Origin of the sequence: Streptomyces sp. NPDC048185 (assembly GCF_043202495.1) — a bacterium.
Lineage (GTDB): Bacteria > Actinomycetota > Actinomycetes > Streptomycetales > Streptomycetaceae > Streptomyces.
Window position 1 is genome coordinate 391738 of the sequence record NZ_JBIDAN010000005.1, and the last position, 168647, is coordinate 560384.

General features: G+C 70.9%; 149 protein-coding genes and 8 pseudogenes. 93 read left to right on the forward strand and 64 right to left on the reverse strand.

Annotation, left to right across the window (positions count from 1 at the left end; genetic code table 11):
* Window positions 1-102: 102 nt before the first annotated feature.
* On the reverse strand, window positions 103-291 hold the full coding sequence (locus ACGF3H_RS17875) for a DUF6381 family protein (protein ID WP_362493436.1): 189 nt from the start codon (window positions 289-291) through the stop codon (window positions 103-105).
* Between the two features lie 177 nt (window positions 292-468).
* A complete protein-coding gene (locus ACGF3H_RS17880) occupies window positions 469-1035 on the reverse strand; it encodes an alpha/beta hydrolase (protein WP_362493433.1) in 567 nt (188 codons plus the stop codon).
* 44 nt (window positions 1036-1079) lie between these two features.
* On the opposite strand from ACGF3H_RS17880, the gene ACGF3H_RS17885 reads away from it, so the two are divergent.
* The 3 genes from ACGF3H_RS17885 (at window position 1080) to ACGF3H_RS17895 (ending at window position 3533) form a co-directional block, all read left to right on the forward strand.
* Window positions 1080-1538 (forward strand): MerR family transcriptional regulator, encoded by a 459-nt coding sequence (locus ACGF3H_RS17885; RefSeq protein ID WP_362493430.1) that lies wholly within the window; start codon window positions 1080-1082, stop codon window positions 1536-1538.
* A gap of 447 nt (window positions 1539-1985) precedes the next feature.
* The gene (locus ACGF3H_RS17890) at window positions 1986-2783 is read left to right on the forward strand and encodes an alpha/beta hydrolase (protein ID WP_362493428.1); all 798 of its coding nucleotides are present in this window, start codon (window positions 1986-1988) and stop codon (window positions 2781-2783) included.
* A 195-nt stretch (window positions 2784-2978) separates the two neighbouring features.
* The gene (locus ACGF3H_RS17895) at window positions 2979-3533 is read left to right on the forward strand and encodes a YceI family protein (protein ID WP_362493425.1); all 555 of its coding nucleotides are present in this window, start codon (window positions 2979-2981) and stop codon (window positions 3531-3533) included.
* 82 nt (window positions 3534-3615) lie between these two features.
* Here ACGF3H_RS17895 and ACGF3H_RS17900 read toward each other — a convergent pair whose 3' ends face one another.
* On the reverse strand, window positions 3616-4089 hold the full coding sequence (locus ACGF3H_RS17900; protein ID WP_362493675.1) for a DUF6194 family protein: 474 nt from the start codon (window positions 4087-4089) through the stop codon (window positions 3616-3618).
* Between the two features lie 59 nt (window positions 4090-4148).
* Between ACGF3H_RS17900 and ACGF3H_RS17905 the strand changes: the two genes are divergently transcribed.
* Both ACGF3H_RS17905 and ACGF3H_RS17910 read left to right on the forward strand, forming a co-directional pair.
* On the forward strand, window positions 4149-4886 hold the full coding sequence (locus ACGF3H_RS17905; protein ID WP_362493672.1) for a MerR family transcriptional regulator: 738 nt from the start codon (window positions 4149-4151) through the stop codon (window positions 4884-4886).
* 128 nt (window positions 4887-5014) lie between these two features.
* Window positions 5015-5278, forward strand: a complete 264-nt coding sequence (locus ACGF3H_RS17910) for a DUF4190 domain-containing protein (protein WP_362493422.1) — start codon at window positions 5015-5017, stop codon at window positions 5276-5278.
* 221 nt (window positions 5279-5499) lie between these two features.
* On the opposite strand, the gene ACGF3H_RS17915 is transcribed toward ACGF3H_RS17910, so the two are convergent.
* A complete protein-coding gene (locus ACGF3H_RS17915) occupies window positions 5500-5943 on the reverse strand; it encodes a MarR family transcriptional regulator (protein ID WP_362493420.1) in 444 nt (147 codons plus the stop codon).
* Window positions 5940-6434 carry a MarR family transcriptional regulator gene (locus ACGF3H_RS17920; RefSeq protein WP_362493418.1) on the reverse strand — a complete coding sequence of 165 codons (495 nt, stop codon included), beginning with the start codon at window positions 6432-6434 and terminating at the stop codon, window positions 5940-5942. Before ACGF3H_RS17920 ends, ACGF3H_RS17915 begins: the two co-directional genes overlap by 4 nt.
* 133 nt (window positions 6435-6567) lie before the next feature.
* Here ACGF3H_RS17920 and ACGF3H_RS17925 point away from each other — a divergent pair.
* Window positions 6568-6991, forward strand: a pseudogene (locus ACGF3H_RS17925) (DUF6003 family protein).
* 146 nt (window positions 6992-7137) lie between these two features.
* The gene (locus tag ACGF3H_RS17930; RefSeq protein ID WP_362493416.1) at window positions 7138-9747 is read left to right on the forward strand and encodes a SpoIIE family protein phosphatase; all 2610 of its coding nucleotides are present in this window, start codon (window positions 7138-7140) and stop codon (window positions 9745-9747) included.
* Between the two features lie 58 nt (window positions 9748-9805).
* Here the strand turns inward: ACGF3H_RS17930 and ACGF3H_RS17935 are convergent, their stop codons facing one another.
* The 3 genes from ACGF3H_RS17935 to ACGF3H_RS17945 are packed head-to-tail and all read right to left on the reverse strand — an operon-like array spanning window position 9806 to window position 12938.
* Window positions 9806-10189: an STAS domain-containing protein gene (locus ACGF3H_RS17935; protein WP_362493413.1), complete on the reverse strand. Its 384-nt coding sequence runs from the start codon at window positions 10187-10189 to the stop codon at window positions 9806-9808.
* Complete coding sequence (locus ACGF3H_RS17940) at window positions 10186-11322, reverse strand: cobalamin-dependent protein (protein ID WP_362493410.1); 1137 nt, start codon at window positions 11320-11322, stop codon at window positions 10186-10188. Before ACGF3H_RS17940 ends, ACGF3H_RS17935 begins: the two co-directional genes overlap by 4 nt.
* On the reverse strand, window positions 11319-12938 hold the full coding sequence (locus tag ACGF3H_RS17945; protein WP_362493408.1) for a PP2C family protein-serine/threonine phosphatase: 1620 nt from the start codon (window positions 12936-12938) through the stop codon (window positions 11319-11321). Before ACGF3H_RS17945 ends, ACGF3H_RS17940 begins: the two co-directional genes overlap by 4 nt.
* Before the next feature lie 215 nt (window positions 12939-13153).
* Here ACGF3H_RS17945 and ACGF3H_RS17950 point away from each other — a divergent pair, with 215 nt between their 5' ends.
* The 8 genes from ACGF3H_RS17950 (at window position 13154) to ykgO (ending at window position 17368) form a co-directional block, all read left to right on the forward strand.
* The gene (locus ACGF3H_RS17950) at window positions 13154-13690 is read left to right on the forward strand and encodes a hypothetical protein (protein WP_362493405.1); all 537 of its coding nucleotides are present in this window, start codon (window positions 13154-13156) and stop codon (window positions 13688-13690) included.
* A 202-nt stretch (window positions 13691-13892) separates the two neighbouring features.
* Window positions 13893-14363, forward strand: coding sequence for a gas vesicle protein (locus ACGF3H_RS17955; RefSeq protein WP_362493403.1), 471 nt, complete (start codon window positions 13893-13895; stop codon window positions 14361-14363).
* The gene (locus ACGF3H_RS17960; protein WP_362493401.1) at window positions 14353-15285 is read left to right on the forward strand and encodes a gas vesicle protein GvpJ; all 933 of its coding nucleotides are present in this window, start codon (window positions 14353-14355) and stop codon (window positions 15283-15285) included. The genes ACGF3H_RS17955 and ACGF3H_RS17960 overlap by 11 nt, the downstream gene beginning before the upstream one ends.
* Before the next feature lie 49 nt (window positions 15286-15334).
* On the forward strand, window positions 15335-15649 hold the full coding sequence (locus ACGF3H_RS17965) for a gas vesicle protein K (RefSeq protein ID WP_362493398.1): 315 nt from the start codon (window positions 15335-15337) through the stop codon (window positions 15647-15649).
* Window positions 15646-16443 (forward strand): GvpL/GvpF family gas vesicle protein, encoded by a 798-nt coding sequence (locus tag ACGF3H_RS17970; protein WP_362493395.1) that lies wholly within the window; start codon window positions 15646-15648, stop codon window positions 16441-16443. Before ACGF3H_RS17965 ends, ACGF3H_RS17970 begins: the two co-directional genes overlap by 4 nt.
* A gap of 272 nt (window positions 16444-16715) precedes the next feature.
* Entirely contained in the window at window positions 16716-16880 is a 165-nt protein-coding gene (gene rpmG / locus ACGF3H_RS17975) for a 50S ribosomal protein L33 (RefSeq protein ID WP_362493392.1), read from the forward strand.
* A gap of 74 nt (window positions 16881-16954) precedes the next feature.
* The gene (locus ACGF3H_RS17980; RefSeq protein ID WP_362493389.1) at window positions 16955-17215 is read left to right on the forward strand and encodes a type B 50S ribosomal protein L31; all 261 of its coding nucleotides are present in this window, start codon (window positions 16955-16957) and stop codon (window positions 17213-17215) included.
* A 30-nt stretch (window positions 17216-17245) separates the two neighbouring features.
* On the forward strand, window positions 17246-17368 hold the full coding sequence (gene ykgO, locus ACGF3H_RS17985) for a type B 50S ribosomal protein L36 (RefSeq protein ID WP_362493386.1): 123 nt from the start codon (window positions 17246-17248) through the stop codon (window positions 17366-17368).
* 59 nt (window positions 17369-17427) lie between these two features.
* On the opposite strand, the gene ACGF3H_RS17990 is transcribed toward ykgO, so the two are convergent.
* Entirely contained in the window at window positions 17428-18318 is an 891-nt protein-coding gene (locus ACGF3H_RS17990) for a LysR family transcriptional regulator (protein ID WP_362493383.1), read from the reverse strand.
* Between the two features lie 85 nt (window positions 18319-18403).
* Between ACGF3H_RS17990 and ACGF3H_RS17995 the strand changes: the two genes are divergently transcribed.
* Window positions 18404-19279 carry a PhzF family phenazine biosynthesis isomerase gene (locus ACGF3H_RS17995; protein WP_362493381.1) on the forward strand — a complete coding sequence of 292 codons (876 nt, stop codon included), beginning with the start codon at window positions 18404-18406 and terminating at the stop codon, window positions 19277-19279.
* A gap of 15 nt (window positions 19280-19294) precedes the next feature.
* Here ACGF3H_RS17995 and ACGF3H_RS18000 read toward each other — a convergent pair whose 3' ends face one another.
* Window positions 19295-20104, reverse strand: coding sequence for a universal stress protein (locus ACGF3H_RS18000; protein WP_362493378.1), 810 nt, complete (start codon window positions 20102-20104; stop codon window positions 19295-19297).
* 308 nt (window positions 20105-20412) lie between these two features.
* Here ACGF3H_RS18000 and ACGF3H_RS18005 point away from each other — a divergent pair, with 308 nt between their 5' ends.
* The 5 genes from ACGF3H_RS18005 (at window position 20413) to ACGF3H_RS18025 (ending at window position 26153) form a co-directional block, all read left to right on the forward strand.
* Window positions 20413-22137: a SpoIIE family protein phosphatase gene (locus ACGF3H_RS18005; protein ID WP_362493375.1), complete on the forward strand. Its 1725-nt coding sequence runs from the start codon at window positions 20413-20415 to the stop codon at window positions 22135-22137.
* 89 nt (window positions 22138-22226) lie between these two features.
* On the forward strand, window positions 22227-22406 hold the full coding sequence (locus tag ACGF3H_RS18010) for a hypothetical protein (RefSeq protein ID WP_362493372.1): 180 nt from the start codon (window positions 22227-22229) through the stop codon (window positions 22404-22406).
* A 320-nt stretch (window positions 22407-22726) separates the two neighbouring features.
* On the forward strand, window positions 22727-24568 hold the full coding sequence (asnB, locus tag ACGF3H_RS18015; protein WP_362493370.1) for an asparagine synthase (glutamine-hydrolyzing): 1842 nt from the start codon (window positions 22727-22729) through the stop codon (window positions 24566-24568).
* Between the two features lie 159 nt (window positions 24569-24727).
* Window positions 24728-25234 (forward strand): helix-turn-helix domain-containing protein, encoded by a 507-nt coding sequence (locus tag ACGF3H_RS18020; protein ID WP_362493368.1) that lies wholly within the window; start codon window positions 24728-24730, stop codon window positions 25232-25234.
* A 25-nt stretch (window positions 25235-25259) separates the two neighbouring features.
* Window positions 25260-26153 (forward strand): M23 family metallopeptidase, encoded by an 894-nt coding sequence (locus ACGF3H_RS18025; RefSeq protein ID WP_362493366.1) that lies wholly within the window; start codon window positions 25260-25262, stop codon window positions 26151-26153.
* A 3-nt stretch (window positions 26154-26156) separates the two neighbouring features.
* Here the strand turns inward: ACGF3H_RS18025 and ACGF3H_RS18030 are convergent, their stop codons facing one another.
* Window positions 26157-28274: a SpoIIE family protein phosphatase gene (locus ACGF3H_RS18030; RefSeq protein ID WP_362493364.1), complete on the reverse strand. Its 2118-nt coding sequence runs from the start codon at window positions 28272-28274 to the stop codon at window positions 26157-26159.
* Window positions 28275-28389: 115 nt separating this feature from the next.
* Here ACGF3H_RS18030 and ACGF3H_RS18035 point away from each other — a divergent pair, with 115 nt between their 5' ends.
* Complete coding sequence (locus ACGF3H_RS18035; RefSeq protein WP_362493363.1) at window positions 28390-28632, forward strand: hypothetical protein; 243 nt, start codon at window positions 28390-28392, stop codon at window positions 28630-28632.
* Window positions 28632-29009 carry a fic family toxin-antitoxin system, toxin component gene (locus ACGF3H_RS18040; RefSeq protein ID WP_362493361.1) on the forward strand — a complete coding sequence of 126 codons (378 nt, stop codon included), beginning with the start codon at window positions 28632-28634 and terminating at the stop codon, window positions 29007-29009. Before ACGF3H_RS18035 ends, ACGF3H_RS18040 begins: the two co-directional genes overlap by 1 nt.
* A 76-nt stretch (window positions 29010-29085) precedes the next feature.
* On the opposite strand, the gene ACGF3H_RS18045 is transcribed toward ACGF3H_RS18040, so the two are convergent.
* Window positions 29086-30507, reverse strand: a complete 1422-nt coding sequence (locus ACGF3H_RS18045) for an MFS transporter (RefSeq protein ID WP_393816503.1) — start codon at window positions 30505-30507, stop codon at window positions 29086-29088.
* A gap of 640 nt (window positions 30508-31147) precedes the next feature.
* Between ACGF3H_RS18045 and ACGF3H_RS18050 the strand changes: the two genes are divergently transcribed.
* The 8 genes from ACGF3H_RS18050 to ACGF3H_RS18085 all read left to right on the forward strand — a co-directional run bounded on the left by ACGF3H_RS18050 (window position 31148) and on the right by ACGF3H_RS18085 (window position 46187).
* Window positions 31148-34549, forward strand: coding sequence for a CARDB domain-containing protein (locus ACGF3H_RS18050; RefSeq protein ID WP_362493358.1), 3402 nt, complete (start codon window positions 31148-31150; stop codon window positions 34547-34549).
* A gap of 163 nt (window positions 34550-34712) precedes the next feature.
* Complete coding sequence (locus ACGF3H_RS18055; RefSeq protein WP_362500597.1) at window positions 34713-38996, forward strand: discoidin domain-containing protein; 4284 nt, start codon at window positions 34713-34715, stop codon at window positions 38994-38996.
* Window positions 38997-39068: 72 nt separating this feature from the next.
* A complete protein-coding gene (locus ACGF3H_RS18060) occupies window positions 39069-40115 on the forward strand; it encodes a LacI family DNA-binding transcriptional regulator (RefSeq protein ID WP_362500598.1) in 1047 nt (348 codons plus the stop codon).
* 175 nt (window positions 40116-40290) lie between these two features.
* Window positions 40291-41706, forward strand: a complete 1416-nt coding sequence (locus ACGF3H_RS18065) for an extracellular solute-binding protein (RefSeq protein ID WP_362500599.1) — start codon at window positions 40291-40293, stop codon at window positions 41704-41706.
* A gap of 130 nt (window positions 41707-41836) precedes the next feature.
* The gene (locus ACGF3H_RS18070; protein ID WP_362495208.1) at window positions 41837-42799 is read left to right on the forward strand and encodes a sugar ABC transporter permease; all 963 of its coding nucleotides are present in this window, start codon (window positions 41837-41839) and stop codon (window positions 42797-42799) included.
* A gap of 16 nt (window positions 42800-42815) precedes the next feature.
* Window positions 42816-43691, forward strand: coding sequence for a carbohydrate ABC transporter permease (locus ACGF3H_RS18075; RefSeq protein WP_362495205.1), 876 nt, complete (start codon window positions 42816-42818; stop codon window positions 43689-43691).
* A 111-nt stretch (window positions 43692-43802) separates the two neighbouring features.
* The gene (locus ACGF3H_RS18080) at window positions 43803-45407 is read left to right on the forward strand and encodes a glycoside hydrolase family 13 protein (RefSeq protein ID WP_362495203.1); all 1605 of its coding nucleotides are present in this window, start codon (window positions 43803-43805) and stop codon (window positions 45405-45407) included.
* A 234-nt stretch (window positions 45408-45641) separates the two neighbouring features.
* Window positions 45642-46187, forward strand: a complete 546-nt coding sequence (locus ACGF3H_RS18085) for an EF-hand domain-containing protein (protein WP_362495201.1) — start codon at window positions 45642-45644, stop codon at window positions 46185-46187.
* A 73-nt stretch (window positions 46188-46260) separates the two neighbouring features.
* On the opposite strand, the gene ACGF3H_RS18090 is transcribed toward ACGF3H_RS18085, so the two are convergent.
* Together ACGF3H_RS18090 and ACGF3H_RS18095 are read right to left on the reverse strand one after the other, a co-directional pair.
* On the reverse strand, window positions 46261-47664 hold the full coding sequence (locus ACGF3H_RS18090; protein WP_362495199.1) for an FAD-binding oxidoreductase: 1404 nt from the start codon (window positions 47662-47664) through the stop codon (window positions 46261-46263).
* A gap of 165 nt (window positions 47665-47829) precedes the next feature.
* On the reverse strand, window positions 47830-49029 hold the full coding sequence (locus tag ACGF3H_RS18095; RefSeq protein WP_362495197.1) for a glycoside hydrolase family 64 protein: 1200 nt from the start codon (window positions 49027-49029) through the stop codon (window positions 47830-47832).
* Between the two features lie 258 nt (window positions 49030-49287).
* Between ACGF3H_RS18095 and ACGF3H_RS18100 the strand changes: the two genes are divergently transcribed.
* Entirely contained in the window at window positions 49288-50073 is a 786-nt protein-coding gene (locus tag ACGF3H_RS18100; protein WP_362495194.1) for an SOS response-associated peptidase, read from the forward strand.
* A 49-nt stretch (window positions 50074-50122) separates the two neighbouring features.
* On the opposite strand, the gene ACGF3H_RS18105 is transcribed toward ACGF3H_RS18100, so the two are convergent.
* Both ACGF3H_RS18105 and ACGF3H_RS18110 read right to left on the reverse strand, forming a co-directional pair.
* Window positions 50123-51154, reverse strand: a complete 1032-nt coding sequence (locus tag ACGF3H_RS18105; protein ID WP_362495192.1) for an LLM class flavin-dependent oxidoreductase — start codon at window positions 51152-51154, stop codon at window positions 50123-50125.
* 196 nt (window positions 51155-51350) lie between these two features.
* On the reverse strand, window positions 51351-51902 hold the full coding sequence (locus tag ACGF3H_RS18110) for a TetR family transcriptional regulator (protein WP_362495189.1): 552 nt from the start codon (window positions 51900-51902) through the stop codon (window positions 51351-51353).
* 108 nt (window positions 51903-52010) lie between these two features.
* On the opposite strand from ACGF3H_RS18110, the gene ACGF3H_RS18115 reads away from it, so the two are divergent.
* The 3 genes from ACGF3H_RS18115 (at window position 52011) to ACGF3H_RS18125 (ending at window position 53709) form a co-directional block, all read left to right on the forward strand.
* Window positions 52011-52661, forward strand: coding sequence for an NAD(P)H-dependent oxidoreductase (locus ACGF3H_RS18115; RefSeq protein WP_362495186.1), 651 nt, complete (start codon window positions 52011-52013; stop codon window positions 52659-52661).
* Window positions 52658-52978 carry a multidrug efflux SMR transporter gene (locus ACGF3H_RS18120; RefSeq protein WP_362495184.1) on the forward strand — a complete coding sequence of 107 codons (321 nt, stop codon included), beginning with the start codon at window positions 52658-52660 and terminating at the stop codon, window positions 52976-52978. The genes ACGF3H_RS18115 and ACGF3H_RS18120 overlap by 4 nt, the downstream gene beginning before the upstream one ends.
* A 245-nt stretch (window positions 52979-53223) precedes the next feature.
* On the forward strand, window positions 53224-53709 hold the full coding sequence (locus tag ACGF3H_RS18125; protein WP_362495181.1) for a hypothetical protein: 486 nt from the start codon (window positions 53224-53226) through the stop codon (window positions 53707-53709).
* Between the two features lie 13 nt (window positions 53710-53722).
* Here ACGF3H_RS18125 and ACGF3H_RS18130 read toward each other — a convergent pair whose 3' ends face one another.
* The 3 genes and pseudogenes from ACGF3H_RS18130 to ACGF3H_RS18140 form a co-directional block, all read right to left on the reverse strand.
* Window positions 53723-54316, reverse strand: a complete 594-nt coding sequence (locus ACGF3H_RS18130) for a sarcosine oxidase subunit gamma family protein (RefSeq protein WP_362495178.1) — start codon at window positions 54314-54316, stop codon at window positions 53723-53725.
* Window positions 54306-57487 (reverse strand): annotated as a pseudogene (locus ACGF3H_RS18135) (sarcosine oxidase subunit delta family protein). Before ACGF3H_RS18135 ends, ACGF3H_RS18130 begins: the two are co-directional and overlap by 11 nt.
* A gap of 25 nt (window positions 57488-57512) precedes the next feature.
* Window positions 57513-58760, reverse strand: coding sequence for a sarcosine oxidase subunit beta family protein (locus tag ACGF3H_RS18140; protein ID WP_362495226.1), 1248 nt, complete (start codon window positions 58758-58760; stop codon window positions 57513-57515).
* A 169-nt stretch (window positions 58761-58929) separates the two neighbouring features.
* Here ACGF3H_RS18140 and ACGF3H_RS18145 point away from each other — a divergent pair, with 169 nt between their 5' ends.
* Window positions 58930-59583, forward strand: a complete 654-nt coding sequence (locus tag ACGF3H_RS18145) for a GntR family transcriptional regulator (RefSeq protein ID WP_362495171.1) — start codon at window positions 58930-58932, stop codon at window positions 59581-59583.
* A 60-nt stretch (window positions 59584-59643) separates the two neighbouring features.
* Here the strand turns inward: ACGF3H_RS18145 and ACGF3H_RS18150 are convergent, their stop codons facing one another.
* Together ACGF3H_RS18150 and ACGF3H_RS18155 are read right to left on the reverse strand one after the other, a co-directional pair.
* Window positions 59644-60000 carry a VOC family protein gene (locus ACGF3H_RS18150; protein WP_362495168.1) on the reverse strand — a complete coding sequence of 119 codons (357 nt, stop codon included), beginning with the start codon at window positions 59998-60000 and terminating at the stop codon, window positions 59644-59646.
* An 84-nt stretch (window positions 60001-60084) separates the two neighbouring features.
* Entirely contained in the window at window positions 60085-60651 is a 567-nt protein-coding gene (locus tag ACGF3H_RS18155; protein WP_362495165.1) for a hypothetical protein, read from the reverse strand.
* Window positions 60652-60999: 348 nt separating this feature from the next.
* Between ACGF3H_RS18155 and ACGF3H_RS18160 the strand changes: the two genes are divergently transcribed.
* Window positions 61000-62799, forward strand: a complete 1800-nt coding sequence (locus ACGF3H_RS18160) for a cholesterol oxidase substrate-binding domain-containing protein (protein ID WP_362495162.1) — start codon at window positions 61000-61002, stop codon at window positions 62797-62799.
* Between the two features lie 302 nt (window positions 62800-63101).
* On the opposite strand, the gene ACGF3H_RS18165 is transcribed toward ACGF3H_RS18160, so the two are convergent.
* Window positions 63102-63944: an alpha/beta hydrolase gene (locus ACGF3H_RS18165; RefSeq protein ID WP_362495159.1), complete on the reverse strand. Its 843-nt coding sequence runs from the start codon at window positions 63942-63944 to the stop codon at window positions 63102-63104.
* A 466-nt stretch (window positions 63945-64410) separates the two neighbouring features.
* Here ACGF3H_RS18165 and ACGF3H_RS18170 point away from each other — a divergent pair, with 466 nt between their 5' ends.
* Window positions 64411-65682: an alpha-L-fucosidase gene (locus ACGF3H_RS18170; RefSeq protein ID WP_362495156.1), complete on the forward strand. Its 1272-nt coding sequence runs from the start codon at window positions 64411-64413 to the stop codon at window positions 65680-65682.
* Window positions 65683-65814: 132 nt separating this feature from the next.
* Here ACGF3H_RS18170 and ACGF3H_RS18175 read toward each other — a convergent pair whose 3' ends face one another.
* Window positions 65815-66909 (reverse strand): hypothetical protein, encoded by a 1095-nt coding sequence (locus ACGF3H_RS18175; protein WP_362495155.1) that lies wholly within the window; start codon window positions 66907-66909, stop codon window positions 65815-65817.
* Window positions 66910-67158: 249 nt separating this feature from the next.
* Between ACGF3H_RS18175 and ACGF3H_RS18180 the strand changes: the two genes are divergently transcribed.
* Window positions 67159-67818: an MSMEG_1061 family FMN-dependent PPOX-type flavoprotein gene (locus ACGF3H_RS18180; protein WP_362495152.1), complete on the forward strand. Its 660-nt coding sequence runs from the start codon at window positions 67159-67161 to the stop codon at window positions 67816-67818.
* A 210-nt stretch (window positions 67819-68028) separates the two neighbouring features.
* Here the strand turns inward: ACGF3H_RS18180 and ACGF3H_RS18185 are convergent, their stop codons facing one another.
* Window positions 68029-69066 carry an NlpC/P60 family protein gene (locus ACGF3H_RS18185; protein WP_362495150.1) on the reverse strand — a complete coding sequence of 346 codons (1038 nt, stop codon included), beginning with the start codon at window positions 69064-69066 and terminating at the stop codon, window positions 68029-68031.
* Window positions 69067-69332: 266 nt separating this feature from the next.
* Here ACGF3H_RS18185 and ACGF3H_RS18190 point away from each other — a divergent pair, with 266 nt between their 5' ends.
* Window positions 69333-70229: an aminoglycoside phosphotransferase family protein gene (locus tag ACGF3H_RS18190; RefSeq protein ID WP_362495147.1), complete on the forward strand. Its 897-nt coding sequence runs from the start codon at window positions 69333-69335 to the stop codon at window positions 70227-70229.
* 189 nt (window positions 70230-70418) lie between these two features.
* Here the strand turns inward: ACGF3H_RS18190 and ACGF3H_RS18195 are convergent, their stop codons facing one another.
* The 7 genes from ACGF3H_RS18195 to ACGF3H_RS18225 all read right to left on the reverse strand — a co-directional run bounded on the left by ACGF3H_RS18195 (window position 70419) and on the right by ACGF3H_RS18225 (window position 78952).
* The gene (locus ACGF3H_RS18195) at window positions 70419-71330 is read right to left on the reverse strand and encodes a hypothetical protein (protein WP_362495145.1); all 912 of its coding nucleotides are present in this window, start codon (window positions 71328-71330) and stop codon (window positions 70419-70421) included.
* Window positions 71327-72340: an SPFH domain-containing protein gene (locus ACGF3H_RS18200; RefSeq protein WP_362495142.1), complete on the reverse strand. Its 1014-nt coding sequence runs from the start codon at window positions 72338-72340 to the stop codon at window positions 71327-71329. Before ACGF3H_RS18200 ends, ACGF3H_RS18195 begins: the two co-directional genes overlap by 4 nt.
* 428 nt (window positions 72341-72768) lie before the next feature.
* Window positions 72769-73812 carry a LacI family DNA-binding transcriptional regulator gene (locus ACGF3H_RS18205; RefSeq protein ID WP_362495140.1) on the reverse strand — a complete coding sequence of 348 codons (1044 nt, stop codon included), beginning with the start codon at window positions 73810-73812 and terminating at the stop codon, window positions 72769-72771.
* 127 nt (window positions 73813-73939) lie between these two features.
* Window positions 73940-75619 (reverse strand): glycoside hydrolase family 43 protein, encoded by a 1680-nt coding sequence (locus tag ACGF3H_RS18210; protein WP_362495139.1) that lies wholly within the window; start codon window positions 75617-75619, stop codon window positions 73940-73942.
* A 49-nt stretch (window positions 75620-75668) separates the two neighbouring features.
* On the reverse strand, window positions 75669-76595 hold the full coding sequence (locus ACGF3H_RS18215) for a carbohydrate ABC transporter permease (RefSeq protein WP_362495136.1): 927 nt from the start codon (window positions 76593-76595) through the stop codon (window positions 75669-75671).
* A 30-nt stretch (window positions 76596-76625) separates the two neighbouring features.
* Complete coding sequence (locus ACGF3H_RS18220) at window positions 76626-77573, reverse strand: sugar ABC transporter permease (protein ID WP_362495134.1); 948 nt, start codon at window positions 77571-77573, stop codon at window positions 76626-76628.
* 95 nt (window positions 77574-77668) lie between these two features.
* The gene (locus ACGF3H_RS18225) at window positions 77669-78952 is read right to left on the reverse strand and encodes an ABC transporter substrate-binding protein (RefSeq protein ID WP_362495132.1); all 1284 of its coding nucleotides are present in this window, start codon (window positions 78950-78952) and stop codon (window positions 77669-77671) included.
* Between the two features lie 374 nt (window positions 78953-79326).
* On the opposite strand from ACGF3H_RS18225, the gene ACGF3H_RS18230 reads away from it, so the two are divergent.
* Together ACGF3H_RS18230 and ACGF3H_RS18235 are read left to right on the forward strand one after the other, a co-directional pair.
* The gene (locus ACGF3H_RS18230) at window positions 79327-80916 is read left to right on the forward strand and encodes an endo-1,3-beta-xylanase (protein ID WP_362495129.1); all 1590 of its coding nucleotides are present in this window, start codon (window positions 79327-79329) and stop codon (window positions 80914-80916) included.
* A 55-nt stretch (window positions 80917-80971) separates the two neighbouring features.
* Complete coding sequence (locus ACGF3H_RS18235) at window positions 80972-82246, forward strand: hypothetical protein (protein WP_362495126.1); 1275 nt, start codon at window positions 80972-80974, stop codon at window positions 82244-82246.
* Between the two features lie 92 nt (window positions 82247-82338).
* Here ACGF3H_RS18235 and ACGF3H_RS18240 read toward each other — a convergent pair whose 3' ends face one another.
* Window positions 82339-85620 carry a LamG-like jellyroll fold domain-containing protein gene (locus ACGF3H_RS18240; RefSeq protein WP_393816504.1) on the reverse strand — a complete coding sequence of 1094 codons (3282 nt, stop codon included), beginning with the start codon at window positions 85618-85620 and terminating at the stop codon, window positions 82339-82341.
* Window positions 85621-86154: 534 nt separating this feature from the next.
* Here ACGF3H_RS18240 and ACGF3H_RS18245 point away from each other — a divergent pair.
* The 6 genes and pseudogenes from ACGF3H_RS18245 to ACGF3H_RS18270 form a co-directional block, all read left to right on the forward strand.
* The gene (locus ACGF3H_RS18245; protein WP_362495121.1) at window positions 86155-88986 is read left to right on the forward strand and encodes an AbfB domain-containing protein; all 2832 of its coding nucleotides are present in this window, start codon (window positions 86155-86157) and stop codon (window positions 88984-88986) included.
* Between the two features lie 153 nt (window positions 88987-89139).
* Window positions 89140-89868 (forward strand): GntR family transcriptional regulator, encoded by a 729-nt coding sequence (locus ACGF3H_RS18250; protein WP_362495118.1) that lies wholly within the window; start codon window positions 89140-89142, stop codon window positions 89866-89868.
* Window positions 89865-90698 (forward strand): sterol desaturase family protein, encoded by an 834-nt coding sequence (locus tag ACGF3H_RS18255; protein ID WP_362495115.1) that lies wholly within the window; start codon window positions 89865-89867, stop codon window positions 90696-90698. The genes ACGF3H_RS18250 and ACGF3H_RS18255 overlap by 4 nt, the downstream gene beginning before the upstream one ends.
* A 1-nt stretch (window position 90699) precedes the next feature.
* Window positions 90700-91029 (forward strand): hypothetical protein, encoded by a 330-nt coding sequence (locus ACGF3H_RS18260; RefSeq protein ID WP_362495112.1) that lies wholly within the window; start codon window positions 90700-90702, stop codon window positions 91027-91029.
* 195 nt (window positions 91030-91224) lie between these two features.
* Window positions 91225-92256 carry a LacI family DNA-binding transcriptional regulator gene (locus ACGF3H_RS18265; protein WP_362495110.1) on the forward strand — a complete coding sequence of 344 codons (1032 nt, stop codon included), beginning with the start codon at window positions 91225-91227 and terminating at the stop codon, window positions 92254-92256.
* 27 nt (window positions 92257-92283) lie between these two features.
* Window positions 92284-92556 (forward strand): annotated as a pseudogene (locus ACGF3H_RS18270) (hypothetical protein); the annotation flags it as partial.
* Between the two features lie 46 nt (window positions 92557-92602).
* Here the strand turns inward: ACGF3H_RS18270 and ACGF3H_RS18275 are convergent.
* Both ACGF3H_RS18275 and ACGF3H_RS18280 read right to left on the reverse strand, forming a co-directional pair.
* Window positions 92603-93472: a hypothetical protein gene (locus tag ACGF3H_RS18275; RefSeq protein ID WP_362495107.1), complete on the reverse strand. Its 870-nt coding sequence runs from the start codon at window positions 93470-93472 to the stop codon at window positions 92603-92605.
* A gap of 252 nt (window positions 93473-93724) precedes the next feature.
* On the reverse strand, window positions 93725-94696 hold the full coding sequence (locus ACGF3H_RS18280; protein ID WP_362495105.1) for an SDR family NAD(P)-dependent oxidoreductase: 972 nt from the start codon (window positions 94694-94696) through the stop codon (window positions 93725-93727).
* A 55-nt stretch (window positions 94697-94751) separates the two neighbouring features.
* On the opposite strand from ACGF3H_RS18280, the gene ACGF3H_RS18285 reads away from it, so the two are divergent.
* A complete protein-coding gene (locus ACGF3H_RS18285) occupies window positions 94752-95174 on the forward strand; it encodes a MerR family transcriptional regulator (RefSeq protein ID WP_362495102.1) in 423 nt (140 codons plus the stop codon).
* Between the two features lie 222 nt (window positions 95175-95396).
* Here ACGF3H_RS18285 and ACGF3H_RS18290 read toward each other — a convergent pair whose 3' ends face one another.
* Complete coding sequence (locus tag ACGF3H_RS18290; RefSeq protein WP_362495099.1) at window positions 95397-95990, reverse strand: TetR family transcriptional regulator; 594 nt, start codon at window positions 95988-95990, stop codon at window positions 95397-95399.
* Window positions 95991-96106: 116 nt separating this feature from the next.
* On the opposite strand from ACGF3H_RS18290, the gene ACGF3H_RS18295 reads away from it, so the two are divergent.
* Window positions 96107-97018, forward strand: a complete 912-nt coding sequence (locus tag ACGF3H_RS18295; RefSeq protein ID WP_362495097.1) for an SDR family oxidoreductase — start codon at window positions 96107-96109, stop codon at window positions 97016-97018.
* A gap of 131 nt (window positions 97019-97149) precedes the next feature.
* The gene (locus ACGF3H_RS18300) at window positions 97150-97713 is read left to right on the forward strand and encodes a DinB family protein (protein ID WP_362495094.1); all 564 of its coding nucleotides are present in this window, start codon (window positions 97150-97152) and stop codon (window positions 97711-97713) included.
* A 22-nt stretch (window positions 97714-97735) separates the two neighbouring features.
* On the opposite strand, the gene ACGF3H_RS18305 is transcribed toward ACGF3H_RS18300, so the two are convergent.
* The 6 genes and pseudogenes from ACGF3H_RS18305 to ACGF3H_RS18330 form a co-directional block, all read right to left on the reverse strand.
* Window positions 97736-98122 carry a VOC family protein gene (locus ACGF3H_RS18305; RefSeq protein ID WP_362495091.1) on the reverse strand — a complete coding sequence of 129 codons (387 nt, stop codon included), beginning with the start codon at window positions 98120-98122 and terminating at the stop codon, window positions 97736-97738.
* A 90-nt stretch (window positions 98123-98212) separates the two neighbouring features.
* Window positions 98213-101377: an amidohydrolase family protein gene (locus ACGF3H_RS18310; protein WP_362495088.1), complete on the reverse strand. Its 3165-nt coding sequence runs from the start codon at window positions 101375-101377 to the stop codon at window positions 98213-98215.
* A gap of 275 nt (window positions 101378-101652) precedes the next feature.
* On the reverse strand, window positions 101653-101913 hold the full coding sequence (locus tag ACGF3H_RS18315; protein WP_362495086.1) for a hypothetical protein: 261 nt from the start codon (window positions 101911-101913) through the stop codon (window positions 101653-101655).
* A 25-nt stretch (window positions 101914-101938) separates the two neighbouring features.
* On the reverse strand, window positions 101939-103147 hold the full coding sequence (locus tag ACGF3H_RS18320; RefSeq protein WP_362495084.1) for a DUF2235 domain-containing protein: 1209 nt from the start codon (window positions 103145-103147) through the stop codon (window positions 101939-101941).
* A 187-nt stretch (window positions 103148-103334) separates the two neighbouring features.
* Window positions 103335-103937: pseudogene (locus ACGF3H_RS18325) on the reverse strand (N-acetylmuramoyl-L-alanine amidase); the annotation flags it as partial.
* A 218-nt stretch (window positions 103938-104155) separates the two neighbouring features.
* Window positions 104156-104833, reverse strand: coding sequence for a BTAD domain-containing putative transcriptional regulator (locus tag ACGF3H_RS18330; RefSeq protein WP_362495082.1), 678 nt, complete (start codon window positions 104831-104833; stop codon window positions 104156-104158).
* A gap of 731 nt (window positions 104834-105564) precedes the next feature.
* Between ACGF3H_RS18330 and ACGF3H_RS18335 the strand changes: the two genes are divergently transcribed.
* On the forward strand, window positions 105565-105993 hold the full coding sequence (locus tag ACGF3H_RS18335) for a hypothetical protein (RefSeq protein WP_362495080.1): 429 nt from the start codon (window positions 105565-105567) through the stop codon (window positions 105991-105993).
* Between the two features lie 289 nt (window positions 105994-106282).
* On the opposite strand, the gene ACGF3H_RS18340 is transcribed toward ACGF3H_RS18335, so the two are convergent.
* Together ACGF3H_RS18340 and ACGF3H_RS18345 are read right to left on the reverse strand one after the other, a co-directional pair.
* Window positions 106283-107599 (reverse strand): phytase, encoded by a 1317-nt coding sequence (locus ACGF3H_RS18340; RefSeq protein ID WP_362495077.1) that lies wholly within the window; start codon window positions 107597-107599, stop codon window positions 106283-106285.
* A 279-nt stretch (window positions 107600-107878) separates the two neighbouring features.
* Window positions 107879-108778: a helix-turn-helix transcriptional regulator gene (locus ACGF3H_RS18345; protein WP_362495074.1), complete on the reverse strand. Its 900-nt coding sequence runs from the start codon at window positions 108776-108778 to the stop codon at window positions 107879-107881.
* 96 nt (window positions 108779-108874) lie between these two features.
* On the opposite strand from ACGF3H_RS18345, the gene ACGF3H_RS18350 reads away from it, so the two are divergent.
* The 3 genes from ACGF3H_RS18350 to ACGF3H_RS18360 are packed head-to-tail and all read left to right on the forward strand — an operon-like array spanning window position 108875 to window position 111227.
* Window positions 108875-109465 carry a non-oxidative hydroxyarylic acid decarboxylases subunit B gene (locus tag ACGF3H_RS18350; RefSeq protein ID WP_362495072.1) on the forward strand — a complete coding sequence of 197 codons (591 nt, stop codon included), beginning with the start codon at window positions 108875-108877 and terminating at the stop codon, window positions 109463-109465.
* Between the two features lie 44 nt (window positions 109466-109509).
* Window positions 109510-110940, forward strand: coding sequence for a non-oxidative hydroxyarylic acid decarboxylases subunit C (locus tag ACGF3H_RS18355; protein WP_362495069.1), 1431 nt, complete (start codon window positions 109510-109512; stop codon window positions 110938-110940).
* A gap of 50 nt (window positions 110941-110990) precedes the next feature.
* A complete protein-coding gene (locus tag ACGF3H_RS18360; protein ID WP_362495067.1) occupies window positions 110991-111227 on the forward strand; it encodes a non-oxidative hydroxyarylic acid decarboxylases subunit D in 237 nt (78 codons plus the stop codon).
* A gap of 115 nt (window positions 111228-111342) precedes the next feature.
* Here ACGF3H_RS18360 and ACGF3H_RS18365 read toward each other — a convergent pair whose 3' ends face one another.
* Complete coding sequence (locus ACGF3H_RS18365) at window positions 111343-112515, reverse strand: urea transporter (protein ID WP_362495224.1); 1173 nt, start codon at window positions 112513-112515, stop codon at window positions 111343-111345.
* Between the two features lie 194 nt (window positions 112516-112709).
* The gene (locus tag ACGF3H_RS18370; RefSeq protein WP_362495065.1) at window positions 112710-113303 is read right to left on the reverse strand and encodes a dihydrofolate reductase family protein; all 594 of its coding nucleotides are present in this window, start codon (window positions 113301-113303) and stop codon (window positions 112710-112712) included.
* A gap of 69 nt (window positions 113304-113372) precedes the next feature.
* On the opposite strand from ACGF3H_RS18370, the gene ACGF3H_RS18375 reads away from it, so the two are divergent.
* Both ACGF3H_RS18375 and ACGF3H_RS18380 read left to right on the forward strand, forming a co-directional pair.
* On the forward strand, window positions 113373-113966 hold the full coding sequence (locus tag ACGF3H_RS18375) for a TetR family transcriptional regulator (protein ID WP_362495062.1): 594 nt from the start codon (window positions 113373-113375) through the stop codon (window positions 113964-113966).
* Window positions 113967-114243: 277 nt separating this feature from the next.
* The gene (locus tag ACGF3H_RS18380) at window positions 114244-114552 is read left to right on the forward strand and encodes a lysine transporter LysE (protein WP_362495060.1); all 309 of its coding nucleotides are present in this window, start codon (window positions 114244-114246) and stop codon (window positions 114550-114552) included.
* A 91-nt stretch (window positions 114553-114643) separates the two neighbouring features.
* On the opposite strand, the gene ACGF3H_RS18385 is transcribed toward ACGF3H_RS18380, so the two are convergent.
* A complete protein-coding gene (locus ACGF3H_RS18385) occupies window positions 114644-115240 on the reverse strand; it encodes a TetR family transcriptional regulator (protein ID WP_362495057.1) in 597 nt (198 codons plus the stop codon).
* Between the two features lie 63 nt (window positions 115241-115303).
* On the opposite strand from ACGF3H_RS18385, the gene ACGF3H_RS18390 reads away from it, so the two are divergent.
* Window positions 115304-116182 (forward strand): NAD(P)H-binding protein, encoded by an 879-nt coding sequence (locus ACGF3H_RS18390; protein WP_362495055.1) that lies wholly within the window; start codon window positions 115304-115306, stop codon window positions 116180-116182.
* A gap of 90 nt (window positions 116183-116272) precedes the next feature.
* Here ACGF3H_RS18390 and ACGF3H_RS18395 read toward each other — a convergent pair whose 3' ends face one another.
* Window positions 116273-117247: a WYL domain-containing protein gene (locus tag ACGF3H_RS18395; protein WP_362495052.1), complete on the reverse strand. Its 975-nt coding sequence runs from the start codon at window positions 117245-117247 to the stop codon at window positions 116273-116275.
* A gap of 135 nt (window positions 117248-117382) precedes the next feature.
* Here ACGF3H_RS18395 and ACGF3H_RS18400 point away from each other — a divergent pair, with 135 nt between their 5' ends.
* Window positions 117383-117778 (forward strand): RidA family protein, encoded by a 396-nt coding sequence (locus tag ACGF3H_RS18400; protein WP_362495049.1) that lies wholly within the window; start codon window positions 117383-117385, stop codon window positions 117776-117778.
* A gap of 116 nt (window positions 117779-117894) precedes the next feature.
* On the opposite strand, the gene ACGF3H_RS18405 is transcribed toward ACGF3H_RS18400, so the two are convergent.
* Window positions 117895-119136, reverse strand: coding sequence for a DUF6236 family protein (locus tag ACGF3H_RS18405; RefSeq protein WP_362495046.1), 1242 nt, complete (start codon window positions 119134-119136; stop codon window positions 117895-117897).
* 348 nt (window positions 119137-119484) lie between these two features.
* Here ACGF3H_RS18405 and ACGF3H_RS18410 point away from each other — a divergent pair, with 348 nt between their 5' ends.
* The gene (locus ACGF3H_RS18410; protein WP_362495044.1) at window positions 119485-119895 is read left to right on the forward strand and encodes a hypothetical protein; all 411 of its coding nucleotides are present in this window, start codon (window positions 119485-119487) and stop codon (window positions 119893-119895) included.
* A 141-nt stretch (window positions 119896-120036) separates the two neighbouring features.
* Here ACGF3H_RS18410 and ACGF3H_RS18415 read toward each other — a convergent pair whose 3' ends face one another.
* Window positions 120037-120312 (reverse strand): hypothetical protein, encoded by a 276-nt coding sequence (locus ACGF3H_RS18415; RefSeq protein WP_362495041.1) that lies wholly within the window; start codon window positions 120310-120312, stop codon window positions 120037-120039.
* A gap of 92 nt (window positions 120313-120404) precedes the next feature.
* Here ACGF3H_RS18415 and ACGF3H_RS18420 point away from each other — a divergent pair, with 92 nt between their 5' ends.
* The 4 genes from ACGF3H_RS18420 (at window position 120405) to ACGF3H_RS18435 (ending at window position 122487) form a co-directional block, all read left to right on the forward strand.
* A complete protein-coding gene (locus tag ACGF3H_RS18420) occupies window positions 120405-120701 on the forward strand; it encodes a hypothetical protein (protein WP_362495038.1) in 297 nt (98 codons plus the stop codon).
* Between the two features lie 495 nt (window positions 120702-121196).
* Complete coding sequence (locus ACGF3H_RS18425; protein ID WP_362495035.1) at window positions 121197-121463, forward strand: DUF6199 family natural product biosynthesis protein; 267 nt, start codon at window positions 121197-121199, stop codon at window positions 121461-121463.
* Window positions 121464-121536: 73 nt separating this feature from the next.
* Complete coding sequence (locus ACGF3H_RS18430; protein ID WP_362495032.1) at window positions 121537-121941, forward strand: hypothetical protein; 405 nt, start codon at window positions 121537-121539, stop codon at window positions 121939-121941.
* A gap of 90 nt (window positions 121942-122031) precedes the next feature.
* Window positions 122032-122487: a VOC family protein gene (locus ACGF3H_RS18435; RefSeq protein ID WP_362495030.1), complete on the forward strand. Its 456-nt coding sequence runs from the start codon at window positions 122032-122034 to the stop codon at window positions 122485-122487.
* A 286-nt stretch (window positions 122488-122773) separates the two neighbouring features.
* Here ACGF3H_RS18435 and ACGF3H_RS18440 read toward each other — a convergent pair whose 3' ends face one another.
* Window positions 122774-123421, reverse strand: a complete 648-nt coding sequence (locus ACGF3H_RS18440; protein WP_362495221.1) for a TetR/AcrR family transcriptional regulator — start codon at window positions 123419-123421, stop codon at window positions 122774-122776.
* A gap of 213 nt (window positions 123422-123634) precedes the next feature.
* On the opposite strand from ACGF3H_RS18440, the gene ACGF3H_RS18445 reads away from it, so the two are divergent.
* Window positions 123635-125098, forward strand: coding sequence for an MFS transporter (locus ACGF3H_RS18445; protein ID WP_362495028.1), 1464 nt, complete (start codon window positions 123635-123637; stop codon window positions 125096-125098).
* Window positions 125099-125364: 266 nt separating this feature from the next.
* On the opposite strand, the gene ACGF3H_RS18450 is transcribed toward ACGF3H_RS18445, so the two are convergent.
* Window positions 125365-125775: a Rid family hydrolase gene (locus ACGF3H_RS18450; protein WP_362495026.1), complete on the reverse strand. Its 411-nt coding sequence runs from the start codon at window positions 125773-125775 to the stop codon at window positions 125365-125367.
* 78 nt (window positions 125776-125853) lie between these two features.
* Here ACGF3H_RS18450 and ACGF3H_RS18455 point away from each other — a divergent pair, with 78 nt between their 5' ends.
* Complete coding sequence (locus ACGF3H_RS18455; RefSeq protein WP_362495023.1) at window positions 125854-126228, forward strand: helix-turn-helix domain-containing protein; 375 nt, start codon at window positions 125854-125856, stop codon at window positions 126226-126228.
* Window positions 126229-126267: 39 nt separating this feature from the next.
* Here the strand turns inward: ACGF3H_RS18455 and ACGF3H_RS18460 are convergent, their stop codons facing one another.
* The gene (locus ACGF3H_RS18460; RefSeq protein ID WP_362495020.1) at window positions 126268-126633 is read right to left on the reverse strand and encodes a DoxX family protein; all 366 of its coding nucleotides are present in this window, start codon (window positions 126631-126633) and stop codon (window positions 126268-126270) included.
* A 60-nt stretch (window positions 126634-126693) separates the two neighbouring features.
* Here ACGF3H_RS18460 and ACGF3H_RS18465 point away from each other — a divergent pair, with 60 nt between their 5' ends.
* The gene (locus ACGF3H_RS18465) at window positions 126694-127584 is read left to right on the forward strand and encodes a LysR family transcriptional regulator (protein ID WP_362495017.1); all 891 of its coding nucleotides are present in this window, start codon (window positions 126694-126696) and stop codon (window positions 127582-127584) included.
* Between the two features lie 121 nt (window positions 127585-127705).
* Here the strand turns inward: ACGF3H_RS18465 and ACGF3H_RS18470 are convergent, their stop codons facing one another.
* The gene (locus tag ACGF3H_RS18470; protein ID WP_362495015.1) at window positions 127706-128605 is read right to left on the reverse strand and encodes a helix-turn-helix transcriptional regulator; all 900 of its coding nucleotides are present in this window, start codon (window positions 128603-128605) and stop codon (window positions 127706-127708) included.
* Window positions 128606-128852: 247 nt separating this feature from the next.
* Between ACGF3H_RS18470 and ACGF3H_RS18475 the strand changes: the two genes are divergently transcribed.
* The 5 genes and pseudogenes from ACGF3H_RS18475 to ACGF3H_RS18495 all read left to right on the forward strand — a co-directional run.
* Entirely contained in the window at window positions 128853-129869 is a 1017-nt protein-coding gene (locus ACGF3H_RS18475; protein WP_362495014.1) for a zinc-dependent alcohol dehydrogenase family protein, read from the forward strand.
* A 110-nt stretch (window positions 129870-129979) separates the two neighbouring features.
* Entirely contained in the window at window positions 129980-130390 is a 411-nt protein-coding gene (locus tag ACGF3H_RS18480) for a cupin domain-containing protein (protein WP_362495010.1), read from the forward strand.
* 456 nt (window positions 130391-130846) lie between these two features.
* Window positions 130847-132106 carry a multidrug effflux MFS transporter gene (locus ACGF3H_RS18485; protein ID WP_362495007.1) on the forward strand — a complete coding sequence of 420 codons (1260 nt, stop codon included), beginning with the start codon at window positions 130847-130849 and terminating at the stop codon, window positions 132104-132106.
* 61 nt (window positions 132107-132167) lie between these two features.
* Complete coding sequence (locus ACGF3H_RS18490) at window positions 132168-133157, forward strand: aldo/keto reductase (RefSeq protein WP_362495005.1); 990 nt, start codon at window positions 132168-132170, stop codon at window positions 133155-133157.
* A gap of 31 nt (window positions 133158-133188) precedes the next feature.
* Window positions 133189-133689 (forward strand): annotated as a pseudogene (locus ACGF3H_RS18495) (IS5 family transposase); the annotation flags it as partial.
* 6 nt (window positions 133690-133695) lie between these two features.
* On the opposite strand, the gene ACGF3H_RS18500 reads toward ACGF3H_RS18495, so the two are convergent.
* Entirely contained in the window at window positions 133696-134388 is a 693-nt protein-coding gene (locus tag ACGF3H_RS18500) for a maleylpyruvate isomerase family mycothiol-dependent enzyme (protein ID WP_362495003.1), read from the reverse strand.
* Between the two features lie 322 nt (window positions 134389-134710).
* Here ACGF3H_RS18500 and ACGF3H_RS18505 point away from each other — a divergent pair, with 322 nt between their 5' ends.
* Both ACGF3H_RS18505 and ACGF3H_RS18510 read left to right on the forward strand, forming a co-directional pair.
* Complete coding sequence (locus ACGF3H_RS18505; RefSeq protein WP_362495217.1) at window positions 134711-135835, forward strand: MFS transporter; 1125 nt, start codon at window positions 134711-134713, stop codon at window positions 135833-135835.
* 112 nt (window positions 135836-135947) lie between these two features.
* The gene (locus ACGF3H_RS18510) at window positions 135948-136649 is read left to right on the forward strand and encodes a TetR/AcrR family transcriptional regulator (protein ID WP_362495001.1); all 702 of its coding nucleotides are present in this window, start codon (window positions 135948-135950) and stop codon (window positions 136647-136649) included.
* Window positions 136650-136781: 132 nt separating this feature from the next.
* Here the strand turns inward: ACGF3H_RS18510 and ACGF3H_RS18515 are convergent, their stop codons facing one another.
* Together ACGF3H_RS18515 and ACGF3H_RS18520 are read right to left on the reverse strand one after the other, a co-directional pair.
* A complete protein-coding gene (locus ACGF3H_RS18515) occupies window positions 136782-138164 on the reverse strand; it encodes an FAD-dependent oxidoreductase (protein WP_362494999.1) in 1383 nt (460 codons plus the stop codon).
* A 348-nt stretch (window positions 138165-138512) separates the two neighbouring features.
* Window positions 138513-139760, reverse strand: coding sequence for an MFS transporter (locus tag ACGF3H_RS18520; RefSeq protein ID WP_393816505.1), 1248 nt, complete (start codon window positions 139758-139760; stop codon window positions 138513-138515).
* Window positions 139761-139884: 124 nt separating this feature from the next.
* On the opposite strand from ACGF3H_RS18520, the gene ACGF3H_RS18525 reads away from it, so the two are divergent.
* Entirely contained in the window at window positions 139885-140442 is a 558-nt protein-coding gene (locus tag ACGF3H_RS18525) for a TetR family transcriptional regulator (RefSeq protein ID WP_362494993.1), read from the forward strand.
* A 102-nt stretch (window positions 140443-140544) separates the two neighbouring features.
* On the opposite strand, the gene ACGF3H_RS18530 is transcribed toward ACGF3H_RS18525, so the two are convergent.
* A complete protein-coding gene (locus tag ACGF3H_RS18530) occupies window positions 140545-141219 on the reverse strand; it encodes a TetR family transcriptional regulator (protein ID WP_362494990.1) in 675 nt (224 codons plus the stop codon).
* 298 nt (window positions 141220-141517) lie between these two features.
* On the opposite strand from ACGF3H_RS18530, the gene ACGF3H_RS18535 reads away from it, so the two are divergent.
* The 3 genes from ACGF3H_RS18535 to ACGF3H_RS18545 all read left to right on the forward strand — a co-directional run bounded on the left by ACGF3H_RS18535 (window position 141518) and on the right by ACGF3H_RS18545 (window position 143061).
* A complete protein-coding gene (locus tag ACGF3H_RS18535; RefSeq protein ID WP_362494987.1) occupies window positions 141518-142444 on the forward strand; it encodes an oxidoreductase in 927 nt (308 codons plus the stop codon).
* A gap of 44 nt (window positions 142445-142488) precedes the next feature.
* Complete coding sequence (locus ACGF3H_RS18540; protein WP_362494984.1) at window positions 142489-142665, forward strand: hypothetical protein; 177 nt, start codon at window positions 142489-142491, stop codon at window positions 142663-142665.
* 210 nt (window positions 142666-142875) lie between these two features.
* A complete protein-coding gene (locus ACGF3H_RS18545) occupies window positions 142876-143061 on the forward strand; it encodes a hypothetical protein (RefSeq protein ID WP_362494982.1) in 186 nt (61 codons plus the stop codon).
* 437 nt (window positions 143062-143498) lie between these two features.
* Here ACGF3H_RS18545 and ACGF3H_RS18550 read toward each other — a convergent pair whose 3' ends face one another.
* Window positions 143499-145955, reverse strand: a complete 2457-nt coding sequence (locus ACGF3H_RS18550; RefSeq protein WP_362494979.1) for an ABC transporter permease — start codon at window positions 145953-145955, stop codon at window positions 143499-143501.
* Window positions 145949-146686, reverse strand: a complete 738-nt coding sequence (locus ACGF3H_RS18555) for an ABC transporter ATP-binding protein (RefSeq protein ID WP_362494977.1) — start codon at window positions 146684-146686, stop codon at window positions 145949-145951. The genes ACGF3H_RS18550 and ACGF3H_RS18555 overlap by 7 nt, the downstream gene beginning before the upstream one ends.
* A 199-nt stretch (window positions 146687-146885) precedes the next feature.
* On the opposite strand from ACGF3H_RS18555, the gene ACGF3H_RS18560 reads away from it, so the two are divergent.
* From ACGF3H_RS18560 to ACGF3H_RS18570, 3 genes are all read left to right on the forward strand, one after another.
* The gene (locus tag ACGF3H_RS18560) at window positions 146886-148157 is read left to right on the forward strand and encodes a sensor domain-containing protein (protein WP_362495214.1); all 1272 of its coding nucleotides are present in this window, start codon (window positions 146886-146888) and stop codon (window positions 148155-148157) included.
* The gene (locus ACGF3H_RS18565) at window positions 148157-148789 is read left to right on the forward strand and encodes a response regulator transcription factor (protein WP_362494974.1); all 633 of its coding nucleotides are present in this window, start codon (window positions 148157-148159) and stop codon (window positions 148787-148789) included. Before ACGF3H_RS18560 ends, ACGF3H_RS18565 begins: the two co-directional genes overlap by 1 nt.
* A 488-nt stretch (window positions 148790-149277) precedes the next feature.
* Window positions 149278-149805: a DinB family protein gene (locus tag ACGF3H_RS18570; RefSeq protein ID WP_362494971.1), complete on the forward strand. Its 528-nt coding sequence runs from the start codon at window positions 149278-149280 to the stop codon at window positions 149803-149805.
* A 181-nt stretch (window positions 149806-149986) separates the two neighbouring features.
* Here the strand turns inward: ACGF3H_RS18570 and ACGF3H_RS18575 are convergent, their stop codons facing one another.
* Together ACGF3H_RS18575 and ACGF3H_RS18580 are read right to left on the reverse strand one after the other, a co-directional pair.
* The gene (locus ACGF3H_RS18575; RefSeq protein WP_362494968.1) at window positions 149987-151174 is read right to left on the reverse strand and encodes a cellulose-binding domain-containing protein; all 1188 of its coding nucleotides are present in this window, start codon (window positions 151172-151174) and stop codon (window positions 149987-149989) included.
* A 114-nt stretch (window positions 151175-151288) separates the two neighbouring features.
* A complete protein-coding gene (locus ACGF3H_RS18580) occupies window positions 151289-152677 on the reverse strand; it encodes a cellulase family glycosylhydrolase (RefSeq protein WP_362494965.1) in 1389 nt (462 codons plus the stop codon).
* A 481-nt stretch (window positions 152678-153158) separates the two neighbouring features.
* Here ACGF3H_RS18580 and ACGF3H_RS18585 point away from each other — a divergent pair, with 481 nt between their 5' ends.
* The gene (locus ACGF3H_RS18585; protein WP_362494962.1) at window positions 153159-155318 is read left to right on the forward strand and encodes a cellulose binding domain-containing protein; all 2160 of its coding nucleotides are present in this window, start codon (window positions 153159-153161) and stop codon (window positions 155316-155318) included.
* A gap of 247 nt (window positions 155319-155565) precedes the next feature.
* Here the strand turns inward: ACGF3H_RS18585 and ACGF3H_RS18590 are convergent, their stop codons facing one another.
* On the reverse strand, window positions 155566-156126 hold the full coding sequence (locus tag ACGF3H_RS18590) for a nitroreductase family protein (RefSeq protein ID WP_362494959.1): 561 nt from the start codon (window positions 156124-156126) through the stop codon (window positions 155566-155568).
* A 153-nt stretch (window positions 156127-156279) separates the two neighbouring features.
* A complete protein-coding gene (locus ACGF3H_RS18595; protein ID WP_362494956.1) occupies window positions 156280-156879 on the reverse strand; it encodes a helix-turn-helix domain-containing protein in 600 nt (199 codons plus the stop codon).
* 60 nt (window positions 156880-156939) lie between these two features.
* Between ACGF3H_RS18595 and ACGF3H_RS18600 the strand changes: the two genes are divergently transcribed.
* The 11 genes and pseudogenes from ACGF3H_RS18600 (at window position 156940) to ACGF3H_RS18650 (ending at window position 167654) form a co-directional block, all read left to right on the forward strand.
* Window positions 156940-157770, forward strand: a complete 831-nt coding sequence (locus ACGF3H_RS18600) for a class I SAM-dependent methyltransferase (protein WP_362494952.1) — start codon at window positions 156940-156942, stop codon at window positions 157768-157770.
* A gap of 21 nt (window positions 157771-157791) precedes the next feature.
* Window positions 157792-158107: pseudogene (locus ACGF3H_RS18605) on the forward strand (lipid II flippase MurJ); the annotation flags it as partial.
* An 81-nt stretch (window positions 158108-158188) separates the two neighbouring features.
* On the forward strand, window positions 158189-158527 hold the full coding sequence (locus tag ACGF3H_RS18610; protein ID WP_362494946.1) for a hypothetical protein: 339 nt from the start codon (window positions 158189-158191) through the stop codon (window positions 158525-158527).
* A 7-nt stretch (window positions 158528-158534) separates the two neighbouring features.
* A pseudogene (locus ACGF3H_RS18615) lies at window positions 158535-158801 on the forward strand (transposase family protein); the annotation flags it as partial.
* A 238-nt stretch (window positions 158802-159039) separates the two neighbouring features.
* A complete protein-coding gene (locus tag ACGF3H_RS18620; RefSeq protein ID WP_362494943.1) occupies window positions 159040-159648 on the forward strand; it encodes a hypothetical protein in 609 nt (202 codons plus the stop codon).
* 300 nt (window positions 159649-159948) lie between these two features.
* Window positions 159949-161154, forward strand: a pseudogene (gene fabV / locus ACGF3H_RS18625) (enoyl-[acyl-carrier-protein] reductase FabV).
* A 340-nt stretch (window positions 161155-161494) separates the two neighbouring features.
* The gene (locus tag ACGF3H_RS18630) at window positions 161495-161731 is read left to right on the forward strand and encodes a hypothetical protein (protein ID WP_362494934.1); all 237 of its coding nucleotides are present in this window, start codon (window positions 161495-161497) and stop codon (window positions 161729-161731) included.
* Between the two features lie 2037 nt (window positions 161732-163768).
* A complete protein-coding gene (locus ACGF3H_RS18635) occupies window positions 163769-164338 on the forward strand; it encodes a hypothetical protein (RefSeq protein WP_362494931.1) in 570 nt (189 codons plus the stop codon).
* A 401-nt stretch (window positions 164339-164739) separates the two neighbouring features.
* Window positions 164740-165822, forward strand: a complete 1083-nt coding sequence (locus ACGF3H_RS18640; RefSeq protein ID WP_362494928.1) for a protein phosphatase 2C domain-containing protein — start codon at window positions 164740-164742, stop codon at window positions 165820-165822.
* A gap of 338 nt (window positions 165823-166160) precedes the next feature.
* Window positions 166161-166511 (forward strand): hypothetical protein, encoded by a 351-nt coding sequence (locus ACGF3H_RS18645; protein ID WP_362494925.1) that lies wholly within the window; start codon window positions 166161-166163, stop codon window positions 166509-166511.
* 534 nt (window positions 166512-167045) lie between these two features.
* Window positions 167046-167654: a DJ-1/PfpI family protein gene (locus ACGF3H_RS18650; protein WP_393816506.1), complete on the forward strand. Its 609-nt coding sequence runs from the start codon at window positions 167046-167048 to the stop codon at window positions 167652-167654.
* A 308-nt stretch (window positions 167655-167962) separates the two neighbouring features.
* Here ACGF3H_RS18650 and ACGF3H_RS18655 read toward each other — a convergent pair.
* On the reverse strand, window positions 167963-168647 hold a 685-nt coding region (locus ACGF3H_RS18655; protein ID WP_362494920.1), incomplete at its 5' end, for an alkaline phosphatase family protein.

Below are 168647 nucleotides of genomic sequence, written 5' to 3' on the forward strand. Positions count from 1 at the left end.
CGCCGCCCCATGGGCGGCGTGCTGCTCCCAGTCTCGCAGCACTCCCTCCTGGGCGCGCGGCACACGGGCCCGCGACGGCGCACGGCTGCCGCCGGGTCCGCTCTACTCCGAGGGATAGATGTCCCCGCTGCGCATACCGCTCTCCTGCTCGGTCCGCGACCGCAGCGAGCGCGACCTCTCCCGGAGACGGGCACGCTCCTGCGGATCGTCGGTCCGCTCCGCGGCGTCGGCCAGGTCCTCGGCCTCCTTCCGCATCCGCTGCAGCCGCTCGTGCGTCTCGTCCGGGCTCATGGTCGATCACCTCGTGGAAGGGGAACCGCAGGGCGGACGGTCAGGCTCCGCACGTCCATGACCGGGGCGCGCACGGCCGCCCGCCGGCCGACCGCGCCCAGCGCCGGGTTGCGCGGCTGCTGACCACACCTCCAGGGTGCGCCGGTGACGACGAACGCGCAGCCCGGGTGCGCGCCGTCACGACGAGATGGCGTCCCGGACCTCAGGCAGCGAGGTGACACCGTCGGAAGCGAGGAAGTGACCGCTGCCGGGCACCGTGCGCGCACGGACTCCGAGCAGGCCGGCGAGGCGGTCGGTGTGACCGGTCGGTACCAGCGGGTCCGCGTCCGACCGGATGACCGTGAGCCGGTCGACGCGGTCGCCGATTCCCGTCACGTCACAGCCGTGTCCTATGTAGGCGTCCAGCTCCGGCAGCGCGGGCAGTCGGTCGACGAAGCCGGAGACCAGCACGAGGGCGCCGAGCCGCCACGTGCCCGGCAGGGAGCGCAGATGGCGCAGCACGGTCAGGCAGCCCAGGCTGTGCGCGACGACGATCGAGCGTTCGTCGGGCGTGCCCAGTTCGGTGCGTACGGCGTCCGTCCACTTCGCGGGGTCCGGGTCCTGCGGGTCCGGAAGGGCCGGGACGGTGGTCGGGACGCCGTCCGCACGGAGCCGGCCGGCCAGCCAGCCGAACCAGTGGTCCTCGGGGGTCGCGCCGTAGCCGTGGATGATCGTGGCACGCCGCCGGGTTGTTCCAGGTGTCATGCCGCAGGACGGTACGGCATCACGTCAGCGTGAAGGTCAAGCCGATGGGGAGGGGACCGACGGTGCTGATCAGCGAACTTGCCGAGCGGACCGGCGTGAGCGCGCGAGCGCTGCGTCACTACGAGGACCGAGGACTGCTGGTCCCGGCCCGCAACAGCAGCGGGTACCGGGACTACTCCGCATCGGATGTCGTCCGTGTGGCGCAGATCAGGAGGATGCTCTCCGCCGGTCTGGGAACCTCGGTCATCCGGCGGTACCTCGACTGTGTCCGCACCGGCGAGCACGGCATGTCGCTGGACATGTGCCCGGGCCTGCGGGCGGAGCTGGACTCCCTGGCCGGCCGCCTCGCCGCCGAGCAGGCCGAACTGCGGGAGAAGCAGCGGCGGTTGAGCGAGCTAGCGGCGACCGGTGACCCGGCTCGGCGAGCTGGGGCGGACGCGTCCCGTCCCCGTACCGGCGCTCCCGGCCCGGATCAGGCAGGAGTGCGCGGATCGGGTGAGTAGCCGGGCCGGAGCCGTCGTCGTCCGTCGTGGCGGCGATCCGTGGGAGCAGCCCGGTGCTTTGCTTCTCGGGCCGGTCGCACGCCGTGACCGTGCTCGGCCAGGAGGGGCCCCGTGGCGGCGCAGCGCGAACCGGACGAAGCGTACGGGTTCAGCGTCTTCTCCTGCATGACCACGTCCCTCGCGGGTGGCGGAGCCGGCCTCGGGACACGCGGTGTGCCCGAGGCTTGGCGCGCTGCGTGCGCTCGACGGCGGCGACGACCTGATGCATGGCGGTGATGTCCGCGGTCCCGGTGGTCATGCGGATCACTCTGATACCTCGAGCCGACTTGAGGTCAAGGCCGCGGCGCACGGGTCCGCCGGACTGGTCGTCCCCGGCGGACGCGAGCTGTACGAGCGTTTTATACAACCGTCTTGTACGACCGTATGAATCTGCTCTAGGGTGAAGTCATGAACACCGACAGCGCCGAGCGCTCCACCCTCACCCTCGCCGGCCGCCCCCTGTCCTACGTGGACTTCGGCGGACCGGGCCGCCCGCTGATCGCCCTTCACGGGCACATGTCGGAAGGCATGTCGTACGCCGACCTCGCCAGCCGCCTCGCGCCGCACTGGCGGGTCATCGCACCCGACCAGCGCGGCCACGGCGCCTCCGGCCGGGCGGCCGACTACAGCCGCCAGGGCTACCTCGCCGACGTGGAAGCCCTCATGGACCACCTGGGCCTGGCCCGTGCGGCCCTCCTCGGCCACTCGCTCGGCGCGATCAACGCCTACCAGTTCGCCGCCCGCCACCCCGAGCGCGTCAGCGCGCTGGTCAACGCCGAGGGCTGCGCCGAGCTCGGCATGGACGGCACCAACCCACTGGCGTTCGTGCTCGGCCTCCCCCACGGCACGGCCCCGAGCCGGGAGGAGTTCGTGACGCAACTGGGCCCGTTCGCGCAGTACTTCACCTCCGCCGTCCGTGAGCGGCCCGACGGCACCTGGGGTCTGCACTTCCACCCCAGGGACATGTACGACTCCGAGGAACAGGTGCACGGCGACCACTGGGCCGACTGGACCGGCTCCTCCTGTCCGGCGCTGCTGATACGCGGCACCAAGGGTGGAGTGCTGTCGGCCGAGCAGGCCGAGCGGATGATCGCCGGGCGGCCCGGCGCACGTCTGGTCGAGCTGGAGACGGACCACTTCGTGTACGCCGACGACCCGGCGGGCTTCGCGGACGCGGTGCGCGGCTTCCTGGCGGACATCCCGTAGCCGGCGCCGTCGCGCGGCGCGGTGCGGCCGCGGTGGCCGGTGAGTGCCTCCGGGCCGGCCCGAGCGCCCGGCGGGGGCGTCGCAGGACCGCGGCGCGCGCCCCGCGTGTCCGGTCAGCCGTGCGGCGGCCAAGCCCTAGCGTGGAGCGGCAACGATCCGGACCGACCGCCGGGATCCAAGCCCCCTGGAGGAGCCTTGACCACCACCGACCTCGCCGACCTCACCGGGGACTACGTCCTCGACCCCGCCCACAGCCGGATCGGCTTCGTGGCCCGCCACGCCATGGTGACCAAGGTCCGCGGCGCGTTCCACCAGTTCGAGGGCACCGTCCACCTCGACGGCGCCGAGCCGGCACGCTCCACGGCCCAGGTCGTGATCAAGACCGAGAGCATCGACACCGGCGTGGAACAGCGCGACCAGCACCTGCGGACCAACGACTTCCTCGACGCCCCCGGTTACCCCGAGATCACCTTCCGGACCACCTCGGTCGAACCGCGTTCCGACACCGACTACCGCGTCACCGGCGACCTCACCATCAAGGACACCACCCGGGCGGTCACCATCGACGTCGAGTACACGGGCAGCGCCGTCGACCCCTTCGGCAACCACCGGGTCGGGCTGGAAGGAGCGGTGACCATCTCCCGCAAAGACTTCGGTGTCACCTGGAACGCCCCCTTGGAAGGCGGTGGCGTGCTGGTCGGGGACAAGATCGTCCTCGAGCTGGACGTCTCCGCGATCAAGCAGCAGTAGCGGCGGCGCCCGGCCGGCGTGGTCCTCATCGCGGCCCACGCCGGCCGGACGACGTCTCCCCGCGTCGACCGCACCGGCAGGGTCAGTCTGCCGTGGCCGTCCGTTCGCGTCGCCGCGCGAACCGGGCACGAGCGGCGTCGTGCGCGTCGCGCAGAAGCCCCAGAACGGTGTCCGTCGTCCGCGCACCAGGTGTGACGACCGAGACCCAGCCGAGCTCGCCGTACACCGGGTGCGGCATCACCGTGTCGACGGCCGCGTGGTCGCGAGGGCGGCTCAAGGCGCGTGGCTCCTCACCGGTGAGTTCCTGGAACGTCGCACGGCCGACCTGGATGTTCACCCGCCAGCGGTCCGGGGCGTCCAGGCCGGACGCGGTGTCGCCGGGCTGGTCCTTGGTGACGATCGTCCCGTACGGCTGGACGTTCCGAGGCACCCGGCCGTCGGCGGAGTAGTAGAAGAAGGCGTCTCCCCAGGCGCTCTCGGGAAAGTCGCCTCCCCGTTCCGGGGCGAGCACGAGCGCACCGTCGAAGTCTCGCACGGTCGCGATGATCTGTTCCATACTCATGGTTCAAGCATGACCTTCAAGTGCTTCTGTGGGGTCGACCGGTGCGCGAGGCCATGAACGGTGCGGAGCGAGTACCGCTGCGGACGGCCGATGTCGCCAGGGAGTCGGGATACTCGGTCCAACAGGTCCGCGACCTGGAGCGGCTGGGAGTCATTCCGCCGGCCGCGCGATCGGCCAACGGCTACCGTTCCTACACCCCCGTTCACGTACGGGCTCTCCGCGCCTACCGGGGCCTTGCCCGCGCTGTCGGGCCGGTGGCGGCCCGGCAGATGCTCGCGGAGCTGCGAACGCAGCCGCTCACGACGGCAGCCGCGGCGATCAGCGACGCGCATGTCCGTCTCGCGCGGGAACGCGACGAGGCGCTGCGCGCTCAGGAGGCGTTGCGGGCGATCCGAACCGAGGCGAAGAGCGGTGACTTCGCGCACGAGGGTGACGCCATGACGATCACGGAGCTCGCCGGCGCACTGGGCGTACGTCCTTCGGCCCTGCGGTTCTGGGAGCAGGAGGGGCTGGTCGTTCCCGACCGTGTGACCTCGCTGCGGGCGCGTCGCTACGGTCTTTCCGCGATCGGCGCGGCCCGCATCGTCGCGGCCCTGCGCGGCAGTGGGTACGGCATCCCCGCGGTGCGCGACATCATGGGGTCCCTGCACCGGCTCGACGGAGTGGAAGACACCGAGCGCATCCTGCGGCGACGTCTCGAACAGATCGCTGCCAGGACCGTGGCGCTGCTCCGCGCGGGCGCTGATCTGGCGGCCGTCGTCACGTCGACCGAGGATGGGCCGACCGGGTAGTGGCCGGCAACTTGCCTGCGCCACACAGCACTTGGCCACTCGGCACAGGCATGTATCGGCCGGGGCGGGCAACCAGGAAGGAACCGGAAGAACAAAAGAAGCCAACTGCGAAAGTTTGGGAGATAACGATGTCGTCCTACAGCGCGCACAAGACGAGCCGGACGAGCGGACTGGCGATCGCGGGTCTGGTCTGCGGCATCGTCGGTCTGTTCGTCCTGCCGATCATTCTCGGCCCGCTGGCCATCGTCTTCGGTGCCGTGGCGCTGCGCCAGACCGGCTCCACGATGGCGAAGTGGGGTATCGGCCTCGGAGTGGTCGACATCGTCCTCATGATCGTGATGTTCGCCGTCGCGGCCAACAACGGCGGCAGCTTCACCTGGAACTTCGGCTGACCGACACCCGATCGCACGCCCGGCCCAGGCTCCGGCCGGGAATGCTGGGGCGGTCGCGGGCGTTGAAGACGGTGCGGTTGTGAAGGGGACTGTGACCCCGGGCCTCATCTCATGCCTGCGGGGACGATCGCTCGGCCGAAGCCCCGCAGTGACCTACGCCGCGGAGGCGACCGCCCTTCACGACCGCCCCCTCCTCGGACGCCATTGACCGGCTCGGACCGTCATGGGGCCAGTGCGGCGAGTTCCGCGTCGGCGCGCTCGGTGACCAGCGCGAGGACACGACCGGCTGCCGCCAGGTCCTCGGCGGGTATCCCGCCCCAGATGCGGGCGGAGACGGGGGCGGTCTCCGCGGCGACGCCGGCGATCAGCTCGCGCCCCGCGTCCGTGGGGCGGAGCCGCTCACCGTCCGCGACGAGGAGTCGCGCGGCCAGCAGTTCGTCGAGGGTGGCGCGGACGGAGGCCGGATCGGCCTTGAGGGAAGCGCCGACCTCGGTGACGAGATCGTCCGGTGTCCGCGGGGCGTCGGCCGTGACGGCGGCGCGCAGGGCTGTCTGCTGCTGGAACGTGACGCCGCGCCGGGCCAGGAAGTGCTCCAGGACGCCACGGGCGGCGTAGTGGGCCAGCCCGAGGGCGCGGGCGTCGGCGACGGGTGCGGTGGCGGTCATGGTGTGGTCCCCTCAAAGCTGTTGTCGTCCGGTGCGGAAGGTGCGAGAGGTACGTCGAGCAGGGTCCTCAGCTCGTCGGTGAACGCGCGCGTCCGCGAGGACGCGAGGCCACCGAGCGGCTCCAGCAACTGCTGCAGGAGTTCGTGGACCACCGCTATGGCCTGCCCGGTGACGTCCCGGCCGCGCTCGGTGAGAGCGAGCTGTACGGCGCGCGGGTCGCGGGGATCCCGGGTGCGCTCGATCAGGCCGGCCGACTCCAGGGCGCGCGCCAGCTTGGAGACGTACAGCGCCTCCATGCCGGTGTGGTCGGCGAGGCGGCGTTGGCTGGGCCGCTCACCGGTGCGCTGCATGGCGTGCAGCGACGCGACCAGTGAGTACTGCGCGTGCGTGAGGCCGAGTGGAGCCACGGCGCGGTCGACCGCGACGCGCCACTTGTTGGCGAGTCGCCACACCAGAAAGCCGGGCGTGTGACCGGCGGAACCCTTGCTCATGTCTTTAGAGTACATGGCTACTATGTCCATGGCTACTGTCTTCGGGCCGCCGTGGATGTCACCCCGGTGAGGTCGCCCGAGACGGGTATAGGGAAGGCCTGATCCGATCGGCCTCCCCTGAAGGAAACGGAAGATGACCGACGACGCCTACCTCGTTCTGCTGGACGGCCCGGCCCTGACGCTCGGAACGCCCCCCCGCGGCTCTCGGGGACCTGGCCTGCATGCAGACCCCTGCCGTGCGCGCCTGGCTCGACGCCCAGGGCGTCACCGCCTCGTCCCCCGCCCTGCGCCTGCTGCCGCCGGAGGAGACGGACTCCATTCCCGAGGGCGCCGAGCGACTGCCCGTCCCCCTCGGCGAGGAGGAGCTGAGCCGCCTGCGCCACCGTGCCGCGCCGGAGAACGTCGCACGGCTGGAGGAGGAGCTGCTGGCCTACCGTTCCTGCGCGGACGGACGGGAAGCTCTGCTCGTCCGCGCGCTGGCCGCCGGAGTGCCGGCGCACCGCGTCGCGGAACTGACCGGCGAGGACCTGACCGCCGTCAAGACGATCGCCCGCTGACGCCGGCGCGACGCGGTGCCCGCACCTTCTGCCGGGGGCGACAACAGGACAAGAGGTGCTAAAACTGGTGAATGCGTGAGGGGACGAGCGGCGCATCACCGAGACCACGGAAACCGGGGCTGCACAGCGTTGCGGCGCAGGTCTTCGTGCTGCAGTTGCTCATCGTGCTGCTCCTGGCCGCGCTGAGCGACATCACACTGGTGTACGAGACGCGGAGCCAGGCGGTGCGCGGGGCGCGACACGAAGCGCTTGCCGTGGCGGCCGGCTTCGCGAGCTCACCCGGCGTCGCGGCGGCCCTGCAGCGCCCGGACCCGACAGCGGCCCTGCAGCCGATGGCCGAACGGGCACGGCGCACAGCGGGCGTGGACTTCGTCGCAGTGCTCGACCGGGACGGTGTCCGCTACACCGACGCCCGACCCGATCTCATCGGCAAGCGAGCGAGCGGCGACTTCAGCCGGGCACTCGCCGGCGAGTCCTACACCGAATTGTTCCGGGGAGCGCCGACCGACGCCGTGCGCGCGGCCGTGCCGGTCACCGACGCCGACCGGCGAGTCGTGGGCATCGTGACGGCCGGCCTGGAGATCAGCACGGTGAGCAGCACCTTCTACCGGCAGCTTCCGCTGCTGGCGGCCGGTGCCGCAGGGTCACTGGCGCTGGCCACGGGCGCGGCGTGGCTGGTGAGCCGGCGGTTGCGCCGTCAGACGCACGGGCTCGGGCCGACCGAGGTGACGCGCATGTACGAGCACCATGACGCGGTGCTGCACGCTGCGCGCGAAGGCGTCCTGGTGATCGGGGAGAACGGCCGGTTGTCGCTGGCCAATGACGAGGCCCGACGCCTGTTGCGACTCCCCGCGGACGCGGAGCGGCGGCCGCTGCGCAACCTCGGCCTGCCCGGCTCGATGGTGCGTCTCCTGGCGTCCGAGCAGGATGTCGACGACGCCGTTCAGCTCGTCGGTGGCCGTCTGCTCGCGGTCAGTGTGCGACGGACGGGCCGCGGCCGGGGCGGCCCGGGCGGCGGGGTCGCGACGCTGCGCGACACCACCGAGCTCCGCGCTCTCGCCGGGCGAGTGGACGTCGCGCGCGGGCGCCTGGAGCTGCTGTACCGGGCGAGCGCGGAGATCGGCAGCACCCTGGACGTGGTGCGCACCGCCGAAGAGCTGGCGGATCTCGTCGTCCCCCAGTTCGCCGACGTGGTCACCGTGGACCTCTTCGATCCGGTGCTCCGCGGCGACGAACCCGTACCGGGGGTCGCGTCGTCGGTGCGGCGCGCGGCGGTACGCGGCGCGGTCGAAGCCTGGCCCTGGCACGAGGCGGGCAGCAGTCTGGGGTACGGGCCGCTCACCCAGCAAGGGCAGGCGGTCCAGGGCGAGGGCGCCGTTCTGGTGACCGATCTGGCCCAGGCGCGGGACTGGCGGGTACCGGATCCGGAGGGCGCGCGGGACGTGCTCCGGCTGGGCTTCCACTCGCTCATCACGGTGCCGCTGCGGGCCCGGGGAGTGGTGCTGGGCTTCGTCATGTTCTGGCGCGGTCGCCACCCTCCGTTCCAGCCGGACGACGTATCGCCCGCGGAGGAACTGACGGCCCGCGCGGCCGTGTGCATCGACAACGCACGCCGCTACACGCGGGAGCACGCCACGGCGGTGTCGCTGCAGCGCAGCCTGCTGCCGCGTGACCTGCCCGCACAGGACGCCGTGGAGGTGGCCCACCGCTATCTGCCGGCCCGGTCAGGGGTCGGCGGCGACTGGTTCGACGTCATCCCCCTGTCGGGGGCCCGGGTCGCTCTGGTCGTGGGGGACGTGGTCGGACACGGTCTGCAGGCGGCCGCCACCATGGGCAGACTGAGGACCGCGGTCCTCAACTTCTCGGCGCTGGATCTCCCCCCGGAAGACCTCCTCTTCAACCTGGACCAGCTCGTGAGGCGTCTGGATGCCGCGGACCAGACGGGAGGCGATGAGTACACCGTCACCGGCGCGACCCTGGTGTACGCGGTCTACGACCCCACCAGCGGCCGGTGTGCCGTCGCCTGCGCCGGGCACCCGCCCCCCGCGCTCGTCAGGCCCGACGGCTCGGTCGGATTCGTCGACGTGCCGGCCAACCTGCCGCTCGGCCTGGGAAGCGCTCCGTTCCAGACCGCGGAGACCGGCATTCCGGAGGGAAGCCGCCTGGTTCTCTACACCGACGGGCTCGTGGCGAGCCGCAGCGGGAACATCGACACCGGACTGGCACGGCTGCGGTCGGTCCTCGCCGGCACAGGGCCGGGCTGCGAGAGCACGTGCAGCACGGTCATCGACGCCATGGTGCCGGACGGGTCGCGCGACGACGTCGCCCTGCTGGTGGCGGGCACCCGTCGGTTCCCGGCCGAGGACATGGCGCAGTGGGACGTCCCCGCCGACTTCGAGGCCGTCGGTGCCGTCCGCGCCGCATGCATGCGCCAACTGGAGGGCTGGGGACTCGACGACGCGGGTTTCACCACGGAACTCATCCTCAGTGAGCTGATCACGAACGCCGTCCGCTACGGCACGCCGCCCGTCACCGTGCGACTGCTCCGGCACCACGTGCTGATCTGCGAGGTGTGCGACGCGAGCAGCACCGCGCCGCGCGTGGTCCAGGCGGCCGACTTCGACGAGGGCGGCCGCGGCCTGTTCCTCGTCGCCCAGCTCGCCGACCGCTGGGGCGTGCGCTACACCGGACACGGCAAGGTCATCTGGACCGAACAGTCGCTCGCCCCGGCCCAGGACCTGCCGCCGGAGACCTGACCGGCCCTGGTCCGCCGGCCGTCGTGGCGGCGTCGTCGCTTCCGCGGGAGGGCAACCGCTACGACTCGGACGTCGCTTCCCCGGACGGCTCCGTCGCCGACGTGTCCGGGCGCGGAGTCGTCAGGTGCTCGTACGTCCCGGTGATGTCGAGCAGGCGCTTCAGCGTCGGGCCGATGCCGTCCAGGTGGAAGCCGATGCCGTCCCGGCACGCGAGGCGGTGTATCTGCAGCAGGACGGACAGTCCCGTGGAGTCGACCGCCCCCAGTTCCCGGCAGTCCAGCCGCAGTTCGCGCGCGTCCTGCTGATCGCGCAGGGCCAGCCGGGCGGTGTGGAGCACCGAGTCACCGTTGTCGTAGTCGAGGTCGCCGGTCAGGGCGAGGCACACGGTGTGCGGGTGGGTGGTCGGCACGAGCACGACGGGGGTGTCGGGAGAGACGGTCACGGTGTTCTTCCAGCGTCCGAGGGCCGGTGGCGGGCGGTGAGAGCGGTGCGTCCGGCGTCGAGGAGACGGCGGCTGCGGGGGAAGTCGCGCAGTTGGTCCTCCAGCAGGTTCAGGCCCGGCAGGAGGGAGTGCGCCGGGACGCCGCGAGCCGTGAGGACGTCGCCGGTCCAGGTGAGGAAGTCCGTGAAGAGGTCCGGGTCGTCCACGTACAGGGCGGCGGCGAGGAAGTCGACGATGTGGGCGATGTCCTCGGCGGTGCGTTCGCGCTGGTCCTCGTCGTACTCGGCCATGGCGGGGAGACGTTCCTCCAGGCGCTGGAAGGTCTCGCGCACCAGGCTGCGGGAGGACCGGGTGACCATGGTGTACTCCTGGTCGGCCAGGTGCGGCAGGTCGTCGAGCGCCTGATGGGGCGGCCGGGGACGCGGCAGCGAACCGGCGGACAGCCGGTCGGCGGCCGCACGGGCGTCGGGCGCCCAGGCGTCGGCGCCCAGCCGGTGGGCGTAGCGCCCGTCGGCCCCGAAGGCGAGGCCGCCGACCATGACCGGCGTGCCGATGGCCTGGATGGCGGTGATCGCGGCGTGGGCCAGGGGCAGGCGCGTGGACAGCGCGGCGGACAGACAGACGGCGTCCGCACCGGTGCGGTGGATCTGGCTGATGAGATGGGTGGTGGGGACCTGGGCGCCGAGATAGCCGACCCGCCACCCTCGCAGCCGCAGTGTCTCGGCGAGCAGGCGCGCGGGCAGGGCGTGCCACTCCTTGTCCACGCAGGCGACCGTCACCTTCCCGCGGAAGGTGCGAGGGCGGCGGACGGGAAGCGCGGCGATGGCACGGTCGCTGATCGCGGTGGCGGCGTGTTCGTCGGCGACGCTCATACGGTTCGCGGCCCATTCGACGCCCACCGTGTGCTGGACGGCGCCGATCACCTCGAGCAGTACCGTCTCCGCTTCCAGCCCGGCGTCCAGGGCGCCGGTGACGACGTCGAGCGCCGCGTACTCGTCGGCCGCCCGGGCGGCCGTCCAGAGCTTCTCCGCCCATGCCCGGGCGCGCTCGTCGCCGAGGGCGGGGGCGAACCGGGTGCCGATGCCGTGGCGGCCGTGCTCGCTGCCGATGCCGGGAGCGGGAATGTCCGTCATGCCGTGTACCTGCCCGGAGTCGTCCCGTCCACAGCACTGAGATGGGCGCCCCTGGGCGCGGTGATGGCCAGCACCGCGATGTCGTCGTGGCGTCCGTCCCCGATCCACTCGTCGACGAGCATCTGCACGCGCTCGACGACGGCCTGGGCGGGCATCCCGGCGCACCCGCGCAGTGCGCGCCGCAGCCGCGTCTCCCCGAACATGGTGTCGCCCATCGGCCCGCCCTTGGCCTCGGTGACGCCGTCGGTGTAGAGCAGGCAGGTCTCGCCCGGAGCGAGCCGCAACTCGGCGGTGCGGGTGGTGATCCGCGGCAGGACACCGATCAGGGTGCCGCCGGTGTCGGCCTCCTCGACGGTGCCGTCCTGGCGCACGATCAGCGGCGGGGCATGGCCGGCGGAGGTCAGACGCAGTGCCACGTCGCGGTCCTCGCGGCGGGCGGACGCCAGGACGAGGGTCACGAAGCGCGTGGAATGGCTGCTGCGCAGCGCGTTGTTGAGCAGTCGCAGCATCTGGCCGTGGTCACCGGCCATGGGCAGCAGCGCCTGCAGGGTGTTGCGGATCTTGCCGGTGAGGACCGCGGCCTCCAGGCCCTTTCCGGCCACGTCACCCAGTACGGACAGGGAGTCCGGGCAGTCGTCGTTCGCCGGGTGGACGTCGTAGAAGTCACCGCCGATCCGGTCGGCGTCGACGCTGGCCCGGTAACCTCCGGCGAACTCCACGCCGTCCACCTGCCCCAGACCCGGCGGCAGCAGGTCCCGCATGAGCGTGTCGGTGATCCTGTTCTGCTCGGCGTACAGCCGCGCGGCGGACATCGCCGCACCGGCCCGGGCGGCGAACAGGCCGGCGAACGCCTCCTCGGCCTTGCTGAACGCGGCCTGCGGCGCGCGGCGCAGCAGGATCAGGGCACCGGCCGGTACGCCGTGGCCTGGCAGGGGAGTGATGGCCAGCGAGCCGACCGCGCCGAAACCGTCGGGGACCAGCCAGTCGGGAGCCGTGGCGGGATCGATCCAGCGTGAGGGCACCGGCGGGAAGCCCCGCAGTGCCTCCACCAGACCCGGTACGCCCTGCACGGCGGTGGAGACGGTGCTGTGGGCCAGGCGCCCGTGCTGGTCGCAGACGACCATCGGCAGCTTCTTCGCGGAGGTCGGCGAGATGACCAGGGCTGCGTCGGCCAGGTGCTCGGCGGCCAGACGAGCGGTGACCTCCATACACCGCTCCAGGTTCAGCGACGCCAGCAGGGCACTGGAGGCCTCGGACAGGAAGCGGGTGCGTTCGCGTTCCGCCGCCAGCTCCCTCACGGCCGTCCGGTGGGCGGTCTCCTCCACCAGCCACCACGCCGTGCCCCCGTCGGGGAGAACGGAAGGATGGGCCGAGAAGAACGCCTCTCCCACCGTGCCGCCGACCGGGCCGGTGCCCGGGGAGCGGGGCGCGGCGGCGAGCCAGTCCGGCGCCGACAGGGCCTCACCGACCCGGGCCTCGGGCAGCAGGGCCCCGGCGGCGCCGTTGAGCTCCGACACGTGGCCGGCCGCGTCCATGACGACCACCGGGAACGGAGCGGCGGCGGCGCTCACCACACGGGTGGCGCCGGGATGGACGCCTTCCGGGAAAGCAGACATGTGAGGGACACCTCCGGAGAGAACCCTCAAACTTCCTCAAGGGCGACACGGTTGTTGTTCGCCCACCGTGTCCCATGCCGGGCCACGTTCGCAACCCTCGGCCTTCGGCCGCCGTACCGCGGTGAGCGGTTCGGCCCCGCGTGGCGTCGTGGCCGCCGACGGCGTGGGGGTGAGCATGGGGTGACCCATCTCTCCTCCAGCACCGAGGCGATGCGATGCCCGACCACGCCCACCACGTCCCGCCCGAGGGCACCGCACCGCGGGGAAGTCTGCGGCCCGAGCTGGCGGAACGCTGGCTCTTCCGGGGGATCTACGGCCTGGTGCTGGCCAGTGCCATGGTGGCCGCGCTGGATGTGCCGGGGGAGGAGGCCGACCCCGGTGAGGACGCGCTGTGGGTGCTGCTCACCGCGCTGGCGTCGGCAGCCGCCCACGGGTACGCGCACGTCATCGCCCGGCGTGCGTCCGACCAGGGAGCGCCCGGCGTCGGCAGACTGCGGGCGGCGGCCGCGGAATGGCCGTTGGTCGCCGCGGTGGTGCCCACCCTGTTGCTCCTGGCCGGCGCGGTCGCCGAGTGGTGGTCGGAGGGCACGGCGGTCGACGCGGCTCTGCTGTTCAACACCGTCGCCCTGTTCGCCGTGGGCGTCTCGGCAGCCCGCACCGCGGGGCTCGGCTGGCTCTCCTCCTGCCGGGCGGGAGTCGTGGACATGTTGATCGGGCTCCTGGTGATCGCCGCGGACACACTGATCGAGTGACGCGGCCGGGCCCCCCTCCTGCGCGGGATGCCCTTCCCCGCCGCCCGAGAGCTCACTCACGCGCCACCGTGCGGTGTATGAATGGCGGAAGACCGGCAAGGCGGCTGGAATGAGCAGCTTTACCGGAAGGACCACTGCGAGCGACGGCGGGCTCCCCGCAGCCGCCCCTGGCCGCGAGCCGTCGGCTCGAACGGTGCCGGCGGTGAGCGCGGCCCCCATGCAGCCCCGGCGGGACGGCGAGGGAAGCCTCGCGCACGTGGTGGAAACCCTGTTGGACAAGGGCCTGGTGCTCAACGCCGACATCATGGTCTCGGTCGCCGGGGTCGAGCTGCTGGGCATCCGGTTGCGGGCCGCCCTCGCCTCCTTCGAGACGGCCGCCCGCTACGGGCTGGAGTTCCCCTCCGGCACGGACACCGAGACCGCCGCGTGGCGCGACACCCGGGAGGAGAAGGAGACCTGCCCGGCGTGCGGCAAGCGCGTGCCCGTCGAGCAGTTGCTGAACGAATGGTGCCCCTGGTGCGGGTGGCGCAGTGCCCAGGCCCAGGTGCGGGGAGAGTCCGGACAGGCCGCCCTGACGGGTCACCATGACGCCGACGCGCAGGGCGACGGCGGACGCGACGAGGACCGCGATCGGGACCCGGCCGAGCGAGAGGCCGAGCGGCGTGCAGACTGACCGGTCCCCGATGCGGCCCACCCGCGAACCGAGGGTGACCCTGGACGACCTGGTGGAGGTCCTGCTCAACAAGGGCGCGGTCCTGCACCTGGATCTCATCGTCGCCGTCGCGGACATCCCGCTGATCGGCGTCTCGGTGCGGGCGGCCGTCGCCGGGATGGAGACGATGCTGGAGTACGGCATGATGCGCCACTGGGACGAGGCCACCCGGGCATGGGCCGAGCGCTCCGTCGCCCGCCGCGCCCTCGACCTGCGGGCGGGCGAGAGCGTCGTCCGCCGCATGAGCGGGGGCCACTTGCTGACCGAGGGCGTGTACCACGGCTGGCGGCCCGGCACCGTGTACCTCACCGACCAGCGCCTCGTCGTCCTGCGCGAGGAGCCCCGGGAGGTGCTCTGGCAGACCGGCCTCGGCGCCGTGCGCGACGTGCGGCTGAAGCCGGAGCGGACGGTCGGCGGCGAGGAACGCCTGCGCCTGGAGGTGTCGCTGGCCGACGGGCGCCGGGAACTGCTCTCCGCCAGGGAGCCGGAGACACTGCACGAGCTGCTCACCCGCTCCCGTGTCGGGCGTCTCGCGCCCGCCCTCCCGTCCCGGGCCGCCGGCGAGGAGGAGCCGCCCGTCGCCGAGGGCCACCTGTGGTACGAGGAGCCGCGCAGGTCCGGCCCGTTGTGGCGCGGCGGACGGGCGCGGCTCACGGCCGGCCGGCTCACCTGGAAGTCACCCGTGGACGCCCGCCCCGCACTGGTGCTGCCCACCGCGGACCTGGCCGGGGTGCGGCGGGCGCCCGGGTACGGCCCCGGCGGCGAGGGGAGCGTTCTCGTGCTGCGCACCGCCGCGGGTGACGAGATCCGGCTCGCGGCGGACGACCCGGACCGCTGGGTCCGCCGGCTCGCGTCCGCCTGCCCCGCGGCGGCCACCGCGTGAGCGGGACGGGAACGGATCGAGCAGTGCAACGGAACGAGGAGATGACGACATGCCGTTGACCGTCGACGAGAAGAGCCTCAAGCACGGGGTGCTGTCCCTCGTCGTGACGCTGGTCGAGGTGATCCAGGAGGCTCTGGACCGCCAGGCCATGCGCCGCATCGACGGAGGCGACCTCGCCCCGGAGGAGGCCGAACGCCTCGCCGACGCCCTGCTGGAACTGGACGAGGCGATGGAGCAGATCAAGGAGGACCACGGCATCGTCACCTCGGTCGCCGACCTGCACCGGGGGCTGGACGACGTGGTCGACGACGTGGTCGACAAGCTGATCAACCCGCAGCGCTGGGCGGAGGAGGCCGGGCGATGACCGAGGACACCGCTCTGTACGTGTACGCCCTGCTTCCGGACCAGCAGGGCGTCGCCGACGGCGTCACCGGGCTCGGCGGGCGTCCCTTGCGCCTGGCGGGAGTTCCGGGCACCGGCGTCGCCGCGCTGGTGCACGACGCCACGCCGGCCCCCTTCCAGGGTGAGGACGACCAGGTGCGCCGATGGGTGGCGGAACAGAACGAGGCGGTCACCACCGTCTGGGAACGCGCGGGCAGCCTGCTGCCGATGACCTTCAACGTCCTGGTCGCCGACGACGCGGCGTCCGGCCGGAGCGCCGAGGAGCGGCTGGGGGACTGGATCAGGCAACAGGAGGACGACGTCAACGGCCAGTTGAGGGCGCTCTCCGGGCGGTGCGAACTCCGCGTGGAGATCACCCTGGACCGCGCGGCCGCCACCGCCGCGAGCACCGGGGAGACGGAGGACGCCCCCCGGTCGCCCGGCATGCGGCGGCTGCTCGCCAAGCAGCGCGAACAGCGCGAGAAGGACGAGGCCGGCCGGCTCGCGGACACGCTGCACGCCGGCATCCGGCGGCGCCTGCTGGCGGTCGCCGAGGACCTCCGCGACCGCGGGCCGGCCCACCGCGTGCCCGGCGAGACCGACGTCCTGTCCGCGGCCCTGCTCGTCCGGCACGAGGACATCGACGCCGTGGGTGCCGTCCTGAGCGAGGCGCAGGCCGGGCAGCCCGCCCTGCGCATCCGTTTCCTGGGCCCCTGGCCGCCGTACTCGTTCACCGAGACACGGCCCCACGAGCCGGCGGAGCACGCGGCGCGCTGACCTCCGTGCGGGCCGCGATCCTTCCGCGCGTCCGGGAATGCCCGGGCGCACGGCCGTGTTGTGGCGACCGTGAGCGTGGAGGGGACAGTGTCCCCGGGCCTCACCTCTCGCCTGCGGGGACGATCGTCCGGCTGAAGCCCCGCAGAGCCGCTCGCCGCGCAGGCGACCGCCCCTCCACGTCACCCTTCGTCGGGAATGCGGTACCCGTCGCGGGCGTTGCACCGTACGTATGACATGTCCGAGTCAAGCGACTCGGGCGAAAGGAGCACCCCATGGCACGCAGCACCACGCGTCCGGTCGTCAGGCTCACCTCCACGGCCGGCACCGGCGTCACCTACGTGACCCGCAAGAGCCGTCTGAACGACCCCGACCGGCTGGTCCTGCGCAAGTACGACCCGGTCGTCGGCGGGCACGTCCTCTTCCGCGAGGCGCGCTGACCCGCGCGGACCGCCGCTCCTCGCTCCACCGCGCCGCCGCTCCCGAGGCGGCGGCCTCCAGGAAGGACAGCACCATGAGGCACGGAACACACCCTGTCTCCCGTCCGGTCGTCTTCCGCGACCGCGCGGCGGGCTTCCGGATCCTCACCCGCTCCACGCTCGACGCCCGTGAGACGGTCGAGTGGGAGGACGGCGTGACGTACCCGGTCGTCGACGTCGAGATCTCGTCGGCGAGCCACCCGTTCTTCACCGGCACCTCGCGCGTCGTCGACACCGCAGGCCGTGTGGAGCGTTTCGAGCGGCGCTACGGCACCGCCGCCCCCGCCCGCCGCTGACGGCACCCGATCCTCCGGAGGGACACCGCGATGAAGGTACGCAAGTCGCTGCGCTCGATGAAGTCCAAGCCCGGCGCCCAGGTGGTGCGCCGGCACGGAGTGACCTACGTGATCAACAAGAAGGACCCGCGTTTCAAGGCCCGTCAGGGCTGACGGGACATCACGGCGGACCCGAGGGCCCGGCACCGCACGCCCGCGGTGCCGGGCCCTCGTCAGGCGGTGCGGAAGTGCTGCCGCAGCCGGGAGGCGACGGCGACGGCGGCGGCGGTGGGGCCGCGGCGCCGGTGGCGGGCGAGGAGGACGGAGACGTCGGGGAGGGCGGGGCCCGGCACGGAGGCGAGCGTGCCGTCGCGGAGCGAAGGGGCCGCGTTCGCCAGGGGCAGGACGGTCAGACCCAGTCCGGCCGCCACGCACGAACGGGCGGCCTCGATGCTGCCGAACCGGGTCAGTCGGGGCCGTGCTCCGCTGACGGCCCGGAGACGGCCGGCGAGCCGGTCGCTGTAGGAGCAGCCCTGCTCGTGCAGGAAGAAGTCCGCCTCGGCGAGCTCCTGCCAGGTCACCGGGGTCGCGCGGCAGGCGAGGGGATGGTGGGGTGCGGCCAGCAGTACCAGAGGCTGGCCGGTGAGACGCTCGGCGACGACGTCCGGGTGGTCGACCTCGTCCTCCAGCAGGAGCGCGCAGTCGAGCGCTCCCGCCCGCAGCCCCTCCACCGCGCCCGCCGTGCCACAGGCCTGCAGGTGCACCGCGACCCGCGGGTGCGAGTGACGCAGTGAGGTGATCACCTGGGGGAGGTGGGCCGAACACAGGGTCTCGCCCGCGCCCACCGTCACGGTGCCCGTGACCGGACCCTCGCCGTCGGCCGCGCTGAGCAGGCGGGACTCGGCGTCCAGGACGTCCTCGGCCAACGGGACCAGGCGGCGCCCCGCCTCCGTGAGCAGCGCGCCACGGGGCATGCGGTCGAAGAGCCGTGCGCCGAGCGTCTTCTCGAGCGACTTGATCTGCACGGTGACCGTGGACTGGGAGAGCCGCAGCTCGGTGGCGGCGCCGGTGAAACTGCCCGTCCGGGCGAGCGTGGCGAAGGTGTGCAGCAGCCGGGTGTCCATCACCGCACCCTACGCCGCGCCATCGGGTTTTTCGATGGAATCGATCAGAAACCATCGTTGGACTTCATGGACGCCGAGCGGAATCATGAAGGCCATGACCACTTCTTCGCCTGTCGTCGACGTGCTGCGCTACGCGGCCTTCACCTCCCGCCCCGACGGTGGCAACCCGGCCGGTGTCGTCCTCGACGCCGCGCTGCTCGGCCCGGACCGCATGGGCGCCATCGCCGCCGAGGTGGGCTACTCGGAGACGGCGTTCGTCACCTCCCGCGACGACGAGCGGCGCCGGTTCACGCTCCGTTACTTCAGCCCGCTCGCCGAGGTCGCCTTCTGCGGCCACGCCACGGTGGCGACCGCGGTGGCGCTCGCCGAACGCCTGGGCGCCGGCGACCTGGCGTTCGACACCCCTGCCGGAGAGATCCTGGTGACCACCGAGACGGATGCCGAGGGCGCGGTGCGGGCGACGCTCACCAGCGTGCCCACCCGGTCGCGGCCGGCGCGGACCGACGAGCTGGAGCCGGCCCTCTCGGCCCTCGGCTGGGACAGTGCCGACCTCGACCCCGAGCTGCCGCCGCACGTCGCCTTCGGCGGCAACGACCACCTGGTGCTCGCCGTCGGCTCCCGGGCCCGGCTGGCCGGCCTCGACTACGACTTCGACGCGCTCGCCGACCTCATGCGGAAGCACGGCTGGACGACGGTGCACCTGGTCTGGCGCGAGGACGAGCAGCGGTACCACGCCCGGGACCCGTTCCCGGTGGGCGGCGTGGTGGAGGACCCGGCCACCGGAGCGGCCGCGGCCGCGTTCGGCGGTTACCTGCGGACCCTCGGCGCACTGCCCGCGTCCGGTGTGATCACCGTCCGGCAGGGCGAGGACATGGGCCGTCCCAGCGAACTCACCGTGCGTGCGGACCCGCACGGCACGCGCAGTCACGTCACCGGTCACGCCGTACCGATCACCGGATGAGCGTCCGGCGGCTGCTCATGCCGTCCTGCGCACCGTGACGACCGGGCAGTGGGCGTGCGTCATCACGGTCTGACTCACCGAGCCCAGGAGCAGTCCGGCGACGCCTCCGCGGCCGCGGGCGCCGACGACCAGCAGTTGAGCCGCCCTGCTCGCGTCCAGGAGGACGTCACGCGCCGTGCCGCGCACCAGGTCGCCCCGGACGGTGACGTCCGGGCGGCCGGCTGCCCGGACGTCGACCACCTGGGCCAGCCTGCGCGCCGCGGCCTCGGAATCCGGGCCGGCCGCCCCGCCCGGCCGCCATGCGTGCACCGCCACGAGTTCGGCCCGGCGCTGCGCGGCTTCGGTGAACGCGACGTCCACGGCCCGGTCGCTGTCCGCGGAGCCGTCGACGCCCAGTACGACCGGCCCCATGTCGGCGGACGGGCGGTGCTCCGCGGCGACGGTCATCACCGGACAGTGGCTGAGGGCGGCCAGGGCGACCGGAGCGGATCCCAGCAGCAGGCCCACGGCACGCGCCGTGCCGCGGGAGCCGACGACGATCAGATCCGCGGCCCGTGACTCGGCTTCCAGCACGTACGTCACGTCACCCTCCACCACGGCCTGGGTCACCGCCACCCCGGGTGCCACGTCACAGGCGCGGGCCGCCGCTTCCCGGACCAGCGTTCCGGAGGCCGGGTCCGGCACGACGTACCTCGGCTTGACCGGGATTTCGGCATGCACCACACGCAGCTTCGCACCTCGCCGGACTGCCGCCGCGGCGGCCGCTTCCACGGCGGCGAGACTCGTCGCCGAGCCGTCCACCCCGACCACGACCAGCTTGCTCATGAGTGGCTGCTCCACTTCAGGCTCCGCATCCCCAGCCTCGCCCCATCGGTGGGCGGCTGCAATTCTTGAAGGGCCGGCGCACCGACGGATACCGTCGTCACGTTCTTCGGCCCAGGGGCCGGTGGCCCGGCCGCGCGCCGGCCCGGCCCGGGAATCTCCGCCGGGAACCGCCGGCGGGAGCGCGGCCGACGGACGGTGGAGAGTATTCCGTCACCATGGGGCATAGAGAAAGCGGAACAGCACGTACCGCGGGAAGGCCGCGCAGCAGGAGCGGGACCGATGCGGCGCGGTCACGAGGAGGCCCGGACATGGCAGGCGGGGAAGGCACGGGGACCGGCCACGAAGAGAGCCGGGAAGCTCCTCGTCCACAGCTTCTCGAGGCCCTGGAGATCATCGGGACCGGAGCGTACGTCGTCGACGAGCAGGGCCGTGTCGCGGCCGTCAACACCCGCGCCGAGGAGCTGCTCGGCCGCCGGGCAGCGGACATGGCCGGCCAGGACGCTCACGACCTGCTGCACCGGGGGCCTCACGGGGAGCAGCTGCCGGCCACGCGCTGTGCCATGCGGCTGGCCTTCCACGCCGGACGCCCCGCACAGGGCGAACTCGACTACTTCGCCCGCGCCGACGGCTCCGTCCTGCCCGTCTCCTGGCTCATCGCCCCCTGTGCCGTGGACGGCCACGACACCCACACGCTCGTCGTCTTCCATTCGCGTGAGCAGGCGCAGCCCGCCGGGACGCACCCGGTGCTGTCCGCCGAGCCCATGAGCGAACTCGAACGCCTGGCCCTCCTGGCCGAGACCACCACCCAGGTGACCTCCACCCTGAACGTCGACGAGACGCTGCGCCGACTGGTGGCGCTGGTCCTGCCCCGGCTCGCGGACTGGGCCGTCATCGACCTGATCACCGAGCACGAGGAGGTGTGGCGAACCTCCGTGGTCCACGTCGACGGGGACAGCCTGGTGCACCGTGAGGACCTGGAAGGCCCGATGCCGCCCGTGCCCGAGGAATCACCGATGCCCCTGTCCCGCGCCCTGCGCGGCGTCGCCTCCGCGCTGGCCGGACCCGAGACCTATCAGCGCGCCCCGGACTCCGGCATCGCCGTCGAACAGCGTCGGCTGTTCGACGCCACCGGCATCCGCTCGGCCGCCATCGTGCCCCTCCGGGGGACTCGAGAGGTCCTGGGAGCCCTCACCCTGGGCCGGGCCGACAAGCCGGGGGAGTTCTCCACCTTCGACCTGCCGCTGATCGAGGACATCGCACGCCGCGCCAGCCTGGCGCTCGACAACGCCCGCCTCTACCAGCGCCAGCGTGCGGTGGCCGAGACCATGCAGAACCACCTGCTGCCCCAGATGCCGCGCGTGCCCGGACTGCAGATGGCCGTCCGCTACCTGCCCGCCCCCGACGCCTCCCAGGTCGGCGGGGACTGGTACGACGCCTTCTCCCTGTCCGACGGCGCGACGGCGCTGGCCGTCGGGGACGTCGTCGGCCACGATCTGGAGGCCGCCGCCGGGATGGCCCAGCTGCGCAACATGCTGCGCGCCTACGCCTGGTCGCAGCAGCAGCCCGCCAGCCGCATCGTGGAGCGCCTCGACGAGGCGATCATGCCCATCACCGACGTCTCGATGGCCACGCTCGTCTTCGCCCGCGTCATCAGGACGGAGGAGGGGGCCTGGAGGCTGTCCTGGACCAACGCGGGGCACCCTCCGCCGCTGCTCGTCACCCGCGACGGGCTGGCCGACTACCTCACCGACGGGCACAGCCTCCTGCTCGGCACCGGCCTCAACGCGTCCCGCCCCGACGCGACGGTGCTGCTGCCACCGGGCTGCACCCTCCTGCTGTACACCGACGGGCTCATCGAGGCACCGGGCCGGACTCTCGACGAGGGCATGGACCGGCTGCGCCAGCACGCCGCGTCGCTCGCCCACAGGCCCCTGCCCTCCTTCGCCGACCAACTGCTGCGCCGCGTCCGACCGCCGGGCCTGGACGACGTCGCCCTCCTGGCGCTGCGCACACCGAGGCGGGCGGACGTCTGATCCCTCGGTCACACACGGTCCCCGCCGGGCATCCGCGACGCCCTTCCGGGAACCCGCTCCGCGTCCTGCCCCGACGTGCGGAAGAGAACATGACGAACACATCGGAGAACCGAAGCCACCACCGCTTCTGCAAGGCCTGCGGCACCCCCGCCGGAGACGGGAACCTGTGCGAGCACTGCGGTGCCGTCCTGGAACTCCCGGACGACGCGGGGCTGACGGAGGACCAGGGCGCGGCCGTCCGCCGGGATTTCGAGGGTCGCGACGAGTAGGGGGGCGCTCCGGTGGCGGGGCCCCTGTCCCCGCCACCGGACGTGTCGCGCACGTTGAAGAAGACTTTGCCCGTGGCCGGTTCCGCGCGGCGAAGGCCGTGCCTGACCGCGACAGAAGGTATCGCGTTCGCAAAGGATGGCCGAAATTGAGAGGCGAGGTGCCTCCTCCTCGTCGTGCTCACGTTGACCCCGCTCGCTCTCATGACGCACGCTCGGAATGTAGATGGCAACTACAACTGGTTCGCCGGGCGGTGCGCTCGCAGTAGCAAAACAACTGGTCGCAGCGGGGCGTCGGGAGAGCCGGAAGCAGGAGGTAGCGTATGTGCGGCATCACCGGCTGGGTCTCCTTCGACCGTGATCTCGGCACCGAGACGGCGGCGTTGGACGCGATGACCGAGACGATGGCCTGCCGCGGACCGGACGACCGTGGCGTCTGGGCGCGGGGGCCCGTCGCGCTCGGCCACCGCAGGCTCGCCATCATCGACCTTCCCGGCGGACGGCAGCCGATGACCGTCGACACTCCGCACGGCACGGTCGCGCTCGTCTACTCGGGCGAGACCTACAACTTCACCGAACTCCGCCGTGAACTCGCGGACCGTGGACACCGTTTCACCACCGATTCCGACACCGAGGTGGTCCTGCGCGGTTACCTCGAGTGGGGTGACGCTCTCCCCGAGCGTCTCAACGGCATGTACGCCTTCGCCCTCTGGGACGGTCGTGCCGACAAGCTCGTCATGGTCCGCGACCGCATGGGCATCAAGCCGTTCTACTGCTACCCGACCACGGACGGCGTGCTGTTCGGCTCCGAGCCCAAGGCGATCCTCGCCAACCCGCTGGCCCGCCGCCGGGTCGGCCTCGACGGGCTCCGCGAGCTGTTCACCATGATCAAGACGCCTGGTCACGCCGTATGGGACGGCATGCGGGAGGTCGAGCCCGGGACCGTCGTCACGGTCGACCGCTCGGGAGTGCACCACCGCCGCTACTGGGACCTGGAGACCCGGCCGCACACCGACGACCGGGACGCCACGATCGCGCACGTCCGCTCGCTGCTCGACGACATCGTGCGCCGGCAGCTCGTCGCCGACGTGCCCCGCTGCACCCTGCTCTCCGGCGGACTGGACTCCTCCGCGATGACCGCCCTCGCCGCCCGGCAGCTGGGCGAACACGGCGAGAAGGTGCGCAGCTTCGCCGTCGACTTCGTGGGCCAGGCGGAGAACTTCATCGCCGACGAACTCCGGGGCACCCCCGACACTCCTTTCGTGCACGACGTCGCCGGGGCCGCAGGCACCGACCACCAGGACATCGTGCTCGACGCCCAGTCCCTCGCCGACCCCGAGATCCGTGCCAAGGTCATCCGGGCCCGGGACCTGCCGGCCGGCCTCGGTGACATGGACGCTTCCCTCTACCTGCTCTTCCGGGCCATCCGCGAACACTCCACCGTGGCTCTGTCCGGCGAGTCCGCCGACGAGGTCTTCGGCGGCTACCTGCAGTTCTTCGACGAGGAGGCACGCGGCGCCGACTCCTTCCCCTGGCTGGTGTCGTTGGGACGCCACATGGGGGAGGACACGGACGTGCTGCGCCCGGAACTGACGCAGCACCTGAACCTGTCCGCGTACGTGGCCGACGGCTACCGGGACGCCGTGGCCGGCATCCGGCGGCTGGACGGCGAGAGCGACTTCGAGTACCGGATGCGGCGGATCTGCCACCTGCACCTGACCCGCTTCGTGCGCATCCTGCTGGACCGCAAGGACCGCGCCAGCATGGCCGTGGGCCTGGAGGTCCGCGTTCCCTTCTGCGACCACCGGCTCGTCGAGTACGTCTACAACACCCCCTGGGCGCTGAAGTCCTTCGACGGCCGGGAGAAGAGCCTGCTGCGCGAGGCGACCGCGGACGTGCTGCCGCGGTCCGTGTACGACCGGGTCAAGAGCCCCTACCCGTCCACGCAGGACCCCAAGTACGCCGCGGCCCTCCAGGACCAGGCCAAGGACCTGCTCACCCGCACCGGCCACCCGGTCTTCGACCTCGTCGACCCCGACCGCCTGCGGCGGGCCGCCGAACGGGAGGCGCCGATGAGCGGCCAGGCGGACCGGCGCGGCCTGGAGCGGGCCCTCGACCTCGCTCTCTGGCTGGACCTCTACAAGCCGGAGATCGACCTGAGCTGACCGGCGCCGCTCCCTCGCGGCCGCCCGGCCCGTCGTCGCGACGTCCCGTGCCGCACCCGCCCCGTCCGCGCCCTCCGCGAGGACGGGGCTTCGCTTGTCGGGGCTCGCCGGCGCGTTCCGGGCTTGCACGAGATTACATAATTACGTAATCTCGTCGGCATGGATCTCGAAGAGCGCGTCGCCGAGCTCGAACGACGCGTGACGGAGCTGGAGAGCACGGGGCCTGCCGCGCCCCCCGTCGGAGAGGGCGACTTCTGGGCCCTCGACGCGCTGAAAGCACGGCACCCGGTGACACACGAGGCGGACGGCGCGGTGCTGTTCACCGGGGCGGTGCGGGTGCCGACGGGGCACCGCTACGAGTGGCAGTACGGCCTGCTCACGGAGACGCTGTTCGGGAACGAGTGGACGGACGCCGCCGAGTCGTTCGCCGCGCTCGGCAACCCCGTACGGCTGCGGCTGCTGCGGGAGATCCTGGGCGGCCTGCGCACCGCGGCCGAGCTGGCCGCGCTCGAGGACGTCGGTACGACCGGCCAGATCTACCACCACCTGCGCCAGTTGACCGGCGCGGGCTGGCTGCACACCCCGGAGCGCGGCCGGTACGACGTTCCCGCGGGGCGGGTGGTCCCGCTCCTCGTGGTGCTCACGGCCGCGCGTCCCGTCACCTGACCATCGCCTGCACAAGGGGGAGAACATGTCTGTGGATCGACACAAGATCGCTGCGAGGGTCCAGCGCGGGCTGTGGGCGATCTTCTTCGCCCAGATCGTCGTCAGACCGTTCATGGATCTGCCGTACGGCTACTGGGTGAGCTGGCTGCCCGCGCTCGGCGCGATCGCCGTCGGAGCGGTGGTCTCCCGCTCCGCCGGGCGGAGGATCGAGACGCGCCCTCCGGCGCCGGTCGAGGTCGCGCCCCCGGTCACCGGACGCTGGTCCGCCCTCAACAGCCCCGCCGACAAGGTGCCCAGCCACGGCACGCACCACCTCGCACAGACCTACGCCATCGACATCGTGGCCGAGCCGGAGGAGGGGGCCCGTCCCGCCCCCGTCTGGTTCTGGCCCGTCGCCCACCGCAACCGGGCCTACCCCGCCTTCGGGGCGTCGCTGCACGCGGTGGCCGATGGCACCGTCGTCCACGCCGAGGACGGACAGCGCGACCACCTCAGCCGCAGCTCGCTCATCGGAGTTCTGTACTTCTGGCTGATCGAGGGTGCCTGCCGGACGCTCGGCGGGTCCCGCCGCATCGTGGGCAACCACGTGGTCCTCGACCTCGGCGACGGGACGTACGCCCTGTACGCGCACGTCCAGCGCGGCTCGCTCGAGGTCCGGGCGGGCGACAGGGTGGTCACCGGTCAGGTGCTCGGCCGCTGCGGGAACTCCGGCAACTCCACCCAGCCGCACGTGCACTTCCAGCTGATGGACGGGCCGGACGTGGACACGGCGCACGGTGTGCCGTTCAGCTGGCGCGGGGTCGGAGTGCCCTCCGGCGGCCAGGCGTTCGAAGTCGGCGAAGTTACGGCGGTGCCGCACCGTTCCGCGGTGCCCGGCCCCGGCCCGCGACCGTCACCGGAGCCGTCCCGTCGCCCGTGAGGCTCACGGACTGTGCAGCAGGAGCAGGGCGATGTCGTCGGTGTAGGTGTGCCGGGGAATGGCGTACTGCACCAGGTCGTCGGCCAGTTCACCGACCGGCCGGTCGCCGGCCCCGGTGAGATGGTGGGCGAGGGCGGCGATCGACTCCGTGATGTCGCGGTCGGGCGTCTCCACGAGGCCGTCGGTGTACAGGGCGAGAACCGACCCGGCCGGCAGCGGCGCGGTCGTGACCGGGTACTCGGCCGCCGCACCGATGCCGAGCAGGGGACCGGGCTCCACGTCGAGTTCGGCGGTCGACGCCGCCGGCGCCGCGGTGCGCAGGAGCGGAGGGAGGTGTCCCGCGCTGGCGAGGTGCAGGCGCCGCCCGGCGAGGTCGATGTGGACGTACAGGCAGGACACGAAGAGATCGGTCTCGAGGTCCGCCAGCACGCGATCGGTGCGGGACAGCACCTCGCCGGGGCGAGCGCCGGCGGTGGCGTGGACGGCGGTGCGGACCTGCCCCATCAGGGCGGCGGCGTTGATGTTGTGCCCCTGCACGTCCCCGATGACCGCGGCGGCCGTGGTGTCGCTGAGCCGGATCAGGTCGTAGAAGTCGCCGCCGACGTCCATGCCGTGGGCACTCGGCAGATAGCGGGCGGCGACCGCGAGACCGGGGATGCGTGGCAGCGTCGTCGGCAGGAGGGCCTGCTGCAGGCCGTGGGCCAGATCGTGTTTGGCGTCGTAGAGCAGGGCGCGGTCCATGGCCTGGGCGATCAGCCCGCCCAGGGAGACGAGCACCGCGCGGTCGCCGGCGCTGAAGGAGCGCGGGTGGTCGTACGACAGGACGCAGCAGCCCACCCGGCGGTCGGACACCACCAGCGGGAGGAAGGCCCAGGCCTGCTTGTCGCTGAGTACGGAGGCCTTCGGGTACTCGCGGGCCATCTCCTCGGGGTCGGTGAAGAAGACCGGGGAACCGTTGCGCAGGACATGACCGGCGGGGGTGAGGTCGGTGTCGAGCGGCAGTCCGTCGAGGCGGGCGACGACGCGAGGGTCGTAGCCCCGGTGCCCCGTGATCCTGAGGCGTCCGGAGTCGGCCGTGGACAGGACCATGCCCTGGGCACCGAAGGCCGGCAGGATCTGGTCGGCCACCACATTGATCACATCGGCGGCGGTGACGGTCTGGCTCAGCGCGGCCGACAGGTGGATCAGCTGGTGGATCCGCCCCGTCCCGGCGTCCTTCGGCGTCGCGAGACGGGCGGTGACCCGGGGCGGCGGAGCGTCGGCCGGATGCTGGTCGTGGTTGGGGGAGAGGAGGACGCTGATGCCGCTCTCGTCGGGGTAGAGCCGGAAGTCGAGCCACCGGTCGGGGGGCCTGAGCGCGGTGAAGGCGACCGGCTCACGGCTGAAGACCGCCGCGCGGTAGTGCTCCTCGTGGACCGGCGCGTCGAGCCAGGGCACCGCCTGCCACGGCGTGTTGCCCAGCAGCCGGTCGGTGCTGCGGCCGAGCAGGCGGGCGGCGGCGTCGTTGAGGTAGGTGATGCGTCCTTCCAGGTCGAGGCCCAGGACGCCGAGGGGCAGGCGCTGGACGATGTCCACGGCGGCGAGGCCGGCCTGGTCCGGAGGCAGGTCGGGCCGGCGCAGGGGCACGGCACGCGGCCGGTCGGGGATGGTCCACGAGCCGGGCACCTGGTCCAGGACCTGGGTGAGGCGCCGGGCGCTGAACTGGATGTGTCCGCGTTCGCGCAGGGTCAGGGAGGGCGGGTGGCTCTTCGACCACACCAGCGACAGGACCCCGTAGCGGCGGACGCCGTGCAGGGGAGCGAAAGCCACGGCGAACTGGTAGGGCAGGCCGGCCGCGGCGTTCGGGTACAGCCGGGCCATGTCCTCCTGGCGGCCCACCCAGACCAGGCGGTCCTCGCGCAACGCCTCCGGCAGGGGCCCCGCGGCAGAGACCGCCACCCGCGCCCACGGCGCCACGGTCGTCACCGGCATGCCGCAGACCGCGGTGAGAACGAGCACCGGTTCCCGCGACGCCAGCAAGTACACGCCACCGGCCAGCGCCCCCGTCCGACGCACGGTGGCACTGAGCGCCTCGTCCAGGGACGCGACGTCACCGCCACCGACGGGGCCATGCGTACTCATATGTCGACACTATTCCGTCAATCGCCGACAAGCGAAGGCGCGCGTCGGCTCCCCGGCCCGGCCAGGCGCCGCACGGCGCTCCGCGAACCTGGTAACAACTGTTACCCTGCTGGGTATGGCCAAGACACAACTGGGAGCCCGCGTGGACGAGGACATCGCCGACCTCGCGAAGAAGCGCGCCGCCGACCTGGGACTGAGCGTCGGCGACTACCTCGCCCGCCTGGTGCAGGACGACGCGAGCGGCCTGCGTGCGCGCTCGGTGGACGCCGCCGCCCGCTTCCTGTCCGAGCACCAGGCGGTCTTCGACGAGGCCGAAGACGCCATGGGGAAGACCGCCCGGGGAGCGCACGCGGCCTGATGGACCTGAACATCGACGTCCCGTGGATCCTCCAGGTCGCCGAAGCCGCCGGAGCGGACGATCCGGCCCCCGACGACTACGGCGTCCCGCTCGCGGCGGTCGCCCGCCACCGTGCCGAGCTGTTCGAGCAGCCCGTCTACGACGGCCCCTACGCCAAGGCCGCCGCCCTGGTGCACACGCTGGGCCGCTGCCGCTGGCTGGAGCGGTCCAACCTGGCGGTCGCCGCCGCCACCGGTGTCATGTACCTCGAGGCCGCCGGGATCACCGTCAAGCCGGCCCGGGAGGACGCCCTCGCCCTCAGGGATCTGCTCCTGGACCCCGCCTGCACCGCCGGGAAGATCGCCGCCGCGCTGCGCGGCTGGCCCACCGCCACCTGACCCGCGTGCGCTGTTCCCGCGCGACTGCGCGGACCCGGGGCCCGGAGCCGGACGGTGCGCGCCCCCTCGACCTGCCTTAATCCGCTTGTCGTGACCCGACCGGCACGCACCACCACGCGAGGATCGCGGCGGTCAGGTAGGCGCCCGCTCCGATGGCCATGGCGGTGCGCAGCCCGGTGCCGTAGTCGGTGGCTGTGGCGAGCAGGCTGCCGCCGAGCGCCACGCCGGCGGCGCTGCCGATCTGGCGGGTGGTGTTGAACAGCGCGGAGGCGGCCCCTGAGTAGGCAGGGGGAGCGGCGCTCATCACAGTGGTGGTCGACCCGGTGAGGGCGAAGGACGTACCGAACCCGGCGGCGGCCAGCGGTGGCACAAGGAGCACGTAGGCGGGGTCCGTCCCGGCCGCGGCCCAGCCGGCCAGTCCCAGCGCCGCCAGGAGCATGCCGGAGACCACCAGCGGACGGTCTCCGGTGCGGCGGGTCAGTCGCCCGGACAGGGCGGAGGCGAAGATGGTCATCGCCACGGCCGGCAGCAGCGCCAGGCCGGTGACGAGGGCACTGAATCCGCGCTGGTGCTGGAAGCTCAGGCTGGCGGTGAACACCATGCCGTAGAAGCCGAAGTTGAACAGCAGGCCGATGACGGCGCCGCCGCTCATCGCACGAGAGCGCAGCAGGCCCAGCGGAACGACGGGGAAGCGGGCCAGCCGCTCGCGCACCGCGAACGCCACGGCGGCCAGCAGGGCCAAGCCCAGCCCGGACAGGACGGCGGGGTCGGACCACCCTCGCCGCCCGGCCTCGTTGAGCGCTCCGATCAGCAGCGCCACCGCGGCCACGACCGCGCACTGCGCGGGCCGGTCCAGGGCCCGGTCGGCACGCCGCGGCGAGGGTGCGACATGCCGCAACGTCAGCACCAGGCAGGCCGCGCCCACCGGCAGGTTGACGAGGAACACCCAGCGCCAGCCCACCGTGGACACGAGCAGCCCGCCCAGCAGTGGCCCGGCGGAGGCCGCGGTGCCCGCCATCGACCCCCAAAGGCCGAAAGCCCACGAGCGCGCGGCCCGCGCGGGATAGGCCTGCTGGAGCAGGGCCAGGGAGCCGGGCACGATCAGCGCCGCCCTCAGCCCTTCCACCAGCCGCGCCGCAACAAGGAAAGGGGTGTCGGGCGCGAGCGCGCACGCCGCCGAGGACAGGGTGAACACGGCCACGCCCGAGCAGAAGACCCGCCGGTTCCCCAGCCGGTCGCCCAGCGCACCGCCGGTCAGCAGGAACCCGGCGAAGACCAGGGTGTACCCATCGGTGATCCACTGGATCCCGGTGAGCGAGGCCGACAGTTCCCGGCCGATCACCGGCACGGCGACGTTGATGACCGTCACGTCCAGGATCACCATGAAGTACCCGGCGCACACCGCCAGCAGCGGTGCCCAGGACCGGCCCCCGGACTCGGGAGGGGGTACCGGCTCATGGTCGCCGGCCGACTCGCCCGCCGACTCGGCGAAAGCCACCACCCCGACTCCGTCCCGTCCGCGAAGGCCTCATACCCGCACAGACATTAGCGGCAAAAGGGATCAGATGGGCTGAACCGGGTGTCTCGCCTCGCCTCCGGGCCTGGAGGCGTGCCCGGAGGCCCGTCCGCACGGTGCCTCGCCGACATGCGTCACGCTGCGTCCGGTCTCGCCGGCCGGCCCGTGCCATTCGCGTACGCCAAGGCGCGACTGCCGGCCGGACGCGGCACGGGGGTTCCGTGACGGGGTCGGCGCGACCCCCCTCCACGGAATCTTCATCACCGGTCGGCGCGCACGGACCGCGCGCCACCGTCGACGTCAGGCGCCGCACGGATGCGAGCGGCACCGCGGAGCCGAAGTGCCGTCTCGTCCCGAGCCGTTGACAAAGTCGATACACGGTAGAAACCTGTCACCTCAGCGCTGCAAAAGATTGACGAAATCACTCAACTTTTGGATTTGCGTGGGCCTGGCTTCACCTCGGCGTCTTCTGGGCCCGCTGACCACTCCACCGCCCACCAGGCGCACCGTTCCCTCACGCCCCGCCGCTCGCCGCCGCACGGCACTGCCGCGCCCGGCGGGCGGCGGGCAGCGCACGGGGACCGGTGCCCGGGCACTCAGGGAAAGGGAACGAGAGAGCCTCATGAGAGGAAGACATCTGGGCCGGCGGGTCTCCGTCGGCCTTGTGACGGCGGGTCTGCTCACCGCGGGCGCGCTCCCCCTGACGGCCCACGCGGCCGCCGCGGAGGGACCGAACCTGGCACTGGGCCGACCGGTGACGACGGGCGGGTCCCACGGCGGATACCCGGCGAGCAACGTCACCGACGGCAGCCAGGCCTCGTACTGGGAGGGCCCCGCGGGCTCGTTTCCCCAGTGGGTGCAGATCGACCTCGGGACCCGGGCCGAGATCGACGACGTGGTGCTGAAACTCCCCGCCTCCTGGGAGTCCCGCACCGAGACCGTCAGCGTCCAGGGCAGCACCGACGGGCAGGACTTCGCCACCCTCTCCGCGGGCGCCGCGAGGACCTTCTCCCCGAACAGCGCGGGCACCGTGACCGTCGGCGTCGAAGGGGAGGCGCGCTACGTCCGGGTCCAGGTCACCGGCAACACGGGCTGGAACGCGGCCCAGCTGTCCGAGGTGGAGGTCCACGGCGACACCGGGGGCGAAGACCCCGGGACCCCGCCGGCCGGCACCAACCTCGCCCTGCGCAAACCGATGGAGGCCTCGTCGACGACCCAGAACTACGTCGCCGCCAACGCCAACGATGGCAGCACCTCCACGTACTGGGAGGCGAGCGGCCAGACGTCGACACTGACCACCCGCCTCGGTGCGGACGCCGACCTGAGCGGCGTCGTCGTCAAGCTCAACCCCGACCCGGTCTGGGGCCCCCGCACGCAGAGCATCCAGGTGCTGGGCCGCCCGGCCGGTGCCTCCGGCTTCACCACCCTGAAGAACCGCGCCGACTACACCTTCGGCCCGGCGCAGAACAAGAACACGGTGACCATCCCCGTCTCCGGCCGGTACGCGGACGTGCGCCTGGAGTTCTCCGGCAACACCGGCGCCGGCGGGGGACAGGTCGCGGAGTTCGAGGTCATCGGTGCGGCCGCACCGGCACCCGACCTGACCGTCACCGCACTCACCTGGTCACCCGCCTCGCCGTCCGAGTCGGACGCGGTCACCGTCGAGGCCACGGTCCGCAACGGCGGCAGCGCACCGTCGCCCGCCACCACGGTGGACGTCAGCCTCGAAGGCACCGTCGCCGGCAGCGCCGCCGTCGGCGCTCTCTCCCCAGGAGCGTCGGTGAAGGTGCCGGTGCAGGTCGGCAAGCGGCCCACGGGCAGCTACACCGTCTCCGCCGTCGTCGACCCCTCCGACGCCGTCGCCGAGCTCGACAACAGCAACAACAGCCGCAACGCCGGCTCGAACCTGGTCGTCGGCCGGGCTCCCGGACCGGACCTCGAGGTCACCGGCATCACCACCAACCCGTCCAGCCCGGCCGTCGGGGCCAAGGTGGGCTTCACCGTCGCCGTGCACAACCGGGGCACGAGCACCGTGCCCGCCGGATCGGTCACCCGACTCACCGTCGCCGGCACCACCCTGAACGGCACCACCGGCGCCATCGCGGCCGGCGACACCGCGAGCGTGGCCATCAGCGGCGACTGGACCGCGACCAGCGGCGGGGCGACACTCACCGCCACCGCGGACGCCACCTCCGTCGTCCAGGAGACCAACGAGGACAACAACACCTTCGCCCGCTCCCTCGTCGTCGGACGCGGCGCCGCCGTGCCCTACGTCGAGCACGAGGCGGAGGACGGCCGTTACGACGGCACGCTCCTGAAGACTGACGCCAAGCGGACCTTCGGGCACACCAACTTCGCCACCGAGTCCTCCGGTCGCCAGTCGGTCCGGCTCGACTCGGCCGGGCAGTACGTGGAGTTCACCTCCACCGCGCCGTCCAACTCGGTCGTCGTGCGCAACTCGATCCCGGACGCGGCCGGCGGCGGCGGGCAGGAGGCGACGATCAGCCTCTACGCGGACGGGAAGTTCGTCCGCAAGATCGGCCTGTCGTCCAAGCACAGCTGGCTCTACGGCACGACCGATGACCCGGAGGGCCTGACCAACCGGCCCGGCGGTGACGCTCGGCGCCTGTTCGACGAGTCCCATGCACTGCTCACCGAGACCTACCCGGCGGGCACCCGGTTCCGCCTCCAGCGCGACGCCGGCGACAACGCCGCCTTCTACGTCATCGACCTCGTCGACCTGGAGCAGGTCGCCCCCGCGGCCGCCAAGCCCGCGGAGTGCGTCTCCATCACCGAGTACGGGGCCGTGCCCAACGACGGCCTCGACGACGCGGACGCCATCCAGCGCGCCGTCACGGCGGACCAGAAGGGCGAGATCCCCTGCGTCTGGATCCCGGCCGGCCAGTGGCGCCAGGAGAAGAAGATCCTCACCGACGACCCGCAGAACCGCGGGCAGTACAACCAGGTCGGCATCCGGGACGTCACCGTACGCGGCGCCGGCATGTGGCACTCCCAGCTGTACTCGCTGATCCAGCCGCAGGACGCGGGCGGCATCAACCACCCGCACGAGGGCAACTTCGGCTTCGACATCGACGACAACACCAAGATCTCCGACATCGCCATCTTCGGCTCCGGCACCATCCGCGGCGGCGACGGCGGAGCCGAGGGCGGCGTCGCGCTCAACGGGCGCTTCGGCAAGAACACCAAGATCTCCAACGTGTGGATCGAGCACTCCAACGTCGGCGCCTGGGTCGGCCGCGACTACTCCAACATCCCCGAGCTGTGGGGCCCCGCCGACGGCCTGGAGTTCACCGGCGTGCGCATCCGCAACACCTACGCCGACGGCGTCAACTTCTCCAACGGCACCCGCAACTCCACCGTCTACAACTCCTCCTTCCGCAACACCGGCGACGATGCGCTCGCCGTGTGGGCCAACAAGTACGTGAAGGACACCTCCGTCGACGTCGGCCACGACAACCACTTCCGCAACAACACCGTCCAGCTGCCCTGGCGGGCCAACGGCGTCGCGATCTACGGCGGTCACGGCAACTCCGTCGAGAACAACCTGATCTCCGACACCATGAACTACCCGGGGATCATGCTCGCCACCGACCACGACCCGCTGCCCTTCTCCGGCCAGACCCTGCTCGCCAACAACGGCCTGTACCGCACGGGCGGGGCGTTCTGGGGCGAGGCCCAGGAGTTCGGCGCCATCACCCTGTTCGCCCAGGGCCAGGACATCCCGGGCGTCACCATCCGCGACACCGACATCCACGACTCCACCTACGACGGCATCCAGTTCAAGACCGGCGGCGGCGCGATGCCCGACGTCCAGATCAGGAACGTCACCATCGACAAGTCCACCAACGGGTCCGGAATCCTCGCGATGGGCGGGGCGCGCGGCAGCGCCACCCTGAGCAACGTGACGATCACCGGCTCGGCCCAGGGCGACGTGGTGAAGGAACCCGGCTCGCAGTTCACGTTCAACGGCTCGGCAGGCGGATCGGCCGCCTCGCGCGGCTGACCACGGCACCACCGCGGTGGGGGGGGGGGGGGGGGGCGCCGGGCCCCCCCCCCCCCCCCCCCCCCCCCCCCCCCCCCCCCCCCCCCCCCCCCCCCGGCCCCCGCCGCCCCCCCGCCCCCCCCCTGTGCCCCGCCGCCCGCGGCGGGGCCGAGATCGGGGACGCATGACAACCCGCAGACGACCATCACGGAGCCTGTGCGCCGTGGTGACCACCAGCCTCCTGCTCCTGGGCGGCCCCCTGGTGACCGCCGCCTCGGCGGCCGGCGGCCCCAACGTCGCCGCCGGCGACCCCACCGCCGCGAGCAGCTCGCACGGCGAGTACGGAGCCGCGAACATCACCGACGGCAACCAGGGCACCTACTGGCAGAGCGCCGGCAGCGACCTGCCCCAATGGGTGCAGACGGACCTCGGCACCACCACCCGTGTCGACGAGGTCGTCCTCAAGCTGCCCGCCTCCTGGGAACGCCGGAGCCAGACCCTGGCGGTCCAGGGCAGCGCCGACGGCACCAGCTTCACCACCCTGAAGGCGTCCGCCGCCTACTCCTTCGAACCCGGCTCGGGCAACACCGTCACGGTGAACTTCCCCGCCGCCCAGACCCGGTTCGTGCGAGTGGCCATCACCGCCAACACCGGCTGGCAGGCGGCCCAGCTGTCCGAACTGGAGGTGCACGCGGCGGGCGAGTCCTCCGTCAACCTGGCCCGCGGCCGCACCTTCACCGCCAGCAGCCAGACCGAGGTCTACAGCCCCGCCAACGCCGGCGACGGCAGCAAGGCCACCTACTGGGAGAGCCGCAACAACGACCTCCCGCAGTGGCTCCAGACCGACCTCGGCTCCGCCGTACGCGTCGACCGCGTCGTCCTGCGCCTCCCCGACGGCTGGGGCACACGCACCCAGACGCTCAAGATCCAGGGCAGCGGCAACGGATCGGACTTCAGCGACCTGACCGCGAGCCGGACGTACACGTTCGCGCCCTCGGACGGCAATTCGACGACCATCTCCTTCGACGCCACCACCACCCGCTACGTCCGCGTCCTGGTCACCGCCAACAGCGTCCAGCCCGGTGCACAGGTGTCCGAGCTGGAGGTCTACGGACCCGCCATCGGCGACACCCAGGCGCCCTCCGCCCCGGCCCACCTGGCACTCACCGAACCCGGCACCGGCCAGATCCGCCTGACCTGGGACGCGGCCACGGACGACACCGGCGTCACCGCCTACGACGTCTACGCCGACGGCGACCTGCTGACCTCGGTCGGCGGCGACGTCACCACCTACACCGACACCCGGCCCGCGGGCACCCGCGTCAGCTACTTCGTGCGGGCCAGGGACGCGGCCGGCAACCAGTCCCCGAACAGCAACACCGTGACCCGCGCGGCCGGCGACGGCGACACCGAGGCCCCCACCGCCCCGGCGAACCTGTCCCTCACCGAGCCCGAGGCGGGCCGGATCCGCCTCACGTGGGGCGCCTCCGCCGACAACAAGGCCGTGACCGGCTACGACATCTACGCGAACGACATCAAACGCGCCTCCGTCGCCGGTGACGTGACCACCTGGACGGACACCCAGCCGGCCTCCGCGACCGTCACCTACACCGTGCGGGCCGAGGACGCGGCGGGCAACCAGTCACCGCCCAGCAACCAGGTGACCCGCAACGGCAGCGGAGCCGGCTCCGACCTCGCGGTGGGCAAGCCCATCGAGGCGTCCTCCGTGATCCACACGTACGTCGCGGCCAACGCCAACGACAACAACACGAAGACGTACTGGGAGGGCGGTGCGGGCAGCTACCCGAACACCCTCACCGTCAAGCTCGGCGCCAACGCGGACGTCGACCGGCTGGTGCTGCGCCTCGATCCCGACTGGGGCAGCCGCACCCAGACCATCGAGGTCCAGGGACGGGAACAGAGCGCGGACGGCTTCACCTCGCTGGTCGCCGCCAAGGAGTACGCGTTCACCCCGGCCGGTCGGAACACCGTCACCGTCCCCGTGGGCAAGCGCACCGCCGACGTGCGGCTGCGCTTCACCGCCAACAGCGGGGCGACGGCCGGGCAGGTAGCCGAGTTCCAGGTCATCGGCGTCGCCGCGCCCAACCCCGACCTGGAGGTGACGAAGCTGACCACGTCACCGGCGGCGCCCGTCGAGTCGGACGACATCACCGTCTCCGCGACCGTCCGCAACAGCGGAGCGGCCGACGCGCCGGCCAGCAAGGTCGCCGTGCGGCTCGGCGGCTCCACCGTGGCCACCGCCCAGGTCGGAGCGCTGGGAGCGGGGGAGCAGACCACGGTCACCGCGCCGCTCGGCAACCGCGAGGCCGGTACCTACCCGCTGAGCGCGGTGGCCGACGACGGTGACACGGTGATCGAGCAGAACGAGACCAACAACACCTACACCAGCCCGGACGCCCTGGTCGTCAGGCCGGTCGCCAGCTCCGACCTGGTGGCCGCGTCCGTGAGCACGTCCCCGTCGTCCCCGGCCGCCGGTGATGACGTCACCTTCCGCGTCGCCCTCAAGAACCAGGGCACGGTGGCCTCCGCGGGCGGCGACCACCGGATCACCCTCACCCTGACCGACAGCAGGGGCGCGACCGTCAAGACCCTGACGGGCATCCACACCGGCGTCATCGCCCCCGGCGCCACCACCGGCGCCGTCACCCTCGGCTCGTGGAAGGCGGTGAACGGGTCGTACAGCGCCAAGGTCGTGGTGGACCCGGACGCCCAGGAGGTACCGGCCAAGCGCGACAACAACACGTCCACCAAACCCCTGTTCGTCGGGCGCGGCGCCAACATGCCGTACGACATGTACGAGGCCGAGGACGGCTCGCTCGGCGGCGGCGCGAAGGTCGTCGGGCCCAACCGGACCGTCGGCGACCTCGCCGGCGAGGCCTCGGGCCGCAAGGCGGTCACCCTGACCGGCACCGGTCAGTACGTCGAGTTCACGACCCGGGCAAGCACCAACACGCTGGTCACCCGCTTCTCGATCCCGGACGCGCCGGGCGGCGGCGGCATCGACTCGACCATCAGTGTCTACGTCGACGGCGTCAAGAAGAAGACGCTGCCCCTGACGTCGCGCTACGCCTGGCTCTACGGAGCCGAGGCCGCGCCCGGCGACTCACCCGGCTCCGGGGCTCCGCGTCACATCTACGACGAGGCGCACCTCATGCTCGACCAGACCGTGCCCGCTGGGTCGAGGATCCGGCTGCAGAAGGACGCCTCGGACACCTCCACGTACGCCTTCGACTTCGTGAACCTGGAGCAGGTGGCACCGGTCGCCAACCCGGACCCGGCCGCCTACGCCGTGCCCGCCGGATTCACCCACCAGGATGTGCAGAACGCCCTGGACCGGGTCAGGATGGACACCTCGGGCAAGCTGACCGGCGTGTACCTGCCGCCCGGTGAGTACCAGACGTCGAGCAAGTTCCAGGTGTACGGCAAGGCGGTCAAGGTCGTCGGTGCCGGGCCCTGGTACACCCGGTTCCACGCGCCCGCGGGGCAGTCGAACACCGACATCGGCTTCCGTGCGGAGGCCACCGCGAAGGGCTCGACGTTCGCGAACTTCGCCTACTTCGGCAACTACACCTCGCGCATCGACGGGCCCGGCAAGGTCTTCGACTTCCAGAACGTCTCGGACATCGTCATCGACAACATCTGGAACGAACACATGGTGTGCCTGTACTGGGGCGCCAACACCGACCGTGTGACGATCAGGAACTCCCGCATCCGCAACCTGTTCGCCGACGGCATCAACATGACCAACGGGTCGACGGACAACCTGGTCTCCAACAACGACGCCCGGGCCACCGGCGACGACAGCTTCGCCCTGTTCTCGGCCATCGACGCCGGTGGCGCGGACATGAAGAACAACCTCTACGAGAACCTGACGACCACGCTGACCTGGCGTGCCGCGGGTGTCGCCGTGTACGGCGGCTACAGCAACACCTTCCGCAACATCCGCATCGCGGACACCCTGGTGTACTCCGGCATCACCATCTCGTCGCTCGACTTCGGCTACCCGATGAACGGCTTCGGGACCGAGCCCACGACCTTCGAGAACATCTCGATCGAACGGGCCGGCGGGCACTTCTGGGGTGCGCAGACCTTCCCCGGCATCTGGGTCTTCTCCGCCTCGAAGGTCTTCCAGGGCATCCGCGTCAACCACGTGGACATCGTCGACCCCACCTACAGCGGCATCATGTTCCAGACCAACTACGCGGGAGGACAACCGCAGTACCCCGTCGCGGACACCGTGTTCACGGACGTCACCGTCACGGGGGCGCACAGGAGCGGTGACGCCTACGACGCCAGGTCCGGCTTCGGAGTGTGGGCCAACGAGATGCCGGAACAGGGACAGGGCCCGGCGGTCGGCGAGGTCACCTTCAACGGGCTGAAGCTGGAGGACAACGCCGTGGACGTCCGCAACACGACCTCCACTTTCAAGATCAACATCAATCCGTGACCGATTAGGTCCGTCGCGAATCGGCGAAGCGTAGCGCAAACCCTTGCGAGGGTTTGCGCTACGCTTGCGTGTATGACGCGACGACTTGCTCAGGTGGCGAAGAAGGTTGGGGTCAGCGAGGCCACGGTCAGCCGGGTCCTCAACGGCAAGCCGGGGGTGTCGGAGGCGACACGGCAGTCGGTGCTGACGGCGCTGGACGTCCTGGGATACGAACGTCCGACGCAACTGCGCGGGGAACGGGCCCGCCTGGTGGGCCTGGTGCTGCCCGAGCTGCAGAACCCGATCTTCCCGGCGTTCGCCGAGGTGATCGGGAGCGCGCTGGCGCAGCAAGGGCTGACGCCGGTGCTGTGCACGCAGACGAAGGGGGGCGTCTCGGAGGCCGACTACGTCGAGCTGCTGCTCCAGCAGCAGGTCTCCGGCGTGATCTTCGCGGGCGGGCTGTTCGCGCAGGCGGACGCGCCGCACGAGCACTACCGGCTGCTGGCCCAGCGCCGCATCCCCGTGGTCCTGATGAACGCCGCGATAGAGGGGCTCGACTTCCCGAGCGTCGCGTGCGACGACGCGGTGGCGACCGAGCAGTCCTGGCGCCACCTCGTCTCGCTCGGCCACGAGCGCATCGGGCTGGTGCTCGGGCCCTCCGACCACATTCCCTCCCGCCGCAGGCTCCGGGCGGCCGCACGTGCCGCCGGCGGCTGCCTGGCCGACGAGTTCGTGCAGCGGTCGATGTTCTCCCTGGAGGGCGGTCAGGCGGCGGCCTCGCGGCTGCTGGACGAGGGGGTGACGGGCATCGTGTGCGCCAGCGACCCGCTGGCCCTCGGGGCGGTCAGGGCGGCCCGCAGGCGGGGCCTGAGCGTGCCCGAGGACGTGTCCGTGGTGGGGTACGACGACTCCGCCTTCATGACGTGCACCGAGCCGCCGCTGACCACGGTGCGCCAGCCGATCGAGGCGATGGGGCGGGCCGCGGTCGAACTGCTGGCCTCCCAGATCCAGGGCAGCGACGTGCCCCACAGCGAGCTGCTGTTCGAACCGGAACTCGTCGTGCGTGCGTCGACGGCGCAGGCGGCCGGCATCCGGGCCGCGGCGGCACCGGCCGTCGCGGACCTGGTGACCGGCGCCTGACGCAATTCGTCCGGTTGGGCGCCGATCCTGTCCCGGGCTCCCGAGCAGTTGTCAAACAATTACGAAATCAGCGCGAGATCTTGCGTTCACTTGTACGTGGTGGTTGAGTGAGCGGCGCCCCACAACGCATCGGCGATGGGGCGCCTTCCACGTTCATGCCCGAAGGGGACCACCCATGAGAAGTGCTCGGCTCCGCCGTACGCGTCGTGCCGGCGTCATCACGCTCGTCTCCGCTCTCACGCTGACCGCCCTGGCGGCCTGCGGCACGAGCAGCAGCGACGACGGCGGTTCGGAAGGCAGCGGCAGCGGGTCCTCCGACCCGGCTGCGCCGCTGGACCCGAAGACCAAGGTGACGATCACCATCGACTGCATGCCGCCGGCGGCGAAGGCGGCCGAGCTGAAGGAGTGGAAGGAGGACGTCGAGGAGTTCAACAAAATCTACCCGAACGTCACCGTCGAGGGCCGCTCCACCCCCGGCCAGTGTCTGGAGCCGCCACGCTTCACGGCCATGCTGAAGGCCAAGTCGCAGCCCGACGTCTTCTACACCTACTTCACCGACCTGCCCCAGGTGCTGGACAACGACGGCGCCGAGGACATCACCGCGTACGTCAACGACAGAAGCGTCCCCGCCCTCAAGGACATCGACCCGAACGTGCTCGGCTCGCTCAAGCACGAGAACAAGCTCTACGGCCTGCCCACCAGCAACTACACGATGGGCCTGCTGATCAACCGCAAGCTCTTCGAGCAGGCCGGGCTCGACCCGGACTCCCCGCCGCGCACCTGGGACGAGGTCCGCGCCGCCGCCAAGAAGATCGCCGGCCTGGGCGACGGCATCGCCGGCTACGGCGAGTACAGCGCCGGCAACACCGGCGGCTGGCACTTCGCCGCCCAGATGTACAGCCTCGGCGGCGACATCGTCGACGCGAGCGGCAAGAAGGCGGCGTTCGGCAACGAGCTGGGCAAGCAGGTCGCGGAGAACCTCCACGCCATGCGCTGGGAGGACGACAGCATGGGCAAGACCCAGCTGCTCCAGTGGGGCGACCTCCAGAAGCAGATCGCCGCCGACAAGCTCGGCATGTTCCTCGCCGCCCCCGACGACATCACGTACATGGTCCAGCAACTCGGGGCGGACTACGAGAACTTCGGCATGGGCCCGATCCCCGGTGAGAAGAACACCCTGGCCGGCGGCAACAACTACATGATCAAGAAGGGGATCTCCGCCGACAAGATCAAGGCGGCCGTCGCCTGGCTGAACTTCGAGAACCTGACCGTCGGCAAGGGGCAGTTCGACTGGGCCCGCAAGAAGACCGACAAGCTGCCGGTCGGTCTGCCGCAGCCCAACTTCTGGCTGAACGAGTCGAAGACGAAGGATGACGCGGCGCGGGTCGAGCACGCCACGATGCCGGTCGAGAACTTCCGGACGTTCATGGACAACCCGGTCGCGGGCAAGGCCGAACCGCCGAAGGCCCAGGAGGTCTACAAGGTCCTCGACAACGTGATGTCCGGAATCCTCACCAACGAGGACGCCGACGTCGACAAGCTGCTGGACACGGCCGAGAGCCAGGTCAACCAGGTCCTCGCCAACCAGTGAGCGCATCCCGGCGGGGCGGCGGTGTCCGGCGGCCGCCCCGCCGGGACACCGCCGCCCCGCGGGCGGCGCGGACCGGACCACCTGTGGCATCCGGGGCGACGCCCCGGCAGACCAGCGTCAAGGAGCGACGATGTCGGCCCCCAGCGTGACCCCGAGCAAGGCGGCCAGTCACCGCCGCACCCCGCCCCGCCGCACGGCGGACCCGCAGCCCCCGGGCGGACGGTTCGCCAAGAGCCTGCGGCGCAACCTCACGGCCCACGGATTCCTGATCGGCGCGGTGCTCTGCTTCGCCGTGTTCTCGTGGTACCCGATGATCCGCGAGTTCTTCCTCGCCTTCCAGAAGACGGAGAACGGCGAGGTCAGCTGGGTGGGGATGGACAACCTCACCACCGTGTTCGACGACCCGGCGTTCTGGCAGGCGTGGCGCAACACGCTGCTGTTCACCGTTCTCGCCCTGGTCTTCGGCTTCGCCGTACCGTTCGTCGTCGCCCTCGTCATCAACGAGTTCCGGCACGGCAAGGGATACCTGCGGCTGCTCGTGTACCTGCCGGTCATGCTCCCGCCGGTCGCGTCGGTCCTGCTGTTCAAGTACCTCTACGACCCGGGCTACGGACTGCTCAACGAGGTGTTCGGCCTCTTCGGCCTGCCCGAACAGCAGTGGCTGCAGGACCCGGACACCTCCATGCTCTCCATCGTCCTCGCCTCCACCTGGATGAACATGGGAGGCGCCGCACTCATCTACCTCGCCGCCCTCCAGGGAATCCCCGGCGAGCTCTACGAGGCGGCCGAGCTGGACGGGGCCGGGGTGCTCCGCAAGATCTGGCACGTGACCATCCCGCAGACCCGGCTGATCCTGTCCCTGATGCTCCTGATGCAGGTCATCTCCACCATGCAGGTCTTCGTCGAGCCGTTCCTGCTCACCGGCGGAGCCGGCCCCGAGGGGTCCACCACCACGGTCGTCTACCTCATCTACCAGTACGCCTTCAACTTCAACAACTACGGTGCCGCGGCAGCCCTGGGGCTGCTCCTGCTCGTCATTCTCGCCGGGTTCTCGGCGGCATACGTCAAGCTCAACCGCGCCGAGAACGAGTAGGAACCGGAGTCCCCGCATGTCCACACGCACGCTCATCTCGCCGGCCCAGCTCGCCAGGCCCCGCGGAAAAGCCGTCTACTGGGTGACGTTCGCCGTCGTCGTCACGGGCTTCACCCTCGTGTTCCTCGGCCCGCTGTACTGGATGGTCTCCAGCGGCTTCAAGGACACGCAGGAGGTCATCCAGACCCCGCCGACGCTCGTCCCCGGCTCGTTCGAGCCGGACAACTACTCCAGGGCGTGGGAGGTCATGGACCTGGCCAAGCTGCTGTTCAACACCCTGTACTACGCGTTCGGCGCCCTGGCCTTCCAACTCGTCCTCGACGTCGCCGCGGCGTACTCCCTCTCCAAACTCCGTCCCGTCTTCGGCAAGGCCGTCCTCGGTGCGATGCTGGCGACGCTGATGATCCCCGCGACCGTCCTCGTCGTCCCCCAGTACCTCACCGTGCTCGACGTGCCCGTCGTCGAACGCAACCTTCTCAACACCCCCTGGGCCATCTGGCTGCCGTCGGTGACCAACGCGTTCAACATCTTCCTGCTGAAGCGGTTCTTCGACTCCATCCCCAAGGAACTGCTGGACGCCGCCGCCATGGACGGCGCGAGCCCGATGCGCACCCTCCGGTCGATCGTGCTGCCGATCTCCCGCCCGATCCTCGGTGTGGTCTCCATCTTCGCGATCGTCGGTGTCTGGAAGGACTTCCTCTGGCCGATGCTCACCCTGCCCGACCCCGCCATGCAGACCCTGAACGTCGGCATCTACTCGCTCTCCAACGGCGTACCGATGAACGTGCTGATCGCCGCGCTCACCATCGCCTCACTGCCGACGCTGCTGATCTTCCTGGTCTTCCAGCGCAACATCATGAGCGGCCTCACCGCCGGCGGGCTCAAGGGCTGAGACCTCCCGGCCCCGCACCTGCCTCCCACCCAAACCTTCGCCGCCGGTCCGTCCGACGCCCCGCTTCCGGGCCGGCGGCGAAGACCCACCCTGCCCGAAAGGACCGCACCCGTGGCAGCCCCTCTTCCGCCCCGCACCGACGACTGGTGGCGTGACGCCGTCATCTACCAGGTGTACCCACGCAGCTTCGCCGACGGCGACGGCGACGGCACCGGGGACCTCGCGGGCTTCCGGGCGAGACTGCCCTACCTCGCCGGTCTCGGCGTCGACGCCGTATGGTTCACGCCCTGGTACGCCTCCCCCCTGGTCGACGGCGGTTACGACGTGGCCGACTACCGCGCCGTCGACCCCGCCTTCGGCACCCTCGACGACGCCGAGAAGCTGATCGCCGACGCCGCCGAACTCGGCATCCGGGTCATCGTCGACATCGTCCCCAACCACGTCTCCGACCAGCACGCCTGGTTCCGCGCCGCCCTCGCGGCCGGCCCCGGCAGCCCGGAGCGGGAGCGCTTCCACTTCCGGCCCGGCCGGGGCACGAACGGCGAACTGCCGCCCAACGACTGGCCGTCGCAGTTCTCCGGCGCCACCTGGACGCGGGTGCCGGACGGCGAGTGGTACCTGCACCTGTTCACCCCCGAGCAGCCCGACCTGAACTGGGCCCACCCCGACGTCCGCCGCGAGCACGAGGACATCCTCCGCTTCTGGTTCGACCGGGGTGTCGCCGGCGTACGCATCGACTCCGCGGCCCTGCTCGTCAAGGACCCGGCGCTCGCCGACTTCGAGGAGGGCGTCGACCCCCACCCGTACATCGACCAGGACGAGATCCACGACATCTACCGCGCCTGGCGGTCGATCGCCGACGAGTACGGCGGCGTGTTCGTCGGAGAGGTCTGGCTGCCCGACGCGGAACGCTTCGCCCGGTACCTGCGCCCCGACGAACTGCACACCGCCTTCAACTTCAACTTCCTCACCTGCCCCTGGGACCCGGACCGCCTGCGCGCCACCATCGACGCGACCCTCGCCGAGCACGCTCCCGTCGGAGCCCCCGCGACCTGGGTCCTCGCCAACCACGACGTCACCCGTACCGTCACCCGCTACGGTCGCGCCGACACCGGTTTCGACTTCGCGACCAAGGCGTTCGGCACCCCGGCCGACCTGGCGCTCGGCACCCGCAGGGCACGCGCGGCGGCCCTGCTGACCCTGGCCCTGCCCGGCTCCGTCTACCTCTACCAGGGCGAGGAACTGGGGCTGCCGGAAGCGGACATCCCCCTGGACCGGATCCAGGACCCGATGCACTTCCGCTCCGGCGGCACCGACCCGGGACGCGACGGTTGCCGGGTACCGCTGCCGTGGACGGCCACGGCACCCTGGTGGGGCTTCGGCTCCGCGACGGAGCCGTGGCTGCCGCAGCCCGCCGACTGGGCCCGCTACGCGGTCGACCGGCAGCTGGGCGACCCGGAGTCGATGCTCACGCTGTACCGGGAGGCCCTGGAACTGCGCCGGACGGGCAAGGGCTTCGGCGACGGCCCCATGACCTGGCTGCCCGCCGCGGAGGGCGTCCTGGCCTTCGCCCGGCCGGACGGTCTGGTCTGCGTGGTCAACCTGTCCGGCGCACCCGCCAGCCTGCCGGCACACCGGCAGGTACTGCTGTCCAGCGGCCCGCTCGAGCCGGACGGCACCCTGCCGAGCGACACGGCGGTGTGGCTGCGCACCTGACGGCGCGGAACCCGGCCGGCCCCGCGACACCCACCGGCCCCGGCCGGTGGGTGCCGTCGGCCCGCCGACAGCCGCCCTGGGGCCGTCCCCTGCGTCCCGCGGTCAAACCGGCGCTCGGTGCGTTCGTACGGGGCGCGGTGTCGCACGCCGGGGACGCCGTGCTCCGGGGCGCCGTTGGGTGACGGCCGGAACTGGACAGCCTTTTCCCAGCACGGTGAGACGAGGGGGTTCGTGGTGGCCAGTGGGTTCCAGAGGGCGAAGATCCAGGCGATGTTCGACGTGCTCGACGTGGACGGCAACGGCCGTCTGGAGGAGGGCGACTTCGAGGCGCTCGCGGCGCGATGGGGCCGGCTCCCGCGGGTGACCGGGAGTCCCGAGCTGGCCGCGCGTGTGCGGGACGTGATCATGGGATGGTGGCAGCATCTGTCGGCGGCCGCAGACCCCGGCCGGGACGGGCAGGTCGACCTGGACGAGCTGATGACCGTGGTCGACCGGCTGCCGTCCATGGTGCCGGCCGTCACGGCGACGGCCGACACCATCTTCGACGCCGTGGACGAGAACGGTGACGGCCGCATCTCCCGTGGCGAACACCAGCGGCTCATCGACACCTGGCACGGCCGCTCGATGACGACAGGGCGCGTCTTCGACCGTCTCGACCAGGACGGCGACGGTTACCTCGGCCGGGCGGAGTTCGCGCGCCTGTGGACGCAGTTCTGGATCAGCGACGACCCGGCGGAGCCCGGCAACGAGATGTGCGGGCCCCTGGCCCCGACCCCTTGACGCGGCGCGGCGGCGGCCCGCACCGAAGGGCCGCAACTCCGTCACGAGCGGGGCGCCGTGGGCGGCGCCCGGTTCACGGACGGCGCGCGGCCCGTGCGAACAGGCCCTCCGGATCGTACGCCGCGCGAGTGCGCTCGAGCCGCTCCTCGTGCGAGCCGAAGACCGCGCCGTGCAGCTCGCCCGCGTCCTCGCCGAGCCCGGCGAAGTTGACGTACGTCCCACCGCTCGAGAACGGCTTCATCGCGTCCCATGCCGAGCGTGCCCACCCGATCGCGTCCTCGTCCAGCGCGGGGTCCCGCCAGCCCGCGTCGATGCTCACGTTGTAACGGGCGGACCGGTGCGCGAACGCGCTGTCGTCGGGGCCCACCCGCGCCACGGCGCCGCCCAGGGTGCGGATGACGATCAGGCTCTCCGGGGTGGGCCGCCGGGCGTCCCAGTCCAGCAGTGTCCGCAGGGCCTCGTCCGTCAGCTCGTCCATGAAGTGCGACTTCATGAAGTAGCGTTCCCCGTCGGGGAACCGCCAGGTGTTCGCGCTCTGCAGCGCTACGTACGGCAGCGTCCCGCTCAGGTCCATCAGGGGTGCGCCCAGGTCGCGCTGCGGCGCCAGCGCGGCGGTCGCGCCGTTGCCCGGCGGACCGCCGTACACGGCTCCGACCATCACGCACTTCGACCGCTGCAGCTCCTCGGGGACCGCCGGGTCGGCGGGGACGCTCCAGAGCAGGAGCTCCGGCGTGACCGTCTCCGGCGCGCTGTACGTCGCGTCCCGCCAGGCCCGCAGCACCTCCTCGGCGTGCTCGTACGGATGCAGCACGAGGACCCCGGCCACCTCCGGACCGAGCGGATGGAGGTCGAACTCGAAGGACGTGACGACGCCCAGACCGCGACCCCCGCCGCGCGCCGCCCAGAACAGGTCGGGCTCCTCCTCCCGGCTCACCGTGCGCACCGTGCCGTCCGCCGTGACGATCTCCATCGAGCGGACGCTGTCGCAGCTCAGCCCGAACGTCCGCATCACGAACCCGAAGCCGCCGCCGAGCGTGAGGCCCGCGATCCCGGTCGCCGAGATCTCCCCGCCCGGTGCGACCAGCCCGGACAGCTGGGTCTCACGGTCCAGCTCGCCCCAGGTCACGCCCGCCTGGGCGCGCGCGGTGCGGGCCGAGGGGTCGACGTGCACGCCTTTCATGTGTGACAGGTCGATCACCAGTCCGTCGTCGCACACGGCGCTCCCCGCGACCTGGTGCCCGCCACCGCGAATGCTCACCACCGGCCGGTGCTCGCGCGCGGCCGTCACCGTCTCGACGACGTCGGCGGTCCCGGCGCACCGGGCGATCACCGCGGGCTCGCGGTCGATCAGCCCGTTCCACACGGTTCTGGCCTCGTCGTAGGCGGGGTGGCCGCGGTCGATCACCTCGCCGCGCAGCCCCGATCGGAGCCGCTCGGCCAGTCCGGGCTCGCGTGCTGTCGTCTGCTCGCTCGGCATGGGACTCACCTCTCCCGGCACAACGTGCGAGCTGCCCTGGTTCCACGGTAGGCCCGATCGGCCACCTCGGCACTGTGGCGAGGGGGTCTCCGGACTGCCGCCGCGGCCCGTGCCCTCTCGCGAGAGCACGGGCCGGTCGCCCGGGGTTCCGTCGACCGGGGCCGGTCAGTCGAACGGGGCGAGGGTCAGTCGCGCCTGCGCGGGACTGCCGTCGTGCACCAGCGACTCGTGATGGCCCACGTCGTCGAAGGCGAAGGCGTACGCCTTGCCGTCGGTGGTCCGTTCGTGAATGATCCGCGCGTAGTGGTTGGTCACCGAGTCCCGGTAGAAGCCGGCCGGTGAAGTGTCCGGCTGGTTCGGGTTGCTCAGCAGTGTCGAGCGGTTGAAGCCGGCGCACAGGGTCCGCGAGATCGGGCCGCGCACCGCGTCGTTGGGGGCGTCCAGGAGCCGGTGGCAGCCGAACACGCTGGACGCGTCGGGCTTCTGGAAGCTCGTCACGACCGCACCGGCGCTGTTCGTGAAGTTCATGACGCCGCCGGAGACCCGCCCGAAGTACTTGGTGCCGGGCTGGTCGGCGAACGGACTGACCGTCAGCGTGCTCGTCGTGTACTTCTGCCAGACCCGGTCGATGTAGTCGCTCAGGACGGAGGCGGGCAGCGCCCCGGTCTCCACGCCGTAGAGCGGCGACAGTGCCCGCAGGACGGTGCCGTCGGACCGGGTCTGGACGAGACCCGACCAGCCGGGCTGTGCGCGCAACGCGTCGAACACCCCGCGGTAGCCGCCCGGCTTGAGCCGGCCGGTGCTGATCACGCCGCCGTCGGAGCGCTGCACACCGACGGAGTACGGCGCCGAGAACATGTCGACCTGGGTGCTGTTGAGCCACAGTCCGGAGTCGTTGAGTGTGTACTCGGACCAGTTGAACAGGATGTCGCGGTTCGGGTCGCTCGGGTTCTGCACGGCCGGCTGCACCAGGCCTCCCGTGGTCAGCCGGAAGTCGAGCTTGCGGCCGTAGGAGAAGTAGATGCGTCCCGACAGTTTGGGGATGCGGATGGTCTTGGTCTGCCCGGCGGCCGGTCCGGGGACGGACGCGTCGGGCGCGGGCGTCGGGGGGTTGCCGCCGGCGGGCCAGGCGTGGAAGGCGCCGGCGGCGTCCGCCCAGCCCTGCTGCCCCGTCGTCAGGGACGTGCCGAGGGTGTAGACGTAGACGGCGTCACCGCGGCCGGAGTCGTTGGTGATCGTCAGGGGGATGGTGTCGGGCACCGCCGCGGCGCTCGCGGTCGGTGCGGGGCCGGCCGTGAGCAGCGCGCCGGTCAGGGCGACGGCGCCGGTGACGGCGAGAAGCCCGTGCTTGAGGGATGACAGCACTCTCCACCTCCGTGCGGGTGTGGGGGGGATGGTCCGTACCAGTGTGTGAGAGCGCTCTCAGCGTGCCTTCGCGTCGAGTTCATGTCAATGGCTGGATCGTCGCCTCGTGGAGCGACCGGCGGCGGGCCCCACCCGGGCGCGGACCGGAGCAGCCGCGGCAGCCGTGCGCCGGCCGGGCGTGACGACTCCGGCGTCCGACACGGCGGTCCGTGCGGTCACGGGAGGCGCGGGAGGCGCGGAGGGTGCGACAGTGGCCTCATGTGTGGCCGGTACGCATCCACCCGCAGCCCCGAGGACCTGGCCCGGCGGTTCCGGGTGGCCGACCAGGACCTCGGTGACCCCCTGGCGCCGAGCTGGAACGTCGCGCCCACCGACGAGGTGTGGGCCGTTCTCGAACGCACCCGGCCGGAGTCGTCCGCCGGCGCACCGGTGACGCGGCAGCTGCGGACGCTGCGCTGGGGCCTGGTGCCGTCCTGGGCCGGCGACACGAAGATCGGCGCGCGGCTGATCAACGCCCGCGTGGAGACGGTCCACGAGAAGCCGGCGTTCCGCGCCGCGTTCGCCCGGCGGCGCTGCCTGCTGCCCGCCGACGGCTTCTACGAGTGGCAGCGGGTCGAGGACCCGGGGACGGGGAAGACCCGCAAGCAGCCCTACTTCATCCACTCCGAGGACGACCGGGTGATGGCCCTGGCCGGGCTGTACGAGTACTGGCGCGATCCGGACACCGGCCACGACGACGACCCGTCGGCCTGGCTGACGACCTGCACGATCATCACCACCGAGGCCACCGACGCCGCGGGACGCGTCCACCCCCGCATGCCGCTGGCCGTCGCCGAGGACCACTACGACGCCTGGCTCGACCCCGCCCGCCAGGACACCGGAGCGTTGCGTGACCTCCTAGAACAGCCCGCCGGCGGACGGCTCGACGCACGCCCCGTCTCCACCGCCGTCAACAACGTCCGCAACAACGGACCGCAACTGGTCGAGGCGGTCGGCGATCCGGCACCCGGCGCCACTCCACCCGGGCCGGATCCCGCCCGGTGAACGCCGGTCACCGCGACGGCCGCTCCTCGGCGATCCGCCGCGGTGCCCGTCAGGCCGCCGGCTTCCAGCCCAGCGCGGGACCGAGCCGGCCGGCGATGTCGGTCAGGATCTGCTCGTAGTCCTCCGGGCCGAAGGTGAACGGCAGCGCGAAGGCCACCTCCTCCACCTCCCGGAACGCGGCGTGGGCCCGCAGGCGCTCCGCGATCCACTCGGACGGCCCCACGAGGTCCGGGGCGAACAGCAGACGGGCCGGACCCTGCGGGCGCCCGGTGCGCGGCAGCCGCTGCGCGGCGTACTCCTCGTACCTGGCGCGCTGCCCGGCGTCGGCGGAGTCGGTGGGGACCACCACCAGCCCCTGGGAGACCCGGGCGGCCTCCCCGTCGGGATGCGCAGCGCGGAAGGCTCGGATGTGGGAGAGCTGGATCGCGGCGAAGTCCTGGGCCCCGGATCCCTCTTCGAGCTCCTCGGCCTTGACCACACTGCTGGTGAGCAGGTTCATCGCGTTCTCCCCGGCCCAGCGGGCCGAGCGCAGGCTGCCGCCCCCGTACCACATCCGCCCGCGCAGGCCGGGGGAGTGGGGCTGTACACGGTCGGAGTAGGTCTCGATGCCCTCCGTGCCGCGGAAGCCCGTGACCGGCTCACCCGCGACGTGGTCGAGCAGGCGCCGCACCCGCGCGTAGCCGAACTCCTCGGCGTCGGCGGTGTCCGGATACAGCGCGTCCCTCACCCGCTCGTAGTGCATCGGCGTCCCGGTGCTCACGCCGGGGTTGAGGCGTCCTCCGGACAGGATGTCCACGGTCGCCCAGTCCTCGGCGAGGCGCAGCGGGTTCTCCCACCCCAACGGCGTGACCGCGGTCCCCAGTTCCATACGGCTGGTGCGCTGGGTGGCGGCCGCGAGCACCGCAACCGGCGAGGAGATCCCGTACTGGAGATGGCGGTGGCGCACCCACGCGCTGTCGTATCCGAGCCGTTCGCCCAGCTCCAGCACGCGCAGGGTGTCCTCGTGCCCGCGGCCCGGATCGCCCTCGTCGAACAGCCCGATCGTGAGGAACCCGAGCCTCTTCAGCGTCCTGCCACCCATCTCGACCCGACTCCCCCCGACCGGTGCTCGTGCGGGCCTTGACGTCCTGACAGACGGATCATGCCTCCTCTTCGCCGCGGAGCGGACCGTGCGGACCGCACTTCGCCCGGGAGTTCACGAAATCGGAACACCCGAGGAAGGAACGCCGACGAGCACGCCGCGGGCCGGGTCCACCGTCCCGGAGCGTCGCGCCAGGTCACGCGACGGCGCGGGCGAGGCCGGTGAGCGCGGCCGTCATCCGGGCCGTCGAAATGCCCTGCCGGCGCTGGTGCGTGAAGACGTCGGGGGCCAGCGGGGCCAGCAGGATGTCCGCCATGGCGTCGGGGTCGGCCGCGCCCGCCTGGCGCAGGAGCACCAGGACGTGAGCGCGCCAGAAGCCGTAGGCGCCGGTGGCGTACCGCCCGGCACCGGTCTCGGCGGCGAGTGCCAGATGGGCGTGCCGGTCGAGCAGCTCGATCATGGCGGTGAAGAAGGCGGCCAGCCGCTCGAGGGGCGGCGCTCCGGGACCCAGGGGCGCGGCACCCCGGAGCAACTCCTGCTGGAGGGCCGTCTCGTGTTCGTCCAGCAGCGCGGTGGCGATGGAGGCGACGTCCGGGTAGCGCCGGTACAGCGTTCCGCGGCCGACGCCTGCGGCCCGGGCGACGTCCTCCATGGTGACGCTCCGCGGGTCCCTCCCGGCGAACAGTTCGGCCGCGGCGGCGAGCACCTTCTGACGGTTCCGGGCGGCGTCGGCGCGTTCCTTGGTCACGGAACCCACTCTAAGCCGTCCGGGAAATAAGTGGACGAGATGTCCGGTTGACTCCTCCGGATGCTATAAATGGACACCGCGTCCACTTATTGGCCGGGAGGCACACCCATGCGCACCACCCTGCTCCACCTCGACGCCAGCGCCCGCCGCACCTCCTTCAGCCGCGAACTCGGCGGCACCGTCGCCGACGCCTGGCGGGAGGCGCACTCGGACGGCACCTACCTCCACCGCGACCTCGCACTCGACCCCGTCCCCTTCATCGACCAGGCCTGGACCGAGCTGTGCGACCACCTGCTGGAGCACGGCATCACCGATCCGCACCGCTACGGCGAGGCCGTGCGCACCCCGGCCCAAACCGAGGCGTGGGCCGTGATCGAACCCCTGCTCTCCGAACTCCTCGCCGCGGACGTCGTCCTGATCGCCGCGCCCATGTACAACTTCTCGATCCCCGCGTCGCTCAAGGCGTGGATCGACCAGGTGACCTTCCCGAAGATGAACCTGGCCCCCCGGCGCTTCGTCGTCGCCCAGGCCCGCGGCGGCGCGTACGGCCCCGGCACACCGCGAAGCCCCTACGACCATCAGGAGCGCTACCTGCGGGACTTCTTCCTCGGGCACTACGCCGTCGAGGACGTCGCCTTCGTCAGCACCGAGCTGGTCAACAGCCGTGTCGATCCGGCCCTGGCCGAGCGGCGCGCCCAGCACGACGAGTCCCGCACCGCCGCCCTCGCCGCCGCCCGCAAGCTCGGGGCAGAGCTGTGAACTGGCTGCTGCTCCTGGCCGCGGGCGGCGTGGAAGTGGCCTGGTCGCAGAGCATCAGGCCCACCATGGGCTTCACCCGGCCACTGCCGACCCTGGTCTGCTTCCTTCTGGCCGCCCTGGCGGTCTACCTGCTGTCCCTGGCGATGCGGGACCTGCCGGTGGGCACGGCCTACGCGGTGTTCACCGGGATCGGCGCGGCGGGTGCGACCGTCCTCGGCATCGTCGTCCACAAGGACCCGGTCGGCATCGGCCGCATCGCCGCCCTGGCCCTCATCATCGCGGGCGTGGCCCTCGCACGCGCCACGTCGGCCGAGTGAGGCCGGCCGCGGGCCGTGCCCCACCGAATCCTGACCGTGGCCCGGGCGGCACCTGTCGCGAAGACGTTCGACCACCGGTCTGGTGTCGGCCCGACGCTTCGCCCGCCGGTGAACCGGCACGGTCCGCCGGCGTGAAGGCGGCGGAGATTGCGTGAAGAGCCGGGCGCCGGCCCCCTGGCGGTGGAGCATTTCGGCTGTGAACCGGCATGTGCCGGATCGGCGACATCTCACCACAGGAGTTGCGGATGAAGCGTTTGCGGAGGACCCGGCTGCTGGGCCTCGGTGTCATGGCGCTGCTGTTCGGCTCGGTGGCCGCGCCCACCGCGCAGGCGGCCCCGGCCGAGGCGGCCGGGGCGCAGGCCGCCGCCCCCGCCGCCGTCGAGTGCAGTGGCAGCTGGGACGGCAAGACGTACTGGGCCAAGAGCCCTTCCGGGCGCAACGGGGGCGGCTATGCGCGCACCTACTGGAACGCCTCGACCAAGCGCAACTGCGCGAAGTTCTGGTCCAGCCCCTACGACGGCCTGGCCTCGAACATCACGCTGTACATCCACGACGAGAGCGGTGACTACGCCGCCGACCCGCCCCGGGAACACCCGCAGAACTACCACTACTACGCCGGTCCGCTCCACACCTGGTTCGACGCGACCGGGCAGTGCATCCACCTGAGCGGCTCACTGGTCCGGGGCGGGGTGACCTACCGCCTCAGCACCGGGGACATCCGGTGCGGCTGACCTCGTGCCCGCCTCATCCGGTGCCGTCCCGGTACTCGGTGCAGGCGTCGACGAGCCAGGTGGCGAGGTAGGACGCGAACGAGGAACGGACCAGCAGCCGGACGCCCGCGCCGGGCTCGTCCCGCACGACCAGCGTGACCGAGGCCTGGGCCAGCAGCGTGTTCAGGCACGAGCCGGCGGGCGTCACGCGCGGGTCCAGGTCGATGGCGCAGCCCTGGGCCAGCACGGTGCGCACCAGGTTCCCCGACAGCGCCAGGGCCGTGCGCTGGGCCGAGACGTCGGTGACGGTGGCGAACTCGTCCCCGATTGCCGACCGCAGGCGGCTCACGAGGTCGTCCCGCCGTCCGTCGGGGGCGACCAGCAGCCATTCGTCCGGGCCCATCCAGAGCACCTCGACATCACCGGACAGCTCGGCGCACAGAGGGCCGGGCAGGGCGACGTCCAGGACGTCCTCGACAGCCTTCGCCGCGAGGCTGCCGGGCTGCGCCCGGAGGGTCAGCTGGGTCAGGAAGGGCAGTTCCCGCACCCGCAGTCCGGTGGGCAACTGCGACAGGGCCTCCTGCCAGGCCCCCAGCGGGCTGAGGCGAGCGGGCTTCTCAACCGTCACGGCGAGTTCCCTCCTTGTCGAAGAGCACGGGGTCGGTCACGGCCACCGGGACGGTCCGTCCGTCCAGGGGGACGTAGAGGGTGTCGCCGACGCGCTGGGTTCCGGAGCGCACCAGGGCCAGCGCGAACGTGCGCCCCAGGGCGTCGCTGCGGTAGCTGGAGGTGACGTGACCCAGCATGGGGACGGGCGGCTCCGGGACGTCGCGGGTGGCGATGATCTGGGCGCCCTCGGGCAGCAGGACCCGCTCGTCGGCCGGCAGCAGACCGACCAGCTGCTTGCGGTCGCCGCGCCGGTTCTCCTGGCGGGAGAAGGACCGCTTGCCGATGAAGTCCGGCTTCTTCCTGGACACGACCCACGACATGCCCAGGTCCTGCGGGGTGACGGTGCCGTCGGTGTCCTGCCCGATGATCGGATAGGCCTTCTCGGCACGCAGCACGTGCATGGTCTCGGTGCCGTACGGAGTGATGCCGAACGGGCCGCCCGCCTCCAGCAGGGCCTTCCACACGGAGATGCCGTCCCAGGCGGTCACGTTGATCTCGTAGGCGAGTTCACCGGAGAAGCTGATGCGGCAGACGCGCGCCGGGATGCCGGCGACGGTGGTGTCACGCCAGGACATGAAGGGGAACGCGTCGTTGTCGACGTCCAGCTCGGGGGCGACCAGGGCCAGTACGTCCCGGGAGCGGGGCCCGACCAGGGGGACGGTCGCCCAGTGCTCGGTCACGGAGGTCAGGTGGACGCGCAGGTCCGGCCACTCCGTCTGCAGCCACTCCTCCATCCACTCCAGGACCCTGGCGGCGTTGCCGGTGGTCGTGGTCAGCAGGTACTCCTGCTCGGCCACCCGGATCACGGTGCCGTCGTCGAGGGCCATGCCGTCGACGCCGCACATCACCCCGTACCGGACCCGGCCCACCTCGAGGGTGCTCATCATGTTCGTGTAGAGCCGGTCCAGCAGCACGCCCGCGTCCGGGCCCTGCACATCGATCTTTCCGAGCGTGGAGCCGTCCATCATCGCGACGCCGGTGCGCGCGGCCCGGCACTCGCGGAGCACCGCCTCCTCCATCGTCTCGCCCGCCCGCGGGTAGTACCAGGGGCGCTTCCACTGGCCGACGTCCTCGAAGAGGGCGCCCTGCTCGACGTGCCAGGGGTGCAGCGCGGTCACCCGGACCGGGTCGAACAGGTCCCCGCGGTTGCGGCCCGCCAGGGCGGCGAAGGACACGGGCACGGCGGGCGGACGCAGGCGCATGGTGCCCAGCTCGGCGACGTCCACCCCGAGTGCCTCGGCGACGATGCCCGACGTCATCACGCCGGACGTGCGGCCCTGGTCGTGCGCGGTGCCGATCGTGGTGTAGCGCTTGACGTGCTCCACCGACCTGAGGCCCGCCCCGGTCGCCCGCAGCACGTCCGAGACGAGGGCGTCCCGCTGCAGATCGACGAACTGGTGGGCGCCGTCCTGCCCGTCACGCGGGCTCGGCACCCGCCAGAGCACCCGGCCGGGGACCCCCGCCGGCAGCGACTCGGCCGCCGGCAGCCCGATCGGCTCGCCCGTCGTGCCGAGGGCCGCGAGCGCGTCCCGGGCGGCGCCCACGCCGTCGGCGAGACAACCGGCCAGGGTGAACTGACCCCCGGCCGACCCCGCCGTACGGACGCCGTCCAGTGCGCGTGCCGGGACGAAGGCCCCGAGTCCGGCGTCGTAGCGCAGGGCGCCGCGGGCCTGGCTGAAGAGGGCCACCGCCGGGTTCCAGCCGCCGGAGACGAGCAGCAGATCGCAGTCGATGCCCTGTCGCTCACCGAGGCGGCCCTCGCCGAAGGCGGCGACGTGGGCACGCGAGACGCGGTCGACGCCGCTGGTCCCGGTGACGACGTGACCCGCGCGGATGTCGATGCCCCGTTCGCGGCAGGCGCTCCGCCAGTGCGCCGCCACGTCCGCGCGGGCGTCGACCACCGCGGCGATCCGCACGCCCGCGTCGGCCAGTTCGAGCGCCGCCGGGTAGGCACTGTCGTTCGTGGTGAACACGACGGCCCGCCGCCCGGGCAGGACGCCGAAGCGGTTGAGGTACGTGCGCGCCGACCCGGCCAGCATGATGCCCGGGCGGTCGTTGTCGTCGAAGGCGACCGGACGCTCATGGGCGCCGGTGGCGTACACGACCTGCCGGGCGCGGACGCGCCAGATCCGCTGCCGTGAGACGTGGGCGGGTGCCGCCGCACCGAGGTGGTCGGTGCGCTTCTCCAGGGCGAGGACGAGTCCGTCGTCGTAGTGGCCGAACGCCGTGGTGCGCCGCAGCACCCGCACGTCGGCGCACCCGTCGAGTTCCGCGACGACGTCGCCGATCCACTCGGTCGCGGGCCTGCCGTCGAGCGTTTCCCCGCTGCCGAGCAGCGAACCGCCGGGCTGCGGGAGTTCGTCGACGAGGATCACGCGGGCGCCGGTCCGGGCGGCCGACAGGGTGGCGGCCAGCCCGGCGGGGCCGGCGCCGACGACCAGGACGTCGCAGTGGGCGTGCAGGGTGTCGTAGCGGGCCCGGTCCGGCTCGCTGCCGAGGCGGCCCTGGCCGGACAGACCCCGCGCGACGAGGCCGTCGTACAGCTCCACGGTGGTGGCCGTGAGCATGGGCTCGGGGAAGGGGGCCTCGATCTGCACGAGCGCGTTGGGCTCTTCCGCCCCGGCGGCCAGCACGCCGCGCGGCCGCCCGTACTTGATGCTGTCGGCGACGTGGTGCACGCCGTTGGCGAGCAGCGCCGAGGCGAGGGTGTCGCCGGGGTGCCCGGTGTAGGTGCGCCCGTCGAAGGTGAAGGACAGCATGGCCCCACGGTCGACGTGACCGTGGCCGCCGGTCCGGAACGGGTTGGTCATCGGCCGGCCTCCTGGCCCTGGTGCTCAGCGGCGGGTGCGTCGGCCGGCGCGCCGAGGGACTGGTCGCGGATGTCGTGGACCGCGAGGAACGCGTGGGTGGCGGTGTCGCGCAGGGCGTTGAACCAGCGCCGGCAGCCGGCCGCGTGCACCCACCGTTCGGCGAAGGGGCCCTCGGGGTTGTCGCGGAAGAAGACGTACTGGGCCCACTGCTCGTCGTCCAGCGCGAACGGGTCCTGGGGGTAGGCGACGTGCGCCTGCCCGCCGTAGTGGAATTCGATCTCTTCACGCTCACCGCACCACGGGCAGGTGATGAGCTGCATGGGAATCTCCTCGGCCGGATCGGGCTCAGTGGGCGACGGCTGCGGCGCCGTGCTCGTCCACGAGGGCGCCGGTGGTGAAGCGTTCGAGGGTGAAGGGGGCGTTGTAGGGGTGCGGCTCGCCGGTGGCGATGGTGTGCGCGTAGCACCAGCCGACGCCGGGCGTGGCCTTGAAACCGCCTGTTCCCCAGCCGCAGTTGAGGTAGAGGTTCTCGACGGGGGTGAGTCCGACGATGGGGGAGGCGTCCGGGGTGACGTCGACGATGCCGGCCCAGGTGCGGAGCATGTGGGCGCGGGCGAAGACGGGGAAGAGTTCGAGTGCCGCGGCCATCTGCCGTTCCAGGATGTGGAAGGCCCCGCGTTGTCCGTAGCCGTTGTAGCCGTCGATGCCGGCGCCCATGACGAGCTCGCCCTTGTGGGCCTGGGAGACGTACACGTGCACGGCGTTCGACATCACCACGGTCGGGTGCACGGGTTCGAGGAGTTCCGAGACCAGGGCCTGCAGGGGGTGGCTCTGCAGGGGCAGCCGCAGGCCGGCCATGGAGGCGAGCACGGAGGAGTGGCCCGCGCCGGCGAGGGCGACCTTCCCGGCGGAGATGCGGCCCCGGGTCGTCCGTACGCCGGTCACCCGGCCGTCGAGGACGTCGATGCCGGTGACCTCGCAGTCCTGGATCAGGTCGATGCCGTAGCCGTCGGCCCTGCGGGCGAAGCCCCAGGCGACGTAGTCGTGCTTGGCGATGCCGGCGCGCGGCTGGTAGGTGGCGCCGAGCACCGGATGGCGCACGTCGGGCGAGATGTTGACGATGGGGCAGACCTCGGCGACCTCGTCCGGCTCGAGCCACTCGGCGTCGATGCCGTTGAGCCGGTTGGCGTGGACGCGGCGCTTGCTGTCGCGGATGTCCTGCAGGCTGTGGGCGAGGTTGAGGACACCGCGTTGGCTGAAGAGGATCGGGTGGTCCAGGTCCTCCTCGAGGGTCTCCCACAGTTTCAGTGAGTGCTCGTAGATGCCGGAGCTCTCGTCCCAGAGGTAGTTGGAGCGGATGATGGTGGTGTTGCGGGCCATGTTGCCGCCCGCGAGCCAGCCCTTCTCCAGGACCGCGATGTCAGTGATGCCGTGGTTCTTGGCCAGGTAGTAGGCGGTGGCCAGGCCGTGCCCGCCGCCGCCGACGATGACGACGTCGTAGGACGGTCTGGGATCGGGGTTGCGCCACAGGAAGTCGGGGTGGTCGGGCAGGGCGTCCCCGGGCGTGGTGGGGGCGCCGGCGTTGGGGTGGATCACTGACGAGCCTCCTGGGCGAGAGCCGCTGACCGAGCCGCGCGCGGACCGGGGGCGGGGGCAGTCACGGATGTCCTTCGGGAACAACTGATCGGCGACTGATATATCAATGTTCTGTTGCGCTACGCTAAGAGCGCGATGCGGCCGCGTCAAGGGAGAGTGATGTGCGGTGACCTCTTCGACGTCCACCGGTGAGGGCCCGGGAACCCTGGCCGACCAGGCCTACCGTTCCGTCGCGGACCGGCTCGTGACGCTCCAGATCCGCCCGGGGGAGCCGCTGAACGACGAGCGGATCGCCGCCGAACTCGGCTTCGGGCGCACTCCCGTGAGGGAGGCACTCAAGAGGCTGGAGCACGAACGCCTCATCGTCGCCTACCCCCGGCGCGGAACCTTCGCCACCGAGGTGCAGATCGCCGACCTCGGGCATGTCTCCGAGGTGCGCCTGGAGCTCGAGCCCCTCGCCGCCGCACTGGCCGCCGAACGGGCGAGCGAGAGCGACCGCGCCGGACTCGGCCGCTTGCTGACCCGGCTCGCGAAGGCCTCCGACGGTGAGGGAGACCTCATCCGGCTGGACATGACCCTGCACCGGGCGATCTACGCCGCCACCCGTAATCCCTTCCTCGAGGACACCTTGATCAGGTACGACAACCTGGCCACCCGTATCTGGTGCCTCTTCCTCGACCGGCTCCCGGGCCTCGCGGGGCATGTGCACGAACACGGACCGCTGCTGCACGCCGTCATCGACGGCGACGCGGACAAGGCCAGAGCCCTCGCGGCGAGCCACGTCGAAGGGTTCGAAGCGGCGATCCGCGGCGTCATCTGAGCGCGGGCACGGCACAGGCACGGCCCGCGGTCGACCGCATGACCGTCGGCTCCCGGCTGCTCAGCCGTCCGAGGTGACCGGGTTCTCGATCAGTGTGACCCGATTGCCGTCGGGGTCCCGGACGGCGGCGAACCTCACGTTCCGGGAACCCGGCTGGACCGGCCCGGCGGTGATGCCGCGATCGGCGAGGTCCGACAGCGCTCGGTCCAGGTCGTCCACCACCAGGTTCAGCAGGGACGCCCCCGCGTGTTCCGGCGACACGTACACCTGGATCCAGCCGGACGGGGCGACGTGCCAGTCGGCGAGCCCCGCCATCGGCCTCGCGTCGGCCGGCCTGCCCAGAAGCCGCTCGTACCAGGCCACCGCGGGTTCCATGTCGCTCACCGGGGCGACCGCGAGCACATGAGTGAAGGACATGCTGCGACCTTTCGCTACGAGTCGGACCCGTACGCCTGTGCCGACCGGGTACGGAACGCATCGCCCCGCCCGCCGGGGCCCCGCCTAGTTGAGCCGGCTGACGGAGCGGGCGTGCTCCCACATGCCGTGCAGTTGTGCCAGGGGACGCTGCTGCTCGCCGTGCAGGGCGTTGAGGACCACCAGGCAGCCGGTCAGAGCCGGGACCGTCCACTGCGCGCACGCCAGGTGACGCCGGGCCTTGTCGATGTCGACGGGATGGCGCGCGGCCTTCTCGCTGTCCTCGACGGCGGGGGAGGACGCCAGCTCGAGTTTCTTGCCGAGGACGCGGGCGTAGGCCGTCGCCGCCAGGGCCGCCGCGGTGACCGCCGTCTTGGCCGTGGTTGAGGCGGCCACGCCCTTCTGAGAGGTGACCCGGTGGGCGTTCGCGACCAGCAGTCCACCCCCGCCGAACAGGTGCGCGCCGATCGCCGCGGCATTGACCGGAACCCACCTCGCCCATCCCACCGAGGCGATCCGGGCTCGGGCGGCGACCGTGGGGCCCTCGTTCTCCGCGGCGCCGTTCAGGCCGATCGCGCCCATCAGGGAGCCCCCGAACCATGCCGCCAGGCCTACGTCGTGCAGGCTGCGGATGACGGTGTTGCGTCCGGACATTGACAGTGCTCCTTCGCCCAGAGGGGTCACGGGCCGGCAGGACGCCGCGCCCCTCCCACCCTCGCCGTGACCCGCCCCTGCCGCGATCGCGGTTAGCCCGGACGAGGCGGGCAGCACGATAAGCCTCGACCCACGTGGTGGCGACCCGCTACTGACCTTCCACCGGGAAGGAGGGTGATTCGCGGGACTTTCACTCGATCGCGTAGATCGAACGACCATATGACTATGGGGCTCCTCGTGACCGATTAGCTTGCGTGCTCGGTCGGCCCGGCAAGGCCGTGCCGTGGTGAGGCGGGACAGGGGAGGTTCTCGGGGATGACGGACGGGTCTTCGGTTCAGGGCGGAGGAATGTCGCGGCGCAGGCTGCTCGCGTCGTCGGCCGCCGCGAGTGGCGCGGTCTGGCTGTTGCGCGGGGTGATCCGGCCGGGCAGCGCCTACGCGGACGCGCCGTCGCCGGCCGGCTTCCCGGCCGGACTCGACGTGTATCGGCGCGTCTACGAGAACTGGGCCGGCGAGATCCGCGCCGATCGGCTGTGGACGTGCGCGCCGCGCACCCCGCAGGACGTGCTCGACGTCGTGAACTGGGCCCACGGCGCGGGCTGGACGGTACGCGGGCAGGGCAAGCGGCATGGCTGGGCTCCGCTCACCGTGGCCGACGGCACGCCCGCCGCGGCCCGGGTCGTCCTGCTGGACACCACGGCACACCTCACCGGGATGTCGCTGGAACGCGAGGACGCCGACGGGTCGGCCCTGTACCGGGTCCAGACCGGAGCCCTGCTGGAGAGCGTCCTCGCGTTCGCCGGAGCGCACGGACACGGGGTCGTCTCCGCGCCGGCACCCGGGGAGTTGTCGGTCGGCGGTGCGCTGGCCATCGGCGCACACGGTACGGCCGTCCCCGCCACCGGCGAGAACCCGTTGCCCGGGCAGGGGTACGGCTCGCTGAGCAACCTGGTCACGGAGCTGACCGCGGTCGTCTGGGACGACGGCGCCGGCCGGTACGTCCTGCGGACGGTCGGACGGGCCGAGCCCGACTGCGACGCGCTCCTGACCCACCTCGGCCGTTCACTCGTCACCGAGGCCGTGCTGCGGACGGGCCCGGACCAGAACCTGCGCTGCCGGTCCTACCTGGACATCCCCGCCACCGAACTCTTCGCCGCCCCCGGTGCCCCGGCGGGCACCCGCACACTGGCCGGCTTCGTGGACAGGACCGGCCGGGCGGAGGCGATCTGGTTCGCGTTCACGGACAAGCCCTGGCTGAAGGTCTGGAGCGTCGCCCCCGACCGGCCGTTCGCCGCCCGAGCGGTCGACACGCCGTACAACTACCCCTTCTCGGACTCGCTTCCCGAGCCGGTGGCCCGGCTCGCCGGAGCCCTGGTCTCGGGAGCCTGGGCGAGCGCCCCGCTCTTCGGGCAGCTCCAGTACCTGCTGGCCAAGGTCGCGCTGACCGGCGACATCACCGATGTCCTGCTGTCGGGGACCCTCGTGCGGGACGTGCTGACCGGCGACGTGCTCACCCACCTGCTGGCGGGCGGGCTGCGCTCGGACCTGTGGGGCGCCTCCCGCAACCTGCTGGAGTACGTACGGCCCACCACCCTGCGCGAGACGGCCAACGGCTATGCCGTCCTCACCCGCCGCGCCGATCTGCAGTGGGTGGTCAGCCGGTTCGCCGACTTCTACCGCACACTGCTCGCCGAGTACGCGGCACGCGGCGAATACCCGGTCAACGGCCAGGTGGAGATCCGGGTGACCGGCCTGGAGGACCCCTCCGTGTGCGGCGTGCCCGGCGCCCGGCCTCCGCTGCTGTCCGCCCTGCGGCCTCGTCCGGACCGGCCGGACGTCGACACCGCCGTGTGGATCGACGTCCTCTCCCTGCCGGCCACTCCGGCCCTGCACCGCTTCTACCGGGACATCGAGCAGTTCCTGCTGGCCATGGACGGGGAGCGGGCGACGGTTCGTGTCGAGTGGTCCAAGGGCTGGGCCTACACCGACACCGCCGCGTGGTCCGACCCGGACGTCCTCACGCGCGCCGTCCCCGCCGCCCTGCGCGCCGGGGGTGGCCCCGGCTGGGACGAGGCGGTCGCGACCCTGGACCGGCTCGACCCCCACCGCGTGATCTCCAGCCCGTTCCTCGACGCGCTGCTGCGCTGAGCAGACGAGCCCCACCCGGGAGGCGGCCCTCGGATCACCCGACCGCGCAGAGGGCCGCGCCCCGTACGGACACGACCAGCTGCCAGCTCACCTACGGCGACCGGGGCAAGGTCCTGCGCGGCGGGGGTCTCATCCTCGACGACCTCATCGAGCCGCGTCACGAACGGAGAGCGTCCGACGGCTACAACGGAACCGACCATCCGACTGGGATCACCGCCGGCCGGCGGAACTGCTCCGGGCGACCCACAAGCCGTGAGTTCCGCCGCGCCGAGACGTGGAGGGATCCCCTCGCCGGGCAGGCCCTAGCCCAGCGTGAGCATCGCCTCAGTGATCTCGCCGACCGCCGCGTCGGGGATCGCGGTGGCGGCCTCCTCGAGGACGAGCAGCCGGGCCCCGGGGATCTCGCGCGCGATCGCCTCACCGTTGCCGACGGGGAAGAAGCGGTCGCGGCGGCCGTGGACGACGAGGGTGGGGATCTCGATCTCGGGCAGTCGTTCGCGCCAGCGGGGCCCGCAGTCGAGCTTGGAGAACACCATGCCCAGCTGGTTGGCCAGCTGGACCGGGGGTGCGGTGCCGGGCGTACGGTCCCAGACGCGCGCCGCGACCGCGCGCGCGGCCACGGGGTCGTCGCCGCGAATCTCCGCTCCGGCGGCGGCGAACTCCGCCACCGCCTCGCGGTCGGTCCAGTCGGGCATCGGGCGCGCGAACAGCCGGCGCATCGTCGCACGGTCGTGGTCGGGGAGGTCGTCGTCGGCCGGGCCGGGAGCGACCGCACGGGTGCCGACCAGGGTGAGCGCCGAGAACGAGCCCGGATGGTCGAGCACGGCCACCTGGGCGACCATCCCGCCGACACCGATTCCCGCGAGGTGCGCGGGGCCCCCGCCGAGCACGTCGACGAGGGCCGCCGCGTCGGCGGCGAGGCTCCGCAGGGTGTAGGCGGGCGACTCCGGATCGGTCGTCGTCGACTCCCCGCTGTCGCGCAGGTCGTAGCGCACCACACGGCGCCCGCCGGCGGCGAGGCGCTCGCACAGCGCGTCGGGCCAGGAGAGCATCGTCGTCCCGCCCGCGAGCAGGACGAGCGGGGCGTCGTCGTCACCGAACGACTGGACTCCCAAGGCGATCTCATCGATGTGGACAGTGGTCATCGGTTCCCCCGGAGACGTCGAAAGCCAGGTGCCTCGCGGTCGACGGTGCGCACACACGCCGTTGCCGCAGGACCTCGCCGTCGGTGCGATCCGTCGTCCGGGCCGGCGCCGGGACGCCCGGGGACGGAACCGTCGGGAGGGACGGCGAGGTGAGTGGGAATGCGAGTCATGCCAGGGCAGACCGGATCCGACGCCCGAACTCATCGCTCGCGGTGGACCGCGCGGCAGATGTGACCCGCGGACGGTGGGGTCCGGCGAGGAAGCCCGCGCCCACGCCGGCGATCCCGCCCGCGCGGCCCCGGGCGGCCGTGGCGGGGTCCAGTGCTTCCCGGGACGCGAGGCACCTGGTGCCGCCGGTGAGCTTGATCTACCTTCCGAGACGATCCACGATCCATGGCTCGGACCCTTGCGGTCACGAGCCGGGCTCGTCGGTACGTCTTCCCGAGGATCTGCGAGGAACGGTTCCATGACCATGCAGCCCTGGTTCACCGAGGCCAAACTGGGCATCTTCGTGCACTACGGCATCTACGCGGTCGAGGGAGTGCCCGAATCCTGGGCCTTCTTCGACTCCGTCATGCCGCACGACCAGTACATGCGCCAGCTCGACGGCTTCACCGCCGCCGCGTTCGACGCCGGAGCCTGGGCACGGCTCTTCTCCCGCGCCGGCGCCGGCTACGCCGTTCTGACGGCCCGGCACCACGACGGAGTGGCCCTGTGGGACACGGGGTTCGGCGATCTCAGCGTGGTCCGGCGCACACCGGCGGGCCGGGACCTGGTCGCCGAGTACGTGAGCGCGATGCGCCGAGAGGGCCTGAAAGCCGGTCTCTACTACTCGCACTCGGACTGGAACCACCCTGACTACGCCACCGTGCGGCACCCCCGGCCGCCGCACCCCGAGCTGGTCGACAGCCCCTACGTCTCCCCGGCCCCGGGAGCCGAGGACCCGCGCGCCTGGAACCGCTACCTCGACTACCGGGACGGTCAGGTGCGCGAACTGATCACTCGGTTCGGGCCGGACCTGCTCTGGTTCGACGGCGAGTGGGAACGCTCCGCGGAACAATGGCGGATGTCCGAACTGGCCCGGACGATCCGCGACCTGTCGCCGGACACCCTGTGCAATGCCCGACTGCTCGGCCACGGCGACTACGCCACCCCCGAGCAAGGACTGCCCATGTCCGCCCCGGGCATCCCCTGGGAGCTGTGCCTGACGGTGAACGACTCGTGGGGCTACCGGCCGCAGGACGGCAACCACAAGACGGTGGGACAACTGGTGCGGTACTTCGCGGAGACGATCGGCATGGGCGGCAACCTGCTCCTCGGCGTCGGCCCGCGGGCGGACGGCACCGTCCCCGCGGAGCAGGCCCGGCGGCTCGAAGGGCTCGGCGACTGGATACGGCGCCACTCGGCGGCCGTTCACGGCAGCGTCGCCGGACTGCCGCCGGGGCACCACTACGGGCCGAGCACCCTGTCCCCGGACCGTCGCACGCTCCACCTCGTCTGCCTCGATCCGCCGAGCGAGACGGTCTCCGTGCGCGGACTGCGCAACGCGGTACGCCGGGTCAGCGTGCTGGGGACCGGGACGGAACTCGCCCACCGGGTCACCGGCGGCCTGCACGACGTCCCCGGCGTGTTGTGGATCGACGCGCCCCCGCAGGCCGACATCGCCCCGCACGGCACCGTCCTCACCGTCGAACTCGACGGAGAACTGGAGCTGTACACCGGGCGCGGCCGCGACTGAGTGAGGGAGAGAGCAGTGGGTGTCACCGAGCCGTGGGCAGCATCCGCCGGCGCCCCGGCGAGGACACGCTCACTCGTCCCGAGCCGGGCCCGCCCGCTGCCCCCGCCCGGTCCCTCGCCTCCCTGGACCGGGTCACGCCGGTTGTGCCTGCACCACGGCCGGGGCGGCCGGCTGCGGGCGGGTGCGCAGTCGCACGGTCAGCGCGCTCACCCAGCCGGCCAGAACGCCGAAGACGAGCGCGGCGGACACCCCTGAGCCCAGAGAGACGTAGTACAGCAGCGGCCCGGCGGTGCTGCCCTGGTAGGAGAGCAGTGAGGACCACATCTCACTCACCTCGACCCCGAGGGTGGTGGCGGCGACGGCGCCGAGCGCGTAGGCCGGGTAGGTCACGCGGTCGAGCAGGACGGGCAGCAGTCGCAGCCCCCACCAGACCAGGACGAGCAGCGCCACGTCGCCGAGCCGGTACAGCAGCCAGCGTCCGGTGTCGGAGCCGGTGGGCATGGCCCAGGCGCCGAGCTGGACCCACTGCCGCAGCAGGTCACCCGGCTCGGACAGGCGTCCTCCGCCGCCGAACCCGGTCTGGATGCGGCCGGCGACCCGGTCGTTGGAGAGCACGACGAGGGCGAGGGCCACCACGGTGGTGCCCAGGGTCGCGGCAAGCCGTGCGGTGGCCGCGGTCGGCACGACCGGGCGCGGTGGTGACACGTCCTCGCGCCGCAGCAGGGACATGAGGCCGGTGACCGCCGCGGCGGCCACCAGGGCGGCGCCCACCGGCAGTTCGCGGCCCTGCGACATGGCGCTCGCGAGACGCGGCAGCAGCCGGAAGGCCGCCGAGCCGCCGGAAGCGACCATCCAGGGCGCCGAGACAGTCACCGCGAGCATGGCCGCGGTGATGCCCCAGCCCCACAGGGCCGCCACACACACCGCGGCACGTCTGGCGCCGGGGCCCGAGAGCCGGCGCAACAGCGGCAGGGCGCCACAGGGGTAGAGCAGGACGAGTGCGGCGTAGCGCACCCGCATGGCGGTCTCTCGCAATGCCGCGTAGTCCGCGCCGTGACCGACCGCACCGGCGGGATCGGCGAACTGGGCCGAGGTCGGGGCATCGGTCGACCAGGGCATCGTCCACGCCACCAGGCGGTTCGCCTGGTCGGGGCCGAAGAAGCGCGTGGCGCCGGGCAGACCGAGTGCATGGGCACTGGAGCCCGCCCACCAGAGTAGCCCAGCCATCAACAGCGCCCCGAAGAGCGCTGGTCCGAGCACACGCCGATACGTCATTCGTTCGTCCCCACCCTTTGCCCGCCCGTGCGGGTTCCGCATCCGCCGTCCGCGGAAGCACGACGACGGGCGACAGATGTACCAGACATCGACAACGCGGTCACGTTCGTGCGCAGAATCTGAGTACGCGTACTCAGATGCCCGCCCAGCTGCGAGACACCTCCGTGATCAAGCGAGGCTCGGCCCGCTAGGGTCGGAGGTATGACGCCATCCCTTGCCGGCAGTGCCTTCGACTCGCTCCGCCTCGACGCCGTACCCGACCGGGAGGCGCTGCGCCGGGCCTACGAGCTTCCCAAGGACGCGGCACTGCGCAAGCAGATGAAGGAACTCACGGACCAGACACGACGGTTGATCGGCTGCTCGTCACTGGTCCTGGTGGCCAGCGCGGACCCCGAAGGCAACTGCGACGTCTCCCCGCGCGGCGGTCCCGCCGGCTTCGTCAGCGTCCTGGACGCGCGGACGGTGGCGATACCGGACGCGACCGGCAACAAGCGCCTGGACACCCTGCAGAACGTCATCGCCACCGGGCGGGCCGGGTTGTTGTTCGTCATCCCGGGGCGCACCACGACGCTCAGGGTGAACGGCCGGGCCTGCGTCTCCACCCGTCCCGAACTGCTCTCGCAGCTGACAGCCGTGGGCAAGCCGCCGGCCAGTGCGCTGGTCGTGGGGATCGAAGAGGTCTACCCGCACTGCCCCAAGTCGCTGATGCGAAGCGGGGCGTGGAAGCCGGAGCAGTGGCTGCCGGCGGACGCGCAGCCGACCTCGGCCGAGGTGACTCTGGCCCAGCTGCGGATGCCGGAGCTGACGATCGCCGACATCGAGCAGGCGGAGGCGGACTCCCTGAAGTACCGGTACGAGTAAGAGGCGGGCGGGCGCGGCCCGTCAGGCCGGCGGCCCCGGACGCTGACCGGCGCCGACCGCCGGATCGCCCTCAACCTCGGGCTCACCGCTGACGCGGCCGTGACCGTGTGGCTGGCCACCACGCTATGACCCGTCGCCGCACGAGCCCCACCGGCCGGACCTCACCCACGGCGGCGGGGCCCTGGCCACCGGGGCGACAGGCCCGTCACGTCAGACGCGGACCCCGAACATGAACGGCCCGCCGATCGTGTCCATCGACTCGTACCGGACGACCGTCCCGCTGCGAGGTGCGTGCAGGATCTGGCCGTTGCCGGCGTAAAGGCCGACATGGTGCAGGTCGTTGAAGAAGAACACCAGGTCGCCGACCTGCAGCTCGCTCCGTGTGAGGCGGGACCCGATGCCCGACTGGGCCTCGGAGGTGCGCGGGATGTGGACGTCGGCCTGGGCGTAGGCCCAGGAGGTGAGGCCTGAGCAGTCGTACGAGGAGGGGCCGGTGCCGCCGCGGATGTAGGGCTTGCCGAGCTGGCTCTGGGCGGCGGCGAACGCGGCGCCGGCCCGGCCGGACGCGGGGGAGTGGTGGCCGGTGTTCACCTGCTCGGCGGAGGCCCGGCCGGCGCGCTGCTCCTCGGCGGCGAGTTCCGCCTTCTCCTTCGCCGTCAGGGTGTTGAGCAGCTTCTGCGCCTCGGCGAGCTTGCCCTGGACTTCCTGCTTCCTCTCGCCCAGCTCGGTGCGGGTGGCGGTGAGGTCCTTCAGCTTCTCGGCGGCCTCGGCTCGTTCCTGGGCGAGTGTGCGCTGCTTGTCCTGGATCTTCTTCAGGGCTTCGACCTGCTGGCTGCTCAACTGGTCGAGCGTGGACGCCTTGTCGAGGAACTCGTCCGGGTCCGACGAGAGGAGGAGCTGCATCGAAGGGTCGATGCCGCCGGAGCGGTACTGGGCGGCTGCCAGTGAACCCAGCCCGTCCCGCATCGTGTTCAGATCCTGCTGGCCGCGGGCGACGCTGTCCTGGAGGGCGGAGACCTCCGCCTGCAGCTTCCGCTGCTTCTCGCTCGCCCCGTTGTACTTCTCCGTGGCCTGTTCCGCCTGCACGTAGAGCTTGTCGACCTTCGCCTTGACCTCGTCCTTGCCGAGCTTCTGACCGGGGGCGGCGTCGGCGGCGTTCGCACTCAGGGCGACGGCAGCGGCGGCCGCCGTGGTCAGCACGGTGGTGCGCGTGCGGCTCGGTTGCTTGGGGCGACGATGGGACGTCACGGATCGGACTCCTGTTCCTTGGGCCACTGGCCGATGCGTCGGTGGCCTGAGCGGGGGACGCGGTCGGTGAAGGGACAAGGGGAACGAGTGTTCCCCCGCCGCGGGGAAGTGGATCACGGGCACGCGGGGGTGCACCATGCAGAACCACCGGCAGAAGTAGCCCCACGCGGATCTTGCCGCCGTTGCCTGCATCCGACCCCGGCGAACACAGCGGGATACCCGGAACCGAGCAGCGCTCCGCCTGCGCCTCGGTACTGTGACGTCGCATGACCGACACCGAGATCGAGATCACCGCAGACCTGGTCCGTGAGCTGCTTCAGGAGCAACATCCAGACCTCGCCGGGCTGCCCGTCCGGGAAGTCGCGGGCGGCTGGGGCAACCAGATGTGGCGCCTCGGCGACGAGTTGGCCGTGCGCATGCAGCGCATGGACCCCACCCCGGAGCTCCAGCTCAAGGAGCGGCGGTGGCTCCCCGTGCTCGCCCCGCACCTGCCTCTCCCGGTGCCGACCCCGGTGCGGTTCGGCGAGCCGTCCGAGCGCTTCCCCAAGCACTGGACCGTGATGACGTGGGTGCCCGGCGAGCCGCTGGACCACGGCTCGATCAGCCGCGGCGCACACGCGGCCGACACGCTGGCCGGCTTCCTCCGGGCGCTCCACGTGGAGGCGCCCGCCGAGGCACCGATCGCCACGGACAGAGGCGCCCATCCCAAGGACTGCACGGACGGCTTCGACAGCTTCGTCAAGGCTGTTGCCCCCGACGGCATCGTCGCCGACATCCGGGCCGTCTGGGACGACGCGGTCGCGGCCCGCGCGTGGGAGGGCCCGCCGGTGTGGGTGCACGGCGACCTCCATCCCGCGAACGTCGTCGTCCTGGACGGAACGCTCTCGGGCATCGTCGACTTCGGTGACCTGTTCGCCGGCGACCCGGCGTGGGACCTCGCCGCGGCATGGGTGCTGCTGCCCGCGGGCACGGCCTCACGGTTCTTCGACACGTACGCGCACGCGGACGAGGCGGCGATCCGACGCGCCCGCGGACTGGCCGCTATGAAGAGCCTCTTCCTGATGCTCATGGGACACAACGGAGACCGGGGTCTTCCCGGCGGCAAGCAGCACTGGGGACCAGTAGGCCGGGCGGCACTCGATCGTGTCCTGAGGGGTGCGTGACGCCGGCGGGTGATCGGCGGGGGAGGGGCGTCAACGGACCGACCGGCGCGTGAGCGCGGGCGGCACCCTCCGAAGGCGGCACGGCCCTGCGAGGTCCCGGCACTGTCGCCCGGACCGCAGGCTCCCCGGGATGACGGCACGGCTGGATCTCACCGGCCACCGATCACCGGCGACCCGCGGGCAGGGCCCTCACGTCACGAGGCGCAGGGACGCCGCAGCGATCCCCACCCGTACGCTCTGCCCCCAGGTCAGGTCCAGGGCGTCGGTCTCCATTCCGTCCCCGAAGGCCACCATGCGGTCCGACTCCACGGTCAGCCGCAGCGTCTGTCCCCGCTCCAGTTCCCCGGAGACCCTGGACGTGCCGGTCGCCGGTGACGGCCACGCCTCGCGCACGAACCACAGCAGTCGCCGATCGCGTGGCGCGGGCATGGTCACGGTGGCACCGCGCTCCAGCCACAAGGAGCGGAGCCAGCCGGTGGCGCCGGTGCCGGTGCCGACGAGGACCCCGGAGGAGGCCTGGGCCTCGCCCGGGTCCGTCCCGCTGCCGGTGCCCAGGCGGTAACGGGACGTTTGATGACCGGGCGGCCCCAGGTAGATCTCGTTCAGCGCCAGGAGGCGCTGGGTGTCGTCGGCGACCGCCTCGACCATGGTCAGCTCCTCCACCCCGTCCCCGTGCCCGCCCCGGGCCGCGGTCGCGGCACGCAGCAGGTTTGCGGCGTCGGCGCAGCGATGACGCACCAGGACCCCCGGATTGCGCCCTGGATCGGTGTCGATGCCCACGACCGGCTGCCCGGTGAGGTACTTCGCCGTGTTGGCGACCAGGCCGTCCTGGCCGACGACGACCACCACGTCCTCCGGGGCGAACAGGAAGCGGTCCAGGTCCGCCCGCTCGACCCTGGAGCTGCGCCAGGTCAGCGGCACCGCCGACGCCACTTCCCGCAGCGCCCGCTGGGTGGCGTCGTGACGGCGGGCCACCTCGTCGATCGAGCGGCCGCGGCTGGAGAGGAAGAACGCGGCCTGCCCGTGCGTCCCGTGCCGGGCGAGCAGTTCCTCGTACTCGGTCCTGCGGTGCACGAGCACCACCCGCGGGGCCAGGCTCACGCGTCCGCCCGGCCTTCCGGCCTCCCGATCCTGGCCAGGAGCCCGGTGAGCACGTCGGGGGAGAGGGTGATGCTCTCGATCCGCGGCAGGTTCTCCGCCAGCCGGGTCGTCGCCAGGGCGTGCAGCGTGGCCGGATCGACCTCGCCGTGCACCCGCAGCCAGGCGGCCTGGGCCTCGGCGCGTGCCGCGCCCGTCGCGCGTGCGGCCTCGGCCTCCGCGCGGGCCAGGCGGACCTGGCGGGCCGCCTCGGCCTCGGTCCGTACGCCGTCCGCCGCTGCCTTCTCCTCCGCCTCACGCCGCGTGTTGGTGCCGCGCTGGTCGACCAACTGCTCCTCGCGTCGTGCCAGTTCGATCTGACTGGCCAGCTCGTTCTCGGCGATGGCACGCTCGCGCTCGACCGCGACGGCCCTCCGCTCGTAGGTGGCCCGGTCCGCCTCCTGCTGGATCTGCTCGCGGGCCGGGGTCCGCAGGGCGCGCTCCACCTCCGCCTCGGGTCGGATCGCCACGACGCGCACGGCGACCACGTCGATGCCGGTGGCCGGCAGGCGGGGCTCGTCGGCGAGACCGGCGGCGACCCGTTCCCGAACGGAGGCGACACCGTCCATCAGCGCGACGGCCAGCGGGGTGCGGGCCAGCACGTCCAACGTGTGCTGCTGCGCGGTCTCGGTCAAGAGAGTGGCGATCTGCTCCAGGGGGGTGCCGCGCCACCTCCCGCTGTCCGGGTCCACGGAGAAGTCCAGCCGGTTCGCCGCCTCGGCCGGGTCACTGATCCGGTAGGTGACCGTGGCCTGCACAGTGACGTCCTGGAAGTCGGCCGTACGGGCGTGGAACGCCATGGCCAGCTCCCGGTCGTCGACCGGCACTTCGGACAGCGCCGCCGACAGCGACCGGTACCAGAAGCTGAGCCCTCGGCCGTCGTGAACGAGCCGGCCGCGCTTGTGGTGGCGAATGTGGGCGGTGGGCGCGGAACGCAGATGGCGCCATCCGAAGCGCCGGGTGATGTCGGCCATGGCAGACCCCCTCGATCTCGTCAGTGCGACGATAACCGGAGGCCGGGATATCGTCAACCAGACGAGAAAAGTCGGTGGCCGGGCGGGTGGGATCGTTGAGTGGGCCAATGGACCCACCTGCGGTCCTATGACAGCAACGACGAACTTCGCCGCTCTGGCAGGCTTTCTGCGCGCCTACAACCACCACCGCGGCCACGGCAAACCCGGCGCCCAGTCACCCCGGCTCGACCCACCGGTAGCGTGTCACGGGCGTCGGTTCCTCGATCACGGTTCACGTCGCGGACATGGTGACGCCGGGGATCTCTGTCACCGACGGCACCAACCGCAGTGGCGCCAACGGCGTCCGGGTCCTCGACGTCGCCCCTCGTCCGACAACGTGGCGGTGCGCCCGGCGCAGTGACGCCTTGGCCCGCGGCGTCGGCGTCCGCTCACCCGGCGCCCGTGGCCACCACGGGCGCCGCCGTGCTGCCGCGGACCACCAGATGGGTGGCCAGTTCGACGCGGGGCAGGTTCACGTCCTCGCCGTCGACGAGCCGCAGAAGGGTGTTCGCCGCCATGGCGGCCATCTCCTGCAGCGGCTGCCTGACCGTTGTCAGCGCCGGATCGCTCCACCGGGTCACCGGCACGTCGTCGAAACCGACCACACTGACGTCGTCCGGAACGCGCAGCCCGCGCTCGCGCAGTGCCGTGTAGGCGCCAAAGGCCTGCAGGTCGCTGGCGGCGAACACGGCGGTGGGCGAGGGACGGCCGACACGATCCGCGTCGTCGAGCAGCGCGGCCATCTCGGTGCGGCCGGACGGATCGTTGAACTCGCCGTATCTCACCGCCCCGTCAGGTACGGGCAGTCCGGCAGCCTCCATGGCGGCGTGGAAGCCGTCCGCGCGGGCGCGGCTGCACAGCAGCTGGCGCGGACCGGCGAGGTGGGCGATGCGGCGGTGCCCGAGTCCGATGAGGTGCTCGGTCGCCGCGATGGCGCCGGCCCAGTTGGTGGCGCCGATCGTCGGTACGGTCGGATCGACGTTGCCGACGGGGTCGACCAGGACGAAGGGGATACCCAGGGCGCCCAGTTTCGTGCGCTGGCGCGGTGTGAGGTCGGAGACGACGAGGATGGCGCCGTCCGAGCGGCGGGCGGCGAGCTGGTCGAGCCAGGCGTTGGTGCCGGCGGTGCTGCCGTGCGCGGCGGAGAGCATCATGCTGACGCCCTCGTCGCGCAGGGCCTCCTCGGCGCCGCGGATGATCTCGATGGACCACAGGCTGTCGAGCTCGTTGAGTACGAGGTCGACGACGCCGCCGCGGCGTCTGGCCCGGCGCGGCTGGTAGTGGTGGCGGGCCATGATCTGCCGGATGCGGTCGCGGGTCGCGGTCGAGACGTCGGCGCGTCCGTTGAGCACCTTCGAGACGGTGGCCGTGGAGACACCGGCCTCGGCGGCGATGGTACTGATGGTCACCTTCGCCGCTGGTCGTGAACTCATGTGCCGTCCGTTTCCCGTTCGCTGTTCTCGCCGCCCACGCGCGCTGCGGGCTCTCGTCCGAAGACTACGACGCCGTGGCCGCGGAGCGGAGGGCGAGGCCGCCCGTGGCCGCGGCACATCGCCGTACTCACGTTCCGCTCCCGTCGTCCGCCCGGTACTCGAGTCCGGTGAAGTCGGCGGGACGTCCGTCGCCGGTGAGGTCCTGGGCGCAGACCCCGACGAAGGCTCCGGTGAAGCCCCAGCTGTCGTAGTGACCGTCGCCGTCGCCCACGGTCGCGTACTCGTCCGACAGCCGGGTCACGTCCAGCCGGGGCCCGAGCCGCCGCCACCGCCGGTCGGCCGCGTCCCACCAGGCGAAGGCACCCGTGCCGCCCGCACAGGTGAGGCGCAGCCGCACCGGGACGTCCTCGGGCACGGACACGGGGGCGACCGGCTCGGTGTAGCGACCTCGGTCGCAGGTCGCCAGGCGCAGGACCCGGCCCTGCTCCTCGTCGCGGGTGAGGTGGGCGTAGTGCCACAGCCGGGTGTTGTAAAGGTGGACCACGCCCGCCATCTGCCGTGGGGAGGTGGGGGCGAAGGACACCTCCGTCTCGAAGGAGAAGTCGGTGTGCTGCTGACGACGGGCCACGAGGCTCTGACGGTGCCGTGAGGACAGCGATTCGGCCCCGCGCAGACGCACGCCGCCCTGCGGAACGGGAGAGAGCCAGGACGGATCGGGGTAGCGGCGCAGAGTCATCCATTCCGGGGGAAGGACCCCGTCGTGTGCCGCCGGCTCCCGCACGGCGGGGGTACTGAAGCGGGGAGCCGGCACCCGCAGGGCGGGGCGACCGTCACCGCTGTCCCCCGAGACGCGGGGCCAGCCGTCCGCGGTCCAGTGCACGCGTTGCAAGGCGGTCTCCCGCCCGAGCACACAGGCGCCCCGAGGCGTGAGGGGGCGGGCGGTCAGGTGGGCGAGGTACCACTCGCCGCCAGGGGTGTCGACCAGACTGGCGTGGCCGGCCTTCTGGAGTTTCAGGCGGTCGTCGCCGTAGGAGGTGAGCAGTGGACCGGCGGGGTCGGGGACGTAGGGTCCGGTCACCTCGCGGGAGCGGGCGACGGTGACGGCGTGCTCCCAGGACGTGCCGCCCTCCGCGGTGACCAGGTAGTACCAGCCGTCACGACGGTAGAGGTGCGGTCCTTCGGTCCGGCCGAGCGCGGTGCCCGTGAAGATCCGCTGCACCGGCCCCCGCACGGCGCGGGCCGTCCGGTCCCACTCCTGGAGGAGGATGCCGGCGAAGGGTTGGCGGCCGGTCCGGTGGTCCCAGTCCAGCCAGAGGTACCAGCTGCGTCCGCTGCCCCCGGGCCCCGTGTCGTGGAAGAGGGAGGGGTCGAAGCCGTGGCCCGGCAGGGGCACCGGGTCGGACCATGGGCCCGTGACGGAGGGCGCGGTGACCACGTGGTTGCGTACGTCCTTGAACGCGCCGGTCAGACTGGTCACGTTGGAGTAGACCAGGTGGAACAAGCCGTCCGCCCAGGACAGACACGGGGCCCAGACACCCCCTGAGTCGGGTGTGCCGGTGAGGTCCAGCAGCCGTTCCTCGGTGAGCGCTCCACCCAGCGGGCGCCAGTTCACCAGGTCCCGCGAGTGGTGCAGGGTGACGCCGGGAAGCCACTCGAAGGTCGAGGTGGCGAGGTAGTAGTCCAGGCCTGTCCGCAGCAGGGATGGATCGGGATGGAAGCCGGTCAGGACGGGATTGCGGATCGCCGGCGTGGAAGGCTCTTCACGGGCAGGGGCGTTGTTGCCGGTCGTGGGGACGGCGGCGGTCATCGGGTCCTCGTGTCTCGGTGGCGGTGGGAGGCGTGGGCGAGGCGCGGCTTCAGCCCTTGACGGCGCCGGCCATGACACCGGAGACGATGCGCCGGGCCAGCACGGCGAACAGCGCCAGGACGGGCAGGACGGACACGACCACACCGGCGAGCATCAGGGTGAAGTCGGTGTAGTAGCCGGCCGCGAGTTGGTTGAGGGCGATCTGAACGGTGCCGTTCTCCGGAGGCAGCGCGATCAGCGGCCAGAAGTAGTCGTTCCAGGCGAACATGAAGGTGAACATGCCGAGCACGGCGGCGGTGGAGCGCACGGCGGGCCAGGCGACGTACCAGAAGGTGCGCAGCTGCCCGGCGCCGTCCATGCGGGCAGCCTCGATGAGTTCGTCGGGGACGTTCTCCTCCATGGCCTGCCGCATCCAGAACACGCCGACGGCGGACACCAGGGAGGGCACGATCAGAGAGCTGAGCTTGCCGTACAGGCCCATGTCGGTGACCAGCAGGTACAGCGGGATGATGCCCAGCTGGGTCGGCACCATCACGGTGGCGACGACCACCACGAGCAGCGCGTTGCGGCCGGGGAAGCGGAGCTTGGCGAAGGCGTAGCCGGCCAGGGAGGACAGCAGCACGTTGCTGACGGCCGTGGTGCCGGCGACGGTGAAGGAGTTGCCGAGCGCCTGCCAGAAATCGACGGTGTCGAAAACCCGCTGGATGTTCCCGATCAGATGGCCGCCCGGCACCAGCGACGGGGTCGAGCCGCCGAGCACGGAGTTATCACTGTGCGAGGCGACGACGACCGTCCAGTAAAGGGGGAAGACGGAGGCGAGGACGACGGCGGCCAGCAGTGCGTAGGCCAGGGGCCCGGCCGTGTCGTGATGGCGGGGGCCCCGGGCGCGCCGCCGGGCGGCGGTGACGGGTCGGGGCGGTTCGTCGTGGTGCCCGGCGGCGGCCGGGGGTGCGGCTGTGGGCGTGGTCGGTGCCACGAGCGGGCTCCTTTCGATGAGGCCGGTCGGTCAGCGGTCGGAGCCGCTCAGGCGCCTGGTGAGGGAGAAGTTGAGGGCGGCCACCAGGGCGATGACGAGGAACAGCACCCAGGAGATGGCGGAGGCGTAGCCGGCGTCGTTGTTGATGAAGCCGTACTTGTAGAGCATCAGCGTCAGCGTCTGGAACTGGTGCTCGGTGCCGCCCTCGGCGTTGGCCTGGGAGTCGAAGAGCAGCGGCTCGGCGAAGAGCTGGAGCCCGCCGATGGTCGAGATGACGACGGTGAACAGCAGGGTCGGCCGGATGGCGGGCAGGGTGATCCGCCGGAAGGTCAGAAAGCGGCTGGCGCCGTCGACCATGGCCGACTCGTACAGCTCGCGCGGCACGGCCTGCATGGCGGCTAGGTAGATCAGCGCGTTGTAGCCGGTCCAGCGCCACATCACCATGAAACTGATCGCCAGGTGCGAACTCCAGCTTTCCGCGGTCCAGTCGACCGGGTCGCTGATCAGACCCAGGTGCTCCAGCACCCAGTTGACGACACCGAAGTCCCGGCCGAACAACTGCGAGAAGACCAACGCGACGGCGACCACCGACACGTACTGCGGCACCAGCACCAGCGCCCGCCAGGTGGTGCGGGCGCGCAGCCGGCGGTCCAGCAGCCAGGCCACGCCCAGCGCGAGGATCAGCTGCGGCACCGTGGAGAGCAGGAAGATGCTGAAGGTGTTGAAGGTCGCTGTGTAGAAGTCCGAGTCGGCGAACAGGTCCCGGAAGTTGTCGAGCCCGGCGAAGCCGCCGTTGCCGGACAGCCGGTCCCAGTCGTGCAGGGAGACCCAGAATGTGTAGATCAGGGGGTACAGGCCGAAGACGCCGAAGACGACGAAGAACGGCGCGACGAAGCTGTAGGGGGCGAACAGGCCCCTGCGGCGCTTCGGTTTCGGGGTGGCGAGGGCGTGCCCGGCACCGGTGGTGTCGACCGCCATGGCGTCCTCCTGGCAGGAAGGTCGGGGGGTGGAGCGGGTGCCGCCCGCCGGACGGACGGCACCCCGGGTGCGTGGTGCGGCGCGCGGGCCGCTGGTCAGTGCTTCAGGTTCTTCTCGGCCTCGGAGAGCGCCTTGTCCCAGGCCTCGTCGGGTGACGCCTTGCCCTGCTCCACGAGCTGGAGGGCGCTGCCGAAGGGCAGCCGCACCTGCTGGTCCTTGGTGCCGCGGAAGCTGGGCTTGAGGTCCTTGGCGGAGGCGGCGAAGATCTGCCCGGTGGGGGCGCTGTTGAAGTACTCCTTGCAGGTCCCCTGCACGGCCGGGTCGGAGAGCGCCGAGGTGATCGAGGGCAGCGAACCGGTCGGCCCGGTGAAGATCTTCTTCTCCGAGTCGGCGGAGGTCAGGAAGGCGGCCAGCTCGGCGGCCTCCTTGGCGTGCTTGCTCTGCTTGGGCACGGTCAGGAACGAACCGCCCCAGTTGCCGCCGCCCCCGGGCACGGCCGCGATGTCCCACTTGCCCGCGCCGTCCTCGCCGGCCGCGGTCTGGATCAGACCGGTCAGCCACGCCGGGCAGGTGATGGTGGCCATCCGGCCCTGCTTGATACCGGCGTTCCACTGCTGGCTGAAGGGCACCAAGTTCGCGGACTGGCCGTCGGCCGCCGCCTTCGCCGTGGTCGAGAACGCCGTCTTCACCGCCGGGTTGCTGTCGGCTATGTAGGAGTCGCTCCGGTCGAAGAACCCGTACTCGGTCTGGTTCATCATCGCGCTGAACACATTGCCCGCGGCGTCGAACCAGGCGTGGTCCTTCACCTTGCCGCGGAAGGTCTCGCCGGTCTTGAAATACGCGTCCCAGGTCGGCCAGAGCTTGGCGACGGCCTCGCGGTCGGTCGGCAGGCCGGCCTGGGCGAACAGGTCCTTGCGGTAGCAGATCGCGAGCCCGCCGACGTCGGTGCCGTACCCCATGACGAACGTGCCGTCGTCCGCGGTGCCCTGGGCCCACTTGTACGGCAGGTACTCGTCCTTGCGGTCGGCGCCGCCGAAGTCGGCGAGGTTGACGAACTTGTCCTTCACCTCGCGGAACTTGGGCAGGTACCCCTCCTCGATCGCCACCACGTCGGCGGCGCCGCTGCCCGAGGACAGCTGCGTCGACAAGCTGTTGTGGTGCTGGTCGAGCTGCGAGACCCGCTCCTTGACGACCACGTCCGGGTGCGTCTTCTGGTACTCGGCGAACAGCGGCTCGTAGCCGAAGTCGCTGAACGTGGCGACGGTGAGCGTGGTCTTGCCGGCGGCGGAGTCCGAGCCGGACGAGCAGGCGGCCAGCGAAACCAGGGTGGCGAGACCGGCCGCCGCGGCGAGCGTGCGGCGCAGGCGTGAGGAGCCCATGCGGGACCTCCAGAGGAGAGGATGACGGAACGACGAGGGACGCCTGCCGCGCGAGGAGAGGGCCACAGGGGTCACGCGGAGGCGGGGCGCCGGACGGTGCCCGGCGCTTCGATGAGACAACTTGCCGTCGAGCGAAACTATCTGTCAATAGTTACGTTGAAGTTTCGTCAAGCATGGCAGGACGGTTGTCGACGCGCCCGGACACCCCCGTGATTCCCGTGCCCGGTGAACGGGTTGCGCGCAGGTCGAGGAGGTTACGAGCACGTGTCCGCCACCTGCTTCTTCGACCGAAACTTACGCGACTCGTTGACGTAACAAGCGAACGTCTCCACGATGCCGGGCAATACATCCGCACGGCAGCAAGGAGATTCCGCATGAGCACCCTGCGAAGACGAGCCGTCGCCGCACTCGCCGGCCTCGCCGCGGTGGCCGCCCTGGGCTCGGTCGGCCTCACCTCGGGAACCGCCCAGGCCGCCGTCACGGCCCGCAACCTGCCGGCCGACGGCAAGGTGATGGCGATCATGGGGCAGGACAGCGACACCCTCGCCGCCTACAAGCGCGACGTCATGGACAACCCGGGCCTCAACGCCCCGACGCCCGGCGGCGTCACCCTCTACACCAACCTGGTCCTCGGCGGCAGCCCCGAGCCGCTCGCCGGCATGAACAGCCCCGCCAACTGGGGCTCCGGCACCGTGGACTTCGCGGGCACCCTCGCCCAGTACCCGAACTCCGCCCTGGCCGTCGGCCTCTACCTCTCCGACGCCACCAGCGGCTGCAACAACCAGCCGCTGCGCGCGATCGTCGGGACGAACGACAGCGACGTCACGGCCGGCAACCCCAGCCTGATCAGCCAGTACCGCACCAAGGTCGACCAGATGGTCACCACGCTCAAGAGCTATGACCGCCAGGTCTTCCTGCGCATCGGCTACGAGTTCGACGGCCCCTGGAACTGCTACAGCGCCGACTACTACAAGAAGGCGTTCGCCTACATCAAGGGCCGCATCGACGCGCTCGGCGCCACGAAGGTCGCCACCGTCTGGCAGACGGCCGCATGGCCCCTCGACAGCAACCCCGACCACCCCGAGTGGAACTACATCGTCACCGACCCGAAGCACTACGACACCTGGTATCCCGGTGACAGGTACGTCGACTGGGTCGGCCTGTCCGCCTTCTACGGCACCGGCTCGGTCGGCACCCAGTGGGGATGCAGCACCTACGACACCTCACCGACCGGACTGCAGAACCGCGTCCTCGACTTCGCCCGCGCCCACGGCAAGCCGGCGATGATCGCCGAGGCCTCGCCTCAGGGGTACGACAACGGGGCGCACACCAAGAGCTGCATCATGCGCAAGAACCCGACGGCCACGAGCGCGGACACCATCTGGAACGAGTGGTACAAGCCGTACTTCTCGTGGATCAACGCCAACCGCGACGTCATCCGCGCCGCCGCCTACATCAACACCGACTGGGACGGCCAGACCCAATGGCAGTGCGCCGACGGCGCCGCGGCCGGCGGACCCGGCTGCGCCAACGGCTACTGGGGCGACGCCCGCATCCAGGCCGACCCGACCGTCCGCGACCGCTTCCTCGCCGAACTGCGCGGCGGACAGTGGGTGAACGGCACCGGTCAGAACCCCGGCACGCCCACCCCCACCCCGACGCCGACCGACCCCACGCCCACCGAGCCGCCCCAGCAGGGTGACTACACCCAGGGTGTCACCCCCGGCTCCCAGCCCGTGATCTGGTTCAAGCCGTCCAAGGCCGCCACCTTCGTCACCGTCCACTACCGCGTCAACGGCGGCGCCGAGCAGAACTACTTCCTCGGCTGGAACGCCGCGAACAACCGCTGGGAGAAGCCCGTCACCCTGCGCTCCGGGGACACGGTGACGTACACCTTCGACTACCAGCCGACCACCCAGACGGCGCAGACCACCACCGGCAGCTTCACCTACCGGACCCCCTGACCCTCCACCCCACCGGGGCCCGCGACCTCCGCAGGCCCCGTAGTCAGGAGCACCCATGCACCCCCACGCATCCCCGCACGCCAGGAGAGACCGCGGCCCGGTCCCGTCGGTCATCGCCGCGCTCGTTGTCGCCCTGCTGGCGGCCGTCCTGCCGTTCGGCACCGCCCACGCGGCCTCCGCCGACACCGGCGGCGCCCGGGCACAGGCGGCGACCACGCGCACCCTGCTCATCGGCCAGTCCACCAAGACGGCCTGGGACGACTACACGTCCTTCGCCGACGCCCCAGCCGGCGGCTCGGTCTACTACGAGGTCGCATCCGGGGACTGGGTCGGCCCCGGCCACGCCGCCTACGCCCGCTTCCTCGCCGACCGCGGCGACACCGTACAGATCGGCATCAGCTGGAAGGACAACCCGCCCGGCTTCCCAGGCGGCGACGGCAACGCCAAGGCCGCCCGCTCCCGGCAGGTCACCCAGGAACTCGCCGACGGCCTCTGGGCCGACCGCTTCACCCGTCTGACCGACTTCATCGACACCCACCCCAGGGCCACGTTCCTGCTCCGCCTCGACTACGAGGTCTCCAGCCACTACCACTGCACCGACGCCACCTGCTCCTCGTACAAGGGCGCCTTCGCCCGCATCCGCTCGCTCATCGATGACCGCACCCATCAGGACAACGTCCGCTTCGTCTTCCACCCGGTGCGCGGCGAGTACGAGGCGCTCTACCCGGGCGACGCGGTCACCGACGAGATCGGTGTCTCCGTCTTCGCCCACGAGCTGTGCATGCCGATCCACGACTCCAACGGCTACCTCTACAACGGCACCCCGCCCGACAACTACGACGTCGGTGCCCTCCAGTGCCGCAACGCCTCCATAGGCACCGATACCCATGGCAACCCGGCAGCCGTCTGGAAGAACTGGGACTACGACGGCAACGTCCTGAAGATGATGAAGTTCGCCAAGGACCACGGCAAGAAGATGGTCGTCTCCGAGAGCGGACTGATGAACCTCACCGCGGACGGCGCCGACACCGCCGGCCTGGAACCGGTGCGCGGAGCCGAGTGGACCCGGCGTCTGTTCGGCCTGCTCGACTACCGAGGCCCCATCCCCAACCTGCCGGGCACCTACGACCTGTCCGACGTCATCACCACCGTCACCTACATCAACCTCGACTTCCGCTACGGCTGGGACGGCATCGACGACGGGAGCTTCGACTTCCCGCCGAACTCGACCTGGTTCGCCGACGGCAGGCTCTCCCGCTACACCGACGCCCGCACGGCGTTCTGCCAGGGCCTGGCCCAGCGCGGCTTCACCACCGGATGCCGGGCCTGACCCGCACCACGGGCGGCAGCCCCGGCGGAAGGCTCCTCGCCTCCCGCCGGGGCCGCCCGGTCCTGCCGGTGTCCTCGGTGCCGTGCCGCCCGTTACGGCTGCTCGGCCTCGTGCAGGGCGCTCACCTCCGCGTCGGTGAGGGCCTTGTCGTAGGCGTGGACCTCGTCGACGGAGCCGTTCCAGAAGTCCGCGGCCGAGCCGTCCCACTGGGCGCGGCCCACGGCCAGGCCCCCGGTGCTCTGGTAGGCCGGGCCGGCCGTCGCGGTCGACGCCAGGTCGCCGTCGACGTACAGCCGGATCTGGTTGCCCGCCGCGTCCTTCACGCCGACCAGGTGGTACCAGCGCCCGGTCTCCGGGGTCGTCACCAGCCGCGCCCGGTTCTCACCGGGGGTGCTGAAGGCGAACGCGCCCTGACCGTACTGGAGGTAGAACGGGCCGGCCTGACGCCGGGTGTCCTGGCTGACCGCCGTCGCGTAGTTGTCCGGCAGCCGGTCCAGCTTCACCCACGCGGAGACCGAGTAGCTGCCGGTGGTGTCGAGCACCGGTCCCGCGGTCTCGGCGGACTGGCCCTGGCCGTCGAACTTCAGCGCGCTGCCGCTGACGCCCTCGGTCCAGGTGGTGCCACCGGTGAGCGTCAGGGGCTTGGCGTTCGGCCCCGAGTCCTTCGCGGTGGTGCCGGAGCCCTCGTCGAGCGACCAGGAGCCGCCGCCCTTCAGCTCGCCCTTCTGCCCGGCCGCCGCACCGGCCGCGATGACCTTGCGGTTGATCTCCCGGACGGGGGCCGGGTCGACCTTGATCTCCCGGCGGTCGTACGTGTAGAGGCCGTTGAGTTCGTTCTCCAGGTCGGTGATCTGCGTGTACACCGACCCGGACAGCTCGGCGCCGGCCTGCTCCAGGTAGAACTCCTCGGTGTTCTCCACGTACTTGCGGGTCAGCGCGGCCTTGTCGGCGACACCGCTGTAGATGACGGTCGGGGCGCCCGGCCACATGTGGCCCGGGGTGCGCAGCGTGAAGCCGCCGTGCTCGCCGTCCATCGCCGCCCGCTTCTCGTCCGGCCAGGCGGGGTCGTTGTTGCCGTAGTCGTGGTGATCGACGATGTCACCCTTGCCGGAGTCGCCCTTGGAGTTGCAGCAGTTCACACCGCTGTGGGCGTTGACGACACGGGACGGGTCGGCGGCCTTGACGGCTTCGGCGATACGGCCGGTCTCCTCACGGTTCCACTCGCCCCAGCCCTCGTTGAAGACGATCCAGCCGATCACCGAGGGGGAGTTGTGGTGCTGGCGCATCGTCTCCATACCCTGGTCGACGAAGGCCTTCTGACCGGTGGTGTTGGTGATGTTGCCGGAGACGAAGTCCTGCCAGACCAGCAGACCCAGTTGGTCCGCGTGATAAAACCACCGGGCCGGCTCGACCTTGATGTGCTTGCGCACCGCGTTGAAGCCCAACTCCTTGTGCGCGTTCAGGTCGAAGGCGAGGGCGTCGTCGCTCGGCGCGGTGTACAGACCGTCGGGCCAGAACCCCTGGTCGAGCGTGGCCAGCGAGAAGATCGGCTTCCCGTTCAGCACCAGCTTCTGGTAGCCGCCGACGTTCTCGACGGCGATCTTCCGCATGCCGAAGTAGCTGCCGACCTTGTCCGTGGAGCGGCCGTCGGTGAGCCTGACGTCCAGGTCGTACAGGTAGGGGTCGTCCGGGCTCCACAGGTGCTGCTGCGCCACCGGCAGCCGCAGTTCCTTGTTGGCCGGACCGCTGACCCTGCCGACGACCTTGCCGTGCTTGTCGCGGGCGACGGCCTCGACGCGCGCCCCGGCGGACGCCTTTCCGGACTGCACGTTCACGGCGAGGGTCGAGGTATCGATGTCGGGCGTGGTGACCACGCTGTCGATGGCCGCCTCGGCGACGGGCTCCATCCACACGGTCTGCCAGATGCCCGACGACTGCGTGTAGAAGATGCCGCCCGGGTTGGTGGACTGCTTGCCCATCGGCTGGTCGGCGCCACCGGTGTCGGTGACCGCGACCACGATCTCCTGCCGGCCCTTGCTCTTCAGCGCGTCCGTGATGTCGGCGCTGAACGCGTTGTACCCGCCGGTGTGTTCGACGACCTTCGTGCCGTTGACGTACACGGTGGCCTGGTAGTCGACGGCGCCGAAGTTGAGCTTGAGCCGGTTGTCGCGGTCGCTCTTGCCGACCTTCCAGTTCTTGGGCACGTCGATGAGCTTGCGGTAGAACATGTGGTTCTCGTGGCGCTCCAGACCGGAGAGCTGCGACTCCACCGGGAACGGCACGATGATCTTCTCGTCCAGGTCCCTGCCGAAGACGGGCTTCTCGCCCGCGTCGGCGCCGCTGAACTGCCAGGGACCGTTGAGGTTCCGCCACTGCGAACGGACTTGCTGCGGGCGCGGGTACTCGGGCAGCGGGTGCTGCTCGTCCAGCTTGTCGCCCCACTTGGTGGTGAGGCGGTGCGTGGAGTCGTTCTGCGCCCAGCGGACGATCTTCGGGACGGTCTCGCCGCCGGCGCTGAGGTTGCCGGCACCGTTGTAGGTGAGCTTGACCTGCTGGTTCTTCTGGATCGGCTCCGAGAGCGTGATCAGCAGGGAGTTGCGGTCGCCCGGGGCGGTGGAGACCGACTTGATGGGCATGGGCGTCGTGTCGGACTCGACCGCGAGGTGTTCGGCAAGTGCCTTGAGGTCACCGCCGACCCGGCCCTCGAAGCGGGCCCGTACCTGCTTGCCGTCCGTGCCGACCGACGGCTCCACCGGGTAGACCTCGAAGCCGTCCGGCGGGGTGAAGGCCGACTGCGGCACGATCTGCTTCGCCAGCGTCGGCGTCGACCAGCGCAGGAACATGTTGGCGCCGCCGACGTCCTGGAACATCTCCAGGCGGAAGTCGTGCTGCTCACCGGCGGTCAGGTGGACGGGCGTGCTCTTCTGCTCGTTGTCCCAGTCCCCCTCCCAGTGGTCGATGACCGCTTCGCCGTCGATGAAGAGCCGGAAGCCGTTGTCGCCGGAGGCGTAGAACGTGTAGTCACCGGTGGCGGGAGCCTCGACCTTGCCCGTCCAGCGGGCCGTCGTGTGCTCCGTCTTGCCGGTCAACTCCTGAAAGGTGCTGGTGAGTCCGGAGAAGTTGATCTGTGGGTCGAGCGAGGTGCCGCCGAGGACGGCGAAGTCCCGCGCGCCCGGCGCGGACATGCTGTAGTACTCGCCCTTCAGACCGTTCACCTTCACGGCGGACTGCCCGGCGGACAGCGCGGCCGGCGTGCTCGAGGCCGGCTCCGCGGCCGACGCGGCGGACGTCAGGACGGTCGTGGGCAAGGCCAGGGCCGCTGCCGTCAGCAGCGCCCACGTTCTGGCATGGGGGCGGGTGCGTTGTCGTGTCATCGAACCTTCTCGCGCAGGGGGAACTGGACCGGGACCGTCGGAGTGGGGCGTCGGTCGCACGGCTCCCGCACGAAGGGGAGTCGGACGCCTGGCATACGGAGAGCAGCGCGCCCCTTCCAACGTTGGAAATCCCGCGACAAGCGGAATGACAACACGCTCCCGAGTCACTGTCCAGACCTCGCGCACGCCTCGGTCCGCACAACTTTCCCACCGCATCCGGTGCGCCGGTCCGTGAGGAGCAGTTGCGCCAGGGGGCGGGCCAACGGTGAGTCGTGAGCAATCAAGTAGCGTGCAGACGCCGATGATTGGGGTTTCCTGAGTGTTTCCGTTGAAGTCTGTTCCATGTTAGGTTCCCCGCACCTCGGCCGCTGTCCGCACTCCCCGCCGAGGCGCGGGGCGCCCTGCCCGCGTTCGTGCCGCTCGTCCGACCGTGTCGGAAGCCCGTACGCCGCACCGCCCTCGTCCGGCCGGAAATGGTCGGAGTCCGCTGCGGAACGCCGGCGTCCGCACGCCGTCCTGCCCTGGAGGACCTCGATGCGACGCATCATCGCCTGTCTGGCGGCCCTGCTTGCAATGGCCGGAGGCCTGCTGGTCACCGGAACCACCACCGCCGCGGCCGCCGTCACCCCCAAACCGCCTCCGCTCACCACCCCGTGGACCAACCAGGTCTCCACCACCAACCCGCTGCCCGAGTACCCGCGCCCGCAGATGACCCGGCCCGACTGGCAGTCCCTCAACGGCGAGTGGGAGTTCCTCAACCCGCCCACCGACGGCGCCGGCAACGTCAACCGCAACGCCGCGCCGCCCGTCGGCCAGACCCTGCCCGAGCGCATCCTCGTGCCCTACCCCGTGGAGTCGGCGCTCTCCGGCATCATGCGCAACGACAACCGCGATCTGATGTTCTACAAGCGCAGCTTCACCGTCCCGCACGACTGGAACGGCAGACGGGTGCAACTCCATTTCGGAGCCGTCGACTACGAGGCCACCGTCTGGGTCAACGGCACCCAGGTCACCACCCACAGGGGCGGTTACGACCGCTTCGAGGTCGACATCACACCGCAGCTGCGGAGCGGCGCCAACGAGCTGATCGTGCGCGTCTATGACCCGACCGACGGCCGGGGCGAGAAGCAGCCCGTGGGTAAGCAGACCAACAACCCCAGCGGCATCTTCTACACGCCGACCTCCGGCATCTGGCAGACCGTGTGGATGGAGCCCACGCCGGCGTCGTCGATCTACTCCGTCGACATCCGGCCCAGCCTCTCCGACAACACCGCCCGGGTCCGCGTCTTCACCCGCGGCAACGTCGACGGACACACCGTCCTGGCCGAGGCACTGAACGGTACGACCGTCGTGGGCCGCGCCACCGGCGGTTTCACCGAGTTCTCCGTGCCTGTCCCGGACGCCCGCCGCTGGTCACCCGACGACCCGTTCCTGTACGACCTGCGGGTCACCCTGCGCAACGCCTCCGGCACCGCGGTCGACACCGTGGCCAGTTACTTCGGCATGCGCGAGATCGGCAAGAAGATGCTGAACGGGGTCATGCGCCCCACCCTGAACGGTGAGTTCGTCTTCCAGATCGGCACCCTCGACCAGGGCTTCTGGCCGGACGGCCTCTACACGGCCCCGACCGACGCGGCGCTCGCCTCGGACCTGGAGAAGCACAAGGACCTGGGCTTCAACATGGTGCGCAAGCACATCAAGGTCGAGCCCGCCCGCTGGTACTACCACGCCGACCGGCTCGGACTGCTGGTGTGGCAGGACATCCCCTCCACCATCCCCTTCGACCACGACCGCACCGCCCCGCAGACCGCGCAGTTCGAGACCGAGGCCCGCGAGGTCATCGACGAGCACCGGTTCTCCCCGGCGGTCGTCACCTACGTGCCCTTCAACGAGGGCTGGGGCGAGTGGGACCTCGCCGCGACCCGGCGCGTGACCACCGACCTGGAGAACTACGACTCGAGCCGGCTGATGAACCCGCACAGCGGCTACAACTGCTGCGACTCCCGCGGCGACCCGGGCACCGGCGACATCATCGACTGGCACGTCTACACCGGCCCCGACGGGCCACGCCCCTCCAGCACCCGCGTCTCCGTCCTCGGCGAGTTCGGCGGCATCGGCCTGCGGAGCCCCGGCCACGAGTACAGCCCCAACGGGCAGTTCTTCGCCTACGAGCAGGTCTCCAGCCCGGCGCAGCTCAACGACCGCTACACCGGCATGGTCCGCGACGTCCAGCGGCTCATGACCACCAAGGGCCTGTCCGCGTACGTCTACACGGAGATCACCGACGTCGAAGGCGAGTACAACGGCCTCTACACGTACGACCGGCGCGTGCAGAAGGTCGACACCAACCAGCTCCACCAGGCACACGGCGCGCTGATCGCGGCCTCCCGCAACCTGAGCGCCTCGCCGGCCCTCACCCTGGGCCACGTCCGCTCCTTCAAGGTGACCACGCCCGGCTTCACCGACCGCTACCTGCGGCACGCGAACTCACTGGCCCGCACCGACGTCCTGACCACCGCATCCGCCGACGGCGCCCGCCAGGACGCCTCCTTCCGCACCGTCACCGGCCTCGCCGACCCGCGCTGCTACAGCTTCGAGTCGGTCAACTTCCCCGGTCGCTACCTGCGGCACGCCGACAGCCGGGTGCGCGTCGACGCGGACACCGGCGGCTCGTTCGCCGCGGACGCGACCTGGTGCAGCCGGCCCGGGCTGGCCGCGGGCGGAACCTCCTTCGAGTCCAAGAACTACCCCGGCCAGTACCTGCGCCACTACGCCGACAACGTGTACCTCGCCCGCAGCGGCGGTCCCAACTCCTGGGACACCGCCGTCTCCTTCACCGCCGACGCCACCTGGAACCTCGGCGACCCGGCGCTGTGGCGCAGCTCAGTCCAACTGCCCACCGACGTCCGCAAGTCGCTCCTGGTCACCACCTGGGGCCACACCAACCGCTACCTGCGGCACGCCGACGGTCTCGCCAACACGGAGATCGTCGACGCCGGGAGCAGCGCCCTGCTCAAGCAGGACGCCACGTTCACGATCCGCCGCGGGCTCGCCGACTCCTCCTGCTACTCCTTTGAGTCGGTGAACTACCCCGGCCAGTTCCTGCGGCACGCCGACAGCCGGGTGCGCAAGGCGTCCGACGACGGCACCGCGCTGTTCCGCCAGGACGCCACCTTCTGCGCCCGGCCCGGGCTCAGCGGCACCGGGGTGACCTTCGAGTCGATCAACATCCCCGGCTCGTTCCTGCGGCATCACGCCTCGCAGGTGTACATCGCCTCCGGCGGCGGCACCGGCGACGCCTTCGACCGTCCGCAGACCCTCACCGCCGACAGCAGTTGGGCCGTCGATGCGCCGTGGGCGCCCTGACCGGTTGAGCGACGGGCCGCCCGGGGGGGTGTCAGTATCCGCCGGGTCGGCCCCAACTGAACCAGGGCGCCCAGCGGTTGGTATCTCGCCCTGGCGAAAATCGTCTGGTCCAACCAGTTGACCAGTCGCTCGGGGAGGTCCACGCTGTGCGCCATGACAGAGCAACGCATCCGCCGTGAAGCGGTCTCGGACCAGCTGTTCACGCTGCTCAGGGACCGCATCCTGAGCGGGACGCTCGCTGCCGGCATCCCCCTGACCGCCGAACGGGAACTGGCTGCCGAGTTCGGCGTCAACCGGCACGCCGTTCGGGAGGCGTTGAAACGGCTCCAGCAGGCCCGGCTGGTGGAGGTGAGCCACGGCGGACGCACCATGGTCCTCGACTGGCGGCGAACCGCCGGTCTCGACCTCGCTGTGCAGCTCGCCCACACCGAGCACCCGCCCGCCTCGAACGACCTGCGGCGGGACGTCCTGGAGATGCGGGCCTCCATCGGCGCCGACGCGGCCCGGCTGTGCGCCGTCCGCTGCTCCGACGAGGCCGCGGCCGAGATCGTCACGGCCGCCACCGCCTACCTCCACCGCGGCCCCGACCTCGCCGAACTCGGCGCGGCGGACGTCGCCTGGTGGCGGCTGATCGTGGAGGGCTCCGGCAACATCGCCTACCTCCTGGCGTTCAACAGCCTCGTCGGCGGCGGCCTGACGGCCGGCGAGGTGCCGGCGGAACTGCGCGCGACCGAACTCCGGGACATCACGGGCCACCTGAGGCTCGCCGCTCTCATCGCCTCACGCGACGAGCGGGGCGCGGAAGCAGCGGCGCGCGCCCTGCTGGCCCGCAGTGTCCCCACCGCCCACGCCGCACCGGACCGGGAAGGAGACCCGGCATGATCCCCGCCGTCGTCTACGCGATACCCGCCTTCCTCCTCCTCGTCGCCGTGGAGGCACTGTCGTACCGCTTCCTGCCGGACGACGACGAACGCGGTTACGAGGCCCGCGACACCGTGACCAGCATGTCGATGGGCGCGGGCAGCCAGGTCGTCGGCCTCCCGTGGAAGGCGTTCGCGGTCGTGGCCTACGCCGCCCTGTTCACCGTGGCTCCCTGGCAGTTGTCGCCGGGGTCCGTCTGGACCTGGGTGCTGCTGTTCTTCGCGGACGACCTCGCCTACTACGTCTTCCACCGCGCACACCACCGGGTGCGGGTGCTGTGGGCGAGCCATGTCGTCCACCACTCCAGTGTGCGCTTCAACCTCTCCACCGCGCTGCGGCAGAGCTGGACACCCATGACCACCCTGCCGTTCTGGCTGCCGCTCGCCCTGCTGGGCATTCCGCCGTGGATGATCCTGCTCCAGCAGTCGATCAGCCTCGTCTACCAGTTCTTCCTGCACACCGAGCGGGTGGACAAGCTGTGGCGGCCGGTCGAGTTCGTCCTCAACACCCCCTCGCACCACCGGGTCCATCACGGCTCCAACAACGCCTACCTGGACCGCAATTACGGCGGCATCCTGATCGTCTGGGACCGGCTCCTCGGGACGTTCGAACCCGAGGGCGAGCGGGTGGTGTACGGCCTGACCAAGAACATCGGCACCTACAACCCGTTGCGCGTCGCCTTCCACGAGTACGCGGCCGCCTGGCGCGACGTACGGGGCGCCACCTGCTGGCGCGACCGCGCGGGCCACCTCTTCGGACCGCCCGGCTGGACCCCGAAGGCGGACCACTGACATGCCGCTGCCGATCGCGCTCTTCGGCGTGACCGCACTGGTGAACCTGCTGGCGGTCGCCGCGGATCTGCCCGCGTGCGAGTGGGCCACCAAGCCGCTGCTCGCCCCGCTGCTCGCGCTGCATCTGTGGCGGACGACCGGCGGGCGGCACCGCTCCGTCCTGGCAGGGCTCGGCCTGGCGACGGCCGGGGACGTGGCGCTGCTGCTGGACGGCCTGCCTGCGAGGACGTCACGGCCATGTTGCTCGGCGTCTTCCTGTCCACCGCGGCCGACGACGAGTCCGCGCGGACCGGCCGGCGCGATGCGGCGACGCGGCCCCGTGATGTCATGACGGAGGCAGGGTGATTGCCGGCCGAGGCGGGCGGGACTGGGTGCCGTCCACGGCGTCCGGCCATGCCTTGTCAGCGCGACGACAGCAGATGTATAACGTTGCAAGATCAGCGCGGGGGCTCGAGGCACGGCTCACGGTGACGTCACCGGACCCGCACCGGCCGCCCGGGCAGGGCCGCCCAGGGGAGGGAATGCCGTGCGGGTCAGCCTCAAGGACGTCGCCGCGCACGCGGGGGTCTCCATCAAGACCGTCTCCAACGTGGTGAACAACTTCCAGCACGTCACCCCCGCCATGCGCGAACGCGTCCAGCGCTCCATCGACGAACTCGGCTACCGGCCCAACCTGGCCGCCCGGCACCTGCGGGCGGGACGCACCGGCATCATCGCGCTCGCCCTGCCCGAACTGGGCAACCCCTACTTCGCGGAACTCGCCGCGGCCGTCATCGACACGGCGGCCGAGCACGACTACACCGTGCTCCTCGACCACACCGGCGGACGACGGCAGCAGGAGCTCCTGGTCAGCCAGGGCTTCCGGGCGCGGGTCATCGATGGACTGATCCTCAGCCCCATCGAGCTGGAGACCGAGGACCTGCGCGACCGCACCGACGACGTCCCATTGGTGCTGCTGGGGGAGCGGGAGTACGACCTGCCCTACGACCACATCGCCATCGACAACGTCGCCGCCGCCCGCGTCGCCGTCGCACACCTGGTCGGTCTGGGGCGCCGGGAGGTCGCGTTCATCGGTGCCCGGCACGGGCGCAACGAGCCGGCCCAACTGCGCGTACGCGGCTGGCGCGAGGAACTGACCGCCGCCGGACTCCCCGTCGACGAGGGCCTCGTGGCCGCCACCGACGGCTGGGGGCACGCGGACGGCGCGGCGGCCATGACCCGCATCCTCGACGCCGGAAGGTGCCCCGACGCGATCTTCGCCTACAACGACCCCATGGCCATCGGTGCGATGCGGGTGCTCCACGCGCGGGGACTGCGGGTGCCCGAGGACATCGCGGTGGTCGGCTTCGACGACGTGGTCGAGGGACGGTTCGGAGCGGTGACCCTCACCTCCGTCTCTCCGGACAAGGGAGCCATCGGCCGGCTCGCGGTGGAGTCGGTCCTCGCCCGGCTCGGCGGCGCCGCTCCCGAATCCCGGCGCATCTGGGCGGACTACCGGCTGGTCGAACGGGAGAGCACGCTGGGGCGCGACGGTACGGACCAGGCCACGGGCGGCTGACACGGGAGCGCCGGTCCACGGCGTCACATGGTGAGCGACGACCCTCGGGCCCGCCCGGCGAGGCCGCCCCGGTCGGGTCGCGGGCCGTCCGCCGCGCTTGCTGACATCGTCATCAACGCGGATGCCCAGGTCGCCCCTCCGAAGCCCGGCAGCAAGACCTGCACCATCGACGCCTACGGCGCCGAGAAGATCGACCTGAAGAACGCCACCGTCGGCTTCTCCCGGTCGGAGAAGGAAGCCGACCCGGTCCGCATCGCCGAGACCCGGTCAATCAAGGACGAGGCGAAGGTCCGGGACGTTCCTCGTGCTCTCCCGGAACGACGTCACGGTCGCATGCTGCGGCTGATCAGCCGAGGCAGAGCACGAGCAGGCAGACCTTCGTCGGCGTTGCCGGTGCGGGCGCCGGGTCGGTCGGTGACGTGCCCGGACGCGGGGGGTCGGCGGGTGCGGCCGTGGCGGGTGGCTGCGTCGCCGTGTCGCTGGGGTCCTGCGCAGCGGGAGCGGAGGGAGCGGGAGGAGCGGTGGGCTGGAGGGTGGTCGCCGGAGACGCCGGGTGCGGGGCGGTGACCCGGCGCGGGGGAGCGGCGGTGGCCGGCCGGGCGTTCGGCGGTGCGGCGGAAGCGGGGGCCGCTTGCGGCTGCTGCCGCGCGGTGGCGGCGACCGATGACCGAGGGGGAGCGCTGGTACGGGACGGCTGGTCGGCGGCAGGTGGTGCCGGGGTGGGCTGGGCGCGGTCAGGTATCTGTTCCTGCGCCACGCCCATGCTCCGCTCGTCCGGCGCGGCGGCGGCCTGGGCCCGGTCGGTGGAGTGCCGATCCAGCGTAGTCACGGTCAGCCCGCCGCCGACGATCGCGACCGCGGTCGCCACGGCGGCCCGGCGCTTGCCCTTCTTCCAGCGCGCCAGCTGGCGCCGCCGTGCCGCCCGGCCGAGTCCCGTGGGCGGGGTGCCCCCGGTGGCCGCAGCCGGAGCGGTGGCCGTGCCGGGGCCGAGGTCCGCTTCGTCGTGCAGGGGGCGGTGATGCAGGGCGCCAGGAGGCAGCAGCCGTCCGGCCGGGGGCGAGGCGGGTGCGCCCGCCGGTGTCGCCGGCGCGGTGCCCCGGGGCGTCGCGGTGTCGCTGTAGGTGGTGGGCGGAGCGATGTCCGGGGCGTAGGCCCCGCACCCGGGGCACACCAGGGCGCCGTTGAGATGACGACGACACGTGGAGCAGTAGTCCATCTGCGGGTCTTCCTGGGCTGCTTGTGCCGTCGGTCCGTCCGGGCCACGGCCTGGTCACATGCGTAGGCGGGATCGAGCAGCCAGCAACGCTAACGACGCTTTCGAAAGGCTGTGTGCAGTCCGTGTGGCACTCCTGCGCAGATTCTCGGCCTCGCCCCTCGGTCCTGCCTGTTGGAAGAGGTGGTGAGGCGCTGTCGTACCTGCGTAGCCGACGGGATCGCTGCGCCGAACAACGACCCCGTCATGGCGAGTTCATCGCGTGACCGGGGTGGCGCCGGTCGCGGCGACGGAGAGTTCCCACAGCCGTGCTGCTGCCTCGGGGTCGACGGCGTAGGCACGGACGCCGCCGTCGTCCATGGGTGCGGCGGGGGCGGAGACGTGCGCGACGTCGCAGTCCTCGAGGTAAAGTCCGCCGCGGTCGCCGAGCAAGGGGGAGGTCGCGGCCCACAGGCCGGTGGCGGCGCCTTGGGAGGGCGTCTTGAAGCCGGCGCCGATCACGTTGCCGTGCTCGTCCACCCATCCACGGTCGATCTGTTCCTGGACGGTCATCTCCCGCTGGAGGCCCGTGATGATCTTGCCGGGGTGGAGAGCGAACGCCCGGACACCGTCTTCGCGGCCGAGGGCGTCGAACTGCACGGCGAACAGGGCGTTGGCGGTCTTGGCCTGACCGTAGGCCAGCCACTTGTCGTAGCCGGTGCGGAAGTGCGGGTCGTGCCAGCGGATGTCGGTCAGGGTGTGCCCGGCGGAGCTGTTCACGACGACACGCGCACCCTCGGCGGCGGCCAGGAGCGGGTAGAGCTCGCAGGCGAGGGTGAAGTGCCCGAAGTGGTTGACGGCGAGCTGGCTCTCCCAGCCGGGTCCGACGCGTCGCTCGGGGGTGGCCATGACACCGGCGACGGCCATGAGGAGGTCGAGCCTGTCGCAGAGGCCTGCGATCTGTGCGGCGGCGGCGCGTACGCCGGCCAGGTCCGACAGGTCCATGGGGATGACGTCGCAACCGTCCACGTCCGCGAGAGCGGCGCGTGCGAGGTCGGGCCGGCGTGCCGGGACGACGACCCGGGCGCCGGCGGCTGCCAGGCCCCGGGTGGTGTGCAGGCCGAGTCCGGAGTAGCCCCCGGTCACGACGGCGGTCGTGCCGGAGAGGTCGAGACCGGCGAGGACGTCCTCGGCGGTGCTGGTGCGGGAGAAGGGCGAACCGAGCGGCTGCTGATCACTGGTGGTCATGCCGACAACCCTAGGAACTGGAGCGAGGTCTAGATCAAGTCCTAGGCTGGGCGGCATGGCTACTGCTGCGACCCGTGCGGAGACACTGAGCATCGGCGAGGTGGCCGAGCGGATCGGCCTCAGCGTGCACGCGCTGCGCTTCTACGAGCGCGAGGGCCTGCTGGTCGGCCCGGTCCAGCGCACCGCGGGTGGTCGACGGCGATACACCACCACCGATGTCGACTGGCTGCTGATCTGCGTCAAACTGCGCGAATCCGGCATGCCGTTGGCCGACCTCAAACGGTTCGCCGAGCTCGTACGGCACGGCGCGGGCAACGAGGTGGAACGGCTGCGGCTCCTCGAGGGGCATCAGCAGCGCGTCGAGGCACAGATCCAGGCGCTGGAGGAGTGCCGCTCGGTCATCGCCTGGAAGGTCGGCGTCTACGCCGAACACCTCGCCCGCGGCGCAGCCGGCGGACTCTGGGACCCGACGGTCTGACGGAAGAGCGGTCGCTGGAACCTCATGGTGAATCCCGGCTTCACCTCGCACGTCGTCGGCGTGTCCGAGCACGAGAGCTGGGGCGCATCACACTGCGCGGTGACATCCCCCTGGGCCCGGTCACGGCGCGCCCCGAGGGCGGTGGCGCGTAGGACGCCGGTCTTCGGCCCTTTTCCTCCCCGGTCGGGCAAGCGTGACCGCGCAGCGCGGCCGCGCGTCCACCTATCGGCTTTCGGGCCGGGTCTGGGGCGGTGGCACGGCCGCGGAGAGGGCGCGTAGATCGTCGAAGGCTCGGACGAGGTGCGCCCCCAGGCTCTGTGAGGGGTCGTCGATCCAGGCCTGTGCCGCTTGGTGGAAGGCGGCCCAGCCGGTGTGGGCCGCCAGACCGGCCAGCCGGTCGGGGACGCCGCGCTGCCGCAGCGCCTCCGCCACGGCTTCGGTGAGCGACGCGGCCTTGGCCAGGTCGCGTTCGCGGAGGGCGGGTGTGACCGCGATGATTTTCAGCCGGGGTTCTGAGAACCGGCGGCTGTCCTCGAGGATCCGTCCGGCCTTCCGGAAGGCGCAGAGCAGTACGTCGAGCGGAGGCAGGTCAGCAGGGGCGTCGGCGACCTCCCGCGTCAGCGCGGCACGGAGCTCGGCCTCTCCATGGAACAGCACCTCTCGCTTGTCCGGGAAGTGCCGGAAGAACGTGCGCTCGTTGACGCCGGCCCGGGCCGCGATCTCAGCAGTCGTCGTCCGGTCGAACCCTCGCTCTCCGTACAGCTCCAGAGCCGCCTGTTGCAGGCGGCGACGCGCTTCTGCTCCGCTCCGTGGCATTCCTCAAGGTTACCTGATGCGTCAGTGACTGACACATCTTGACGCCAGTGACTGGCACTTCCTAGAGTCGTTGTTGCCACGTAGTGCCAGTAACTGGCGTTAAAGGGGAGAGTGTCATGCATGTCTTCGTCACCGGCGGTTCCGGCCAGACCGGGCCGGCAGTCGTCGCCGAACTCATCGCGGCCGGCCACTCGGTCACCGCTCTGGCGCGCTCCGATGCCGCCGCCACCCGGCTGGAGTCACTGGGGGCCACACCACACCCCGGCTCCCTCGACGACCTCGACAGTCTGTACAACGGTGCCGCGGCCGCCGACGGTGTCCTGCACATGGCCTACGGCGGCGACTTCTCCGACCTCGACGACATGATGAGGCGCGACCGCACCGCCATCGAGACGCTCGGCCGGCCGTTGGAACAGTCCGGCAAGCCGCTCGTCGTCACCTCAGGAACCCTGGTCATGCCCGCCGGCCGGGAGAGCACCGAGAAGGACGAGCCCGACACGACCGGCATTGCCGCCTTCCGCATCGCCGGTGAGCGAACGTGCCTGGACCTCGCCACCCGGAACGTACGCGCGAGCGTGGTCCGTCTGGCTCCCACCGTCCACGGCCCGCGGGACCACGGCTTCATACCCATGCTCATCGCCACCGCCCGCAAGACCGGCGTGTCGGCCTACGTCGGCGACGGCGCCAACCGGTGGCCGGCCGTCCACCGGCTGGACGCGGCGGTCCTGTTCCGCCTCGCACTGGAAAAGGCACCCGCGGGCAGCGTCCTGCACGGAGCAGCCGAAAACGGTGTCACCCTGAGGAGCATCGCCGAGACGATCGCCCGAGGCCTCGATCTGCCCACGGCCGAACTCACTCCCGAGGAAGCTGCCACGCACTTCGTGAGCCCTTTCATGGCCACCGCATACGGCTTCGACGGGCCCGTCTCCAGCGCGCACACCCAGGAGTTGCTCGGCTGGTCGCCCACCCACCCGACACTGCTCGAGGACCTGGAGCACGGCGACTACCTGGCCACCCCGGCGGCCTGACCTCCAGGTCGTCGGCGCCCGCACCGATCCGCCGGCGCGGACCGGAAGAAAGGTGCGGTCTCGCCGCTCACCGCCGGCGACGGCGTCCGCGAGGGGCGCAGCCGCGTCTCCGGCGTAAGTAGTGTGCGGCAATGACAAGAAGCGAGCGACTCGCGGACCAGCTGGACCGGCACTGGCACAAGAACCTGCGGCCGCGGCTGCACGGTCTTGCCGACGAGGAGTACTTCTGGGAGCCGGTGGGCGGCTGCTGGAGCATCCGCCCACGCGGCACGTCGGCAGCACCGGTGTCGGCGGGGTCGGGGGAGTGGACGATGGACTCCGCGTCCCCCGACCCGGTGCCGGCGCCGGTGACCACGATCGCCTGGAGACTGGCGCACATCATCGTCTCCTGCCTGGGCTACCGCGTCGCGTGGCACTTCGGTGGCCCGGACGTCGACTTCCGGACATTCGCCTACGCGGGGACCGCCGACGAGGCGCTGGATCAGCTCGACGAGATGTACGGGAGGTGGAACGCGGGGGTTCGCGAGCTGTCGGACGCCGACCTGGAGAATCCGTCCGTGGCGGGTCCCGAACGGTTTCCCATGGAGGGCATCGTCCTGCACGTCAACAGGGAGCTGATCCACCACGGCGCCGAGATCTCCCTGCTGCGCGACCTCTACCGCCGGCAGGAGGGAGCCGTACCACCCCGAAGCTGAGGGAGGGCCACCCCCAACTGACCTACGCCGGCTCCTTGTACACCGCTTCGACGTTGTTGCCGTCCGGGTCGTCGACGAACGCGCAGTAGGCGCGGTACTCAGGCCAGAGCCGGGGCTCGTACCGGGACGTGCCACCAGCGGACAAGGCGGCCTCGTAGAACGCGTCGACCGAGGCTCGGTCGCGTGCGGTGAACGCGATGTGCGCGCCCCGGGTCACCGTGGCGTCGCCCGCCGGGTAGAGACCGAAGGAAGGAGTGTCCAACTCCTCTTCCCAGAACTCCGCTCCGCCGTCGGCCGCTTCCCCGACGACACCGAGCGGCTTGAGCGCGGCAGTGTAGAAGCGGGTGCTCGCCTCGAGGTCGGAAGCGATGAAGGTGACGTGGTGGATGAAGGGCCATCGTTGTGTCATGACCGCGCAGTCTACGAGGGCCGACGCCACGGCCCGGCACCGGGCTTGACGCACGCCGGGCGGTCTGCGCGGGTGCGGCCCCGCTGTGCGTCATGTGCCGCGCGGGTCGTGCCCGCAGCACGCTGCCCGCCGCCGGATGCCGGCAACGTCGAGCCAGGTGGTGCCGGCCGGCGGCTGAGACGGTTCGTGAGGCGGACGAAGCGCGATGAGTTCCTCGGCCGAACGGGCGACTCCGCCTCGCACCGTCAGGATGGTGCGGACGAGAGCGGCGAAGTCGGTGAACGGGTCGCCGTCGACGACGACCAGGTCGGCGGTCCTGCCGGGCTGGACGGTGCCGAGGTCCTCGCGTCCGAAGACCCTGGCAGGGAAGACGGTGGCGGTGCGCAAGGCCTGGGCGGGGGAGTAGCCGTGGGAGTGCAGCGCACGCAACGCCAGGTGCAGGGACAGGCCGACCGGTACGAGCGGGGAGTCGGTTCCCAGGGCGAGTCGGGCACCGTGGGCGGACAGCAGCCGGTAATTGGCCATCTCGGTGGCCAGTTGCCGTCTTTGCGCCGCCGTGGGCGGGGTCTTGGCGCGTTCCTCGATCGTGGCGATGTCCCAGGGCGGCATGAGGGCTCCTACGCGCGGATCGCCGGCCAGAGCGGGATCGGCACCGAGCAGGGCCTGCGCGGTGAACGGCGTGATGATCAGGTCGAACGCCCCGTCGGCGTACTGGGCGACGAGATCCTGGTGGACGTGCCCCAGAGGAGTGGTGGCGTGCCCGTCGTCGAGTCGCTGGGTGGCTTGCAGATGGGTCGTGAGGTCCTGACCTGCTGCGCGGCCCGGGGCGCACAGGTGGCTGCCGCAGGGCACCCCCAGCCGGTGCGCGGCCGCCGCCGCCATGGCCATGAAGTCACCTTGCGCCCGCACGTAGGTCTTGACGAAATCGACGTCCAGGGCGGTCGCGCGCTCGAGGGTGCGTTCCAGGCCGGCCTGGGTGCGGTGGGGGCGGCCGGTGCTGTAGGCGGTACGTGAGCCGTCGATGAGTTCGGCGCACGCCAGGTGCCGCGGACCGAGACCCGTCTCGGTCGCCGCCTCTTCCCTCAGCCGGACGGACTCGTACAGCGGGGCGCCCAAGCAGGCGGTCGTGGTGATCCCGTAGGCGAGCGAGGCCAGACTCTGCCGCGCGCCGTAGGTGGCGGTGTACGGGTGGGTGTGACTGTCGATGAGGCCGGGGATGACGGTCTGGCCGGAGGCGTCGATGCTGCGGTGGCCGGCGCGGCGCGCCCGGTGCGGTTCGATCGCGGTGATCCGCTCACCGTGGATGAGGATGTCGACGTCGTGACGCACGTGGTCGCCGGTGGCGTCCCACAATTGCCCGGCGTGGATCCTGAGCCTCGCACCCGGCCGCTTCGCCGGGGCGCGACGAGTGATCAGGTGGGGTGCGGGCAGCGTTCGCCTGCCGTTCGGTGTCGCGTCGGCGCTCAGGGCGAGCAGTCGCAGCCGCCCGTTGGAGAGATACAGCAGGGTGCGGGAGTCGGCGGACCAGCTGGGGTGGTCGGCTGGCTCGTCGGACAGGCTGCGGAGCGGCCCTGCGGGGGTGCCGTCGGCGGCGACGGGCAGGACCCACAGCGTCGATTCGGCGACCAGGGCCATCCATCGGCCGTCGGGCGACCAGACGGGTCCGGCGGCGACGCGGTCGGACAGCGACTGGTGCGGGGCGGGCAGGTGGCGTCGTTCGCCGCCGGTGAGAGTGTCGATGACCCGGATGAGGTGGTAGCCCTCACGAAAACGGTGGTTGAGCCGGTTGCGGTCGCAGAAGGCGATGTACCGGCCGTCCGGCGACCAGGTGGGAGTGCCGGGAGGACCGTCGGTGGCCAGTGGCTCGGCCAGGAGGCGTTCCCGGCCGGTCGTGAGGTCCCGCACGAGGAGATTCCCGATGATGTCGTTGCAGGCCAGGCGACTCCCGTCGGGGGAGAGGGCCGGTTGCATCCGGCCGTCGGCCACAGGCTCGTCGCCCTGACCGCCCACGTGCAGGCGGTGCACGGCGACCAGACCGTCACGATCGGTGCAGTACAGCAGGCTCTCGCCGTCCGGTGCCCAGGCGGGCATCTGCACATGGTGTTCCGGCGCGGCCTGCAACAGCTTGCGGGGCGTGCCGCCGACGCCGGTCACCCAGACGGCGTTGAGGGCGACGAACGCGGCCTGCCGGCCGTCCGGGGACAGGACCGGCCGGTGGATGCCCCGGACCGGGGCGGGGCGAGCTGTGCGGGTGCGTGGCTCGACCGCCCGGCCGACACGCGGCGGCGCCTGGGTGCGAGCGGTGAACGGGACGTCCTCGACGGTCCCGGTACTGAGCGTGCGGGTGCGGATGGTTCCGTCGGCCAGGTACAGCAGACGGTCGTCGCTGAGCCAGGAAGGCGGCGCGGCCGCCAGATCCTCGTCGTCGCTCACGGTCCGGCCGTCCACCACGAGGGCCGCCCGCGCCGCGGGCAGGGACGGCGAATCGGTGGTGCCCGACAGGTGCAGCCAGGCGATCCGGCCCGAGGGGGACACGGAGGGACCCAGGAGCCGGCCCCGGGGGACCGTGTGCAGCACGCTTGCCTCGCCCCCGGCCACAGGGACGCGGACCAGGGTGAGACCACCGTCTCCGGTGCCGTCCTCCCGGTGGGCGGCCCGTACACACACCAGCGACTTCCCGTCGGGCCACCAGACGGGGTCGATGTCGTCGAACGCCCCACCGGTGACCTGGGCCACGTCACCGGTGACGAGGTCCAGTGTCCACACGCCGTAGGCACTGCCGCTCACCGCGCTGCCACCGCGCTCGGACGAGAAGGCCAGCGTGCGCCCGTCGGGTGACCAGGCGACCGACCGGTCGTCCCACGGCCCGTCGGTGAGCCGGCGCAGTCCGGTGCCGTCGCTGCGCAGCGACCACAGGTGGAAGCCTCCGCCGCGGTAACCGCACACCGCGATCGTCCCGCCGTCCGGTGAGAGAGCCGGACGGGTGGCTTCCAGCGTCCAGTCCGTCAACTGCTGCGCGGTGCCACCCGTTCGGGGAAGGCCGAACAGCACGCCCTGGATTTCGACGATCATCTTCCGGGCGGCGGAACTCGTCGTCACCGAGCCCCCGGTCACTTCGCGGTAGACCATCACGTGGGTCGCATCATCGGTGCCGGCGGCCGAAGCATGCACCGGCGCCACGCCGGGTGCCAGGCTTGCCGTCAGGCCGGCGGTGGAGTTGAGGAAGCCGCGACGGCTGAGGAAGCGCGCACTCATGACGGGTTGGCCCTCCCGGAGCGGCACGTCGTGGAAGGTGCTCCGACCGCCGTGACGGTCGGAGACGGCAAGCCGAAGGTCGTCGGATCACGCAGCCGGCGCGGGCCGGGGTGCGTGCTGAAGCCTCGCATCCTGACGTCGGCCGACCAGGCGTCCTCAGCTAATTCCCCCACAGCGCTCTCGATCATGGGGGGCTGATCGAGTGAAGCCGACAGCCGCACCCGCCACCTCGGGAAAGTGATGCCCGCTGCGACGGAGCTGTCCTCGTCGGTCCGTCAGCAGCTCTCGCTGATCACCTGTTCGAGGGTGTCCAGAGACAACTCGTCCTGCTCCAGTTGCCCTTCCAGCATCTCCAGTCGCTCCTGGAGGGCCGTGATCGCCGTTCGGTCCGGGTCCGGCATTCCCTGGAGGTGATTCAGTTCGCCTCGCAGGCGCGCCATCTCGTCCTTGCGGCGTCCGATGTCCTTGCGGGCACTCTGCGCCGCGCGGCGCATCATGGCGCAGGGACTTTCGGTGCGTACTGCCTCGGCAGTCATCGCGGGATCCTTTCTCTTTCCGCACTCACGGGGAGCGGTCACGTCGGTCCTGCGCGTCGGCCGTCACTCCCGGCCCGGATGAGGCCGGCGGCATGGGCGGCAGGCCCGCGGACAGGCCCGGCAACAGGACGGGCTCCAGCCGGACCCGCTCCTGTCTGCTCAGATAGCGTTCCAACTCCGGCGGTCGGTAGCCGGCGTTCCGGTCGTAGCGCTCCTTGGCGGGCACCGAGAGGAACTCGTTGCCGTCGGGCTCGCCGGCGTCGTTCGACGCCTCGCCGAGCGGCCGATGCAGCGGCTCCGCCAGCCGGTACATGCCCGTCCGCGAGACGTGCAGCGGGCCCGAACCGTCCGGCCGGACGCGGAAGCCGGTGTCCTCCCGGGGCTGCATCACCCGCGGCCCGTCCGTGCTCAGCGCATCGGCGTCGAACTGCAGTCCGTGCCTGCGGGCTTGGTCGACCATCCACAGCAGGGTGATGTCGGAGAGTCCCGTCTCCTGGTAACCGCCGCCCACATCGCAGTGGACCCCGGCGAACCAGACCTGTTTCAGCTCCTGGCCCGACGCGGCCGAGGCGGGACTCCGATGCCACAGTGCCGGCCGGAACGCCGAGCGCTGCTCGTCGGTGGCCAGCGCGTGGAAGCCCGCCCTGACCCAGCTGCTGAGCTCGGTGTCGTGGAACGCCCACCGCCGGTTGAACCGGTCCACCGCCGGCCGCAGCCACGTCGCGTCCGGGACAGGGACGCCCAGGGCGCCCACCGTGTCCCACACCCCGACGAACCTGATCTCCGTCTCGAAGGCGTACGAGCGGCGGAACAAGGTGGCGGCCGCGCCGTTCGGGTGCTCGACCCGGTCACGGTACAGGGCCCAGGCCTCAGGGATCCGGTCGGCGTGGCCCCGACGCACGATGCCGCTGTTGCGTACCAGTCCCACGAGGCTGCGGGCGGTGAACGCGCCACGACTGAAGCCGAAGAGGAACAGTTCGTCGTCCGGCTCGTACGTCTCGACGAGGAACCGGTAGGCGTCCACGACGTTCCGGGACAAGCCCATCCCGAACGCGCCGCCGCGCAGACGCTCACCCCGGTCACTGCCGACGCCACTGTGGTAGTAGAGGTGCTGTTCCACCCCGGCAACGGCCCCGGGGCGCACGGACAGGGCGACTTTGGCGACGTTCGTCTTGCTCGGCTGGTCGGCGACATTCCATGTCCCGTCGCAGCAGACGACCAGACGCTTGGCCATGACCATCCCTCCTTGCGAAAGCTCGGAACGGCACACAGCACCGCTTCCAGCGTCGCACCCTCCGGTGCGCCTCGCCATGCGGGCGTGACATCGTGCGATCCGCCCGCGACCGGGCGGTCAAAGGGACGTACGCGCACGTCCGGTTGGTGCCGTCAGGCGAACCGCGGCCTCATCGCATGACATGGGATCCGGCCAGGGCGGCGCTCAGACGGTCCTTGATCCGGCCCCGCATCGAGGCCATGCTGAAGCCCTTGGGGTCGACCTTGCCGGGCTGCCACTCCAGGTGGCCGATCACGCTGCGCTCGGTCCAGTGGTGTGCCCGGCAGACGGCGGCGGCCGCTTTCTCGATCGCCTCCAACTGCGCCTCGGGCCACGGGTCGACGCCGTCGCCCAGGTTGATGGCCTCGAAGCCGTAGAAGTGCCGGTTGCCGTCGGTGTTGGCCTCGTTGTCCGGTGGCAGGGCGACTTCGTCGATCACTGCGCGCAGCACGTCGTCGTCACCGAGCCCCGCGTGGTTGGCGCGGCCGTTGCCGACCAGGTGCACGGTGCCGTCCTTGGCGACGACTCCGTGGCACAGCGGCCCGGGCAGGGCCGAGTGGCCGTCGTAACACAGCTCAACGCTGCTCGCCGTGCCGGAGGTGACCGTGTGATGGATCATCACCCCGTTCACCGGGCCCCACGGGCCCTTGTGGTTGCGATTGTGCGTGCGCCACGACCGGTGCTCGACGACGGTGAGGCCTTCGTCGCGCAGCGCGTCGAGGAATCGGTCTGCTGACATCGGGGTGGCCATGGCTTCTCCTCCTCCGTGAGGTGCGGCGCACAGGAGACCGTGTCGCCTGGCGGCGTGCAGCAAGGAACTCCCGAGGTGCGGGCGCTGCGCCGGCCCCCTGACACTCCGAGTGTCCCGGCCGGTGCGTCACCGTCGTGTGACGGCCGCGTGGCCCACCCCGGGCTGCTCTCCGTCCTGGCCGGTTTCCACGGTCTCCGGACCGGTCCGGAGACCGCCGCTCACCGTCCGGATCGGCCGTCGCCGTGGCGTGACCGGTCGAGCCCGGCGACCAGTCGGTGCAGCCGCTCGGTCGGCTCCAGCCCCAGTTCCTCGCGCAGGCGCCGGCCGTAGCGGGAGTACGCCTGCAGGGCCTCGGAGGGGTTGCCCTCCGCCAGGTGGGCACGGACGAGACACACCTGGCCGCTCTCGCGCAGCGGATCGGCGTGCACCGCCGCCTGCGCGGCGGTGATGGCCTCGGCATGCCGCCGCCCCGTGATCAGCTGCCCGGCCAGAGTCTCCAGGGCATGGATACGCAGCTGACGCCAGTCTTCCGCCTCCAGCAGAGCCCAGTCGTCGTACCAGCCGGGCAGCAGGTCGGCGGAGAGGACGTTCACCGCGTGCAGGACGGAACAGTCGGGGGGCCGGCCGGTCTCGGCAGCGGCCAGGATGCGGTGGGCGGTCCGACGGGCGTCGTGGACGTCGACGGTGGTGTCGGGAGCCAGCCGTACCTCGGCCGGGCCGATCTCCAGGGCTTGCCGCCCGGCGTGGTGCAGGCGCGCCAGGGCCGAGCGGAGACTTGCGTGTGCGCAGTGCTCGGACGATGTCGGCCACAGGGTGCCGGCGATCAGGGGCCGGGGGACCGCCGCCCGGGCGCACAGGGCGACGAAGGCCAGGACCCGCTCCGACCCCACGGGCACGGCTGCTGGCTCCCCACCCACCCACAGTCCGAAGCCGCCCAGAACACTGATGGAGACCCCGACCCCCAGCCGCCCGCAGGCCGCGGCAGGGTCGGCGGACTCGGAGAAGACCGGAGGCGGAACGGCTCCCTGCGACGGGTGCCGGCCGAGTGGGCCGTGATCGTGTCGGCGCGCGCTGTCCGTGCCCTGCGCCCCGCCGGTTCTGCGGTCGTCACATGCCCGGGCACGCGCCCGGGACGCTCCGCCGGCCGGCCGCTCAGGAGATGCGCCGTGCGACGGCATGGGGCTGCGTGACTCGGGTGATGCGATGAGCGTGGACGACGGCCGCGACGTCTCCGGCCGGGAGGTCGGAGGTCGCCCATCGTGACATGGTGGACACGGTCCCTCCCACGACCGGAGCACCGTCCCGGCGCTGCGGGTACCAAGAGCGGAGGGCACACCCGCATCGGGGGGCGATCAGGGCTCGAGCCGGGCTGACCGGCCCCCGGTCCACGGGAGGCCCGCGGGCACAACACCAGTGTCCGATCGGGCGGAGGTCGCGGCAAGTCCTGGGCCTTTCGACGTCGGCCCTCCCCGACCCGCGCACTTCCCTCGGCGACCGATGCCGCACCTATCGTGACGGCACGGTCGTGGCCAGTACCGCTCCTGCGGGCGTGTCCGGTTGCCGGTCGCCGGTGAGCGGGACCACCACGTGGACAGCGGCTCCGTGGGTCGCAGTAGCGTCAGGGCGCATGCCACTCTTCGCGCTCTTCGGCCCGCCCGCGATCACGCTGCTCCTGTTCGTCGTCGGCGTGCTCCCGTACTCCTGGTGGGTGGTCAGGAGGAAGCCCGCCCGGGCGGTCCGGCTCGCTGTGCTCGGAAGCGCAGCTGCTGTCGCCGCCTACGGCGCCGGCACCTTCTACGGTCTGGCCTACACGCGCCCGCTCGATCTTTGCGGAACGAAGACGGCCAGTGGCGACTACCTGGACGGCGGGCGGGACTTCAGCCTGACGTCGGCCACGGTCCACCACTTCCCCCCGTCCGTCACCTGCCACTGGAGCAGCGGGCACATCACCGACGATGTGTCCTTCTGGACCACCCCACTGCTCTGCGCGGGGCTGGGCTGCGCCGCCGTCTGTTTCACCCTGGCGCTCGTCAAGCGCTACCGGCACAGCGCGTAGGGGAGTTGGCGGTCAGGAAAGGCACCGGCGCTGATGGCGGGCACGTGGAAGGCGGCCGGATCGTTGTCGGGGGCGGTGGCATGGCTTCGCCGCGTGCCGCGTGGTGCGCAACCCGCACAAGCCGACCCGTCGGGACGAACCGGCCCAACCGGCCAGGTAGCAGGCACGGTGACCGGTCCGGGAGCTCCGCAGCGCCCGGACCGGGCCTTGTCCGGCCCGTGGCCGGACCCCGCACGCGGCACTTCCTCCCCCCGGCGACGGCGACCGTCCCTTGGGGGGAAGCGGCGGGTCAGTCGTCGAGGGCGTCCATGACGGTGCGGAGGTCGACGAACTTGAAGTCGGTCGACGGACGGTCGCCGTCGCCGGGGGTGTCATGTCCGTCCTGGACGACGAGGAGGCCGTTCGGGTACTGGGACCCGAGTGGCGCGTTCAGGACAGCGGCACCGTCGCACTCCTCGGAGCCGTCGAGCGTGCCGTTCGCGGCCGCGACCCGGAAGCCGCCCTCGTACTCGTTGGCGTCCTCCAGTTCCCGGTCGTAGGCGGCGAAGGTGTTGTCGCCCTGGCTGGAGGCGAGGAGGTAGCCGTCGCCGTCGGACTCGGTGAGCAGCGTCAGGCCCTCGACGTCCGCGGAGACCTTCGTACCGCCGAAGCCCGGGTCTGCGCCCGGCGCGCACTCCTCGGTCGCCTCGTCGTAGCTGCCGGGAACGCCGTACTCGCGGACCTTGTCGATCAGTTTCGGGGTGCCGGTGAGGTCGGCGCGCACACGCCAGATGCCGACGTCCTCCTGGCCGGCGTACAGGGTGCCGTTCTCGGGGTCGACGACCATGCCCTCGACCTGCGGCAGCTCACCGGGTTCTCCGCACGGCGACCACGATGCGCCGTTGGGCAGCCGGAACGAGGACGGCAGGTCCAGGGTACGGATCTTGCGGTACGTGACCTCGCCGCCCGCGGTCGGCAGGAGTTCCAGGAGGGCGATGCTGGTGCGCTCGCGCCGGCTGACCAGGGCGTAGGACTTTCCGGTCGCCGGGTTCGTCCAGGTCGCCAGCCCGTAGGCGGTCCGCTGGTCGTTGACCTCGGCCTGGTCGCGGGAGAACACGTGCGGCGCCGCGGGGTCGGTGACGTCGGTCAGCGGACCGCCGGTGCGGTCGCGGTCGATGCGGTAGAAGCGCAGCCGGTCGTGGCCGCGGTCGCTGGTGACGGCCAGGTCGGCCTTCCCCGAGGAGAGCCGCAGGCCGTGGACGAGGTCCACGTTGTTGAAGCGGCCAGGGGCGTCGTCCTCGCCGTCGGCGGGGGGCGCGGCTATCGACTGCACCAGTCGCGCGTCCAGATCGTAGACGCGCAGCCCGCCCTCCTTGGCGGTGGCGACGACGAGGCTCCGGCTGGGGGACGCGGCACTGCGCCAGATGGCGGGATCGTCCGCGTCGGCGTTGCCGCCTTCGTCGTCGTCGTGCAGCACCGGCGTCTCCGCGCGGGGGGTGACGGCCGGCAGAGAACCGGAGAAGACGCGGTGGTGAGCCTCCGCATGGGCCGGTACCGCCAGGACCGCCGCGGTGAGGGCCGTGGTGGCGGCCAGCACGGCAGACCGGACGATCGTCGAGCGAGACACACAAATCTCCTCTGTGGAGGGGTGGTTGACTGCCAGAGCGTGATCCGTGCGTGTGACGGCACGGCGGCTCCCGCATGACCGGTGACGTCATGCTCGCGTGTACACGAGGTGAACGACGTCGACATGCCGGCGGCGGACCGTGCGCCGGGAACGCGCCGACGGAGCCCGGGCCCGGCCGAACCCTTGGGCCCTCACCGCCGTATGTGCTCCCGAGCGAACGCTGACCACGTCAGTGACTCGCCGCGCCCCTTGCCGACGGTGCGGCCTCGCCGGTGCGGCTCAGGCGCCGCGAGCCGTGCGGCGGAAGGCCGTCGGTGTCGTCCCCGTCCGCTGCCGGAAGAACTTGGTGAAGTCGCTGGCATCGGCGAACCCGAGGCGTTCGGCCAGGGCGGCGACGCCCGCCGGACCGTGGGCCAGTTCCCGCTTGGCCTCCAGCACCACGCGTGCGTCGATGTAGCGCTTGGCCGGCATGCCGGTGACGGCCTCCGTGGCCCGGGTGAGCGTGCGGCGGCTGTACCCCAGTGCCACCGCGTAGTCCTCCACCCGCCGGGTGACCGTGAAGTCCCGCTCCACGGCCGCGTGGAAGCGGCGGAACGTCTCGTTCGGGGGCGTCCCGTCCGGCTCCGAACCGTACGCCCGCGCCAAGCGCACCAGCAGCACCGCCAGCAGATGCCGCAGCACCCGCAGGTGCGCCTCCAGCGGCAGCTCCGCCATGGCCTCGTACTCGTACCGCAGGTGGTCCAGGGCCCGGCGCAGCCCCTCCGCGTCCGGGCCCCCGGGGCTGAGCGGACCTCGAGCCGGGGCCGCGTCGGACAGCGGGGCGGCGGCCGTCTCCGCGTCCGGGAAACCGGCGGGGAAGGCGACCACCAGGCCCTCGGCCGCCGCCAGGTCCTCACCCCACCGCTGCACCTGCCCGGGACGGATCCACAGCCAGCCACCGCCGGACAGCTCGTGCCGGGTGAAGTCCACCGAAACCGTCAGGCGGCTGCCCGGCCGGACGGCGACGAGCTGGTGGAAGGCGGGACGCAGCGAGGCGTACGGATCGTTGCCGTGCCGGCGGGCACGCTCGGCCAGACCCGCCAGCTCGACCAGCTCGAGACCCGGCGGGGAGCCGGCCGTGCGCCGCAGCGCCAGGTCCCGGATGTCCGGTGGCTGCCCAAACTGTCCGTTTTTCCCCATGGCGAGTCCCGAGTGTACCGCCACGGCCCCTGACCGGACTCCTAGCGTGAGGGCACAGGCGCAGATCAGCGCCCCGCACGTGGAAGGAAGCCCGGTATGAGACTGGTCGTGGGGATGACGGGAGCCACGGGCGCGGTGTTCGGTGTCCGGTTCCTCCAGGTGCTGGCCGAGCTGCCGGACGTCGAGACCCACCTGGTCCTCAGCCGATGGGCACGCACGACGATCGAGCTCGAGACGGGCCTGTCCGCGAACGACGCCGCCGCCCTGGCCGACGTCGTGCACTCGCCGGACGACCAGGGCGCCACCATCGCCTCCGGGTCGTTCCGCACCGACGGCATGGTGATCGTGCCCTGCTCGATGAAGACCCTCGCCGGAATCCGCGCCGGATACGCCGACGGTCTGGTCGGGCGCGCTGCCGATGTCGTGCTCAAGGAACGCCGCAGGCTCGTCATCGTGCCGCGCGAGACACCGCTGAGCGAGATCCACCTGGAGAACATGCTCGCGCTGTCCCGGATGGGCGCGCAACTGGTACCGCCCGTGCCCGCCTTCTACAACCACCCGCGGTCCGTGGACGACATCGTCGACCACATCGTGGCCCGCATCCTCGACCAGTTCGACCTGCCCGCCCCCGCCGCCAAGCGGTGGGAGGGCATGCGCGCCGCCCGCCTGCTGCGACCGGCCTCCTGACCCCGGCGCACCCCTCCCCGCTTCCCGCCCCTCACGGAGTACCCATGCCCTATGACGACCTGCGCGGCTTCCTCTCCACCCTGGAGAAGGAGGGCCAGCTGCTGCGCATCACCGATGAAGTCCTCCCCGAACCGGACCTGGCCGCGGCGGCCAACGCCGCCGGACGGATCGGCGACGGCGCACCCGCCCTGTACTTCGACAACGTCAAGGGCTTCACCGACGCGCGCATCGCCCTGAACGTCCACGGCTCCTGGGCCAACCACGCCCTGGCCCTCGGCCTGCCCAAGCACACCCCGGTCAAGGAGCAGGTCGAGGAGTTCGCCCGGCGCTGGGACGCCTTCCCGGTCGCCCCCGAGCGGCGCGAGGACGCGCCGTGGCGACAGAACACGCAGGAGGGCGCCGACGTCGACCTCTTCTCGGTCCTTCCCCTTTTCCGTCTCAATGACGGCGACGGCGGCTTCTACCTGGACAAGGCCGCCGTGGTCTCCCGCGACCCGGAGGACCCCGGTCACTTCGGCAAGCAGAACGTCGGCACCTACCGCCTCCAGGTCATCGGCAGGAACCGGCTCGCCATCCAGCCCGTCCCCGTGCACGACGTCGCCCTGCACCTGCGCAAGGCGGAGGAGAAGGGCGAGGACCTGCCCATCGCCATCACCCTCGGCAACGACCCCGTGATGGCCGTCGTGGCAGGGATGCCCATGGGGTACGACCAGAGCGAGTACGAGATGGCCGGTGCCCTGCGCGGCGCCCCGGCCCCGATCGCCACCGCCCCCCTCACCGGCTTCGACGTGCCCTGGGGATCCGAGGTCGTCATCGAGGGCGTCATCGAGAGCCGAAAGCGCCAGATCGAGGGCCCCTTCGGCGAGTTCACCGGACACTACTCCGGCGGCCGCCGCATGCCCGTCGTCCGCATCGACCGCATCTCCTACCGCACGAACCCCGTCTTCGAGTCCCTCTACCTGGGCATGCCGTGGACCGAGTGCGACCACCTCGTGGGCCCCAACACCTGCGTCCCGCTGCTGAAGCAGCTGCGCGCCGAGTTCCCCGAGGTCCAGGCCGTCAACGCCATGTACACCCACGGCCTGCTGGCCGTCATCTCCACCCGTAAGCGGTACGGCGGCTTCGCCAAGGCCGTGGCCATGCGCGCCATGACCACCCCGCACGGCCTCGGCTACATCACCACGGTCATCGTCGTCGACGAGGACGTGGACCCGTTCGACCTGCCTCAGGTCATGTGGGCGATGTCGTCGAAGGTCAACCCGGCCGACGACGTCGTGATCCTGCCCAACCTCTCGGTGGTCGAACTTGCCCCCGCCGCCCAGCCGGCGGGCCTGACCAGCAAGATGATCATCGACGCCACCACACCGGTGCATCCCGACACGCGAGGCAACTTCTCCACGCCGACCAAGGACCTCCCCGAGGCGAAGGACTGGGCCGCTCGACTCCAGCGCCTGCTGTCCGAAGCCCGCGGCTGACGCCCGCCACGGGCACCGCCCGACCGGCGCCCTACCAGGAAGGTACTCCCATGACCGACTGCTGCCCCCGCTGCGCCCACGAGACCATCGGGACTCTCTACTCCTCGCCCGTCCCCGGCGTCTGGGACGTCCTGCAGTGCGACCGCTGCCTGTACACCTGGCGGACCAGCGAACCACCGCGGCGCACACGCCGCGACGCCTACCCGGAGGCGTTCCGGCTGACCCCGGAGGACATCGCGAACGCCACCGAGGTTCCGACCGTCCCACCCCTGCGTCCGGCCCCCTGACCGCGCCCGGGGCGAAAACGGGCCGCGGTCCCCGACGATCACCGGCACCTCCCGCCCCGAACAGATGCGGCGACGCCGCTGCCTCCGACGGGCGGCGGCGCGCTGCCCCGCCGGATCACCGGGTCCCGGGGGCGCGGGTCCACCCGCTGTTGTCTGTGCCCCGCCGGCCCCGACCCCGGACACGTGCGGCGAGCCCGCACTCACCGTGGACGCGAGGTACTCCGTTCGCTCCCGGGGCGTGCGCGCGTCCGGCGGGCCGGCGTCCGGCCTGCACGGACGATCCCCGGCACGGACGACGCCCGGCACCCGACGGCGGACCGGGGTCCTGGGAAGGTCCTCGGCCGGCCAGTCGCGGGAAGGAGCGGGCGGCGGCCAGGAAACCGAGCGTCGTCAGCACGAACGGCCACGTGAAGACGTGCCCACCGGACGGAGCGAACAGCGCGGCGACGGCCGGGGTCAAGGCCGTCGCCGTCGCCGCGCCGAGCAGGGCGTACAGCAGCGTGGCCGGCGCCGCCGGCAGGAACACCCCGCACAGCGCAACCGCGACCAGCACAGCGTTGTACCCCATGGTGCCGTCGGCGATCCGCTCGGCCGGCGCGCCGAGCGCCCAGGCGGTCACGATGCCCGTGACGCTGCCCGCGCAGGCGATGAACCCCGCCGTCCGACTCGCCAGGAAGACGCCCGCGAGCAACAGGGCACCCACGTGCCACCGTTCGAGGAAGAAGAGCTGGGACAGGTTGTGCAGGAACGCCCGCGCCAGGTGGTCCGGGTGCAGCGCGGTCGGTCCGGAGGCCGTGCCGGGCAGCGCGGCGAGGCTGTCGCCGTACGGCCAGATCCGCGGGAAGGCGGGCGCGGCGACGCTCACCACAACCGCCAGGAGACAGTAGGGCAGGGTCAGCGGCGGCAGGTCCCACACGCTCAGCAGACGGACCGCCGCCGCTGTCGCGACGGTGACCACGACGCAGCCCGCGGCGGCGAGCAGGACCGTGGCCGGCCGGTCCCGGCCGAGGAAGACGGCGAGGCAGAGGGCCAGCAGTGCGGAGTTGAAGCCCTCAAGACCGGCTTCCTGCCGGTCGCGTGCCCCGCCGAGCCCGCGGGCGGTCCAGGTGCCCAGCGCCGCACCCCCCACGGCGTACGCGGCGTACCGCCAGTCGGCCAGGCACAGGGCCACGGCGAAGACGGCCCCCGTCCATGGACTCACCTGGAACACCACTTGGCCCAGGCCGCGCAACACCTGCACGCAGAAGCCCCGCACGTGTGCCGGACACCACCCCCACCAGGTTCGCATCGACCGTCTCACGCCCGCCCCCTCAGCCACTATTCCGTAGGGCGATATTAACCTTCCGCGATATGGTATCCATCTCGGATGCGCCGCGGTGAAGGTGCTCGGGCGGAGCGTCGGCGGCATCCGATCGACGTGGCGATGACGGCGCGGGACGACCGCTTGATCGGCCCGGCCGTCGACGTCTGGGGGGCTTCCGCCTAGCGGCGGGTGAGGCGGGTGAGCGTGACCCCGTTGGGGAAGCCGGTGCGTTCGGCGACGGTGAAGACGGTGGGGTCGAAGGTGCCGTCGACCACGGGGACACCGGTACCGACGATGACCGGGTAGGTCTTGACGAGCAACTCGTCGATCTCGGGCAGCAGGGTGCCCGCGAGCCGGCCGCCCCCGCAGAGCCAGATGTCCAGGTCGGTGTCCCCTTCGTCCTTGAGGTCGCGGACGAGGGCGAGCGGGTCGCTCGGCACGACGGTGACTTCCGGGTCGATGTCCGGCTTGAGGGTGCTGGACACGACGTACTGGCGCAGGTGGGCGTACGGACTGGTGATCCCGTCGTCGAGGGCGGGGCGGTAGGTGCCGAGACCCATGACGACAGTGTCGAAACGCCGGTTGGGCGCGTCCGCGACACCGGCGGCCGCGCGGTAGGCGGTCGGGACGGTCTCGGGGTACAGCGTGCTCATCCACGCCGAGTAGGCGGCGGCCTGCTGCTCGTCGCCCTGCGGAAAGAAGTCGAACTCGCCGCCGGGGCCGGCGATGCGGCCGTCGAGCGAGACGCCGACGTAGTACACGAGCTTTCGCACTGAGTTCCCCCACACGTAGTACTCTGGCTGAAGTGGTTAGACCGTAGTACTACGTTCGGAGTGGTGTCAATGGTGAGACGCAATGACCAACGGCGCGCGGCCCTCGTCGACGCGGCGATCGAAGTGCTGGCCCGGGAAGGCGCTCGCGGCCTGACGTTCCGGGCCGTGGATGCCGAGGCGGCCGTTCCCGCCGGCACGGCGTCCAACTACTTCAGCAACCGCGACGACCTGTTCACTCAGGCCGGCGCCCGGGTCTACGAGCGGCTCCAGCCCGACGAGGCCACGATCGCCCGCCAGCAGGCGGCCGGCCGCGACCGGGAGACCTACGCGGAACTGATGCGGGAGCTCGTCGGCCGCATCGCCTCCTTCCGCACCGGCTACCTCGCACTGCTGGAACTCCGACTCGAGGCCACCCGGCGCCCCGAACTGCGCAAGGTCCTCACGGAGCGAGTCCGGGCCGACATCGACGCCAACGTCGCCTATCACCAGGCGTCCGGCCTCCCCGGCGACGTCACGGCCGTCAAGTTGCTCATCCTGACGCTGAACTGGCTGATCGTCGAGCAGCTCACCCTGCCGGACGTCTTCACGGAGGAAGAGCGGGAACAACTGGTGACGGCCGCCGTCGATCGCATCGTGGCGGGGCAGCCCGCTGGAGAGGAGTGATCGCGACAGCAGGAACGTCGTCAGCTCCGCTTCTTCGAGGGCACTACCGACCCATCAGCCGCGGCGGTTCATGGGACCGCACCATCAAGGAACCGGCCTGGGCGTCGTCTTCCTGGTAACGGCCGCGGTGAGCGCATACGGGATGCTCTCAGACCTGCTGAGGGGCGCCTCGGCAACCGTTTCGGATCGGCGGGAGTCATCCCTGTCGGGCCCCGCTCGGGGCCATCGGAGACGAGAACCAGGGAGTGCTGTGAGGGTGCGCAGGGCGGCGAAGGGCGTGGGCGACTTCCTGAAAGACACAGTGGGCGAAGCCGTCGCCGAGGTGGTCCTCAACCTGCTTGCCTGCCTTTTGCTGGGCTGCCTGGTCCTGATCGCCTACCTGAGCTGGTCCTTGAGTCCACGCCTGACCATCGCGGGGGCCGGGCTGCTCAGCTGCCTTCTCGCCCACGGCGCTTGGAAGACTTTCCGTACGCCGGCGAAGGGCCGTCGTCGGGGCCTTGCCGCCGTGACCGCTGCCGGTTTCACCGGAGCCGCCGCGACGGCCCTGTTCCTCCTGCTCTACACCCCAGGCTGCGACTGTCTGTAAGGCCGCTCGTCCCCACTGCCGGTGATCACCGCCGTGATCATCGAGTACTTCGCGCGCGGGGAACAGTCGGCGGACCTGGGAGCGTCGCCTGTCACGACAGTCGGTTGAACGCTTGGTCGGCATCGGCTACGGCTTCGGGGTGAACGTCGTGGGCGGTGCGGCCGTCGGCGATCTTCTGCCAGTTGGTCCGGGCGAGCACCCGTTGGACCGCGAGAATCTGGGCGGCCAACAGGCGTGCCGTGATGCCCTCGCCGAGGGCGTCCGCAAGCGCCTCTTCGTCCTCGAGCTGGTACCGCGTGAGCCGTCCCGCCAGGCTCGGTGTGGTGAACACCAGCCGATGGAACGCCACCACCTCGGGGTGGTCGTTGAGGCCGGTGACGGGGTCGTACCGATCGAGACCGGCCCGGAAGTGCCGGTGCAGCGCCGTCATCGGTTCGATGCCGGACTTGCGGTCACGTACGACGCGTGCTGCCTCGCCCTGATGGTCCGCAAACCGATGCAGTACCAGGTCTTCCTTGGTGGGGAAGTACCGGAAGAGAGTCGGCTTGGAGATCTCGGCTGCCGCGGCGACGTCGTTGACCGAGACGCGGTCGAAGCCGCGCTCCAGGAACAGCGAGACGGCCGCGTCGCCGATGGCGTCGCGCGTCCGCTCCTTCTTGCGGGCCCGCAGCCCCGTCGACTCACCCATCGGACCACCGTAACATTCGTAACCGAGTTGCTTTTTTAACCGAGTAACGTTTTCATGTGCGGCATGAAACAGAAGGACATTCCTCCCGTGCTCGTGACCGGGGCGACGGGCCGGGTCGGCCGCGTCGTCATCGACCGACTCCTCGAAGCGGGCGTGCCGGTCCGTGCCCTCACCCGTCGCTCTGCGGCGGCGGCGAAGCTGCCGGCGAAGGCCGAGGTCTTTGTCGGCGACCTCACGGTGCCCGAGTCGCTCACCCCGGCGTTGCGTGGCGCCGGTGCGGTCTTCCTCGTCTGGACCGCCCCGCCCCGGACCGCGGAGGCAGTCGTCGAGCGGTTGGCAGCCCACGTGCGGCGGATCGTCTTCCTCTCCTCCCCGCATCAGACGCCGCACCCCCTCTTCCAGCAGCCCAATCCCATGGCGGTGCTGCACGCCGACATCGAGCGGCTCATCGCGGCCACCGGCCTCGAGTCGACGATCATCCGGCCGGGAATGTTCGCGTCGAACGCGCTGGCCTGGTGGGCGCCCGCGATCCGGGCCGGCGACGTCGTCCGATGGCCTTACGGCGCTGCCGAGTCGGCACCGGTCGACGACCGCGACATCGCAGCCGTCGCGGCGCGAACGCTCTACCAGGACGGGCACGTCGGAGGTGACTACGTCCTCACGGGCCCTCGATCGCTGACCCAGGCCGCGCAGGTGGACGTCATCGGTGACGCCCTGGGGCGCCGGATCACATTCGAGGAGACGACGCCGGAAGAGTTCCGAAGTCTGTCGGAGGGCACGGCGCCCAGTTCGGCCGTCGACATGCTGCTCGCCGCGTGGAGGGCGGCGGTCGGACAGCCCGCGTTCATCACCACTGCGGTGGCCGACATCCTCGGAACGGCGCCGCGAACGTTTCGCCAGTGGGCCGTCGACCACGCCACCGCGTTCAGGGAGGGCTCGTAACCTCTCCGAAAGCGGGCCGCGTTGTGATGCCGGCGGCATGTCTGCCCCGGCAGGTAGGCCGGGGCCGCGGCGAACTGGCGCTGGAACTCCTCAGGCCGGTGGCGCGTAGCGGGCGGCGATCACCGTCGCGCGGCGGTGCAGGGACGTGCGCAGCCACTGCGGGGCCTCCACCTCCGCGTCCAGGGCGTGCTGCCACAGTGCCCATTCCGCGTGCCGTGCGTCCTGGAAGTCGACGTGCAGCCGGAGCCGGCCGTCCTCACCGGTCTCCTCGGAGCGGACCGCCACGGCGGTGGCGACCAGGTGCTCGCGGCGCGCGGGGTCCAGGCGGACCACCACGGCGGTGGTGTCGCCGCCGGTCCGGAACCGCACGTTGCGTTCGCGCCAGGCCCGGTCCAGGTCGACCGTGTCCGGACGCTGCGCGGGTTCGTCGAGTTCCTCGGCCGCCAGGACCCGGCTCAACCGGTAGGTGCGGTCCTCGGTGCCCCGCTTGGCCAGCAGGTAGCCCTGGTCCCTGACGGTGACCAGACCCAGCGGGTCCACCGTGCGCCACTTCGGGAGCCGGCCCGCGGCCTCGTAGTAGATGCGCAGTTTGTGCCCGGCGAACACCGCGCGGCGGACTTCCGCGGCGATGGAGTCGGGGACCTCTTCGGGCGTCACCCGGCGCGAGAGGAGGTCGGTCTCCGGGTCGATGAGCAGCCGCTGAGCCGCCCCGGCGGCGGTGTCCCGCAGCGCCTCGGGAAGTGCGTCGACGACTTTCAGCACGGCTGAGGCGAGCGCCGATCCCAGGCCGAACAAGTGTGCGCCGCGCCGTGATCCGGCGACCACGAGGGCGAGCGCCTCGTCGTGGTTCAGGCCGGTGAGCGCCGTCTGGAAGTCCGGCAGAAGCGCGAACCCGCCGTGCCGTCCCCGCTCCGCGTAGACCGGGACCCCCGCCACGGAGAGTGCCTCGACGTCGCGCAGCACCGTCCGGGTCGACACCTCCAGCTCACGGGCGAGTGTCTCGGCGGTCATCCGGCCTCGCTGACGCAGCAACAGGACGAGGGCAACCAGCCGGTCGGCACGCATGGAAAAACCCTAGCGAAATACATGACCAAAGATGTCACGTATTCCTGACAGGGTTCATCGCACGACGTCAGAGCGCGGCGGTCGCGACGCGACAGGCGTGCGCACTGGCATGAATCGAATGGAGCAGGTGCGGTGATGGAACGCAACGCCGTCAACCCGGTGTCGTGGTCGGTCGACATGGGCTTCAACCAGGGTGAGGTCGTCTCCGGGCACTCGCGCACCCTGTACATCTCGGGCCAGACGGCGATGAGCAAGGAAGGCAAGCCCGAGCACGACGGTGACATGGAGGCACAGCTGGCGCTGGCCGTCGACAACGTCGAGGCGGTCCTCGCCGAGGCGGACATGACCCTCTCGAACCTCGTCCGGCTGAACGTCTACACGACCGACGTCGATCTGCTCTTCCAGCACTACGGCGTGCTGGCCGGCCGCCTGGGAGCCGCCGGCGTCGCGCCGACGACCACCATGCTCGGTGTGACACGGCTGGCGATCCCCGGTCAGATGATCGAGCTCGAGGGCACCGCTGTAGCGTGACGTGACTTTCCCTCGGCCTTCCGGCAGAGCCGGCCGAGCCTGCGGGGAGTTCGCATGCGATGGTGAAAGTCTCCGCCCGCCCGCCGCAGTTCGGCACCACCGGCTGGTCCGGTCCGTCAGATGCCGGCTCCCACACTGCGGCGCAGCGCTCTGTTGACCCGTTCCCACAGGGTGACGGGTCGCAGACCGCGTTCCACGCGCAGGAGGAAACCGGCCGGGTTCGCCGAGACAGCGTCGTTCGCTCGGCGCCGTGCTCCGGTGACGATGCCGAAGGCCGCTACTGCGGCCGTGCCGGCAGCGCCGGTCAGCGTGCCCATCGTGCTGCCGACGGCTACGCCGGTCGTCGCGCTGACCAGGGCCATGGAAGTGGGTATCTCGAAGTTGGTGCCGGCTGCCGTGGTGATGGTCTGCAGCCCGATGCCGTTCATCATCTTGCGTAGTTCGTCCACCTGTATCTCGAAGTCGCGGTGCACGGCATCTCGCAGGTGCATCTCCAGTGCCCGTCGGTTCTCGATGTCGCCGACGCTGTCCCTGAGCGTGCTCGCCGTGCGTTCCACCGAGTCGCTGAAGGCGCGGAACTCCGCCTCGTATCGTGTCCGTAGCTCCACGATCTTGTCGACGGGCACAGCTTCGAGGCGGGCGGGGAGTACGTATCGGACGGAGAGGACTCCGACCCGTGCGGTCAGGTCCTCGTGCTCACGAGCAGAGGCTGTGGCCTCGCTCAGGAGGACGGCCGCCATGCGATCGGCGTTCCACGTGCCTGACGCGGTATGCGCGGCTACCTGATCGGTGAGAGGCGTGAAGGAAGCACGGTTGGCGAGCTCGGACGTCAGCGCACACTTGTACACCCATGCCAGTGCGGGATCGAGACCCACCCACTCCGGACCGGACTGACCACCGACGGCGTTGCGCACGACCGGCCGCGCCAGACCGTTGGCTTGCAGGACTCCGCGCAGTGTCTCGGTCATCTCGCCCGGGAAAAGGCCGGCCAGAGGCCGACCGTCGGACGTGAATCGGTGATACGTGCCGTACATGGGCGCTGGGGTGCCAGGCGGCGAAGGCTCAGCATTCACGAGATGGGCGACCACCCCATCACAGACGTCGAACCTGCGACGCAGGTCGTCGCCGCGCCTGTCGATCAAGTGCAGCATGTGCTGTGAGACTGTCTCGACCGCGTCGGCGGGGTCGAAATCCTCCACGAACCCCAGGCCGTCGCGCAGCGCACGGACGTCATCCGGGTCGGACACACGAAAACCCTGGGGAACGATGCGAGCCAGCCGAGGCATGAACAGTGCGGCGGCCTTGATCCACGCCAGATCCCGGAAGTGCACGTAGGGGTAGTACAGGCCGATACTCACGAACACCCTCCCACTCGAGCTTCACCCCACGGACGACCGCTCGATCGTACGGCGGCGGAAGCGCGCTGCGGGGCGCCCGGGGGATGGTTTCCTCCGTTGCCCGGAGTGGCAGGACCAGCTCAACTGCCTCCCGCGCCCGCGGAGATGGTCGCCGCGGGCAGCGCCTTCTCCGCTTCCTCAGCGCCGTGACGCCATGCCGCGGCTGCCGGACGGCGAATGTTCGGGCAGGTGGTGTACACCCGGGTCATGCGTCGGCGGGACGTTCAGGCGTCGGTCTCCGGACAGACACGTGGACCGTACAGACCGGCGGTGACGAGGTCGGGTGGGCGCCGCGGGTACGGTTGTGTGGTGGACGTCACAGTTGCGGAGAAGGTGTTGATCGTCGGTGGGGTGCTGAACCTGGCCTACGGGGTCCTGCTGGGCTATCCCATCGTGGTGATGCGCACGAAAGGTGCGCCGGCTACGCCGAAGTACCTGATGTCGGCGCACATCAGCACGCTGCTCCACGGAGCGATGCTGCTCAGCTTGGTGTGGGCGGCCCGGTTCTCCGAGGCCGGTGCGGGCTGGGAGGAGGCGGCGGCCTGGTTGCTCGTCGTCTCCTCCGCGCTGGTCGCGGTGAAGGACACCCTGAATTGGCTCACCGGCGTTAAGGACGAGTTCGGGGAGCACGCAAAGCCCGCGCTACTGGGTGGGCTCGCCGCACTACCGGAGACGATGGGCATCGGAATCCTCGTCGTCGGCGTCCTCAAGGCGCTGTGACGCCTCGTCCCGTGGCGCACGACCCCGCCGGTCGGAAACAGCACCAGCACGCGCATCTCCATGTACGCCGTCCACTCGCGAGGAGCCGCCGCCGAAGCCTTTGAGAGCGGGGGCCAGTTCGGCGGCCGCGCCGCACAGCGATCAATGCGTTTCTGCGTCCTGAGCCCTGGGCTTTCCGCCCAACTTGTCAGCAGGATCGGCGTCACGGTAGCGGCCCATGCTCGCGAAGATCAGAACGGCGCCCAGGGGAGCCACGCCGTAGAGCACGGGGAAGTCCTTGCCGAATCCGGTGATGAGGAAGGCCAGCCCTGCAAGGGCGATGATCAGGACAGGACGCCTTATGACGTGGCTGCAGGTGATTCCTATCCGGCGCCACCCCCGCGCTGCGGTGAGCCGTGTCCAGTCTGACGGTGACATGACGTCAGCGTAGTCGTAGAGACTCGGCGACGCGGCCCAAAAGGCCTCGTCCCACGCTGGTGGTCATCACGCATCGGGGTACACGGTGCCGCATGGCACCGAAGACCGATCGCATCCAGTTCCTGCGGGCCGTGCGGCAACTGCGTCGTATCCGCTCCTTTTACGCTGCGGGCATCCTGCTGTGGGCGGGGTCCGCGGCCTGGACCGGATGGCAGGCACCCAGGAGCCGGCAGATGTGGGCGTCCATCCTCCTCCTGGCCGTCTTCACTACTCTCCTCACCACCGCAACCGTGTCCCTGCGCCGCCTCGCGGATCCCGCAACAGGTCGGCCCGCGCACCACGCCGCCCCGCACAAACTGTCGAGTACCCGTCGTCACGCCCACGCCTGAGCGCCCGTCAATGTGCCGCCGGAATCGGCCCCATCCCGGGCCACGCCCGTACGTGAGGTATTCAGCGGGGGCAGTCGGGGAAGGCGCTTTCCCGACAAGGGAGGTGCGCATTGGGACATCGTTCCGAATCCTTCACCCCTCCGGAATGGACTAAGCCAGGTAACCGCTGGGGACCGTGGCTCTACTGGCCGATGCTCTGCATAGGCGCCGCATTACTGGTGTGGCGGGTGAGCGATCATGCCGACATCAGGCACATCGTGTCGGCGGCTGTGCAGACTCTCGTGTGGGCGTCCCTCCTGATGGTCAATCGGAATGCACGCCGCCGGCAGCGCGACGAATGAGGAGCTCACTCCTCCTCATGGCCAGTCACCCGGTGGGACCGGACCGGCCTGAGAGAGCGGGAGCCTCCCACCGAGTGGAGGACTCAACGCCCGGGGCAGGAGACCGGACAGACATGGCTGTTTCCTGGTTCAGGCCCGGGGCAATCGGACCATCATGATGCACGACGTGGTAGTGAGAGCCGCCTCGGACAGCGATGGCGGAAGTCCGGTATTCGTCCTGATCTTGTGCTTCTTCCTGATCGTGGGAGTCGTCCAGGTCGTCCGCCCTCAGCTGCTCTGGAAGGCCAACAGCCGCCTCCAGCGAGGCTGGGTGAAGAACCCCGGTGCAACCGAGCCCACGGGCAAGGGGTACGCCATGAACCGGGCGGTCGGAGTGATCTTCTTAGGGCTTGTCATATGGATGCTGATTCAGCAGATCTGAGCCACACCGACTCCCTGTTGCGCCCCGCTCGCCGGAGGCCCGCTGCGTGCGCTCGAAGACGAGGTGGATGACGATGGAAGCGGCCAAGTGGTCGGTGGACCGTAAACGCTTGACCCAGTGGGTTCCCGAAGGCGAGCGGATGACAGCGGGCTGCGTGGTGACGTACGGACACACACTGTGGGGCCTGATCCCGCGACGCGCTTCGCTTCTGTTGACGGACCGTCGGGTACGCGTGCTGCGTCACCGAGGCAATGACCCTCAGTACGCCATACGAGGTGTCTGGTTCGAGATGATGCGCGGCGAGGCCGAAGCGGTCTGCAGAAATCCGCAGGTGCGGGTGGAGTTCGACAAAGGACAGGAGGTCGAACTGCGCCGCCACGACGGAGGGGCGGAGCGCCTGCTGATCAGTCAATGGGACGCGGTGCACGCCGAGGCTCTGTACGCGGCGTTCCCTCCCGAAGGCGGCGACCCGGACTGACGGACAGCGCCCACCGGCCCCTTCCTCCCGCCCTGTAGGGCCTGTTGTGGAAGCGGATCGTCTGTCAGACCTGTCTGGGAAGCTCTGGACATGGAAATGGCAGTGCAGCTGACGATCGACTGCTCCGATCCGCAGAGAATGGTGGCGTTCTGGGCCCGGGCCCTGGGCTATGTGCCCGAGCCCGCGCCGGACGGGCACGCCACGTGGCGCGCCTACTGGGAGGCGATGGGGGTGCCCGCCGACGAGTTGCCGACCGGGGCCGGCGACATTCCGGAATCGATCGTGGATCCGGCGGGGCGAGGACCGCGCGTGTGGTTCCAGCAGGTTCCGGAGCCGAAGACCGCCAAGAACCGGTGGCATTTCGATCTCAAGGTCGGTGGCGGCCGTGACGTCCCGCTGGACGTTCGCGCACGGCGGGTCAGGGCTGCTGTGGACCAGCTGGTCGAGGCCGGCGCCACCGTGCTGAGGATAAAGGACGAGCCGGACATGGGGCTCTACGCCGCGGCCATGCAGGATCCCGAGGGCAACGAGTTCGACGTCGTCTGAGGGCCGCTACAAAGAGACCGTGCTGGTCACAGCCACTCGTGCACGGCTGCCTCCAGCACGGTCGCCTCGTAGCGGACGGCGAGCTTGTCGTACCGCAGGCGACAGCACGGTCTCTCTTGAGCCGGTTGATGCCGCGCTCGGCCGCGTGGCGTTCGCGGTGGCCGGTCGGGTCGAAGGCCGCGGTCGGTGAGCTTCCTGCTTCTGCTGCCGCGACGACGACCCGCGAGGCTCTTTCGCGCCCCTCGGGTCCCGGGGGATCGTCGGCGGCCGTGTGGACGTGTCGAGGTCAGGTCCCGGCCTGGAGACGCAGGCCCGCCAGCGTCAGGTCCAGCGCGGCGAGGAACTGGTCCCGGTCGTCGTGACCGGCGAACTCGTCGGCGATCTGCCGCACGAACGGGAACTCCTCGGCGTCGAGCGACCGCCACGTCTCGGCGAAGCGGCCGAGGTACTCCTCGCGGTCCACTTCACCGTCGAGCAGCTCCTGGGGGATCTCCGCACCCAGATCCGCGGCCGTGCCGACCACGACACCCGTGATGGCCGAGACGGCGTGGAACCGCTGCCGCGGGGTGAGGTCCAGGCGCAGGGTCTGCCGGCCGAGCAGCTCGTACAGGCGCAGCGAGTTGCCCTGGACGTCGGTGTTGCGCATGAAGTACGCGGACAGCCACGGCCGGTCGACGATCGCGTCGAACAGGGCGATGGCCATCGTGCGGAGGTCGGCGATGGGGTCGTCACCGTCCGGGCGCTCCTCCACGACGGCCAGGACCCCGGCGATCGCGTGGTCGGTGGCGCGGTCGAGGAGCTCGTCCTTGTTCTGGACGTACCAGTAGATCGTGCCGACGCCCGTGCCGAGCCGGGCGGCGAGGGCGCGGAACGTCAGTGCGGAGCCACCGGCCTCGTCGAGCACGGCCACGGCCGCGTCCAGGACGGCCTCCATCGAGTGCGAGGCGCGTCGGCGCCCCCGGGAGGGCCTTTCGGCGGCGGAGCGTGCACGGGACGGCGGCGGTGTCATGACATCCATCCAAGCACAGCTTGCCTCGATATTGAACGAGGTTCTATGGTGGAACAACGTTCCAGCATCGAACAATGTTCCATAGCTGGACGTCGTTCGATGCTCGGCGGCGTTCAGCGTTCAGAAAGGAGGCCGGTCATGACTGCCACCACCACTGACGCCGGGCCCGTTTCCAGCCGTACCTACGGATCACTGCGGGCGGCCTGGATTCCGCTGGCCGCGCTCTGCCTGGCCTTCTTCGTCGAGATGGTCGACAACACGCTGCTCTCGATCGCGCTGCCCACCATCGGCCGAGACCTCGGCAGCGGCACGACCGCTCTGCAATGGGTCACCGGCGCCTACTCGCTGACGTTCGGCGGCCTGCTGCTCACGGCGGGGTCCCTGGCCGACCGCCTCGGGCGACGCCGCGTCCTGCTCGTCGGCCTCGCCGCTTTCGGGCTGTTGAGCCTGACCGTCGTCGCCGTCGACTCCACCGGGCAGCTCGTCGCCCTGCGGGCCGGACTCGGCATCGCCGCCGCGGCCATGGCCCCCGTCACCAACTCGCTCGTCTTCCGCCTGTTCGACGACCAGGCGCTGCGGATGCGCGCGATGACCCTGATGATCGTCGTCGGCATGTCCGGGTTCATCCTCGGCCCGCTGCTCGGCGGCACCGCGCTCGCCCACGTGAGCTGGCAGTGGCTCCTGTTGATCAACGCGCCGATCGCCCTGATCGCGGCCATCGGTGTCCGGCTCGGCGTCGCGCCCGACCGGCCCCAGGACCTCACCGACGACAAGCTCGACCTGCCGGGCGCCGTCCTGAGCGTGCTCACCATCGGCCTGGCCTGCTACGCGCTGACCAGCGGCGTCGAGCACGGCTGGCGCTCCGCGGCCACGCTCGCCTCGGTCCTGGGCGCCGTGGTCGCGGGCCTCGCGTTCGTGCGGCACGAGCGCCGTGGCAAGGCACCCATGCTGGACCTGAGGATCTTCTCGAACGGCACCGTGCGCGGCGCCGCCCTCGCGCAGATCGGCACCTCCGTAGCCATGGCCGGTGTGATGTTCGGGCTGATCCTCCACTTCCAGTACGCCTACGGATGGAGCCCCGTGCGGGCCGGGCTGGCGAACCTGCCGCTCATCGTGACCATGATCGCGGCCACCCCGCTCTCGGAGTGGCTCGCCAAGAGGTTCGGCCACCGCGTCGCCTGCCTCGTCGGCGCGGCCTGCCTCACCGTGGCGCTGGCCGGCCTCGCCTGGGGCGTCGACCACGGATACGCCGCCATCGCGGTCTGCATGGTCGTGATGACCATCGGGCTGCGCACGGTCATGACCATCTGCGCCATCGCCCTGGTGGAGGCGATGCCGGCCAACCGCACCTCGATCGGCACCGCGCTCAACGACACCGCCCAGGAGGTCGGCACCAGCGTCGGCACCGCCGTCGTCGGCACCCTGATCGCCGCACTGGTCACCACCCGGCTGCCCGCGGGCGTCTGGAGCAGCGACCTCGTGCAGTCCTTCTTCCACGGCGAGCGCATCACCTACACCGTGCTCGCGGTGATCGTCGGCCTGATCGCGGTGGGGGGCGCGCTCACCCTCACCGACTCGCACTCCACCGAAGAGCCGGCCTGAGGCGGGGGAGCGCAGCACCGACGGCCGCCATACACAGATGGCGACCAGGGCCTCCCGGTAGGCCTCGCGCCGCAGCGGCGCAGCGCCGCCACGACGAACGACGCCACCTGCGCCCGGCAGGCTTCGGCATCCCCGGGTGGGATGCCGAAGCCTGCGCAGAGGGCCAAGGGGCTATGCGCGCACCCCGGCCGGAGGCGGGTCGAACCGGGTGTGCGCCTGGCGTCCCGCCGCGGACTTCGTCATGCTCCGGCCCCACCGGCGAGGGATCAGTCGAGGATCGCGGTCGCCTCGACCTCGACGAGCACGTCCGGCTCGAAGAGGTACTCGACGCCGATGAGGGAGGCGGGAGGCATGGGAGCCGGGAGGCCGATCTCCTCGGCAACGGCCTCCACACCGGCCATGAAGTCGCCGATCTTCTCGGGCGCCCACTGCGTCACGTAGAACGTCAGGCGCAGCACGTCCGCGAACGCCGCACCCGCGCCTGCCAGTCCGACGGCGGTGTTGCGCAAGGCCTGGGCGACCTGCCCGGCCAGATCACCGGGTGCGACCGGAGCCCCGTCGGCCTGACGCGCGACCTGTCCGCTGACGTGGACGTGCTTCGCCCCGGTGCCCACGGCCACGTGGTGGTAGGGGACCGGCTGCAGCATGCCTTCCGGTGTCAAGTGCTGAACTGGCATGGGCTCTCTCTCCTCCGAACTAGGTATCTTGAAGCTACCTAGTAGGAGAAAGACACTTCAACGAGACCAGGTTTCGCCATGGATACCGCCGACGAGCTCCGCATCGACGCCCCGCACCGCGAACTGCTCGACCAGATCCTCGACAAGTGGTCGCTCAGCGTCCTCAACGAACTCTGCGAGCGCGCGTGCCGCTTCAACGAACTGCGCCGGGCCATCCCCCAGGTCACACAGAAGTCGCTGACCGCGACACTCCGCCGCCTCGAACGCAACGGCGTCATCGAGCGCGAGGTCGTCTCCACCCGCCCCGTGGCGATCAGGTACCGGATCACACCGCTCGGCAAGACCCTCCGGCACCCCATCGACGTGCTGCTGGCCTGGGCCTCGCAGAACATGCCCGCCATCGAACACGCACGTGAGGACTTCGACGAGCGCGAGGAAGGACCCGGCCTCTGACATGAATCACGTCGCGCCGGCTGCGCCCGCTCCACTGCCTCAGGAGGACACGGCCAGGGCCAGTGAGGCGACCGCGGTGGCGAGGTAGAAGCCGGGGAACCCGAGATTGTGGAGCACTCGAGCGCGCAGGTGGAAGGCGAGCGCGCCCAGGTAGAGCAGGACGAGACCGCAGGCCGCGGCGACACCGAGGGGGCGCAGAGCGGCGCCGAAGAGGCCCAGGAGAAGGCCCGCCGCACCAGCCAGCTTGAGGGCGGCCAGCCAGGGGAGCCAGGATCGGGGGACACCCACCTGCGCCGAGTTGGCGAGCACGAAGCGCGCCCCGGCGAGGTCGGCGGCGGCCATACCGACGTTGACGGCGACGGTGAGCAGGACGACGACGAGGAGCGCGAGCTCGGTACCGGTCATGCCTTCAGGGTCCGCAGCCACGGCGGCACGGTCCAATAGCTGGTTCTATAACCTGGCGGCATGGACGTGGACACGCGCGTGCTCCGGTACTTCGCCGCGGTGGCGGAGGAGGGCAGCCTGACCGAGGCGTCGAAGAGACTGTTCGTCTCGCAGCCTGCGCTGACCAAGCAGATCCGGCGCCTGGAGGACGATCTCGGAGTACGGCTCTTCACGCGTTCGCGGTCGGGGATGGCACTGACCGAGGCCGGCCATGAGCTTGCCTCGCGGGTGCCCGCACTGCTGGACGGATGGGACGAGGCGGTGCGGGCCACCGGCCGGGCGGCGCGGGTGGTGCGTCTGGGCTTCTTGGACGCGGGGGCGGTGGGAGCCGTCCCCGAGGTCATCGCCGAGTTCCGTCACGCGCGGCCGGAGTGGCGGGTGGAGCTACGGCAGTTCGACTGGTCGGACCCGAGCGCCGGTCTGGCCCGCGGGGAAGTGGATGCCGCAGTGGTGCGATTGCCGTTTCCGGGGCAGGAACGCTTCGCGGTGGGGGAGTTGTTCACCGAGGACCGCGGAGTGCTGCTGCCGGCGCGGCACCCGCTGGCGAACAGCGAGACGGTGGAGTTCCGCGAGCTGTGGGACGAGCCGTTCGTCGCGGCCGGAGCCGAGACCGGAGACTGGAGGGAACACTGGCTGGCGGTGCAGGAGCGGGACGGGCACCCCGTCCGGATCGGCGCCGTCACCAGCCGTCCCGATGAGTGGCTCGGAGCGGTGGCGGGCGGCTGCGTCGCGCTGGCGCCGGCGTCGGCGGCCCGCTTCTACTCCCACCCGGACGTGGTGTTCCGCGCGGTCCGCGGGGTCTCACCGAGCCGGGTGGGGCTGGCCCGGCCTCGGCGGCGGATGCGCGGGGCGGTGCTGAAGGAACTGCTCCAGGCCCTCACTCACGCTCATCACCGAGTCCCGGACGCTTGATGGAGCGGGGATACGGGGGCGGGCGAAGGCCCCAGCGGCCACCGGCTTTCACTCCCGTACGCACTCGCACTTCCGTGAGGTCGCGTAGCTGTCAGCTGCCCGGCGATGCGTCGTGAGACGGTCAGCCGGCCGACGGTGTCCGCGCGGCGGCGGCCGCGGCCTCCTCGGTGGCGGCCCATGAGGCGAGCAGGCGGAGTCCCTCTTCGGAGGGCGAGCCGGGTTCGGCGGTGTAGATGGTCATGCTGAGGCCGGGTTCGGCGGCCAGGTCCAGGGATTCGTAGGCGAGGGTGAGGTCGCCGACGGCCCGGTGGCGGAACCGCTTGGTGCCGGTGCCGTGACGGCGGACGTTGTGGGCGCCCCAGCGGGCGCGGAAGTCCTCGCTACGGGTGGACAGCTCCCCGATGAGGTCGTGGAGGCCTTTGTCGTGGGGGTCGCGGCCGGCTTCGCGGCGCAGGATGGCCACCGCCATGTCCGCGAACAGGTCCCAGTCGGGGTAGAAGGTGCGTGAGGCGGGGTCGAGGAAGTTGAAGCGGGCCAGATTTCCCTGGTTCTCGGGGCTGGCGAACAGGTCGGCGTAGAAAGCGCGCGCGAGAGAGTTCGTGGCGAGGACGTCCATGCGTCCGTTGGCCACGACAGCGGGGCCGGCGGTGATCGCGTCGAGGGTCCACTGCAGGCTGCGGTGTGCCTTCCACTGCCGCGCGGCGGTGGCGCGTCGGCGGGGACGGGTGAGGGCGTCGGTGCCGTCGGCGGCCTGGGCCAGGTGCAGGAGGTGGGCGCGTTCGGCGTCGTCCAGCCGCAGGGCCCGGGCGAGGGCTTCCAGGACGGCCGGGGAGGCACCGGCGAGATGGCCGCGCTCCAGTTTCGCGTAGTACTCGACGCTCATGTCGGCCAGGGCTGCGACTTCGCTCCTGCGCAGGCCCGGCACACGGCGTCGCGAACCGGCGGGCAGGTCGGCCTGCTCCGGGGTGATCTTGGCTCGCCGCGAGGTGAGGAACTCGCGGACTTCCTCGCGGTTGTCCATGTCTTCGACGGTACGGCCTGCTCACCGGGAGAGGGATGTACTGCCAGTACACCCCTTGACGGTAACTCGCTACCCGCCCCGACGAGCGGTTCCCTGGAGACAGGGCACCCCCGGACGGCGCAGCCGCCGGGAGCCGGGCCAGGCAGCACGCGAAGGGCAGCAGCCCTCGTGCGCCTCCTCGGTCCGGACCCGCCCGGGCTGGACACCCGCCCCAGCCCCACCCCTCAACGATCGGAAGGACTTACCCATGCGCGGAGCAGTGATCCACGCCCCCGGCGATGTGCGTTTCGAGACCGTGGACGACGCGAAGATCCTCAAGCCGACGGACGCGGTCATCCGCACGGCTGTGACGTGCGTGTGCGGCTCGGACCTGTGGCCCTACCGTGGAGCGGAGCCGATCGAGCAGGCGCACCCGATGGGGCACGAGTACGTCGGTTTCGTGGAGGAGGTCGGCTCCGAGGTCACCTCGGTGAAGCCGGGCCAGTTCGTCGTCGGCTCCTTCGCCACCTCGGACAACACCTGCGCCAACTGCCGCAACGGCTTTCAGTCCAACTGCCTGAACCGCGAGTTCATGAGCACCTGCCAGGCCGAGTACGTACGGATTCCCCATGCTCAGGGCACCCTCGTCGCCACCGACGACATTCCGGACGAGGAGCTGTGGCCCGGTCTGCTGGCCGTTTCCGACGTGATGGGCACCGGCTGGTGGGCTGCTGACGCGGCCGAGGTGAAGCCTGGCTCGACCGCCGTCGTGGTCGGTGACGGCGCGGTCGGCCTGTGCGCGGTGATCGCGGCGAAGGAGATGGGTGCGGAGCGGATCATCGTCATGTCCCGGCACGCCTCGCGCCAGAAGCTGGCCCTGGAGTTCGGTGCGAGCGACATCGTCACCGAGCGTGGCGAGGAGGGCGTGGCCCGGATCAAGGAGATGACCGGCGGGATCGGCGCCGACAGCGTGCTGGAGTGCGTCGGTACCGCCCAGGCCATGAGCCAGGCACTGCATTCCGCCCGCCCGGGTGGCAGCGTCGGCTTCGTCGGCGTTCCGCACGAGGTTGCGGTCGACGGGCAGGAGCTGTTCTTCTCCCACGTCGGCCTGCGCGGCGGCCCCGCCCCCGTGCGCCGCTACCTGCCCGACCTCATCGACCGCGTCCTCACCCGCCGCATCGACCCGGGCAAGGTCTTCGACCTCACCCTGCCCTTGGAGCAGGTCGCCGAGGGCTACCGGGCCATGGACGAACGCCGCGCCGTCAAGACCCTCCTCAAGCCCTGACAGCCCGTCACACACGGCCTGTGCCAGGCATCCTGCGCGGGCATCGACGCCCACGACGCCGACGCACTCGCGCACCGTTCGTACACACCGCTCAGAACCGAGGAACAACCGTGCAGATCACCCGGAGCTCGATCGACACCGTCAAGGGACCGGCCGACTGGTTCACCGGCGACGTCTACATCGACGCCGTCGCCGCCGCCCCGGACCCGTCCCGGGTCAGCGCCAACCTGGTGCACTTCATGCCCGGCGCGCGCACCCACTGGCACCGCCACCCGCTGAGCCAGACCGTCTTCGTCACCGAAGGGGTCGGCCTGTGCCAGCGCCGCGGCGGACCCGTGCAGGTCATCCGGCCCGGTGACCGTGTCCTGTTCGAAGCCGACGAGGAGCACTGGCACGGCGCCGCCCCGAACCGGCTCATGGTCCACCTGGCCATCAACGAGGCGGACGCCGACCACGACGTCGTGCACTGGCTGACCCCCGTCACCGACGAGGAATACGCCGCCGCCCCGGCCACTGACTGACACCCGGGCCCGGAACGCCCTCACCGCCCCGGCCGCGAACGAGGAGCATCCTGCCCAGGCTGAACCGCGAACGGCGCCGGGCCCACGACGCGAGCCCGCAGCGCCCGGGCAGGAGGCCCGTGGACAGGGCTCCTGCCGCGCAGCAACCGCGGGTGCTCCGAAGCGCCGGGCCGGCTCATCAGCGATACAACCTCGCGGGCATCGGCGGATCCCGCGGCCGAACGTGGAGCCACGACAGGGCCGCCGGCACGCAGGAGCAGCCGCACCCGGGCGAACCCGCAGGCCAGGGCGTGACCGTCGAGGGGTGCACTGCCGGTGCACCCCTCGACAGAAACTCCCTGACCGCCGCCGAACGCGCTTGTGTGGAAGCGGTCGGTTTCTGCCCGGCGTCCGGACGCCGCCGCCTACGTGTCCGTGTTCTCACCCGTGCTGGATTGGAGTCCCGTGCCTACCCCCGTGTCCCCGAGCACGCCGCGCGAGCGGAGCGCCGGCCGTGCCCTGGCCGTCGTTCTCGCGCTGCTGACCGTCTTCGGGCCGATCTCGATGGACCTCTACCTGCCGGCGCTGCCCGCCCTGACCGGTGAGCTGCACGCCTCGACGTCGGCCGCGCAGCTCACCGTCACGGCCTGCCTGCTGGGTCTGGCGTTCGGCCAGGTCGTCGCAGGTCCCCTGTCGGACCGGTTCGGCCGGCGCCGCCCGATGCTGGCCGGGGCCGCCGCCTACATCCTCACGTCAGTGCTGTGCGCGTTCAGCCCCAGCGTCGAGTCCCTGGTCGCCGCCCGCTTCGTGCAGGGCCTGGCCGGGGCGGTGGGCATCGTGATCGCCCAGGCCGCCGGCCGCGACCTGTACTCCGGCGGGAAGCTCGTGCGCTACTACGGGCGCCTGACCGTGATCGGCGGCCTCGCGGCGATCGTCGGCCCGGTCATGGGCGGCCAGCTCGCGGCGTTCACCGACTGGCGCGGCATCTTCGGCTTCCTCACCCTGCTCGGGGCCGTGATCCTCATCGCCTGCCTGACCGTCTTCCGCGAGACCCTGCCCCCGCAGGAGCGCACCGGCGGCGGGCCGGCCCGGAGCGGACACGACTTCCGTCGGCTGCTGTCCGACCGTCTCTTCGTCGGCGCGGTCCTGATCACCGGTTTCGTCAACGCGGCGCTGTTCGCCTACCTCAGCGGCGCCACCTACGTCCTGCAGGGCATCTACGGTCTCTCCCCGCAGGGCTACTCGTTCGCGTTCGGGCTGAACTCCGCCGGGTTCATGGTCTTCGGCTTCGTCGCGGGACGGCTCTCGGAGCGCTGGTCGGAGAAGGGCACCCTCGTCCTGGGCCTGGCCATGACCCTGCTGGGTGCGGCCGGTCTGCTCATGACCGCGGCACTGCACCTGCCGCTGGCCGCGATGGTGCTGTCCCTCTTCGTCATGGTCAGTGGTGTGGCAACCACCACCCCGCCCTCCACCTCACTGGCTCTCGCCCACTACCCGGAGATCGCGGGCACCGCCTCCTCGCTGCTCGGTATGGCGCGTTTCGCGTTCGGCGGGATCGCCGCCCCGCTCGTCGGTCTCGGCGGCGCCGCGACCGCGCTCCCGCTCGGCCTGGTCACCATCGCCTGCGCCGCGCTCGCGGTGCTCGTCCACGTCTTCGCCGTCCGCCCCCACACACGCGCCGCGCAGCACCTCGTCACCGGCGGTCAGCCCGTCGACCGGGTGACAGCCGCCTCCTGACACCCGTCACGCACGGCACGGGCAGGCACCCCTGCCCGCCCCCACCGAAAGGACAGACAGCATGCAGTACGCACATCTGGGACGCAGCGGTCTGAAGGTCAGCCGCCTCGCACTGGGCACCATGAACTTCGGGGACGTCACCGACGAGGCCGAGAGCTTCGCCATCATGGATGCCGCGCTGGAGGCAGGCATCAACCTGTTCGACACCGCCGACGTCTACGGCGGACCCCAGTCACCCGACATGGAGCAGGGCTACGGACTGTCGGAGGAGATCATCGGCCGCTGGCTCGCCCAGGCCGGGGGCCGCCGGGAGCAGATCGTGCTGGCGACCAAGCTCTACCAGCCGATGGGCACCGGCCCCAACGACAAGTACCTGTCCGCCTACAAGATCCGCAAGGCCGCCGAGGACAGCCTGCGCCGCCTCAAGACCGACCACATCGACCTGTACCAGATGCACCACATCGACCGCTCCACCCCGTGGGAGGAGATCTGGCAGGCGATGGAGCAACTGGTCAGCGAGGGCAAGGTGATCTACACCGGCAGCAGCAACTTCGCCGGATGGCAGATCGCCACCGCGCAGAACGCCGCGGCCGGCCGCCACTTCATGGGCCTGGTCTCCGAGCAGAGCCTGTACAACCTCACCGCCCGCACCATCGAACTCGAAGTGATCCCCGCGCTGCGCCACTACGGGATCGGCCTGCTCCCCTGGAGCCCGCTGGGCGGCGGCCTGCTCGGCGGAGTGCTGAAGAAGATCGAGGGCGGCCGCCGCACGACCCCCCACATGCAGCAGACCATCGAGCGGTACCGGCCGCAGCTGGAGGCGTACGAGACGCTGTGCGCCGACGTCGGCGAACAGCCCGCCGACGTCGCCCTGGCCTGGCTGCTGCACAACCCCGTCCTCACCGCCACGATCGTCGGCCCCCGCACCACCGATCAGCTGGCCAGGAACCTGCACGCGCCGGAGGTGACCCTGTCCGAGGACACGCTGCGCCGGCTCGACGACATCTGGCCCGGCCCCGGCGGGGAGGCCCCGGAGGCGTACGCCTGGTGACCAGGTCGCCGCGCCCCAGCTTCCCGCACAGGCCCACCGCCCCGATGAGGGCCTGGGACGCTCGCGGGGTGGCCTCACCAGCAAGATCCACCTAGCCGGAGAAGGCGGCGCCGCCCGCTAGGGTTCGTCATCACGCCAGGCCAGTGGGGAGATGCACCCCCGGTTGATCCCTGTGCTGGAAGAAATCCGCGTGCGCCGACTGGATGGTGGACGACCACGCACTCGGCCCGACCATGTCGGAGGAGATAGGGCGTACTCGTCCCGCCGCAACCGGCGTCACCTGCGCAGACGACCGATCAAGCACACCATCCCCGAACCAGGCAACCAGAAGGACAACCGCCGTCGCCGAGGCAGCGCCGGCGGCAGGCCGACAGGATTCGACCGTGGGATGTATCGCCGCAGGAATGAGGTTGAGCGAACGATCAATGCCCTCAAGGGCTTCCGCGCCGTGACCACGCGCTTCGACAAGCGGGCCTATGTGTTCCACGGCACGGTCGCTGTCGCCGCACTTCGCCTATGGCTGCGCTCCTGAACAGTGTCAGGGCGTCAACGGGCCGGACAGGATACGCAGTCCGGCCACCTGATCGCCGGTCCAGCTGAAGGCGGCGTCCGAGCTGCTCATCCGCCCCCACAGGAGCAGTACCAGCTGTTCCGCTGTCGCGGTGAGCGTGGCCACGGCAGTGCCGGGGCCGTACACCCAGGACGCCCCGGTGTCCGCCGCGTGCAGACGCAGGGCGCTCTGCGGACGCGGGGCCCGCCCCCGGGCTACTTGCCTTGGTGCCATCGTGTCGAAGACTTCGGCCACGCCTTCTCCAGCCAGGACCGGGTCGAGCGATCGGACGGTGCCCAGCGCGTTCTCGGCATCCCAGCGGTGAATCAGTGTCTCCAGCGCACGGCGTCGCTGCCAGAAGCCCACCGTATGCGGCGGATGGAAAGTCCAGGCGCTCATATTCGGGTCGGTGCGCAGGGTCTTGAGCAAGGTCGCTGAGCTCTCCTCGAACCACCGCAGAAACCCCTCGGGATCGCGCGGAGCCGAGCCGGCCTCGTGCTTGCCGTGCTGTTCAGCAACTGCGGCTGCCGCCCACAGGTTTGAACTGCCCAGGTGCTCGGCCAGATCACGGAGCGTCCACCCGCCGCAGTGCTCGACGGGTACAGACAGATCACCATCGAGGCATGCACGGAAGGCGTCGAGTTCGTCACGCAGGTGCTGCAGTAGAGATTCCGAGTCCATGACCAGCGAACCTAACCCAGCCCACGGACACTGCGCCCCGGCCCCGACCCGTCGGACAGACCCTAGCCCGGGGCGGCTGTCGGATCGGGGCGGTCGGAGATCGAGGCCGCGGTGAACATCGGCCGGCCCGGCCGTGTCATCACCGGTACGTCGCCGACTCCGACGCCTTCCACGAATTCGGTTGCGGCGGAGCCGGTGAGCCCGGTGAGGTACCTCCATGGACGGTGCCACGGAGCAAGCACGCCGGGCGAGGACAGGAAGAGACGGTGCGGCCACGGGACAACCGGCTCCCTGGCACGCCCTGGCGGTGCTCACGGCCCTGATGCTGGCGGTCTTCACCTTCAATACGGCGGAGAACCTGCCGGTCGGACTCTTGGAGCTCATCTCCGAGAGCGTTCAGGTGTCCCTGTCAGCGGTCGGTCTCCTCGTTACTGGTTATGGCGTGACGGTGGCCGTGGCGTCTGTGCCACTCGCCCACTTCGTGCGGGCCAAGCCCCGCCGCCACGTGCTCACGGGACTGCTTACCGCGCTGGTCGTGTCCAGTCTGGCTGCGGCGCTCGCCACCTCCTACGGGCTGCTCCTGGTGTCGCGGCTGCTGACGGCGCTTGCCCAGGCGCTGTTCTGGGCCGTGATGGGACCGGTCGCTGTGGGCCTGTTCGCGCCTGAGGCCCGCGGGCGTGTGGTGGGGGCGCTGTCCGTCGCCGGTTCGCTGGCCCTTGTGCTCGGTGTTCCTGCCGGGACCTGGCTGGGCCGGCGGAGCGGCTGGCAGGTGCCGGTCGCCGGGCTGGCGCTTCTGGGGCTCGTCTCTCTGGTGACAATCGCTGTTCTGCTGCCGACCTCGCGGCCGGAGGAAGAACCAGCCGCCTACGGAACGAGCCCCGACGCCCGCCGGTTCGCAACGGTGCTGGTGGCTGGGACTCTGTCTGCCACCGGGGCGTTCACTGGATATACGTACGTCGTGAAGTTTCTGGGTGACGTCAGCGGGTTCTCCCCGAACGTGGTCAGCGCCCTGTTCGTGGCTTTTGGCATCGCGTGTCTGGCCGGGGTGAGTATCACCGGGGCACTGCTCGACCGCTTCCCGCAGTCCATGCTGACCGCAGCCGTGTCCACACAGGCAGTGGGCATGCTTGGCCTGTACTCGGCTGGCACCGATCCGGTGGCCGCAGTGGTGTGCCTGGCGCTGATGGGCGGAGCGCTCGGGCCGGTCTTCATGACGACCCAGAACGCGATGCTGCACTGCGCACCTGGCCGCACAGACATCGCACTCGCCGCCAACTCCGGCGCCTACAACGCCGGCATCGCGGCAGGCGCTGCTCTCGGGGGACTGGTTCTGTCGCTGGCGGGCGTGCGGGACACTTTCTTGGCCGGCGGGCTGCTGACCGCCGGGGCCTGCGTGGTGCTCTTCAGTGGGCGGCTGCAGCGTTGCGGACCGAGGTCTGCCAGGTAGAACCGACGTGAAGTACGAGCTACGCCCAGGTGCTCGACCGCGCCGACGGCACCGGACGGCGCCGCCGGCCGTACGGAAACCTCCCGGGCAGGGAATTGGTACCGTACGACGTATGGAGAAGAAGGTGAGGCGTCCCCCGCGGGGAACGAGGAAGAGGGATGTGCCTCTGAGCGAGGCCGGGATCTACGCCGCCGCCCTGCGACTGATCGACGCGGACGGTGTCGAGGCGCTCACCATGCGCAAACTCGCCACCGAGCTCGACGCGAACCCGATGTCGCTGTACTACCACGTGCCGAACAAGGAAGCGGTCATGCGCGGCGTGACCACCATGGTCGGCGCCCAGTTCCGCACCGTGGCGCCTGAGGATGCTCCTTGGCAGGAGCGCATGCGCCTGCTCGCAGCCGACCTCAGAGCCCTGGCGCACCGTCACCCGGAACTGATGGCCTACTCGTTCAGCCGTCAGCCCGACTTCATCCAGCCCGACGACCCGTTCTGGACCGCGCTCACCGCCGCCGTGGAGGCTGCCGGAGTTCCGCAGTCAGAAGTCTCGGAGAACGCGGCGCTGATGGTCGCCGTCGTCATCGGTTTCCTCACCGCCGAACTCAACGGCTCGCTCCGCCGGTGGTCGACCCTCGAGCCTTCCGGCTCCGACGATCACGAACACGGTGGTGGGGACGCAGACCTTGACTCTGCGGACGTGACCTCTGCAGGCTCTGACCAGGACCAGATGTTCCGTCTCATGGTGGACACGTTGATCACAGGTCTGGAGAGCCGGCTCACCGGCGGTCGTGACGGCCGGGACGCCGGTCTGTGAGCCACGCATCCACAGCCCCCGCACGGCCGCGGCGCCACGGCCGGGTGACGCACGCCGGATGCCGGTGCATCCGGCGTGCGTCACAGGACGGCCGTCAGCGTAAGGGCGGGTCCACCGAGAAGCCGCTGGAGCCTACTCCGAGGCGTCTTCGACGCTGAGTCGCTGGGCGACCTGCTCAGCGGTGTGCTGACCCGTCAGGACGGCGCCGTTCATGGTTCCGACCCACTCGCCTGCGGTTTCGGTGCCAGACCAGTGGATACGCCCGTGAGGCTCGGTGAGGGCGCTGCCGTAGCTCACGGATGCGTAGGGAGCCACAGCGGGGTGTGGGCCACCAGGGGCGAACGGTTCTGTGCCCCAGCAGTGGTCGACGTAGTCAACGGGGGTGCTCGCCTGAGCGCCGTACAAGTCGACCAATTGCTGGATGACTCGGCTACGTCGGATCTCCGGGCTGAAGCCGTCGTACACACGAGGGGCACAGAAGACCATCAGGATGCCCGGTCCGTTGTCGGGCGACACGTCGAAGGTGATGAAGGCCGTCCCGGTGTCGGTCAGGGCCTCGCCCGAAAGTCCTTCAGCCCGCCAGAAGGGCTTCTCGTAGGCGACGAACGCCTTGCTCAGCGCGCCCATGGGCCACGTCCTCGTGAGCCCTTGGGTCTTCTCCGGCAGCGCCGGTTCGAACTCGATGTACGCACGGTGCTCGGGGGCCGCGGTGACGATGGCGTACTTGGCGCTGACGACAGCCGAGTCGGTACGGACCGTGACGCCGTCGTCGTCCTGGGAGATCCGGCGAACACGGGCGTCCACAACGACCCTGTCGCCGAGTTGCTCGGCGAGCCGGTTGGCGATCTCTTGAGTGGTTTCGGTGATCCGGTCCTGTTGCTGCCCGCCTTCGACGGCGAGCATGTGGTCGAGCCCTCCCACAGCTTGGATGTAACGCAGCACGTGCAGCAGCGACACGTCTCCCGGACTGCAGCCCCACTGCACCTTGCTGGCGATGGCCATCAGCGCACGCGTACTCGTCGCCGCCTCCTGCTGGTCGAGCCACTCGCCGAACGAGAGGGAGTCGATCTCGTCGGCGTTCGGGGACCTCCAGGCGGCGTCGACGTCGATGGTCGCCAGCAGCTCGTCCATCGCCACCTGGACGCGGCCCAGGTCCTCCAGGTCCACCGGTTCGACTGTCGGCAGGGTGCCCGTCCACGTGCGACGCTGCCCGGCCATCCACAGGACATTGAGACCTTCGTGGAACTGACTGGTCGTGGAACACCCCACACGCGCCGCGAGGTCACGGATCGCGGTGTGACGCTCGGCGACCCACGTCGCACCGAGGTCGACCTTGACCCCGGCCACCTCACCCGAGAACGAACGGCCGCCCACCCGGTCCCGCCCTTCCAGGACCAGGACGGACAGACCGCTGCTCGTGAGCCGCTCCGCGGCGCTCAGGCCGGCGAAGCCCGCACCGACGATCACGACATCGACTGATGCGGCTTCAGGGCCGCCCTTGATTTCCTCTTTCACGGTTTCCTCCTCCGCTCGGAAGCGTCTTTCCAGTGTTACCATACGTTGTATGGAAACGGCGAAGCGGCGCAACTGCGGCCCGCGCCTCACGGGCCTCGGCGGCGAGGAAGGGTGGTCGCCCGCACCGGATGCGATCCACGGGTCGGCGATCCCTGGCGGGGATCTCGGCACCCCAGGCCGCGGACGGCTTCTTCTGCCGTGTCAGGCCGTCGGAGCCCTCATGTAAACCCGCACGGGCAACGTACGTATCGCGTACGTTGCCCGTGCGAGTGGGCCGCCGGGTGGCAGGGCGCGTCGCTGGGAGGGCGCGCGGGACCGTGCCGCGAAGCAGGGTGCGGTGGTGCGAAATCAGCCCTCGGTGCGTTGTCCCGGCCGCTCCACGGCGAGTTCGGCGGGGACGTCGGTGTCGGGCCTGGGGTGATGGGGTGTGCGGGTGCCGGCGGCAGGTGCCGCGAGAACGGCCGTGGCGACGAACGCCAGGACCACGACCATCGCCGGACGCAGTCCGTAGTGATCGCCCAGGAAGCCGAGGGTGGGTGGCCCCACCAGGAACGCGATATAGCCGATCGTCGCCACGAGGCCGACCCGGGCGGTCTCGTCGGGCCCCGAGTCGCCCGCCGCCGACAGGGCCACCGGAAAGCCCAGGGACGCGCCCAGTCCCCAGAACAGGACGGCGGCCGCGGCCACGACGGCGTTGTCGGAGAAGATGACCAGGCACAGACCGATGGCCCCGGAGACCGCGCTGGCCCGCACGACGGTCGTCCGGCTGTGGCGATTGAGGAAGAACGTGCCGCCGAAGCGTCCCAGGGTCATCGCAGCGGCGAATCCCACGAAGACGAGCGAGCCGGCGGCGGCGTCGAGACCGTGGCCGTCGACCATGAGCAGCGGCAGCCAGTCGTTGGCGGCGCCCTCGGCGAGAGCCATGGCCAGGACGATGGCACCGATCATCAGAAGCCGCCGGTCCTTCCACACCTGCGGGCCCGCGGGCCGCGTGGAGTCCGAAGCGGGCGCCGCGGCACGGACCCCCGTCCCGGCGGGGACGGCGCCGATGGCGTACGCGAAGATCGCGGCCGTCACCGCGGCCACCGCCAGGAGGTGCCAGTGGGCGGGGAACGCCGCTGCGGTGGCCGCCATGCCGGCCAGGCCGCCGATGACAGTGCCCAGGCTGAAGCACCCGTGCAGCGTGGGCAGAACCGCCGTGCCGGTGATCCGTTCCACGTCGGCACCGTCCACATTGATCGCCACCTCGCCCGACCCGACCCCGAGGCCGAACACGCACAGCCCCGCCGTGACCAGGGGTGCGGAGCCGAGGGCGCTGCCCGCACCCACGACGACCACGCTCGCGATGACGAACAGTGTGGCGAGCGCCGTCACGGGCCTGGTCCCGAACCGCGACACGAAACGGCCGGAACAGAGGATGCCGGCCATCGAGCCGACGGACAGACCGAACAGCACCAGCCCCATCTGCCCCGTGGACACGCCCAGACGGTCACGGACGTCCGGGGTGCGCGTGATCCATGAGGACATGGCGATGCCGTTGAGGAAGAAGAAGAGGTACAGCGCCCGGCGGCGTCGGCGTACAGCACGGTCTGTCAAGGAAAGGCTCCGCCGGTGTTGGAGACAATGAGAGACAGGTAGGCGACGATCCCGCGTCACCCACCGAGTATGAACAAATGTACACACCCGGTCGGCGACCGAGAAGACAAGGCGGACAACGGCGATGGCAGGCAGCACTCGTGGCCCCAACGACCCCCGGCGCCGCGAACGCATCCTCGACGCCGCGCTCGACGTCATCGCAGAGCACGGCGCCATCAAGGTGACCTTCCGCAGGATCGCGGCGACGGCAGGCGTGCCGCTCGGGTCACTCACCTACTACTTCGACGACATGCAGCACCTGTTGACCGACGCTTTCACCCGGCTCGCGGAGACCGTCTCCACCCGCTACGGCGCCCTTCTGGAGGCCGCGCGGACCCGCAAGGAGGCCGAGGAAGCGGTCGTCGAGATCATCTGCGGCAAGGTCTGGGGGACCGACCGCAACCTCCTGCTCAGCTATGAGCTCTACGCCTTCGCCACCCGCCATCCCGAGGTGCGCGCCGTCATGCGCTCCTGGATGGAGGCCAGTCGCGACTCCCTGGCCAGGCACTTCGACCCGCTCACCGCACGGGCCCTGGACGCGCTGGTCGAGGGATTCTCCATCCACAACTCCGTCGACCTGCGGCCCACCGACCGCGAGGAGGTCGCCGCCGTCGTCCGTGCCGTCGTCGACAGGGACCGATGAACGGAAGCTGACAGGTGCCGGCGGTGGCTGCGTGGCGGGTCAGCTCGGCGGCCACGCGAGGGAAGCCGGCGGGCGGTCGGGGAGCAGGGCGCAGAACCGGGCTCAGGAGGAGGCGCGGGCGATGGTGCCCACGGTGAGCGTGGCCAGCATCTCCTGAAGGGCAGTCACGAAGTCCAGCCTGAACGCGGTGAGTGAGGGGTCGGCTTCGTAGGCGGCGAGCATCGAGGGGGAGGGCCGCGCGTGTGTCCACACGGCGCCGACGGCCATGATCATGGCTGCGGTCAACTGCGGTGCGGTGTTGCCCAGCTCAGGAAGATGCCGGCGGGCCAGTGCCGCGATGTCGGCCACGTTGGCCACGGCGGCGCGCTTGTAACGGGCGGCCACCTGCGGGGAAACGTTGTGTTCCAGTACGCCCGCCTGCGCGCTCAGCAGGTCGCACAAAACCCGGCGTTGGGCGAGTGAGTCCGCGATGACGGCGGCGAACTGCTCTGCACGCCGGCTCACCGGAGCGTCCTGGTCCGTGCCGGCGTCCACAAGGTCAGCCAGGTCGGCCACCCACTGCCGCCAGGCACGGTCGAGCAGCTCCAACAGGATCGCCTCACGCGATTCGAAATAGCGCAGCACATTGGACTTCGCCAGCCCGACGCGGCGGCTCAGCTCGTTCAGACTGAGCTCGCCGGTGGGCACCTCCTCGAGCATGGCGGCGGTGGTGTCGAGGATGGCCCGGCGTCGTACCTCACGCTGCTCCTCACTGCGTGCGCGCTGGAAGTTCGTCATGCCCCCACATTACAGACTGTCGGTCTTTTGACATCAGACCGGTGGTCTTCTACGTTGGAGTCGCAGCCGAACAGACCACCGGTCTGAAAAAAAGGGGGGGGGGCTGTAGTGAGCTCCCGCAGGCGTCGGTGCCGTGGTGTCAGGCCACGCTCACGGCGACCGAGTGCTCCGGCCCCGGTCGTCGCCGAAGCCGCCCTCGCCGAGGACCTTTTCTGCATGCTCTGCCGACTCAGCAGCACGAAACCGCGAGTTCCGCATGACCGAGCACCCATCGACGCATTCGAGGAGCGTGACGACGGTGAACCACTGGACTCCCGACGACATCCCCGATCAGACCGGCCGCACGGCGCTGATCACCGGCGCGAACGGCGGCATCGGACTCGAGACCGCCCGTGCGCTCGTCCGGCACGGGGCCCGCGTCATCCTGGCCGGCCGCAGCCGGACCAAGCTGGATCGGGCCGCGGAGGCTGTGCGCGCCGCGACCCCCGAGGCCAAGACGGACACGCTCGTGCTCGACCTCTCCGACCTCTCCTCCGTCCGCGCCGCAGCCACCCGAATCGCCGAGACCGAGACGATCGACCTGCTCCTCAACAACGCCGGCGTGATGAACCTGCCCGAGCGGCGGACCACCCACGACGGCCTCGAGATGACGGTCGGCACCAACCACCTGGGCCACTTCGCCTTCGACGCCCAGGTCTGGCCCGCCGTGCGCCGCTCGTCCGCACCTCGCGTGATCACCGTCAGCGCCATCGCGGCACGGTGGCCCATGGGCAGGCTGGACGACCTGATGAGCGAGAAGAGCTACCGCGCCATGGGCGCCTACGCCAAGTCCAAGCGTGCCAACATCGTCTACACCCTCGAACTCGCGCGCCGCACTGCACGCAGCCCCGTCAAGGCGCTCGTCGTCCACCCGGGCGCGGCGATGACCGGTCTGCAGCAGCACGGCAACAGCGCTCTGAGCCGCGTGGTCACCTCGATCGCCGCACGCCTGCTCATGGGCTCGGCCGAGGGTGCGGCGTGGCCCTCCCTGTACGCGGCGACCAGCCCGACCGTCCAGTCGGGCCGGTTCATCGGCCCCGCCGGACGGGACCAGACCACCGGCACCCCCAAGCCCGCCAGGCTTCCCGCAGCCGCCGACGACCCCGCGGAGGGCAGGCGGCTGTGGGCGGCGAGCGAGCAGCTCACAGGTGTCCCCTTCGACCTCGAACACGAGGCCGCCGTGTAGGGTCCGTCTTCGCAAGCCGCCAGACGGTAGGTCACGGTGGCGTGTTGCGCCGTCAGGAACTCACCGGTGATGAATGTCTGCGCACGGCCGGTCTGCGGTACGACGGCGTCTGCGCCCGGCCGCTGTCCGAGCGCATCCGGTGCAGGGACGTCGGCGAGCTTCGATCGCGAGGTGCGGCCGGCGCCGTCGACGACGCGGGCCGCACCGTCACCCGCCGCTGACCGCTGTCCGACGCGAGACGGGTGGCAGGCCGGCAACGACGGTGACCCCTCCACCGTGTACGACCACGCCGCACCGGTTCGGCCGGCCGGCGCCCGCATCGCGCGGGCCGTACGTCCGCCCGGCATGTGAACGCCCCGCCCCCGGCAGGTGGCGGCCCCGTATGCTGCACGCCGTCCGGCGCACCGCCAGCAGGAGGGAATCCCCCCATCGTGTTCTCGCAGACCCCCGTCTACGACCGCCTCGTCGCCGAACGCGGCGACATCCCCGTCCAGGTCCGCGGCGAAGCCGACCGGATACACCGCGACCTCGCCCACGTACTGCGTCAGACGTCCACCGCCCAGCCGGAAACGCCACGAAGCGCCTTCGAACCGAAGCAGCCTCCCACCGCCCTGTAGCGGCCCAGGGCCCGCGGCGCGGGCCAGTACGGAGAAGACGAGTTCGTCGCCTGTAACACGCTGCCGGACCCCGTCCAGAACGCTGTCCATGGCCGACAGCGCGATCCCCGTCGCGATGCAGTCGTGGACGAGCGCCGCACCGTCCACGCCGACAGCGCCGGTCCGCGCCCGCATTTTTCTCGGGCCGCAGGCCCAGCCGCGCCAGGGGACGCAGGCCGGCCGGTGCGGGAGGCGGGGGTCTGTGCCCGTCGCGGAGTAGCCCCGTCGGCTTCGTCCAGTGCCCCTCCGAGGCGGCTGCAGCGGACGGAACGCAGCCGGCCGGCACCCGCACCGCGCAGGTCGGGCGATCCCGCAGGTGATGCTTGATCCCGCTCACGGTTTCGGCCTGTGAGCCACGAGGGTTGCATCCGGGCCGGCCGACGCCGGGGGCCGACGGGTCACTCTCGCGTGCCCGCCAGCTCCACCGCCCTGCGGCGCAGGGCGAGGCCGGCCGGAGCGACCGCCGAGACCACCGCGAGCACCGCGCAGGCGCCCAGCGCCGCCCCGAGCGTCCCCCACGGGATCTCGATGGACGTCCACACCGAGAGCAGGCCCAGCGCGCTCCACATGCCCACCAGGTTGAGGCCGGCGACCAGCGCTCCCAGCAGTCCGCCGACCATGACCACCATCAGCGCCTCGGCGCCCACCAGCCGCAGCACCTGCCACCTGGTGGCGCCGGCCAGCCGCAGCACGGCGAGCTCGCGAACCCGGTCGGAGGTCGCCATGACCATCGTGTTGGCCAGCGAGATGCCGGTGTACAGGAGAGCGATTCCGAGGACCAGGACAAACCCCATCCGGGTCGTCCGGTTGGTCTCGGGATACGTCGCCCGCACCCAGGCTTGCCTGTCGAGCACCTCCCCGCCCGACGCCCGCACCGCCTGACGCAGACCGGCGGCCACGGTGCTCGCGCCGGCACCGTGCGCGAGGCGTACGTCGACCCGGTCGACGGGCGCGGCGGGGGCGTTGCGCGGGGTGACGTAGACGCCGTTGTTGCCGGTGCCGACCGTCATGACCGCGGCGATCTTCAGGGACGTCCTCGTGCCGTCGCCGAGCCACACGTCCACCCGCTCGCCCACGGTGTGCCGCTCCCACTCCTCGTTGACGATGATCGAGTCGTCGTCCAGATCGCCCACCTTCCCCGCGGCGAGCGGGAGACGGGCCGTTGCCGCGAGCGGTTCCGGCTCGGCGGCCCTGGCGTCGGACTTGATGAGCGCCACGCCGTCCTCCAGGACGTACACCGCGCTCGACGAGCTCGGCGAGACCTCCGCGCCGGACACGGCTCGAAGCCGCCGCAGCGTCGCCTCGTCGAAACCGGCGTCGCCCGCCGGAGTGACCACGAAGTCGGCGGCCGTCCGCTCGCGCACCTCGGTGGCCTTCGCCTCGTCGAGGGTGGCGGTGGCGCCGAGCAGCGAGCCCGCCAGCGCGACCGTGACCAGTACGGGCGCTGCGACGGCGGCCGTGCGGCGCACCCCGGTGGCGGCGTTCTCCCGCACCAGCATCCCGCCTGCGCCCGGCAGTCGGGCCGGCAGCCAGGCGATCAGCCGGGCCAGTGGCCGCACCAGCACCGGCGCGAGCAGCGCGGCCGCGGTGATGAGCAGCATCGGCCGGCTCACATAGGTCTTGCGGTGCAGCAGGTCGCCCGGGTTCGTCGCCAGGACCAGAGCCAGGGTCGTCACGGCGGTGATCAGCAGGGCCGAGCCGAACAGCCGGCGGCCCCATGTCATCGGCCGGGTGTCGACGGACGCCTCGCGCAGTGCCTCGGCGGGACCGGTGCGCCCGGCCCGCCCGGCCGCGGCCAGGACGCCGCACAAGGTCACGAACAGGCCCGTCCAGAAAGCCACATGGTAGGGCCACGTGTAGTCGCCGATGGTGAACCAGTGGGGCGCGAGGCTCTCGTCGACCGCCCACTCGGCGAGCTCGGGAGCCCCGTAGGAACCGAGCACACAGCCGGCGGCCGAGGCGAGCACACCGACCGCGAGCGCCTCGTGCACGACCATGCGGCGGATCTGGCCCGGGGTCGCCCCGGCGGTGCGCAGCAGCCCGAACTCGCGGCGCCGTTGGGCCACCGCGAACGCGAAGGTCGAGGCCACCACGAACACCGAAACGAACCCGGTGACGCCGCCGGCCGTGCCGAACATGGCGTTCATCGCGGTGAGGGCCTCACTGTCCCGGTCGGGGTCGGCGTCGGCATACCGGCGCTCGTCCCCGGTGAGGACCTGGACGCCTGCACTGTCGCTCACCACGTCGCGCACGGCCGCCGCATCGGCGTCGACCACGAGCTGGAGGCTGCGCGGCGACAGTTCGGCGGCGCGGGTGTCGGTGTAGAACACGGCGTTCTCGAAACCGAGACCGGAGGCGGTGCCGACAACACGCACCGTGCCGCCGTCGGTTCGCACCCCGGTGCCCGGACGGGCCCAGTCACCGCTGACGACGACCTCGTCCGCGGCCTCGGGCGCGCGTCCCGCGTCGAGGTGGTACGGCGCGAAGGCCGCCGTGGACCACGGGTGGCCCACCAGATCGTCGGGCCCGCCCTCGGCCCGCACGGCGAACGACCGGTCCTCGACGACGGCCCCGAGGCCGCGCAGCTTCGCTACCGTGTCCGGGGGCACCGCACGCGGCTGCGCGAGCTTCTGGGTGCGGTCGCCGATCGAGGTGGGTACCACGAGGGTGTCCTGGCCCTTGACGACGACCGCCGCGGCGGCGAACCGCTCCGGCCCCCGGTCGGGAGCGTCCAGCGAGGACGCCAGGGCCAGCCCCATCACGGCGATCAGCGCCACACCCAGGGAGAGGGCGACGAAGCTGCCGACGAAGGTGACCCAGCGGGTGCGCAGGGTGCGCAGCGTGGTGCTCAGCACGGCGCCTCCTCGAGCTTGGTCATGCGCGCCGCGATGTCCTCGGCACGGGCGCCGACCAGCTCACCGTCGACCCGGCCGTCGACGAGGAAGACGACGCGGTCGGCGTAGGAGGCGGCGACGGGGTCATGGGTGACCATGACGATCGTCTGGCCGTCCCGGTCGACCATGCCGCGCAGCAAGGTCAGCACCTCGCGGCCGGTCTGCGAGTCGAGCGCGCCGGTCGGCTCGTCGCCGAACAACACTTCGGGACGGGTGATCAGGGCGCGGGCCAGAGCGACCCGCTGCTGCTGACCGCCGGACATCTCCGACGGCCGGTGCCGCGCCCGGTCGCCGAGCCCGACCTGTCCGAGCACCTCGCGCACCTGGACCTTCTTCGGGCGGCGGCCGGCCAGCCGCAGCGGCAGAGCCACGTTCTGCTCGGCGGTCAGCGAGGGCAGCAGGTTGAACGCCTGGAACACGAAGCCGATGCGCTCGCGGCGCAACAGGGTCAGCTTGGTCTCGCTCAGCCCGGTCAACTCGGTGTCGCCCACGGTGACCGAGCCCGACGTCGGCCGGTCCAGGCCCGCGGCACACTGCAGCAGGGTCGACTTGCCGGACCCGGACGGGCCCATCACGGCGGTGAACGTCCCCCTCGGGAAGGCGAGCGATACCTCGTCGAGGGCGGTGACGGACGTACCGCCCGAGCCGTACCGCCGGGTCACGGAGCGCAATCGGATCGCGTCACTGCTCATTGGGTTCCCCACCAGTACCTGCTCCTCAGTCCGTTGTGTCCTCCACGAAACCGCGGAAGTACCGCGTGACGCAGTACGGCACGAAGGAGACTTGGGGTAGTGCCAGGCATACCCCCGCTACGGACCCTGGACCGATGGCACCGGACCGGTGGGACCCCTTACGGTCATGCACATGCACCCTCGGAACGTGTGGCAGGCCATGTCCCGACCGGGCTTCCTGCTGTCGGTCTGGCCCTGGCGCGCCGCTGCCTATCTGCTCACCGGCGCGGTGACCGGTGTCGCCGCCTTGGTGGGGATCGTGACGCTGGCAGTCGTCTGCGGTGCGCTCGCCATCGTCCTGGTGGGGCTGCCCCTGCTCGTCCTGGTCGCCCTCAGCGGGATCCCCGTGGCCCGGGTGGAGCGGAGCAGGCTGCGCCTGATCGACCACCACCCGGCGGCCGGCCGGCACCAGGTGCCGCCCGCGCCGGGACTGTGGGCGTGGGTGACCACCCGGCTACGCGAACAGGGCACCTGGCGGGAGCTCGGCTACGTGCTGCTGCTCGCCGGGCTGCTGTGGCCGGTCGACGCCCTGGCGATCACGGTCGCCCTGCTCTTCCCGCTGTCCATGGTCGCCACCCCGCTGCTGATGGCCACGGTCGGCGACGGCCACGAGGCGAAGGTGCTCAAACAGTGGACGGTCACCACCTGGCCGGGCGCGTTCGGCGTCGCCGTACTGGGCCTGCTCCTGATGGGCCTGGGCGCATACGTACTCGGCGCCGCGGCGGGCGCCCGCGCAGAGCTGGCTCGGCTGCTGATCGCCTCCCGCGAGGGCGAGCTCAACGCCAAGGTAGTCGAACTGGCCCGCTCCCGGGCCCGGTTGGTGAACGCCTTCGAAGCCGAACGGCGCCGCATCGAGCGGGACCTGCACGACGGCGCCCAACAGCGCCTCGTGGCCCTGACGTTGATTCTCGGACTGGCCCGCCTCGATGCCCCGCCCGGCCCGCTCGCCGACCAGCTCACCAAGGCCCACGAGGAGGCGGGCGAGGCGCTCGCGGAACTGCGCGGGCTCATTCAGGGCATCTACCCGAAGGTCCTCACGGACTACGGTCTTCAGGCCGCGATCGCCGACGCCGCCGACCGCTGCGTGGTCCCCGTCGACGTCGACCTCGAACTGCCGGGCCGGCCGACCGAGGCGGTCGAGTCCGCGGCGTACTTCGTCATCTGTGAGGCGCTGGCCAACGTCGCCAAGCACAGCGGGGCAGACCGCGCACAGGTGAGCGGCGGCCATCGCGACGGACGCCTGTTCCTCGAAGTGCGCGACGACGGCTGCGGTGGCGCGGACCCCTCGGCGGGCAGCGGCCTCACCGGTCTCGCGGACCGGGTGTCTGTCCTGGATGGCAGACTTGCCCTGACCAGTCCGCCGGATGGACCGACTCTGTTGCGTGTGGAGTTTCCTTGCGAGTTGACCAAGGCGGGCGACCGCTCCGCGTAGTGCTGGCCGAAGACAGCGTGCTGCTGCGGGAAGGACTCGTCGGCCTGCTCGGCCGCTGCGGCCACGAGGTGGTGTCGGCCGTCGGGGACGCGCAGGCACTGATGTCCGCTGTCGAGGAGCATGCTCCCGACATCGTGGTGACGGACGTACGCATGCCGCCCGGTTTCCAGGACGAAGGGCTGCACGCGGCCGTGCGGCTGCGCGAGAAACGCCCCACACTCCCGGTCCTGGTCCTCAGTCAGTACGTGCAGCGGACGTACGCCGCCGAACTCCTGGACTCCGGCGACGGAACAGGCGTCGGTTATCTGCTCAAGGACCGAGTCGGCCAGGTCGAAGAGTTCGTGGAGGCGCTGCACGAAGTGGCGGACGGCGGGACGGTGGTCGACCCCGAGGTGGTGCGCCAGTTGCTGCGCCGCCGCCGCGATCCGCTGGAGCAGCTCACCCCGCGCGAACGCGAGGTGCTGGCACTGATCGCCGAAGGCAGGTCCAACGGCGCGATCGCCAAAGAGCTGGTGGTTTCGGAAGCGGCGGTCGGCAAGCACATCGGCAACATCCTCACCAAGCTGGACCTGCCGCCGACGGACAAGACCCACCGAAGGGTCCTCGCCGTCCTCACCTACCTGCGGGCCTGACCCATCGAGGGCCGGTCGCGCACCGTCGGTGCGGCGGCGTGCGGTCCGGCGCGCCCGTCGCTCAAGTGCGGGAGCGTGTCGGGGGTCGGCGGTCTACGCGGTAGAGGGCGAAAGAACTGCCTGGCCACGACTTCGCCCGTTCGCCGGCGACCCGCTCACCGGCCGCATCCGGCTCGCCTGGAACCGGGCCGCGGTCTCCGAGCGGCGCGCCGCCCTGCTCCACCGGGCCGCGGCACGTGCCTACCTCGACAGCGTCCCCAACAACACCTTCTACCGCACCTGGTGGGAACCGCGCCCGGAGCTCCACCCGTCCCTGGACTGAGCGCACCGGGCAGGCAGCGGAAGTGCGGCCTTCGCAGTGCCGGACGACATCTGAGAACCACGTGGACGCCGACGGCCGCCGCCGCCCGTTGGCAGTCGGACGGGAAGCGTGTTAGTCGCCGGCGAAGGCGGTCGCGGCCGCCGATCGCTGCTGCCAGGGTGTGCTCATGAAGACGACACCGGATGGACGGCCGATCCCGCCCGCGCATGCGGACGAACGAGCCATGCTGGAAGCATGGCTGGACTTTCACCGGGCGACTCTCGCCCTGAAGTGTTCGGACCTGCGAGATGATCAACTACGGCTTGCTGCAGCGTCACCGTCGTCGATGACGCTGCTCGGTCTCGTTCAGCACATGGCCGTGGTGGAGCGCAACTGGTTCCAGAGTGTGTTCGCAGGTCTGACCGTGTTGCCGGTCTTCGGGGAGGGCAACCCTGACGGCTTCGTACTCGAGCCGGAACGAGGACTCGACGAGGTGACGGCTGCCTGGCAAGCGGAGATCGTCCGAGGGCGTGAGCTGATCGCTGATGCGTCGCTGGACGACTCCGGCCGCTTGTCCGCGCAGGAGGCGAGTCAGGTCGGCGATCAGGGAATCTCCCTGCGCTGGATCATGGTGCACATGATCGAGGAGTACGCACGTCACAACGGTCATGCCGATCTCCTCCGCGAGCAGATCGACGGAGTCACCGGCGCCTGAAAGCAGACCGACGTCCTGGCGGCGGCCGCCGCAAGGGTGTTGCGGAAGGCCACGTGATCGCTGTCTTTCCGCAACACCCTTCAGGGCCGCGCAAGGTGGGCCGGGCGCCGTCGGCGTCGGGCCCGCAGGCCTGGGGGAGCCGGTCCGTGGTCGGATCGGCTCCCTCTTCCGGTCGGCCGGGTCAGCAGCCGATCGGTGACGAGCCGACGGCCACGTCGTCGAACCACAGCGTGTCGTCGCCCGTGCCGTAACTCTCCCACCCGAGGCGGAAGGCGGTCGGACGGGGCGGGGTGGCGCGGGCGAGCCACTGCTGGTCGACGTCATGGTCGGGAGTGCCGTCGGCGTGCAGGCCCGGGACCTGTTCGTCGCCGAGCCACGTGTCGAGCTTGGGTGCGGACGTGTCGACAGCGAACCGCAGACACTGCCAACTGCCGGTCGGCAGGGGCCTGCTCAGCGCCACGCCTGCCGGGCTCTGCGCGGGCAGGGTGGCGTCATCGGTCTCCCGGTTCCACTGCAGGGCGCCGTTCTGACCCCCGACGCGCAGGCTCCGCCCGCCCTGGGAGGAGTCGGGCATGGAGACGAACGTGACGTGGGCGGCGGGCAGCGCGGTGGTGTGCCGTACCCACAACCGTACGTACATCACCGGGCCGACGGAGGACAGATCGGCGGTGGCGGCCACGAAGGCGTGGTTGCAGTAGCCAGCCCTGCCGTCGACCCGCAGCGACCGGCCGCCGCTGTGCGCGACCGCGGTGTCGACGGCGGCCGTGCCCGCGCCCTGGCAGTCGGGTGCGGTGAAACGCCATGCGCCGGACGGGGCGGGGCCGGCCTGGTCCTCGAAGTCCGAGCAGATCACGGCCGCACCGCAGTCCTCGCTCGGCGGCGGGGTGGTGGGGGGCGGTGTCGTCGGGGGAGGGGTGGTGGGCGGAGGGGTACCGGTGCCGCCGCACGACACGCCGTTGAGGGCGAAGTCCTCCGGTGCGGGGGCGGAGGAGCGCCAGGTGCCCTGGACACCGAAGTCGGCGGTGCCACCCGTGGCCAGCGAGCCGTTCCAGTCGGTGTTCACGGCGACGACCGAGCTACCGGTCTGGGTGACGGTGGCGTTCCACGCCGAGGTCACCTGCTGGTCACCGGCGTAGGTCCAGGTCAGACGCCAACCCGTGACGCTGGGGCCGAGGTTGGTGACCTTCACCTGTGCCGTGTAGCCGCCCGCCCACTGGTTCACGATGTAGTCGACCCGGCAGCCGGACTCCGCGCCGCTCGCGGACAGGACGGTGAAGCCGGACGCGAGGAGCGCCACGGTCGTGAGGAACACCGCGGCCGTCCAGGGACGGTGCGGGCGGCGCGGTAAGCGCCGGAGAAAGGTGGGCATGGGTACCTCCGGTGGGGCGAAGGGGCGGGAGGGAGGAGCGCCCCCTCCTTCGGGGGCGCTCCTCGGTGCGTCGGTGCGTGAGCGCCTCGTACCTCTCCCGGTACGCGGGCGGGGTCAGTTGGTCGGGAAGTTGTCGGCGGTGCTGATCCGGCTCTTGACCAGCGCGCCCGACTCGGTCAGCACGCCACTGCCGCTGTAGTCGCCGCCGTCGCAGGTGCCCGGCTTGAACGCCGCGCTGCTCTCGTTGGCGTCCGAGTACGTCCAGTTGGCGTAACTGATCTTCAGCTGGTCGAGCAGATCCAGCCAGGCCGTGGTGCTCGTCCGGTCCAGCGTTCCGCCGCCGGTGGCGCTCACCGTGCCGAACTCGGTGACGAACAGCGGCAGTTTGGCGGCCGCCCGGCTCACCGTGGCGCGGTAGTTGTCCTTGTGGCTCGCGGCGTAGAAGTGGAACGCGTACATGATGTTGGAGGCGTTGACCGGGTTGTTGACCACCTCGGTCTCGTTGGAGCCGTCCGAGACGCCCAGCGAGGACCAGCCGCGCGTGCCGACGATGACGACGGCGTCGGGGTCGGCGGCCCGGATGACCGGGATGACCTGCTCGGCGTAGTTCTTGATGGCCGTCCAGCTCACGCCGTTGGGCTCGTTGGCGATCTCGTAGATCACGTTCTTCTTGGCGGCGTTGCGGGCGGCGACGGACGCGAAGAACGTCTTGGCCCGGTCGAGGTTGTAGTTCGGGTCGCCCGGGGTGAGGGTGTGGAAGTCGATCAGCGCGTACATGCCGCGGGCCTCGGCCATGTCGACATAGCTGTTCACGCGGCTCGTGAAGCCGGCCGGGTCGGTCTCGTAACCCTCCTCCTGCACATACATGGCGATGCGCAGCAGGTCCGCCTTCCAGTTGGTCGCCAGGGCGTCCAGGGAGGCGCTGTTGTAGCACTTGCTGAACCACTGGATGCCGTGCGTGCTCATGCCGCGCAGCTGGATGGGACGGTTGTACTGGTTGCACAGGTTCACACCGCAGACTTTGAGCTGCCCGTTGACGTCCACGGGGGTGCCGGTGCCCGGGTTGCCCGGGTCGGGCGGGGGCTCGTCGCCACCGCCGACGGAGCCCGTGCAAGCCACGCCGTTGAGCGTGAAGGCGGCGGGCTTCGGGTTGCTGCCCGTGAAGGTGCCGGTCAGGCCGAGGTCGGCACTGCCGCCGGTGGCCAGCGTGCGGTTCCAGTCCACGTTGGTGGCGCTGACCGTGGAACCCGTCTGCGACCAGGTGCCGTTCCACCCCTTGGTGACCTTCTGACCGGCGTCCGGCCAGCTCCACTTGAGCGTCCAGCCGTTGACCGGGTCGCCCAGGTTGGTGACCTTCACCCCGGCCTGGAAGCCGCCCTGCCACTGGCTGGTGATCGTGTAGTCGACCTTGCAGCCGGTGGCGGCCACCGCCTGGGGGCCGGCCAGGGTCGTCAGACCCAGGGCCGTCGCGCAGGTGGCCAAGAGGGCCAAAGTGCGTTTCAACGTTCCTCCTTGTGCTCGTGCGAGGCGAACCGGAGATGTCGCGGGGGAGCATGGTGGGAGCGCTCCCAGAAGTGCGTCGGCCCGAGAACGTACACCGGTGCGCCGACCGCGTACAGGGATTGGACCGTCGAACGGTTTCGACTTTCGGCCGACCGGTCCCGTCCCGGATGGGGCGAGCGGATGCGAACGGTGCGGTGCCGTCGGTCCTCGGTGCGGCGGGGGCGGCTCCTTGGCCGATCGGATCCCCACCCACCCGCGGAGACCGCCTTGGCGCAGGCAGACGGCGTGGAGGCGTTCGTCGGAGTCCCGCCATGCGGGGCGGGGCGACAGTATCGGCCCTCGTTTGCACCATTGACGTGGTCATGCCTCCCCCGCATCATCATGGGAGCGCTCCCAGCACTGCACCCGAAGGCCACCCCACTGACCACTCACACCGGGCGTCCTGCCGGCCTTCGCGACGCTCGCCCGAGGAGGACGCGTCATGCCGCTCGCACACCTGCCTGCCACCGGCCGGTTGGGCCGCCCGCCCCGCAGGGCCGGAAGACCCGCGGGCAGACGCCCCGCCGCCGCGCTCGTCTGCGCCCTGGCCATGGCGGCCGCCCTTGCCGCCGCTTCCCCGGCGCCCGCCGCGAGCGGCCGGACCGCCGCGGTCCCGGCCGCCACGGCGACGGCCGCCGACGAGGCGTCGACCGTCGAGGTCTCCGTCAACGCCGGGGTGGGGCTCGGCACCATCGACAAGGCGGCGTTCGGCGTCAACCACGCGCTCTGGGACTCGCACATGAACGACCCCGAGGTGACCGGCCTGCTGGGCGAGGCGGGCGTCGGCATGATGCGCTACCCGGGCGGCTCCTACGGCGACATCTACCACTGGAAGGACCACACCGCCCCCGGCGGTTACGTGGCGCCCGGCACCACCTTCGACGAGTTCATGAGCAGCGTCCGCGCCTCCGGCTCCCAGCCGATGATCATCGCCAACTACGGCACCGGCACCCCGCAGGAGGCCGCCGACTGGGTCCGGTACGCCAACGTCACCCGCGGCTACGGGGCCAAGTACTGGGAGATCGGCAACGAGATCTACGGCAACGGCCACTACGGCAGCGGATGGGAGGCCGACGACCACCCGGACAAAAGCCCACGCGAGTACGCCCGCAACGTCCTCGCCTACGCCGAGGCGATGAAAGCGGTCGACCCGACGATCAAGATCGGCGCCGTGCTGACCACGCCGGGCGACTGGCCGGACGGCATCGTCGGCCCGGATGACTCGGCCGACTGGAACCACACCGTGCTGTCCGCGGTCGCCGGGACGATCGACTTCGCCATCGTGCACTCCTACCCGGGCGGCGCCACCGCCGACGAGGCCCTGAAGCGGACCGCCCGGCTGCCCGGACAGCTCCGCGAGGTCCGCCGGCAGCTCGACCGGTACGCCGGGGAACGCTCGCCGAAGATCGGCATCGCGCTCACCGAGGTCAACTCCAACGTCCAGATGAACAGTCGCCCCAACGGCCTGTTCGCCGCCGACACCTACATGACGGCGCTGGAGAACGGCGTCTTCAACGTCGACTGGTGGAACGTCCACAACGGGCCCACCAAGGTGGAGACGGTGGACGGCGAGACCGACTTCAACGACTTCGGCCTGCTCTCCAGCGGCGGCTGCGTCGGCGACGTCTGCCAGCCGGCCGTGAACACACCCTTCCATCCGTACTTCGGCATCAAGTCGCTGACCAAGCTGGGGCGTCCCGGTGACACGATGGTCGCCTCCTCCACCGACAGCGACCAGGTCTCCGCGCACGCCGTTCACCGGGCCGACGGCACCCTGAGCGTGATGCTGATCAACAAGGACCCGCTGAACTCCCGCACCGCTGAAATCAGTTACACCGGATTCACGCCCACTGCCCAGGCACCGGTCGTGCACCGGTACGGCCGCGGCGACACCGACGTCACCCGGGTGGCCGCCACCGCCGGGGGCGACCAGGTGCTGCCGCCGTACTCGATCACCACGATCACCGTCGCCCCGCACGCCGCCGCGGCATCGATCGGCGCGCCCGGCACACCGAGGGCCACCGCCGTGGGCAGCTCGACCGCCACGGTGAACTGGACAGCCCCCGTCAACGGCAAGGCGGTGCGCTACGAGGTGTACGAACGCCTGGGCACGAACACCCAGTTGCTTGCCACCTCGACCTCCACCTCGGCGACGCTGCACAACCTGCCGCCGGGCTCCGAGCACACGGTCAACGTGCTGGCCCGGGACAGCGACGGCCGCCTCTCGCGCCCCTCCGAGCCGCTGACCTTCGCCACCACGGCTCCGCGCGACAGCAGCTGCCTGGTCAACTACCGGGTGGACAGCGGCTGGGGCAGCGGATTCGTCGCCACCGTCACGGTCTCCAACGTCGGTGACGCCCCGATCAACGGCTGGACCCTGGACTTCACCTGGCCGTCCACCGGCCAGTCTGTGCAGAGCTCCTGGAACGCGAACGTCACCAGCTCGGGCACGCGTGTCCATGTGACCGACAACGGCGCCAACGCCGAGCTGGCCCCGCGCGGCGGCTCCACCGCCACCTTCGGCTTCGTCGGAGCCAACGACGGCGCCAACCCCACGCCGACGACGTTCACCCTCAACGGCACGGTCTGCCGCACCCCCTGACCACCGCCTGCGGCCCGGCCCGCCCTCCGGTGGCCCGGGCCGCAGGTGCGGGTGCGGGCCCGGGTGCGGGCGCGCCGGCGGATCGTCGTCGCCCGCACCCAGGGATGGCCAGTCGCAGAGCGTGCTGCCGGTGCTGAGCTCGTCCCCGGGCTATTCGTCCGGGTGCCATCGTGTCGAAGACCTCGGCCACGCCTTCGCGGGCCCACCCGGCCCACTGACATCGCGACCCATGTGCCCGCCCCGTCGCCTACTCACCTCGTGACCAGGGAGCGGAGCGCAACTGCGCGACGCTGCGCCGGTCGCGGACCTCTGAAGGCCCGTCCGACGCCTTGCCCACCGCCACCATGGAGACAATCACCCAGCCCGGGTCCGGGTCCAGCTCCTTGGTGAGCCCTTCCAGGTCGAAGGCCCGGAACTGGTGCGCGGCGAATCCCATGGCCTGGGCCTGGACCGTCATGTGGGCGACGGCTTGGCCGAGGTCGTAGTCCGCGAACTCGGAGTAGACCAACTGTGTTTCATCGACGTATCGGCGCGTCAGCGCGACGACGAGCAGGCCCGCATCCGTCGCCCAGGAGGCCGAGCTCGGCGCAAGGTAGGGGAGCACCCGGTCATGCTCCGGCTCACCGGGCCTGCCGACGAAGAAGCCCCACGGCTGGGAGTTCCCTGCCGACGGTGCCCACCGCGCGGCTTCCAGGAGCAGCCCGAGGGCATGGTCGTCGACCACCTCCGACCGGTCGAACCGGTAGGGGCTGAAGCGCCCGGCAAGCAGTGGGTGTATGCCGTTGTACGACTCCTGAGGATGATGCATGTTCCGCTGCAACCGGCGGCCATGAGTGCGTATTCCGGCCGGTGCAAGCGCTGACACCGCCCACGCCGGACGATCCACCAGGACGACGATCAACTAAGAAGAAGCAGCCTCTTGGACGCAGCGCAATCCTCCATCACCTGGCCAGTGCCCGACCTACTGCCGGGGTGGTCGCAAGGCGCTGCCGATGACGGTGGTCACCATCTTGCGGAGGGCGGTGGTCTGCGGTGGGGTGCTCGTCCGGTCGGCGAACAGCAGGTGCCCGGCCCCGACGAGGGTGGGGGAGAGTGTGTCGATGTCGGCGTCACCGGCCAGGCGCCCCAACTCCTGCTCGGCGGCGAGGTATGCGGCGATCATGGCGGTGCCTTGCATGGCCAGTGGGATGCCGGTCAGGCCGGCCTCGCGCAGCCGGGCGCGGAGACCGTCGCGGAAGGTGATGAGCGCGACGATGGCCACCGTGACCGGACCGAACAGGTCCCGCAACGCGTCGGCGAGGTTGTCCACCACGCTCCCGGTACCGGCAGCGGCACGCAGAGTCGTGGTGCGGTCCTCGATGCCGCGGACGCGGTCGAGGACGAGTTCCGCCAGGAAAGCGTCGAAGTCGGTGAAGTGCCGGTGCAGCACCCCCTTGGCACAGTTCGCCTCCTCCGTGACCGCCCGGCTGGTCAACGCGTCGGGCCCGTCCCGAAGCATGACGCGCTCGGCGGCCTCGAACAACTGGCCACGCACGTTGTGGATGTGCACCCCTGACGGCATCGTCTCCCTTTCCGCGCCGCCCGCCTTAACAAGTGGGCAACCGCCCATTAGTGTGGGCGCATGCCCACTTTATCGCAGGGACAGCCGGATGAGTCCGGCCCTGAGCCCCACCGCCACCGGCAGACGGCCGAGTCGTTCGGCGTGGATGCCGAACGCTACGACCGCGCCCGACCGCCGTACCCGCAGGCCCTGGTGGACAGGATCGTCGCGGCAAGCCCCGGCCGGGACGTCCTCGACGTAGGAGCCGGGACAGGCATCGAGGCCCGGCAGTTCCAGGCCGTCGGCTGCACGGTGCTCGGCGTCGAGCCCGACGAACGGATGGCCGCCTTCGCGCGACGCAGCCGCATCGAGGTCGAGGTCGCCAGGTTCGAGGACTGGCAGCCGAGCGGGCGGCATTTCGACGCGGTCATCGCCGGCACCGCGTGGCACTGGGTGGACCCCGTCGTCGGCGCGGCCAAGGCGGCCCAGGTGCTCCGGCCCGGCGGCCGACTCGCCCCCTTCCACCACGTCCCCCAGCTCCCGGCCGAGGTGGTCGACGCCCTCGCCGAAGCACTTCAACGGATCGCCCCTGAATCCCCGTTCAACCCCGGCCTGCTGAAAGGCTCGGCCGTGGACGCCTACCAGCCGCTGTTCGCGAGAATCGCTGACGGAATCCGGCAGACGGGCAGGTTCAGCGAGCCGGAACAGTGGCGCTTCGCCTGGGAACGCACCTATTCCCGGGAGGAGTGGCTCGACCAGCTCCCCACCTTCGGCGGCCTCACCCAACTCCCTGTACCTCAAATGGCGGAGGTCCTGGACAGCGCGGGTACCGCGATCGACAAGCTCGGCGGGCACGTCACCATGCCCTACACATCCGTTGTGATCACCGCGACCCGCTCCCGGACGGGCTGACTACCGCAAACACCGGGCCTCGTCGTGCTGGTCGGCATGTTCGCCGCCTCACTGGGGCTGATGACGGTACCCGACCGGGTTGACGACGTCAGGTCCACGTCCACCAGGTGTGGCTGCTGGGGATCGGGACGCCCGCGGGCAGCGCCGTCCAGGCCCTGGCTCTGATCCCGTTCGTCCGAGAGGCCGGTTGTCGGTTCCGGCCGCAGTTCGACTGGCGGGGCACCGGCCTGTGCGAGAACGTGCACGCAGCGAAGTGGACGCTGCTGTTAGTCCTGACCGACCAGGTGCCCCTGTCGTCACGAACTACGCCAACGTCGCCGGCCATCAGCTGCCGCAGAAAAGGCTGGCTGGCGCCCGCGCCAGGTGCTGAGCGAGATACTCGCGGGCCATCGGCGCGGGGCTGTGACAGCCTGCGGACATGCCAGAGCTGCGTGTTCATGCGGGTCGCCGCTATGCCATCCAGTTCCACTACGCCTTGCAGGACGACGCTTGGTGCGTGGAGCTGAGCGAGGCCGTCCCGGCACCGACGCCGTGGGCTGAGATCCACAGCGCCGAGAAGCATTTGCCCGGAGTGGCCTTCCTGGTGGCGGTGATACCCGATGAAGATCCGGACCTGGAGCCGACCGTCCACATCCACAGCCACGACGAGCACGTCATCCCCTACGAGATCATGTGCTGGTTCATGGAGCACGTGGCCGAGCAGGTTGAACGCTGCCGCATCGCCTTCGAGCAGGGAGAACGTGAAGCAGTGGAATGATCACGCAGTGACTGGTGTGATCACGGCGTCGGTGCCGTCCTCGATAGCCCCGTTCAGCGGGCTCAGCCCGCGGCAGTTCGGCAAGCTGATCACCGCGCGGTCCGGCGCGAGGGTGCAGATCCGGTACGCCAAGGGCCGGTCGTGGAGCCTGCGGCTGGAGGGCCGCAGGCTGCTGGGCGCCGCGTACTGGTAGACGAACCTGACCCTGCGGCAGCTTGCCCCGCTGTTCGGAGTCTCGAAGTCAGCCGCCGACCGCATCATCGGCCACCACGGCCGAGTACCCGCCCACGTCCGGACGGTGGCCCGCACGGCTCTTATCCGACCGGCGATGTGGTGCCTTGCCGCGACTTGCCGGACGACACAGGGCGGGCAGGGCTCGCCTTCCAGCCGCCGAGCTGGGCGCAATCCCAGCTCGGTCCTCAGGTGCCGTGTGTTACGCCGCACCCTGTATGCATCGCGTGCGGGGCGCAACGGATGGCGTACCTTCGAAGCCCGGAGTGAGGGGGGCATGGATGAGCAGTGACATCGAGCCCGCTCGACCGAGTGGCTGGGGGACACGTCCTGATGCCGGTTCATGGCCGAGGGCGCTGGAGATGTACCGCAACCGGTACTCCTTCATCGCGGTCGGCCTGCGCGCTCACGAGGACTGGTTGCCGGACGTGGCCGCGCTGATGCGGCGTGAGGTGCCTGATCCTCGGGGCTGGCCCGGCAGGGACCCCGAGCAGGGGGACGAGGAACTGGAGGAGGACCCCTCTTTTCCGTTCCGGGTCCCGCCGACTGACGAGGCCGGGGCTGCGCAGTGGCGCAGCCGGCTGTTCGAAATCCCGCGTTCTGCCGTCGTTCGGCTGCTCGTCATGCTAGCGACGGACGCCATGGACGTTTCGCGGCAGCACGGCTTCGCCGACCGCAGGCAGGGTATGGAGGAACACGCGCAGGTGATCCTTTCGCGGTTCCCGCAGGGCTCGCAGTTCTTCACAAACACCCACCACGGCGGCGATCTTCCCGACTTTTACGAACGGGTCACCGGCTGCTGGCCGATGACCCAGTACGCCTGGGACTTCGGCCTCGTCGCGGTCTCTCGCGAGGAAGCCGGGCTCATCTGGTCGTTCGACGCAAGCTGAACAATCTGCTGCTGCGACGCATCGATGCTGGTGAAGGCACCAGCCGGCCACACTGGCGCGCCTACGAAACGCCTGTGTGGAACATGAGGTCCGCACGGGCGCTTATAGATCCGGACACTGTTTCGTGCGGCCACCGCGGGTTGGCCCCGACAGGGCTGGTGGGAACCCTCCAAGTCCGGCTGTACATCATTGTGGCGGTCAAGATCATCCGTGGTCTTGCTACGGTCGCACACTGGCAGGACGCGGTGGTCGAGGCGGCTGCCGCGGCCTCGTCCGTAACGACAGCTGGGACACCACACCGTGAGCGAACGCGTCATTGTGCCCAAGCGCCGGGGCTTCCTGTTTCTCGATTCCCATCCTGACGGCTGCCGACAACTGGTGGAGGAGATGTGGCAAGCCGTTCCCGCCCCGGTCACGCAGTCAACGAAGGGCCGGTAGCGCTGGTCATCGGTTCGTCCGCCGGGTACGGCCTGGCCGCGACGATCGCGGGGCTCGCCCGGGCCGGGATCCGTGGTAACGGAGTGTGCTTCGAGCAACCGCCTGCTCGCCGTACCGGCACGGCCGGTTGGTACCGTACCGCCGCCACCGCCAGACTCGCCCGCCAGCACGGGGGGAGATGATCTTCCTCAATGGCGACGCGTTCAGCGACTCGATGAAGGAGCAGGTCGCCGACTTGATCGCCGAGCGGTTCGGGGGACGACTCGACTTCCTGATCTACTCGGTGCCGCGCCTCGCCGCACTGACCCGGAAACCGGCGATGTATACGCCTCGGTCCTCAAACCGGTCGGTTCGCCGTACACCACCAAGACCCTTGTCTTCGACCAGCAAGGCACCCCGGAGGTGAAGGCAATCACCACTGCGCCGGCCGAGGGCGACGACATCGAGCAGACCGTGGCGGTGATGGGCGGCGCCGACTGGGAACGCTGGGTCTCTTCCCTGGCCGACCGGTCCCTGCTCGCCGACGGCTTCACCACGGCTGCTCTGTCCTACATCGGCTCGCCCCTCACCGCGGCGATCTACCGGCAGGGCACCATCGGCGCCGCAAAATCCCATCTGGAAGCCACCGCACGCACGCTGGACGAACGCCTTGGTGAGACCCTGGGCGGCCGGGCCGTGACCCCGGTCAACGCTGCCGCCGTCACCCAGTCCTCCACCGCCATCCCCGGCATCGCCCTGTACGTCGGGCTGCTGCGCGGCGTCCTCGGCGACGCCATGGTGGCTGCGATCGGTCAGTTGGTGGAGCTGTGGGACCAGCTGACCAGCGCTCGACCCCTCGACCTCGATGAAGAGGGTCGGGTCCGCCTCGACACCTGGGAACTCGAGCCAGCCGTGCAGAAAGCCGTCGCCGAGCGCTGGTCCACGGCCACCAGCGACACCATCACCGAACTCGCCGACCTCGACCGGTTCAGCGACGAGGTCCGCCGCCTTTACGGCTTTTCCGTCCCTGGCATCGACTACACCGCCGCTGTGGAAACCGACGTGCCCTGGCCCGGTCCCACTCTCTGACCCGACCCCGAACGCCCGCGATTCACATGCCATCCGGTCCTGGCCCGCAGCGTCACGCCCGGGCACCTTGCTCCGCCGTACCGGCCTACGCCGCCGCGCCTCCACCGTGCCGCTGCCCGCCCTCCTGGCCGCACCCCGGCCCCTCCGATACCGCGCCTCGCGTCTTGCCGAGGTAGGCCGTCACCTCGGGTCTACGGAGAATCGGCGTGCGCATTGCCCAGCGTGCGGGGGGGGGGGAGAGAGAGAGAACGGGGGGCAGAGACCACGCCCGCCATGAAACTTCGCCGAGGATACTCCGTGGGCTGGACAGGACGGAAGGACGGATTCTGACCACCGGAGGATGCTGAAGCAGTTGATCGACGACAACGACGAGTTATGGAGGGCCGTTGAGCGGCTCGGCTCGGCACCGACTTCCCGGTCTGGCCGCATCGATCCAGATGGGAACACTACGCTGCGCGGTGATGGCGACAGTGCCCGTGCCGATCGTGCCCTGCGGATCGCCTTCTCCGGTGTGCGCTCAACAATTCAGCTGCCAGAATGTGGCGACCCGAACAATCTTATAACAGATGCGTCTTAGGTTTGGGTCTGTCACACTGACAAGAGGAGCGTTCGCTCTTTGGCGCAAGCCGCTCCCTTAGAGGATTCTTGGCGAATCTGTGGAGGTCGAGGGCGACGTCCTGAGGTCGGATATCGGAGAGCGATCAGCTCCCGCAATGTCAACCCTAGCCAATCATTGTCTGGGTGGGTATGATGCCCTTTAAAATTCCAACCGAGATTAATTCAGTGCAGAACAACTGGCGGTTCTGTAGTTCGTGCTTCGTGCTTTACTGGAATGGGCGGCACGAGACGTCCAGGGTCGGTCAGGGTGCATGTCCTGCACGACCCCTCGTTGACGGGAATGCCCAGCATCATCAAGGGTCCAGTTGGGATCTGTATCTCTTCGCCAACAACCCTCACCCTGACCAGGATCCGCTTCCTCTGCCCAAGCCTCCCCAGATCGGTGGCGGGTCCCTCCGTATCCCATCAGATTTTCTCCTGCCAAAGGCGGGAGAGGTCGGCCTGCCCTGGTTAGTAGACGTCGTCCAGGGTGATTGGCGATTCTGCAACCATTGTTTCAGCCTCTGGTGGAACGGTGTCCAGGACAACAAGGGCGTCTGTAACAACTTTGACAGGGAGTTCAACAGTCAAGGAGCATTGGTTCGCTGGGAGTCGCACTCCGGTCCCAGTTGGAACTTCTTCCTGATGGCAGACCCGGACAAGAGTATCTGACGTGAAACTGGCTATCGTGCTCTTATGGGAGGAGTGACATGCCTTTCCAGATTCCCCCCGAAGTGACGACCACGCAAGATGCATGGAGGTTTTGCGTGAGCTGCAATGCTCTGTTCTGGGATCCCGACTCTTTGCCCGACGGGACACCCAGGCCAAACAATGGCTGGGGGAGCTGCCCAGGAGGCCAGTTCGCCGGCGCAGGCCATGTAAGGGCGGCGTGGGAGTACTATCTGCTGGCCCGCCCGTGAGCGCCCATGACTCAGTCCCGACATGGCAATCAGATGGGAGGACCCGTTCCGCTCGCGTTGGCGCCCTGCGGACCTGGCCGCCGCCGAGTAAGACCTGGGAAGCCTCGAGGGGCGCTACGCCGAAACCCGGACCGCATTTGCCCTGTTCGTGACCCTCGGCCGCACCTTCGACCAGGTAAGACGCACGCCCCCCGCCCCCCAGGTGCAACCGCCGCCGCCCAGCACCCCGCCGGCGCCGCACCACGCCCCTCCCGCCACACCGACAGGCCACGACCAGACCACCGCTGCAGCGCTACGCCCAAGCCCTGCCGCTCACGGCGGCACCACCGGGGGAGAGATCGGCTTCGGTCAGCAGCCGCAGCAGGTTCTTGTCCCAGCCGGCGAACTGGTCCAGCGCGTAGGCGAGGTGCGCGCCGGGTCAGGCGGCCCAGGACTGGGGACCTTGAAGGCCGCGTAGGTGCGGACGCCACCTAATCCATTGTGCTGGGCCAACAGGCCCTTCTCGTCCCCGAGCGCGGACCTGCAGCCGTAGCCGACCAGTTCGGCGACCTCCGGGTGACGGGTTTCGACGTCCTCCAGGTGGAGGTCGAGGAAGGACAGGCCGCTGTAGAGGGGGCGGGCCCGGCTCACCGGGGGGGCGGACCTTGGACCAGGTGCCGTCGGCGCCGACGAGGAGCCGGGCGCGGACGGTACAGCCGTCCGCTAGGACGAGGAAGAGCCCTGGGCTTCCTCCTCCGCAGCGGTGATCTTGCTGTTCCACGGGACGGTCCCGTCCGGCAGGGAGTCGAGGAGCATGCGGCGCAGGGGGGAGCGGTCGTCCTCGGGCCGCTCGGCCTCGCCTTCCGGCGCGGGATGCCCTCGACGCCACCGAACCGGCGCACTTTGAACGGCATGGTGCCGTCATGAAGGCTGCCAGGACCGTCCAGCACCGAGGCCGAGGCGGGCGCATGGGGCGGCGGCGAGTGGAGGGCCTCCGGCTCCAGGAACTCCAGGGCGTTCCAGCGGCTGGAAGCGAACAGCCGGTCTGGGTGCTACTCAGATGGGCTGAGTAGTAGAGCGCTGCCCCGCGTCCCGCCCGGGCGGCTTTGATCGACAGCATGAAGTCGAAGATCGTGGTCCCCGCGCTCGGTGTCGCCCTGGTGGCTCTCCTCGGGCTGACGGCCAAGGCGTGCGAGACGATACAAGGCGGTCCCGTTCACAGCACCGAGGAGTTCCGTGACCATGTCCGGGCCACCACCCGGGCCGGCGAGGATGCCTACCGCGCGCTATCCCCGGCACCGGACAAGGAGGCGTACGCTTCCCGGCAGGGCAGCTCCTCGTGCGTGGACGACTTCGGCTTCGACGACACCGGCGTCAGCCGGGATGAGCCCATCATCACGTGGGACCTGGACTTCGCCAGTGACGAGGACTACCGCGCCGCGCTGGCATCCCTCCGGGCCACCTGGCGCGAGGACGGACATACCGTCGAGAAGGTCGACAACGGCATCACCACCACCCTCGACGACGGCATCCGGGTCACCCTCCACCTCGGCTACTTCGACGACGAGCCCGAACTGCGCGCCGAGGGTACGTGTATGCGCTACCAGCACCATTACGGCGACGCATACGACTACATGTACGACGACAACGGAGATGGGACGATCGACGAATACGAGCGGCCGAACTGAGCGCGCGAAAGCGGCTGCATGGACCGTGTGTGGGGTGGCGAGCACGGCGTTCGCCCCGAAGCCCGCGTCACCGTGTATGGGTCGAGCTTCTCCGGCCGCCGGGCCGAAGTTCCTGTCTCGTGTAGGTAAGGCATCGCCGTTCCAGGAGCAGACGCCCCTGCGAGGCGCCAGTCGCACATGGCTCGTCACGGCTGTCACCGCCACAGCGACACAGATCGAGGCGCTCCTGGGCCTGCCCAGCGAGTCCGACGGCGGACCAGCTTCCCCGGTTGGTCACGCAGCCGCCGACCGAGTAGGAGACCATCCGACGGGCGAACAGAGCCCGTGGTTGACCTTCACCTTGGGGGAGCCCACAGCATCGGTGGGGCCAGGCGACGTGCCTGGCATGAGGAGGAACGAGCATGGAGTTGTTGACCATCGGGACGTTCGCGAAGGCGTCCCGGCTGTCGCCGAAGGCGCTGCGTCTTTACGACGAGCTCGGCCTGCTGACTCCCGCTCGCGTCGACCCGGTGACCGGCTACCGCCTCTACGCACCGGAGCAACTGGATCAGGCCCGGCTGGTTGCCTGGCTGCGACGGCTGGGGATGCCTCTCGCCCGCATTCAACAGGTCTGCACGCTGGGGGCAGGTGCGGCAGTCGAAGAGATCCGCGCGTTCTGGGCCCAGGTCGAAGCCGACACCGCCGCACGGCGGGACTTGGCCTCCTTCCTCATCGATCACCTCTCCTGGAAGGACCCTGCCATGTCCCCGACCGCCAAGCCTCTGGGCATCCGTTACGCCGCCCTTTCCGACCCCGGCCTTGTCCGCGAGAGCAACCAGGACACCGCCTATGCAGGATCCCGCCTGCTCGCCGTCGCCGACGGCTTCGGCAGCGGAGGCGCCCCCGCGAGTGCCGCCGCCGTCGACGCGCTCAAGAGTCTCGAAACGGACAGCATCCCGGCGGGCGATCTCCTCAACGTCCTAGAAGCCGCGATCGACCAGGCGAAGCAGGCCGTCCATGGCATCTCCGGCGCGCTCGGCCCTTCGTCCGAGAACGCCGGCACCACCCTCACCGCGATGCTCTGGACCGGCTCGCAGCTGGCCCTTGTCCACATCGGCGACTCCCGCGTCTACCTCCTGCGAGACGGGGAGCTGTTCCAGATCACCCACGACCACACCATGGTGCAGGCAATGGTCGACGAAGGGCGCCTCAGCCCGGAGGAAGCGACCTCCCACCCCCAGCGGTCTCTGCTGATACGTGCCCTGGGTCAAGGCGCCGACTCCACCCCCGACATGCGTCTGCACGACGCCCAGCAGGGAGATCGCTACCTGCTCTGCTCGGACGGCCTGTCCACCGTTGTGTCGACCGAAGAGCTCCACGAAGTGCTCTCCGACATCAGCGAGCCCGAGCAGGCGGTCCACGAGCTCATCGCCCTCGCCAACGGCTCCGGCGGCCCCGACAACGTCAGCTGCGTGGTCGCCGACGTCGTCGAGCTCCGGCAGTAGGAGCGAGCGGCATGCACTTCGAACTGCACCAGGCCCGCTCCCGCGAACTCATCCGCGAGGCGGACGAACACCGACTCGCCCAGCGAGCCAGGAAAGCCAGATCGGCCCCTCGAACCATGCCGGCCAATGCGCAGCGCCCAACCTCGTGGAGCCTGCTGGCTGGGCTCCGCGGGTGAACCATCATGCTGCCTACGGCTGAGCGGATGTCGGCCAAGTGGCCGCCGGCCAGGCACTGGAGTAATCGTGGCCGGCCTTGTCGCCCCGAGCTCGGCCTGATGACCACGCCTGAGTAGTTGTACTCAGGCGGCCGGCTGTCCGTCTGCTTCAGCATGGTGGCCATGTTGAGCTGGGTGCTGGATCTTGGCGTGACGGTCCTGCTGTCAGGGCTCGAAGCGGCGGCGCTACTGGCCTTCTTCTTCGTCGAAGGCATGAAGAAGTGGGCCAAGGGAGGAGGGCCGGTTCCGGGCGAGACCAGGCGGCTGTTCCTGGTGCTGACCGTGGGCTCGGCTTCCACGGCGCTGGTCAGCTGGGGCTTCTTCTCGGTTGATTTGCCAGTGGCCTTCGGGTCTCAAGCGGTCATGGCTGCACTTCTTGCTGCGCTGCTGGTCTTGGGGGCGGGAAGCGAAGGCGGCAAGCTGGTCAGCCGATATCGCTTCCAGCGCCGTCTTCGCCGGGAACGCCGTCGCTAGCAAGATCTCCGGGACGCAAAGGGTCCTGGCCTGAAATTTCGGCGCGCACGTCGCCTACGGCACCGGCACCGCAATCACTTTCTGGCTGCTGACCCGACTCGGCACCCCGCCGCCGGAGACAGACTGTAAGTCGCCGACACCGGCGGAGCCCCGGGTGCCAGGGGCGGATCCACAGCGCACCAGCTGCAGCTCGTTCCTGTCCTTCGCCGCCCCGGACGGCAACGGCCGGCCCCTGCGCCTCGGCCGAGGACCTGGCGAGTGCGCTGCGCCGCTGCCGCGCACCGGGAGCACGAGACACGCCTCGGGGGACAGGAACTCGGCGGACCTGTATACCGTGAGCAGGCAGGGTCCGAACTGCCGTCGTGACCGCATCGCCTTGCAGGAGAGCAGGACCTCGGTCCTCTTCGCAGTGGAACCTCGTGGCCGACTCGATCGATGGCCGGCAGGCCACAGACGGCAGATTGGCCCTCGTCCTGCATGGGTGGTCCGGGGGAGACTGTAGATGGCGCGGATGCCGTACGTGAGGGAGTTGCGATGCAGGTAGCAGTGGTCACCTTCGACGGGTTCAACGAACTCGACAGCTTCATCGCTTCCGCGCTGATCAACCGGTGCCGCGGGGACGGCCTGGAAGCCTTCATCACTACGCCGACACCGGTGGTCACGTCGATGAACGGCGTCGAGGTGACAGGGCAGCGCCCGCTGGAGTTCCTCACCGAGGCCGACGTCGTGCTGATCGGCAGTGGCGTGAAGGCGCGAGAAGTGGTCGCCGACGACCAGCTGATCTCCGAATTGCGGCTCGATGCGTCGCGCCAGCTCATCGGCGCGCAGTGTTCCGGCGCGCTGGTGCTCGCCCGCTTGGGGTTGCTGGATGGCATGCCGGCGTGCACGGACCTGAAGACCCGGCCCTTTGTCGAAGCTCGCGACATCACGGTGCTCGACGAACCGTTCCATGCCGAGGGGAACATCGCTACGGCGGGTGGTTGCCTGGCTTCCCAGTACCTTGCCACGTGGGTGATCACTCGCACGCTCGGGGAGGACGCCGCGCGCACCGTCCTCGACTACGTGTCCCCGGTCGGCGAGAACCAAGAGACGATCGAGCGCGCCTTGCGCGCTGTCCACTCCGTCGAAGGCGCACTCACCTGACGGCCACGCGGTCGCGCACGGCGCAGTCGCAGGGATCGCTGACCACTGCATGCCGCTGCCTCTTGAATTCAGCGTGCCTGGCCTCTGCGTCGGTGATGCGCGTAGTCGGAGCGTAAAGCGAGTCGTCGATGTGGTCGGAGGACCCGCATGCCCAGCCCCAGGGGGAACGGCCCTCCGGACCGGGTCCCCCCTCCGGAAGGCTGGAGGACCAGGTGAGGGATCCGTCGTCGAGCCTGGTCAGGTACTGGCCGCGCTGGTTGACGGGCCGAAAGTACGTGGTCGTGCCTTTGGTGACCTTGACGACGATCTCACCGTCGGTGGAGATGGTCGACCGGCCGCGTTCGGGAGACCGGAGGCTGCGGTGACACGAGGTGGTCGAAGAAGCCGCCGTGCTCGTCGTAGTTAAGGATGAACGCCGTCTTGGCGAACACTTCCGGGTTGTCGGCGGCCAGGACCGAGAGCAGCCGTGCGGTGAGGTTCTCGCCGTCCGGGGGTTCGTAGTTGGCGTGCTCGGACAGCGCGGCGGGCGCGACGATCCAGGACACCTGAGGCAACGCATCGCCGGCCACGTGCGCGGCAAACCCCTCGACCAGGGCGTCGCCCATCGCCCACGGGTCGTACTTCTGCGCGGCGGACCCCACGCGCTTCATCCCCCGCTCGAACAGCGGCTCGCCGGGCTGCGCCGCCCGGAACGTAGTGAACCAGGCGAGCGCGTTGGCGTCGAAATCGTAGGTCGTCCACTCGAAGCCCGGCTCGGAGTTGTCGATGACCGCCTGCTCGCGGACCTGATCAGGTGGGTGGTGGCAGTTGTCGCGCTGGGGGCCACCGCCTTGTTGTGTGTTGTGGGGCGGTGGTCTTGTGGTGTGTTGTCGGGGCCTGTTCCTGTGCCTGTGCCTGTGGTGGTGGGTTAGGTGGTGGGTGTGGTGGGGGCGGTGGTGGTGGTGGTGAAGATGGTTTTGTGGTTTTGGTGGCCGGTGATGTGGAGGGTGGTGT

Excerpts from the sequence above, each read along its gene's own strand:
- ACGF3H_RS18465 (WP_362495017.1), top strand. The coding sequence starts at position 126,694 with ATGGACGTGGACACGCGCGTGCTCCGGTACTTCGCCGCGGTGGCGGAG.
- ACGF3H_RS18425 (WP_362495035.1), top strand. The coding sequence starts at position 121,197 with ATGATGCACGACGTGGTAGTGAGAGCCGCCTCGGACAGCGATGGCGGA.
- ACGF3H_RS18475 (WP_362495014.1), top strand. The coding sequence starts at position 128,853 with ATGCGCGGAGCAGTGATCCACGCCCCCGGCGATGTGCGTTTCGAGACC.
- ACGF3H_RS18560 (WP_362495214.1), top strand. The coding sequence starts at position 146,886 with ATGTCCCGACCGGGCTTCCTGCTGTCGGTCTGGCCCTGGCGCGCCGCT.
- ACGF3H_RS17915 (WP_362493420.1), bottom strand. The coding sequence starts at position 5,943 with ATGACCGCCACCGCACCCGTCGCCGACGCCCGCGCCCTCGGGCTGGCC.
- ACGF3H_RS18115 (WP_362495186.1), top strand. The coding sequence starts at position 52,011 with ATGCGCACCACCCTGCTCCACCTCGACGCCAGCGCCCGCCGCACCTCC.
- ACGF3H_RS17920 (WP_362493418.1), bottom strand. The coding sequence starts at position 6,434 with ATGAGCAAGGGTTCCGCCGGTCACACGCCCGGCTTTCTGGTGTGGCGA.
- ACGF3H_RS18060 (WP_362500598.1), top strand. The coding sequence starts at position 39,069 with ATGACGCGACGACTTGCTCAGGTGGCGAAGAAGGTTGGGGTCAGCGAG.
- ACGF3H_RS18065 (WP_362500599.1), top strand. The coding sequence starts at position 40,291 with ATGAGAAGTGCTCGGCTCCGCCGTACGCGTCGTGCCGGCGTCATCACG.
- ACGF3H_RS18225 (WP_362495132.1), bottom strand. The coding sequence starts at position 78,952 with ATGGGCTCCTCACGCCTGCGCCGCACGCTCGCCGCGGCGGCCGGTCTC.
- ACGF3H_RS18395 (WP_362495052.1), bottom strand. The coding sequence starts at position 117,247 with ATGCGTGCCGACCGGCTGGTTGCCCTCGTCCTGTTGCTGCGTCAGCGA.
- ACGF3H_RS18630 (WP_362494934.1), top strand. The coding sequence starts at position 161,495 with ATGCTGAAGCAGTTGATCGACGACAACGACGAGTTATGGAGGGCCGTT.
- ACGF3H_RS18420 (WP_362495038.1), top strand. The coding sequence starts at position 120,405 with ATGGCACCGAAGACCGATCGCATCCAGTTCCTGCGGGCCGTGCGGCAA.
- ACGF3H_RS18390 (WP_362495055.1), top strand. The coding sequence starts at position 115,304 with ATGAAACAGAAGGACATTCCTCCCGTGCTCGTGACCGGGGCGACGGGC.
- ACGF3H_RS18320 (WP_362495084.1), bottom strand. The coding sequence starts at position 103,147 with ATGGCCAAGCGTCTGGTCGTCTGCTGCGACGGGACATGGAATGTCGCC.
- ACGF3H_RS18620 (WP_362494943.1), top strand. The coding sequence starts at position 159,040 with ATGAGCAGTGACATCGAGCCCGCTCGACCGAGTGGCTGGGGGACACGT.
- ACGF3H_RS18610 (WP_362494946.1), top strand. The coding sequence starts at position 158,189 with ATGCCAGAGCTGCGTGTTCATGCGGGTCGCCGCTATGCCATCCAGTTC.
- ACGF3H_RS18525 (WP_362494993.1), top strand. The coding sequence starts at position 139,885 with ATGGCAGGCAGCACTCGTGGCCCCAACGACCCCCGGCGCCGCGAACGC.
- ACGF3H_RS18030 (WP_362493364.1), bottom strand. The coding sequence starts at position 28,274 with ATGAGTACGCATGGCCCCGTCGGTGGCGGTGACGTCGCGTCCCTGGAC.
- ACGF3H_RS17950 (WP_362493405.1), top strand. The coding sequence starts at position 13,154 with ATGCCCGACCACGCCCACCACGTCCCGCCCGAGGGCACCGCACCGCGG.
- ACGF3H_RS18100 (WP_362495194.1), top strand. The coding sequence starts at position 49,288 with ATGTGTGGCCGGTACGCATCCACCCGCAGCCCCGAGGACCTGGCCCGG.
- ACGF3H_RS18090 (WP_362495199.1), bottom strand. The coding sequence starts at position 47,664 with ATGCCGAGCGAGCAGACGACAGCACGCGAGCCCGGACTGGCCGAGCGG.
- ACGF3H_RS18295 (WP_362495097.1), top strand. The coding sequence starts at position 96,107 with ATGCATGTCTTCGTCACCGGCGGTTCCGGCCAGACCGGGCCGGCAGTC.
- ACGF3H_RS18010 (WP_362493372.1), top strand. The coding sequence starts at position 22,227 with ATGACGAACACATCGGAGAACCGAAGCCACCACCGCTTCTGCAAGGCC.
- ACGF3H_RS18160 (WP_362495162.1), top strand. The coding sequence starts at position 61,000 with ATGTCGCGGCGCAGGCTGCTCGCGTCGTCGGCCGCCGCGAGTGGCGCG.
- ACGF3H_RS18255 (WP_362495115.1), top strand. The coding sequence starts at position 89,865 with ATGATCCCCGCCGTCGTCTACGCGATACCCGCCTTCCTCCTCCTCGTC.
- ACGF3H_RS17990 (WP_362493383.1), bottom strand. The coding sequence starts at position 18,318 with ATGGACACCCGGCTGCTGCACACCTTCGCCACGCTCGCCCGGACGGGC.
- ACGF3H_RS18020 (WP_362493368.1), top strand. The coding sequence starts at position 24,728 with ATGGATCTCGAAGAGCGCGTCGCCGAGCTCGAACGACGCGTGACGGAG.
- ACGF3H_RS18125 (WP_362495181.1), top strand. The coding sequence starts at position 53,224 with ATGAAGCGTTTGCGGAGGACCCGGCTGCTGGGCCTCGGTGTCATGGCG.
- ACGF3H_RS17875 (WP_362493436.1), bottom strand. The coding sequence starts at position 291 with ATGAGCCCGGACGAGACGCACGAGCGGCTGCAGCGGATGCGGAAGGAG.
- ACGF3H_RS18200 (WP_362495142.1), bottom strand. The coding sequence starts at position 72,340 with ATGGCCGACATCACCCGGCGCTTCGGATGGCGCCATCTGCGTTCCGCG.
- ACGF3H_RS18440 (WP_362495221.1), bottom strand. The coding sequence starts at position 123,421 with ATGGAGGCCGTCCTGGACGCGGCCGTGGCCGTGCTCGACGAGGCCGGT.
- ACGF3H_RS18240 (WP_393816504.1), bottom strand. The coding sequence starts at position 85,620 with ATGACACGACAACGCACCCGCCCCCATGCCAGAACGTGGGCGCTGCTG.
- ACGF3H_RS18600 (WP_362494952.1), top strand. The coding sequence starts at position 156,940 with ATGCCCACTTTATCGCAGGGACAGCCGGATGAGTCCGGCCCTGAGCCC.
- ACGF3H_RS18285 (WP_362495102.1), top strand. The coding sequence starts at position 94,752 with ATGGCTACTGCTGCGACCCGTGCGGAGACACTGAGCATCGGCGAGGTG.
- ACGF3H_RS18510 (WP_362495001.1), top strand. The coding sequence starts at position 135,948 with ATGGAGAAGAAGGTGAGGCGTCCCCCGCGGGGAACGAGGAAGAGGGAT.
- ACGF3H_RS18025 (WP_362493366.1), top strand. The coding sequence starts at position 25,260 with ATGTCTGTGGATCGACACAAGATCGCTGCGAGGGTCCAGCGCGGGCTG.
- ACGF3H_RS18150 (WP_362495168.1), bottom strand. The coding sequence starts at position 60,000 with ATGTCCTTCACTCATGTGCTCGCGGTCGCCCCGGTGAGCGACATGGAA.
- ACGF3H_RS18220 (WP_362495134.1), bottom strand. The coding sequence starts at position 77,573 with ATGGCGGTCGACACCACCGGTGCCGGGCACGCCCTCGCCACCCCGAAA.
- ACGF3H_RS18055 (WP_362500597.1), top strand. The coding sequence starts at position 34,713 with ATGACAACCCGCAGACGACCATCACGGAGCCTGTGCGCCGTGGTGACC.
- ACGF3H_RS18230 (WP_362495129.1), top strand. The coding sequence starts at position 79,327 with ATGAGCACCCTGCGAAGACGAGCCGTCGCCGCACTCGCCGGCCTCGCC.
- ACGF3H_RS18490 (WP_362495005.1), top strand. The coding sequence starts at position 132,168 with ATGCAGTACGCACATCTGGGACGCAGCGGTCTGAAGGTCAGCCGCCTC.
- ACGF3H_RS17940 (WP_362493410.1), bottom strand. The coding sequence starts at position 11,322 with ATGACGGACATTCCCGCTCCCGGCATCGGCAGCGAGCACGGCCGCCAC.
- ACGF3H_RS18280 (WP_362495105.1), bottom strand. The coding sequence starts at position 94,696 with ATGACCACCAGTGATCAGCAGCCGCTCGGTTCGCCCTTCTCCCGCACC.
- ACGF3H_RS17995 (WP_362493381.1), top strand. The coding sequence starts at position 18,404 with ATGAAGGCCATGACCACTTCTTCGCCTGTCGTCGACGTGCTGCGCTAC.
- ACGF3H_RS18315 (WP_362495086.1), bottom strand. The coding sequence starts at position 101,913 with ATGACTGCCGAGGCAGTACGCACCGAAAGTCCCTGCGCCATGATGCGC.
- ACGF3H_RS18000 (WP_362493378.1), bottom strand. The coding sequence starts at position 20,104 with ATGAGCAAGCTGGTCGTGGTCGGGGTGGACGGCTCGGCGACGAGTCTC.
- ACGF3H_RS18415 (WP_362495041.1), bottom strand. The coding sequence starts at position 120,312 with ATGTCACCGTCAGACTGGACACGGCTCACCGCAGCGCGGGGGTGGCGC.
- ACGF3H_RS18310 (WP_362495088.1), bottom strand. The coding sequence starts at position 101,377 with ATGAGTGCGCGCTTCCTCAGCCGTCGCGGCTTCCTCAACTCCACCGCC.
- ACGF3H_RS18645 (WP_362494925.1), top strand. The coding sequence starts at position 166,161 with ATGTTGAGCTGGGTGCTGGATCTTGGCGTGACGGTCCTGCTGTCAGGG.
- ACGF3H_RS17900 (WP_362493675.1), bottom strand. The coding sequence starts at position 4,089 with ATGGAACAGATCATCGCGACCGTGCGAGACTTCGACGGTGCGCTCGTG.
- ACGF3H_RS18105 (WP_362495192.1), bottom strand. The coding sequence starts at position 51,154 with ATGGGTGGCAGGACGCTGAAGAGGCTCGGGTTCCTCACGATCGGGCTG.
- ACGF3H_RS18050 (WP_362493358.1), top strand. The coding sequence starts at position 31,148 with ATGAGAGGAAGACATCTGGGCCGGCGGGTCTCCGTCGGCCTTGTGACG.
- ACGF3H_RS18400 (WP_362495049.1), top strand. The coding sequence starts at position 117,383 with ATGGAACGCAACGCCGTCAACCCGGTGTCGTGGTCGGTCGACATGGGC.
- ACGF3H_RS18345 (WP_362495074.1), bottom strand. The coding sequence starts at position 108,778 with ATGGGGAAAAACGGACAGTTTGGGCAGCCACCGGACATCCGGGACCTG.
- ACGF3H_RS17980 (WP_362493389.1), top strand. The coding sequence starts at position 16,955 with ATGAGGCACGGAACACACCCTGTCTCCCGTCCGGTCGTCTTCCGCGAC.
- ACGF3H_RS18040 (WP_362493361.1), top strand. The coding sequence starts at position 28,632 with ATGGACCTGAACATCGACGTCCCGTGGATCCTCCAGGTCGCCGAAGCC.
- ACGF3H_RS18640 (WP_362494928.1), top strand. The coding sequence starts at position 164,740 with ATGGAGTTGTTGACCATCGGGACGTTCGCGAAGGCGTCCCGGCTGTCG.
- ACGF3H_RS18155 (WP_362495165.1), bottom strand. The coding sequence starts at position 60,651 with ATGTCCGGACGCAACACCGTCATCCGCAGCCTGCACGACGTAGGCCTG.
- ACGF3H_RS18250 (WP_362495118.1), top strand. The coding sequence starts at position 89,140 with ATGACAGAGCAACGCATCCGCCGTGAAGCGGTCTCGGACCAGCTGTTC.
- ACGF3H_RS18435 (WP_362495030.1), top strand. The coding sequence starts at position 122,032 with ATGGAAATGGCAGTGCAGCTGACGATCGACTGCTCCGATCCGCAGAGA.
- ACGF3H_RS18430 (WP_362495032.1), top strand. The coding sequence starts at position 121,537 with ATGGAAGCGGCCAAGTGGTCGGTGGACCGTAAACGCTTGACCCAGTGG.
- ACGF3H_RS18075 (WP_362495205.1), top strand. The coding sequence starts at position 42,816 with ATGTCCACACGCACGCTCATCTCGCCGGCCCAGCTCGCCAGGCCCCGC.
- ACGF3H_RS18555 (WP_362494977.1), bottom strand. The coding sequence starts at position 146,686 with ATGAGCAGTGACGCGATCCGATTGCGCTCCGTGACCCGGCGGTACGGC.
- asnB (WP_362493370.1), top strand. The coding sequence starts at position 22,727 with ATGTGCGGCATCACCGGCTGGGTCTCCTTCGACCGTGATCTCGGCACC.
- ACGF3H_RS17910 (WP_362493422.1), top strand. The coding sequence starts at position 5,015 with ATGTCGTCCTACAGCGCGCACAAGACGAGCCGGACGAGCGGACTGGCG.
- ACGF3H_RS18595 (WP_362494956.1), bottom strand. The coding sequence starts at position 156,879 with ATGCCGTCAGGGGTGCACATCCACAACGTGCGTGGCCAGTTGTTCGAG.
- ACGF3H_RS18375 (WP_362495062.1), top strand. The coding sequence starts at position 113,373 with ATGGTGAGACGCAATGACCAACGGCGCGCGGCCCTCGTCGACGCGGCG.
- ACGF3H_RS18350 (WP_362495072.1), top strand. The coding sequence starts at position 108,875 with ATGAGACTGGTCGTGGGGATGACGGGAGCCACGGGCGCGGTGTTCGGT.
- ACGF3H_RS18245 (WP_362495121.1), top strand. The coding sequence starts at position 86,155 with ATGCGACGCATCATCGCCTGTCTGGCGGCCCTGCTTGCAATGGCCGGA.
- ACGF3H_RS18585 (WP_362494962.1), top strand. The coding sequence starts at position 153,159 with ATGCCGCTCGCACACCTGCCTGCCACCGGCCGGTTGGGCCGCCCGCCC.
- ACGF3H_RS18205 (WP_362495140.1), bottom strand. The coding sequence starts at position 73,812 with ATGAGTTCACGACCAGCGGCGAAGGTGACCATCAGTACCATCGCCGCC.
- ACGF3H_RS18355 (WP_362495069.1), top strand. The coding sequence starts at position 109,510 with ATGCCCTATGACGACCTGCGCGGCTTCCTCTCCACCCTGGAGAAGGAG.
- ykgO (WP_362493386.1), top strand. The coding sequence starts at position 17,246 with ATGAAGGTACGCAAGTCGCTGCGCTCGATGAAGTCCAAGCCCGGCGCC.
- ACGF3H_RS18530 (WP_362494990.1), bottom strand. The coding sequence starts at position 141,219 with ATGACGAACTTCCAGCGCGCACGCAGTGAGGAGCAGCGTGAGGTACGA.
- ACGF3H_RS18235 (WP_362495126.1), top strand. The coding sequence starts at position 80,972 with ATGCACCCCCACGCATCCCCGCACGCCAGGAGAGACCGCGGCCCGGTC.
- ACGF3H_RS18180 (WP_362495152.1), top strand. The coding sequence starts at position 67,159 with ATGACGCCATCCCTTGCCGGCAGTGCCTTCGACTCGCTCCGCCTCGAC.
- ACGF3H_RS17970 (WP_362493395.1), top strand. The coding sequence starts at position 15,646 with ATGACCGAGGACACCGCTCTGTACGTGTACGCCCTGCTTCCGGACCAG.
- ACGF3H_RS18575 (WP_362494968.1), bottom strand. The coding sequence starts at position 151,174 with ATGCCCACCTTTCTCCGGCGCTTACCGCGCCGCCCGCACCGTCCCTGG.
- ACGF3H_RS18005 (WP_362493375.1), top strand. The coding sequence starts at position 20,413 with ATGGCAGGCGGGGAAGGCACGGGGACCGGCCACGAAGAGAGCCGGGAA.
- ACGF3H_RS17890 (WP_362493428.1), top strand. The coding sequence starts at position 1,986 with ATGAACACCGACAGCGCCGAGCGCTCCACCCTCACCCTCGCCGGCCGC.
- ACGF3H_RS18455 (WP_362495023.1), top strand. The coding sequence starts at position 125,854 with ATGGATACCGCCGACGAGCTCCGCATCGACGCCCCGCACCGCGAACTG.
- ACGF3H_RS18505 (WP_362495217.1), top strand. The coding sequence starts at position 134,711 with ATGCTGGCGGTCTTCACCTTCAATACGGCGGAGAACCTGCCGGTCGGA.
- ACGF3H_RS17905 (WP_362493672.1), top strand. The coding sequence starts at position 4,149 with ATGAACGGTGCGGAGCGAGTACCGCTGCGGACGGCCGATGTCGCCAGG.
- ACGF3H_RS18500 (WP_362495003.1), bottom strand. The coding sequence starts at position 134,388 with ATGGACTCGGAATCTCTACTGCAGCACCTGCGTGACGAACTCGACGCC.
- ACGF3H_RS18570 (WP_362494971.1), top strand. The coding sequence starts at position 149,278 with ATGAAGACGACACCGGATGGACGGCCGATCCCGCCCGCGCATGCGGAC.
- ACGF3H_RS18165 (WP_362495159.1), bottom strand. The coding sequence starts at position 63,944 with ATGACCACTGTCCACATCGATGAGATCGCCTTGGGAGTCCAGTCGTTC.
- ACGF3H_RS18445 (WP_362495028.1), top strand. The coding sequence starts at position 123,635 with ATGACTGCCACCACCACTGACGCCGGGCCCGTTTCCAGCCGTACCTAC.
- ACGF3H_RS18365 (WP_362495224.1), bottom strand. The coding sequence starts at position 112,515 with ATGCGAACCTGGTGGGGGTGGTGTCCGGCACACGTGCGGGGCTTCTGC.
- ACGF3H_RS18170 (WP_362495156.1), top strand. The coding sequence starts at position 64,411 with ATGACCATGCAGCCCTGGTTCACCGAGGCCAAACTGGGCATCTTCGTG.
- ACGF3H_RS18590 (WP_362494959.1), bottom strand. The coding sequence starts at position 156,126 with ATGCATCATCCTCAGGAGTCGTACAACGGCATACACCCACTGCTTGCC.
- ACGF3H_RS18190 (WP_362495147.1), top strand. The coding sequence starts at position 69,333 with ATGACCGACACCGAGATCGAGATCACCGCAGACCTGGTCCGTGAGCTG.
- ACGF3H_RS18385 (WP_362495057.1), bottom strand. The coding sequence starts at position 115,240 with ATGGGTGAGTCGACGGGGCTGCGGGCCCGCAAGAAGGAGCGGACGCGC.
- ACGF3H_RS18300 (WP_362495094.1), top strand. The coding sequence starts at position 97,150 with ATGACAAGAAGCGAGCGACTCGCGGACCAGCTGGACCGGCACTGGCAC.
- ACGF3H_RS18650 (WP_393816506.1), top strand. The coding sequence starts at position 167,046 with ATGCAGGTAGCAGTGGTCACCTTCGACGGGTTCAACGAACTCGACAGC.
- ACGF3H_RS18175 (WP_362495155.1), bottom strand. The coding sequence starts at position 66,909 with ATGGCTGGGCTACTCTGGTGGGCGGGCTCCAGTGCCCATGCACTCGGT.
- ACGF3H_RS18305 (WP_362495091.1), bottom strand. The coding sequence starts at position 98,122 with ATGACACAACGATGGCCCTTCATCCACCACGTCACCTTCATCGCTTCC.
- ACGF3H_RS18360 (WP_362495067.1), top strand. The coding sequence starts at position 110,991 with ATGACCGACTGCTGCCCCCGCTGCGCCCACGAGACCATCGGGACTCTC.
- ACGF3H_RS18470 (WP_362495015.1), bottom strand. The coding sequence starts at position 128,605 with ATGGACAACCGCGAGGAAGTCCGCGAGTTCCTCACCTCGCGGCGAGCC.
- ACGF3H_RS18210 (WP_362495139.1), bottom strand. The coding sequence starts at position 75,619 with ATGACCGCCGCCGTCCCCACGACCGGCAACAACGCCCCTGCCCGTGAA.
- ACGF3H_RS18035 (WP_362493363.1), top strand. The coding sequence starts at position 28,390 with ATGGCCAAGACACAACTGGGAGCCCGCGTGGACGAGGACATCGCCGAC.
- ACGF3H_RS18070 (WP_362495208.1), top strand. The coding sequence starts at position 41,837 with ATGTCGGCCCCCAGCGTGACCCCGAGCAAGGCGGCCAGTCACCGCCGC.
- ACGF3H_RS18275 (WP_362495107.1), bottom strand. The coding sequence starts at position 93,472 with ATGGACTACTGCTCCACGTGTCGTCGTCATCTCAACGGCGCCCTGGTG.
- ACGF3H_RS18460 (WP_362495020.1), bottom strand. The coding sequence starts at position 126,633 with ATGACCGGTACCGAGCTCGCGCTCCTCGTCGTCGTCCTGCTCACCGTC.
- ACGF3H_RS18290 (WP_362495099.1), bottom strand. The coding sequence starts at position 95,990 with ATGCCACGGAGCGGAGCAGAAGCGCGTCGCCGCCTGCAACAGGCGGCT.
- ACGF3H_RS18635 (WP_362494931.1), top strand. The coding sequence starts at position 163,769 with ATGAAGTCGAAGATCGTGGTCCCCGCGCTCGGTGTCGCCCTGGTGGCT.
- ACGF3H_RS18450 (WP_362495026.1), bottom strand. The coding sequence starts at position 125,775 with ATGCCAGTTCAGCACTTGACACCGGAAGGCATGCTGCAGCCGGTCCCC.
- rpmG (WP_362493392.1), top strand. The coding sequence starts at position 16,716 with ATGGCACGCAGCACCACGCGTCCGGTCGTCAGGCTCACCTCCACGGCC.
- ACGF3H_RS17880 (WP_362493433.1), bottom strand. The coding sequence starts at position 1,035 with ATGACACCTGGAACAACCCGGCGGCGTGCCACGATCATCCACGGCTAC.
- ACGF3H_RS17945 (WP_362493408.1), bottom strand. The coding sequence starts at position 12,938 with ATGTCTGCTTTCCCGGAAGGCGTCCATCCCGGCGCCACCCGTGTGGTG.
- ACGF3H_RS17965 (WP_362493398.1), top strand. The coding sequence starts at position 15,335 with ATGCCGTTGACCGTCGACGAGAAGAGCCTCAAGCACGGGGTGCTGTCC.
- ACGF3H_RS17885 (WP_362493430.1), top strand. The coding sequence starts at position 1,080 with ATGGGGAGGGGACCGACGGTGCTGATCAGCGAACTTGCCGAGCGGACC.
- ACGF3H_RS18335 (WP_362495080.1), top strand. The coding sequence starts at position 105,565 with ATGCCACTCTTCGCGCTCTTCGGCCCGCCCGCGATCACGCTGCTCCTG.
- ACGF3H_RS18260 (WP_362495112.1), top strand. The coding sequence starts at position 90,700 with ATGCCGCTGCCGATCGCGCTCTTCGGCGTGACCGCACTGGTGAACCTG.